This window comes from Streptomyces sp. NBC_00237 (assembly GCF_026342435.1).
In the GTDB taxonomy this organism is placed as follows: Bacteria; Actinomycetota; Actinomycetes; order Streptomycetales; family Streptomycetaceae; genus Streptomyces.
This window is the reverse complement of record NZ_JAPEMT010000001.1, coordinates 1805236-2032489: the sequence shown is the minus strand read 5'-3', so window position 1 is coordinate 2032489 and position 227254 is coordinate 1805236. Positions and strand designations below refer to the sequence as shown.

Genomic DNA, 227254 nt, shown 5'->3' with positions numbered 1-227254 from the left:
GTCGCCGAGTCGTTCGGCGACATCGACCCGATGGTCGACCTGCGCGCCGACGGCGTCGAGGAGTCCGGCAAGCCGTGGACCGGCTGGCACCGCCTGGAGAAGGCGCTGTGGGAGGACAAGAAGATCGGGGCCGAGGAGAAGACGCTCGCCGACACCCTGATGAAGGACCTGAAGACCTGGGTCAACAAGGTCGGCACCGCCGAGATCACCCCCTCCTCCATGGCCAACGGCGCCAAGGAGCTCCTCGACGAGGTCGCCACCGGCAAGGTCACCGGTGAGGAGGAGCGCTACAGCCACACCGACCTCGTCGACTTCAAGGCGAACGTCGAGGGCGCGGAGAAGGCGTACACGCTCCTCAAGCCGGTCACCTCGAAGAGCGACCCGAAGCTGACGGTGACCCTGGACAGGCAGTTCGCCGCGCTGAACAAGCTGCTCGACAAGCACCGCCCCGACACGTCCTCGTACGACTTCACCTCGTACGACAAGGTCTCCGACGCCGACCGCAAGGAGCTCTCGGACGGTGTGAACGCACTCGCGGAGCCGCTGTCGAAGCTCGCCGCAGCGGTCACGAAGTAGCACGCAGCAGTCCCGGAGCAGTATGCAGCAGTCCCGGAGCAGTACGCAGAAGGAGGGCAGCCCCATGCCTGACGAAGAAGCCAACTCCCCTTCCCCCTCCCGCCGTTCGGTGATCGGCTGGGGCGGGGCAGGGCTCGCGCTCGGTGCCGTCGCGGCGGGCGGAGCGGCCGTCGCGCTGGGCGGCGGCGAGGACGACGACCCGGCGCAGCCCGCCGCGTCCGGCGGTGCGGCCGTCCCCTTCCACGGCCCGCACCAGGCCGGGATCGCGACGGCGGTCCCCGACCGGCTGCACTTCGCCGCGTTCGACGTGACGACGAAGGACCGGGCGGAGCTGGTCCAGCTGCTGAAGGACTGGACGGCGGCCGCCGCCCGGCTGACCGCCGGGCACGCGGTCGGCGACGGTGCGTACGGCGGCCAGCCGGAGGCACCGCCGGACGACACGGGTGAGGCGCTCGGCCTCAAGCCGTCCCGCCTCACGCTCACGATCGGCTTCGGCCCCTCCCTCTTCGACGGCCGCTTCGGGCTGAAGGGCAAGCGCCCGGCGGCCCTCGTCGACCTGCCCAAGTTCCCCGGCGACAACCTCGATCCGGCGCGCAGCGGCGGCGACCTGTGCGTCCAGGCGTGCTCCGACGACCCGCAGGTCGCCGTGCACGCCATCCGCAACCTCGCCCGCATCGGCTTCGGGAAGGTCGCCGTGCGCTGGTCGCAGCTGGGCTTCGGCAAGACGTCCTCGACGACGCCGGACGCGCAGACCCCCCGCAACCTCTTCGGCTTCAAGGACGGCACCCGCAACATCAGCGGGACCGACACCGCCACGCTCGACAAGCACGTGTGGGCGTCGGAGAAGGACGGGGCCGCGTGGATGGCGGGCGGCTCCTACCTCGTCGCACGCCGCATCCGGATGAACATCGAGACCTGGGACCGCACCTCGCTGACCGAGCAGGAGGACATCTTCGGCCGGGACAAGGGCGAGGGTGCGGCGGTCGGCAAGTCCAAGGAGCACGACGAGCCGCTGCTGAAGGCGATGCTGCCGACCTCGCACGTGCGGCTCGCCCACCCGGACTCCAACTCCGGCGCCAGGATGCTGCGCCGGGGCTACTCGTTCACCGACGGCACGGACGGGCTGGGGCGGCTCGAAGCCGGGCTGTTCTTCCTGGCCTACCAGCGCGACGCCCGCGACGCGTTCATCCCCGTACAACGCAGTCTGGGGCGCTCCGACGCGCTCAACGAATACATCCAGCACGTGGGTTCGGCGCACTTCGCCGTCCCGCCGGGCGTCCGCGACGCGGACGACTGGTGGGGCCGGGCGCTGTTCTCGTAACCCTGAAAGGACGGGAACCGGCGTGTTCGCGAACTACCTGACCGGCCTGCGTGAGGGCCTCGAAGCCAGCCTGATCGTCTGCATCCTGGTCGCGTACCTGGTCAAGACCGACCGCAGGGACGCCCTGAAACCCGTGTGGATCGGCATCGGGGTGGCGGTGCTGCTCGCGCTGGGCTTCGGCGCGGCGCTCACCTACGGGTCGCGGGATCTGACCTTCGAGACGAAGGAGGCGCTCGGCGGTTCGCTGTCGATCGTCGCGGTGGGCCTGGTGTCGTGGATGGTGTTCTGGATGCGGCGCACCGCCCGGCACCTGAAGGCCGAGCTGACCGGCAAGCTGGACGCGGCCCTCCAGATGGGCACGTTCGCGCTGGTGGCGACCGCTTTTCTGGCGGTGGGCCGCGAGGGTCTGGAGACCGCGCTGTTCGTGTGGTCGTCGGTACGGGCACTGGGCGACGGCACCAACGGCCCGGTGATCGGCGTGACGCTGGGCCTGGCGACGGCGGTGGTGCTGGGCTGGCTGTTCTACAAGGGCGCGGTGCGCATCAACCTGGCGAAGTTCTTCACCTGGACCGGCGCGATGCTGCTGGTCGTCGCGGCGGGCGTGCTCGCGTACGGCGTGCACGACCTCCAGGAGGCCCGCTTCCTCGGCGGTCTGTCGGACAAGGCGTTCGACGTCAGCGAGCAGATCCCGCCGGACAGTTGGTACGGAACCCTCCTCAAGGGCGTCCTCAACTTCCAGCCCGACCCGACCGTCCTCCAGGTCACGGTGTGGGCGCTGTATCTGGTCCCGATGCTCGTGCTCTTCTTCGCCCCGGTAGGGTTCCGGTCGTCGGTGACGGCCGGGACGACAGGGACTGCTCATGGGAACGCGCACGCGCAGAGTTCGGCGGTCGGCGGCGGCTCTCGCGGCGGCGACGGTCCTGGCGCTGACGGCGAGCGGGTGCGTGACGGTGCACGGCGAGCTGGAGATCGTACCGACGGCGACGAAGGCTGAAGCCGCCCGCGCTCTGCGGGACTTCACGGACGCCTACAACAAGGCGGACAAGGCGTACGACCCGGCTCTCGCGGCGGGCCGGGTCACGGGCGCGCTCGGCGCGATCAACCAGGCCGGGCTGAAGGCCCGCCGCACGCAGAGCCCCGGCGGCAACCCCGGCCACCGCCCGCTGGAGCTCCACGACTCCCGCTTCCTGATCCCGAAGAAGGCGGGCTGGCCGCGCTGGTTCGCGGTGGACGCCGACAGCAACCGCGACACCGACGGCGGGGACGGCAGCGCCGACTCCCGCTGGCTGCTGGTGTTCGTGCGCGGCGGCGCGGACCAACTCTGGGAAGCGTCCCACCTGTTGACGCTGCGCCCCGACGAGCTCCCCGCGTTCGCTCTGGACGGGGAGGGCCACGCGCAGGCCGTCGCCCCGGGCGATCCGTCCCTCGCGGTGCCCCCGGAGGAACTGAGCGCCGACTACGCCGCGTACCTCCAGAACCGGGGGAAGCCCGCGGTCTTCGCACCCGGCCGGGACACGACGCTGTGGCTGGCCTCGCGGACGCGGGCCTCGAAGCGGGTCGGCCGGTCGATGCAGTACCTCGACCAGGAACTGAACACGGGCGCGTACGCCCCGGTGGGGCTGGCGACGAAGGACGGCGGGGCGTTCGTCTTCTTCGCGTCCCGTCACTTCGAGAAGCAGACGGCCGCGCGGGGCGTGCCGCTGCTCGACCTCAACGCGGACGTACGGGCGCTGATGACGGGCACCCCGAAGACCACCCTGATGAAGGAGCGGGTCTCCAGCCAGGCGGCCCTCGTGCCGAAGAAGGGCGCGGGGACGGTGCGGCTGGAGTCGCGGGTGCAGGGGCTGGTGGCGGCGACGGGGTCGTAACCCCCCGGGTCGTGGCCCCCGGGATCGCGGAACCCCCGCGTGCTGATCGCAGAACCCCCGCGTGCTGCCGGTCAGCGCCCGATCGGCCAGGCCACCGCGTGCGGGTCGGTGTCCGCGCCCGCTTCCCCGGCGGCGGCCGCGTACCGGGCGCAGGCGTCGGTGAGGGTCTCCAGGAGGGTCAGCGGGTCGGGCAGCCCGTACTCAAGTCCGCGCACCCAGTGCACGTCGAGCCCACCGGGCAGCCTCGCGGGCGGTACGAGGACGTAGCTGCCACGGCAGTGCCAGCGCAGCCCCGGGTGCTCGTCCATGGTCTCGGGGTGGCAGTCCAGCTCGCACGGCCACCACTCGTCCTCGTCCTCGGGGGTGCCCCGGGTCGCGGTGAAGAACAGCATGCGGGCGTCGGCGTCGCTGCCGCCCTCCCCGAACACGGCGACCGGGCCGACCTCGATACCGGCGTCGATCAGCCGCTCCAGCGCCTCGACGCCCGCGTCCAGCGGCACGTCGAGCACGTCGTGGACCATGCCGGTCGCGGTGATGAAGTTGGCCTGCGGGTCGGCGGTGGCCCAGCGCTCGACCTGGGCGCGGTCGGTGGTCGACTGGGTCTGCCAGGCGAAGGACACCGGGTGCCGGGCGGGCGTCGGACAGCCGACGCGCTCACAGGAACACCGGTACCCGTTCGGATACGCGGCCGGGGCGAGCGGCAGTCCCGCCCCCGCGGCACCGCGCAACAGGGCGAGGCGCCCGGTGGCGGCGTCCGGAGCCCCGGCCGACCTGCCCTGGGCGCGGCGGCGCAGCCACTGGGCGATGCGCGCACCCGGTTTCGCGCCCGGACCCGCTCCGGCTCCCGTTCCCGCACCGCTGTTGCGGCCGAACTCCGCGCCCATCTGGCTCCTCACCCTCACACCTCGGCCCTCTGGGGACCCCACCATGCTCGCACCATCCTGCGCCCCCGGTGGCCGGTGTCCGTATCCGGGGTCGCCGGGACGGGTGCTCCGTCGGGTTCCGGCGGGGCTTCGGCGGGTCTTCGGCGGGTCTTCGGCGGGGATTCAGGGTGCTTCACGGCAGTGCCTCAGCGGGGTGCGAGTCCGTTCAGGGCGTAGTCGACGAGGCGGTCGGCGTACGCGTGGGTGAGGGGTCCGGTGCGCAGGAGCCAGCGGCTCGACAGCGGGCCGGTGAACATCTCCACGGCCGTCTCCAGGTCCAGGTCGGCCCGCACGTCCCCGCGTTCGCGGGAGGCCGCCAGCCGGTCGACGTACAGCTGCAACGAGGGCCTCAACAACCTCTCCACGTACTGGGCGCACAACGCGGCGTCCACCACCCCCTCCGCGGTGAGGGCGCGGGTGGGGATGTCGTACGTGGGGTCGACGAGTTCGTCCACGGTCGCGCGCAGGACGAAGCGGAGGTCGGCCGCGAGGTCGCCGGAGTCGGGAAGGGCGGCCCCGACCTCGCCGACGGCCTCGGCGGCCTGGTCGGCGAGGTCCGCGTAGGCGTCGAGGAGGACGGCGGCCTTGGAGGGCCACCACCGGTAGATGGTCTGTTTGCCGACCCCGGCGCGGGCGGCGATGCCTTCGATGGTGGTCTTCTGGTACCCGGCCTCGCCGACGAGCCCGAGGGCCGCGTCGAAGATCGCCCGCCGTGACCGCTCACTGCGCCGCGAGGAATCGGGACTCTTGATGTCTGCCATCCCCCCAACCTACCGCCCCACGAGACGATACGAACCGTCTCTACACCACCGGGGTCGCTGAGGGGCGCGGGGAACTGCGCGACCAGCCACGCCCCACCCGCACATAAACAAGACAGCCGCGCGGCCAGCGCTTTAGGGAAGGGGCGGATGGGGGAGATCTCCGCCGAAGGCGGCCTGAACCGCAGCCAGCAGCAAACCCAAGCCAGCGCCACGCGGCGGCAGCCGCAATTCCAGCACGGCGGGAAGGGGCGGAGAGGGGAGATCTCCGCCGAAGGCGGCCTGAACCCCGGCCACCGCCCCACCCGCACACAGAACCCCACCCCACCGACGCCCCGGGAGCAATGCCCCCACCCCACCCCCCGTGAACCACCCTTTCGGTGCACAGCGGAAGGGACCCACCAGCCCCCACCATGGGCACCAGGACACCACCACTCCTCCGTAAGGAGCCCTCATTGACCCCACGCACCCGTGACGCAGCGCCCCGCCGCTACCTGATGTGCCCCCCGGAGCACTTCAGGGTCACGTACTCCATCAACCCCTGGATGGACCCCGCCAAGCCCGTCGAACTCCCCCTGGCCCTCGCCCAGTGGGAGGACCTCCGCGACCGCTACCTCTCCCTCGGCCACACCGTGGAGCTCCTCACCCCGCACCCCGGCCTCCCCGACATGGTCTTCGCCGCCAACGGCGCGACCGTGGTCGACGGCCGCGTCCTCGGTGCCCGCTTCGCCTACGCCGAACGCTCCCTCGAAGCCGAGGCCCACCGCGAGTGGTTCCAGGCCCACGGTTTCCCGGAGATCCACACCCCCGACCACGTCAACGAGGGCGAGGGCGACTTCGCCGTCACGTCGTCCTGGATCCTCGCGGGGCGCGGCTTCCGTTCCACCTCCGCCGCCCACGACGAGGCGCAGGAGTTCTTCGGCCGCCCGGTCGTCGGCCTGGACCTGGTCGACCCCCGCTACTACCACCTCGACACGGCACTCGCCGTCCTCGACGACCGCACCGACGAGGTCATGTACTACCCCGGTGCCTTCTCCCCCGGCAGCCGGGCCGTCCTGGCCCGGCTGTTCCCCGACGCGCTGATCGCGGAAGAACCCGACGCCGCGGCCCTCGGCCTCAACGCCGTGAGCGACGGCCGCCACGTCCTCCTCCCGCAAGCCGCGCAGGGCCTGTTCGAGCCGCTCCGCTCGCGCGGCTTCGAGCCCCTGGGCATGGACCTCGGCGAACTCCTCAAGGGCGGCGGCAGCGTGAAGTGCTGCACCCAGGAACTCAGGCCCTAACGCTGTCCGGAGCCCGACGGGGGCGGCCACGCGTCGCCCCAGTCGGCGTCCCGCGCCGCCCGGTACAGCTCCCCGTGCCGCTTCTTCGACACGTTCTCCCCGGCCAGCACGAGCGGCCCGCCCTCGCCCGCACTTTCGTCCCCCCGGCACAGCTCCAGCATCACGAGCCCCTTGCGGAGCTGCGGCTTCCGTACGATCCGCGCCTCGACCGGCACCGCGTCCACCACGTCCGGCCGCACCGCCACCACGTACGCGAACTTCTCGTCCTCGTACGCCAGCGAGCCCCCCTTCACCTTCCGGTGCAGCGAGGAGCGGCTGACGCGTGCCGAGAAGTGGCACCAGTTCGTGGAGTCGGCCCCGATCGGGCAGGCACCGCTGTCGGGGCACGGGGCGGCGATCCGCAGCCCGGCCCCGATCAGCCGCTCCCGCGCCGCGAGGATGCGCCGGTACCCGTCCGGGGTGCCGGGCTCGACGAGGACGACGGCCCCCCGCGCGGCCCGAGCCACCTGGTCGACCAGGACGTCCCGGTCCGCCTCCGTCAGCTCCTTCAGCACGTACGAGACCGTGACGAGATCACTGCTCTCGATCGTGAGCGCCGCTCCGATACGAGAGCGCTGCCACACCACGCCCTTCAGCGCGGCCACCCCGGACGCCTCCGCCAGCTCCCGCCCCAGCGCCAGCGCGGGCTCCGCCCAGTCCACGACGGTGCTCCGCTGCTCCCCCCACGCCTCGCTGACCGCCCAGCTGGCAGCCCCCGTCCCGCCCCCCACATCCACGTGCGTGCCCGGCGCCCATCCCGGCGCGGCCTCCCGCAGCGCGCCGAGCGCGGACCGTACGGCCTCGAAGGTGGCGGGCATCCGGTACGCGGCGTACGCGGCGACGTCGGAGCGGTCCCGCAGCACGGGGGCGTCGGTCGGGGTGGTCCCCCGGTAGTTGGAGATCAGCCGGTCGACGGCCTGGGTCGCCTGCTTGGGCGGCAGCCCGTCGAGCACCCCCGCGAGGGCGGCACGCAGAACATCCGGGAGGGAGAGGGTGTCGTTCACCGGAAAAGTGTAGGGGGCAAAAAGGGGCGTGGAGGGACGTGAGGGAACTGCTGCGCATCCAGGGGCAGTTGCATACGCTGACAACCGTTGACCGTTTCTGACGGGTGCCGGGGGGTACGGGATGGGGCAGCGAGTCATACGCACCGCACTGGTGGCCGGAGGGGCGGTGCTCGCCCTGCTCCTCGTCCTGGCCATGTGCGGCGGCGGCAAGAACGGCGAGAACGGCGAGAACAAGGACGGGGCGGGCAAGGGCGACGGCCCGGCCGGGGGCACGGCCTCCGCGTCCCCGGGTCCCGAGGCGACGCCGACGCTCCCCCGCCTCGCCACCCCCACCGCGTACGACGCGAAGCGGGGCTGGCGGATCACGGGCGGCTCCGCCGAGTACGCGGTCTCCCAGGAGCCCGCCCTGATCGCCCACGTGGAACGTTCCGGCACGGACCGCTTCGTCCTGCGCGCCCACGACGCCAGGACCGGGAAGAGGACCTGGTCGGGCAGGCCCTGGCGCCCCCTCTCCGACCCCGCCCACTTCCCCCGCCTCCTCGCCCTCCAGGACGGCGACCACCGCTTCTTCATCACGTGGTCGTACGGCAAGGTCAGCGGCCCCGACGCCCTCTCGACCGGCGACTCGGTCGTCTCCCTGGACATCTACGACGTGAAGGACGGCATGCAGCGCCACGTCGACCTCCCCTGGGCGGGCGTCCCCGTGGTCTCCGCCACCGGACCCGACATCCTCGTCACCGACGGCGCGGCCACCTCCGCCACCGTCGACCCGCTGACCGGCCGCGCCACGCCCGTCGCCCCGAAGGACCTCGGCTACCCCAAGGGCTGCGCGAACTGCCGCAGCAAGACGGAGGTCCGCGGCCTGACCCCGAAGGGCCTCCTGGTCAGCGGCCGTACGGAGTTCTGGGTGCGCGGCGCCTGGCACAGCGCGGCGTTCGCCCCGCGCGGCACGGCCCCCGCCTCGGGCGTCCCCACCTCCCTCACCCCCTCCGGCCACGTCCTCGCGAAGTGGCAGCCGAAGAAGCCGGACGGCTCGGACCTCTGGGCGGTCCACGACGCGGCGACGGGCAAGGTCCTCGCGACGGCCGCCTGCCGCAAACCGGCCATAGAACCCGGTGCGTACCCCCGGGCCGTCACCTCCCCCTCCGGGGACTACCTCGTCGCGGGCAACCTCGCCTTCGACCTGCGCACCCCCGTCCCCCAGGGCGCCACGACGGGCCACTGCTTCGAGGAACGCGAGGGCGTCAAACCCGTCACCCTCACCTCGGTGACGAACGAGGGCATCGCCTACGGCACGACCTCCACCACCTCCGCCTCCGGCACCCCCGTCGAGGTCCCCCTCGCCACGGCGGCCCCCGCCGCCCTCCCGGACACCGCGGTCCTCCCGGAGGCGGAGGTGGCCAACATCGGCCTGTTCCGCACCACGGACCGCCAGGACCGCCCCCAGTTGATCGGCTACCTCCACCGCTGAACCCGTACTGGTTGAACCCGTACGAGCGGCCTCCCCGCCCAAACCCTGGCGCTCAGCCCTCAACTCCTCCACTCTGAGCGGATGTTGCTGCCGAGCGCACACGAGCAGACCGAGCTGGTCGAGATCGTCCGGATCACCCCGGACGCGAACGATCCGCTGCCGAAGACGATGGCGGGCGAGGAGACGGCCCTCTGGGAGGCCGCCGAGGCCCAGGAAGCCTTCGCCCTGATCAAGGCCCTGCCGGGCAGCCAGCCGGGCCAGACGTTCCTCCCCGGGTGGGGGTTGCGCGCCCACGGCCCCAAGGGGCTGCTCTTCGAGATCGCGTTCTCGTACGACTGCCATGCGGCGAGGGTGTGGGGGCCGTCGGTCCCGCACAAACAGGAGGGGATCTACCCCTTCGACCCGTCGAGCGCCGAGGCCGTCGAACTCCTCCGGAGGCTGCGCTCGGACCCTTCCGGGGGGTGAGGCGCTTCAGCCTCGTCGGCATGTGAGGCACGGGGTCCGGGGGCGGGGCGGCACCCCGGGGTGCCGCCCCACCCCACCCCGTACCAAACGGGGTTACACCTCCGAGCCCCGCCGCCACGGCCTGCACAGGCCGAGGAAGAGCCCCACCGCCAACAGCGAGCACGCCAGCTGCACGACCGCCATCGGCACCGCCGTGGCCTCCCCCGCGATCCCCACCAGCGGCGAAGCCACCGCCCCGATCAGGAACGACGACGTACCGAGCAGCGCCGAGGCCGACCCCGCCGCGTGCGGCGTCCGCATCAGCGCCTGCGTGTTCGTACTCGGCATGATGAGCCCCATCGCCGACATCAGTACGAAGAGCCCGGCCGCGACCGGCCACAGCCCGACCTTCCCGAACACGCCCGACGTCATCAGCAGCAGCGCCACGGACGCGAGCGTCATGACCGCCAGCCCGATCCCGAGCACCTTGTCGAGCCGGACCCGCCCCACCAGGAGCTTCCCGTTGATCTGCCCCACGATGGTCAGCCCCACCGAGTTGACGCCGAACAGCAGGCTGAACGTCTGCGGCGAAGCCCCGTAGATCTCCTGCACCACAAAGGGAGAAGCGGAGATGTAGGCGAACAGCACCGCGAAAGCGAGCCCGCCCGTCAGCATGTACCCGGTGAAGACCCGGTCCGCCAGCAGCCCCTTCATGGTCCGCAGCGCCGCACCCACCCCACCGGTCTGCCTGCGCTCCTGCGGCAGCGTCTCGTGCAGCCACTTCCACACGACGAGCGTCAGCAGCACGCCGACCACGGTCAGCACGTAGAAGACGCCCCGCCAGTCAGTGATCCGCAGCACCTGCCCGCCGATCACGGGCGCGATCACCGGAGCGACTCCGGAGATCAGCATCAGCGTCGCGAAGAACTTCGCCATCTCGACGCCGTCGTACAGGTCCCGCACCACCGCCCGCGCGATGACGATGCCCGCCGCGCCGGCGAGCCCCTGGAGCAGCCGGAAGGCGATGAGCAGTTCCACGTTCGGCGCGATCGCGCACATGGCGGTGGCGAGGATGTAGATGATCATGCCGACGAGCAGCGGACGCCGCCGCCCCAGCTTGTCGCTGAGCGGTCCGACGACGAGCTGCCCGAGCGCCATGCCCGCGAGGCACGCGGTGAGGGTGAGTTGCACGGTCGCGGCGGGCGACTTCAGTGCGTCGGTGACCTCCGGCAGGGCCGGGAGGTACATGTCCATGGACAGCGGCGGCAGCGCGGTGAGCCCGCCGAGGACGAGGGTGACCAGCAGACTCGTCCGCCGCACACCGGCGGAAGCAGCCTCAGCGACGGGAGCGGCGGACGCGGAAACGGCGGGCACGGAAACACCGGCAGGCGCGGAAACACCGGCAGGACCAACAGCCCCCGCCGTCGCGGCAGTGGCCGACTCGACCGCCGCCGTGACCTCAGCGCCCGCCGAGGGTATGTGTTCCTGTCCCGTTGCTTCCGCCGCCTTGGAGCCGCTGTCCGGCATCGTCTCTCCCATTTCGTTGAATACCGACCTATGCTCTCAGCTCGTCCGGAGTGCTCGGAACAAGCTCTCGTCGCAGGTGGGAAGCCGCGACGAAAGAGGGGCGGAACGCATGGCCACGACGGACGCACCCCTACGCTGGGGAATCCTCGCCACCGGCGGCATCGCTTCGGCGTTCACCGCCGAACTGAAGAAGATGCCGGACGCGGAGGTGGCCGCGGTCGCCTCCCGCAGCACCGACCGCGCGAAACTCTTCGCCGACCGCTTCGACATCCCGCAGGCGTACGGCAGTTGGGCGGACATGGCCGCCGACGACTCCCTCGACGTCGTCTACGTGGCCGCTCCCCACTCCGCCCACCGCGCCGCGGCCGGACTGTGTCTCCAGGCGGGCCGGGCGGTCCTCTGCGAGAAGTCCTTCACTCTCAACGCCGCCGAAGCGGCCGAGCTGATCGCCCTCGCCCGCACCCACGACAGCTTCCTCATGGAAGCGATGTGGATGTACTGCAACCCGCTGATCCGGCGGCTGGCCGCCCTCGTCCACGACGGCGCGATCGGCGAGGTCCGCACGATCCACGCGGACTTCGGCCTCCAGGGCCCCTTCGCCGCCGCCCACCGTCTGCGCGACCCGGCCCAGGGCGGCGGCGCGCTCCTCGACCTGGGCGTCTACCCGGTGTCCTTCGCCCATCTCCTGCTGGGCGAGCCCGGCATCGTACAGGCCACCGCCCTGCTCTCCCAGGAGGGCGTCGACCTGAACACCGGCATGCTCCTGGGCTGGCCCGACCGGGGCGCGCTCGCCACCCTGACCTGCTCGGTGACGGCCGGAACCCCGGTCACCGCGTCCGTCACCGGCACGAAGGGCCGCATCGACGTCCCGTACGGCTTCTTCTATCCGGAGCGCTTCACCCTCCACCGCAACGGCCACGCCCCCCAAGAGGTCGTCGCCGCCCCGGACGCCCCGCACGACAGCCTGCGCCACGAGGCGGCGGAGGTGATGCGCTGCCTGCGCGCGGGCGAGAAGGAGTCACCGCTCGTCCCGCTCGACGGCAGTCTGGCGGTGATGCGGACGCTCGACGCCGTACGCGACCGGATCGGCGTCCGCTACCCGGACGAGCCCTGAGCGGGCCCTCCCCGAGCGAGCCCTATACGGGCTTGAGCCCCGGGTTCCCCGCCTCCGTCACCAGCGACGCCACCGTCGTCACCGGCGCCCCGGGCGTCGTCACCGCCGCCACCGTCCGGAAGTCGGCCCGCGCCTCCTGCTCCGTCAGGCTGACGAGGGCGTACCCGCGCCGCCCGTTGTAGTGCTTCATGTGCGGGTTCGCGCCGGTCATGCGCTCCCAGTCGGCGGGCCTGTCGGTGCCGTCCTTGCCGCTCGCTATGGACGTGGTGACGATCTCGGTGCCGAGGGTCCTCGACGCCGGGTCGCGGAAGTCCTTCTTGATGTCGAGCCCGTACGACACGTGCACGTCCCCGGTCAGGACCAGCAGATTCCGCACCCCCGCCGACTCCGCCCCGGCGAGCACCCGCTCCCGGGACGCCGGATACCCGTCCCACGAGTCCATGCTCAGCTTGAAATCTGGTGTGGCCCGGTTCCTCCTCTCGGCGAAGGTGACCTGCTGCGGAACCACGTTCCACACCGGCTTCGGCCCGCCCGGGTTCCGCCACCCGTCGATCAGCCACCGCTCCTGCGCGGCCCCGGTCATGGTCCGCTTCGGGTCCTCGGACTCCGGCCCGGGGCTCTGCCACCCGTCGCCGTACGCCTGGTCGGACCGGTACTGACGCGTGTCGAGGATGTCGAACTGCGCGAGCCGCCCGAACCGCAGCCGCCGGTAGAGCCGCATGTCGGGTCCGGTGGGCCGCTGCGGGGCGCGCAGCGGCTGGTTCTCCCAGTACGCGCGGTACGCGGCCGCCCGCCGCAGCAGGAACTCCTCCGGCGGAACGTCGTTCTCCGGCGTCCCGCCCGCGTAGTTGTTCTCCGTCTCGTGGTCGTCCCACGTCACCACGAACGGGTGCGCCGCGTGCGCGGCCCGCAGGTCCGCGTCGCTCTTGTAGAGGGCGTACCGCAGCCGGTAGTCCTCCAGCGTGACCGTCTCCCGGTTGAAGTGCGCGGGCAGCCGCCGGTCGGTGTACTTCCGCTCGCCGCCGACCGCGTTCACCGCGTACTCGTACAGGTAGTCCCCGAGGTGGAGGACGACGTCGACGTCCTCCCCCGCCAGATGCCGGTACGCCGTGAAGTACCCGTCGTGGTACGCCTGGCAGGACACGACCCCCATCCGCAGTGCCGCCACCCGCGCCCCACGGCCGGGCGCGGTCCTGGTGCGCCCCACCGGGCTGATCCACTTCCCCGCCCGGAACCGGTAGTAGAAGACCCGCCCCTCCCCCAGCCCGTCCACCTCGACGTGCACGCTGTGGTGGAACTCCGGGTGGGCGACGACGCTCCCCCGCCGCACCACCCTCCGGAACCGCTCGTCGCCCGCGACCTCCCACTCCACCCGCACCCGCTGCTTCGGCAGACCGCTGTCGCTCTCGTACGGTCTGGGAGCCAGCCGCGTCCACAACAGCACGGACCCGGCAGTGGGGTCTGCCCTGCTCGAACGGAGTTGAGAGCTTGGGGAAGGGTCGCCGGAGGCCACGCCCAGCGTGAAGGGGTCCTCGCCGATCCTGCGGGCGTCGAAGTCCCCGGCGGGGGCGGCCTGCGCCTGTCCCGGCAGGTTGGTGGCGAAGGCCAGGGTCGCGGCGGCACCGGCGACGGTCAGGAAGCGCCGCCGCCCGCTCATCAACTGACGGGCGGCGGAACGGAGTTCAGGCGCATGCGCACTCTCACGAATCGTCATGAGAGTCACTTCAACGCCCCAGCGCAGCCCCCTCTTGTCGCGTACACGTCCACCACATGACGGACAGATGAGTTCCTGTGGGGCGCGGGTGACTACCCTCCCTGCCCATGAGCACTCAGAAGATCGCGCTGGTGACAGGAGCAGGTTCGGGCATCGGCCGGGCGGTGGCGCGGGAACTGGCCGCTTCCGGCTGGGCGGTCGCCCTCGCGGGCCGCCGCGCGGACCCCCTCGCGGAAACGGCGGAACTGGCGCAGGCGGCGGGCGGCGACGCCCTCCCCGTCCCCACGGACGTCTCGGACCCCACCTCCGTCACGGCCCTCTTCGCCACGGTCCAGGACCACTACGGCCGCCTGGACCTGCTCTTCAACAACGCGGGAACCTTCGGCCCCGGCAACACCCCCACCGAGGAACTCTCCCTCTCCGACTGGCAGTCGGTCCTCAACGTGAACGTCACGGGCGCCTTCCTCTGCGCCCAGGCCGCCTACCGCCGGATGAAGTCCCAGTCCCCGCAGGGCGGCCGCATCATCAACAACGGCTCGATCTCCGCCCACGCCCCTCGCCCGCACTCGGTCGCGTACACGACCACCAAGCACGCGATGACGGGCCTGACCAAGTCCCTCGCCCTGGACGGCCGTCCGTACGGCATCGCGGTGAGCCAGATCGACATCGGCAACGCGGCCACCGACATGACCGCCCGCATGCAGACGGGCATCCTCCAGGCCAACGGCGAACTGGCCGTGGAACCGGTCATGGACGTCGCCGACGTGGCCCGCACGGTCCGCCACATGGCCGACCTCCCCCTCGCCGCAAACGTCCAGTTCGCGACGGTCATGGCCACGAACATGCCGTACGTGGGCCGGGGCTAGCCCCCCCCTCCCTCCCGCTCCACATGCGGGCGGGGCACGGCCGGTGCAGGGTGGAAGACCCGGGATTCCGCCCGGACCGCAGCGAGGAGACCGTGCCATGCCCGTACCCGTCGACCAGCTCAGCGACCCCACCGTGCGGGCGTTCGTCACCGCCGTGAACGCGGGCGACCGGGCCGCCTTCGACGCGCTGCTCGCCCCCGGCGCGACGATGTCCGACGACGGAACCAGCCGCGACGTCCGGGACTGGACCGAGCGGGAGATCTTCTCCTCGGGCGGGCACATGGACGTCACGTCGGAGTCGGACGACGGCCTCGCCCTCGTCGTCGACTACCGGAACGACACCTGGGGAACCATGCGGACGGCGTGGCGCTTCGCCACGGACACCGCAAAGATCACCCACTTCGAGACCGGCCAGGCGTAGAACCCCCGTTCCCGTGCGGAACGAGGAAGGGCCCGAGGCATCCGCCTCCTGCAACCGGCCTCTACTGAACGCCAGGACCTCAAGCCGTCAAGTGGGCGGCCCAAAGGGCTGAGTGCTGAGTGCCGAAGGCGTGGACCGCCGCTTCGGCGCGGATCGTCGGCACGTGGCGCAGGTGCCGTGTGGGGGGCGTGGTGCGGAGCGGTGCGTTGGTGCCGTAAGCGGCATCGGTGACGACCACTGGCGGGGGCGGGCCCCAGTCGGCGAGTTCGTACTGGCCGCCACCTGGCAGTTGGCCCGCCGACCCAGCGCGCCCCAGTACCGCGGCGCCACTGCGACCGGCATCCGGCCGACCTCAGGGATTGACAGGTCATCAATCGCCCGGAGCGGATCCGACGGCGCCTGCTTCAGGAACTGCTGCGGGTACTCGCTGCACTCTGGTCCCGGACCACGACCGCCATGGGGGCGCATCCAGCCGCGACCACGACTTCTCGGCAAAGGTGCAGGTCGTCATCGACGCGGACGCCCGGCCCGTGATCACAGCCGCCCGGTCGGCGCCTCGACCACCGAGAGCACATGACGGACTACGGCTGCTCTGGCTTGTCGTCGACTGCAGGAGTGTTCATAGTGATGCGTACTACGGCAGTGCTCTCCAGATGAGGATTCCCAACAGGCTCTCCCTGCATCTGCTCGATCGCCACCTTGTAGGTGAATTCGTCCTCACCTACATAGGCAGGAGACGGTGTATAGGTTATGTAATTTCCATTGATCACTACAGATCCATGACGCGGCTCGCTGTTAAGCGTCAGAACGTAGTCGCTTTTGCCCAGAGTGCCGAGGACGGGCTTGCTGGCGGAACCGCGGAGAGTGAAGGTGTCGTTGGCCAACACACTGACCCTCACTGGCCGCCCCCCGTCCACATTCCTCGCGTCGTCCACGAGTTGTATTCCTGGGGTGCCGTCCCCGGAATGCGACTGCGGAACTCCCCTCTCAGCGTGAGATACAGAATCGGCCGACTGGGAACTCAGGTTGAATTTTCCATCCTTGCATCCGGCCAACACAACGGACGCCAGAACGGCTGCACCACCGATGGCCACCACTCTCCAGGCGGATTTTTCTCTCTTCCAAAACATGGGCCGTCCTTCAGGATCCAATATTACCGATTTGAAGCCACTGGCTCGTGGAACTATCGATGATCACAGCGATCTCATCACAGGGGTGCCCAGAAAGAAGTCCAACATGGCCCACTCGAAAAGGCAGATGATGAGAATAGCCTCAGCAGGGATGGGCCCAGATTCCCACTCCCCCCCAGCATCACGAATGAACTCAACCGGCGTTCCGTGAACCGAGAGCTTAACTCCCATTCGATACGGCGAAAACACGAATACACTTTCTGCGGACTTGACGCAAACACATCTCTTCGACCGGAAGACCGAGGACCTCACCTCAACAGAGACAGGCTTCCCGTCCAGTTCTCCCGAAAGTCCATTCTTTGCGAAATTGCGTGACGCGAAACCAGGAACGCCTAGATCATGAATGGTCAAACGAGCAGATTCCGCAATGCTGATCCTCCACTCTTCCATGCCAGCTTGTAGATAGCCACGACCGGCGACCGTGGCACGTTTCCTTTCGAGCCGTGCTACACCGTGCGGGGTCTCCGCCGTTGCGTACTCTTTGAGCTCACCTGCCGGAGACGACCATTCTTGGCGCGAAACCGTGATTTTGAAACGCACGAGTGTTCCTTCCATGGACATAATGACCGACCGCAGGGTGCCCGGTATGAATGCCGGGCACCCTACAGCTTCACGAGTTGACCGGTAGTTGTGAACTACTGGTCAGATGGGTGGCAGTCAGCGACGTCGCGACCGGTACTTTGTCCACCTACTCTTCACGGAGCGGCCAAATCTTTTGAATCCGCCGCCGAAACGCTTAGCACCTCTCCCGACGTACTTGGCACCCTTCCATGCCTTTTTTGTGCCATGCACAGCCGGTCCGGCCCCATAGCGCAGGCGGAAAGCTCCCTGAAATGCCCCTCCTGCCACCGACGTACCGGCGTAGCGAAGGGCTTCTCGACGAGTGGTTCGGTGGCCGAAGGCCCGGTCAGCCGCAAGGTGCGAGGTGGTGCCGACCATGCCGCCGATAATGGCACCAGCAATCACGACGCACCCGATACCGGCTGTTGCGCCGCATACAGCCACAGCCGCTGCACCCGCAACGAATCCCGAGCCGATATTTATCGCCCGGTGAGTCCACTTCCGCCAGTTTATTTTCCACTGGCCATTCAGATCGTACTCATTTATGGGGTCGGCGGGGTAGCCGTAGGCGGAAGTGTTGCCACCATAAACCGGGTCCACGGAAAGGAATCTGCCCGTCGCGGGGTTGTATACACGAGCCCCCATGAGTGTGAGCCCGGTAAGGGTCTCGGTGGAACGCTGCTTGGCACCCAGCCAGTTGTATCGCGTGGCTGCTTGTCCTGGGCGAGGATTTCCGTACTCGTCGGCTGCCAGCGCAGTAGGCGGCTTGGCAGCATCGAGCGGTAGCTGGAGGGCGATGTCTCCATGGACGGTTGTCAGCTGAAGAACGACATCGCCCGTCCTGCTGGTGGTGGCAGCAAGATCCCCAGAAACGGAATCGACGTTCCGAGTCAACGCTCCGCTGGTGGTGTCCTCCGTGATCCAGCGGGGGTTGTCGCTGTCACTGTCGTAGTGGTTGACCTTGGAAGCTGTGTTGTTCCAGGTGCCGGCGGTGTTGGTGTCGACGGTCCAGGAGCGGAAGCGCAGGGCGGGGTCGAGTTCCCAGGTCTGGCGCTTGTCGCCGGTGGTCTGCTGGCGGACGAGGTCGTTGGTGTAGTAGCTGAGGGTACTGCCCGGGAGGGTGGTGGTGCGGCCGAAGTCGTCGTAGGTGTAGCCGTCTGCGATGAGGCGGTCGGCGCTGTCGTAGGTGTGGCTGACGGTGTTGGTGCCGCCGGCCGTGGGGCAGTCGGCGCCGGGGGCACCGGGGGTGGTGGTGAGGGCCTTGCGGTTGGCGCGCTTGTCCAGGTCGTAGTCGCGCCGGATGCAGCCTTGCTCCGTCAAGTCGCGGACGCCGGTGAGGCGGCCGGTCTTGTCGTAGTCGTACTGCTGGCGGCCCCAGCCCTGGTGGGTGGTGACCTGGCCGTGGACGGACTCGCTGACGGTGTCGCTGAAGAGGGCGGTGTTGTCGCTGTCGCGGGTGTAGCTGCGTGACAGGGGCGCGCCGGTGGTGTCTTCGGTGACGTTCAGGGTGTAGCCGCCGGGGAGTTTCTCGGTGGCGATCGAGCCGTCCTGGTCGTAGGTGGCGGAGAAGTCGCCGGCGACGGAGTCGCTGGTGCGGGTCACCAGACCGCGCGGTTCGGCGTTGTGGTCGTAGGTGTAGGTCACGGTGGACGGCGAACTGTCGGTGACCTTGACGGGTCGGTCGAGCAGATCGTACTCGGTGGTCGTCCTGCCGCCGTCAGCGTCGGTATAGGCAGTCTGCCGACCGAGCTTGTCGTACGTCTTGGTAACGGTGCCCGCAGTCGGGGACGTCACCTTGGTTGCCCTGCCAGTGACCTTGTCGTATTCGACAGCCGTTTCGGGGAGGGGCTGGCCGATGCCGTTGTAGCTGGCGGTCTTCTCCGGGCGGCCGGCAGCGTCGAACCAGGTGACGCTGGTGAGGTTCTTGCCTCCGGCTTCCTTGACGGTCTTGGCGACCTGGCCGAAGTAGCCGTACTCGCTGGTAGTGGCAGGAAGCTGCGAAGGCTGGCCGCTCGCTCCGGTGATGTTGCCGGCCGGTCCGGTCCAGCACACGCTGTCGGCCCACTCGGGGCGGCCTTTGCACCAGCCAGTGCCGCCGGCTTCCCAATATGCAGTAACCAGATTGACAGCCTGGTCGCCACTGGTCCCGGGGAGTACCTGCTTGGTGGTGCGGCCCTGGGCGTCGTACTGGGTCTCGGTGTCGAGATCGAGACCGCCTGCGTCCTGGACGGTGTGAGTCGCCAGGCCCTTTGCCCAGTCGTAGCGAGTCTTGGTGACGCGCAGTTCACCCATGACAGAGTCGAAGTCACGGACCCGAGCACCGGTGATCACCGAGGTGACCTTGTCCTTGACCTTGGCGGATCCGTCGGTGGGACGATCCTCGTCGTACTTGTTGACCTTCCACGACCGGGCGGGCACGGAGGAACCCTTGCCGACCAGCGTGGTAGTGCCGTCCTTGACGTCCTCGGTCAGGTCGATCCGCCGGAGCGGTCCGAACTCCTCGATCTCCCGGGAGCCGCCCTCGTCGTAGACCGAGGTGGTCGAGAGCAGGGCGGCGCGTTCGTGCCAGGGACGCTCGATGATGCCCAGGTCGGTGAGCTGCTGCTTCTCCTTGTCGGTCGTGCCCAGGGCGAGTTCGCGGTTGGCGGCGCTCAACTCCCGTACGGTGTTGCCGAACCGGTCGTACTCGGTGACCGAGAGGTTGTTGCCGGGGGTGAGGGTGTTGACCTCGCGGCCGGAGGCGTTGAGGTAGTGAACGGTGGCCCGCCGGTAGTCGCCCTTGCCGAGGTCGCCGCCCGCGTGGGACGTGGGCGCCTGGTCGGCGGGGAAGACGGCAGTTGCGTCACTGGGGCGGTCGAGCTGGCCCCAGTGCCCTGCGTCCTTGGTCTCGAACGGTGCCTTCGCGCCGGTCAGCGGGACGCCGTAGACCACGGTGTCCACCGCGGCCGGGCCGGTCTCGTCGGCAGTGCCCTGCTTGAGGGTGGGGCGGGAGACCTTGACCAGCATGCCCGCGCCGGGTGCTGCGCCGGAGCCGATGGTGTCGTAGCTGAAGGTGTACGGAAGCTCCCCAGCAGGGGCCATCCACACCACGCGGTCCTCGAAGTAGGCGTAACTCGTGGCCGTCTCCTGGCCCAGGCGCGGGTCCCAGGTCTGGCGCAGGTTGCCCAACTTGTCGTAACGGTAGGTCTGCACCGCAGTGGCGGTGGCGTTGCCCGCACCGGGCTGAGTGGCCCAGAGCTTGATCTGCTTGACCTGACCGGAGAAGTCACCGAACTCGGCCGCGGCCTTGTCACCAGTGGCGGTGGTGGCGCTCGCGTAGTCGAACTCCAGAATGCGGCAGCCCTTCAGCGCCGGATTCAGGTCGCACGCCGCCGCAGTGGCAGCCGACGTCGGGGCAATGATCTTCTTGGGGCGGGCCAGCTTCTTCCCGCCGACCGTGACCGTCTCGGAGATCACCTTCGTCGCGGAGTTCTCCGTCGCCTCCACCTCCGAGGTGGACACCTGCCAGGTAGTGGCACCGGCGTCGGGCTTGGCAAAGGTGGTGGTGCTTCCCTCGGTGTCGGAGAGCGTGAACGTGCCGGTGACACTGCCCTTGAGGGTGAGGGACTCCGAGCCGGTTTCCGGAATCCATCCGGTCTTGGCCGCGTTCGCGGTGAAGTGGATGGCGTCGCCCTCGTCAGTCACCACGTCGACCGCGGTGTCGGAGACCCGGCGAATGTGGCTGTAATCCGATTCGGACAGTTCGGCGAGCGTGCCGGACACCCACTGCTTGCCGAAGATCGAAGCCTGCCCCTCCTGGTACAGCCCCTTGGTGGGAGACCGGGAGGAGAAGGTACGGGTGGCGGTGAGGCCGAAGAACGAGGCGTCGGTGGCGCTCAGGGTGTAGTCGCCGGTGAGCAGGTTCAGCGAACCCGGGCCCACCTCGGTGGAGGCGGCCCCGTCGCCGTCCTTGTCGACGATCACGCTCAACGGCGCGGTGGTGCCAGTGGCGCCGCCAGGGCCGGTGAAGTCGGCCTTGATCTGGACGCTGCCGTTGACGGGGACCGTTGCGGTGGCGTTCCACACCAGCGGTGCGGTCTTGCCCGCGGTGACGTCCACCGGCCACGCGGCCAACGCGGTGCCGTTCGCGGTGACACTGCCCGCGGGTATCTGGGCCCAGTTGTCGGCGGCCGAGCGGCGCCAGGAGAAGGTTGCCTTGTTGAACTTGCCGGTCTCGGTCTCCACCGCCAGCGGCAGCTTGCCCGCGGTGCGCTCGCCCTCGCCGGGCTGCGCGAAGCCGCTGGACCCGGCGTGGAAGACGTACTCCTTGGCCTCGGACTTGTTGTCCGCCCGGTCCACGCTGCGGACCTGGAGGGTGTGGGTGCCGTTGCGTGGCGGGGTGACCTTGAAGGTGCGGTCGGCAGGAGTGCCGCCGGTCTCGACCTTGGTCCAGTTCACCCCGTCCAACGACCACTCGATCCACTGGTGGTCGGCGGCCGGGGGCTTGACCGTGAAATCACCGGCCTGGCCCTCGCCCTTGACCCACGCGTTGGCCGGGTAGTCGGTCGAAGTGACCGAGACGGGTGCGGACGGGTTGCTGGTGTCGACGGCGAAGCGCCGCCACTCCGACCAGTTGCTGTAGGACGTCCCGTCGTAGGTCTGGGTCTGGAACTTGTACTCCTTGCCGTTGGCCAGCAGACCGGCCGGAACAGTGACCGAGGCCGCCTGCCCAGAGGGCACGAACGCGGAGTCGATCAGGTTCCCGATCCGGGTTCCGCTGTCGGCCTCCTCGATCTTGAAGGCGGCGCGGACCTTGTCGCCGTCCTTGTCCGAGAGGACGTCACGGAGCACCGGGGTGAGGGTGTTGACCGCGTAGGTGCCGTTGGCGGAGAAGAACGGCGGACCCGCTCCCCGCTTGGAGCCCACGTTCGGTGCCGACGCGTACGTCACCACCAGCTTCGGGGTGTTCTCCGCCGCGGCAGCGGAGTTGACCTCCTGCCAGCCGCCGGGAGTCTTCTCGTCGGACGCCTTCAGCGCGAGGGTGCCTGCCGGTGCCTTGGTCTTCGCCCAGTCCTGCACCAGGGGGGTGAGATCGGCACTGGCCCACCCGCCCGCCGCCGGACGGGACGCGGCCTGCTTCTTCGTCAGCTCCGGGCGCTTGTCCCAGCCCGACACGTCGGCAGCACTGCCGCTGGTGGACCACACCTCCCAGCCCGCAGCCTTGGCCTTGGCGTCCTCGCCCGAGCCGAACATCTGCAGCTGGGCAGCGGAGACCTTCATGCCCGCAAGCGCGGAGGTGTCCACGGTGAGGAAGGACTGGGCTGTCTGTACCGCTCCGTCCGCACCGACCGTCCCCGGGTTGCCCAACCCCAGCTCAGAGCCGGCCGCCCGGTTGCCTTTCACGCCGCGCTGCGCAACGGCCTGTGCGGGCTTGGTCTGCGTGGAGAGCGCGGTCCCGATCGTGACGGGGAACTGGGTCCTGGGGTCCGCGAGGAACTTCACGTCCGGGCTGAACACCAGCGCCGTCGCGTTCCCCTTGCCCGTGACCTTCACCGACACCGGAACACGGCGTCCCGGCTCACCCGACGAGGAATCGCGGGACGCATCCCACATCTGCGGCGCGGACATGACAGCCCACTGCTTGCGCCTCTTGTCCAGCAGCACCAGGCTGCCGTCCGCCTGCTGCTGAACCGTCACACCGTCCAGCCCCAGCGGCAGCGTGTAGGAGAACCCGGAAGCAGCCGGGCGCTTCTTCAGCACCACCGACTGCTCGAACCCCGTACGCGTCGCCTCCACCGCAACATCTGCCCCCAGCAGAGCCTCGGCGTACACCGCACGCGCACCCGAAAGCTTCGGCGCGGGCAGTGCCCCCTGCCACTGCAGAGCGAGCTTCTGCTCACCGGACCCCAGCGACACCAGCGGCGAAACCGCCTTGGCCGACTTCCCGCCCACCGTCAGTCCCCGCGGATGCGCGGCTGATTCCGCGCCAGTCGCGGTACTGCGCAACGCCACGTCGATGTCGGTCCAGTTGCCGCTCCGCCGAAAGCGGACCGGGGCGGCCGACAGTTCGGTGGTCAGCGTGCCGTCCTTGTTCACCCACGTCGTCGACGTCTCCGTCAGCTCCGACAGGGCCTGCACACGATGACCGGCCAGCCGGGCTGCTACGCGAGCGGACGGGATGTCAGCCGCGGACGTCGCAGATTTCGCGAGACCCTTCTTCTGTACCGCTGGAGGTTGCACCCTCGCAGGGTTGGCGAAAGCCTGCCCCGTTTCCGCTGCCACAAGGGCGGTCTCGGCGGCAAGCACCGCCGCCACGGCCAGTGCGACGTGCGGGAGGGAACGATGGGGGCGGACCCGTCTCCCCCTCCAAAGTCCGAGAGGCACTTCTCTGTCAAGCGTCACTTCGACGATCCATCCGGTCGGTATACATTCCTCCCTGGATCGGATCATGTGAAGCTCTCACGAAAATAGTGAGGTTTTCACGAGTGTTGTTGATGAGACATGGTGCTCCCGTGAAGAGCGCAGTGGTATGTCGCACCCCCGGAGGAGTCCCGTGTTCAGCCTTCCTGTGAGGCGACGCCCCGCGCGCGGGCATTGGATGGTGTTGCAACCGCTTGCCCTGCTTGTCTGTGGAAGCATCGCGCTCTTGGTCCTGGACCTGTCAGCTCTCCCCGTGAGTCGGCGCGCATACGTCAGTGCACTGATCCTGCTGATTCTGATGCCGGCCGTCATGCTGGGCCAATACGCACCTCCCCCGTATCGGCTGCCTTACAAAGCGCGCTGCGCGCTGCTGTTCGCGCAGAACACGCTCACGTATGGACCGATCCTCGTCCTGCACCTGCCATGGCTCAGCCTGCTCGGCTTCCTCGCGGGGGCGGTCTTGCTGACCGTGCCTCGCCCTGCCTCGCTCATCATCGCCGCAGCGGTCTGCGCCAGTGGGCCGCTGCTGGTGAGGGGGCTCAAGTACGAGCACCGCAGCGGTCTCGCCGTACTGCTCACGACCCTCATCACCGGCGCGAGCATCTTCGGCATCTCACAGTTGGCCCTGCTTGCTGCCCGGCTACGCGCCACTCAGGCACATACCGCACAGTCCGCCGCGCAGGACGAACGGGCCCGGCTCGCCCGGGACTTGCACGACATCGTCGGTTCGAGGCTCGCGCAACTGGCTCACCGCGCAGAGGCAGCTACCTCTGCGGCAGCGCTTCCCGGAATCGCCCGACTCGCCCGAGGGGCCCTCGTTGAGCTCCGGCAAGTCTCCCGTGGTGAGACCACTTTGGACCTGCGGACGGAAATGGCCAGAACGGGACGAACACTCGCCGAGGTAGGAATCACCGTACGTAGCGAGGTCGCCCCTCTTTCCCTGCCGCCCGAAGTCGACCACTGCTTGGCAGTCGTCCTGCGTGAGGCAGTCGCGAACGTACTGCACCACAGCAATGCGAGGACCTGCCTCGTCGAACTGACCTGGCGGGAGGGCGCCGCTTGTCTCAGAGTCACCAATGACTACGCCGAGAAGCCCGAAGGAACCATCCCTGGGACAGGTCTGACGAATCTCAAGGAGCGCGCCACGGCACTCGGGGGCACCGTCACGACGGAACATCGGCCTCGGAATCACTTCCGACTGGAGGCGCACCTGCCGCTCGTTTGATCGGTCAGATCCAGCCATTGCGCTCAGCGATGCGCACCGCGTCCAGCAGTGTCCGCGCCCTGAGTTTCGCCTTCGCAGCAGACAACAGGTTACGAACCGTCCCTACCCCGAGGAACAGATCGGCCCCGATCTCCGCCGCACTTGCACCAGTTCGGGCACATCGCAGGACCTCCAGCTCACGCTTGGCCAGGGGGCAGACTCCGCTTTCCCGAGCTGCGGCCGCCAGGGCGGGATCGATGATCCGGCCTCCCGAAGCAACGACACGGACGGCTTCGAGGAACTCTTCGGCCGTGGCCGACTTCAGCAGAAAACCCGCGGCCCCGACTTCCTGTGCCCTACGCACCAAGCCGGGCCGATCGAGTGCGGTCAACAGCAGCGTTCTGCACGAGGGCACTTGGACGCGCAGGTCCCCGGCAACGGCCAGACCGTCACCACCGGGCATGTTTATGTCCAGCACGGCAACGTCAGGGGTTGCGGCGAGCGCAGCCCGTACTGCTTCGTCGCCCCGGCCCACTTGTGCCACGACGGTGATACCGAAGGCCCCTTCGAGCACCTTGACCAGACCGGAGCGGATCACAGCAAGATCCTCGGCGATCATCACTTTGAGCATGGACTCAGTATGTACATGCTTTGTACATGGTTCTCCCTGACTTCGACCTGCATATCGGAAACCCAGCGGGCGGGCCATGCGCGCTGGTCAGCTCCACAGCAGGCGGCCGGAGCAGCAAAGAGGCGATAGGCCCCCGCCCCCTTGCAGGGAGGGAGGGGGCAGACGAGCCGGCCTGTACGCCGGGTTCTGTCTCACGGTCGCCTCGCGGCGGCCGTGGAGACGGCCATCCATCTAGGACCGGCGTTGCCGCCGGCCTCGTGCGGTCTACCCGCGGACTCGGGCGAGCAGCCCTCGGACGTCCGCGCAGGACCGTCTTGCGACGGTCCCTCTTGACCTTGCTCCGGGTGGGGTTTACCTAGCCGCCTGAGTCACCTCAGGCGCTGGTGGTCTCTTACACCACCGTTTCACCCTTACCGGGGGCCTTGCGGCCCCAGGCGGTTTGTTTTCTGTGGCACTGTCCCGCGGGTCACCCCGGGTGGCCGTTAGCCACCACCCTGCCCTGTGGAGCCCGGACGTTCCTCGGGAGGCCCCCGAAGGGACCCCACGCGGCCGTCCGGCCGACTCGTCTGCCGTGCCGACCATGCTACCCGGAGGGGTGGGGGACGCCGGACCCCGCCCGGGCGGCGGCGTTCGCCTTGACCTTGACGCAGCGGCAAGGTTTCTACTGGGGGCATGAGCAAGGGGATGCGGATCGGAGAGATCGCCGCCCTCGTCGGGGTGACCCCGCGGGCGGTGCGGCACTACCACCACGTCGGGCTGCTGCCCGAGCCCGTACGGCGGGCGAACGGGTACCGCGAGTACGGGATGCGGGACGCCGTGGTGCTGGCCCGGATCAGGCGGCTGACGGAGCTGGGGCTCGGGCTGGACGAAGTACGGGATGTGGTGCGGGACGACGCTGGGCGTGAACTCGTCGAAGTACTCGGGGAGTTGGACGAGGATCTGGCGCGGCAGGAGGAGCAGCTCCGGCGGCGGCGCGAGCGGATCGGGGTGCTGCTGGCGCAGGCGGAGGCCGGGGAGCTGACGGCGGAGGGGCCGGTCTCGGAGGAGCTGGCGGAGCTGTTGCGGGAGCTGCCGGAGCCCTCGGGCGGGATGGCGGCGAGGGACCGGGAGATCCTGACGCTGCTGGAGACGACGGCGCCCGAGGAGGTGCGGGGACCGTTGCTCGCGGCCATGCGGGACGCGTTCGTCGAGACGCCCGGGGCGGCGGAGCGGGTGCGGGAGGTGTACGCGCTGCTGGACGCCCTGGTGGACGCGGATGCGGAGGATCCCCGGGTCGGGGAGGCCGCCGAGGCGCTGGCCGCGTGCATTCCGGGCGGGCTGTGGGACCCGGGGTCCGCGCCGGAGCCCGACGATCCCGTCCTCAGGGCGTTCTTCGCGGACTTCGCCCCGGCGCAGGCGCGGGCCGTGCTGCGGGCCATGGACATCGTCGGGGAACGGGAGGGGTCGTGAAGAAGGTGGTCAGGGGGCTGGCGTACGCCGCGGTTCCCGGGGAGCTGGCGTTGGCCGGGTGCCTGCTGGCGGGGGTGCGGGTGCCGGGCCGCCTGTTGCTGGTGGCCGAGGCGCTGGTGGTCTTGGTGGTGCTGGCCGAGGTCCTTCTCTTCGTACGTCTGCGGAGGCGGGGGCTGACGGGGCGGGAGGCGGTGGCGGAGCTGGTGCCGGAGCCGGTGCGGCGGATGCTGGGGCACGAGCTGCGGGTGCTGGCGTCGCTCGGGCGGTGGGTGGCGCGGCGGCGGCACGGGGTCGGGCCGGGTGATGTGGCGTTCGGGCATGCGAAGGCGCAGGCGGCGCTGCTCTACGGGTTCACGTTCGTGTGTGTGGTGGAGACGGTGGGGCTGCATGTGCTGCTGGCCGCGTTGCCGGTGGTGCAGAAGGTGTTCCTGGTGGTGGATGTGTACACCGTCGTGCTGGTCCTGGGGCTGCACGCGGCGGCCGTCACGCGGCCGCATGTCGTACGGGAGGACGGCGGGCTGCGGGTGCGGTCGGGGGCGCACGTCGACGTGACGATCCCGGCCGGGCGGATCGCGTCCGTACGGTACGACCTGCGGCTCAACCCGGGGCAGGCGGGGGACGACGCGCTGGAGCTGGCGGTGGCCTCGCAGACCTCGGTGACGGTGCGGCTGAACGAGCCGGTGGAGGCGGTGTCGCTGCTCGGGAAGCGGCGGCCGGTGACGGTCGTGCACTTCCACGCGGACGACGCGCGGGGGCTGGTGGCGGCGTGGCGGGAGCGGGGCGGCGCCGATCCCGCTCCGTCCGTCACGCGGGCCGGAACTGGACCTTCGCCGTCCCGGGGTCTGCCTGCGTCAGCCTGACCTGGATGCGTTCGCCGAGGGGGAGGGTGCCGCCGCCCTCGACACGGGCGATGACGGCGAGGCCGGCACTGTCCAACTGGACGGTGCCGACCGTCGGTTCGTGGTCCTTGACGTCGACGACGTGGGCGTCGAAGAGTTCCCCGACGCGGTCCTTGAGGAGGGCCGCCTCGACGATGTCGACGCACTCGCGCTCGACGGTGTTCTGGCGGCGGGTGCCCTCCGTCATCTCCTTGGGGAGTTCGGACAGGGCGGACATCACCCACTCCGGGGGCTCCTCCCCCGCCACCGCCGCGAGGCACAGCTCGCCCGCGTACCGGTCGACGAGACGGCGCAGGGGTGCGGTGCAGTGCGTGTACGGGGCGGCCACGGCGGCGTGCAGGGCGTGCTCCGGGATCTCGCCGCCGGTGAAGACGGTGTAGCCCGCGCCGCGCAGGAGGGTGGTGCACTCCTGGAGGAAGGCGGCGTGGGCGGGGTTCGCCGGGTCCAGGGAGCGGACGATGTCGGCGTACGACGTGTGGTGCGGCCAGTCGATGCGCAGGGCGCGCGCGGTACGGCGCAGGCGGGAGATCGCGCCGTCGGGGGCGGCGGGGAGGGTGCGCAGGATGCCGTTGCCGGACGCGGTCATGAGGTCGGCGGCGGCCATTCCGGTGAGCAGGGAGATCTGGGCGTTCCAGCCGTCGGCGGGGAGCGGGGTGCGGTAGGCGAGGTGGTAGGCGCCGTCGCGGAGCTCGATCTCCTGCTCGGGGACGTTGAGGGAGATGCCGCCCCGGGCCCGCTCCTGCTCCTCGCGGAGGAGCCCGATGGTGCGCAGGAGGGCGAGGGGTTCGTCGGCCGTGTTGGTGTCGATCCGGTGCTGGACGCCCTCGTAGTCGAGCTTGGCGCGGCTGCGGACGAGGGCGCGGCGGACGTCGGTGACGACGGTCGCGCCGTCCGCGTCGAGGTCGATGCGCCAGAGGAGGGCCGGGCAGGTCTGGCCGGGGAGGAGGCTCGCGGCGCCCTCGGAGAGGAGCCGGGGGTGGAGGGGGACCTTCTCGTCGGGGAAGTACAGGGTGGTGACGCGGCGGTGCGCCTCGGCGTCGAGGGCGCCGCCCGGGGTGACGAACGCGGCGACGTCCGCGATGGCGTAGTGGACGCGGTAGCCGCCCCCTTGCCGGCGGGCCAGATGCATGGCCTGGTCGAGGTCGGTGGAGGTGGGCGGGTCGATGGTGAAGAGGGGGAGGCCGGTGGCGTCGAACGGGGCGGGGGGAAGGGCGGGGTGCTGGGCGGCGTGCTCGGCCTCGGCAAGGACGTCGGGCGGGAAGGCGGCGGGGCCGGAGGGGTCGGCGGGGACGTCCATGCTCACCCGCAGGGAGCGGAGGGCCTCGCGGAGGGGGGCGGCTTCGGCGCTGGTGCTGGTGCCGGTGCCGATTCCGGTGACGTGGATGTGGCGGCGGGGCATGGGTCGAGCGTAGGACAGTTCCGCCCGTCCGGCGTCGGGAGGACGCGGGGGCAGAGCCATTCCCGCCCGTCTGGCGTTGGGGAGCAGGCGGGCGCAGATTCCAGCCCGTCCGGCGATTGAGGACGGGCGGGCGCAGCCATTCCAGCCCGTCCGGCGCCGGGAGGACGGACGGGCGCGCCCATTCCAGCCCGTTCGACGTCCGGAGGACGCGGGGGCAGAGCCATTCCCGCCCGTCTGGCGTGGGGGGGGCAGGCGGGCACGCCCATTCCAGCCCGTCCGGCGCCGGGAGGACGGACGGGCGCGCCCATTCCAGCCCGTCCGGCGCCGGGAGGACGCGCGGGCGTACCCATTCCAGCCCGTCCGGCGATTGAGGACGGGCGGGCGGAGCCCGGGCAGGGGGCGAGGGGCGTAGCCCCATCGGTGGGCGCGGCCGGGCGTGCGCCAGCAGGGTCGTCGTCGGCCGGGGTTCAGGCCGCCTTCGGCGGAGATCTCCCCTCCCCGCCCCTTCCCTCAAACGCTCGCCGCGCGGCTGTCCCGGGGACGTGCGGGTGCGTCGTGGCTGGGCGCGCCCACGCGGCGGAGCCGCACATCGACACAGCCCCGCGCCCCTAAAGGCTAGGCCGCGATCAGCAGGGCCTCTGCGCCCACCGGGCGGTAGCCGGCGGCCTGGAAGGCGCGGACGCTGCGGGCGTTGCCCGGGGCCTGCTGGGACCAGATGACGTCACCCAGCGGGATCAGGTGCCGCGCCGACTCAGCGAGGGCCCGGCCGAGCCCCCGGTGCCGGGACTCCTCGTCGACCTCGATCGCCGTCTCCCAGCGTCCGGCCAGCCCGCGCCCGATGACCAGGATGCCGCCGCCGTCGGACGACCAGACCCGTACGTCGTCGCGGTACCTGCGGGCCCGCGCCACCCTCGGGTGGTCCTGGTCCTCGATCTCCGTCAGCTCCAGCGGCGGCGGGCCCGGCAGCGCGGGGGCCAGGGTGAGGGAGCCGACCGTGTCCATGCGGCGGCCCGTCCGCACCATCAGCGCGGCCAGGAACGCCGGGTGCAGCGATGCCGAGAAGGGGTCGGGACAGGACTGCGCCAGGGTCTCCCGTATCCACTCCGGGTCCTGGTCCGAGAAGATCACCGAGTGCGCGGTGAACGCGAGCACGCCCGCGTCGCGGGGGCTCGGCTGCGGGACCACGACGGTCCGGCCGTCCGGCGCCGGGTACTGCCCCTGCGCCACGGAGGAAAGAATGTCGCGCAATGAGCTGGGCACAGGGGTCCTCTGGTGGAGAGCTGGTGGTGGAGTGCGGGTCCGCCCGGAGCCCTGCGGGGCATTCGGGCGAAATGCAACCTGTCCACTCTACGCGCATCGACCCGGTGCTCCGAAGGGGCCTGAGGTCCCGTGGCCCGGCTCCGTCCGCGTCAGTGGATCTGGCGGACCACCACGTCCAGCGCCCACGGCTTCCCCGCCTTCGCGGGCTCCGTCGCCTCGACGACGTGCCCGAGGTCGCGCAGGGCGACCACCAGTTCGGCGGGGTCGGCGGGTGCCGCTCCGGCCACCAGCAGGTCCCGTACGATCCGGCCCTTCGTCGCCTTGTTGAAGTGGCTGACCACCGAGCGCTTCTCCACGCCGTCGACCAGCTGCGCGTGCAGCACGCGCACGGTGGCCGTGCGTCCGGCCACCTCCCCCTGCGGCTTCCACGCCGCCACGTACGCCGAGGACCGCAGGTCCAGGACCAGGCCGTTCCCGGCGGCCTGCGGCAGGACCTCCGCCATCGCGGGCCGCCAGTACGCACCCAGCGCGCCGAGGCCCGGCAGCTTCACGCCCATCGAGCAGCGGTACGAGGGGATCCGGTCGCCGACCCCCACCGCACCCCACAGCCCCGAGAACACCAGCAGCCACTGCCGGGCGCGCTTGCGGGCGGCGGCGTCGAGAGAGGCGAGGTCGAGGGCGTCGTACAGGACGCCGGTGTAGACCTCCCCGGCGGGGCGGGTGCCCGAGGTGAACAGTTCGGCGTTCTTGGCGACCTCGCCGCGCAGTCCCTCGCTCAGGCCGAGCACCTCGCGGGCCTTGTCCTCGTCGCCCCGGCAGAGCTCGACGAGCTCCTCCAGTACGGCCTTCCTGGCGGCGGCCAGGCCGGGCAGCGACAGCCCCTCGGGCTTGAGCGGGGCACCGCGCCCCGGGGCGGCCTTGCCTTCGGAGGGCGGGAGGAGGACGAGCACGGATTCTCCTTCGAGTTCGAGGGGGGGTGGGATGTCCGGCGCGGACCGACCGGTCAACGGTAGTGGGTGGAGGGGGGGCGCCCGGACCTCCGGGGCCCGGACCTCCGGGGCCCGCCCCGTGAAGACCGTGCGTTGCGCACTCCGCAACAGTCGTTGCACATGACACCCTGCCCCCGGCAGGATGCCCCCATGGCCTCTTCCTCCGTGCTCGACCTCGCCCCCGTCGTCCCCGTCGTCGTCCTCCACGACGCCGCCGACGCCGTTCCGCTCGCCCGTGCCCTGGTCGCCGGTGGGCTGCCCGCCATCGAGGTCACCCTGCGCACCCCCGACGCCCTCGACGCGATACGGGCCATCGCCGACGGGGTGCCGGACGCCGTGGTCGGGGCGGGGACGGTACTGAACCCCGCCCAGGTCGCCGACTCCGTCGCGGCCGGGGCCCGGTTCCTGGTCAGCCCCGGGTGGACGGACGGCCTCCTGGAGGCCATGCGGACGTCCGGGGTGCCGTTCCTGCCCGGGGTCTCCACCACGTCCGAGGTCGTCGCGCTCCTGGAACGCGGCGTCACCGAGATGAAGTTCTTCCCGGCCGAGGCCGCCGGAGGCACCCCGTACCTGAAGTCGCTCTCCGCGCCCCTCCCCCGGGCCCGTTTCTGCCCGACCGGCGGCATCTCCCTCGCCTCCGCGCCTTCCTACCTCGCGCTCCCCAACGTCGGCTGCGTGGGCGGGACGTGGATGCTTCCGGCCGATGCGATCGCGGACAAGGACTGGGGCCGCGTGGAGGTGCTGGCCCGGGAGGCAGCCGCCCTGCGGTGAACCGCCTCCCGGCAGGCAGAAAGGGGCCCCGGCGCTTCAGCAGCGCCGGGGCCCCTTCACGTACGGGCGAACGTACGGGCGAACGTACGGGCGGACAACGACCTCAGCGCAGGTGCGACGTGTCGTTCAGCAGCCGGACGGACGCGTTGCCGTCCGCGTAGTAGGCCACCGTCGACAGCGAGGCCGCCGAGAGCTCCATCTTGAAGAGGGACTCCGGCGGGGCGCCCAGCGCGAGGCGGACGAGCGTCTTGACCGGGGTGACGTGCGTGACGACCAGGACCGTCTTGCCCGCGTACTCCTCCGCGAGGCGGTCACGGGCCGCCGCGACCCGCTCGGCCACCACGGCGAAGCTCTCGCCGCCGCCGGTCGGGGCGACGTCGGCGGAGGCCAGCCAGTCGTCGAGGTCCTCCGCGTACCGCTGCCTGACCTCGGCGAACGTCAGGCCCTCCCAGGCGCCGAAGTCCGTCTCGCGCAGGTCCTTATCGATGCGTACGGGCAGCCCGAGGCGGGTGGCGACCGCGTCGGCCGTCTCGCGGCAGCGGGTCAGCGGGGAGCTGACGACCGCCTGGATCGTGCCGCGCGCGGCGAGCGAGGCGGCGACCGCCTCGGCCTGCTTGCGGCCCACGGCCGAGAGCTCGGGGTCGCTGCCGCCGCTGCCCGAGAAGCGCTTCTCCGGGGTGAGCAGCGTCTCGCCGTGCCGCAGCAGGACGAGCGTGGCGGGCGCGCCCATATCGGCTGCGGGACCCCAGCCGACGGAGGGGGTCACGGCCGGAGCCTCGGCGACGTCGAGGTGGGCGTCGAAGGCGGCGTCGAGGTCTGCGTCAAGGGCGGCGTCGAGGGCGGCGTCGAGGGGAAAGAGTCCCTCGTCCGCCACGGGGGCGGCCTTGCGGGCCCCCGCCAGCGCCGCCCGCGCCTTCGCCGCACCGGCGGTCGCGTCGCCGACCACGCGAGGCTCCGGAGCCGGGCCCTTCAGGGCGGCGGTGGAGCCCGAGGGCTCCCACTGCTTGCCCTTCTTGCCCGCGTCCATGGCCTCGTTGGCGAGCCGGTCCGCGTGCTTGTTCTTCTCGCGCGGGATCCACTCGTAGCGGACCTGGGCGCGCGGCAGGATCGTCGCCGCCTCGGCCGCGAGGGGCTTCATGTCCGGGTGCTTGATCTTCCAGCGGCCCGACATCTGCTCGACGACGAGCTTGGAGTCCATGCGTACGTGGACCCTGGCGTCGGGGAAGAGCTCGCGGACGGCCTTCAGCCCGGCGATCAGGCCCTTGTACTCGGCGACGTTGTTCGTGGCGACGCCGATGTACTCGGCGGCCTCGGCCAGCGTCTCGCCGGTCTGCGGGTCGAGGACGACCGCACCGTATCCGGCGGGCCCCGGGTTGCCCCGGGAGCCTCCGTCGGCCTCGACGACGACAGTGCGCGCCATCGGCACTAGATCCCCGAGTCCGACGTACGGACCAGGATGCGGCGGCAGTTCTCGCAGCGCAGCACCGCGTCGGGGGCCGCGGCGCGGACCTCCATGACCTCGGTGATGTTCAGCTCCAGCTGGCAGCCCTCGCAGCGGCGCTGGTAGAGGCGGGCGGCGCCCACCCCGCCGGACTGCGTGCGCAGCTTCTCGTACAGCTTGACCAGGTCGGCGGGGATGGAGGCGACGACGACCTCGCGCTCCTTGGAGACCTTCGCGGCCTCCCCGTCGAACTCGGCGGTCGCGGCGTCGCGGCGCGCGGTGGCGTCGTCGACCTTGCCCTGGACCGCGCCCACGCGCTCGGTCAGCTCGGCGGCGCGCTCCTGCGCGGACTCGCGGCGCTCCATGACCTCCAGGACGACGTCCTCCAGGTCACCCTGGCGCTTGGCCAGCGAGACGATCTCCTTCTGGAGGTTCTCCAGGTCCTTGGGCGAGGTGATCGCACCGGAGTCCAGGCGCTGCTGGTTGCGGGCGGCGCGCTGGCGGACCTGGTCGACGTCCTGCTCGGCCTTGGTCTGCTCGCGGGCGGTGTCGCTCTCCTCGGTCTGCGCGGCGACCAGCAGGTCGCGGAGCTGGGTGAGGTCCTTGGTGAGCGACTCGATCTCGGCGTGCTCGGGCAGCGACGTGCGCTTGTGGGTGAGCTGCGACAGCCGTACGTCGAGGGCCTGGACGTCGAGAAGTCGGATCTGGTCGGCGGGCGCGGCGTTCAGTTGGGGGCTCCAGGAGAAGAGAAGTGGGATGTCCAGGGGTCGGTGACCGTCGCCGAGACGTGCACCCGCAGGTGCCACCCCTCGCGGTCGGAAATCGCTTCGAGCTGCGACGCGGCCTGCTCGCACCAGGGCCACTCGGTGGCCCAGTGCGCGGCGTCGAACAGCGCGGGAGTCGGGGCCGTCTCGCGGGCCTGCCCGCGGGCTTCCTCACGGGCTTCGGAGACGGGGTGGTGGCGCAGGTCCGCGGTCAGGAACGCGTCCACACCGGCCGCCCTGACCCGCGCGAAGAGGCTGTCGCCCGAGCCGCCGGAGACCGCGACCGTACGGACCGTCGCCTCCGGGTCGCCCGCGAAGCGGATGCCCTGCGCGGTGGCGGGCAGCGACTTCGCGGCGTGCGCGGCGAACTCGCGGACGGTCATCGGGTGATCCAGCTCGCACAGCCTGCCGAGGCCGCGACGCCCGTGCGGATCGCTCGGATCCGGTACGAGGGGGCCGGTGACCCGGAGGCCGAGGGCGGCCGCGAGCGCGTCCGAGACGCCGGGGTCGGCGGTGTCGGCGTTGGTGTGCGCGACGTGCAGGGCGATGTCGTTCCTGATCAGGGTGTGCACGACGCGGCCCTTGAAGTGACCGGCCGCGACCGTCGTCGTACCGCGCAGATAGAGCGGGTGGTGGGTGACGATCAGGTCCGCGCCGAGCCGGAGAGCCTCGTCGGCGATCTCCTGGACGGGGTCGACGGCGAACAGGACCCGGTTCACCTCGGTGTCGGGATCGCCACAGACCGTACCGACGGCGTCCCAGCTCTCGGCCCGCTCGGGGGGCCAGAGGGCGTCGAGCGCGGCGATGACTTCAGACAGACGGGGCACGCCACAAGGCTACCTGGCGTACGTGCCCCGTCCGCCGGTCGGCCGGAACTCCCGGTCCGCGAGCACACCGGTCCGCGCGATACCGGTCGAACGACCGGACGGCCACCCGTATGTGTGAAGAGAGGTGACTCGTGTTGTCCGGCGGGAAACGCGAAAACTAGCGTCGCCACCGAGACCACGCGGAGACCCCGCGGAGACCCCGCATACGGAGATCGCGGAGGTCACGGCGGAGACCACGGAGGTGACGGATCCCATGACAGCCTGTGCCATCGAGACCGCCTCGGAGGGCGGTGCGGTGCACCGCAGCGGGTTCACGATCGCCGCGGACGGTTCGTACGCCGCCCGGCTGGCCGGGGACGGCGAGGCGTGGTTCCCGGAGCGCTGGACGCTGGACGGCCCCGAGCCGTACGCGGTGCCGCTCCCGGCGGACCAGCCGGAGGAGCCCGGCACGGAGGTGCTGCCGCTGGCGGACGGGCGGGTGCTGATCCACCGGGAGGTGGCGGGGCGGCACGTCTTCTCGCTCCTGTACCCGACGGGACCTTCGACCGGTGAACTCCCGCTGGGTGCGGTGGAGTTCGGGGCGGGCCCGCTGCGACTGCTGCCGCCCGCACCCAACGGCAGTGCCGCGTACGCGCTGGCCGTCGGGCCGCAGTCGACGGCGGTCTGGCTGGTGGCGGGCGGGGCGTTCGGGCCCGAGCACGTGGCGGAGGTGCCGGGCCGGTGCACGGGCGGGGTCTGGCTGGACCGCACCGGGCGGATGCTCGCCCTGGACCGGGAGGCGGCGAACGGGGTGGTGAAGGCGGTCGCCGTGGACCTGGAGCGGGGCGGCGAGGTGACCCCCCTCCTCCAGATCGCCGAACACAGCCACGACCGGCTGCTCCTCGCCGACCCGGACAGCGGCCTGATCGTGATCCGGTCGGACGCGCCGGGCGAGGACCGGCTCGGCTGGGGCGTGCTCGGCAGCACCCGCCCGGTGCGCTTCCCCGACTGCCTGCGGCTGGACGGCTGCGTCCTGACACCCTTCGCCGCGCAGCCGGGTCAGGTGCTGATGCCGGAGGCGTGTGCGGTGGCGGTACGCATCGACCGCGCGCCGGGATCTGCCGGACCCGCGCCGGGGAGTTGGGTGGGGGTGTGGCGCCCGGCGGACCGCCGCCTGTTCCAGCTCGCGCCGCCGGGTGGGTGGTTGGCGGGGGCGGGGCTGTGGACCAGGGAGGGGGTGCTGAGGCTGCCGTTCGCGACGGGGGCGGTTCCTTGCGGGGTGGTCGGGGTGGAGGTTCCGCCGGAGGAGGAGGCGGGGGCGGGCGGGGTCCCGGAGGCCGGGGCCTGCGCGTCCGGGGCCGCGGCGCCGGAGGGCTCCGTACTGCCGGGCTCCCTACCGCCGGACTGCGTACCGTCGGACCCGTCCGGTGGGGCTCCGGCGGCGGCCTGGAGGCCGGTCCCCCTTCAGCAGGCTTCGCTGACGGGGCGGATGCACAGGATCGGGGTGCGGGCGAGACAGGAGGAGGAGGGGGCGGCATCTGCGCCGCCCCCGCCGCCGCCTCCCTCTTCTCCTCCCTCTTCCCCTTCTCCTCCCTCCGTGCTCGGGCCGATCACCCGGGTCGTACGTCCGATGAGCGGGCCCGGCGGGGGTCCGGTGGCCGAAGCGGTGCCGGATCCGCTGGGGGTGGGGGCGGGAGTACCGGCGTCCGTGCACGCGGCGGCGCCGGCGATGGTGCGGACGGCGGTGCCGGTACGGGTGCCGGTGGCGGTGGCGGCGACGCTGATCGCGGTGCCGAGCGGTCCGCTCTCGTGTTCGCCTGCGGCGGGCCACCCCAGCCCCACCCCTTCACCTCAACCCTGACGGGGCTGGCGTTAAGGATGGGGGCTACGCCCCTCGCCCCCTGCACGGGCTTCGCCCGCGCGTCCTCAATCTCCCCCAAGCTCTCGGCTTCGCTCGAGCAGGGGGGACCCCCTCGACGGGCTGAATTTTGCCCCCATAAGGGGCATTGAGGGGCGCGGGGAACTGCGCGACCAGCCGCGCGGCAAGCACTTGAGGGAAGGGGCGGAGAGGGGGGATCCCCCGCCGAAGGCGGCCGGAACCCCAGCCCCCGCCCCGCCCCCCTACCCCCGCTTCAGCCCCAACACCTCCCCCGCCCCAAACGTCTCCCCATCCGGCCGCCCCCCGAAATACCCCGACAGCACCTCATCCAGCTCCCCGTACGAAAACACCCCCTTCTCCGCGTCGAACTTCGCCGCCACCCTCGGCCTCTCCACCACCGCCACCATCCCCCCGTGCACCACCAGCAACTGCCCGTTCACCCGCCCCGCCGCAGGCGACGCCAAGTACCCCACCAGCGGCGCCACGTGCTCGGGGGCGAGCGCGTCCAGGCCACCAGGACCGGCCTCCTCGGCGAACCCCGCGAACACGTCCTCCGTCATCCTCGTCCGCGCCCGAGGACAGATCGCGTTCGCCGTCACCCCGTACTTCCGCAGCGCCAGCGCCGTCGACGTCGTCAGCCCGACCACGCCCCCCTTCGCCGCCGCGTAGTTCGGCTGGCCCGCCGACCCTGCGAGGAAAGCCTCCGACGAGGTGTTGACGATCCGCCCGTACACCGGCCCGCCCGCCCCCTTCGACCTCTCCCGCCAGTGCACGGCCGCGAAGTGCGTCGTGTTGAAGTGACCCTTCAGGTGGACCCGGATCACCGAGTCCCACTCCTCCTCGCTCATCGAGAAGATCATCCGGTCCCGCAGGATGCCCGCGTTGTTCACCAGGACGTCCAGCTTCCCGAACTCCCGCACCGTCAACTCCACCAGCCCACGGGCCTGTTCGAAGTCGGCGACGTCTCCGAGATGGGCCACGGCCGCGCCCCCGGCCGCCCTGATCTCCGCCACGACCTCCTCCGCGGGCCCGGCGGACGCGGCGCCCGAGCCGTCCCGGCCCGGCTGTCCGAAGTCGTTGACGACCACGCTCGCGCCGAGCCGGGCGAGTTCGACGGCCTCGGCCCGGCCGAGCCCCCGGCCCGCACCCGTGACGATCGCGGAAAGCCCTTCCAGGGGCAGTGACATCCGGCAACTCCCTTTCTCCGCAGGACAGTTCGGTTCAGAGTGCGATGGACGTACGGAGGGCCACGCCCGTCCGCATCTGTTCCAGGGCCTCGTTGATCTCCGCCAGCTGGACCCGGTGCGTGATCATGCTCTCCAGGTCGATGCGCCCCGCCCGCCACAGCGCGATGGCCCGCTCGTACGAACGCAGCACGTCCCCGCCCCCGTACATCGACGGCAGGATCCGCTTCTCGTCGAAGAACAGCTCGAACATGTTGACCTGGAAGTAGTCGTCCATCGCGCCCGCGCCGACCACGCAGAGCGTGCCGCCGCGCCGGGTCGCCTCGTACGCGGTCCTGGCGGTGGCGGACTTGCCCACGACCTCGAAGACGTAGTCGAAGCCCTCCCCTGCCGTGATCCGCTGTTTGGCGTCGGCCAGTTCGTCCGGCGACACCGCCTCCGTCGCGCCGAACCTCCGCGCGGCCTCCCGACGCGAGGCGACCGGGTCGACGGCGACGATCTGCGCCGCGCCCTGCACCCGCGCCCCCTGGATCGCGGAGATGCCCACTCCCCCGCAGCCGATGACGGCGACCGACGAACCGGCCTGCACCTGTGCCGTGTTGATGGCGGCGCCCAGTCCCGTCGTCACCCCGCAGCCGATCAGCGCGGCGATCTCGAAGGGGACGTCGTCGGGGATCGGGACCGCGCAACCGGCGCCGACCACGACCTCCTCGGTGAAGGTGCCGGTTCCGGCGAAGCCGAAGACGTCACCGCCGGGGCGCTTGAAGTTGGGGGTGCCCGCGTTCATGAAACCGGCGAGGCAGAGCTGCGTCTGGCCGCGCTTGCAGGCCGGACACGTCCCGCAGGCGGGGAGCCAGCAGACCAGGACGCGGTCGCCCGCCGTCAGCCCCTCGACGCCGTCGCCGACGTCCACGATCTCGCCCGCGCCCTCGTGGCCGGGGATGAAGGGGGCGGGCTGCGGCAGGACGCCGTTCATCGCGGAGACGTCGGAGTGGCAGAGCCCGGTGGCCCGCACCCGGATCTTCACCTTGCCCGGGCCGAAGCCCACCGCCTCGACGTCGTCGAGGACTTCAAGCTTGTCCTGTCCTATCTCGTGCAGTACGGCAGCGCGCATGCCACAACTCCCCTCGGAATACGGTCAGTTCATGAGTGCGTGACGACGGTGTCGGCCAGTACGGGCGCGTCGTCGCGTCCGGCCGCCGTCACCGTCACCTGGGTGCGGCCTTCATCGGTCCACATCCGGATGCGCAGGGTCTCGCCCGGGAAGACCACCCCGGCGAAGCGGGTGGCGTACGAGGTCACCCGGGCCACGTCCCCGCCGAGCACCGTGTCCACGACGGCCTTCAGGGTCATGCCGTACGTGCACAGGCCGTGCAGGATCGGCTTGTCGAAGCCCGCGAGCTTCGCGAACTCGGGGTCGGCGTGCAGCGGGTTCCAGTCGCCGGAGAGGCGGTAGAGGAGAGCCTGCTCCTCGCGGATCGGGCGCTCGACGGTGAACTCCGGCTCACGGGACGGGGCTTCGAGCCGGGCGGACGGGCCTCGGTCGCCGCCGAAGCCGCCCTCGCCGCGCACGAAGACGGCGGAGTCGTTCGTCCAGAGCGGGCCGTCCGCGTCGGCGGCCTCGGAGCGCAGGACGATCACCGCCGCCTTGCCCTTGTCGTACACGGCCTGGACGGTGGAGGTCAGCGTCGCTTCGCCCTCGACGGGGATCGGGCGATGGAGGGTGACGGTCTGTCCGCCGTGCAGTACGGCGGCGAGGTCCACCTCGATGCCGGGGGCCGCGAGCCCGCCCATCATGGCCATGCCCGCGCCCGCGACGGTGGCGAAGCTGGGCAGGACGTGGAGCTTGCTCTCCAGGGTGTAGCGCAGTTCGCCGGGGTCGGTGGCGGGGACACCCGCGCCGAGGCCGAGGTGGTAGAGCTGGACGTCCTTGTGACCCCAGACGGCCTTGCCGGTCCGGGGCTCGGCGGCGAGGGCCTTCGCAACGTCGATGGGCATGGGAGGCGGGGCTCCTTACGTTCGTGGTGCGCGCGTCGTGTCGGGTCGCACGCGTCGCGTCGGGTCGGGTCGTACGCGTCGCGTGTCGTACGTGTCGTGTCGTACGCGTCGTGTCGTACGCGTACCGCCAAGGCCCCGACGTGGCCGTCCGCACCGTCGGACACGCCGGGGCCGTACGGGGCCGACCCGGTGCGCGCCCCACTTCTAGAACGCGTTCTAGGCCGGTGGGCACCATGTATAACGCACCACACGGCACTTGGGAACCCACGAGGTGACGACTCGTCAGATCTACTCCGCCCTCCCCCGTTCCGCACCCATGACATTTGTCCCGCCCGACTCCGTACATCCGGCACTACGCCCCGCCCGCCCCTCCTCCGTAGCGTCGTCGGCATGAGGAAGACACCCGAACCGGGACCCGCCCCCGCCCCCGCCGTGCACTTCACCGGCGCCGTCAAGTCCTACGGCGGCGTCCGCGCGGTGGACGGACTGAGCCTCGCCCTGCACCCCGGCGAGACCACCGCCCTCCTCGGCCGCAACGGCGCGGGCAAGTCCACCGCCATCGGCCTCCTCCTCGGCCTGGACGAGCCCGACTCCGGCTCCGTCCGGCTCTTCGGCGAGGCCCCCGCCCTGGCCGTACAGGCGGGCCGGGTCGGGGCGATGCTCCAGGACGGGCGGCCCGTCCCCCGGGTGACCGTGCGCGAGCTGGTGTCCTTCGTGGCGAAGACGTACCCGAAGCCGATGCCCGTGGACGAGGCGCTCGACCTGGCCGGGATACGGGAGTTCGGGCCCCGGCGCGCGGACCGGCTGTCCGGCGGGCAGATCCAGCGGGTGCGGTTCGCCATCGCCCTGGTCGGCGACCCGGACCTCGTCGTACTGGACGAGCCGACGGCCGCGCTCGACGTCGAGGCCCGGCGGGCGCTGTGGCACTCGATGCGGCGCTTCGCGGCCCGTGGCAAGACCGTGCTGTTCTCCACCCACTACCTCACCGAGGCCGACGAGAACGCCTCCCGCATCATCGTCGTCGACCGGGGCCGCGTCGTCGCCGACGGCAGCGGCGACCGGCTGCGCCGCGAGGCGGGCGGAAACCTGGTCTCCTTCGACCTGGCGGGACGCCCCAGCGAGGGCCTGTCGGTGCTGCCCGGCGTGACCGGGGTCGAGATCAGAGGTGACCGCGCCCGGCTCCGCAGCGACGACTCCGACGCCACCGTCGTCGCCCTGGCCGGGATGCGGGCGATACGCGGCCTGGAAGTCGCCCCGGCCACCCTGGAGGACGCCTTCCTCCGCCTCACCGACCCCGACGGCCCTGCGGCCCGCGTCAAGGAGAACGTCTGATGGCTCTCGTACTCGACTACGTCGCCCTGGAGACCCGGCGCACGCTGCGCGACACGGGGTTCGTCATCTTCGGCATCGGCATGCCGGTGCTGATGTACCTGCTCTTCACCAACATCGGCGGCGGCGCGGACGACCTCTGGAAGATCGGCTCGATGATCGGGATGGCGGTGTACGGCGCGATGGGCGCGGCCATGTCCGCCGGTACCGGCGTCGCCGAGGACAAGGCCCTGGGCTGGCTACGGCAGCTGCGGATCACGCCCATGACTCCGGCGCAGGTCGTGGTGGGGCGGGCGCTGACCGCGTCCGTCGTCGTCCTGCCCGCGATCCTCGCCGTGCTCGCGGTGGGCGGTCTGGTCAACGGGGTCGCTCTGGCGGTGTGGCAGTGGGCGCTGCTCCTGGTGCTGCTGTGGCTGGGGGTGCTGCCGTTCACCCTGCTGGGGATCGGCAACGGCTACCGGCTGTCCGCGCAGAGCACCGGAGTCGTCAACGTCGGCTGCAACCTGGGGCTCTCGATCCTGGGCGGGCTGTGGTTCCCCGTTCAGTTCTTCCCCGGCTGGCTCCAGGGGATCTCCACGTACACCCCGACCCGGGCGCTCGCCCAGCTCGGTACGGCGGTCGGGCGGGGCGAGGCTCCCGGGGCGGTCGCGGTGGCGGTGCTCAGCGGGTGGCTGCTGGTCTTCGGCTCGTACGCTGTCGTGTCGTACCGGAAGGCCGCGCGCACCGCGTAGCGGAGTCCCGCACGATCCTGCGGAATCCTGAGGAGGGTGGGCCGATGTCGCCGATCGTCGACAAGGGCTGGAAGTCCGACTGGCCCGCCCGACGGGCCGAGTGGCGGGCCGTGAAGAAGGCGGGCGGGCGGGGCCCGGAGAGCATGGGCCCGCCCAACGGCTTCGCGCTGCTGCCGTGGCTGCTGATGGGGATGGGCGCGTTCTCGAACCTCATCAAGGGCGAGACCGACAACCCGTGGGTCGGCGGCCTCAGCATCCTCACCTTCAACTCCCTCTACATCTATGTGGTGTTGCGCGCCTTCGACCCGAAGTCGCGGGAGGCGCTGAGCACCAAACTCGCGCTGGCCGGGCTCGGGCTGATCGCCGGTTTCATGTCGGTCATGTACGGCGGGCCGTGGCTGCTCTTCTTCATGCTGACGGGGCTGGCGACCGGGGCGGTGATCCGGGGTCCGAAGGTGGGCCGGGCCATGCTCGTACTGGCGGTACTGGCGGGCGGGATCGCCGCGTGGAAGGACGGCTGGAACGCCATCAACATCGCGTACGGAACCCTCATCTCCGGGCTCGTCACCTCCGCCATACTCACCCTCGCCGACACCGTCAAGGAACTCCGCGCCACCCGGCAGGAGTTGGCGCGCACGGCCGTGGAGAAGGAGCGGCTGCGGTTCTCGCGCGACCTGCACGATCTGCTGGGGCACACCCTGTCCGTGATCGTGGTCAAGTCCGAGGCGGCCAGGCGGCTCGCGCCGCGCGATCTGGACGCCGCGCTCACCCAGGTCTCCGACATCGAGTCCGTCGGCCGTCAGGCACTCACCGAGATCAGGGAGGCCGTCAGCGGATACCGCGAGGGCAGCCTGTCGACGGAGCTGGACGGGGCGCGCTCGGCGTTGTCCGCCGCCGGAATCGAGCCGGTCGTACGCCAGTCGGGGCCGCCGCTGGAGCCGCAGACCGAGGCACTGCTGGGGTGGGTGGTCCGGGAGGCCGTCACCAATGTCGTACGGCACGGCGAGGGGGCGGCGCGCTGCACGATCTCCGTGGAGGGGACGGCGGAGCGGGTGCGGCTGGAGGTCGTGGACGACGGGCGCGCTCCGACGGTGCAGGCGCCGACGGGGAGCGGGACCGGGCTGAAGGGGCTCACGGAACGGCTCGCGACGGCGGGCGGCAGCCTCACGGCGGGGCCGGGCCCACGGGGCGGCTTCGCGGTACGGGCGGAACTCCCGGTGGGGGCGCGGGACGTGGCTGCCCCCTAGCCCTCTGGTCCTCTAGGAGTTGTCGTCCCGGGGGCGTGGTTTCGCCCGTACGTGCATCCGCTCGCCCTGGCGGCCGAAGAGGCTGAGCACCTCGACGGGGGCCTTGCCCGTGCTGCCGAACCAGTGCGGCAGCCGGGTGTCGAACTCGGCCGCCTCCCCGGGGTCGAGCAGCAGGTCCTTGTCGCCCAGGACGAGCCGCAGCCGCCCGGACAGCACGTACAGCCACTCGTAGCCCTCGTGGGTGCGGGCCTCCGGAGTGCTCCGGGTGGTGGGCAGGATCATCTTGTACGCCTGGATGGGGCCCGCCCCGTGGGTCAGCGGGAACACCGTCGAGCCGTACACCTGGCGTGGCTTGATCCTGACCCGGGGGTCGCCGACCTCGGGGGCGCCGACGAGGTCGTCCAGGGGGACCTGGTGGGCCTGCGAGATGGGCAGGAGGAGCTCCAGGCTGGGGCGGCGCTGGCCGGACTCCAGGCGGGAGAGCGTGCTCGTGGAGATCCCGGTGGCCTCGGAGAGCGCGGCGAGCGTCATGCCGCGGGCGGTGCGCAGGCGCTGGAGGCGGGGGCCGACGTCGGAGAGGGCCTGGGTGATGGCGGGGCTGTGCTCCATGCGGTCATTGGACCGCGGCTGCCCGGTCCCGGCAAGCTCCCTTGCCAATCCCGGGACGGCACCCCCGCTCCGCCTAGCCTCCTTGGGCGGCGGGGCCTTTGCCCAGCCCCCTCGGGCTCCGCTTTGCCTCGCCCCCTTGGGCGGCGGGGCCGCCCCCGGGGGCGGAACGGGCGGGCAAGGGGGCGGCCCCCTCCGCTCCGGGCCCACCCCGGAGCCGCCCGCCGTTACCTCCGCCATCAGGTGCGCCGCACCCCGGTGCGCCTGCGGCGGGCCGCCCCTCCCCACCCCTTCACCTAAACTCGCGAGGCTTGGGGGTCGGACGTGCGGGCGCGTCGTGGCTGGGCGCGCAGTTCCCCGCGCCCCTAAAGGGGCGTACCCCCGGCACGGGGAAATCGCCCTACCCTGGCCCCGTGACCGAGCCCTCGCAGACCCACCACCGACCCGCCAAGTCCATCCGCGTCCTCCTCGCCGAGGACCAGGGCATGATGCGCGGCGCCCTCGCCCTCCTCCTCGGGCTGGAGGTGGACATCGAAGTCGTCGCCCAGGTCGGCGCGGGCGACCAGATCGTCGGGGCCGCCCTGGGGGCCCGCCCCGACATCGCCCTCCTCGACATCGAGCTCCCCGGCATGAGCGGTCTCGACGCCGCCGCCCTGCTCCGCGAGGAGGTCCCGGACTGCCGCGTCCTGATCCTCACCACGTTCGGCCGCCCCGGCTATCTGCGCAGGGCGATGGAGGCGGGCGCGGCAGGGTTCCTCGTGAAGGACGGACCCGTCGAGGAGCTGGCGCAGGCCATCCGTCGTGTCCTCACCGGTGAGACCGTCATCGACCCGGCCCTCGCCGCGGCCGCCCTCAGCTCCGGCCCCAGCCCCCTCACCCCGCGCGAGTGCGACGTCCTCAACGCCGCCGTCGACGGCGCGACCGTTGCCGACATCGCCGCCAAGGTCCACCTCTCCGAGTCGACCGTACGGAACTACCTCTCCTCCGCCATCGGCAAGACCGGCACCCGCAACCGCATGGAAGCCGTCCGCGCCGCCAGGCAGCAGGGCTGGCTGTAGGGGGCCTCGGTCACCCGGACGTAGCCGTGCCCGCCGCCTCCTCCGTCACCGGCGCCACCGCCGTCGCCCCGGCCGCCTTCTTCGGCCCCCTCGGCAGCCACACCAGCATCAGCACCACCCCCGCCAACAGCACCGCCGTCCCCGTCCGGAACGCCAGCGCGTACCCCGCCGTCAACGCCTCCGGGCTGGTGCCGCCCCCGGTCCTGGAGGCCGCGACCGTGGACAGTACGGCCAGACCCAGCGCCCCGCCCATCGTCCGGGAGGTGTTGATCAGGCCGGAGACCAGGCCCGCGTCCCCCGGCGCGGCCCCGGAGGTGGCCAGCGCCGCCAGGGGCGTCGAGGCCAGGCCCGCGCCCAGCATCATCAGGATGCCGGGGCCCAGGATGGCCGTCGCGTACGTGCCGTCCGCGCCCATCGTCGACTGCCACCCGAATCCGGTGGCAGCGATGAGCGTGCCCAGCGCGGCCAGGTTCCGCGCCCCGACGCGCGGCATCAGGCGCGGTGCCAGCTTGGAGCCCGTGACGATGGCCAGGGAGCTGGGGACCAGGGCGAGGCCCGCCCCCAGCGGGGTGTACCCGAGCACGTTCTGGGCGTACAGGGTCATGAAGAACCACATGCAGAACATCGCGGACCCGTTGACGAACATCGCCGCGTTCGCCGCCGACACCGACCGCACCCGGAAGAGCTTGAGGGGCATGAGCGGGGACTTCGCCCGCGCCTCGACGAGGAGGAAGAGGGCGATCAGCAGGAGTCCGCCGGAGAGGGGGACCAGCGTCGCGGCGGCCGTCCAGCCCTCCGCCTCCGTCTGCACGATGCCGTACGCGAGAGTGGCGAGCCCCGCCGTGACCAGTACCGCGCCCGGCAGGTCGAGCTTGCGGCCCGCGCGGGCGTGGCTCTCGGTGAGCCAGCAGAAGGCCCCGATCAGGACCAGCGCGCCGATCGGCACGTTGATGAGGAGGACCCAGCGCCAGGAGAGGCTGTCGGTGAGCAGTCCGCCGACGAAGCCGCCCGCCGCACCGCCGCCCGCGCCCACCGCCGACCAGGTGCCGATCGCCCGTGTGCGGGCCGCGCCCTCCGGGACGGCCGAGGTCAGGATCGTGAGGGTCGCCGGGGCGAGGACGGCGGCCCCCAGGCCCTGCGCCGCCCGTGCGGCCAGCAGTTGCCAGCCCTCCTGGGCGAGCCCGCCCGCCAGCGAGGCGGCCGTGAACAGTCCCAGGCCCACCAGGAACGTCAGCTTCCGCCCGAAGATGTCGGCGGCCCGCCCGCCCAGCAGCATGAATCCGGCGAAGGCGATCGAGTAGGCGTTGACCACCCACTGGAGGCCCCCGGCCGTCATGCCGAGGTCGGCACGCATGGACGGCAGCGCCACGTTCACGACGGACACGTCGAGGACGACCAGGAACTGTCCGGCGCAGGCCGCCAGCACCACCGCCCAGGTGCGGACGGGACGCGGACGGCCCCCGGGTATTCGGGGCGCTGCGGTCGCTGCGGTCGCTACGGGCTCGGCGGATTCAGCGGGTTCGGCGGGGTCGGCGGGTGCGCCGGGGGAACGGTGGACCATGCCTGTCATGGTCGCAGGTAGTCCGTGCCCCGTACATCCGCGGAGCGGGGCACGGACCGGGACCGGGTACGGCTACGACCGGCCGGCACGGGCTCAGGACCGCCGCAGTACGGTCACCACGGCCGCCCCTCCCAGCCCGATGTTGTGCGCGAGCCCCACCCGCGCGCCCGCCACCTGCCGCGCCCCCGCCTGCCCGCGAAGCTGCCAGGTCAGCTCGGCCGCCTGCGCCAGGCCGGTGGCCCCCAGCGGGTGCCCCTTGGAGATCAGCCCGCCGGACGGGTTGACCACCCAGCGCCCCCCGTACGTCGTCGCGCCGGATTCCACGAGCTTGCCGGACGCCCCGTCGGGGCACATGCCCAGCGCCTCGTACGTCAACAGCTCATTGACCGAGAAGCAGTCGTGCAACTCGATCACGTCGACGTCCTCGATGCCGAGCCCGGCCCTCTCGTACGCCTGCCGGGCGGCGGCCCGCGACATGGGCCGGCCGACGACGTCGATGCACGACCCGGACGCGAAGGACTCCTCCGTGTCCGTCGCCATGGCCTGCCCGGCGATCTCGACCGCCTTGTCGTGCAGGCCGTGCTGGACGACGAACCGCTCCGACACCACGACCGCCGCGGCGGCCCCGTCGGAGGTTGGCGAGCACTGGAGCTTGGTCAGGGGCCGGTGGATGGTCTTCGCGGCGAGGATCTCGTCGACCGTGTACGGGTCCTGGAACTGGGCGTACGGGTTGTTCACCGAGTGCCGGTGGTTCTTCGCCCCGACGGCGGCGAGCTGTGCCTCGGTCGTCCCGTACCGCTCCATGTGCTCGCGGGCGGCGTTGCCGAAGATCTGGGCGGTGGGCGGGGTCATCTCGAAGCCGTGCCGGCCGGCCATGACGCCGTAGTGCCGGGCCACGGGGGACGCCTTGAAGTCCCCCGCGTCGCCACCTCCCCCGAGCGCGCCCCGCTTCATCTTCTCGAAGCCGAGCGCGAGCACGCAGTCCGCGAGCCCGCCCGCCACGAACTGCCGCGCCATCATCAGCGCGGTCGCCCCGGTGGCGCAGTTGTTGTTGACGTTGTAGACGGGCACACCGGTCAGCCCCAGTTCGTACACGGCCCGCTGCCCGGCCGTCGACGCCTGGAAGCAGTACCCGACCGGCACCTGCTGGACCTGCCCGTACTCCACTCCGGCGTCCGCGAGCGCCGCGCTCCCCGCCTCCTTGGCCATGTCCCAGTACTGCCAGTCCCGCGACTCCGGCTTCTCGAACCTGGTCATCCCGACGCCTACGACGTACGCCTTCATCCCCATCACTCCCCTTGTTGGTCGCGCGGCAGGCCGAGGATGCGCTCGGCGACGACGTTCAGCTGGACCTGGGTGGTGCCGCCCGCGATGGTCAGGCACCGCGACATCAGGAATCCGTGCACGGCCCGCTCGCCTGCCCCCTCCCGCAACGCCCCTTCGGGGCCGAGGAGTTCGAGGGCCAGCTCGGCGATCTTCTGCTGGTGCGGTGTCTGTACGAGCTTCCGCACGCTCGCCCCGGCCCCCGCCTCCAGCCCGTCCACCTGCTGGAGCGTGGTCCGCAGCCCGATGCAGGCGAGTGCGTGCGCCTCGGCGGCGAGGGCGCCGACCCGGGCCCCGGTCGCCCCGTCGAGACCGGCGACGCGCGCGATCAGCGCTTCGAGTCCCGTGCCGAAGGCGACCTGGTCGGCCATGTGGACGCGCTCGTTCCCGAGGGTGTTGCGGGCGACCCGCCAGCCCCCGGTCTCCTCCCCCACCAGCGCTTGCGCGGGCAGCACCGCACCGTCGAAGTACACCTCGTTGAACAGCGAGTCCCCGGTGATCTCCTTCAGCGGCCGGATGTCGATGCCAGGGGTGTTCTTCATGTCGACGACGAAGTACCCGAGCCCCTGGTGCTTGGTCGGGGCCTTGGGGTCGGTCCTGGCGAGCAGGATGCCGTAGTCGGCCCACTGCGCGGCGGACGTCCACACCTTCTGCCCGCTGATCCGCCAGCCGCCGCCCTCGACGCGCTCGGCGCGGGTGCGGAGGGCGGCGAGGTCGGACCCCGCCTCCGGCTCCGAGAAGAGCTGACACCACATCAACTCCCCGCGCAGGGTGGGCAGTACGTACGCCTCCTGCTGCTCCTCGGTCCCGTACGCGATGAGCGACGGCACGACCCAGGTGGCGATCCCGAGCCCGCTGAGCGTGACTCCCGCCTCTTTCAACTCCCGCTGCACGGCGAGCTGTTGTACGGGACCGGCGCCGAGTCCGTACGGCTCGGGGAGGTGCGGGGCGGCGTACCCGGTGGGCGCGAGGACCTTCCGCGCCGCCCCCGGGTCGAGCCCCCGCGCCGCCTCGATCGCCTCCCGCGCCTGCTCCCGGTACGCGTCCGCCTCCCGGGGCAGCTCCATGCGCAGCTCCCGCCGCGCCCCGTCGGCGGCCAGCCGCACGGCCCGCAGCCGATGCCCGTCCCCGCCCCCCAGCAACTGCCGTGCCACCAGCGCCCGCCGCAGATACAGATGGGCGTCGTGCTCCCAGGTGAACCCGATCCCGCCCAGGATCTGAATGCAGTCCTTGGCGCACGAGAACGCGGCATCGAGGGCGGTCGCCGCGGCCAGCGCGGCCGTGAGCCCCCGCACGTCCGGGACCTCGCCCGCCGCGTTCGCCGCGTCCCACACCAGCGCCCGCGCCTGTTCGACCCGTACCAGCATGTCCGCACACAGATGCTTGACCGCCTGGAACTGCCCGATCGGCCGCCCGAACTGCTCGCGCACCTTGGCGTAGGCGGTGGCGGTGTCGAGCGCCCAGCCCGCGATCCCGCAGGCGTCGGCCGCGAACAGTACGGCCGCCAGGTCGCCCACCAGGGCGGTGGAAAGGTCGAGTTGACGCTCCCCCGCCACGAAGGTGTTACGTGCGACGACTTCCCCGGTCGGCCGCGTCGGATCGGCTGATGCGTGCGTACGCGTCTGCACCTCGCCCGCGTCGACGGCCAGCCACACCGTCCCGTGGACGGCCTCGGCGGCGAGCAGCACGAGGTCGGTGCCGGGCCCGGCGCCGAGGACGGGCGGCGCGACGCCGTCGAGGACGTACCCCCCGTCGGCGGCGACGGCGGTGAGGCTCCCGGGCCCGGTCGCCACCGAGGCCACGGGATGCCCGGCGGCCAGCTCCGGCCGCCCGCCCCTCACCAGCAGCTCGGCGGCGAGGACGCTCGGCAGGAAGGGCCCGGGAAGGGCCGCCCGCCCGGTCTCCTCCAGTACGACGGCGAGGTCGAGCAGCGTCCCGCCCCCACCCTCCGGCAGGTGCACGTCGAGCAACCCCATACCGGCGGCCCCGTCCCAGTACCCCGGCCGCCCCGCTCCCCCCTCCTCCCCGTCGAGGACCTTCCGTACGTCCTGCGGCGACGCCACCCGCCCGACCCAGCCGCGCACCGCCTCGGCCAACTCGCGGTGCTCGCGCGTGATTCCGATGCCCATGGCCGTGCAGAGTAGAACACGTTCCATTCTGACGGAAGGTCAGAAGAGACCCGTCTTGCCCGCGCGTCCTCCCTCGCCGGACGGGCTGACGGTGCTGGGGCTGACCGAAGGGGCGGAGAGGGGCATGCCCCGCGTAGGACGCCCCTCCGGCCCGGCCCCTCGCCCCGTACGGCACCATGACCCCAGTCCGAGCAGCCAACCCGCCCGTCCCGCAGGAGAGCCATGACCGCCGCCGTACCCAAGCCCGACACCCTCGCCGCCTTCGAGGCCGCCAAGGGGTTCATGCCGGTCGGGGAAGGGCTCGCCCTGTACGCGGCGGCCGCCGGGGTGGCCCGGGAGCTCGCGCTGCCGCTTCTCGAAGTGGGGACGTACTGCGGCCGGTCGACGCTCCTCCTCGCCGACGCGGCCCGTGAGGCCGGTGTGACGGCCGTGACCGTCGACCACCACCGGGGCAGCGAGGAGCAGCAGCCGGGGTGGGAGTACCACGACACGACCGTCGTGGACCCGGAGGTGGGCGTCATGGACACGCTGCCGACCTTCCGCCGCACCCTCCACAGGGCCGGGCTCGAAGAGCACGTCGTCGCGATCGTCGGGCGTTCGCCGCAGGCCGCCCGGCTCTGGAACACCCCGCTCGCCCTCGTCTTCATCGACGGCGGGCACACCGACGAGCACGCCGGTGGGGACTACGAGGGGTGGGCCCCGCATGTGGCGATGGGCGGGCTGCTCGTCATCCACGACGTGTTCCCGGACCCGGCCGACGGCGGTCAGGCCCCGTACCGCGTGCATCAGCGGGCCCTCGCTTGCGGGGCGTTCACCGAGATCTCGGTGACCGACTCCCTGCGCGTCCTGCGGCGTACCGGCACGGGCATCTGAGCACCGCGCATAGCATCGCCCTGTGTCGTACGACGGTCGTTACCCCCACGCAGAACCGCCCGAGCCCGAATTCGGGCAGCCCCGACGCCGAGGGCGCGGCAACGCGCTCATCGTGGTCGCCGCCCTCGTGCCCACCGCTCTGGCGGGGTGGCTCGTCTGGCAGGCGATGAGCGGGCCGGAGGGGGACCAGCCGCCGAAGGTGCTCCCGCTGCCCAGCCGGACGACGACGGCAGCGGCGGCGCAGGGGGCCACCGGGGCGCCCGCGCCTTCGGCTCCGCCCTCCACCACACCCTCCGCCCCGGCGAAGAGCACGCAGAGCGCCGCACCCGACGCCCCCGACGACAGACCGGTCGGCGGACCCCTCTCCGGCCGTACCGTCGTCGTCGACCCCGGCCACAACCCGGGGAATTTCCGGCACACCCGCGAAATCAATCGCCAGGTGAACATCGGAACGAACAGCAAGGAATGCGACACCACGGGTACGGCGAGCAATGCCGGATACACCGAGGCGGAATTCACACTCGATGTTTCGCGCCGTCTGAAATCGCTTCTCGAAAAGCAGGGCGCAACCGTCAAATTCACCCAGAACGCCGACCGCCCGTTCGGTCCCTGCATCGACGAGCGCGCCCGGATCGGAAACGAGGCGAAGGCCGACGCCGTGCTGTCCATCCACGCGGACGGGTCGTCGGCCGGTCACCGGGGCTTCCACGTGATCCTGCCCGCACGGGTGAAATCGGGGGCCGCGGACACGTCCTCGATCGTCGGCCCCTCGCGCGTGCTGGGCGAGGCGATCGTGGGCAACTTCGTTCGGGAGACCGGGGACCGGCCCGCCAACTACCTCGGCGCACCGAACGGCCTGGTGGTCCGCCGGGACCTCGGCGGGCTCAACCTGTCGACCGTTCCGAAGGTGTTCATCGAGTGCGGGAACATGCGGGACAGCAAGGACATCGCCCTGCTGACCGACCCCTCCTGGCGGCAGAAGGCCGCCCAGGGCATGGCCGACGGCATCAGCGCCTTCCTCAAGGGGTAGAACTCGGGGCGCACGTCGCACCCCAGCACGTCGTACCGCAGCACGTCGTACCGAGGCCCGGTGCAGGTTACCGACCGGCAACGATGGGGGCGACCCAATCCGTCGGACGATACATTCATCCGTACGATGGGGAGCCGCCCCCGAGCTTCGCACCGAGTCCGCGCGTGAACCGCGTGACACCGGAGCAGCGACAACCGCCCCGTAAAGCCCCGAAGAAGACGACTGATAAAGGACTTCAAGTGAACATCCGCTCCCTCACACGAGGTGATGGCGTGGTGATCGGAGCAGCGGTGTTGCTGTTCATCGCCTCGTTCCTCAACCAGTTTTCCTCCGAAGCCCCCCGCTGCGTCGCGGGCTACTGCCCGCCGTCCGTGAGCGTCAACGCCTGGGAAATCCTCCCGACGCTGATGAGCATCTACCTGGCGGGCATCATCGCCGCGGCACTGATCGTCGTCGCACGCGGGCTGCCGGGGTCGCGCAAGGTCGCCGGGATCGAGCTCGGCCAGTTCGGCGTCGCGCTGGCGATCTTCGTGGCGTGGACGGCGTTCTGGACGATCGTCAACGGCGGCCGAGGCGGCGCGGGCATGATCATCGGCCTGATCGCCGCCCTGGTCCTGGCGGCGGGCGCGGTCGCGTCCCCGCTGGTCCCGGCGCTCAAGGCCCCGCTGATGGGCGCCCCGAAGCCCGCCGTCGCGGGCAACGCCGCGTACGGTGCGCAGCCGGGTGCCGGTTACGGCTACCCGGGCGCCCAGCAGCCGTCGTACGGCGGCCAGCCCGCCACCGGTGGTTACGGCTACCCGGGCGGCGCCCAGGAACCGCAGGCCGCCGCCGCGCAGGCGCAGCCCTCGCAGGGCGGGCAGGCTCCGGCCGCCGCCGACGCGTCGGGCTTCGCCCCGTTCTGGTTCGCCGTTCCGGTGGCCCGTCCGCTGTACCCGGAGGACGGCTCGCCGACTCCGATCGCCGAACTGGCTCCGGGCACCTGGTACTTGGCCGTGGACCAGCGCGGTCCCGGTCTGGTCGCCCAGACCCAGGACGGCCGTCGCGGCCTGCTCCAGGACACCACGGGCATCCAGCGCGGCTGATACGCCCCGCTCCCCGTACGACAGCGGCCCCCGCCTCACTCCGAGGCGGGGGCCGCTGCCTTGTCCGGTCACGGCCCGGGACCGTACAGTCGACGCATCTGACGGCACGTCAGTTGAGTCAGTAGCTTCAATTGCGTCAGTTGCGTCAGTTGCGTCAAGGGGAGGCTGCGGCATGCGACTTGGACTCGCGCTCGGCTACTGGGGGCGCGGCCCCGACCGGGGCCACCTCGCCCTCGTACAGGAGGCGGAGCAGCTCGGGTACGACTCCGTGTGGACGTCGGAGGCGTGGGGGTCTGACGCGTTCACCCCGCTGACCTGGTACGCGGCGCACACCACCCGGATCAGGCTGGGCACCGCGATCGTACAGATGGCGGCGCGCACCCCGACCGCGACGGCGATGCACGCGCTCACCCTCGACCACCTGTCGGGCGGGCGGATGATGCTCGGTCTCGGGCTGTCCGGGCCGCAGGTGGTGGAGGGCTGGTACGGGCGGCCGTTCCCGCGCAGTCCGCTGACCGCGACCCGGGAGTACGTGGACGTCGTGCGCCAAGTACTGCGCAGACAGGGCCCGGTGGAGCTGGACGGGCGCTACCACGCGCATCCGTACCGGGGGCCCGACGGGACGGGCATCGGGAAGGCGTTGAAGCCGATCGTCCATCCGCTCCGCGCCGACCTGCCGATCCTGCTCGGGGCCGAGGGGCCGAAGAACATCGAGCAGACGACCCGCATCGCGGACGGCTGGCTGCCGCTGTACTGGTCGCCGATGCGCCCCGAGGTCTATCGACTGCCGCCGCTCGGCAGGGGTTTCATGGTCGCCCCGATGGCCCGCGCGCACGTCTGTGACGACGTCGCGGACGGGCTGCTGCCGGTGAAGGCGATGCTCGGCTTCTACATCGGCGGCATGGGTCACGCCGCGAAGAACTTCCACGCCGACCTGATGGCGCGCATGGGATACGAGGAGGAGGCCCGCCGCGTCCAGGAACTGTTCCTCGCCGGGCGCAAGGAGGAGGCGGTGCTCGCCGTGCCGGACGCCTTCGCCGACGAGATCTCGCTGATCGGGCCGCGGGCCCGGATCGCTGAGCGGCTGGAGCTGTGGCGCAAGGGCCCGGTGACGGACCTGCTGGTCACCTCGCCGGACCCGCGCACCCTGCGCGTCCTGGCCGAGCTCAACTCATAGCCTCAGCAGGCGGGTTCACTCCCAGACGAGTTGACCGACCCACTGGTCGAGGAGGTCCCGGTCGCCCAGCACCTCCACGTTGCCCGCGTCCACGGCCTGGCGGCGGTAGACCACGAGGAGGACGTCGGTGAGCGGGCCGCGCACGGCGACGGCGGCCTTCTCGTGGCCGCGCCGCCAGGTGGCGGCCCCGCCGGTGAAGTCGACGAGCCACTCGGCGTTCAGGCCGGCCGGGGTGTCGGTGGCGTGCAGGTGGACGGTGCGGCCCGCGCCGAGGAGGTCGGCGTGGTCGTGCCGGTCGTCGTCCACGTCGCCGAGCCACAGCCACTCGTCGAGCGCGTCGGCGGCGACCTCCGGCTGCACGTCGTACGGGAAGGCCGTCGTCAGGCAGGCGTCGGCGCGGTGCACGACCGTCTCGTGCGTCATCCGGCGGGCCCAGAACGCGGTCGGCCTCTCCACCGGCGCCCACGCCCACACCCGCGCGTCGGGGCCCGCGTCGCGCAGGACCTTCGCGCACCTGTCCGCGCCCTCGGCGAGCCAGGCGTCGAGGGCGGCGGACTCGTCGGCGCCGGGTCCTTCGAGTTCCGGTCCTTCGGCGTTCGGTACGTCCTCGGGCGCGACGGGTCCGGTGGCCCGGCGGGTCACGATCTCGTACACCCAGCGGTGTGCCCAGCCGGTGTGGTGCACGAGGTCGCGCAGCGTCCAGTCGGGGCAGGACGGCACGGTGGCGTCCAGCTTCGCACCCGATATCGAGGTCCGCAGGAGTGCGGTCTCCTCGACGATCTGATCGCAGTAACGGTCAAAGCTCAGCAGCGTCATGCCCGTACGTTATGCGGGGACGATCTCGGTGCACACCCTCTTTGTTGACGGGAATCCGCCCGTTGAGCTGGGCATTCTGTCGAGCGGCGGACGGTCAGCGGAGCTGTGCGGGCGAGCCGCCCTTCGCCAGCTCACCGGCCGATGGCACCTTGTCCACGACGTCCGCGCCCGCGCTCTTGCCCGCGTCCTTCACCCCGCCGATGACCTTCTCGAAGAGGCCGATCTCGCCCGCGCCGACCGTGCCCGCCGCCAGCTTGGTGCCCAGCCCCTTCAGGGACTCGATGCCGTCGGAGAGCGGGGCGACCGCCTTGGAGAGGAGCGGGTCGCCCTTCGCGTTGTTCACCGCCGCCTTCAGCCTGTTGTACGTGAACGCGCCCGCGAGGCCCGCCTTGACCAGGGCGAACTTCCGGCCGTCCGCGCCCTTCTGGAACGTGCCCGCCTTGAAGGGCTTCACGATCCACTGGTACGCGGCTCCGGCGGCCAGCGAGGCGTTGGCGACGAACCGGGTCTTGGACAGCTTCTGCTTCTCGAACTCACCGGTGGGCGACGCGGTGGACGTCGCGTTCACCGCACTCGCCTTGTCCTTGTCGCTGTCGTTGCAGGCCGCGAGCGGCACGAGAAGTGCGCAGGTCAGCGGCACCGCGACGAGCGCACGGCGGGCAGGAGTGGCGGTGAGGGCGTTACGGGGCACAGCGGGCCTCCCGGGGCCATGACGGACCATGCCGGCCAGGACGGACGACAGCACGTTTCCCCGCAGCGTCACCCGGGCCCCGGGGGCCCACCACCAGGACAGGGCCATCCGGGTTTGACACCAGCCTTATCGGCAACATGTTCGGCATGCCGACACGCACGCGCACCGGAAATCCCGCCGCGACGCTGATCGCCGTCGTCGCGGACATCGCCGCCCTGATCCTGGGCCTGTGGATTCTGTTCTACCTACTGGACGCCAACCAGGGGAACGCGCTGGTCGGCTTCGTCAAGGACGCCGCGCGCTTCCTGGCGGGCTGGTCGTACGACCTGTTCACGTTCGACGAGGAATGGGCCCGCGTGGTCGCGGGCTACGGCCTCCCGGCCGTGGTCTACCTCTTCGTGGGCCACGCGATAGCCGGAGCGGTCCGCCGCCGCTGACGAACCGCTTCGCGCACCGTCAGCAGCAGGAGGGGTCCAGCCCCACGGGCAGCCTCTCCCCGCCGAACACCGCACAGGTGGCCTCGTCCCCGCCCAGCGCGGCCACCGCGAGCAGCAGTGACCCCGCCGTCCAGGAAGTGAGTTCCTGCGGCCAGATCGCCCCGTCCTCGAAGACGTACCCCGTCCAGTACAGCCCGCTGCCGTCGTCGGCGCGCAGGTGCTGGACGGCCTGGAGGATCTCCAGGGCCCGGTCCGACTCCCCCATCACCCAGAGCGCCAGGGCGAGTTCGCAGCTCTCGCCGCCCGTCACCCACGGGTTGGGCAGGACGCAGCGCACGCCGAGCCCCGGCACGACGAAGTCGTCCCACTGGGCCTCGATGCGCTCCTTCGCCTCGGGACCGGTGAGGGCTCCGGCGAGGATCGGGTAGTACCAGTCCATCGAGTAGCGGTTCTTGTCGAGGAACCGCTCGGGGTGGTGCTGGATGGCGTGCCGGAGCGCACCGAGGGCCAACTCCCAGTCGGGCTGCGCCTCTTCACGCTCCTCGGCGATGGCGAGTGCGCACCGCAGCGCCTGGTGGATGGACGAACTCCCGGTCAGCAGCGCGTCGTTGACGGGGCTTCCGTCCTCCTCCCGCTTCCAGCCGATCTCCCCGCCGGGCTGCTGGAGCGCGAGCACGAACTCGACCGCCGCGTACACGGCGGGCCACATCCGGTCGAGGAACGCCTCGTCGCCGGTGGCGAGGTAGTGGTGCCAGACGCCGACGGCGATGTACGCGCAGAAGTTGGTCTCGCGGGAACGGTCGGTGGGACGGGTGTGGTCGCCGTCGTCGTACGCCGCGTACCAGGAGCCGTCCGCGTTCTGGTGCCTGGCCAGCCACGCGTACGCCCGGGCCGCCGCCTCGTGCTCACCGGCGGCGTCGAGCGCCATGGCGGCCTCGGTGTGGTCCCACGGGTCGAGGTGGTGCCCCCTGAACCACGGTATGGCACCGTCGGGGCGCTGCACGGCGAGTATCCCGGCGACCGTCTCGGCGACCTGAGTGGCCGTCAGGACGCCGTCCAGGACGAGGTGTTCGGTGTATCCGGGGCTCGTCACTTGGTGTCCGTACCGGCTGCTGCGGCAGCGTTCGCGGGCAGGTGGGGCTTGGTGGCGTACGCGACGAAGCTCTTGCCGATGACCGGGTTGAGGGCCTGCTCGGCGACCTTCGTGAGCAGCGGCTTCTTCATGATGTCCCAGACGAGGAGCTTGTGGTACGCCTTGACCGGGAGCGCCTTGTCGTTGTCGACTCCGAAGGCGCACTTGAGCCACCAGTACGGCGAGTGCAGGGCGTGCGCGTGGTGCTGGCCGTACGGCTTGAGCCCCGCCTCGCGCATCTTGCCGAGCAGTTCGTCGGCCTTGTAGATGCGAATGTGCCCGCCCTCGACCTCGTGGTACGCGTCGCTCAGCGCCCAGCAGACCTTCTCGGGCCCGTAGCGCGGAACGGTGACGGCGATGCGCCCGCCCGGCTTGAGCACGCGCACCATCTCGGCGAGCACGCCCTTGTCGTCGGGGATGTGCTCCATGACCTCACTGATGATCACGACGTCGAACGAGGCGTCCGGGAAGGGCAGGTTCAACGCGTCGCCCTCCATGGCGGTGGCCGTCGCGCCCTCCGGTGCCTCCCCCGCCTCCTTCATCGCGGCGAACCACTTCGCGACCTCGCGGATCTCCTCGCCGTTCTGGTCGAGGGCCACCACCTGGGCGCCGCGCCGGTAGCACTCGAAGGCGTGCCGCCCGGCACCGCAGCCCAGGTCGAGGACGCGGTCGCCCGGGGCGAGCGGGAAGCGGGAGAAGTCCACGGTCAGCACGGGTGCTCAGCTTTCGTCCGGCGGCAGGGTGTATCGGTGTTGCGTGAGGTCAAGTGGCGTGCGGAGACTACGAGGTGGCTGCCGTGGCGTGCGCGGCGACCGCGGCGCGGTAGTGCTCGGCGGTGCCGATGGCGGCCTGGGTCCAGGTGAACTTCTCCAGGACGCGGGCCCGCCCGGCGTTCCCGAGCCGGGTCCGCAGCTCGGCGTCGCCCAGCAGCCGGGACAGCTGCCCGGCGAGGGCGTCGGGGTCCCCCGGCGGCACGGCGAGGCAGGTGTCCCCGTCCGGCCCCGCGACCTCGGGGATGGCGCCGCCCGTGGTCGCGACGAGCGGCGTCCCGGTGGCCATCGCCTCGGCCGCCGGGAGCGAGAACCCTTCGTACAGGGACGGCACGCAGGCCACCTGCGCCCCCCGCACGAGGTCCACCAGCTCGGCGTCGCTGATGCCCTTGACGAACTCGACGGCGTGCCCGAGCCCGTACCGCTCGATGGCCTGCGCGACGGGCCCGGCCTCGGCCCGCTTGCCGACCACGACGAGGTGGGCGTCGGGCCGCTCGGAGCGCAGCTTGGCGAGGGCCTCGACGAGGTACACGAGCCCCTTGAGGGGGACGTCGGCGCTGGAGGTCGTCACGATCCGCCCCGGAACCTCGGCCACGGACGCGTCCGGCGACCACAGCTGGGTGTCGGCCCCGATGTGTACGACGTGAACGCGGTCGCGCCGCACCCCGAGGTGCTCGACGATCTCGGCCTGCGAGGACCCGGAGACGGTCAGCACGGAGGGCAGCCGCCGGGCGACCCGCTTCTGCATGCGCGTGAACCCGTACCAGCGCCGTACGGAGGCCCGCTTCAGCCGCGTCGCGGCGGCGTCCAGGTCGAGCTGCCGGTCGACGGTGATCGGGTGGTGGATGGTCGTCACGAGCGGCGCGCCGAGGTCCCCCAGCAGCCCGTACCCGAGGGTCTGGTTGTCGTGTACGACGTCGAACTCGCCCTTCCTGCCCGCGAGATGACGCTTGGCGCGCAGCGAGAAGGTGAGCGGCTCGGGGAATCCCCCGGTCCGCATGGTCGCGAACTCGACGGCGTCGACCCAGTCGCGGAACTCGTCCCGCTTGGGCGTGCGGAAGGGGTCGGGGCTGCGGTAGAGGTCCAGGCTCGGCAGTTCGGTGAGCGGCACCCCGCCGTCGAGCACCGGATACGGCTGCGCGCCCAGCACTTCCACGCTGTGTCCGAGCCGGGCCAGCTCGCGCGAGAGGTGGCGGACGTACACGCCCTGCCCGCCGCAGAACGGGTTCCCCTTGTACGAGAGGAGCGCGATGCGCAGCGGCCGGTCGTCCCCGGCGCTCCCGGCGCTCGCAGCACTGGTGTCGGCCCCGGCACGGGGGCCCGCCTGTACGGCCTCAGCGGTCACTCTCGGCCCCCTTCTTGACGCACTTCCGCCGGAGCGTAGCCGCTGGCGCTAATCTAGAACAAGTTCCAGTGTTGATCGAACACGGAGCTTTGAATCTACCGGCACGACGCAGCGCCGTAAGGTCCGGATCAGGTGATTCGCGCCACGACTCACGAATCGCCGGGGGGCGGACGTGATACGACACGCGGTAACGGGACGCGGCACGACACGGGGACACGGGGTCACATGACAGCGGAAGCCAGAACGACGGCGGGTACGGGGGCGCGCTCCGCGGCCGCCGCCACGCGGGGCGGCAGCACGCGCGGCAGCACTCCTCGCGGCGGCGGCCCGGGTGCCCGGGGCGGCCTCGCCCCGACCGCCCCTCCCCTCACCGAACGCCAGGAGGCCCGCCGCCGCCGCATCCTGCACGCGAGCGCGCAGCTGGCGAGCCGGGGCGGGTTCGACGCGGTGCAGATGCGCGAGGTCGCGGAGGCGGCCGAGGTCGCCCTCGGCACCCTCTACCGCTACTTCCCCTCCAAGGTCCATCTCCTGGTCGCCACCATGCAGGACCAGCTGAGCCACCTCCACACCACCCTGCGCAAGCGCCCCCCGGAGACCTCCTCCCCCTCGGAACGCGTCGCCGAGACCCTCATGCGCGCCTTCCGCGCCCTCCAGCGCGAACCGAACCTGGCCGACGCGATGGTGCGGGCCCTGACCTTCGCCGACCGCTCCGTGAGCCCCGAGGTCGACACGGTCTCCCGCCAGACCACGGCGATCATCCTGGACGCGATGGGCCTGAACGCCCCGGACGACCGCCCGACCCCGGAACAGCTCTCCGCCGTCCGCGTCATCGAGCACACCTGGCACTCGGCCCTGATCACGTGGCTGTCGGGCCGCGCCTCGATCGCCCAGGTCAAGATCGACATCGAGACGGTGTGCCGCCTGATCGACCTGACGGCGGAGGAAGGGTAAGGGCACGCCCCGCACCGCCTTCACCGCCGACGGCACCGTGGCCGAGGTCGACACCATGGTGCTGGACGCGCTTTCGCCTCGTCGTCTCCGGACCTGGGGTCCGTGCTGACGCGCTCGGCCTCGCGCAGGGCGGCAGCACGCTCGGTATTGTCCGCGCGTGCACGTCAGGAGCCTGTCGGGGCGGGCCCGAGCCCGGAGTGACAACGCCCCGGCCCGCTCACCGTGCTGTGTACGTCACCGGGTCCGTGCCCGGGACCGCCTCCGCGTGGCCCAGTTTCACCAGGCGGCGCAGGTGTGCCTCGGCCTCGGAGACCGCGATGTTCCGCGATCCGTACGGGATCTGGTCCCAGGGGCGGTTCCACTCCATGCGTTCCGCGAGCTGCCACGGGGTGAGGGGGGTCGCGAGGAGTGTGCGCAGGTCGGCGAGGCGGTCCTCGTGGTGGGCGAGGAGTTCGGCGACGCGGGCGCGCGGGGTGGTGAAGGCGTGCTGGTGGGCGGGGAGGACTTCGGCGGCGTCCAGGCGGGCGATGCGTTCGAGGGAGGAGAGGTAGTCGCCGAGGGGGTCCCCCCTGCTCGAACGGAGTTGAGAGCTTGGGGGAGGGTCCGTGGGAGTGGCGTCGTCGGGGTCTTCGTAGAGGCCGATGTGAGGGGTGATGCCGGGCAGCAGGTGGTCGCCGGAGAAGAGGCGGCCGTGGCCGGGGAGGTTGGCCGGGTGGGCCTCCTCCAGGTGGAGGCAGACGTGGCCGGGGGTGTGGCCCGGGGTCCAGATCGCGCGGAGGGTGCGGCCGGGGAGGGGGAGGAGTTCGCCGGGGGTGATCTCGCGGTCGGGGAGGGCGGCGTGGAGGCCCGGGAGGGTGCGCATCCGGCCCGAGTCGCGGGCGGCGACGAGCGGGGCGAGGTGGCCGGGCGGGGCTCCGGCGGCGGCGAGCTTGGCGGTCAAGTAGGTGAGCCAGACGCCTGGTTCGGCGCTCCGGGTGCGGCGTACGACCTCCGCGTCGGCGGCGTGCATGGCGATCCACGCGCCGGACGCCTCGCGGACCTGGCCGGAGAGGCCGTGATGGTCGGGGTGGTGGTGGGTGATGAGGACGCCGTGGATGTCCTCGATACGTACGTCGAGTGAGGCGAGCCCGGAGACGAGGGTGTCCCAGGAGGCCGGGTCGTCCCAGCCGGTGTCGATGAGGACCGGGCCCCGGTCGGTGTCCAGAAGGTGGACGAGGGTGTGGCCCAGGGGGTTGTCGGGGATCGGGACCTTGATGCTCCACACGCCGCCGCCGTGGTCGAGGGTGGGCGGTGCGGCCGTGCCCATGTCCGTACCGGCCGACCTGCCCGACGCGTCCTGTGCCATGGCTCCCCCAACTGCTCTGTTCCGTGCGGGACTTGCCTCGCGGCTACTATAACTAGAACTCGTTGCAGTGAGGGCGGGGGTTCGACCCCGAGGTGAGTCAGGGGTGCTGTCGGGGTCGGGCCATGGTCCTCCCCGATGGGCGGGGTGACCGTGTACGGACAGGATTCGGTCCATGACGAACACGACGTACGCCGTCCCCGCCCCCACCCTCCCCACCGCCCCCGCCCGACTCGTCAGGACCGCCCTCGTCGCGGGACCCGTCGCCCTCGGCGCGTACGGGGTCATCCGGCTCCTCAGCGAGCGCGGTACGCCGAGCGCCGGGTGGACGGCAGGCCATCTCGCCATGCTGGCGGGGCTGTTGCTCTTCGTTCCGGTGCTGCTGCATCTGCGGAGGCTCGCGCCCGTGCGCAGAAGGGGCGCGGCCACCGCCGCCCTCGCCGTCGGCATGGTGGGGCTGGTGGCCACGGCCGCGCAGGCGGTCATCGACCTGGTGGCGGGCTTCCTGGCCGCCGACCGGTCCGTGATGGTCGAGATCTTCCAGCAGGTGAAGGCGGTGCCCGGGGTGGAGCCCGTCGTCTACGGGATCGTCCCGCCGCTCTTCTTCGTGGGGATGATCGCCCTGGCCGCGCTCACCGCCCTGCCGGTGCGCACCCGGGTGCTCATGGCGGGCGCGCTCGTCCTCGGCACGGCCCTGATGGCGGCCAACCTCAACTTCCTCGCACTGGGCGGGCTGTGCTTCCTCCTCGCCCTCGCCCCGCTCGCCCTGCCCGGGCGCGTCGCGGCCCTTCCCCGTACGAACTAGAACTGGTATCAGTTCGGGGAAGGAAGCTGATAGGGCGTCAGCAACTGACGCGCGCCGGGCCCAACTTGCGGGAGGCAGCCGCCATGACCGAACTCGTGGAACACCAACAGCTCTTCATCGCCGGGCAGTTGACCGACCCGCACGGCACGGACGTCATCGAGGTGGTCTCCCCGCACACCGAGCAGGTCGTCGGCCGGGTCCCGCACGCCGACCAGGTGGACGTGGACCGGGCGGTCGCCGCCGCCCGCACGGCCTTCGACTCCGGCGCCTGGCCCCGGATGAGCCTGGACGAGCGGATCGCCGTCGTCACCCGCATCAAGGACGCGATCGCCGTACGGCACGAGGAGATCGCCCGCGTCATCACCGCCCAGAACGGCACCCCGTACACCGCGAGCATCATGATGCAGGCGCTCGCCGCGATGATGGTGTGGGACTCGGCGATCAAGGTCGCGCAGGAGGTGCCGTTCGAGACCGGGCGGACCGGGGTGCTCGGCAACCTGCTGATACGGCGGGAGCCGGTCGGGGTCGTCGCGGCGGTCGTGCCGTGGAACGTCCCGCAGTTCACGGCGGCGGCCAAGCTCGCGCCCGCGCTGCTGGCCGGGTGCACAGTCGTTCTGAAGGTGTCGCCGGAGACGCCTCTCGACTCCTACCTCCTCGCCGACATCTGCACGGAAGCCGGGCTTCCGGAGGGCGTGCTGTCGATCATTCCGGCCGACCGGGAGGTGAGCGAGTACCTCGTCGGGCATCCGGATGTCGACAAGGTGTCCTTCACCGGGTCGGTCGCGGCGGGCAAGCGGGTCATGGAGGTCGCCTCGCGGAACCTCACGCGGGTGACGCTGGAGCTGGGCGGGAAGTCGGCTGCGGTGATCCTTCAGGACGCCGACCTGGAGTCGACGGTGGCGGGTCTCGTGCCCTTCTCGTGGATGCTCAACGGGCAGGCGTGCGTGGCCCAGACGCGGATCCTGGCCCCGGTCTCGCGCTACGGGGAGTTCGCGGAGGCGTTCGCGGCGGCGGCCGACGCGCTGAAGGTGGGGGACCCGATGGACCCGGCCACCGAGGTCGGCCCGCTCGTCGCGCGGCGGCAGCAGCAGCGGTCGCTGGACTACATCCGGATCGGGCAGGAGGAGGGCGCGAAGATCCTCGCGGGCGGCGGGCGGCCCGCGTCGCAGGAGCGCGGGTGGTACGTCGAGCCGACCCTCTTCGGCGGTGTCGACAACGCGATGCGCGTCGCCCGGGAGGAGATCTTCGGCCCGGTGATCTGTCTGCTGCCGTACGAGGACGAGGCGGACGCGGTACGGATCGCGAACGACTCCGAGTACGGGCTGAGCGGAAGCGTGTGGACGGCGGACGTCGAGCGGGGCATCGAGGTCGCGCGGTCGGTGCGGACGGGGACGTACTCCGTGAACACCTTCAGCATGGACATGATGGGCCCCTTCGGCGGCTACAAGAACTCCGGCCTGGGGCGGGAGTTCGGGCCCGAGGGGTACGGGGAGTACCTGGAGCACAAGATGATCCACCTCCCGGCCGGGTACGAGGGTCCGGGCTCCGGGGCGGGGGCCTGATGGGTGACCGCTGGCGGGTCGAGGTCGACCGGGGGGTGTGCATCGGGTCCGGAATGTGTGCGCACACCGCGCCGGGGTCGTTCCGCCTGGACACCGCCCGGCAGTCGCACCCGGTGGCGGCGGACGTCGACGCGGACGAGGGTGTGCTCGCGGCGGCGGAGGGGTGCCCGGTGGAGGCGATCGCGATCGCGCTGCGCGACTCGGGGGAGGCGGTGTTTCCGCCGGAGGAGTAGGAGGGCTGGGCCGGGGACCGGTGCGCTTTCCCCGGCCCCCAGGCCCTCAAGCGCCGTGGAGGGCCGAGTTCCTCATCGCCAGGAGGCGAGAGTACGGGCCACCACGCGCAGATCGGACTCTTGGGCGCGGATCGCTCCCGTAAGGAGGTGTACGGCAGCCGCATCGGGAGGCTTGATGGGTTCACCGGACGCCGCCAAGTACTGGTCCGCGCAGGCCCAGCCGATGACGGAGTTGTAGTCCGCGAAGGGGCGCAGGAGTACCGCGCTCTGGAGAAACGTCGCGGCGCGGGCGACGGCCGTCTCGTAATAGAGCTGACCGTGCGGCTGCTCGAAGGTGTGCCGCCTGGCCATACTGTCGAGTGAACCCCAGTCGGACACAGGGGTGTTGAGGGGCGATACGCGCGTCTGGACTTCGAGGATCCAGCCCGCGTCGACTCGGATCACAGGGTTCAACGCTGCCCCTCGGGGGCGTCCTTGAAGACGTCCATGTAGTAGGCCACGGTCTTGTCGACGTCCTTCAGGAACGCCGCTCGCTGTGCGTCGGAGACGATTATGTCGTGGGCGTGCGCCCGCATGGACTTGCCCAGCGAGGCGGCGTGCGCCTTGGCCTCGGCGAGTTCTTCCTCGGTGAATTCCACGGTGATCATCGGCATATCGCCAATGGTAGCGCCACCCATATCGTTGGTAGTAGCAACAGTCAAACGCCGGTTGACAGGGTGACGCGCTGCGCAGGAGGAACTGCCCGAATTCTGGCGGGTGCAGAGGGGGCTGGACCGTCGTACGGGATCTGCCCTGGTGAGGAGCTGGGTGAGGAACGAGGTGGCCCGGCGGCCCCGCGCCGGGCGGAGTACCGCTCGGTAGAATGCGTGCATGATCCCCCTTCACCTTCGTCGTGGCACCGCCGCGCTCGCCGTCAGCGTCGTTCTCGGTGCGGTCGCCGCACCGGCCGCCTTCGCTGCTCCGGCCCCGTCGCCCGTCGCGATTCCTTCCGGGCTGTACGGGAAGGGGGACCCGACGTACGACGGCGTCTTCCGGCAGTCCCTGGCGTTCACCGCGCAGCACAACGCCGGGGTCAGGCCCTCGGCCAAGGCAGTCGACTGGCTGGTCGGGCAGCAGTGCGAGGACGGGGCGTTTCCCGCGTTCCGCGCGGAGGTGACCCAGGACTGTGACGCGAAGGCGATGCGGGACACCAACGCGACGGCCACGGCCGTGCAGGCGCTCGGTGCGGTGGGCGGGCAGGACGCCGCCGTGAAGAAGGCCGTGACCTGGCTGAAGTCCGTACAGAACGCGGACGGCGGGTGGCCGTACGTCGCCGGGTCGCCGTCCGACGCCAATTCGACCTCGCTCGTGACCGGTGCGCTGAACGGTGCCGGGCTCAAGGACGACGCGCTGAAGGGGAAGGACGGGAAGACTCCGCTACAGGCGCTGCTCGGCTTCCAGGTGAGCTGTGACGGGAAGGACGAGAATCGCGGGTCCTTCGCCTTCCAGCCCGACAAGTCCGGCAAGCTCTACCCCAGCGCCGACGCCACCGCCGCCGTGGTGACCGCCGCCGCCGGGCGGGGCGGTCCCGTCATCGACGTGCCCAAGGAGAAGGACAAGCCGGTCCAGGCCGCTCCCGGGTGCAAGGAGGGGATGGGCGATCCGAAGGCCGCTGCCGCCGGTGGGTCGGACTACCTCGCGCGGACGCTCGACAAGAACGGCGGGCACCTGATGACCGCCCCGCTGCCCGGCGTCGAGGCCAAGCCCGACTTCGGCAACACCGCCGACGCCGTCGTGGCGCTCGCCGCCGACGGCCACCAGGAAGCCGCCAGGAAGTCCGCCGACTGGCTGGCGAAGAACTCCGCCGCCTGGGCGAAGGGCGCGGGCCCGGCCGCGTACGCGCAGCTGGCCTTCGCGGCCCACGCCACCGGTATGGACCCTCGGGACTTCGGCGGGGCCGACCTGGTCGAGCAGTTGAACGCGACCGGGCCCGCCCCCGAGGTGAAGAAGGACGCGGACGACGCCGAGAAGAAGAGCGACGACGAGGGCGGTTCCTCGGCGACCTGGTGGATCGTCGGTGTCGCCTTCGTCGCGAGCATGGGCGCGGGCATCCTGATCAGCGGACGCAACAAGAAGAACCAGCAGCTGTGAGGCGACACCCGGAGGCCGGTGCCCTCCTCGCGGCGGCCGTCGTCGCGTCCGGGGCCTTCGTGCCCGCGCTGGGGGCGTTCGCCCCCGCCGCGTACGCCGACGGCAGCACCGGCTACCGGTACTGGTCGTTCTGGGAGCGCGACGACGCGAACGCGAAGTGGGTGTACGCCACCCAGGGTGCCGCCACCACGCACCCGGCCGACGGTACCGTCCAGGGATTCCGCTTCGCCGTGAGCAAGGACTCGCAGGACGCCGCCAAGCCGCGCGGTGCGGCCGACTTCGCGGCCGCCTGCGCCTCGACCCCGGCCAAGGAGGGCAGCAAGCGGATCGCCCTGGTGCTCGACTTCGGTACGCCCGACGACGCACCGGAAGGGGAGACGCCGCCCGCCCCCCGGACCGTATGTGCGCAGGTCGGGGAGGATGCGACCACGGCTGAGGCATTGGCGGGGGTCGCGCGGCCGCTGCGGTACAACAACGCCGCGCTGCTGTGCGCGATCGGTGGATACCCGAAGGTGGGGTGCGCCGAGCAGGTGTCGGGCTCCGGGGCGGGGACGAAGACTCCCGCGCCCGCCGCGACGGATTCCGTTTCAACCGATGAGGAGCACGGGAGCGGTCCCTCCGCCGGGCTGATCGTCGGGGCCGTCGCCGTTCTGCTGCTCGGCGGGGCCGCCGTGTGGCAGGCACGCCGCCGCCGGGGATGAGCGCGGACAAGCCGCCGGGGATGAGTGCGGACAAGCCGTTGGGGACGGGCGCGGAGGAGCCGCCGGGGACGGGCAGGACCGTGCGCGGCACGACCCTGCGCGCCCCCGCCGCCAGCCGCAGCAACGCCCTGCACGCCGGAGCCTGGTGGCTGTGGGCCCTCGGACTCGCCGCCGCCGCCTCGCGGACCACCAACCCGCTGCTGCTCGGGCTGCTGGTGGCGGTGGCCGGGTACGTCGTCGCCGCGCGCCGCACGGACGCGCCGTGGGCGCGGTCGTACGGGGCGTTCGTGAAGCTGGGGCTCGCGGTGCTGGTGATCCGGCTGGTGTTCTCGGTGTTCCTGGGGTCCCCGATCCCGGGACAGCACGTGCTGATCACGCTGCCGGAGGTGCCTCTGCCCGAGTGGGCCAAGGGGGTGCGGCTCGGCGGGAAGGTGACCGCCGAGCAGCTGGTGTTCGCGCTGTACGACGGGCTGAAGCTGGCGACGCTGCTGATCTGCGTGGGCGCCGCCAACGCCCTCGCCAATCCCGCACGGCTGCTGAAGTCCCTGCCGGGCGCCCTGTACGAGGCGGGGGTGGCCGTCGTCGTCGCGATGACCTTCGCGCCGAACATGGTCTCCGACGTCGTACGGCTGCGCACCGCCCGGCGGCTGCGCGGGCGGCCCACGGGCGGGGTCAGGGCCGTCGTCCAGATCGGGCTGCCCGTGCTGGAGGGGGCGCTGGAGCGGTCCGTGGCGCTGGCCGCGTCGATGGACGCGCGGGGGTACGGGCGTACCGCTCACGTCCCCGCCGCCGTACGGCACGTGACGACCGCGCTCACCCTCGGCGGGCTGCTCGGCGTGTGCGCGGGGACGTACGGGCTGCTCGCGGCGGAAGGTGCCGGGTACGGCTTGCCGGTGCTCGTCGTCGGGCTCCTCGCCGCGATGGGCGGGCTGCGGCTCGGCGGGCGGCGCAGCGTCCGCACCCGGTACCGGCCCGACCGGTGGGGGATGCGGGCCTGGCTGGTCGCCGGGTCGGGGGTGGCAGTGGCGGGGCTGATGATCGGGGCCGGTGCGTACGATCCGCAGGCACTGCACCCGGGAGTGCTCCCGCTGGTGGCCCCCGAGCTCCCGGTGTGGCCCGCACTGTCGGTGCTGGTCGGGCTGCTGCCCGCGTTCGTGGCCCCCGTGCCCCCGCCCCCCGTGTCCGCGTCCCCCGCTCCCGCTCCCGCTCCCCCGCAAGGAAACGTGAAGTGATCCGGTTCGAGAACGTCTCCGTCCGGTACGACGGCTGCGACGCGCCCACCCTCAGCGGCATCGACCTGACCGTCCCCGAGGGCGAACTCGTCCTGCTCGTCGGGCCTTCCGGAGTCGGTAAGTCGACATTGCTCGGTGCGGTGTCGGGGCTCGTGCCGCACTTCACCGGCGGGACCCTGACCGGCCGGGTGACCGTCGACGGGCGCGACACCCGCACCCACAAGCCGCGCGAGCTGGCCGATGTCGTCGGGACGGTCGGGCAGGACCCGCTGTCGCACTTCGTCACCGACACCGTCGAGGACGAGCTGGCGTACGGCATGGAGTCGCTGGGCGTCGCCCCGGACGTCATGCGGCGGCGCGTCGAGGAGACCCTCGACCTGCTGGGCCTCGCCGACCTGCGCGACCGGGCGATCTCCACGCTGTCCGGCGGGCAGCAGCAGCGGGTGGCGATCGGGTCCGTGCTCACCACACACCCCAAGGTCCTCGTCCTCGACGAGCCGACGTCCGCGCTGGACCCGGCCGCCGCCGAAGAGGTCCTCGCCGTACTGCAACGGCTCGTGCACGACCTCGGCACGACCGTGCTGATGGCGGAGCACCGGCTGGAACGGGTCGTGCAGTACGCCGACCAGGTGCTGCTCCTGCCCGGGCCAGGTCGGGCCCCCGTACTCGGCGAGCCCGCCGACGTCATGGCCGCCTCGCCCGTGCACCCCCCGGTGGTGGGGCTCGGGCGGCTGGCCGGGTGGTCGCCGCTGCCCCTGTCCGTACGGGACGCCCGCCGTCGGGCCGCAGGGCTGCGGGCCGAGCTGGCGGACCGTGCCCCTGCCGCCGTCGCGGAGCCCCCCGCCGCACCGCCCGTCGCCGAGACCGTGAATCTGTCGCTGCGCCGGGGGCGCGTCGAGGCACTGCGGGACGTGTCGCTGTCGGTGCGGCCCGGCGAGACGATCGCCCTGATGGGGCGCAACGGAGCCGGAAAGTCGACACTGCTCAACGCCCTGGTGGGAATGCACGCACCGTCCGGCGGGCGGGTAACCGTCGGCGGGAAGGCCCCGGCGAAGACCGCCCCGCGCGAGATGGTGCGCCGGGTGGGTCTCGTACCGCAGGAGCCCCGGGACCTGCTGTACGCCGACACCGTGGCCGCCGAGTGCGCCGCCGCCGACCACGACGCGGGGGCCGAGCCCGGGACCTGCCGGGCCCTGGTGAGCGCGCTGCTGCCCGGAGTGCCGGACTCCACGCATCCGAGGGACCTGTCGGAAGGGCAGCGCCTCGCGCTGGCGCTGGCCCTCGTCCTGACGGGGAAGCCGCCGCTGCTGCTGCTCGACGAGCCGACGCGCGGTCTGGACTACGCGGCCAAGGGCCGGCTCGTGCAGATCCTGCGGGAGCTGACCGCCGACGGGCACGCCCTGGTGCTGGCCACGCACGACGTGGAGCTGGCGGCCGAGCTGGCGCACCGGGTGGTGATCCTGGCCGACGGCGAGGTCGTCGCGGACGGGCCGACCCCCGAGGTCGTCGTGTCCTCCCCCTCCTTCGCGCCGCAGGTGGCGAAGATCCTGGCGCCGCAGAAGTGGCTGACCGTGACGCAGGTGCGGGACGCGCTCTCCGGCGGGACCACGCCGTGAGCCGCCCCGTACGGCTGGGGCCGAAGTCCGTCGCGGCGCTCGTGCTGGTCAGTCTGGTCGGGGTGATCGCCTTCGGGTGGCCGCTGCTGGCCGACTCGGCGGCCGGGCTCGCGCACTCCAAGGACGCCCCGTGGCTGTTCGCGGCGCTGCTGCCGCTGCTGGTCGGGGTGGTGGTGGCGGCGATCTCCGACGCGGGGATGGACGCGAAGGCCGTCGCGATGCTGGGGGTGCTGGCCGCCGTGGGGGCGGCGCTGCGTCCGCTGGGCGCGGGGACGGCGGGCCTGGAACCGATGTTCTTCCTGATGGTGCTGAGCGGGAGGGTGCTCGGGCCGGGCTTCGGTTTCGTCCTGGGCTCGGTGACGATCTTCGCGTCGGCGCTGCTCACGGGCGGGGTCGGGCCGTGGATGCCGTTCCAGATGCTGGCGATGGGCTGGTTCACGATGGGGGCGGGGCTGCTGCCGGGGTGGCAGCGGCTGCGCGGGCGGGGCGAGGTGGTGATGCTCGCGCTGTACGGGGCGGGGGCCGCCTTCTTCTACGGGACGGTGATGAACCTCCAGGGGTGGACGTACATCGGTGGCCTGTCCACGGGGGTCTCCTTCGTGCCGGGCGACCCCGTGCACGAGAACCTCGTCCGCTTCCTCGCGTACTGCCTGGCCACCTCGGTCGGCTGGGACCTGGGGCGGGCGGTGCTGACCGTGGTCCTCACCCTGACCGTGGGCCCGACGCTCCTGAAGGCGTTGCGGCGGGCGACGCGGCGGGCGGCGTTCGAGGCGCCGGTCGCCTTCGAGGACGTACCGCGAGAGGCCCCGAAGGGGTAGTCGGGCGGCGACCCTGGGTGCGTTTCGGGGGCCTTGCGGTGTGAAGCGGCCCATAGGACCTTGGTCCTCAACTATCGGGGCTCGTAGTCCTCACGCGGCCCCCACAGACCCCTTCGCACCCCTGTTGACCTGCGTTTTCCTGGTTGTCGCACGGTGGGGCTGTACTGCCCCACGCACCCCCGCCACTAGTACCCGGGGTGTTTGCCAGGCCCGCCGACGGCTGCTTCATTGGTGGAGCCGCAGGACGCCGGACGGCTTTCGCCTCACCGCTGTTCGCCCTGGCTCCCCTCCCCCTCGGGCCTTCGGGTCCTGGTGTGCGGCCCCCTGTCCCCGATCGTTAGGTCACTTCGTGTCGTTCGCCTTCATCAGCCGCTTCTCCGCCCGCCAGAAGACCGCCGTCGTCGGCGCCACCGCCCTGCTGGGTGCTGCGGGCGCGGTCCTCGGATCGGCTTCCGGCGCGGTGGCTGCGCCGTCGTCCGCCAAGGACACGGCCCGGCAGATGATGCCCGCCGCGCAGTTCCAGTGCTTCAGCAACATCGTGGCCCACGAGTCCGGCTGGAACCACCACGCGACGAACTCCTCCTCCGGTGCGTACGGCCTGGTCCAGGCGCTGCCCGCGTCGAAGATGTCGTCGGCCGGTGCGGACTGGAAGGAAAACCCGAAGACCCAGATCAAGTGGGGTCTCGACTACATGAACGAGCGGTACGGCAGCCCGTGCGGCGCGTGGAACTTCTGGCAGCAGAACAACTGGTACTGAGCCCTGTCCCTCAGTCCAGTGTGTTGAACCACCGCGCGATCTGCGGCGCGGACTTCTTGAAGGCCCCGAAGTGGTCGACCTCCCCCTGGTCGAGCACCGGGGCCTTCTTGCCGTTGTCGGCCAGGTCGGCGGCGCACGCGCGGGCGTTGCCGATCGGTACGTCGGTGTCGCCGGCGGAGGTGTAGAGCCGGGTCGGGACGCGGGGCTTCCAGTCGCAGGTGCCGTCGTTGGCGGTGATGGCCCGCAGGAGTTTGCCGCTGGGGCGGCGCATCTTCTCGTAGAAGGCGGGGGTGAGGAGCTCCTTGACGCTGCCGGGGAGGGTCTTGGCGACGTCCTCCTCGGTGTGCTCGGAGTCGAAGAGCTGCTCGACGACCTGGGCGTACGGCTGGCGGAAGACCTCGGCGGGGTCCTGGTAGAAGTGGTGGATCTTGTTCTGTGCGGTCAGGAAGTACGACGTGTAGAAGAGGCCGCTCATGGGGTTGACCCGGCCGTCGTACAGGGCGGGGATCTCGGTGCCCGCCAGGTCGTAGGGCCCGGCGACGGGGGCGAGGGCCTTGAGACGGAAGGGGCCCCCTCGTGACAGCTCACGGCCGACGGCCATCGCGACCTGACCGCCCTGCGAGAAGCCGGTCGCGTACACGTCGCCGCTGAGCTGCCTGCCGAGACGCGGCGCGGCCTGGCGGGAGGCGCGCAGCATGTCGACGGTGGCGGTGACGGCGGATTTCGTGTCCATGTACGGGTGGGTGCCGGGGCCCTTGCCGAGGCCGAGGTAGTCGGGTGCGGCGACGGCCTTGCCCGTACTCGCGTACAGGAACGGGGAGAGGCGGCCGAAGTCCTCCGCGACGGACGGCGCGTAGTCGCGGTGGACCATGGTGCCGTGGGTGTCGGAGACGACGGAGAGCTTCTTCGCGGCGTTCTTGGGGACGACGAAGAGACCGCTGGCGGTGGTCGGCGCGCCCTGCGGGGTCACGGTGCGGTAGAGCAGGCGGTACGCGGTGAGGCCGTGCCGGACCAGTTGCGGGTCGACGGTGAGGCCGCCCTTGGCCAGGAACGCCCGGACGTCGGCCCGGGTGAGGTCGGCGACCGGGGTGACGGAGATCAGGGTGCCCCTGGCGGGGTGCTGGGTCTGGGACGCCTGCGGGGTCCGGGACGCCTGCGGGGTCCGGGACGCCTGCGGGGCCTGGGACGCCTGCGGGGCCTGGGACGTCTGCGGGGCCTGTGCGGTCGTGGTGACCGCGAGGGCCGGTGCGGCGGCGAGCCCGACGAGGGCGGCGGCGGTGAGGGCGGCGGCGACCGTGCGTGTCTGCTTCATGCCTCGACGGTAGGTTCGCCGCCACCCCTGCCGCCATGCGCTGCACCCCCGAACAGGGGGTGCACCTTCCTACACCCCCGAGTCGGGGGAACTCCCTTACTGCTAGCGGTAGATGACGATGCGTCATAGCCGCTGAATGATCGTCCCCGTCGCCAGCGCGCCACCCGCACACATCGTGATGAGCGCGAACTCCTTGTCCCTGCGCTCCAGTTCGTGGAGTGCGGTGGTGATCAGGCGGGCCCCGGTCGCACCGACCGGATGCCCCAGCGCGATCGCCCCGCCGTTGACGTTGACCTTCTCCAGGTCCTGCTCGAAGACCTGCCCCCAGCTCAACACCACGGAGGCGAAAGCCTCGTTGATCTCGACGAGGTCGATGTCCCGGAGCGACATGCCCGCCTTGCCGAGGACCGCGCGGGTCGCGTCGATGGGTCCGTCGAGGTGGTAGTGCGGGTCGGAGCCCACCAGCGCCTGGGCGACGATACGGGCGCGGGCCTTGAGCTTGAGGGCGCGGGCCATCCGCTTGGACGCCCACATGATCGCGCAGGCGCCGTCGGATATCTGCGAGGAGTTCCCGGCGGTGTGCACGGCCGTCGGCATGACGGGCTTCAGCCGGGCGAGGGCCTCCATGGAGGTGTCCCGGAGCCCTTCGTCCCGGTCGACGAGCCGCCACATGCCCTGCCCGGCGGCCTGCTCCTCCTCGTTCGTCGGTACCTGCACGGCGAAGGTCTCGCGCTTGAAGCGCTCCTCCGCCCAGGCGGCGTGGGCCCTCTCCTGGGACAACAGGCCCAGCGCGTCGACCCGTTCGCGCGTCAGCCCCCGGTTGCGGGCGATGCGCTCGGCGGCCTCGAACTGGTTGGGGAGGTCCACGTTCCACTCGTCGGGGAAGGGCTTGCCGGGGCCGTGCTTGGAGCCGCTGCCCAGCGGGACGCGGCTCATGGCCTCGACGCCGCAGCCGATGCCGATGTCGATGACTCCGGCGGCGATCATGTTCGCGACCATGTGGTTGGCCTGCTGCGAGGACCCGCACTGGCAGTCGACGGTGGTCGCGGCCGTCTCGTACGGCAGGCCCATGGCGAGCCAGGCGTTGCGCGTCGGGTTCATGGACTGCTCACCGGCGTGGGTGACGGTGCCGCCGACGACCTGCTCGACGCAGTCGGCGTGGATGCCGGTGCGGGCCAGGAGTTCGCGGTAGGTCTCGCCCAGCAGGTAGGCGGGGTGCAGGTTGGCGAGCGCTCCCCCGCGTTTGCCGATGGGGGTGCGTACGGCTTCGACGATGACGGGTTCCGCGGCCATGAGCTCGTCCTCTTCTCGGCAGAAGTAGTACGCGTTCTAGTTCTGCTGCCAGTCTCATGAACAACGGCCCGACTGCGCAAGGGTCTTGCCACTTGTAGAACTCGTTACTACCTTGCGGGCAACTTCTGATAGGCCGTCAGATCAGCACCTGCGACAGGGAGTTGCCGATGACTTGCCCCGCACTGCCCGAAGGGTTCGACTTCACCGACCCCGACGTCCTCCAGTCGGGCATCCCGCTCCCCGAGTTCGCGGCGATGCGGCAGACCTCGCCCGTGTGGTGGTGCGCGCAGCGGCCCGGCGTGGCCGGGTTCGGCGACGAGGGGTACTGGGCGGTGACGCGGCACGAGGACGTCAAGTACGTCTCGACGCACCCCGAGCTGTTCTCCTCGAACACCAACACCGCCGTGATCCGCTTCAACGAGCACATCCACCGGGACCAGATCGACGCCCAGAAGCTGATCATGCTGAACATGGACCCGCCGGAGCACACCCGCATCCGCCAGATCGTCCAGCGCGGCTTCACCCCGCGCGCCATCCGCTCCCTGGAGAACACCCTCAGGGACCGGGCCCTGAAGATCGTCGAAGCGGCGGTCGCGCAGGCGGAGAAGGGCGACGGCACCTTCGACTTCGTCACCGACGTCGCCGTGGAACTGCCCCTCCAGGCCATCGCCGAACTGATCGGCGTACCCCAGGAGGACCGCAGCAAGATCTTCGACTGGTCGAACAAGATGGTGGCGTACGACGACCCCGAGTACGCGATCACCGAGGAGATCGGCGCGGACTCCGCGATGGAACTGATCTCGTACGCGATGAACCTGGCGGCTGCACGCAAGGAGTGCCCGGCCAAGGACATCGTGTCGCAGCTGGTCGCCGCCGAGGACGAGGGGAACCTCGGCTCGGACGAGTTCGGCTTCTTCGTGATCCTGCTGGCCGTCGCCGGGAACGAGACCACCCGCAACGCCATCAGCCACGGCATGCATGCCTTCCTCACCCACCCCGGGCAGTGGGAGCTGTACAAGAGGGAGCGCCCGAAGACCGCCGCCGAGGAGATCGTGCGCTGGGCGACGCCCGTGGTGTCCTTCCAGCGGACGGCCACCCAGGACCTGGAACTGGGCGGGCAGCGGATCACGGCGGGCGAGAGGGTCGGCATCTTCTACTCCTCCGCCAACCACGACCCCGAGGTCTTCGAGAACCCCGGCACCTTCGACATCACCCGCGACCCCAACCCCCACCTCGGCTTCGGCGGGGGCGGCCCGCACTTCTGCCTCGGCAAGTCCCTCGCCGTGATGGAGATCGACCTGATCTTCAACGCCCTCGCGGACGCGCTGCCGGACCTGCGTCTGGCGGGCGACCCGAGGCGGCTGCGCTCGGCGTGGATCAACGGCATCAAGGAGCTTCGGGTCGCTGCGACCTCTTGAAATCCCCACCCCTCCACTGATTCAGTTGCATCCGACGATCAAGTCGACTGAATCCGTGGGGACATGAGCACCGAAGAACAGAATCAGCACATCGGCAGCGCTGAGCTGAAGGTCACCGACCGCACCCGCCACCGCCGCCTCCGCGACCAGGGCAGCACCCTGGTCGCGGACCTCGACGCGGTCCTGCGCGCCGGATTCGTCTGCCACCTCGCGGTGGTCGTCGACGGCGCGCCGCTGGCGGTGCCCACCGTGTACGGAGTCGACTTCGCGACCCGCACGCTCTACGTGCACGGCTCCGTAGCCAGCCGCAGCCTGGCCCGGACCCCGGACACGACCGTCTGCGTCACCGTCACGCACGTCGACGGCCTCGTCCTGTCCCGCTCGGTCTTCGAGCACGGCCTGAACTACCGCTCCGCGATGGTCCACGGCACCCCGCGCCTGATCACCCACCGCTCCGACCCCGAGGCCCTCCTCCACGGGCTCCGCGTGCTCTCCGAGCAGAGCGCCCCCGGCCAGTGGGACTACGCGCGCCGCCCCAACCAGAAGGAGCTCGCCGCCACCTCGCTCCTCGCCCTTCCCCTCGACGAAGCGTCGGTGAAGATCGCCGCCGGCCCGCCGGAGGACGGCGAAGGACCGGACGCGGAGCTCGGCCTGTGGGCCGGAGTGATCCCGATGCGGACCGCCTACGGGACTCCCGAGGCCGACCCCGTACTGCCGCCCGGCATCCCCCTCCCCGATCACATCGAGGCCATGGGTTCCGCCCATCGCGCACACTCCGCGCGGCTCACCTCGCACCACGCGCACCACGCGGACTGACGACGAAGGCTCAGCGCCGCACCCGGTGATAGCTGCTGCCGTCCTTCGTGCGGGCCAGGAAGCCGCCCTCCACCAGGTAGCGGCGCAGCGCCGAGCAGTCCTCGTGGACGGTGCGGAGGATGTCGTTGACCTCGCGCTCGGTGTAGTCGCGGCCCTCCGTGAACAGGGTCCTCGTCAGGTGGGCGAGGAGTTCCTCCCGCCGCCCCGGCTTGCGCGGCACGGAGGTGAGCCGCCCGTCCTTGAAGAACGCCTCTACGCCTTGACCCGCCACGCGCCTGCTCCCGCCGTACGTCTTGTCGCCCGATTCCCGCTGTCGCCGGATACCCCGACACGGACCTCCGTTCTAGCCCTTGGGCGCCCCCTCCTGCCAGGCAATAAACAGCGGCAGCTCCCCCGCCCCGTCCAGCACGACCACCCCGAAGGGCCGCTCGAACCGGACGACCTCCGTACGCCGAAGAGCCGGGGGCGCTCCGCCGGGCTCCATCAGCACCACGCTCACGGCCGCCGCCTCCACCCCCTCCTCAGCCACCTTGAGCACCGCCTCCTGCACCACCCGGGACACCGCGAGCGGCTCGGGCGACATCCCGGAGAAGTCGGCGTCCTCGCGGGTCGCCCGGTGCACTCCCCACGCGGGCAGGCTGTCGGTGACTTCGTCGGTCATACGGAGCTCCAGCCGGGGCAGCGCGATCCTCACCACCTCCGCGTCGAGCGGGACGCGCTGCGCCTGCCCCGCCCACCCGGCGGGCAGTACGTCCCGGGGCCCGGCCCCCTCCTCCCCCAGCACGAACCTCACCCGGGCCGGGGCCCCACCCCGCTCGCCCCGTGTGCGCAGCTCCACCACCCGAGTCCCGCCGACCGCCCAGGCATCGGCGAGGGGTATCTCCCGGTGCATGGTCGGCACCTCGTGCACCACCCCGGCGGCATCGACGAATTCCCCGTCGGCGGTGCTCCAGGACGGGAAAGGGGTCTCCCACCGCGCCTTCAGCGCCAGGGCGTTGACGACGGCCAGCAGGACGTCGTCCCCGATCCGCACGGGCAGCTTCTCGATCATCCCCTCGGTCGCCTCCCGCACCCACCCGTCCAGCTCCACCGGGTCGAGCGGCCCGACGGCGACCCCGGGCAGCGCCTCCCGGAACTCCCGGTACACCGGCACCCGACTCCGGACACAGGTCGCCACCCCGAGCGCGTCGGTCCCGCCCAGCACCCGCGACACCTCACCCACCGCCCCGGCCGCCGCACTCCCCGACACTCCCAGCAGCTCGCCCAACTCCCGTGCCGTCTCCCCCCTCGCCCCGGCGGCGACCACCCCGAGCGCCAGCCACAGCCCGGCGGGCGACCGTACGAAGTCCCCAGCGCCGAACCCGCCCCGGTCCCCGCCCGCCACCACCTCCAGCCACCGCGCCGCGAACCGCCCGACCTCCGTACGCACGTCCGTACCGCTCTTTGTCATCCGTCCTCCCCCTCCAGCACGGCGGCGGCAGCCCGCGCGAACCCGTCCACGTTGTCGGTCATGACGTTGTGCCCGCAATCAGGCACGGCGACGACCCGGACCCCGGCAGCCACCAGCTCCTCCCCGCCCCGGAACTCCGCGTCCCCCTCCGGCAGCACATAGGCGCGCGGTATCTTCAGGCCGAGCAGCAACTCCCGCATCACCGGCTCGCTCCCCCGCGTCAGCCCGACCGCACTGCGGTAGACGGCCCGCGCCCCGGCGGTCTTCATCGTCGACCACCAGGTCTCCCCCGCCGAGGCCCGCACCTCCTCGCCCCACCCCGTGGAGACGAACTCCTCCTCGCTCCCGTACCCCGCGATGCCACCACTTCCCGGCGCGCCCTTCGCCGGGGTGATCGCGTCCAGATTGGCGTGCACCAGCACCAGCTTCGACACCAGCTCCGGACACCGCTCGGCCAGCACCAGGGCCACCGCCCCGCCCATGCTGTGCCCGACCACCTCGGCCCCGGCGGCCCCCGCCTCCCTCAACAAAGCGGCGAGAGCCTCCGCGTGGTCGTCCAGGCCGTACGCGAAATCGTCCGGCCGGTCACTCACCCCGAACCCCAGCAGGTCCACCAGCAGCGACCGCCGCCCGGCCAGCGCCGGATGCGCCGCCGCCTCGACGAACATCCCCGAGACCCCGCCGAGCCCGTGCACGTACACCCGGCACGGCTCCTCGCCCGGCAGCTCCACCCATCGCATCCGGTCCCCGCCGGACGTCACCACCGCCTCCCGCACGACCCACCCCTCCCACCAGCCGAGATCACCTGTCCACGACGGTAGCCCCCACCACTGACAACGCCACGGGAACCCGATCCGCCTGCCCCACGTCCCAGCGCACACCGCACGACTCAGCGTCCCGCCCCCGGAGGCCACCATGCGCACGCCGAGCACCGCCAGAACCCGCCAACTGGCCGCGTTATCAGCCCTGTTGACACTCACCGCCTGCGGCACCGAAGTGCGCTCCGTCGAAGTGACCGCCGCGGATCCCGGCTCCCGCATGCGCACGGTCGCCGAGGCGTGGAAAGGCACGGAGGCTCTGGCCACCATGCGTCGGGGCTTCTTCCCCCTGGGCCGGTTCCGGACGGGGCTGCCCCAGGGCGGATTCCGCTCCTCGGCCGACAACACGGCCCACCTCAAGGGTGCGTACGTCGCCACGGGAAAGCTGCCCACCACCCGCCCCGAGGCCAGGGCCACCTGGCCCGACGGCACCACCCGCACGGCGGAGCCCCTGACCGCGCTCCAGGCGGTCGACCTCCTCGGCGAGGGCTCCAACGCCCCCGACGGCGGCCACACCCTCCACGTCACGGCCGCCCGCCTCGGCACGACGGAGGTCGCCACGGGCCGGGGCCAAGCCCGCGTGCCCGCCTGGCTGTTCACCGTCGAGGGCTACGACACTCCCTTCACCTACCCCGCCGTCGCCCAGCCGAGGTTCCCCGACTCCCCCGTCGCACCGCTGCCGCCGAGCCCCGAACGGGACGTCGCAATGACCGGAGGACCGGACTCCGTCACCCTCAAGGGCCGCACCCTCACCGTCGGGGTCTCCCACGGCAGCTGCACGGGCCCGAGCGTGGTCAAGGCCCTGGAGACGGACGAGACGGTCGTCCTCGCGGCCTCGGTCCTCCCGAGGAACCCCCCGCGCGGCCCCGACGAAATCTGCAACAAGGCCCTCCGCCTGAGCCACGCCACCGTGCAGCTGAAGCGCCCCGTGGGCGACCGCGTCCTGCTGGAGGCCCAGCAGGGCACCCCCGTCCAGCAGTCCCTCGACTGACCGCCTCCCCCTCGCCCGCACCGCCCGCTGTCATACCCGTACGGCAGGATGGACGGCATGAGCATCGTGAAGATCAACGCACTGACCGTGCCCGCCGAGCAGCGGGAGGTCCTGGAGAAGCGGTTCTCGTCGCGCGCCGGGACCGTGGAGAGCTCCGACGGGTTCGAGTGGTTCGAGCTGCTGCGGCCCGTCGAGGGCACCGACCAGTACCTCGTGTACACGCGCTGGCGCATGTAGAGAGGATGCATGTACTCTTCGACCCATGCAAGTCCGCAGACGCGAGGGGGAGTTGATGGCACGGGTAGGCGGGTACCGCCGCATCAGCGACGACGACCTGAACACAGGGGATGGAGTCCGTACGCAGGGCGAGGACGTTGACGACCTGGCAACCTCCAACGGATGGAACGTAGTTCCCTACGAAGACAACGATCTCAGCGCCTATAAACGCAATGTCAAACGCCCCGCCTTTGAGGAGATGGTCAAGGATCTTAAGAGTGGAGTCATTGATGGCATCGTGGCACTCGATCTTGACCGATTGGTTAGGCAGCCCAAAGACCTTGAACGCATCATCGATATCTATGAGACCTCAAAAAGGCGTCTAGTATTTGACACCTGCACTCAAAGTTACGACTTGACCACTTCCGAAGGCCGCTTTATGGCCAGGCTCTTCGTGAACATTGCAAACAAAGCTTCCTCCGATACGTCTAGGCGCATAAAGCGGCACCAGCTTGACAAAGCGAAACTTGGAGAAGAATCCGGCGGACCAGCCCCGTTCGGCTGGGACCCCGATAATAAGTCAAAACTGTGGGACAAAGAGGCCAAGCCTCTGCGGAAGGCAATCGAAGACTTCATAGCGGGAAAGCGAGTAGCTACCATCGCCCGCGAATGGGAAGCCGCAGGCATCGTAAGCAGGACTACCGGTAAGCCCTTCAATCAAACAAACTTCAGCCGACTCCTCCTTCGCCCAAGGAATTGCGGGCTCCGAGTACACCAAGGGGAAGTGTTCCTAAACGAAGATGGGTCCTTCGTAAAAGGGGTTTGGGAACCCGTCTGCACTATCGAGGAATGGGAGGCAATAGGGGCAGTATTCCAAAGTCGCAAAGTTCCGGGAGCCGATCGAAGCACCAAGTACCTTCTATCCGGAATCGCGCGCTGTGGAATTTGCGGGCACAAGATGAGGGGGCAACGCCGGAAGGATGGCAAGCACGCGTATACCTGCGTTGCCAACCAGCCAGGCGCTTGCGGGAAAGTCAGCGTTGTTGGAGAGCAGACAGACGAATTGGTACGTGATTTGGTTTGGGTCGATGGGGAAAGGGCCACCGGATCCCTAAAGCTGGAGCCGACTGCATGGGCTCGGGCCAAGGAGCTAGAAGATACCGAAACTGCAATTGCGGCGTTGCGGGCACAATGGAAGGCGAAGGAGGTGTCAAACTCTACTTTTATCTTCATGGTCGAAACACTGGAAAAAGACTTGGACACCCTTCGTCATGAGAGGGCAGTCTTTAACGCCAACACCGCCGAGCTTGAAGCCAAGTCAGTCAACCTTCGCGGATCATGGAAAGCTCTCACGCTAGAACAAAGGCGTCGCGCCATCCGACACTCACTCTCAGCAATTCTCGTACACCCGGCAGGCAAGGGAAAGAGATTCGATCCTAGTCGCCTTGAGCCTCTGCCTAAGTAGCAAAAAGGGATGAGCCCCGCCATCGGCGGGGCTCATCTAGTTGTCAATCACCAGGAATTCCAATATCCGCATTCAGGGAATAAATTTCCAGGACCCCCCTTACCCACTCTTCGTCACGTGCGGGAAGTCGCTCCAACCACTCCTTCAACCACTCTTCTTTACTCAAATTGACCTCCGGCTATTCACCACAGCCGCCGCCGCTTCGCCTCGCGGCTCAGGGCCTCGAAGCAGGCCCCCAGCGAGATGGCCTCAGCATCCACAAAGTCACCGGGGTAGTGATGCGCGTAATCCACGCGCTCACAAACAGCGTCATACAAAGTGTGCAAATCAATGTCAGGGATAGCGCTCAAATCAACTGACTCCACCAGCAGACCCCCTCAGGTCAGATATGAGCTTCTCAATGGCCCTGTCATCTGCGTCATCGCAGACATCCAGGAGGTTCGCCAGAGCCCTACGGATGAGGAGCAACTCATCAAGGCCCAACCGGACTTCAACGCCCATAGATCTCATCTGCGCCATTACTGGTTTTCCTCCAGCCAAGGGAGGTCGAGGGCATGGCTGCCCTCCTCGACCCTGTAGAGGAGTGACCATTCATCTCCAGAGCGCCAGTAGACCTCTCCACCCCTGACACCCCTGTAAATGGTCTCCTCACGGGCCCAGGAGACGAGTGGGGGCAGTTCCCAGCCCACTGCCGCTTGAGCCCCGTAGACAGACTCGTGATACCTCAGCTCAGGAGAGCGTCCGGGAACGATTGAGGCGAAAACCTCTGCCTGAAGCATCCTCCGGAACCCGTCACAGCGGGCTTCCATCTTGGTAGGCACTAGCTACCCCCTTCCTCGGCTTCTTCCCACACGATCTGGGCCTTCTGAATAGACGCGCTGATGACCCCCTCTCGCAGCTCCCCCACGCCATTAAGCATGTAACTCGTACGCTGCCCCTTGGCAGCGCTTAGAGAGTTGTACGGTCCCCAGAACTCAGATACTCGCTCTGTCTCGGAGTACAAGTAGGGCGGGTTCTTCCGCAGTTCCTCACTACGCCAGTCGTAGTCAGGGTTCCGCTCCCACTTCTTCCGCAGAATGAGAACCCTGTAGATCTCAGCATCATCATTGACCATCCGGCGTGCCATCAGTCTTCATCCCCCTTAACGATGGTGTAGGGAATCTGCATTACAGCGGCCCAGAAGTCAGAAGCCATATCCTTTGCCAGTTCTGGAGGGAGTCCCTCAGTCGTAGCCTGCCTCCAGACAAAGGCAGTGCACGCAGCAGCTAGGGAGTAGAGGGCCGCTTGCTTCTGGATCTGCTCGGCTTGGAGCCTGTCAGCAATGTCCCCGATCAGGGCATCAAATGCTTCGTCATCCATAGATAAACCCCGTGTACTCGGTAAGGTCGAAATCCCACTCAAGATCCTGCGCCCCGCACGTATCCCCGCCAAAGGGAATTACTTCAAGTTCACCGCAGCAGCACACGTCTTTGAGATTGACGTACATGCCGTGCTTCTTACTCAGCGCTGTCAGATCAGAGAGAAACACTCGGACCTTTTCCCGCCGTTCCTTGCGCTCAGTGGAGTTAACCACTCCACACCCCATACTTTCCCTTGCTCCGGATCCATCCCAGATCCGTACCCCCCTTGGTCGAATCGTCAATGTGACTGATCTCGACCCACGGCACATCATCTTGGTCCCGCCCAGGTTCCATAATCAGTCCGTACTTAAGACTCAGCGCTGACAGCTCCTCTAGGAAAAGCTCAATGTTCTGGTAGCCCCCCTCAGGGAACTCCTTCTCAGTCTCGGTCAATGCTTACTCTCCTCTGCCCAGCGCCTACCGCAAACGATATTGCTTACTTGAGGTTGCTTAATCCCAAACCTCGCTCCTATCTCTTTCTGCGACAAGCCGCCTCGTTCATACAGGTGGCGAATAGATTGCGCATCCTCTCTCGATATCTTTGCAGTGGGGTGACGCTGAGAGGGGTGGGTCCCCACAATGAACTTGTCATCTGAGTTCTGAGCAGGAGAGCCCCACGCCAGATTCGAGGCATGATTATTAAGAGAGTTGCCGTCCAAATGCCGAGCGTGGAAGTTTTGCCTGGGACTGGAACCGGAAAACACTTCCAAAACCAACCGGTGAATCTTGGTATTCCGGCCGAAAATATTTACGGCAAGGTAGTCTCGGTTCGGGCCAGTTTTACACGGGCGGAGAATCCTGGCGATGTTTGCCCGAGAGCCCGTTTTCGATCCGCGCAAGCACCAAGAACGCACTTGACCCCTGTTGCTTACCTCGTACATTCCATCCGTACCCGGCACAGGCAACCAAATTACGCTGCCAGATACAGGCTCCCCCACGAGCGACCCCCCACCTTGATATCAGTTGTAATACGCACACCAGGAAGCTCCATTTCCATGATCTTGCCCGCTTCACGAGCCATCTCCGGAGCCTCTTTCTCGGGGAAGCTGAAGACCGCTTCATCGTGGATTGGGAGCCGAACAAAGGACGTAAAGCCTGCCTTGTCTAGCTCCAGCAGGGCCCTAGCAGTAACATCCCTCGCAGAGGACTGGATCAGGTAGTTGATGGCCGCATATTCGCGCCCACGGTCTACGGGAATCCTTCGCCCTGTCGCACTCCAGATGTAGCCCTCTCTCCGAGCAAAATCCGCTTCTTGTTCTGCCCGCTTGGGAACACCTGGGAAGGTCGAGTTGAATCCTGCAATTACCCGCTTCGCGTCTTCAAGCGGGATACTCGCCTGTTGCGCAAGCGCCTTAGGCCCTCCTCCATAGCAGGTAAGGAAGTTGGCCATCTTGCCAACCTTCCTCGACACTCCCGCCGCATCGGCAGTCAGTTGATGCAGATCCTCAGCATTACGGAATGCTGCAATCATGCGTGAGTCTCGGGAGAGAGCCGCTGCTACTCTCAATTCTTGGGCGGAATAGTCAATACTTGCCGTCACATGCCCCTCTTCTGCGAGGAACATCCCTCTAACAAATCCTGAGCCAGCAGGGAATGTCTGTGCCGGAACACTTCCCGTAATTGTCATGCGGGCTGTTCTGGCAGCCAATGAATTCAGCGAAGCGTGCACCCTGTCAAGGGAGTCCCGCCCATTCAGAGCATTCTCGAACCAGGTCTTACGAAACTTCCCAGCTCGCTTCGCATCAATAACAGCCTGCGCTAGAGGGTGGTCAATAGACTGCAACACAGAATCATCGACGGAGACATTGCCCTTAGCCGTCTTCTTACCCAGCCTGTACCCGTACCCGAGTCGGGTGAAAGCCTCCACAAGCTGATCTGTGCTGCCGACCTTGCTTACGCCGTAAGAGAGGGCTGTATAAGCAGCCTCCTCCTGCTGTGCTGTCAGCTCAGCACAGCACCTTTCCGCGTACTCGACATCGAGGAGATAGCCAGTCCGCTCCAACTTGGCACAGACATGGGCTAGTCGGTGCTCCCAGCCAATGAGGCCAGATGCCTTAGACCTAGCAGGCACCAGCCGATAGAGAATCTGCCAGAGCCGATAGGCCCACACGGGATCCATACCTGCGTACAGCAAATATTTCGGGTCCTGGAGACTGACCACCTTCCATATCTCCGCCTTAGTGGTCTTGTACTCCTGAGCCAATTCCCTTGCAGAGCCTTTTACTTCGTCGGCTGCAACAGGGTCTATGTAGAATCTGACGAGGTCTTCCAAGCTGAGCCCAGGGCCACCCTCTCGGGTAGCCCTCGGATCGACGAGGTGGGCCAATAGCTTTGTATCCCATGTCTTGGGAGCCAGATCCTCCATAGGAATGCCTAGACACTCCTCCACGACGTGAAGGTCATAAGTAGCGTTCTGAGCTATCAGGCTCTCAGCGGCCCTGAGAGCCCTTACCACTGCGGCCCCGTACTCAGGGCCTAGCTCCACGGGGATGACGTAGGACTCGGCCCCCGTGCCGAACTGTGCCAGGCGAAGACGGAAGCCCCTGTCACCCCTGGCATTCCAATAATCAAGGCCCGTGGTCTCTGTGTCGAACCCCAACACCGGGAAGCGTCGTACGAAATCCTCGAAGGCTTTCAGGTCATCGGGGCACTCGACCACGTTGATACGAATTGGCTGCCCACGCAGCCGGTACAGGATCTCTCGCACAACCCTCCCATCAGGGTCTAGCGGACAAAGTCAATCCCCGAGGCAAAGAGTGCTAGGCCAATACCAAATCCAAAGCCCAGAACCATTCCGGCCCACAGCTCAGCTAGCGACTTCACTTGAATCCCTTCGGTGATGTGCGAGGGGTCGGGCCGACTACCCGACCCCTCGCCTGTTAATGACTAGCCCTTAAAGCTGCCGTCCTTCTGACGCCAGAGGGGGTCGCAATTGCTTCCCTTAGGCGCGTTGCAGAAGAGGGCTGCCCAAGGGCCGTTCTTCCCCTGTCCCTCTCGGAGAGTCCGACCGTGAGGACAGTTGTCCCCGTCGCCCGCAGGCTCCTTAGCCACAACTCGGCCGCCCTTGAACTCCTTGGGGCCCGAACCAGAGGCCGGAGGCCCGTAGACGCTCTGCGCCTTAGTTGCTGCCTGACTCAGCAACTCCGGAACTCCGTTGTCTACAAAAGCGCGGAGTACTGCCGCATTGTTCTTAGCTGCCTCATCCGGAGTCGTGCCAGAGGACCGAAGAACGAGCCAAGGGGCGTCAAAACCGGGACCGAACTTAATGGTGTTGCTAGCTTCAAAAGGGTTAGCAGTGTTCTCAGAAATGTTGGTCAAGTCGCCTTCTTTCGTCGGAGTACTGGGCTCGCCCCACGGGGACGCCCCACTAAAAGGAGTAGTCAAACTTGTTAGCTCCTCAGGTCTCGGTTCATCTGCCTAGCCAACATGTCAACGGCCCGATTTGCCGCCTTACGCTCGGTATCACTTCCACAGGGAATACCCATGACATACCGGCTCATGATTCGCGCTCGCTGTTCCTCAGGAAGCCGTTCAAGGGCCTTACTCGCATCCATACGAGCCGACATCAAATTGTCGGTCACCCGGCATCCCAAGAGATCGTCCTTACGCCCCAACAACTGCCCCATCTCCTCATCGGAGTAAATAAAGGAGCCCAGAGCTATACGGGCCTCAGAGGGTGTGTAGTAGTACCGCTCATCTTCAACATCCCGAGCATCTCTCTCACGGGATGCATACCGCACACCAGCGGTCTTGCAGAAACCCCAGAGAAGACCCCCATTATCAGCGTGAGGTTCGAGTGCCTGTCTGCCCTCATAGCAGGCAGTCAAGATCTCCTGCTTCACATCATCTTTCTCCACGATGGGCCAACTGGCAGCAATAGACTTCGCCACCTTGTCGGCAAGCTGAGCCATGGCAGCCCAGTCGAGAGCGGTCAAAGGCTCACTCCCCTTACGAACTTTCCGTCGGGGCCCCTGCTGGGGCCTCCGTACAAAGCCCCTTCCACAATGAATGAGCCATCTCGGGCAATGTCGACGGGAACAGGTGCAACGTGCTTGTCAGAGATGTAGAGGATGGAAAATCCAGGCTGCCAATTGGCGACCCCTCCAGGGCCTAGATATCCCGCCTTTGCAGGGGACATCAAATGCCCCACTTCCATTCCCCATCGGATGCCTCGCCTACCTCCTTGGTATCCGGTGCCTACGCGTTGAACTCCAAGGCGGTGGGTGTGGCCCATGACGATATTTACATCGGCCTTTAGCGCGTGCCTCAGAGCCGTTTTACCGGCCTCCTGAGACAGGCCCTTAATCTCATGACCGTGAACCAGGGCGGTATCCGGGCCCACCTTGAAGAAGGGTGGAGTGAGATCTACGCCAAAGCCATCAAAATCCAGCAACTTACGAAAATGGAAGGAATCTGCATACTCGGCCAGAGCGGGGGCCTGCGCTGACAGATACGTACGAGGACGAAGGTCGTGATTCCCCTCCAGGATTCCAAAGGGGCCGCTGTACACCTTCCGAATCGGCTCCAGGAACACCCTCTTCGTAGTCTCTGAGTCCCGCCTCACATGCTGCTCATATTCAAGGCGAGTGCCTTGGCTCCATCGAGACGGAGTCGGGTAGTCGCAGAGATCCCCGATTTGGTACAGCTCATCGGGGGCAAAATCCCCGATGAAGTCGATCAAGTTCTTAAGATGCTTTGCATTGTGGTAAGGAATCTGAACGTCACTGATGACACATATTCGCTTCAAGCATTCTCCATCACATAGGCAGCAGCACGACGTATCAACTCGGGATCATCTCGCAATTGACCTATAGCCACGTTGCAGGCTCTGCATAAAAGGCCCCTGATCCTGCCCGAGGAATGGCAGTGATCAACCGCCAGCCTCCTACTGACACGATCCCCTACTTCTTCGGCCGCGCGGCCGCATATAGCACAACCACCATTCTGCGCATCAAGCATTACTTTGTACTTCTCGGGCGTCAGACCGAAATTGCGTCGCAGGTCCTTCGCGCGGTCAAGCTCACGAACGTAATCAGGGTTCTCCTGGCGGCGACGCCTAGCATGGGCAAGGGCCGTTTCCGCATATCCCTTCTGACGACACTTAGAGTCGCAGTACTTCTTGTTGATATGAGAGCCCGCCAAACTTTTCCCACAAGCCGGGCAAGGTCTGTCGCTCACACAAGCTCCCCTACCGTCAACTCGTAAGCCTCTTTCCAGGTAAAACCGTTGTCCTGCTTGTCCTGCACGTGATCGAGAGTGCGCAATACGGCCTCGGAGAGACTCGGCAGCAGCTTGCCCAGCATTTGGCGTGCGGAGAGTCCTTCGTACTTACTCATATCTGCCAGCGACAGCCCCATACGTGCGCCCACTTGCCCTACGAGACAACCGGGACTTTCCAGCCCACCGCTTTCGTTCTTGTGGACGTAAAAGCACGTTCCATCCAGATCTTCCGTCCCATCCCCATAAACTTCGTAGTGACTGGGCACCTTGTATATGTAATCCGGGTTCTCCAGGACAACCTGCCGAAGAACCTGCATGGCCTCTGCCTCTTGAGCGCTCACGCTGCCTCCTTCTCAAGTCGCTCGATCTCGATCTCAATGGACTTCATGGCCTTACGAAGGTCTTCAATCGGATCAGGGCTCTTGAGACCCGCACGCCACAGGTACTTGATCGCAGCCCCCACAAACGTAGTAAACGGGCCGATGATCTCTTTGCACTCCACACCACTTGGGTGGCTGGTGTAGTGACTCGGCGAGTTCACAGGATCGGACTCAACAGGGCTAAGCTCTTCTGCGGCCACGTGGGTTGCATATTTGATCTTTCCGGCATCGGTATCCCATGTCACCTCGTATGGATACGGAACCGTTGGGGCCTCATTCACAGATCTCACCTTTCCCAACCGAAGGGCTCCGTCTTGGGAGATCCATACCTGATCACCCTCCTTGTACCTCAAATCCCGAGCCTTTCCGTCAGGGCCTGCGGCCCGTGCTCTATCAACAGGCGGTTGCTGTCGTATACGTCGGGCAGTCGGATCACTTTCCCATTCGGCATTTCGGAGGCCAACGCCTCCATGCAGTCCTGCCCCGCTTGGTCCCCTTCGGCTATCAGGTAGACCACCTCATAGCCAAGAAATGGGGGATGCCAGTAATCCCGCCAGGAGCCAGTTCCTGGAATCCCTACGGCCGGTACACCCGCCATGGCCCAGGACATGTCATCAAATTCGCCCTCAACAACCACCACAAATGAGCTGTCAGCAATCAGGGCGGAGGTGTTGTGAATCCGAGGAGGGTCCCCCGGGAGGGACAGGTACTTTCCGTGCCCCTCGTGGACTTCCTTACCGCCAGTCAGAAACAGGTACTGCCCATCAGGGCCTTTGACGCACCTGTCCGCGATACAGCGGAAGCGGACTGTTGCAACTCCCTGTTCGCCACCCGCAGGGCGGAGATAGGGGATCGACAGATAGCCTCGGTACCGGTCATGACCAGGAAGAGCCGAAGCGACGAATCCCAATCCGAATGACTCGGCTACGGGCCCTAGCCCCCGAGCCCTCACGTACTCCTCTGCCGGGCTTCCCGGCATCATCTGGTGGTACGCCATCGCAGCTTCCACTGATCCGCTTACGTGCAAATTCTTGGGCCTCAGTGAACCCACATGACTCCTCTCTCATGATTACGGCATAGGAGTCCTCAGACAGTCGGCAGACGAAGCAACTCCAACGCTGAGCAGAGGTGTTGACACTGGCGCTAGGAGACGAGTCCGGGTGAAGAGGGCAAGAGATCCTCTGATGCCCTGCCCTCTCCTGGACCTCGACCCCGTAGTAGTGCCTCAGGACTGTTGCTATGGGTGGCTTAGACATCCGGCCCATGGCCGGGGGTATACCGGGGCCCCAGGGCCTCCCACGCCGGATATGCCTCTAGGTAGTCCGCAGCTCGACGCAGAACCTCCGGCCTGTCCCTGGCTCCTCGCGCCAGGAGCTGCGAGTTACAGCGGGCACAGAGCAGCCCCCTGATCGCCTCCGTCCGGTGACAGTGATCCACCGCCAGATTGGTGCGCCTGGTCTCCTGACAGATTGCGCACCGACCCTCCTGGTGCTCCAGGAGGCGGCTGTACTCCTCTGCAGTCAGGCCATAGGTCCGCGAGATCCGCGCATCCCGCCCAGCTCGACGCCGGGCAACTGTCCGACAGGTGGAGCACACGCGCCCCCTGGGGCCGCTGAAGAAGCGAAGGGCCCTGTTCTTGCTGCACCGTATGCAGAGCCTGTATCCCGTGCGTACGGCCATCAGGCCGCCGCACGGAGCGTGGCTTCGAGCCGCAACTCACGCTTCAAATGGGCTTCTTGCTCGACTGCCATCGACAGAGTCAGGATCGGAAGGACCTCTACCAGGTCCCGAGTCTTGACGTGGATCACTGCCGTACTGATCCCTCCCTTTGCGGCCCCCATGAGGGCCTTGAACAGGGCTGACAGGCTGAAGTACTTCGGATTGAGAACGGTCACCACAAGGGCCACGCCCTCATCCGATACCTCCGAGACATCGAGGCCGGGGAACATCGTCTCCAGCGAAGAAGTAAATTCCCGAGTAGCCGTAAACCCGCCCTTGAAGCTTTCTTCCGACATTGCAATCCCCCCACAGGATTAGGCCGCGAGGCCAAGTGGCAGTTCCTCCAGCTCCTCCAGGCGGAGGCTGGAGCGATTCAGTCGATAGCTAGCAAATGTCTTACCAGAGGAGTCCTCAAATCCCTCGCGGTTCTTCACCGGGGAGATATTAAGTATCCGGCTGTTCATGCCATCAATCTCTTTGTGGACGGTCAGGATCAAGGAGGGAACCCGCCCGATCTTGCCCTTCACTCCACTCAGAGGAATGGGGCTCAGACCATCTGACCATTCGCCCGTAGTGTGGTGCATTCCCATGACGTGAGCCCCAGTCTGACGGGCCATGTCGGAAAGGTATTCACACAGGGATTCCAGGCCGAATGAGTAACTGTCTGCATCTCCGGCCCCTCCTGTGTCCACGTTGGTGACGTTATCTACACACACCAAATGAGGCATGCAACCAAATGTCTCTAGGAAACTCAGAAGGTCTCGTTCAAGCTCGTCCGGCGTAGGCCGGGAAGCAAAGTTGAAGCGCAGCCACCATCGTTCCGCAAGAGCTTTTCCGTACTCCTCAAAGTTTCCTGAGAGGAGAGCAGCCTTGACCACCTTGGAGTCTTCGCCGGTAATCATTGCCGTTGCACGACTGACCTGTGTAGCTGCTGTTGAATCCGCCGAGAAATAGAGTCCAGGAATATTGCCGTAGGTTGCCAGGTTGGCCGCAATAATGCTTTTGCCAGTTCCGGGACCTGCTACAACTAGCGAGAACTCGCCTCGCCTGAACTCAACTTCCAGTTTCGATAGAGATGTGAAGGGACTTGGGATCGGTTCACCTACCGACCCTCTGATGCGTACTGCTTGAGACAGGCTGAACAGATCGACTCCTTAAGATTCTCAATCTTTACATGTTTTGGCAACTTTCAGACCAAAAAAAATGGCTACCGCCGATACTCACATGCATGGGAAACATCACAGAAGCGACAGTGAAAACCCGGCTTGGCGGGAAAGTTGCCCGCCTTCACACCTTCGTCCAAGGCCCTGAAGGCTGTCCCTACCTCCCCTTCGGTGACTCCCGAGAGGTTCACCGTACGGGAAAGTCCCCCAGATTTGGCCAGGTACCAGTCTGCCGAATTCACTTCCGCTCCCAGAACCTTCCTAGCAAGGATTCCATAGGTCTGCAATTGGAACTTCGACTTCGTCGACCCTGTCTTGAGATCTCGAATACGCAAGGATCCGTCAGGCTCCTGAATCACTTGATCCACGTAGCCTTGAACCTTGATACCTGATATCTCGGCTGTCAAGTGCAATTCGATACCACGTTGCCCCCCTGGTGACTCCCAGAGTTGAGGCTCATTTTTCTCCGCCCACGCAACGTAGGCGGCAGTCTGCTGCATGCCCAGCGTGTAACGCTGGGCAATGTCGTCCGCCCCCGAGGGCCCGGCAGTCATCCACCTATCTGTATCAGGTTCCTGATCCAACGAGGCGTCCACAAGAGCCGTGTACTGCTCGTGAAAGACCTCTTGCACGTCCTCCACGTGCATAGCACGGCTGGCCCCCTCGTACACCTCACAGGCCGTATGGAAGCTTGTCCCCTGGTGCGACCACGCCGCAGGCCGTGAAACCACCCCCTCCACTCGTTGCAGGTAGTATTGCCAAGGACACTTATTGATGTACTGCTCTAGTTGGCTAGGGGACCTTGTCATAGTAGCCACCCGCTCATACTGCGCGCTCATTGCCTCATCTTCCCGCGTAGATTACGTGCACTGAAAAGAAGCTCGACCACGGCAACTCTGGGTGTGCTCGATCGTAGAAGTCCGTCTCAATGACTGAATCTCTCCAGCCGCCAGGCAGTTCCCTCTCCAATCTTCTGACTTCAAATATGTCCTCATCTTGAATGAGGTCACATTCGACGAGGTACCAGATCGGCCCCAAGTTGGTCATTCCTCTGTGGAGAGTCATCGTTTCAGATCGATACAACTCTTCCACTTTAGAGATTTCCAGCCCTGACAGAGCATGACTGTTTCTACCCTCAATCAAGATTTTCGCCCCCCAGAGCGATAGGGCCTCCCCAGGCCCGACATACTTGGATTCCCCTGCCTGCTCCCCAGCAGGCAGGGGAACTAATCGATATTCTCTACCAGTTGATATCACCGACTGACGCAGCCGGGAGGGTAGCCGCAGGATCCGCCTCCGAGACCGACGGCAAACTCCAGTTGATATCACTGGTACGCCAATTGATGTCTCCCTGGGTAGCGACCTCCGTAGCGGAGGCCGTACCCGCAACCCCACCAACTCCAGCAGCTACCAGCAGCAGGCCACCAACGACCCGCGCCAATGCCTTGATCATTCTGTATCCCTTCAAACGAGACTGCACGTAACAGCCCGTGGGATGCCAACTGCTCAGCAGATAGGTTGCGTTGGCCCACAGGGCACACAGGGCACAGGCTCCCCATGCAGCACATCAGGCCATGGATCCATGGCCTGATGTCGTCACACTCAGTAGGCTGTACCAGCTAGTTAAGCCATGCAAGGCGTCATGTCGCGCGCGTTTGACCGTGCGCAAAGAGGCGGGGAGGTAGAACATGTCAAATGGGGACACAAGCCCTGAATCTGGGCTTTCTGAGGCATCCAAGGAAGCTCTAGAACTCATCGCCACCTACCGGTATCCGGACAGGGATCACCCCGGGATCCCCAGCCTGGTGGAACATGGGGCAATCAATCCTGTGGCTCTTCAAACGCCAGGGACGGCCCCTTGGACCATCCAGGACCCGGGCGCACTCGTACGAACACGCTTGCGTAAGACCAGCGCAGAGCTTCGGCGTCAGGCCGAAGCTCTGGAGACGCTGCCGGAACTCTATGACGCCCTAGTTCGACTGGCTAAGGACGAGGCATCTTACTCACAGGGTTTGGAATATCTCGCAAACACGGGGGAAGCAAATACATCCCTTCAAGGAGCGATAGCCTCAGCCACCATCCGGGTTCTTACCGTTCATCCCAGCCGACTGCCCCGCGTTAAATCGGAGCTGGAGGCACGTCTACCTGACGACCTTGCAAACGCCGAGAACATAGCCGAGTGGAAAGAAGTCTACACCCGGAATCACCGCCAGAACGGCGATCTAATCGCCTGGGCGGAAGAGGTAGCAAAAAGGGGGCTTCAAGCACGTACGACGCACGAGGATCAGATAGAACGTCTCTACATCATTGATAACGCCGCCTGGATCCTGGACAGCTGTAAAGAGAACGGCACCGAAAGGCCCGCTCTAAAAATTCAGGTCCCCGCCCTTGTCGCCTGGCTCGAAACCTACTTTCGTGGACTCTGGGAAAGGTCGGAGCGTTGGATAGGGGAGGCTCAAGCCAAACGGGGAACCACCATTACGACAGAACACTCTCGCCGCATACTGCGCCTTTACTCGAAGGACCTGCGAAAAACAGAGGTAGCGAAGAGGCTTGACACATCAACTCGGTACATAGATCGCCAGTTGGCCCCAGTCTACGAGAAAACAGGTCTAGAGACCATCCATGGTCTTTGCCTTTGGTTCGCGGAGAGCGAGGAACGGCACATCAACCCTTGAAACTCAAAGGTCCGTCCGGATTAACGATCGCGGACGCTTCCTCCGGATCCCACCGCAAATAGCGTTGCACTTGCGGGCTCGGGCCTTCCTCATCCGCAGGCCAAGCGATAACCAGGCCCGTTGAGTCTTTGCGGGGCACGTAGGAGAATCCTTCATCAATTCTGAATGTGACGACTTCACCCAATAGCAAATGATTAATCAGGGTCCTACGTGCCGCAAAGTCTTCTTTAGTTGTCGGTCTACCGTTCCGGTAGGCAAGAAGACCCCGGAGACCTTTATAGACATGTTGTCTCAAAAAGTCACGCTTCTTGGGTGCCTCCGCAAATGGCCAAGGCAAAAGCTCCGCAATATCGACTGAGGCTAGCGGGATTGACATTTCCTTGTCCAGCTTGTTAGTCACCGCCTGGCGGCTCACCCCATACTTTTCTGCAATCTCTTTATGCGTGAGACCGGCTACACGCCATTTGATCAGTTGGTGTTTGTCTGGCAACTTTCCGTAACTCACTCGGCCCCTCCGCCACAGAATGCCCACGTTGGACAGCGGGATCGTACATGTTCAGGCAACTCGGGCACAACGGTGCGGGGGCAACTGGGGGCGACACCCATACCCGGCAAAGTGACCTGCATCACACTTCGACCCTCAGGTGTCCCAACGGGCCATGGAGGACCCATACATACATAGTGAGAACAGTTAGAAGAAACTAACTCTCTAGTAGCTAAAGGCATCCCCCTGAAGGGATGCCTGTTTTTAACTAGTAGAAAAATTACTACTTAAAACTATTGACTTCTCTCTGTTGACTCCCTGTAGACCCCCCTAGGGGGTGTCCGGGTAGAGAGGCCAGAGGGGGACAGTGGCCCAGGCGTCAGACCAGTACCCGCCTGGGCCACCTCGACCACCAGGAGGTGACTCTGTGCCTAGAGCTGCCTCGATCTGCTACCGCCCAGGCTGCGTGGGGCGGACTGTCCGCCAGGGCCTCTGTGGGATCCACGCCCCGGCAGAACGGCCCTGGGCAAGAACGAGTCCCAGGAACCGAGACAAGATCAGCCACCCAGTGTGGCAACGAAGGATCAGGCCCCAGGCCCTGAACCGTGATGGATACGCCTGTGCCGCCTGCGGCTCCAGAGAGGAGCTGGAGGTAGACCACATCATCCCCATCGCCAAGGGCGGCACCTGGGAGCTGGAGAACGCACAGACCCTGTGCAAGACCTGTCACAAGGAAAAGACCCTGAAGGACAGGCAACGGCCGTAGCCTTCCTCTGTGCCTACCTACTTCTTCGTCATGACTCTTTCCAATGGCCGCAGGCAAGCAACGACGAGTTTCGTTATGGCCTTCCCAAGAAGGTCCAATGCACAGGATCGTTACACAGAGGTCTACAAGGTGGCCTGCACAAAGATGCGAGACGGTGGGATTCTTGCTCCAGAGGAAGAAGCCCCAGTTCTCTTCTACTCCTGTGAACGCCTCTGAGCCGTGCAGTTCAGCAGGCCATTAGACATCCCTCCCTTGCGGGAAGCGAGCAAGCAGGCCCCTTGAGGGCCTGCCCAGCCTCATTAGCTCAGTCAGGTCAGAGCGCCGCTCTCATACGGCGGAAGTCCTTGGTTCGAATCCTTGATGAGGCACAGGGAGTTATTCACGGTCCTACTCCCTTACAAAACTCTTCCCGTGCGCACTTTCCGGTACAGCGTTGAGCAACCGGCTTAGTCATGGGGGTAGCTCCCCCAGTGCTCAGAGGCTGCCTAGGCCAAGGCAAGAATCTGAGCGGTGTCCGTCGTCTAGTGGCTCAGGACGCCTCTCGCAAGGAGGAAACGCCGGTTCGAATCTGGCTGGACACACAGGACTCAACACCCGACCTTAGGAATGCCTTTGAACAAGTACTCCCGCTTTGCCATTGCTGCCGCTGCCCTTGTGGGCACCCTGTCCTTTGCCGCTGCCCCCGCCAATGCGGCCAATGGGCCGACGAGTTCTGTCACTGGTGCCTCTGTCTGGTTCCTCGCCGACGGCGATGTAATCAAGATTCGAGACACCAAGGCCGACGGCCTTTCGGCCGTGGCTCAGGTCCATTTCTCAGGCGGTGTCTCGTACAAGGACAATCTTTGGAATAACGGGGGCAACGGATCAACGCGTGAGTACAGCTACGGCACGGCAGTGCCAGAAGGCGTGTTTGTCTATTACCGGGCCTGTGTAGGCAAGTCGGCTACTCACACGCTCGTTCGGTGCGACGATGAGTGGAAGGCCACGAACACCAACTAATCCTCCCTTCCCATCGGTATCTGACGATCAGGAAGGTGGTTCTTCTTGGCTTATTACGGGGAACGGAAACGCGCATACCAGAGAACATGGGTTGCAAAGCGGCGGGCAGATTGGATTGAGTCCAAGGGGCCCTGCGCCGAATGCGGGTCTAACGAATCCCTAGAGGTTGACCACATAGATCCGTCTACTAAGACTATGAACCCCCGAAGCATATGGGGGCGAAGGGCCGCAGCTCGTGAGCTGGAATTAGCAAAGTGCCAAGTGTTGTGCCGGAGCTGCCACCAGAAGAAGACGAGTGCGTTCAGGGACCCTGGACATGGCGGAGGAGCCAATGGCAAACGCGGCTGTAAATGTGAGCCCTGCCTGACTAAGCGCCGAGCCGCCAAACAGACCGCCATTCAGGCCCCCGCCCTTGGGGGCCTTTCTCATGCCTTCTCGCAGGAGTGATGCCCCCATGCAGCAGGACCAGGACGAGCACCAGGACCAGGCCGAGGAGTACGAGGCCCTCCCAGCCCCGCCCACCAGGGCGGCTCAGCAGAGGACTTGGCGACAGGAAGCCCTCTTCGAGCTGGAGGATTGGGACGAGCTGCACGAGGGCCAGGCCCTCCCTGAGGTCCGCCTGTGACCAGAGGGCCTCGACCCAAGGAGAACGCAGTACGCCGCAACGCGCACCCCTTCGCCCAGGCCCTTCCCGATGCGGCCCAGGAGGGCCGTGAGCTGCCGAAGGCCCTCGGGATCAAGACCGGCGGTGCGCGCCGCTTCTGGAAGACCTGGAGCACCGCCCCTCAGACCCAGGGATGGGCAGAGACTGACTGGGCGGAACTGGAACTGACAACCAAGTTGGTAGACGCCCTCTATCAGGGCGAGTTGAAGCTAGCCGGAGAGATCCGGCAGAGGGTTGCCAAGTGGGGCGCGACTGTTGAGGACAGAGCGCGACTTCGTATGACCCTGGAGAGCCCCGAGGAAGACCCTCAGGAGGCCCAGGAAGTTCCTCAGGCAGTCGACATGGACGAGGAGCTGTACAAGCTTTTGAACGGTAACTGAATACGGGGGTGTTGCCGCTTGCGCGTATGTAAACACTGCAACTCCCCCAACCTCTACGAATCACGTGGTAAGTCTCGCGGGCTTCTCTGTCACGAATGCTTCAACCGGGTTGACCGTGAACGACGAGCGGAACGAAGGAAGGACCCCGAGTATCGTCGGGCCGCCCTTGAGAAGGAACGGGCTAGAAGTCGTGCCAGGTATGCGGAAGATCCGGAGTATCGCGCACGAAAGTTGAAGGCCACTCAAAAGCGGCGTCTCTTCTATCAACGAGGCGATCTCACAGAGGTCCAATGGGAAGCACTCATATCCCTCTATGGCGGATTGTGCGCCTACTGCTGCCAACCAGCCGAAGTCATTGACCACATAGTCCCTATGAATCATGGGGGTACTCACAGCGTCGACAACGTGGTTCCGGCTTGTTCTCCCTGCAATCTCGCCAAGGGCGATACCCCGTTGATTATTTGGGGAGGGCAGGGATGAGTCAAACCGGAAATCTCCCTTCTCAAGTCCCCAAGCCTTCCGAGACCCTCGGGTACCAGATCATTCGTTGGTGCCAGAAGTACATTGTCCACCCTGATGGCGACAGGGCCGGTGAGCCCTGGCAGTTCACACCTGAGCAACTCCGCTTCGTCCTGTGGCTCTACGCCATCAAGCCCGACGGCAGTTGGAAGTACTCCGCTGCAACTCTCCGTAGGGCAAAAGGGTGGGGCAAGACGCCTTTGTTGGCAGCCCTGGCAATCGTTGAGTTCCTCGGGCCTTGTAGGTTTTCCCATTGGGACGCCTTCGGCCTTCCTGTAGCAAAGCCGGTGCCCCTTCCTGTTGTTCAGATCGGCGCTACGGCGCTCGATCAGTGCGAGCAGACAATCGACTTCATTCGGGGCATGCTCTCCGAGTCTCCTGCCGAGTCTGAGTACGGGCTAGAGATTGGCAAGAGCGTCATCCAGTTCAAGAGCGGTAAGCCCGGAAGCATTAAGCCAAAGGCAACCGCGGGGCGCACCAACGAAGGTAACCGTCCAACGTTCATTGTCATGGATGAGGTTCACCACTGGGTAGCCAGCAATGGCGGACCGGACTTCTATCAAGTTCTCAAGAGGAACTCTGAGAAGACCCGTCTTGCAGGATCCCGCTGGATCTCAACTACGAATGCTTACAGCCCTACCGAAGACAGCGTTGCCCAGAGGATCCATGAGTCCGAGATGGTTTCTCAAGGATTCTGGCTGTACGACTGTGTTGAAGGCCCGCTAGCTGTCGAGGACTTGAGGAATGCGGCCAAGGTTCGCGCGGCTCTCGTGAAGTCCTACGGGGATGCCTCGTGGGCAGATATTGACGGTCTGACTCAGACGATTCTCTACGACCGTACGACCCCAGACAGCACCTATTGCAGGTTCTACCTGAACCAAATTGCGGAGTCTTCAGACGGCTGGATGTCCAAGTCTGAATGGGATGCCTGCTTCTCAGAGGATGATCCGATCGAGGCCGGAGACCTTATAGCCTGCGGATTCGATGGAAGTATCCGAGGCGATGCGACAGCCTTGGTTGGAGCGAGATTGCGTGACGCCAAGCTCTTTGTACTTGGAGTCTGGGAGCGTCCTGAAAACGCTCACGATGACTGGGAAGTCGACGTGCTCTCAGTTGAAGCGGCTGTAGCCGACACCTTCAAGAAGTACCGAGTTGCATGGATGTACTGCGACCCCCCGTATTGGCAGGAAAACATTGGCCGTTGGGCCTTGGAACACGGCGATGACACCGTTTTCGAGTTCTGGACCAACAAGCCTCTTCGTATGACTCAGGCAACAGAGCGCTTTAGGACTGCGGCCATGGTTGGAGATCTCAGACACGATGGGGATTACCGCCTGACTCGTCACGTCCTCAACGCAGTTACCCGAGAAGTCCCCCAAGGGACGCTGATCCAGAAAGACAGCCCCAGAAGCCGAAGGAAGATAGACCTTACCGTCGCCGGAATTCTGGCTATCGAGGCTCGCGCCGATGCCATCGCAGATGGCCGAATGACTATACGCAGGAGCCGAGTTGTGGGCTTCTAAGGAGGCCCATTGATCGTGCCGCCAGGCGGAAGCACCGCCTTCATAGGCAAGCCGGAGACTCCTCAGCAGTGGCTTATGTACTTGCATGGGAAGCTGCCGGGCCCTGACCATCCTTCTCAAGTCTTCTCCTCGTACTACGAGGGGGAGCAACAGAAGTTGGCGTTCTCCCAGATGCGCTATAAGGCAGTATTCGCCAGTGTCTTTGAAAGGTGGCGGGACAACTTCTGTGGCGTTGTTGTGGATGCCACGAGTGAGCGCCTTCATGTCGACAGCTTCCGTATTCCCGGCGAGGACGACGGTAAAGAGGCTCGCTACTTCTGGCAGAAATCTTCCATGGATGCCTACTCAACATCTGTGCACCTGGAGACCCTCATCACAGGGTCTTCGTTCGTGGTCGTATGGCCGGACACTCAGGGCGAGCCCGCCATCACCCCTGTTCCAGCTACACGCATGGCTGTCAGCTACAAGGCTGGTTCTCTCTGGGAGCTGGAGGCAGCAGCCCGCTTCGAGCCGGACCCTTGGGGCCGCCAGCAAGTGACCCTCTGGACCGAGGAATACGTCTACGAAATTCCTTACGGGACGACAGATTGGGCCCAGGGTACTTCGCAGCCCAATCCTCTCAGGGCGGTTCCGGTTGTGCCCTTCGAGAGACGCCCCCGCCTTGGGCGGGAACCAACCTCCGTCCTGGTCAACTGTGTTCCTATTCAAGACGCGATCAACAAGATTTTGATGGACGCTCTTACCGCCTCAGAGGCTGCTGCCTACCCTCAGAGGTGGGTCACTGGAATTGAGATCCAGGAGGACGAGAACGGCAACCCGGTTGCTCCGTTCAATGTGGGCCTGGACAAGCTCTTGCAGGCTGAGGACCCTGACGCAAAATTCGGAGTCTTCCAGCCGGTTGATTTGCAGAACTACGTTGCTCTTGTGGATCTTCTGGTGCAGCACCTTGGAGTAACGTCGAGGGTACCGAGTCACTATTTCTTGGTGAACTCGTCCAGCACTCCATCGGGCGAGGCCATTATTTCGGCTGAGGCTGGGCTAGTAGCCCAAGTCAAGGAACTCATGCTCCACTTCGGGGAGTCCTGGGAACGAGTCATTCGCTTGTGCTTCGCAGTGAAGCGGGACAAGCGACAGCGCGCGTACGAAATGGAAACGCGCTGGAGAGACTGTGAGTACAGGACTGAGGCCCAGCACATTGACGGACTGCTGAAGCTCAAGCAGCTCGAAGTACCTCTAGAAGTCCTTTGGGCTGAAGCTGGTTTCACCGCAGCTCAGATCAGCGACTTCCGCGAAATGCGGAAGGTCGATGCCAAGGCTGCTGCGGAGATACAGGAGTTGGGGCCACAGCCCCAGCAGGACCTTGCTGCGCTGGAGGCCAAGAAGGCCGCCAGCAAGCCGCCTCAGGGAAACTCTGGGAACGTATCCCGGAAGCTTCACGAGGCCAAGTAGGGCCACCTATTCAGCGCATCTTGTTTACGGCCTTCTTGAGTGCCTCGTTTGCTGGATGCGTCAGGTCTTCAGGCATGTAGAGCCTCCTGCCATCTGCCAACTCCATGCCATCGAGTCGGTACAGCAGCCTTTCCCAGTTGATCCGCTTGCCTTGGAACCAGCCATCAGCAATCTCGTAGGCGGCATCAACTATTTCCTCTGTGATTTCAGCCGCGGTGGTCGGCGTGTAATCCGTCATGCGACGGAAACTAACACCACCAAATGCCCTTGTCAAAGGCTCGCTTAAATGGTAGCGAGCCATGCTTATTTAAGCTTTCCCACCGGTGCCGGGGGAAATCCCAAGTGCGCCCCCTGTGCCCCTGATCCGAAACGGACGGCACTCTATGACTGAACAGCAGATCGTTCCTCAGCCTCCCATTCCTCCTACCCCTCCCGCTCCTGAGCCTGTTCCTGACGCGGTAGCCCTTCAGGCAGAAGTCGAGAAGTGGAAGGCACTGAGCCGTACAAATGAGAAGCGCTGGAATGAATCCAGTGCTGAGCTTGACACGCTGAAGAAGGCTGGCATGTCCGATCAGGAAAAGGCTCTTGAGACTGCCAGGGCTGAGACGCGAACCGCGACTCTCTCTGAAGTAGCAACTTCCCTTGTTGAAGCGGAGATTCGCGCTCAGAGCGCGAGTGCGGGCGTTACGGCCCCTACCGAATATCTTGACCTGACGCGTTTCCTCGCCAAGGACGGCAAGGCAGATGCCGACAAGGTCAAGACCTTCATTGCCTCTCTCCCCAAGCCGGATGTACACCCTCCCTTCCCTCAGATCCAAGGAGGGACGGGACATTCCCAGCCTGGCGGAACGCCATTTACTTCCATGGACCCCAATGAGCTTGCGGACCTTATCGCAGGCGGGAGGTTCATCTAACCCCTTAAGGATGTTGCCTCTTGCCTACTACGCATCACTTTAATCTTGATCCGCGCCAGGTGACAATTGCGGCGCTTGGCCTTCTTGACCGTCAGCTCACTCTTGGCGGGATTCCCGCCCGGTACTCGGAACTGAACTACACAGGTGGACTTGGTGACGTTATCAACGTCAACCGCCCGAGCCGCAGTATTAAGGTTCAGGAAGCCGGGATTTCGAACATAATCAAGAACCCGATTACGGGCGACAAGAACACCTTTGCCGCTGCGTCGGATCGGCCCCTTCCTGCGACTCCTCGCCGGGCACCTAACGGGTTCATCAATGAGACCCGATTCCCCGTGCAGTTGACCACGCTCGCTCAGAACGCAACTGCCCTGAGCATGGAACAGGTGGCCTTCGATCTTCGCCAGTTCGGCAGTCAGGTCCTGGCCCCGCTGACTCGCGGTTTTGCTGAGTATTTCGATGACACGATTGCGGCCTTCATTAAGGCCAACATCACTCGTTCTGGTCTGACTGCGGCCCAGAAGACTGCCGTTGGCGGCGATGTGGCAGTCACTATCCCTCAGTACGACGGTAGTCGAGAGAATCTCATGGCTCGGGCCTTGGCCCTCCGTGTGGCATTCGTTGATGCTCGCCTCGCTCTGCGTCGGGCTGAAATCCCGATGACTGAACGGTATGTGATCGTCGGCCCTGAGGTAGAAGCCATTCTCCTCAAGGACCCCGAGTTTGTTCGGGTCGACTATTCCGGCGATACCAACGCGCTTCGCCGGGCAATCATCGGCAGTTACTACGGCTTTGACGTCGTAGTGCACAACTCCTTTGACCTTGAGATGTACTTCTTCCACAAGTCGGCACTTCTCATTGCCTCTGCCTGCCCTGCCATCCCTATGGGTGCGGTCACCGGTTCGGTTCAGAATGTCAACGGGATCGCAACTCGGATGCTCGTGGATTACGACTATGACCTCAAGGCCGATACCATGGGCCTTGACACCATGTACGGCATTTCCACTGTGAAGGAAGACCCGGACTTTAACATCCGAGGCACCGTCATTGGTGAGAAGTTCGTCCGTGGTCTCAAGGTGAGCATTACTGAGGCTCCTCCCAAGCCGTAAGAGGGGAGGGCCATGCTTGCCACTGTCAATGACGTCACTGCCCGACTCGGGCGGCCCCTCACTTCTGAGGAGGCATTGAGAGTTCCCGCCCTCCTGGCGGACGTAACCGGGCTGATTGAGGATCACTGCGGACGGGACCTCGTCCGCCAGGAGGGCCAGGCCCTAACTCTCCCCTCCTATGGGGGTTCCACTCTGCCCATCCCAGGGAGGTACAGCGCCGCACTTTCAGTGTCTGCCGTCCATCACGGCGGACAGCAGCTCGATGGCTGGGCACTCGTTGGCCGCCAGCTCGACCGCGAGGCATGGCCCGTGGGCCCCATCGTGCTCATCGCCTCATGGGGGTACCTCGATCCGCCTGCCTCTCTCCGCGCAGTGGCCTGTGCTGAGGTCATCAGGTGGCTCGCCCTCAGTCCCGGCATCGAGAGCGAGAGGGTGGGAGAAGTAGAGGTCAGATTCAGTGGTGGAGGCGTCGTTCTTTCCTCCTCCACCAAAAACACGCTCCGCCCGTACAGGCGGGCGGGGCTCGCCAGCATCCCGCTACAGCGGGAGGCGTCCATCATCAGTCGGTGGAGGGCCAATGCTCGGAAGTACTGACCTCGTACGTATCGAGGTCCACCGGGCCCCAGTGACTGACTCCGCCTACACCTCTCGTCCCGACTGGGACAGGGCAGTCAGAGTCTGGGCAGGGATGGGCTCCGCCCAGCCAGACCGAACCTCTGAATCCTCTTCCCCATCACGGAACTTGGTACAGGAGCGCCTCTCTGTCTGGCTCCCCCTTGAGGCCCCTGCGAGGGCCTCTGACAGGCTCCTGATCGGCAACCTCTGGTACCAGGTGGATGGGGAGCCCCAGAGGCTCACACAGACCTCACGAAGGCACACACGCCTCACGGCGTGGAGGACCGTGGGCGAGTCTCTGGGGAGCGGCTGACAGATGACCGAGGGCTCTGCTAGCGTCGAAGACGTGCCAGCCACCACAGGCACATGCAACATCTCTGCGTCTCTTCGGAGATGCAGCACCATTACGGAATCTCGTCTGCAAGTGATCTGGCACGTCCCGTGCTTGAAGCCTTCGCGTTCTTCGGAGCGCGACACCATTGCGGTATTCCGGCCTCTTCGGCTAGATGCGTAATAACTTAAAACCCCCGCGCTCCTTCGGGAGTGCGGCACCATTCCCCACCTCAGTGGGGGTAGTCCGGCAGCCTGGGTAACAGCAACATCGTCCCCGCCACAGCGGGGGTTGCTCAGCTGCGGGAGTAACAACTAAATTGTCCCCGCCTACGCGGGGATGGCCCCTCGGTTGCCTTCGTTGGAGACGCCGAAGGTCATTGCTCCCCGCGCATGCGGGGTATCTGCTCCCCGTGCACACGGGGATGACCCAACGGGCGGCGGAGTCGGCCACCGTGAAAGTCAATAGTCCCCGCGCATGCGGGGATGATCCCTTCTCGATCAATTCAATAACGTAGTCCCCGCTCATGCGGGGGTGGTCCTTGGGGATCTCTAGCACTAACCTGTTCCCCGCGCATGCGGGGATGGCCCTTATTCTGAGGGTGGCTGTATTTGCTCCCCGCGCACGCGGGGATGGCTTCACAGGCTTAGGCCCCGACTCCGGTCGGGGCCTTTGTCATTCCCCTAACTCCCTTTGCTCCCCTAACGGGTTGAGCCCTTTTCTGAGGGAGGTCTAATGCTTGGATCTTCTCGGGTCAAGCTCGTCTTTCAGCCTGGATGGGAAGACATCGCCTTTCGGTCTACTGAGACCAAAACCCTGATCGCTCTGCACACCGCCAAACTGGCAGCAGTAGCCATCAAGGAGACGCCCAAGCGTCGGGGGAACAACTCCTACACCGCTACTAAACACAACGTTGAACATTTCGTACAGAACAGCCTCAAGGGCTGGTACGGAAATGTAGTGGTTGACCGAAATCCAAGAGTCCGTCACGCGATGCTGACGGAACGAGGATTCACAGACAGAGCAGGCCGGCGGCACCCTGGCCGCAAGTGGCTCAAGGCTGCTCTTCTGAAGCAGCGGATTGAATAGGAGGTAGCCTCTGAGAATCGACCCCGTCGAAGTCCTAGTGACATACCTCAATTCCCAGAAGGACATCCCTTCCGGAGCCCCTAAGGGCGACATGAGCCGCCATGAAGTCGGCAGCACGACCATCTACCTTGAGCACTCAGGCGGATACCGCATCGTCCGCGATTTGGCGGACAGGGCAGACATTGAATATGACGTGTACGCCCTTGACCGCAAAGAGGCCGTGGACCTCGCCTATCTGGTGAGAGAGAAGCTTCTAGAGGATCTTCCTGACTCCACCTTCATGGGCTGTCTCGTCGTGGACGTGGAGGAGATCTCTTCTCCCACGTATTACCCGGATTCCGTCTCCAGAGAGCACATGTACGGCGGCGAGGTAGCCGTCTATATCGTTGCTATCTGATACTCCCCAAACACGCAGGCCCCTCACTCCGAGGGGCCTTTTTCATACCCATTCGAGGTTAGTGAGCGCAGACTAGAGATACAGAGACGATTGCCAGGCCCCGCACCCCGGGGCCTTTTTTCATGCCCTCTATCAGTTAGTGAGCGTTAACTAGCCCCCTGTTTCAGGAGGCCACTTGGCCAACGATGCTAAGCGAATACGCTTTGCCCCTAATGGATCGATTTATATCGCACCCGCCCCCGTTGAGGGTGCGTCCGGTGGAACCGTCGTACCCACTGATCTAGGAACCGTCAATACGCCCCCTGCTGGCTACAAGGCATGCGGCTACACAGATGAATCGGGGGTCACTATTACCCCCAGCGTGGAAACACAGCCAGTCAATGCCTGGCAGTCAGCAAGCCCAGTCCTGTACCAGGTGACTAAGGCTAGCTTCAGTATCAAGACGACTTTGCTTGAATTCAGCGAGCTGACTACGGAACTCTTCTTCGGAGCCCAGTGGGTTGAGGTAGTTGGGTCAGGCAATACGCCGACTGGTATTTTCCGCCTGGATCTGGCAAGTACGCCGGACCTCAAGGAGATTTCCATCGTTGTCGACTGGGAGATGTCGGCTATCCGATACCGGGCGGTTATCCCTCGGGCCATGATTTCCGACCGTGGAGCCATTCAGCTCCAGAGGTCCGAGGCCGGAAAGTTTGAACTCACCATGGAAGCCCTGGACTCCAAGGGCATTCTTGGTTATGTGCTGACCAACGACGACATCATTCCTGCCGCTCCTAAGCCGTAGTAAAGGCCCGAGCCGGGGCGGGCTAAATCCCCCGGCGCCCACACTTCCTTACACACTGGAGACTGCATGACCGAGCCTGCTAAGAAGACCTCTGCAAAGAAGGCCAAGGCCCAGAAGGCGGAGGCCCTGGACGAGTCCATTTCCTTTGAGTACAACGGTAATAGTTACACCTTCGGACACTTCCGAACTTGGCCTCTCAAGGCCCTTCAGTCTGACGACGAGGTCGAAGTGACCCGCCTGATCCTTGGTGAGGATCAGTGGGCAACTTTCGAAGCAACTGATCCTTCCATTGGTGACTTCTTTGACTTCGCAGAGGCCATGTCTGAGGCAAGGGGTGAGGCTGGCGACTCGGGAAACTAATGCTTGTCCTCCGGATCGTCAATGAGTATCCGGAGGAACTGGAAGCAGACTTCTTGGAGTTCTTCGGGGTCGATCTCCTCGACCTCTGGAGAGGATCCCTCTCCCTGCGCCGTGTAGGCGTACTCATCAAATCTCTGATGACCAAGCATGGACGCTCTACTCTCCTTCAGTCCATGGACGAAAGGGCGAGTTGGGCTGAGTCTGATTACCTTCTCGCTCGCATCAGCGATGCTATGGAGCTGAGTAACTTCATCGCCATCAAGGCGAACGCCGAAGGCGTCGATGACCTCGCATTCCCCTCCCCTATCCCCCGTCCTGGGGAACAGGAGCCTGAAGACACTGAACCTGAGACCTCCCATTTTGCATCTGCTGATGAGCTAGCGGATTTCTTCGGAGGCATGAACAGCCTCTAGGAGGTCCCCATGGCCGAAGGCAGGGCCCCAATCCGAGTTGGCACGGGGTATATCGAGATCATCCCCAAGGCCACCAAGTCCGCCATGTCGAATCTCCGAAAGGAGATCACTGGGGAACTGGCTAAAATCGGTGGTGCGGCTGCTAAGGAAGTCTCTAAGGCTGCTAAACAGGGTCTTGCCACCCTGCCCGCTGAAACGGAGAAAGCTGCCCGGAAGGCTGCGGAGAAGACCAAGAAGGTCAAGAGGGATTCTGCAAAGGACCTTCAGCGCATAGAAGCCCAGATTACCCGTGAGTTCGGTGAGGAAGCGGCTAAGCGCTTCCGGGCTTACAGGGACCTTGAGCTGAAGAAGTCGAAGGCCCTGAAGAAGACTTCTCAGGAGACCAGAACGGCCCTCCGGGAAACTGTCCGCGTTGAGGAGCAGGCGGCTAGGCAGCGTCAGGCCGCAGCCGAGCGGCTGGAGAAGAGCCGAAGGACTGCCCTCAAGCAGTCCGCAACTGACCATGCACGTCTAGAGCTTCAGAAGACCCGCCTGGAACAGGCTCAGGAACGTCTCAGGCTCCAGGCCCTCCGTGAGGTCAACCGCGAGAAGGCGCGTCTAGAGCGTGACAGGCAGCGCGCTATGAATGCGGCTCATGCTGAGGCTCTGAGGATGCTTCAGGACCAGCAGCGGGCCGAGGCCCGCGCTCTCCAGGAGCGTCGCCGGATGCTCAACGCAGCTCACGGCGAAGCTCTCCGCCTTATGCGGGATGAAGCCCGCGAACGTCGACGAGTGGTAAACCAGGCCCACTCCGATGCTCTCCGGATGATGCGGGAAGAGGTAGCCGCCCGCAGGGCAGCCACACAGGCCCAGATTGCCGACATTCGCCGATTGGTTGCGGCAGAGAGAGCCTGGATTCAGGAAGGCATTGCCGGACGGCAACGGCATATGGCGGCCCTAAGGGGCCAGTTGACTGCGATGCGCCGTGATATCGGCAGTACCACGAGTACAACCCAAGGCTTCTTCAAGCGTACTGAGGGTGCACTGAGGAAGACTGGCACATGGTTTGATCAGGTGGGAATGTCGATCAACGAGGCTGGAAACATCCTCACGACTAAGTTCCTTGCTCCTCTTGCTGCCGCTGGTGCGGCGCTGACAACCATCGGTGTGAAGTCCGGTGATCAGCGTCTTTTGGGGCAGCTTGGTCTAAGTGCTGCGGGTGTTGCTAAACCGGAGTCCGCAGAGCAGATGAACGCAATTCAGAAGTACGCCATCAACACCCCATTCAGTATCGATGTAATGCACGAGTACCAGATGAAGCTTATTCGGTCGGTTGCTGGTGCTGACAAGAACTGGTACTCCAAGGGTGACAAGAGAACCGCAGCCGCGAACAGTGCTGCCGAGAAGACAACTGACTTGATCATGGCCATCGGTGACTCGATGGCCCGTGCGGGTAATCTTAATCCAGAACAGTTCAGGCGTGCTATGTACGCGATGGACATGATTATGGATATGGACCGGGCGCCTACGCGTAACGTCAAACAGCTTGCGGCGGCTACGGGTATGCCAGCATCCGAATTGGCAAACCTTCTCGGATTTTCTGACGCCGGAAACATGTGGAAGGTCATTGGAACCCCAGCCGCTAAGGGCGGCGGTGTCAGTGGTACTCGGATCATGAACAGTATGTTGAACTACTGGAACCCCGAGAAATACGGCGAGAAGTTTGGCCCCATGCGGTCTGACGGGTCCGTAGGTTCTGCTGAGAAGATGACTTCTGAGACCATCTCAGGCCGGGTCCAGCAAATGAAGGAACGGGCTGTCTTCGAGCTGGGAAACCTCTTCGTCGAGGAAGACAAAGATGGGGCCTATAAGTACACCAAGCTTGGCGAGAAGCTCATGGGCAAGGACACCCATGTTGAGCGGGACGAACAAGGGCGGGTAGTCCGTACGTATCGTCAGGATGGGATACTCGATCAAGTCCAGGATATGGCCGAGAAGTACGGACCGGATGTCAAGAAGTTCCTTGGGCTGTTCTTGGAATCCATGGAAAATTTCATCTCCATGGTGGACTGGGTAGCCTCTACTCTCCGGGACTCTCCTCTAGCGGACGTTGCTCCTGCTGTCACCAAATTCTTGGTCCAGTGGGGTCCTCTAATCCTCGCTGCTGCTCTCGCTACAAAGGTCTTGGGCAAATTCATCGGCGTCGGTGGTCGACTTCTTACCCCTGTGGCTGCTGTGGGTCGAGGTGCTGTCCAAGGTGTACGCGGTGTGAGCCGCGCCAGGGATCAGCGGTCAGCAGCTCGTGACGCCCGGACGGAGGCCCGCTCTCAGGGCTCGTCTCGCAGAGAGGCCCGCATGGTGGGCCGTGAGGCATACCGTTCTCGTCGCGCCGAGCTGCGAGGTGGGGACTCCCGAGGACCTGTAGCCCGTACCCGTGACTCCGTTCTAGGCATCCGGGTCAGCGGTGATGACCAGGCCAGAGAGATTGCCAAGATAGAGAGGCAGATCGAGGAGGCCAGAGCGGAAGCCGCCCGCCTCAGGGACGAGTTGCGACAGGTCAATGATCAGTCGTTGCGGAGCATCCAGCAGGCTCTAGCGGGCAACGGCGGTGGCGGCTCCCTCCAAGGAGCCGCGAACCAGGCTCAGAACTCCATCCGAAACATCGTCACTCAGGGGGTTCAGCCCCTCAACGGGGCCGACCTGGACCAACTTCGCCAAGAGATCGACAAGGCGGAGGCAAGCGCCCGGAACCTGGGCCAGGAGCTGAGTCAGGCCCGCACCAAGGTAGACACCCTCAACGGCGGCGAACTGGGCGGAGTCACCGGAGAGGTGAACCGCCTCAAGGCCGCTGCTGAGGCAGCGGGCAAGGACATCACGAGTGCCAATACCCGCATAGGCAATCTCAACGGGAAGAATGTTGGAGGCGTCACCGACTCCGTACAGGCCCTTACGAGGGCCGCCAAGGAGTCTGCGGATCAGATCGGCATTGGCACCCAAAGTGCCTCTGTTTCAGGACGAGTTGAGAACCTCAAGAAGCGTCGACTGACTCAGATCATTGACGAGTTCGACAAGTTGACTGCTGCCGCTAGGGATTCCTACGCGATGGTGGGTCAGGGCACCGGTGCCGGATCTCTAGCAGGCCGTGTCGGTTTGTTGAATGGTCGCAGCCTCAAGAAGATTACCGACCAAGTTGATGACCTTGCCAAGGCCCTCAAGAGGGCAAGAGGTGAGGGTGATGGGCTCGATGGAGCCCTAGACAGGATCGCCAAGAAGTCTCCCGGCGGAGGCGGCTCCGGAGGGGCAAAGAAGAAGAAGGCCAGAGGCGGTGTCATGCGGCCTTCTGACGTCTCCTTCGCGGGTGTCCTTCCTGGCTACTCCCCTTGGGTAGACAACATCCCTGCCATCCTCTCTCCGGGTGAGGCAGTACTCAGACCGGAAGTCACTAGCCATCTCGGAGAAGGCACCATCAACGCATGGAATGAGTTGGCCATCCGTGGTCAGCTCTCGCGCCATGCGCGAGGTGGTGTAGTCGCAGGAAACGGCGGGGGCCGCCTGGGACTTGATCAGGCAAGTCGCATGATGGAAATCATCAACGAGATGCCTCGAATTGGGTCCGCGGTTGTAAAGACAATGAAGCTCGACGGTACTTCAGATGCCCTTGGGGGCAGTACTCAGGCGGGGATTCTAGGGACTGGCACGAAGGCTTCAGGAGTTGCCGGTAGTGCTGGTGCCCGGAACTTCAGGGGTGCCTATGACTGGATGTCCAAAGACCTCTGGACGTTCTTCAAGAGGGCTCCCACAGGTGTGGGTCAGATCCTCGGAGTTCTTGGCGGCTCCCTCGCAGGAGTCGCAGGAGAGTACTTCTGGCCCGACGTCTGGAAGGGTCAGGGAAACATCGTTCAACGTGGTGAACGATTCATGGGCCACGTTTTCAGCCTTGACACTCTGGGGAAGCTTGCAACTGACGTTCTAGGCGGGGCTCTTGAGTCCGGCCAGGCCATTTGGGATGTCGTCTCCGACCCCTTCGGAGCCATCGAGGATGTCATAGACACCGTTTACAAGACGGTTGCAGACAACCTGAATGGAGTTGTCTCCATGGTCGACGTCGTACGCGACGTCAAGGGCCAACCTCTTCCCTACGCACAGCGGGTCTACGGTGAGTTCCTGGATCAAGCAGAAGAGTCAATGCCCAACACCAAGGGTTTGTTCGACTTTGGAAACTCAAAGGTCTCGAATGCCAACAGGAACGGGCTAGACCTCTCAGGGATGTTCAGCTCTCCCGGACAGGGCGACAGCGTCAACCGCTGGAGTCCTCTGGTGCTTCGAGCACTCAATGAGCTTGGCCTGTCTGCGAGTTACCTCAAACTCGTTCTTCACAGGATCGGCGTGGAGTCCGGGGGAAACCCGAAGGCCATCAATCTTTGGGACTCTAACGCGAAGGCCGGACATCCGAGTCAAGGTTTGATGCAGACGATCCCAGGAACTTTCAATGCCTACGCAGGAAAGTACCGAGGGCTAGGGATTACCAATCCATACGCCTCTATCTATGCGGGCCTCAATTATGCTCGCAGCCGGTACGGGTCGAACTGGCCCAGCGCTCTTGCCGGGACCAAGGGATACGCCACAGGAACGCTCTCCGCGTCTCCTGGCCTCGCCCTCGTAGGCGAGGAGGGTCCCGAGCTCGTCGACTTCGGACGTGGTGGAGCTCGGGTCTACACCGCTGACGAGACAGCGGCTCTCCTGTCCGGCCTCAACGGTCAAGCGAAGTACGAGATCCACATCCACGAGGCTCGATCCGAGCCCACCCCGCATGCGGTCATGCGGGCCCTTCAGCAGGCGGAGGCCCTCTACTCACCACTCTAGGGAGGTCTATTGCCTATCCCCGTACGAGCTGGGTCCACACTGCCCCCAGTAGTGCGCCCGGTACCGCCCACCCCAGTCCTCTGGGACCGGACAGCAGTCAGCATCAGAGGAGCCGACGGGCAGGGCGAGGAGATCCCTTTGACGGGATGGACCTCGTCCGCCTGGCCCTCCATCATCATGCAGGCGGGGGCAACCGGCCTTGATATGCCACCCCACACCCTGTTCTCAGACGACTCCCCCGCTCTTGACGGATCCGTTTTCAGATCTTCCAGGACTTCATCACGGGAAATCATGATCCCGCTGTACCTCTACGGGGTTGACAGGCAGACACTCAATACCTTGAAGCGAAAGCTATTCAAGGCCCTGAATCCAAGACGCGGTTACTGCGTCCTGAAATTTACCGAGGGCGACGGGCATAGTCGCCATATAGCCGCCTACTACAAAGACGGTATGGATGGGGCCGAAGGAACTGACCTCGCCGGGTTCTCATGGTGTAAATACGCCTTGTTGTTCACCGCCATGGACCCGTGGTTTTATCCTGCTAGCTCTGAGTCCCACCGCTGGGATTTCGGAACTGGGGCTCCCTTCCTTAGTGCTTCTCGGAAGTTCTTCCCCCTCGAAATCAGTCGGGGAGTCATGGGAGGCCCTGGAAGCGAGTACCACGTTTCTAATCCAGGCGACATTGAAGCTTGGCCAGTCTGGGAACTCACTGGCCCCATCAAGAGTTTCTCTCTGACCTCCCCTTCGGGGGGAGTTCTCAGGGCCTCTCCGCCTGCCAGCGGAGTGGACCTAGTTCCCCTTGGTCGAGTACTGACTATCGACACCCGCCCTGGGCGGAAGACCGTGAGGGACGACCAAGGTAAGAACTACTTTTCGGTGCTGGATACCAGCCCTGTGTTCTGGCCCGTAGAAGAGGGCGATTCAGTATGTTCCATCTCTGTGGTGGCTGGCACTGGCAAAGCCAGTGTGAAGCTCTCATTCGAACCACGCTACGCGAGTTTCATCTAGGAGGCCCATGGGTTATCGAGTCGAAGTATTCGACAGGGCCAAGAGACGTGTAGGCGAGATAGACACATGGATCTCCCTTGATTTTACCGTCAGATTCTGTGCCGAGGGCATCTGGCAACTCCTCATCAAGGACGGAACCCCACAATCCGACTTGATCGAGAAGGGCGGTGGAGTAGTTATCTGGCAGGAGGGAGTTTCAGAACCCCTCCTGAGTGGCCAAGTGGACACTTACCAAAAGTACTGGACCAAGGTCCAGCACACAGGGCCTGGCTCTTTGTACATCGCAGGCAAGTGTCACAACCGCTATGCCTACAGCCGTCTCGCCTTTCCCGAGACTGGAAGAACCATTCCCCAGCAGTACTCAGGTAGGAGCACACGTGCAGTCGCAAAGGCTGCTGGCTCAGCCGTATGGGAAGAACTCAATTCCGCCGTGGGCGCCGGTGCTCTTTCTGACAGACGCGTTGTCGGCGTCAACGCCGGACCTGATCCACAGATCGGACCAACACTCTCTGACAATCTCCGCTATGACCAGATAGGGGCCAAGCTGGAGGAGTGGTGCAGGACAAAGAACATTGGTTACCGCTTCATTTACAACAGCACCGCTCAGGAAGTCGACTTGAAGGTCTTCGTTCCCAGGGACCTGAGCAAGGAAATCCGTTTCAGCCCTGAGCTAGGGAATCTGAGGGAGTACATCTACACCCTCTCTGCCCCTCTAGTAACCCGCATCATTGTCGCCTGTCAGGGCGACGGCAAAGAGCGTTACATCTGGCAGCTCATTGACTCAGAGTCTGAGGCGGAATGGGGAACCTCTTACGAACAACTCATAGACCGTAGAGACATTCCCTTGAAGACCGACACTGCGGGAAACCCCGTACTCATCACCACCATCGACTCCGATGGATTTGAGGACATCGGGCAGAACCCCGAGGGCCTCGACTGGACTCCTGATGTCGCGGCTAAGCGCAAGGCCCTCGTCGCCGCTGAGGCAGCCGCCCAGAAGGCGGACCAGGCTCACGACAAGACGAAGAGTCCCTATAACCAGGCTGTGAACAATCTGGAAAGCGTAAAGGAAGCCGTTACAAGGGCCAGGAAGCGACTTGCTGAGGCAGATACGGCCGCAGAGAAGGCAGCCGCCCAAAAGGCCCTTGACGAGGCAGAGGAGGCCCTAGGGAAGGCAACTACCGCCTACACAACGGCCAAGGCTGCTTTCGACTCCACCAAGGACGCTTTTACGGATGCCGCAGGTGCCGGGCTCCTCGCCAGAGCCGCCCTAAAGACGTCTCTCACTGCTGCCAAGCCGACTGCTGTAGCCCACTATCTCTCAGTCATCAGGGAGGCTGCACAAACAGCCCTCAAGGAAACCGAGAAGACCGGCAATTTCCAAGTTTACCCTATTGATACGGACTTCTGCCGTTTTGGCGAACACTACTTCGTCGGCGACAAAGTGACTGTGGTTGTCGACGGAGTCGAGTACGTGGACGTCATCCGAGAAGTCACCATCAATGTTGATGACGCTGGAAAGGTGAACGACGTCAGTCCGAAGATTGGGCAGCAGGGATCGGGAGAACCCCTGAATTTGTACAAAACCGTGAGCGACCTTCAGCGGAAACTCAGACGACTAGAAGCGAGGATGTGAGGCTCCGTGGCTGAGATCAGCTATCCATTCAATGTAGACAACGCCAACGGCGGTACTGCCGTGGTCTCACAGACTCAGTGGCAGTCCATGGCCCATATGTGGGGCGGGGACAGAGTAGATTTCCAGCTCACCTCTACTACGTACACCACCCTTCCCTTTGAGGGGAGGGTTCTTAACAGCCGACTCGTAGAGGTCCAGCCCGGTAAGGCATTTGTTGGCGGGTTCTACTACCAGCTCACCTCCCCTCAGTCTGTGGCAGTTCCGGAGAACCCTGGTGACAAGCCGAGAATGGACCTCGTAGTCATCCAGGCGGACATTTCAAAGGGATCGGTGAATTTGGCAGTCCGCACGGGAACCCCTGGGGCTACTCCCGTAGCCCCGCAGCCTCGACGGCAGGCCGGTGGCATCTGGGAAATGCCTCTCTACGAAGTCAGTGCAGGGGCACGTAACGGGCCGATAGCCCTAACTCCCTGTGCGCCTTTCGACGTCCCCGCTCCAGCGGCTTACCCCTGGAACATGGCGGCAGGACTTAAGTACATGCCTGTCGGCACCTTCGTGATGGATATGGATTCCAACACCTCTGACACGCAGTATGAGGGGTTCAAGAGTCGGGACGGATACACAGTCTCTCGCACTCTGGGAAAGAGCCTCTCTTACACCCCAAGCATTGTGGGAGGTCAGTCCCCTTCTGCGCCATACCGTGTTGGCCGCTTTCGCTGGATCGCACCCAACACTGTGTTTTTCTCCGCATCCATCCGGAACATCACAAACACGGATCTGCGGGTTTCCAAGGGCAATTGGGTCTACGGGATCACGCTGCCTGAGCCAGCCAACGGAAAGACAGGGCAAGTGGTTTCCGGAATTATCGACAACGGAAGTACAGCCGCAGGGCTGCCGAACGTTGTCGACCTCAAACTGAAGATCAGCAGGGGGAATACCGCCTCCACGGCATACATGTGGATGCCGGGTACCAAGGCAACGAATGGGCTTGACGCACTGACTGTCATTCCGCGCAAATCAGAAATTACCATCTCAGGCACTTACGAGGCTGCCCAATTCAAGGAGTGATCACATAGCCAGATATCTCTATGGCGGTACGGCCGCTGATGCGGCCGAGGACGCTGCTGGCGTCCGTGCTCCCGGTGCAGTCGGCTCCGTCTGGGATGGTCCCTCTGCTGGAGCCGCTCACCTCACTGACCTCCTGGCCCTCGATGAGGTACCCCTCGTCGAGCTGGTGGCTGACGAGGCGGGCATGGTCCCGGCATTTTGGGGACCTGAGGGGGGGCCTGAGACAGGACCCGAACGGGTGTACGTGGACTTCGGGGGCGGTCGGATTGCCCTGGTGCCCGACATCAGCACCCTCCTCCGTGACCACCAGGCCGCCCACGATCCTCACGGCACGACGGACGCCATCATGGGTGAGATCCAGGCTCGCGCTGGCAGCCCCGGGGGCCTCGCCACCCTCGACGAGATGGGACTCGTCCCTGTCTCCCAGCTCCCCGAGGGAGCCGGTAGTGGGGGCGGGGGCTCCAGGCCCTCCGCAGTGGACTGGCTGTCTGTCCGCGCCTACGGCGCTCGCGGCGACGGGTACACCGATGACACCCGCTCGATTCAGAGAGCAATCGATGACGCCGGAATCGGCGGAACTGTGTACCTCCCCAAGGGGATTTACGGGATCACGGCTCCCCTCGACCTCCCTCCGGGCGTAATCCTCATGGGCAGCCATTCAAACTTGATGGTTGGCCCTGGGATGCTGGATGAAGACTTTGAGTGTTACATCCAAGCTCTGCCCTCCTTCAAGGGCATCGCGATGATTACAATCATTGGTCAGGATGATGGGGTTCACCCGCCCATCAATGGCGAACAGCGCCTTCTCAACTTCATGCTTGATGGCTCCCGCCTTACAGCAGGTGCGGTGGACGGAATTTACAGCCGCGGGAACGTCCAAAACGTTGTGATGAGGGACCTGTGTATCCGCAAGGTCCCCAACAACGGCGTCATCACTGCAAGCAATCCTGCGGGTGAATGGCCGTACTCCTGGCGTCTCCACTCCGTGATGATCGACAACTGTAGGGCGAATGGGATTGTCTTCGAAAGACAGACAGACCTCAGTCTCATTGACTGTCAGGTGATCGGTGTCTCCGCCGTAGGTATCAAGTTGTCCAATTGCGCCAACACCATCCTGATGGGCTGCCGAGTGGAGTGGACTGGTAGCCACGGCTATCACTTCACAGGAGATTGGGGTAACTGGCCTGGCAGTGGCTCCATGGTGATGACCTCCTGTTCCACTGATAGGTGTGGTCATGATGGAGTCCGGATTGATGCTTCGGGCAACGCCGCCTTCCTGATCAATTCCCTAATGACCCGTAGAGATGGCCGTAACGGAGGACCAGGAGGCGGAAATTACAGCGGCCTTGCCCTCCTCGGCCGTGCTCCTGTGGTCGTTCAGGGCGTTACCTGCTACACGGGTACTGATGACCAGGGCACTGCAAATACCAGTCCTCAGTACGGAGTTCGGATCTCCAAGGCTCGTGACGTCAGTCTCGACGGGGCCTATCTCCATGCTCTCACAAAGGGGCTGTACGACGATGGCACATCCGAGCGCGTGACGCTCGGGACAAACATTACGACCGTAGCGGGCACCAACTACTCAGAGGCTCGTATACCTCTCCAGACGTATGCCAAGACGTCTCAGACTGACTATGCAGCCAAGGGGATCTACGTTCCGCCCTCCTGGGGCGAGTTCTGGAAGCCCAAGAGGGATGCCGCCGCAACAGGCGGTAAGGCACGCATAGTTGTTGTTGGTGGCTCTGCTTCACAGGGGTACTTTGCCAGTGACCTCCACTCCAAAGGCTGGGTGGGAGAAGCCCGTACAGCACTTCAGGCGAAGTATGGAAACGGCGGAAGTGGAGTCTTCACCGCTTCACGCTCAATGTCCTGGGTCGGTAAGCCGGACGCCGTTCCTGCAATCACAGAATGGCTTGCCAACAGCTCTGCTGCTACTCAGACCGGCACTTGGGCCACTGGAGCCAGCACCTACGGACCAGGCATTGGCTACGTCATCACAGACACCACAGGTTCGTCCATGACATTCAAGGTCACTGGCTCAACTGTCAAGATCTACACACTCACCGGGCCCAATGCGAAGGCCGGTTACAAATACACGATCGATGCTGCCGCACCTGTAACCGTTGCCAATGCTGGTGGTGCTGTAGCCGCAGTTCAGGTGACTACCGTGACGGGCCTTGTCCCAACTGATCACACTGTCACCCTCACATGGGATGGCACCTCTTCGGGCACAAAGCAATACCTGTCGATCATGGGTGTCAGCGGAGAGAACACCTCAGGAATTGTCGTTGATAACCTTGCCAAGGCAGGGGCACAAGCCAAGGACTACGGCGATGCAACGGATGCAGGTCTCAATGCCGTTTGGAACGGCGGAAAGATGTTCCCGGCAGACCTAGTCATCTTCACAGCAGGCCCTAACGATGCTGCTGCTGGAACGACTGGAGACGCATGGGCTAACTCTGTGGCCCGGTACATTCAGGCAGTCAAGAACGCTAACAACGGGGCGACTGACGTCATGCTGATGCTGCCCCACCTTGGGAAGCATGACACGGTCAATTACCTGTACCAGGACTACGCCGTGAGGGCCCGAGGTCTGGCCGAGTCCTACGGAGCTGCCTTCGTCAACATGTGGGCGATCGGCCGCAATTCATGGGACTACTGGAACTCCCTTGGATACTGGGGAACTCCGGCCGCAGCCGGTCAGACTGGTACCAACTCGGTCCACCCATCTGACTTGGGCTACGCCCACATGGCCAGTCGGATTACGCCCATCCTCATGTCCTAGCTCACCAAACGAGAAAGGCCCCCGACTCCTGTCGGGGGCCTTCTACTGCTGCCCATCGGAGGCGTATGGACCTCTCCCAGAGCACAACTCTCATTGCTTGTCTGGCCACTGTCTCCGCTGCCGTAATCGTGGTCATTGCCAGCCTGCGGACTAATACCGCAAAGGTCTGGCGAGAAGAGGCAGAAGCTCAGAAAGAGCGAGCCGACAGGCTTGCCGGAGATCTGACGGAGATCAAGAACCGTCTTGCACGTATCGAGTCTGAGAACGCCCGACTCATCGGGCTACTCACTGCCCTCGACCCTGCCCGACTTTCTCTCGTACGACTCACACAGGAGGACTAATTTGGCTACACCTATGACCGCAGATCAGTTCGTAAAGGCTCTCAAGGCTGAGGGGGTGAATGTAAAGGAGTATCCAGGTTGGCGGACTCACAACCGGAATCACAAGGGAGATTGGGGCCCTATGCATGGTGTGATGATCCATCACACTGCGGGATCTGACTCTCTGGGCTTCTGCTCCAGGGGATCGACGGATCTTCCTGGGCCTCTGTGTCATACGCACCTGAGCAAGACTGGCACAGCCACGATGGTGGGCCACGGCCGTGCAAATCACGCGGGCACCATTGCTCAGAACGCTTTTGATGCTGTCCTGAATGAGTCCAAGACTCACCCAAAGCCTGCTGCCTCAGAGCCGGTTGACGGAAACCGGCACCTCTACGGAATCGAGATCGAGAACAAGGGAGACGGAAAGGACCCGTACCCAACTGCCCAGTATCAGGCTGCTGTCCGTTGGGCGACTGCGATCTGTCGCCATCACGGTTGGTCTGCTGACTCCGTCATCGGGCACGGTGAGGGAACTCGGAGGAAGGTGGACCCCTCGTTCTCCATGTCCGCCTTCCGGCGGGACGTGGCGGCTCGCCTCGATGCGGACCAGGACCAGGAGGAGAAGCCCAAGCCTCCGACGAAGCCGACTCCTCCCCCGTTCCCCGGGGCCGGTTGGTTCCGGCCTGGGGCGAAGAACATCCACGTGACTGCCCTCGGCAAGCAGCTCGTTGCCCGTGGCTACGGGCGGTACTACTCCCAGGGCCCCGGGCCCTCTTGGACCAACTCGGACCGCACGGCGGTACGGGCTTACCAGACTGCCCAGGGCTGGAAGGGGGCCGACGCAGACGGTTACCCCGGGCCCTCCACCTGGTCCCGGCTCTTCTCCTAGGGGCTCTCCTGACTCCCCTAGACCTCTGACTCACCTATCTATGGAGTGATGCTCTATCAACATCGTTTCTCAGCACGCCGTTCGTATCTACGCGGTTGCTACCGCGCTCATGCCCCTGCTTCTGGTCCAGTGGCCGGACCTCCCTACCGTTGCCATCCTGGCCCTCGTCGCTGCTGTCCTCGGTCTTGGTGAGGCGGCACAGCGGATCGAGGACGGCAAGACCTCTCGGGCCCTTCAGGAGACCCCTCCTGCGGCTCCTGACCGAGACATCAACTGGGGTTAAGGCCCTGGTGATCTGAGCAAATAAAAAAGCCCCCTCCCTTTCGGGAGGGGGCCTTCTTTGCGTTCAGCCTTCGTTCATCCGCCGAATAATCTGGATCCCTGCGCACTGACAGGGGGAATGTCCATCACTGTCACAGGCATGGCAAGGGGCCTGGTGGTACTCCCTCGCCTCCTCTGCATGTTCGTTACGGCAGTTCAGGCAGTACATTATTTAGTCGACTCCTGCGCCAGTCGAGCCGCTACGGCTCGAAGGTCATATTCGTGAGCCTCACAGATAAGGACTACGTCCTTTCGGGTGGCATATTTTCCTCACTCATTGCTCTACCTCCGCTTTACCGTCCCACTCAGCCTCATCCAACAATGAGCCATTTCGGTACAGTGCCAGGGTCAGTCCTGCCGAGGAAGGTTGAGCCCATAGAAGCTCAACCCCGTACTTTGCTGAGAATGACTCCGCGTACATGGCTGCCTCAGAGGAGTCGGCAAACCTTGCCATTGGCACCCACGTGTTCGGCTGGCTTTCGTGGTGGTGCCTCTTGGCCACTACAGTCCACTTGGAGTAATCCACACTCATCGCACCTCCCTCGCTTCCTCTGCCTTGTCTTCCTGGTACATCTTGAGGTACTCCGCCTCATGACTCCTCAGAATCTTCTCAGGGTCTTCTTTATTCAGAGGGCGGTATCGGTCTGTCTTCAGATAGGCAAGGAGAGTTGCCCTCATACCCAAAGCCTGGTTCCTCAGGTCATTAGCGGATGACTCCTCCATCTTCTTGGCAAGCTCCCCGTATCGGACTGAGAGCCCAAGGATGGAAAGATACCATTCGGGCCATCTTTGCAGCTTCAGCGCTACCAGATAGGCTCTACAGTTTCCGTCGTACATCTACGCCTCGCCCAGGACCACGGTTTGATTGGATTCCACTGCAAGGGGAAATTCCAGCTCCTCCGTGGACACCAGGTAGTACCGCCCTGCCTTCTCAACACCCATCACAGTGCAGGTGATGGAGGGACGCTCTTTGGAATCCTCAACGATAATTACGGTGCCCTTTGTCAGCTCGTCCGGCCTCAGGCTCTCGTTCATGCTCTCCCGCTCCTCTGCTGTCTGCTCATCCTGCCCCAACTGTCGCCCCTCAGGGGGTCGTTCAGCACAGGGGTACACGATGGGCCCCCGCCTTGGTGGCGGGGGCCCTGGTGGTCGTCCTGGTGGTGCTGGAGGTGGTCAGGCGTTGGCCTTCTTGTATGCCTCTTGGATGGAAGCGGGGACGCGCCCACGAGCACTCACCTCGTGACCGTTCTCCTTGGCCCATGCCCGGATCGCTGCGGTTTCGCTGTTGCCGCCCGCAGCTGCCTTGCGGTTCGTGCCCTTGGGTGCCTTGCCCCCAGTACGGCGTCCGGCTTCCACGTACTTCATCAGAAAGTCCCTGAATTTCTTCTCGTTCTTGCCGCTCAGGTCAATCTCGTACGTACGACCGTCCAGACCGAATGCAACAGTCTCCTGCGCCTCCGAACCGTCAAGGTCGTCAACAAGGGTAACTTCAACCTTCTGAGCCATGATCTTGTTGCCTTTCAAGCAGTGGTGTAAGTGCGCCCATTAGAGCACACCAATTCAGCAGTCGGTTAGTTTCCCGGAAGATCCGTCCTCAGATCAGGTGAGAAAAGGCTGTCTGTGGGATCCCCCTCCCCTTGGGCCTTGTCTTCTTCTTGGCTGGTGCCCTCCCCGCTGCCCTTACGGCTGTAGCAGTCGGGGGCTTCTGCCGCCGGACAGGGCTCGTCGGCAAGGAGTTCTGCGGGACCACCCGCAGGGCCGGACGCCTGCCCCCCTCCGAGGGAGCCACTACCCGCAGCTCCCTGGTACGAGGTCCCGATTTTCCCTCCTCAGCTGGCAGGAGAGTCTCCCTCACCTGAGGCAGCAGCTTCAAGGCATCATCAAGCATTTGCTTCGTCACCCGCCCTCCCCCAAGTGCGGTCACCATCTGCGAACGGGTCATGGCTCCCCCATTCTTCGCGAGGATCTCCAAGATTCGTTCAGGCAACGGCCGTGCCCTGGAACGGGTGGAAGGCTGCTCTCCCATGACCTCAGTAGCCGACTGTGCTGCGTAGTCGACGATGGCCTCTGCCGCACTCAGTGCGGCAGCAGGAATGACAGTTCGTTGCTGAGTAACAGCCAGAACCGTTGCTACCCGCTTGATCTGTTCGACGGACCTTTCGATGAACACGCCTGTCTCTGGGGGAAGCTCATCGATCAGAGCGTCATACTTCCGATGCAACTCATCCAGTGCATCGACCGCTTCGCTACTCCACTCCATAGCCGGTTGCTCTTCCATCACCCAGCGGAAAGCATCTGCCAGGGCCTTACTTGCCTTGATCTCGTCAAGGGGTCTCTGTACATGCTCAGAGATACGCTGGGAACGCTTGCAGGAAAAGAGCAGGAACCTGTTGTAGAGCCCTGTAGCCGCCCTCTGGGGCTTTACAGCAAGCTGAAGGGTTCTGGGCTGTACGTGGGCATGGAAGCCCATTAGAGGGTTCGCTACGTACTCTTCAACCGGCTCCGCCCCCGGACCTCTGCCCTTGATGGTGTTGGAGATCGATTCCCCATCCCAAATATTAATCATCACCTCACCATAGGAAGAACACTTGTTGGTCCGGCCCATATCGTTGGACCATTCAAAGGTGAGGTACATCCTTCCGGGAAATGCGGACCGCTGATCTGATGCCAACACTGACACCAGACCGGGGCCTGAGTGGATAGCCGAAAGCTTGACCGCCCTGAGGATGCGCTCGAAGGGCTTTCCAAGAATTCGTAGACCTGTGTTATAGGCGTATCCCTTGGCCCCCTGATTCGAGGGGCCGACAAGTGCTGTCCAGACGACACAGGGCCTCCCGCTTGGCTGTGTCACATAAGGAGTGACCAGGCCCGAGAAGAGGGCCAGGAGGACCGCCAAGACCGCAACGGGGTCTCCCTCTGTGTGAGGCATGGCCTTACGTACGGCCTTGCCCATGGGCCCGTAGGCCATGTCCTCGAAAGTGGGAAGCTGCTTCGCTTTCTCTTCCTGCTCCTCGTCCATCAAGCCACCTTCCTAGCTCCCTTGGGAGGGCCCCACAGCTTTTCACCCTCTTCGTACCAACGGTCATAGTGGGAATCACAGAAGAGGAGTTTCCACGGCCCAAACGGAAACTTTCGGGTCGCCTCTGTCTCCTCTCCCTTCTTCTCGCAGGCATCACACATGTCTGTCACAACAACCTTTCGAGCCATTAGGTATGTCCTCCTGTCTGTGAGTGGCCATGGGAAAGGCCGGACCCCCGATTGGGTCCGGCCTCTGCCAAAGCAACTCAGTTAAGGTCAGTCCTCCGCAGGACAGTCCTCGTGCTCCTCATACGAACTCAGAGTGTATTGATCTTCTGAACGGTCCAGGTTCAGGAAGACATCGAAGTCTTCCCTACACCTATCGCACTTGTACGTGACCGTAGCGGAAATGTACTTCCCACCCATTAACTGACCCACGCTTTCTCATATCCGAGCAAGCGGGCAACCCTGTCCGCCTGAGCCTGGAGTATATCCCTGTATTCCTGCTTCTGTTCCTCCGTCCAGTTTTCCCAGTCAGGCCACACAGAGTTTGCGGACTCTTCCCAGTATCCAATGCGAGTTGCAACCGCGTGCATCATCTCCTCTTGGGCCTTCTTCTTCAGCTCAGTTCGTGTCGGCTTCTTCGGCACACTGCTCACGCTCCACATTCCACGTCATCAGTTCGTTTCCCTGTACGGTCCACGTAGGTTCGGCAGACCAGTCAATACCCCAGCCTCCCCCTTCTCCGATCCCCCACTTCTCAGGGTAGAGGCGGTGGAGCGGAATGAAGTTGTCAGCCTTCACTTCCTCCAGATTCGTAACCAGACCTTCCCACGCGTACACAGTGGAGGATCCAGTCATTCGCTCCCTCGGTTCTCCTCTGAGCTGAAGACGCATTCCGTGATTGATCACGACGTCTCCGACTTGGAGACTCGATGTGTCTACTTGGATCGATTGACGCTCTGTGTCAGACACTGGTCCCTCGCTTCTGAGTTATGTGGAATGCCGTACTTGCCTCACTCACGAACCCCTTCCAGACCCTCCAGGGGTCGGCGTAGATCTGGGCCATAGGTACGAGGGACCGATAGACCAGCCGCAGGGCGGCTCTCCGCTCAGGGCCTGTCGTCAGACAGGCAGCAGCTCCAGCGCGGACACATATGTCTGTCACGTCCTGGTGGTGCTGGAGGACTCGGCTCATGCTGCCTCCCTCTCGACTGGCCACAGGCCATAGCTGTACTGCTGGACACGTGTCCCCGTTCTCCACTGGACACCGAAAACCACGCCCTCAGGTGTCCAGGCGTGATGCTGCACCGCAGCTACCCACCCCGCCTCACCAGGGCGGCTCCAGTGGCCCACCAGGTCACCGACTTCATACGTCTCGGACAACGGTCCTCCTCCTGGTCCTCCGCTTCAGCGGCTGGATACGGACTCCATACGGTGAGAACGCGCCGAAGGGCGGGTGCACTGCCCCCGACTTGCGCGCGTGCTGGAGTGCACGCCCGTAGCTCCTCGGCCACGAGGGGAGAGGGTGAGGGCCAAAGTCCCCGTGTTGCCTCCGGCGGAGCGTTTCCCTCTTTGCCCGCACACCCTTGGTATCGGGCCACACCATCAGATGGTGTTGGATCTTCTGTACCGGATCACGGGGCCTCATTTACGGGCCCCCGCAAACTTCTCTGTTGTCCAGTCCCATGAACCGTTGGCCAACCCCAGGGCCACTCTGACGATGTAGTCCAAGTAGGCATCCTCCGGAGTCTCCGGAGGAAACGGGGGAAAGTCCCTAACTACGGTTCTGCGGAACCACCAAGCGGGTATCCGCGTAACCCGAACGTCCGATCTGTCCGGAGTCCATTCGACTTCTATCCGTGTCTTACTCAGCGACTGAAAGCCAACCGCTATATGCGTGTACTCAGTCATTCGCTCTCCCTCTCTGCTAGGTCACGAGAAAAGGGCACGGCCTAGAAGTGCCAGCCGTGCCCCAATCCCGCTACCCAGTAGCCTCTACTCCTGTACGAGGATGGCCACTGCTCTCCCTCCCGTGGCTAGATACGTGGCCCCCCCATTGCAGTTGAATCGCATCATTGTCGGATCATCTGGGATGGGAACTTTATCGATTGACTCAACCCGAAACGCATTTCCCTTCCCGAATACTGCCAGGCTCCCCACCTTTACGGACCCAGGGTCAACAATTCGCAGGCGGTAGCCTGTCCAGTCATCTCCCCAGACAACCGGGACGGACAGGTACGCGCCCCGCCTTACGGAAGCCATGGCTGGAGACAGACGCTCTCCGACTATCGCTGAATCTTCGGGGGAAATGCTGCGGTAGTCCGCTTCCCAGAGGTGCACAGGAACACGCTTCTCCTTGGGCATGACGTGCCTTGAGTGCGGATCGCACAACAAGATCCCCTGCAAGCGTTCGCCTGCCTCTCCCTCTCCATTGTCAGTGACGTAAACCGCCCGTTCTGGGCAGTGCCCAAGTACCGGACTTATGAACACCTCACAAAGGTGCCCCTTTGGAGTTATCCGCTCAAGGGCCATCTGTGCATCCCTAAGCGTGTCAGCCACATAAGCCCACTCGTGTCCCTCCAGCACGAAATCCCAGTAATAGACGTACCACTTTTCCCCCTCCCAAACGTCGTTCTCGTCCGCCTGAGTTCTTACGACGTAGCCCCGGTAGTCAGGTTCGTACTGCTTACCTAAGTACCAAGTTCCGTCGTTACTGCCAGGCACCCATTTGATGTCCACGCGCTTACCTCTCTCAGGCTCTAGGCCGTTCCTAGAAGCCCGATACCAGGGGCAGAGGTGATCAACGGGCACACGTGCCTGACCTTCCACTGTCTCTGATATCGGTCCGCTAGTTCCTAGCCCTGCCTTTGCCTATCGCGCTTCCTGCGCATTGCAAGCAGTCGTTCTTTGAGAGAACCGAGGGCAACCACCTTGAAAGTCTCATCACCGTACAGATTGGCGTTTGCGGACACCTCCTCAATCGCTTTGAGGGTGTGTTTACCGCATGCATAGACAGAGCCTGATCCGTCCGAGGAGTACGTAACTCTGACTACCGCCGAAAGCAGGCAGGGAAACTTGCCCCGTACCTTGATCCCACAAGGAGCCCATGTCACGGCGACACCTCACGAACGATGCGGAGAAACTTTGACTGCGAAACCCGCCACTCAGATGCCCCGCAGTCGGGATTCCAGAAGGCTATTATTCGCGTCAACTCCACGTCTCCGCATGGGTGAGGCTTTAGGAACGTCCTACCTACCGCCAAAATGGTTGCGTATCCCAAGCGGTTGAAGGAGTAGAACACTTCATCACCCGCTTTCAGATCCTGGGGCAATACCCCCTCCCGTTCCACCTCAAAGCGCTTGCCGTTGTCTGCTGTAAGTACACGCGTGGCCGGAGCCACGTAGCTAGCGAATCCCATTGCAGTCTCCCTCTTCCCTTACCGCTCCTCATGAGCAGATATGGCAAAGGCACGTAGCCCAACTCCCGCTACGTGCCCCACCAAAGCCGTTCACTCAAGCCGCTAATGCCACTGCCAATCGCTCCCACACAGGGGACCAAAGAGCCCTGAGAGGCTCTTGTAGGGCCCTGTACGGGGTTACGTAGTCCTCGGAGTGTTCGCGCTCCTGTAGGCCCGCAAGCGTCCTCACATCTACGTACTCACCGCGCACGGCCGTAACGATTCCGGCGGACAGGGAAAGGTCCGGGCGGACTACCGCCACACGATCCCCCACTTGGTACATCAGAGTTCCTCGTCCCCGAGAATGAGTTCCCGAACAATCTCCATTACCTCTGTGTGATCTTTGGCAGTCCCTGTATGCAGGTCCGGCCCCTTAGCAACAACGTCCCACTGAGTTCGGAGAGGGGTACCCCTGTGTCTGAGAACCAAGTATTCCCAGAATCCTTCATACCTTCGTCCTAAGGTCCCGCCCCCAACCTTTGCAACTCTGATCAGAAATTCTTCCCCTCTCTTCTCTGCTTCCCCTTGCCAGTAGGTTGCATCGAAATCTTCCTGCCGCATTCCCTAACCCCTTCCCTAGCTACCGCTGGACGCAGTAGGTAAAAGGACGCTCGGAGAAGCCCGAGCATCCGATACCTAATACGGCTCTACTTCGGAGGCTCTAGAACCCATCCCTCTGCGTTGACGCAGAGGTTCCCGTCAGAATCCTCATTGACGCCCGAGCCATCCTCATAAAGCGTCAAAGAACATTCCTCCACTTGAGTCCTCGTACCGTCGCCGTAGGACTTCCCCACAATGAACGCCAGTACCACGGCGACTACTGCCAGGAGGGTGCCTACAGAAATCCAGGTCTTACGCATGCTGAAGCTCCTTTGGATTGGTGCGCTCACAGGCAATGTCAGACTCTGTGTCTATGCGGTACCGCACTCCCACACGGAATGCAGGGGATTCGGTATGGATTACGCCTATGCGCACATAGGTGCCGAGAGAGTCACTACCGAATCCCAGTACCCTGCCCACGACTAACCGCCCGCTACGGGGGCGGTAGTAGATGAGCCCCTCTAGCCCCTGACTGTCCACACCTAAACCCCAGCGTCATAGTTGCGGGATGCATCATTTCCGTCGCTGTCTACCGCCTGAATGGATATCCCGTGAGGGTTCATCACTCCGCACCGAAAGTTGCCCCTTCCGGGCGTCTCTTCCTCCCCATCTGTTTCACAGATTCCCGCGCATTCCTTACGCGCCTTCTCTGCGGAACGCTCCGCTACCTCTAACTTTCTGTGCGGTCCGGAGACCATGTCTCCGCCCTCGTTCCACACGTAATAGGTGTAGGACACTCTCCACTCCCCCCTTTGCCGGTTACCGACTAACCGGACATGGCAAAGGCACGTAGCCTCACTCCTGCTACGCGCCTCACCAAAGCCAGTCATCCAGCTATCGACGCTCGCTCACAAGGCGAGCCACGCACTCCCCGTAGGGGTCCCGCATACCCGTAAACTCCCGTTGCTCGTAACACTCCGAGTAGGGGTCTAACCTCTCCCTCTCAGCCCTGTCTCCGCTATCCCAGCTAGCACCGATCCACAAGCCGACGAGTGCCATTACCAGGAGAACAAAGAGCTTCCATACAAGCTTGAATCCGTCATCATCCATTCGTCTGCCCACCATCCTGCTTGTACGGCCGGAACTTCATTCCGGCCGTCGGACCCCGCATAGCGCAATCAGCGCACCAGTCAGAAGTCATGTCGTACCTATTAACCAGCACAATGGTGGCGTCATTTGCGCAGGGATCGTCCTTAGGGGGAGGCCATCCCATGCACTTACCCTTTTCCCACACGGACTTAGCCCTTTCCCTCGTACAGGTAGACATCACCCTCCACGTACTGAATGGCGGTACCGTCCGGCGCACGCATTGCGTAGTGGTGGTCCGCCTTAGACCAGATGACTTCCCACCCAGCCTTTTCCAGCGCATCCCACACGGTTTCGTCACCTCCGGAACCAGGGAAGAAGGCACCCGTAACGCTCTGCTCGTTCTTCAGAATGGCCATCACGTCACTAGCGGACTTGGCCTCCTCCAACTCCTTAAGCAGGAGCTCAACCCACTTCCAAAACCCATCTAGCATTGCCGTTCCTTCCCCTGTACCCCTACGACTTTCGTAATGGGTAAGCCAACGCACGGCCCCTGAAGGCCGTGCGCTCGATACCCCTACGCTCAGACAGGAGTGACCCTGAAATTGGTGCCGCGCACATTCCCATAGCCTGTCTGGAAGACAGATGCCTTACAGCGCATCACTTCACCTGTCAGCCCCACATTGCTCCCCAAGGTACTTACTAAGGCGATTGCATGGGCCCACCCTGTAGCGGGGTGAGAACGCATTTCCCTGCCATTACAGACACTCACAACAAAGTGAGTGTGATACCGGTATTCCCTCTGAAACGAGTAGTCATTGAGCTTGATAGTTCCTCGTGCCCGTACTGCTGTGGTCATAGGGCGTACCTCCTCTGCATACGGCCCCGTGGGGCCCTTTCAGTGCCATTCCGACACTTCCCCCGGTACACGTGCTGTCAGGTACGTAGGGACTGATTCAGTAGACCGGTGAGTATCAGTCACCGTGCCTCTCATCTGTCCGGCCGTAGCCATGTTGAGCACGTGTGCCGTAGGAAACGTTGAAGTGCTTTCTGAGGTTCACGCCTACGCCTTAAGTCCTGCGTAGTGGGAGCCCCTTGTTAGGGGCGCATTCACCTCACACCTGCTGTACTGCCATTGGCAGTCATCGCAAGGGTTCTGTCTTGAGGGACATGGCTTTTGGGAGCGCCGGTAGACCAGCCTCTAAGGGCCTGCCATCCATCTACCGCACGCCTCAGGCATTGGCTCCTGAGATACCCCCTCAGATCAGCTCTTAGGGCGGCTCCCACCCGCTCCCGGATGAGTTGGCTGTGCCCCTACGTACAGGGCACAGATTCTCTTTGGCGTCCACTGTTGAGTTCTCAAGGAACGAACGGGCGCTTTGTACTGACCCCCCATCTATGGAGAGGGGCTTTCCTCCGGCCGCTTACTTCTGTGCTGTGCCCCCTCCGCGCTGTGTTGCTGTGCGGTTGGTGCGTCATCAGTAAGCAACCACGGCACATGTTTTGGCAACCTCCCCTTTCCGCTAGCCGAGAAGGAAGCGCGCACGCGAGGGGTTGAATAACACCAGGTCAAAGGGCATGGCGGTCATGTACTTGCACATCTCAAGTACAACATGTTCTGGCAACTTCGTTATCTCGTCGTTATATTCGAATCAGACAAGTCGGCATGTAAGTGCTAAATGGGCAATGCATGTATGCCTTATGCAGGTATGGCATTCGCCCTATATGCGCTGAGAGGCAAGCGGGATCAGTGCTCTCACCGGGTGCTCGATAGGTAGGAGTGCACCCCTCAAGGGGGTGAGTGATGAACAGTTGTCATCACAACTCCTCCACATGTGTGTGAATGTCTGTTCCTCATACAGAGGTGGGGGTAATGAATAGCGTTATGTCAGATAGGTACCGCAGGAGGCCCTCCCTTCCACTGTGTACGGGTATTGAAGTTTCACAAGGGGGCAAGCTCACAGGTGCCTTTTTGAGGCCCTGTGAGTCTTTACGGGCACCCTGGGGCAGCAAAAGAGCCCCCGAGGGCCTCTAATGGGCCTTCAAGGGCTCTGGCTAGGACTTACCTTTGATGCGTACAGAGAAGAACCGCTGACGCTTGCGGCAGCGTCGACACTGGGCCTGATACCCACGGTGGCCGCTGACTTGGGCATCGAAATCGTGCCAGGAAAGGAACTTCCCGCAGCCTAAACAGACACGTCCTCGATCATTGGAAACAGGCTTGCCAGCCATCAGAGTTCCATTTCAGTGATCCCAGTCACACAGGTGTCACGTAGGGCCCAATAGGGCACCTACATTATTAGTAAGGGGTTGGGTATATACCCAACCCAAGAGACTCTCTAGACCTGTAGGCAGCCCCCTAGAGGCTGCCCACTGGTATCTACTACGTCTCTCCTGTTGGCCCCTCCGAGGGGGCCTCAGACCTCAAGCCCTGGCCCTCCTTACCGATATCAATAAGAAATCTTCGGGTTTCCTGGGATGCCCCCAAGGCGTCAAGCAGCAAGGCAAGATTCTGGCTCTTCCGGTATGCCTGTACGAAGGCCCTGTATTGGGCCTCGTCGAATACCGTTTCATGGCGGAGAGGGATAGACAGAAGTTCGGGGCTGTGGCCCTGGCGGTGGCCAAGGAAGAGACCACACCCATCTCCCTCCTCATCCATGTGAGGGCAATCCTTCCTCAGGATTGCCTGAAAGGGCACTCTTGCCTTCCCCCAAGGGAACCAATATTCCCGCCCCGGATCCCCTGCGTATTTTCTTCCTGCAAGGGCCCAGTGCATCCCCTTGGAGGGATGCTCTCCTAGGGCACATCGAACAAACCCTTCTACCCATTTCCCGGGAACAGAGTTGGAGACCCTGAAGTACTGGGGAGGTACGACGACGAAGGAATCACATTGCTCTCTCATGCCTCTGACTCACTCTTTACCTTAGCTGCGTCCCTGCTCCGGCACGTTGGGCAGTAGAGCGAGAGGCTCTCTTGCCAACCGCAGTGGGAGTTAGGGCATTGCCGTCCCCGGAATGTGATGCCCTCCTCGTACAACTCACGTCGAACAAGGACCTGAACGTCACACTTGGGGCAGATCTCCTCAGGCGAAAACATCTCCCTGGGATAGAAAACCTGGTGCTTCTCGTACTCCTCGCATACAAAATGGTGCCCAGCGGCACAGTTGGTGCAACAAATGCCCTTCCTTGCTGGGGTAGTCCACCGGCCGCAGTCGCGGCACGGTACAACTTCTACTCCGTTGACACTGTGCCAAGGCCCTTGGGGATTTGCTGGCAGTCTTGGCATCAGGACTCCGATCGAGGCTCTTGCCGAGGGGTGTCGTAAGGCGGTTTTTTCGGTGGGTTGTCCATGCTCCTCATCCGTCTCCGGAGCTGCTCCGATCTCGATGAGTCTTGTTCCTCGGTGGCCCAGATAAGTTCCTCGTCCTTCATCGGGGCTGCCCTTTTCAGAGTGTCTCTCAGTTCCCTGTTGACCCAGATTCCGTATAGGCAGCGTTCTTGCATGGCGATGCTCCTCAAAACGGCCTGACCCCCTGTTTTTTGGCAATGGAAAACCCCGACCCCCGCCCCTCGGGGGGAGGGAGGAGGCCGGGGCAGTTCAGTTGGCTCTAATCGGTTTGAGCTTTTGCCTTCTTCGATCCCTTGCAGACGGGACACTGTCCCGTGGAGATCAATTTTCCCCCGCCGTAGGCCGGAGTCTCGGTGCGTAGAGTCCCGGTACCTCGACAATCAGGGCATGGATCAACGGTCTCGAAGTCCTGCGCGAGTTCGTAGTTCGACCTTGCTTCCAGGAATTCCAATTTTGCCGCACAGGCGGCGCACAAGGCCGCATAGTGGCCCAAGCTATTTGCTGGGCGAGGGCCTCCACATACGCACCTAGGTACCATTGCGGGCCTTTCCTCTTCCTTAGATGGCGCTTTGCGCCCCGCACGTGTTGCAGCAGATGTGAGGGGGGCCGCCCGGAACTGGGTGGCTGATGTACGTATCGGTAGACCCGCACCCAGGGCACTGGGGACCCATCTGGGGGCGGACCCTGGGATCAACTGTGGGTTCGACTATGGGTTCAACTGCGGATTCGATCATGACGGACATTGCATCTCCGATGCTAGTTGGGAAGAGTGACCGACGAAGGTGTTTAGGCGGATCCCGTTGTTACGCCCAGTACCCAGCCCGTAGACAGGCCAAGGAAGAGGATCACTGCCGCTCCCCAAAAGCTCTCGAAGATCAGTTCTCGGGTTCGACCTAGTAATCGCACGGAAACTCCCCTTCTGTAGGTGGATTTTGGAGCCCCCCCCCCTGAGGGGTCGGGGCGCTTTGGGCCTAGCGGCTACGTCGTAGGCGGCCCAGGAGCCGCCTCAGCCGCCCTTCGGGGGCTCCGCCTACGGAGTAGGCGTATACCGGTTCCCGTGCTCGGGGATCATCGCCAGTCAGGACGATGGTCCCCGGCTTCTTCTTTCTCCTCATCACAGGCATTCCTTCTTCGATACGACCTTGATCCTTTGGTCAGTTGTCTTTATGACCTGAGGAGCATCATCCTTGAGCCCCTGAACCTCTGACGTGTGCCTTAGGCGGTATGCCCCAGCTACGCACGGGGCTTCCAACCGCATTTTCTTGGGGCGGTTGGCTCCAGGGGCCTTGTCAAAGTTCTTCTCTTCTACAGCCTTCCACGTACCGGAAGGTGATCGTTTATCCATAGTGACTCGTACTCTGTGCACTAGAGGCGACTTGATGCACGTAGAAGTCACTTCACCGACCAACTTCTGTTGGTCCACGAACACGCCTGTTGTGTAGAACGTGCAGTCGTGCCCCTTGGGTGCTCCGTCGACCCTGGGAGGGGGCAAGTCCCCACCGCCGTTGTTGTTCTTGGCACCACAGCCACCCTCAACGCCGGTCACCAAGACTACAGCGGCCACAGCCGCCGCTAAGACTCCGATCTTTCTCACTGGACTACCCCCACTACTAGGTGTGTTGTCCGTTGGAGTCCCCGCCCCTCTGCTGGGAGTCAGGGGACTCGACCAACGGAGGGGCGGGGGTGCCCCGCCCTTACCGGGCACTGAAGCCGATCAACTTCAGTAGTAGGGCGGGGGATCTGCATCCTGTCCCCGCGCTTGGGGAGTGTGGGGTACCTGCCCTGGGGGGCGGAAACACACAGCGGGGGACAGGAAGTCTTGAAGCGCCTCTAGGCGCTATGGGCCGCCACAGGGCGGCATCCGGGCATGGGACGCTGCATGAGATAGCTCTGGGGGTGGCCTGACCGCCCCCTGATCGTCAGCCAGGGAACGGCTCGTGGAGAAGCACGGTTGACACGAAGGATCTTCACCCAACGAGGGCCCATCTGTACCCAGTCGCCCTCGCGAACGTCTGTCCGCTCCATGAGTGACACTTCCGCCCCTTCGGGGGGCAAGTAGGGCGTGTGGTCTGCATTCTCGGGATCGAGGTCAAGTACGGCGAAGCCAGGGAGGTTTGGGTTCACCCACTCCTCAATGCCGGTTTCGCTCTCGATTCGGATGAGGGTGGGTCCCCCCTCCGTGGCTCGCCACAGGAGTTCCGTGCCCTCTCGTGCAAGCACGTCGCCAATCTTCATCTCTCTCCTTCAGTCACCTGCGTGTCACTGCAACTACTAGGGCTCCCAGGATCATGAGAACGGGGATGGCCTTCGCCAGTAGCGTTTTCATGTCTGCCGTTCCGGGTGGCGATGGGGGCACCCCTTCACTCGGCACTCAGGCGGGGTGTTCTCCTGAGGGATGCTGATGACCCCCTCGGGTCTCCGTCTGCCTCCGTACGCAGTCCACCAGTCGCCGAAGGTGGGGGGCTTCTTCAGGCTGATCATTCATCCCCTCCGCACTGCGCAGTTGCATGCCGGTACACCGGCCCCTCAGTTTCATCGGTCCTCCGGGCTACGTCGTACTCGCCGAAGTACGCGTTGCACGCAACACACTTGGTGCCCTTGGGGGCGTAAGTGGCGTAGTCGCACTGAGGTTTGATGCTCGCTCGCAAGACCCTGCACCGCCAACGAATGTGGGGATTTCCTCTTGACAGCTCCACTTTGGGCCACCAAGGACTACGCTCGCTAGGTGTTCAGTGCTCAACCTGCGGTTTGTGCAGATCTGCATATGCCAAGGCTCCTGACCAGCAAGAAGACACGTTATGCCACTAGTGCTCAAGCATCTGATCGGGGCGTTCATGGAGATTGAACAAGCTGGCGAAGAGGCGCAGTTGACGCCACGAGAAAGGTTCGGAAGTGAGTTGGTCTCTGATCGAACGAATCTCGATCTCTCTCAAGCAGTAGTCGCCAAGGAAGTTCGGACGTCCCGGGCAACGATCAGTCGCCTTGAACAGGGCACAGGAACCATCCCTCAGGAACTCCCGTCGCGCCTGGACAAGTTCTTTGGTACTGACGGAAAATACAAGCGGTTACACGAAGAGACTCTCTCGCTCAGCTTTCCCGCGCTGTACCGACGTCGCATGGCCCTGGAGAAAAAGGCCATTGAGGTACGCGAGTGGTCTCCGACTGTCATTCCCGGCCTTGTTCAGACGGGACGGTACGCCCTGGCCGTCTTACGTGCTGGTGATCCTCGCGCCAGCGAACGGGAGATCAGTGCCAAGGTTGGAAGTCGCCTGGCTCGGCAGGACGTGCTTAGGAGCGTTGAGCCTCCCGAGCTGTCTGTGATCCTTTGCGAGAGCGTCATCAGGCGCGTCATTGGGTCGCCTGACGTAATGCGGGAGCAGCTCAGTGCGCTTTTGGACCATGGGGGACGCCCCACCACTCGTGTTCAGATCCTGCCGCTGGATGCCCCGCCGCACCTACTCATCGAGTACGCAACCAGCCTCATTACAGGCCCAAATCACGCGACAGTGGTTGCAGTTGAGACGTATCGTACGGCCGGAATCATTGAAGACCCGGGGTACGTGCACAAGGCTGTTGCCGCTTACGCTGGCATTGCTGGTGAGGCACTCTCCGCAGGGGACAGTGCCGATCTGATCAGAGAGCAGATGGAGAGACTGTGAACGCGAAGCCCGCCGCCCCGCTTTGGGTGAAGTCCAGCTATAGCGGCCCTGAGGGCGGCAACTGCCTGGAGTGGGCTCCCGAAGCTATCCGTGGGGGCCTGGTCCCCATCCGTGACAGCAAGGTCCCCGCAGGGCCAACCCTCAACGTCTCTGACGCTGGCTGGGGCGTCTTCGTCGACGCCCTGAAGACTGGCAGCCTCTGAGGCTGCTGAGGCCCTCTGAGGGCATAGGGCAGGCCCCCGACAGAAGTCGGGGGCCTTGTCGTTGTTCCACCACGGCCCAGCAGGGCCATGTCACACGCACGTCATACGTGCTGGGTCTTGTACCCCGAGAGGGCTGGGCGGGGCTTCTTGGGCATCAGGCTTCGTCCTCTTCGGAGCCGCTGGAGCAGATGCGCGCAAGTTCGGCCATCCACGTTCCATCCCGTTCCGGGAGCTCCGCACCCCACTTGATCAGCCACTCTTCCCTTGTCACGCCGCCTCCTTGCTGTAGCTACATCAGCGCTAGGTGCGCTGGCGTGACGAGGACGCCTTCAAGGCGTGGATGGAGGGCCCCATGAAGGAGGCGCACCAGCGCGGTGCGGGCAGCGCGGAAGGCGGCGAGCGTCCCAAGCCCGCCGCCTCCGGTTCCACGGTGTGGTCGTTCGAGGTGGTCCAGCAGACCGGTCCGAAGACCGCCTGACGGACCGTACGCATCAGATCTGGACCGAGCGCCAGATCCGGACCGAGCGCCAGATCTGGAGCAGGCGTTAGATCTGGAGCAGGCGCTCGGTCACCTCGCGGTACTTGCGCAGGGCGACCCGCAGTTCCTCGGTCTCCGTGCGGTGGTCCGCCGACTCCCAGGCTCCGCGCAGCGAACGGCGGTGCTCGGCGAGGGTCTCCGTGAGGTGCCTGGCGGTCTCCTCCAGTACGTGGTCGGCCTCCTCGACCGCGCGACGCGGCTCGTCCACGAAGTGGTTGACCGCCTGCTGGAGGCGCAGTCCCAGCTTGTCCCGCTCACCGTGCGGAAGGAGCTGGGCCCCTGCGCCGGGCTGGTGGGCGGGAGCCTGGCCCGGGGTGTGGCCGAGGGTCTGGTCCGGGGTGCGCCCCGGGGCCTGGTCCGGGGCCCGGGGAGGTAGGTGCCCCTCCGACGGCTGGGCGGCCCGGTGTCCCTCCTGCTGCGGCGGCCGGTGCAGCGGGCCGATGTCCGGGGAGCCGCCCGCGCCCGTCACCCCGAAGTCCCGTGCCGAGTGCTTCTGCCGCTCCGCCCGCACCGGGTCGTGCAGCGCGTCCGGTTCGGCGTCGACGCCGCGTGCGGAGGGGGCGGGCGTACCGTGCGCGGCCGTGTCCTCGCCTCGGGCCTGCGGTGCGCCCGCGGGCCGGTCGTTTCCGGATTCGTACGTCATGTCAGACTCCACTCCCCTTGGCCTTGGCGGACCGGCCCAGCAGTCCCGGCCGGTGCGAACCGTGCTCGTCCTTGCCGTGCGTGCCGCGCTGTGTGCCGCGCCCGTGCCCGTCGCGCCCCGCCGTCCGGCCGGCGCGGTCCGTGACCAGCGCCTCGAACAGCTCCCGGGCCTCGACCAGGGCCTCGCGCATCTCCTCCGTGCCGCCCTCGCCCCGGGAGGCGCGGCCCACCCGGCGGAAGCCGTCCAGGTGCTTGGCGTGGTGCACGGACAGGGCGTCCATCTGCTCCTTCTCACCCTCCGGGTAGCCGCGTTCGGCGGCGACCCGGGACACCAGGCCGTGGGCCTCGGCGACCGCCTTCGGCGGGGAGTCGACGAACTGCTCCTGGATTCCGGCCCACAGGGCCACGTAACTCTCGTGCCGTTCCCGGCTCAGCTCGCGCGGCCGGAAGTCGCCGTACCGCTTCACCCGCTCGCCGAGCTCCAGTTCGGCGGCCTTCGTGTCGCCCTCGTGACGGGCCACCACCCGGTCGTACTCGGGGCCGAACCGGCTCTTCAGGGAGGCACCTCGGCCCACCCGGCCCCGTCCGGGACCGAGGAGGACGACGGCCGCCGCGACGGCGATCACGACCACCACGATCAGCACAATGATCAGGACTGTGGACATGCTCTGCCTTTCCGGTACGTGAAGCGTCAGAAGCGTTGTGGGGGACGCGTCGCGCCGAGGCCCGTCGCGTCCGCCCTCTCGCCCACCGGGTAGCCCGTAATCCGGTGGCCAAACGGTCAACGACTCCGGTACAGAGGTGCGATGACCTGGATCATCACCACCGAACACCCCCGCACCCCGGACGCCACCGCCCTGCGCCGCGACTACTACGACGAGGTCGCCAGCCGGTACTGGGACCGCCCCGCGACGGAGCACGAGATCGACGAGGGTCTGACCGACGACGGCACGGAACTGCTGGTCCCGCCGACGGGCACCTTCGTCGTGGGCCGGTACGGGGGCACGCCCTCCGCGTGCGCCGGAATGGTGCTGCTCGAACCCGACGTGGGCGAGCTGACAAGGGTGTTCGTACGTCCCGAGGCACGCGGCACCGGCGCGGGCGGGCTCCTGCTCGCGGCCGTCGAGAAGACGGCGCGCGCCTACGGCGTCCGGCGCCTCCAGCTCGACACCCGCAACGACCTGGTGGAGGCGCGCGGCCTCTACGCCAAGCACGGCTACCGGGAGGTAGAGGCGCTCAACGCGAAGCAGTACGCGGAGCACTGGTTCGTCAAGGACCTCGCCCCCGAGGGCCTCGACCCCGAGAGCTGAGCCCGCGGGAGCTCACCCCCCGACGGGCCCCGCCTCCTTCCGCACCAGCGCCAGGCCCGTCGGCTGCTCGTCGTCCGAGCCGCACAGGTCGCCGCTGACTTCCTCGACCAGCGCGCTGAGTTCGTCGCGCCGCTCGGGCACCCACCAGTCGCCGAGCAGCTCCGCGAGGGACTCCTCGCGGGCCACCGCCAGCCTGTCGGCGGCCTCCGTGCCCGACTCGGTGAGGACGAGCGCCAGGCCCTCGCGCCGGGCGAGACCGCGCACCTCGACCTGCCGGGCACCCTCCCGCACGACGTCCGGGGGTACGGTGCCCCGCTCGGCGAGCATCGCGGGCTGGACCATTCCGTTCCTGCGCATCCGCAGCAGCAGCCAGCTCGCCACCGGCAGGTGGTCGTACCCGGCGCGCTCGGTGATCCGCTCGTACGCGGCCCGCCGCCCGTCCCGGGTGCCGAGCACGGAGAGCGCCCGCGCCACCTCGTCCCGCGAGGACCGCTCGACGGGGTTGGGGGCGAGGGTCTGCGAAGCCTCGGGCGCGGTGACGGACCCGCGCAGCCCGTCCTCCTTGAGGAACCAGGCCAGCACGAACGCGACGAGCCCGACCGGTGCCGCGTACAGGAACACGTCCGTGATGGCGGAGGAGTACGCGTCGAGCGCTTCGGGCCGCAGCGCGGCGGGCAGCTGGGAGATGGCGCGCGGGTCGGATTCGAGCCGGGCCGCGTCGAGCCCCGGCGGGAGCTGCTGCCCGGCGAGGGCGGAGGTCAGCTTGTCGTCGAGGCGGCTGGTGAAGAGCGTGCCGAAGAGGGCGACGCCGAAGGACGCGCCGATCGAGCGGAAGAAGGTGGCGCCGGAGGTGGCGACGCCCAGGTCCTCGTACGGCACGGCGTTCTGCACGATCAGGACGAGCACCTGCATGACGAGTCCGAGGCCCGCGCCGAAGACGAAGAAGCACAGGCTCATCTGCCAGGTGCTGCTGCCGGGCGAGAGCTGGTGCAGCAGCACCAGACCGACGGTCGTGACGGCCGTCCCCACCACCGGGAACACCTTCCACCGCCCGGTCCTGCTGACGATCTGCCCGGACCCGGTGGTCGAGATCAGCATGCCGAGCACCATCGGCAGCATGTACACGCCCGACATCGTCGGCGAGACGCCCCGCACGACCTGGAGGAACGTCGGCAGATAGGTCATCGCCCCGAACATCGCGAAGCCGACGACGAAGCTGATGATCGAGCTGAGGACGAAGGTCCGTACGGTGAACAGCCTCGGCGGAAGCACCGGTTCCGCCGCCCGGCGCTCCACCCTGACGAAGGCGGTCAGCAGCAGCACGCTCAGCACCGCGAGCCCGATGACCTGCACCGATCCCCATGCCCAGGTGGTGCCGCCGAGGGAGGCGATCAGGACGAGGCAGGTCGCGAGGGAGGCGATCAGGAAGGTGCCGAGGTAGTCGATGCGGTGCCGGGTGGAGCGGACCGGGATGTGCAGCGCGGTGGAGATCACGAGCAGCGCCACGATGCCGACGGGGAGGTTGACGTAGAAGACCCACCGCCAGCTCAGATGCTCCGTGAACACTCCGCCCAGCAGCGGCCCGAGCACGCTCGTCGTACCGAAGACCGCTCCGAAGAGCCCCTGGTACTTGCCCCGCTCGCGCGGCGCGACGATGTCTCCGACGATCGCCATGGCCAGCACCATCAGGCCGCCGCCGCCCAGGCCCTGGAGGGCGCGGAAGGCGATCAGCTGCGGCATGTTCTGCGCGACGCCGCACAGCGCCGAGCCGACGAGGAAGATCACGATGGCGGTCTGGAACAGCTTCTTGCGCCCGTACTGGTCGCCCAGCTTGCCCCACAGCGGCGTCGCGGCGGTCGCCGCCAGCATGTACGCCGTCACCACCCACGACAGGTGGTCCATCCCGCCGAGGTCGCTGACGATGGTCGGCAACGCGGTGGACACGATGGTCTGGTCGAGGGCGGCCAGCAGCATGCCGAGCAGCAGCGCGCCGATCGACACGAGCACGGCCCGCTGCGAAAGACCCGCACCGGGCAGGGAGGGTCCCCCGCCCCCGGGCACGGCGGGAGCTTCACCTGGCTGCTGCTTCTCCTGGGCCATACCTCCATCCTGATCGTTTCGTACGGATATGGCCTGCTGGGCGGGACCTGGCCGTTGGGTCCGGCTGTCGAGGTCTGCATAATCTCTGGCAGCTCAAGGGAGGGGACCCCATGGAAAACGGACACCTATGTCCTGAATGCGGTACGGAACGGGCAGCACCGGACGAAAACAGACCCGGCCCGGGCACCGCGCACTGCGACTGCGCCCGCCGCGCCTCCGAGGCCCACCAGGCGGAACGCTCGGCCCAGATAGCCGACGCGGAAGACTTCAACCCCCTCCGCATCCGCCCGTACGTCAACCTGACGGACCCGACCGAGCCCCCCTCGCAGCAGACCTCCGGCACGCCGCACACTCCAGGCTCGCCGCGCACCCCGGGCTCGCCCCACACCCCCGGTTCGCCGCACACTCCCGGTTCGCCGCACACCCCCGGCTCGCCGCACCACTCAGCGCCGCCGCACCATCCAGCCCCTCCGGCGTTTGAGGAGCGGGGGTCCGGGGGCAGCGCCCCCGGCAGTGACCGCAGCCAGCAACCCGACGGAGAGCCGCACGCGCAGCGGCCCCTCGCTCCGGCCGAACAGACCATGCCGCTCCGCCCGATACCGCCCACCGCCCCCGGCCCGGAAGCCGAGCCCCCCGCAAAGCCCCGCCGCAAGGGCCTCGCCCTCCTCACGGCCGCCGCGACCCTCGCGGTCCTCGCCGGGACCACCTTCGCCCTGGGCGCCTTCGACTCGCCCCCCGAGCCCGCCCGCGCCCTCCCCGGCCCCCGCGTCACCACCGCCCCCACCCAGGTGACCGAGGAGACGCCCAGCCCGGCCCCGTCCCGCTCGGCGACGGCGTCCGCCACCCGCACCCGCGACGCCCTCCCCACCCCCACCCGTGCCTCCCGCTCCGCGACCACCCCCAAGAAGCCCACGGCCAGCGCCACCAAGAAGCCGCAGCCCCCGCCCCCCGCCACCACGAAGGCCCCCGAGCCCACGGACCCCCCGAAGGACGAACTCCCTCCGGGCACCCTCGCCGAGGGATCGACGGGCCCCGACGTGACGGAACTCCAGGAACGCCTCCACCAGGTCGCGCTGTACAACGGCCCGAGGGACGGCCGCTACACGGCGCGCGTGACGGAATCCGTCGTGAGCTTCCAGTCGTACATGGGCATCGACGACGAGCCGAAGGGCGTGTACGGACCGGAGACCCGCGAGGCCCTCGAAGGCTGGACGAACGAGCCCTGAGTCTGCCGGAGGCGGAACGGGACCCCGGGGTGACAGAACCCTCCACGGTTTTGTACCGTAGGAGAACAAAGTGGTTCCGCCCATGCACCCTGACCGGTGGGCGGAACCACTTGTTCCGCTTTTCCGCACCCACGAAGTGCAGATCCGCGCCCCCACCCGAGCGCCCCTGGAGTCCCGCCATGCCGCACACCACCGTCCTGCCCTTCAAGGCCCTCCTCCTGGACATGGACGGCACCCTCGTCAACTCCGACGCCGTGGTCGAGCGCTGCTGGCGCGAGTGGGCCGTGGAGCACGGGCTGGATCCGGCCGAGGCACTCAAGGTCGTGCACGGCCGCCAGGGCTACGCCACCATGGCGGTCCTCCTCCCGGAGCGCCCCATGGAGCAGAACCACGCCGACAACAAGGTCATGCTGGCCAAGGAGACCGCCGACACCGACGGCGTCGTCCCGGTCGGCGGCGCCCCCGCGTTCATGGCCGCCATCGCGGAACTGCCGCACGCCCTGGTCACTTCCGCAGACGAGAAGCTCGCGCAGGCCCGCATGACGGCCGCCGCGCTGCCGATGCCGACGACCCGGGTCACCGCCGAACTGGTCGGTGCGAGCAAGCCGGACCCGGAGGGCTTCCTCAAGGGCGCGGCGGAACTGGGCTTCGACGCGGCCGACTGCATCGTGTTCGAGGACTCGGGCGCGGGCATCCAGGCGGGCAAGGCCGCCGGAATGCGCGTGCTGGGCGTCGGCCCGCGCGCGGCCGAGCACGCCCCGACGGCGGTCGTCGCCGACCTGACCCAGGTCCGCGTCGAGACCGCCCCGGACGGCTCGACCTCGCTGCACATCACCGTCTGAGAGACCGCTGCCGTACGTGAGAGGGGCGGGCCGCATTGATGCGGCCCGCCCCTCTCACGTACGTACGCGCACGAAGCCTCAGCCCGCTACGTACGCGCGCGCAGCCTCAGCCCGCTACGTACGCGCGCGCAACCTTCAGCCCGCGATCGCCTCGTACAGACTGAACCCCGCCAGCGCCAGCATCAGGCACGCCGCGACCTTGGTGATGAGCCGCAGCGGCACCCGCTTCATCAGCGCCTGACCACCCACGATGCCGAGCCCCGCGACGGCCCACAGCGCGAGCACCGCACCGATGCCGACCGAGACCGGGTTGTCGTAGCGGGCGGCCAGCGTCGCCGTCATGATCTGCGTGATGTCGCCGAACTCGGCGACCAGGATGAGCATGAAGCCCGCCCCGGAGACCTTCCAGAAGGACTGGTTCCCGGGAGGCTTGATCTCCTCGTCGTCGTCCCCCTTCTTCAGCAGCAGCACCAGCGCTCCTACCAGGAACAGCACGCCCACCACCGTCTGCACGATCCACTGCGGCAGGAGGGTGAGCACGCTGCCCGCCGCGATGGCGATGCAGACGTGGACGAGGAAGGCGGCGGCGACGCCCGCGAAGACGTAACTGGCCTTGTAACGGGTGCCGAGCATGAGCCCGGCGAGGGCCGTCTTGTCGGGGAGTTCGGCCAGGAACACGGTCCCGAAGGTGATGGCCATGATGGTGAAACTGATCATGGGAAGGGGCTTTCCTCAATCGGTCGGGCTGCCCGTACCGAGAGACCTGCCTGTTTGCGGGGTCGCTTCGGCACGGCAGCGTCGTCAACACACAACAAACACTGCGGCCGAAGGTCTCGCTGGCCGACACGGGTGATCCGTGGGCCTCCGGGCGCCGGCTGAGCGAACTCAGCAGTATGTCGACGGTCCGGCGAAGAGCTACTCCCCTTCATGCTCGTACAAGAGTACGGGACGAGCCCCGGCCCGTCACACCGGTCACCCGGCCCTTGGACAGCCACTCCCGTCAGCTCCGGTGCAGCCGCCCCCGCGCCACCAGCTCCAGCACCCCCGCGACCGCCACCGCCTGCACCGCGAGCAGCGCCACCAGCACGAACAGCTGCACCGCCCCCGCCATGACCGGCGACGCCCCGCCCAGCAGCATCCCCACGAACGCCCCCGGCAGCGTGACCAGACCCACCGTCCGCGTCTGGTCGAGGCCCGGCAGCAACGCGTCCGATGCGGCGGACCTGGCCACCTCCATCCGCGCCTCCCGCTCCAGCAGCCCGAGGGCGAGCCCCGCCTCGACCTCGCCGCGCCGGGCCGTCAGCTCGTCCAGCGCACGCCGCCCGCCCAGCACGGTCGTGGTCAGCGCGCCGCCGATGAGGATGCCGGTCACCGGGATCAGCGCGATGCCCTTCGGCGGGACGAGCCCGGTGAGCAGCAGGGCCAGCACCACGGGCGCGACTCCGGCGGCGATCGGCAGGGCCGCCCACCACCAGGTGCCGTTGGGGGTGATCCGCCGCCCCGCCGTGCGCGTGGCCACCCCGTACATCAGCAGCAGGAACGCGCACAGCAGCCAGCCGGAGCGGGCCACCCAGCCGATCGCGAGCGCGACCACGGCGAGCTGCGCGGCGGCCCGCACCCCGGCGAGGGCGGTGGCCCGGCCCTGGGCGCGGGTGCCGTCGCCGGACAGGCGGGCGCAGGCGACGACGGTGACCGCGACGGCGAGGAGGACGGCGAGCACCGCGCCCAGGGTGGCGTTGACGGGGAGCAGGGCCGGGGCATCCCGCGCGAGATTCACCCGGCCACCCTAAGGACCTGGAACACCAGGAGCAGCCGAAGTGCGGCGAGGTGTCCGGCCGGTGTCGGATCGTCAGATTCCGTGAACAGCGCCGAACTCCTTGATATGACGTGCCCATGCCGTCAGCCTGTTACCTGGCGCACGCCTCCCGGAAACCCGGCGTCGCCATGATGGCCGGGCCGCGCGGGAGTTGTCGGGACGCGTGGCTCAACGTCCCCCCACAGCCCGGGAGTTCCCATGTCACGCCACACCGCGGCCCCGTCCGCGAAGTTCTACGCGCGTCGCGCAGCCGTTGCCGCGAGCGCCGCCGCCCTCGCCGCGACCGGCCTGCTCACCACCGCCCCCGCCGCGCTCGCCTCCCCGCCCCCGCCGGTCGACGCGGCCACCGCCCGTACGTACCTGGCCGCGCTCACGGTCGCCGCCGAGGGCAGCTCGGACGGCTACAGCCGGGAGAAGTTCCCGCACTGGAGCACTCAGTCCGGGGCCTGCAACACCCGCGAGGTCGTCCTGAAGCGGGACGGCAAGAACGTCGAGCAGGACGCCAGTTGCGCCGCCGTGAAGGGCAGTTGGTACTCCGAGTACGACGGGGCGACCTGGACGGCGGCCTCCGACGTGGACATCGACCACATGGTGCCGCTCGCCGAGGCGTGGCGTTCTGGCGCGAAGGCGTGGACGACCGCCGACCGGCAGGCGTTCGCCAACGACCTCACCCGGCCTCAGCTCATCGCGGTCACCGACAACGTGAACCAGGCCAAGGGCGACAAGGACCCGGCCGAGTGGCTGCCGTCCCTGGCCGGGTACACGTGCACGTACGCGCAGATGTGGGTGCACGTGAAGCACCACTGGAAGCTGACCGTCGACCAGGCGGAGAAGTCGGCGCTGGAGGGCGTGCTCAAGAACTGCTGACCCCGAAGAACCCGGTCAACCGCACATTGACGTGCGGAACTTACCCGTTCCCCTCCGTCGTTCCGTACCGTACGGGGCCGTGGCCCCGCACGGGGGACGACGGAGGAGGACACACATGACCCGGCTGCGCCTGGGACCGGTGCTGAGGTACGTCGACTGGGAGCGCGGTGACTCCGCGACCGTCTGGGTGGAGACGGACCGCCCCTGCACCGCCGAGGTGGTCTGCGAGGGCGGCGGCGGAGGCAGCGCGGAGACCTTCCAGATAGCGGGGCACCACTACGCGCTGGTCCCGGTGACGGGCCTGCGCCCCGGCACGTCGACGCCGTACGAGGTGCTGCTCGGCGGCAGCCGGGTGTGGCCGCTGCCGGACTCCGGCTTCCCGCGGAGCACCATCAACACCCCGCAGCCCGGGGCGGACGCGGCCCGGATCACCTTCGGCTCGTGCCGGTGGGCGGCCCCGGCCGAGGGCGAGAAGGACCCGGCGGGCCCGGACGCGCTGGACACCCTCGCCGCCCGGCTCGCCGAGCATCCGGACGGCACGCACACCGAGCGCCCGGACTACCTCCTGCTGCTGGGCGACCAGGTGTACGCGGACGAGATATCCAAGGCCACCCGCCGCTGGCTGGCCGCCCGCCGCGACCTGCGCGAGCCGCCGGGCGTGGAGGTCGCGGACTACGAGGAGTACACCCACCTCTACGACGAGTCCTGGCTCGACCCGGAGGTCCGCTGGCTGCTGTCCACGGTCCCCACGTGCATGATCTTCGACGACCACGACGTGATCGACGACTGGAACACCAGCGCGTCCTGGGTCGCCGACATGCGGGCCACCCCGTGGTGGCGCGAGCGCATCCTCAGCGGGCTGATGTCGTACTGGGTGTACCAGCACCTGGGCAACCTCTCCCCCGCCGAACTGGCCGCCGACGAGCTGTACGCCCAGGTGTGCGGGACCCCGGACGGCACGGACGTGCTGCGCGCGTTCGCCGCCAGGGCGGACCAGGACCCGGCGTGCGTGCGGTGGAGCTACCGCCGCGACTTCGGGACCGTACGGCTGCTGATGGTGGACACCCGGGCGGCCCGCGTGCTGGAGGAGGGTGCGCGGGCGATGCTCGACGAGGCCGAGGCGCGGTGGCTCGCCGACCAGGCCCTCGACGACTCGCGTCCGTACGACCACCTCCTGATCGGCACCTCGCTGCCCTGGCTGCTGCCGCCGCTCATCCACGACGCGGAGGGGTGGAACGCGGCGCTGGCGTCGGGGGTCAGGGGCTCGCGGTGGGCGCGGTTCGCGGAGGATCTGCGCAGGCGCTCGGACCTGGAGCACTGGGCGGCCTTCCCCGCCTCCTTCGAGCGGCTCGCGCGGCTGATAGCGGAGGCGGGCAGCGGTCCGGCGGCACCGGCGACGGTGTGCGTGCTGTCGGGGGACGTGCACCACGCGTACGTCGCGGAGCCGACGCGGTGGCCCGACGACGCGCGCCCGGACACCGCGAAGGTGTTCCAGCTGACCTGCTCCCCGGTGCACAACGGCATCCCCTCCTCCATCAAGCTGGGATTCCGCTTCGGCTGGAGCGCGACGGGGCAGCGGCTCGGCCGACGGCTCGCCCGGCACGGGCGGACCGGGCGGCCGCTGCTGGGCTGGCGGCGCACGGGCGGCCCCTGGTTCGGCAACCAGCTGATGACGCTGACGCTGCGGGGCCGCTCGGCCCAGCTCCGGCTCGACCAGGCGCGCCGGGTCAGGACGGGCGGAAAGGGGGCCGGGCAGAGGCGCCGCGACCGGATCAGGAGCAAGGGGCAGAGCAAAGGCGGCGCCCTCCTGGTGACAGCGATGATCACAAATCTGACACAGGACTGACACATATACGCCAACTGCCGTAAGGAGTGCGCCACTTGGGGGCCAATTCCGGTCACAAGTAGAATGTTGAACTTGCAAGCACAGTGAGGCTTACCTAACCTCCTGGGCATCGCAGGTCTCTTCGGGCTGCGTCCCCGCCCGGCCTCCCTCCAGGCCGCCACCGAAGGAGTCCCCCCTCATGAGCGCAACCTCCGCGCCCTCCCCGTCCTCCGCGATCGGCGCCCGCCTCGCGGGTTACCGGCCGTACGCGCTCGCCGCGTTCCGCTTCGTCACCGGCCTGCTCTTCGCCTGCCACGGTGCCGCCACGCTCTTCGGCGTCCTCGGCGGCGCGGGCGGCAGCGGGGCGACCGCCGCCGTGGGCGCCTGGCCGAGCTGGTACGCGGCGGTGATCCAGCTGGTCGGCGGGTCACTGCTCGCGCTCGGCCTGTTCACCAGGACGGCCGCGCTGATCGGCTCGGGCTCGATGGCGTACGCGTACTTCGTCGTCCACCAGCCGGAGGCGCTGTGGCCGATGCAGAACGGCGGCGAGCTGTCGGTCCTCTTCTGCTGGACGCTCCTGCTGCTGGTCTTCACCGGACCCGGCGCACTGGCCGTGGACGGGCTGCTGGCCGCCCGGCGCGGCGGCGCGAGCACGGCTGCGGCGCGCGAGGAGCGGGTGACGGCCACCGCCTGAGGGGCCCGAGTGCCGCGCAGGGGCGTGGGGACCGATCCGCTCGACGGTCCCCACGCCCCTTGCGCGGTACCCCACATGACGTGGCGTCACCTCGGGCGTGCGGCAGTGCCGCTCACGCGTGACGCAACGTCACTTCACTCCGGTCGTGAAGTCCCCGAACGGCACCGTGAAGCAGCCGACGCGCTCGCCCGCGCCACCCTGCTCGCGGTGCAGGACCACGGAGTTCGCGACGCCCTGGGGCAGGCCCCAGGTGTGGTGCGCGCTCGTCTCCGCGCCGCCCGCCGCGTCGGTGGTGAAGTCGAGCCACACCTCGTTGTCCGGGTCGACCAGCTTCGGGTCCTTGACGTGCTGGTAGTGCAGCCCGGCGGCCTTGGGGTCGACGCCGCACGCCTTCTCGTGGACGTGCATGCCGAACGCGTGGCCCGGCTTGAGCCCCTTCACCCTCACGGTGACCGTGGTGCCCTCGCCGTCGGTCTTGTGCTCGATGCGTATCCAGCCCCCGGCGGGCACGAGCGCCGGGTCGTACGACACGGCTCGGGGCGGCACGAAGGCGGAGGCGGGGGCGAAGCGTCCGTCGACGGTCAGGCCCCGCCCCTCGCCGCCCCGGCCGGTACCGCCGTCCTCGGCGTACGCGGCCGAGGCCGAACCGACCGACCCCGCGAGGAGAAGGGCAGCGGCCCCGCCGACGACCCGTACGACACGCTTCCGCGCCTGATGAGGACCCTTCGCACCTGCCGTGCCCGCCATGCTGACTCCTTCGGTAGGCCCCCTCTTCTTCGCTGCGCCCGCCCCCGCCACCACCCTCCGCGCACCCCCTCGGCGCGTCGCACGGAGTGCGGCGATCGGGTGAACGAAGCAGCGCTCACATGTGCCCCCACGCCGGTCGACGTGATCTGCCCAACACCACCCGTATCAGGCGCAACCTCCGCCCCCACCAGGCGTAAGGTGGAACGCTGTTAAGCCGCCCCTGCCGCTCCCCATGCGACGTCGCGGCGTGGTGGTTACTGGCCGGGGAGTTCGCAGTGCTGGAGAGTCTGGGGTCGCTGACCTCGGGTCCGTGGATAGCTGGTCCATGGATATACCTGGTGATCGCCGTCTCGATCATCCTCGACGTCTTCGTCCCGATCATGCCGAGCGGCGTCCTGCTGATCACAGCGGCCACCGCGGCCGCGGCGGGCGCCACCAACGCCACCACCAACGTCCCCGACACCTTCGCGCAGGACGTCCCGGAGCTGCTCCTGCTCGCCGCGTGCGCGGCGACGGCGTCCCTGCTGGGCGACTTCGCCGCCTACCGGCTGGCCTGGCGCGGCGGTGAGCGCCTGGACCGGGCGATCTCCCGCTCGCGCCGCCTGAGCGCCGCGCAGGAACGTCTCGGCAACGCGCTCAGCCGGGGCGGCGGCATCCTCGTCGTCGTGGCCCGGTTCGCCCCCGCCGGGCGCTCGGTGGTGTCCCTGGGCGCGGGCGCGGCGCACCGCAGGGCGAAGGAGTTCGTCCCGTGGTCGGCGCTGGCGGGCGTGACCTGGGCGCTCTACAGCGTGACGCTGGGGTACTTCGGCGGCCAGTGGCTGGGCGGGAGCTGGCTGAGCACGGGCATCTCCGTCCTGGCCCTCGCCCTCGCGGGCACTCTCGCCGCCTACGTGGTCCGCCGTCCCCGCACCTCCAGCCCGGCCAGCAACGCCGCCGTGGCGGCGGCGACCTCCTCGACGGCCTGATCGAACACTTCCTTGTTGTGCGCGGCGGGCGCACGGAACCCGGAGATCTTCCGCACGTACTGGAGTGCGGCGGCGGTGATCTCCTCGTGCGTGGCCTCTTCGGGGATGACGGGCGGACGCAACGTCTTGATGCTTCGGCACATGCGAACCACGGTAGCCACCCCCACTGACAACGGCCCCGCACCCGCCCCCTGACCGGCCAGGTCCCGGGCAGGTCCCGGGCGGAGGGAAGAACCCGGGAAGGGCGAAGATCCCGGGGGAAAAGGACGAGGCCCGGGCCCCCGGATTCTCGCCGGGCGGCCTGGGCCTCTTCATGTCCTGGAACTGGTGGGCGCGGACGGTTTCGAACCGCCGACATCCGCCTTGTAAGGGCGGCGCTCTACCCCTGAGCTACGCGCCCGGGCATGAGGCAACAGCGTACATGGCCCGGGGGGCTGCTCCGCAAACCAGAGAGGGTCCGGATCCGGTCCACGCACTGGTCACGGCCCCGGGCGGGGGGGGTTACCCCCACCCCGGATCCGGTGGGCGGCCGGATCGTGCGGGGCGGATCCGCTTTCCTATCGTGGAGGCACACCGACCGTACGCAGCAGGGGGACCGCATCATGGCAGCCAAGACCCGCACACTTCTCGCCCTCGGCGGGGCCGTTCTCGTCGCGCTCGCCGCCACCGGGTGCGGGGGCGGCGCGGACGCCTCGGAAGCGCCCGTGGAGAAGAAGTCGTTCGCGTTCAGCGGGAAGACGCTCACCATCTCCGCGGACGACTCCGAACTCACCCTGGTGCCCGCCGACGTCAAGGAGATCGAGGTCGAGCGGCAGGTCGACGGCTGGGCGGTGTTCGGCAGCGGCCCCGACCCCGTGTGGGGGCTGAACGGCGACACCCTCAACCTGAAGATCAACTGCTCCGGCATCAGCGTCGAGTGCGAGGCCCGCCACTCCGTGAAGGTCCCGCGCGGCACCGCCGTGAACGTGGAGAACGACAACGGCCATGTGCGGGCGTCCGGTTTCACCACCGACCTGAAGGTGAAGTCCGACAACGGCGCGGTCGTCCTCAAGAACATGAGCGGAAAGCTGGATCTGGAGAGCGACAACGGGAAGATCGAGGGCGAGGGCATCTCGGGCAAAACCGTGAACGTCAAGTCCGACAACGGCGAGATCAAGATCGCCTTCACCGGGGTCCCCGACCGGTTCGACGGCGACAGCTCCAACGGCGCGATCCGGCTCACCCTGCCCGAGTCCACCTACCAGGTGGACGCCAAGAGCAACAACGGCAAGGTCCGGGTGGACGTCCCGAAGGCCGACAGCAGCAGCCACGTCGTGAAGGCGCGCAGCGACAACGGCGAAATCACGCTCCAAAGCGCGAACTAACCGGCCCGTGTGTTCGTCATTACCTGGTGGGACAATGAACCAGGCAGGCGGACACGGCACGGGAGAGGGATGTGACGGCGACAGACGCGCAGCCGACCACGCAGCGAGTACGCCGTCGGGCACGGCCCCGTCCGGATGACGCTTCCGCATCCGGGAGGGCCCCGGGCCCCGGTCGAGGGGCCCCGGTGGTGCGGGACGCGGTGGTGCGGGACGCGGTGGCGCTGATGCTGCTGCCCGCCCTACTCCTGCCGCTCGCCGCCGCCTCCTTCGCCGGGGGCGGCACCCGCCGCTGGTTCGGCGGGCGCAGCGAGAGCGCGCGGGCCGACGCGCTGGCCGCCAAGGACGCCGCCGCGGCGGCCTTCTACGAACTGGACACCGCCCAGCGCGACCTGCGGATCTCCATCGAGACCATCACCGCCGTGGACAGTTCGCCGGGGGCCCGGCGCACCGCCGAGCAGTTCGCCTCGCTCGGGCACCGCATCGACGAGGTCAGCCACACCTACATCACCGCCGTCGACGCCCACGACCTGGAGCGCGACGACCTCGACGCGGGCGACGCCGCCGAGGCGCGGGCCGAGCTGGGCCGGGCCAAGGACGATCTCGTACGGGTCAAGGGCGAGCTCGACCGCTTCTCGCAGAGCCTGACCCCGCTGCTCGACAAGGCCGAGACCCAGCTGGCCCGGCTCGCCCCCGCGGTGGAGCGGGCCCGGCAGGCACTGCTCGGCGCGAGCAACGCGCTGGACGAGGTACGGGCGGCGGGCCTGCGCGCCGACGACCTCGCGGCGCGGCTCGCCGCGCTGGCTCCCGAGCTGACCCGGCTCAACCAGGGGGCCGGGCAGCACGGCGTACCGGAGACCCTCGCACGCGCCGAGAAGGTGCAGCGGGACGCCGAGGCGGTACGGGTCGAGGCGGCCGGGCTTCCGCAGCGTGCGGCGGAGATCGACCGCAGGCTGGTGTCCCTGCGGACCCGCGCGCAGGCGCTGACGACGCGGGCGGGCAAGGTCGACCCGGTGCTGAGCGAGCTGCGGCGCAGATTCGCGGCGGCGTGCTGGCAGGACCTCCAGCAGGTTCCGGCACAGGCGGGGGAGAGCGTACGGCTCGCGGAGCAGCGGTTGAAGGAGGCCGGGAAGGCGCGCGAGGAGCAGCGCTGGCCGGACGCCACCTCGCTCCTCAGCACGGTGCGGGCGCTCCTGAACGACACGGACGAGGCGGTGTCGGCGGCCGGGGACCGGCTGCGGCGCCTCAACGCGGTGTCGAAGGACCCCCAGGTGGAGATCCAGCGGACCCGCTTCGCGATCCGGGACGCGCAGCGGCTCGCCATGGCGGGGCGCAACACTCCCGACCCGCGTCATGCCCGGCCCCTGGACGACGCGGTCGGCCGTCTCGACCGGGCGATCGCGGCCCTGGAGGGGCGTCACCCGGACTACTGGCACTTCCTGACGGAGACGGAGGCGGTGCGTTCCACCGTCGGCAGGGTCGTCTCCACCATCCGCGAGGAACGGGGCGCGGGGGCTGTCTGACCGGCATCCCCGCCCCACTACCCTGTCCCCATGCCCCGCTACGAATACCGCTGCCGCCCCTGCTCCACCACCTTCGAACTCACCCGCCCCATGGCCGAGTCGGCCGCCTCAGCCCCCTGCCCCCAGGGCCACACCGACACGGTCAAGCTCCTCTCCGCCGTCGCCGTCGGCGGCACCGCCGCCCCCTCCGCCACCTCGGGCGGCGGAGGGGGCGGCGGCTGCTGCGGAGGCGGCTGCTGCGGCTAGCCCCGCCCCCACAGGCCCGGCTTCACCGTTTGCGGGAGAGCGTCACCCCGTCCGCGATCCCGAGCATCACGCTCTCCATCCGCCCGTCCTCCGCCACCCGTTCGTTGAACTCCCGGATCGCCACCGCGTTCCCGGTCGCCAACGGGTCCACCACCCCGCCGTGGAACAGCACGTTGTCGACCACGATCAGCCCTCCCGCCCGCATCCGAGGCACCAACTCCTCCCAGTACGCGACGTATTGAGGCTTGTCCGCGTCCAGGTACGCCATGTCGATGTGCGGCTCGTCCGGCATCGCCCGCAGCGTGTCGAGTGCCGCCCCGAGCCTCAGCTCGACCCGGTCGGCCACCCCCGCCTTCTCCCACGCCTCACGCCCGTACGCCGTCCACTCCTCGGAGACGTCGCACGTGATCAGGCGTCCGCCCTCCGGTAGCGCCTGCGCCATCGCCAGCGCCGAGAAGCCGGTGAACGTACCGACCTCCACCACGTGCCGCGCCCCCGTCAGCCGCACCAGGAACGCCAGCAGGGGGGCCTGTTCCCGGGCCGACTGCATCATCGCCGAGTCCGGGAAGCGCTCCCACGTCGTGTCGACCAGCTCGCTCTGCACCGCGTCCAGCGGCGGATTGTGCGCCAGGACATAGGCGTACAACTCGTCCGTGATCTTCGTCGTGTTGCCCTTGGTCATCGGCCTCTCCTCACACATCGGCGTACGGGATCGCATTTCAGTCTGCCTTCAGGGCAGCCGATCTACCGTGGACGCCATGGTCGCAAGCAGCGCAGCACCCCCCGCCCCCTCCTGGATCACCGGTCTCATGGAGGCCATGGGCGCCCCCGGAGCGGGCCTCGCCATCGCCCTGGAGAACCTCTTCCCGCCCCTCCCCAGCGAGGTGATCCTCCCGCTGGCCGGGTTCGCGGCGGGGGCCGGGCGGATGAGCCTGTGGGCGGTCCTGCTGTGGACCACGGTCGGGTCGGTCGTCGGAGCGCTCGCGCTGTACGGGGTCGGGGCGCTGCTGGGCCGCGACCGTACCGTCGCGCTGGCGGCCAGGGTGCCGCTGCTGAAGGTGTCGGACATCGAGAAGACCGAGGCGTGGTTCGCCCGGCATGGGACGAAGGCGGTGCTGTTCGGACGGATGATCCCCGTCTTCCGCAGCCTCATCTCCGTCCCGGCCGGTGTGGAGCGCATGCCGCTGCCCGTCTTCCTCGGGCTCACCACCCTCGGCAGCGCGATCTGGAACACCCTGTTCGTGATGACCGGATACCTGCTCGGCGACAACTGGGAGCAGGTCGCGGGCTACGTCTCCGTGTACTCCAAGGTGGTCCTGGGCGTGGCCGCCGCCGCGGTCCTCGCCTTCGTGGTGGTACGGGTCAGGAAGCGGCGGAAGCAGGCCCAGGAGCCGCAGCGGGGGCACCGCCGGACGCCGACGCGGCGATGAAGCGCCGCAGGATCTCCTCGCCCGCCGCCACCCCCGTCTCCTCAAGTGCCGTGACCCGCGCGGCAGTCCAGCCCTCGTCGGCCAGCTCCCCGTGGCCGGGGCGCCAGCCCCGGTCCGCCGCGAGGAGCAGGTCGGCGTCGAGGAGGGAGTCCCCGGCGGCGAGGGTGAGGCGGGCACCCGTGCGGCGGGCCACCTCGCGGACCGCGGCGCTCTTGGTGAGCGGGGCGGGGACGACGTAGAGCTTGCGGCCCTGGAGGGAGACCGTCCAGCCGCGCTCGCCCGCCCACCCGGCGAGTTCCTTCACCCAGCCGTCCGGGAGCAGGGCGCGTTCCACCACGAGGTACGCGAAGAGGTCCTCGGCAACCCTGTCCTTGAGCAGCCAGACAGGGTCCGCCGTACGGGCCAGACGGTCGCGGACCTCGGCGAGCGGAGCGCACGCGTCGGCGATCCCGGCGGCCACCTGCCGTTGCCAGTCGGGGTCGGAGACGCCGTCCACGAGGAGGTGTCCGCCGTTGGCGCAGATCGCGAACCTCGGTACGGGGACCGGCAGTCGGATGCGGTGGTACTGCTCGCGGGTCCGGGTCGTGGTCGGCACGAAGAGCGCGGCGGCGGCCAGCTCGGGCAGCAGTCCGGCCGCCCGCTCGGTGACGTACGAGAGCGGCTTGCCCTGGTACACCTCGACGCACAGCAGGCGCGGCGCCTGGGCGTCCGGCATCCGCAGGCCGAGCGCGGCGGCGGAGTAGATGAGGGTGCGGTCGAGGTCGCTGGCGACCAACACCGGTGCGGTAACGCCCACTTGGGTGATCACTTGACCTCCACCGCCTTGCCGTCCGCACCCGTCGCGCCCCGCGTGTAGCGGGGGTGGATCAGGCCCATGCAGGTGTACGGGAGGTCCTCGACCTCCTCCACGGGCACGCCGCGCTGCTCCGCGAGCAGGCGTATGTGCTTCAGGTCCGCGTCGGCCCCGCGCTTGGCCAGGATCTTCCAGGGGACGCGGCGCAGCAGCACCCGCGTCGTCTCGCCGACGCCCGGCTTGACGAGGTTGACGTCGTGGATGCCGTACTCCTCGCTGATCCGCGTCACGGCGGCCCAGCCCTCCCAGGTGGGGGTGCGGTCCTTGCCCTGGAGGGCCTTGGCCTCCGCGACCACGTCCTGGGCGACGTCGCCGAACCGGGCGGCGATCGCGTCGAGGAAGTCGTTCGAGACGTCGGAGTCCGCGAGTTCGCGGTAGAACTTGCCGCCGTGGAAGTCGCCGGGCCCGACCAGGTCGGCGCGCAGCACGGTGCGTGAAATGAGCCCGGACACCGTGGAGTTGAGGCACGCGGAGGGAATGAGGAAGTCCTCGCGGGTGCCGTACGTGCGCACGCAGGAGCCGGGGTCGGCGAGTACCGCGATCTCCGGGTCGAAGCCGCTGAGAGTGTCGCGCGCGCCCTCCTCGGCGTGGAACTCCTCTATCGCCGAGGCGAGTTCGCGTGTGATGGCCCCCTTGCCGGTCCAGCCGTCGACGAAGACGACGTCCGCCGGGTCGTGGTGCGCGGCCAGCCAGCGCAGGGCGTTGGCGTCGATGCCCCGCCCCCGCACGATGGACACGGCGTAGTGCGGCAGGTCCAGACCGTGCCGGTACTGCGCCCAGCGTCGCATCAGTACGCCGACGGGCGTGCCCGCACGGGCCAGCGAGACCAGTACCGGGCGCGGAGGGGGGTCCCCCCGGCGCTTTCGGCGCTGGGGGAGTTCGGCGAGGACGGTCTCGGTGACGACGCCGACCGCCCGCGCGATGCGGGCCGCCGACTCGTCGAGGGCCGCGCGGAAGAGTTCCTGGTACTCGGCGGTGGGCTGGTACTCGACCGGCAGCGACTCCGCGTAGTGCGCGCCGCCCGCCTGGATCGCCTCCTCGCGCTCCTCGGTGGGGGCCTCCAGAGTGACGTCGGAGAGGTCCTGGAGGAGCCAGCCGACCTCGTCGGGCGCGTAGGAGGAGAAGGCGGGGCCACGGAGCGGTTCGGGCAGCACGGAGTTCTCCTGGGCGCGGGGGTGCGGGACGCACGACGGAACGTACGACGGTACGACGGCCAGCGCGACGCGCCCGGCGTGCGGGGCGAGCCGGGACAACAGCCCGTCAGGGGCGTGGAGTTGAGCGGTGTCGGCGACCGAGTCGACCACGACGAGCACGGTGTCGAAGGCGGCGCCCGCCACGTTGTAGGCGTAGCGCTCGCCGGGGCCGTCGGCCGGGTCGTCGTGGGCGGGGAAGGCGAGGCGGGTGCGTATCGCGTATCCGGGGTCGTCGACCGCGAGGACCGGGGAGCGGGTGGTGGTGGAGTACCGGACGTCGAGGCCGGACTCCTCCAGGGCGAGCCCGATCCGCAGCGGCGCGTACATCAGCTCCTCGAAGCCGAGGACGAGCACGCGGCCGGGCTCGGCGCCGAGCGCTTCGACGACCCGCGCACCCATGGCGGGCACCGAGGCTTCGAGTTCGGCCCGGTGCCCTGCCGTGAAGCCGTGCCGCCCTCCGTCGGGCACGGCCAGGGGCCAGCGGAGATCCACGCGGAGGGCGGAGGCGGCGGACGAGGCGGAAGCGGCAGACGTACGCTGCTGCTCCGGCATCCGCGTGCCTCGCGACTCCTCCTGCTCGACCAGCAGCCGCCCCTTCTCCAGCACCCCGTCCGGCAGGCGCACCGTGCCCGAGGCCCGTGCGATCAGGTCGACCCGGGCCCCGATCTCCGCCGCGAACGACTCCAGGCGTGCCCGGTCCTCGGGGGTGCGCATGTCGACCAGGGCGACGACCACGTACCGCTCGCGGGGGTGGCGGGCGTGCAGGTCGCGGATGGTGTTGAGGACCGTGTTGCCGGTGGAGAACTCGTCGTCGACCAGGACCAGCGGTCCGTCACCGGCGAGCAGCCCCGGGTCCGACGGCAGGAGCAGGTGCGAGGTGGCGTGGGAGTGCGCCTCCTCGAAACCGCCCGCCGTGGCCACCCCCGCGACCGGCCGCCGGGTCGAGTGGAGGTACGGGGCGAGGGCCAGGCCGTCGGCGACGCAGTGCCCGAGACCGGTGGCGGTCTCCGCATAGCCGAGGACGACGGCGCGGGACGCCTCCCGGTCGCCGAGGAGGGCGCGCACCTCCCGGCCCAGCGCGAACCCGGCCCCGTACACGAGGGAGGGTTTCTGCGGGACGTGCTTGCCGAGGACGTTGGAGACGAGGAGGTGGGCGCGCTTGGGGTTGCGCCGCAGGGCGAGGCCGAGCAGGTCGTGCAGCGACTCGGGCCCGGGGGCGCCCCCCTGGACCAGCTCCACATCCAGTCGCTCCGCGACCCAACTACCCGTCCATACCACGCTGTTGCTCTCTCTTCCGATCGTCACGCTGGTCTTCGCACTCGTCGTCACACTCGTCGTCATGCTGGTCGGCACGCTTGTCGTCACGCTTCAGACCTGATGCCCCGCGAGCCCCGCGAGTCCCGCCGCCAGCAGCTCCACGAAGCCGACGTCCTCCCCCGCCACCCCGAACACCTCGGCCCGCAGCAGCGTCCGCTCCGCCCAGGCGCGGTGCGGCTTCACCTCGTTCATCTTGTTCGTGTAGGCGGAACGCATGACTCCGCCGCCGTCCCGCTCCGGTCGCAGGATGTCCCGGGCGTCGCCGTACTCCTCGTGGCTGACCACGGAGAGCGCGTGCACGGGCAGGACGTGCGAGGGGTGGATGCAGGTCTTGCCCTGGAGACCGTTGGCCCGGTCGAGGCCGATCTCGCGGAGCAGTCCGTCGAGGTCGTGCGCGATGAGCGCGGTGCGCAGATCCTCCGCCCGCCCCTCCAGGAAGGGGCTGCGGCGCAGCTGCGGCTTGAACATGCGCTCCTGGACCTTGAAGTACTCCCAGACAGGTCCGGTGATGGTGAACCCGGTGCCGTCGGAGCGGCCGAGGGCGTTCACCACGTCGCCGATGACGGAGGCCACGATCTGGACGTCGTACGCCGTCATGTCGGGCGCGCGCCGCAGCCCGTACGCGGAGCAGAAGTCGGTTACGCCGAGCCGCAGCGCGAGCACCCGGTCGCGGTACTTGTCGACGGTGCGGGCGATCCCGACGAGGGTTTCGGTGCGGGTCTCCAGGTGGAGGAGCTCCGGCGACTCCAGTACGGGCATCGCGAAGAGCCTGCGCCCGCTCGCCGCCTCGGCGGCCGTGAGCGCCTCCAGGAACGGAACGCCGCGTTCCTCGGTGAACTTCGGGAGTACGAATCCGGACAGCAGTCGCACCGCGTCGCCGAGCCGCTCCGCCAGGTCCGGAATCTGCGCCGGTTCGCGCACCCGGACGAACAGGAGGGGGGTCTCGACGCCGCGCCCGGCAAGTTCCGCGAGCTGGCGGACGAGGTTCTCCTCGGCGGCCTCGACGTCGTCGTCGGCTATCGAATCCTCCAGGCAGAGCACCATGGAGACCACGCCGCGCCCGGCCTGCTTGACGATGTCGTCGGCGAGCCGGGGGCGGGTGGCGGGGCTGTAGAGGGTCGCTCCGAGGGCGGCGGCGAGCACCGGCGCCGGGGAGTCCGCGTCGAAGACGGCGGGCTCCCGGTGGAACAGGCCCTTCCGTACCGCCGCAGGGATATGCCCGAAATGATGCATCTGAGTACCCCCGAGCTGGCATGGTGAACGTCGGACATGTGGCCGGTAATAGTACGTAGGAGCAGGGGTCCGGAGTTCCCCTCTCACGTGAATTCCAGGTAACCCGCAGGTCCCGGCACCTCCCCCGACCGTACGGGAACGGGCCCCCACGTTGTCCGCGCGGCCTTCGGGGAGGCAGGATGACCGGCATGACGCACGCCATGATGAAGGGCGCGAACGTACCCCTCGACGCCACGGCCGTAAGGGCCGTGCTCCGGTGGACCCCGGGGCCCGGCATCCCCGACGTGGACGCCTCGGCCCTGCTCGTGGGGTCCGACGGGCGTGTGCGCAACGACGAGGACTTCGTCTTCTACAACCAGGTCCGCCACCCCTCGGGCCTGGTGCGCAAGCTCTCCATGAAGCGCATCCCCGAGGGCCTCACCGACACGATCGTCGCGGACCTCTCGCACCTCGACGCCTCCGTCGACCGGGTGGTGATCGCCGCCTCCCTCGACCTGGACTCCTTCGAGGGCGCCACCTTCGCGCACGTCCGTGACCTGCGCATCCTGCTGTACGACGCGACCGCCGCCAGTGACGAACCGCTCGCCCACTTCGACGTGAAGCCGGAGACCGGCGAGGAGACGGCCGTCATCTGCGGCGAGGTCTACCGGCGCGGCGAAGGATGGAAGTTCCGCGCGGTGGGGCAGGGGTACCCGACCGGGCTGATCGGCCTGGCCACCCAGTTCGGCATCTCGGTCGACGAGAGCGAGTCGCCGGAGGCCCCGGCGGCCACCGCGTCCGGTCCCGCCTCCCCCGCGAGCGCGCCCCCGGCACCGGCCCCGGCCCAGGAACCCGCCACGCAGGCCGTACCGCCGACCGCCTCACCCGCCCAGCCGTTCCCCCAGCCTCCCGCGCAGCCCGCCTACGGCTATCCGCACGCCGTACCGCCCCCGCCGCAGGCCCAGCCCACCTACGGCTACCCGCAGCCCGCGTCCGGCCAACCGGCCTACGGCTACCCCCAGCCCGCGGCAGCCGCGGCCCACGCCCCGGACCCGAACTTCCGGCTGCCGCCGCAGGGGCCGCAGTTCATTAGGGGCTAGCACAGCATCAGGGGTTAGCACGGCATGAGGGGCTAGCACAGCAGCAGGGGTCAGCACGGCATCCGGGGCCGCGACACGACGGCACTTCCGGACGCGGCAGACGGCGGCGGGGCCGCCCGGTATTCCACCGGGCGGCCCCGCCGCCGTACGTACGGTCTCGGCCCTGCCTACCGCTCAGGGACCCAGCCGCTCAAAGACTCAGCGACTCAGCGACTCAGCGACTCAGCCGAGGATCCAGCCCGCCGCCTCCATGAGGAAGACCGCCGCGTCCTCGTCCGAGTCCGCCTGGTTGTTCGCGTCCACGTCCCGCGCGGGCGGCGTGGTCGTCGGCACCGCGGCGGCCGACCGGGACGCCTGCGCCCAGGCGTCCTGCGCCTGCTTGAGGGCCTCGGGGGTCTTCGCCACCGCGACCTGTGCCACCCGGTTGGCCGCGTCGGCCACCTTCGCCGCCGCCTGCGCGGCTGCGACGGCCGTGGTGGCCGCCTCGACCTCCTTGTACGCCGCCTCGGCCTCGGCGAGCGCGGCGTCGGCGGCGGCCTTGTTCTCCGGCATGACGAAGTAGTTGGCCGTGCGGGCCCGGTAGATCCCGCCCAGTGCGCGCTTCTTGTGGCAGGCCAGCGCCGACGCCTCGTCGTCCCGCTCGTCGGCCGGGTTGCACAGCCACGGCGCCGCGTCACCAAAGGCGACCCGCTCCGCCGCGCTCGACGGCAGCGCCGCTCCGGCCAGTACCAGCCCGGCCGCCGCGGCCAGCACCGCCGCCCGCGCTCCGCCGCGTACTCCCGTTCCCGTTCCCGTTCCCGTTCGCTTCAGCACCTCGCACCACTTCCCTCTTGTGAATCGCCCCGCAGCGCTGAACGCTCCGGGCGCCGGTTCCGCCCCACGACACGATCAGTCTCGGCACATGCCGCACCGCAGCGCACGCCCGGCGCGTCCACCCGGTTGTCCTCGACCCGAATGCCGCCCGGGTGCCGCCCGGGTGTCCTCAGCGCTGCGTCGTGCGCTCCTCGCACAGCGCCCGCTCCGCCGCCCCCGGGTCGTCCGGGATCCGCAGCGTCGTCCGCCCCCACGCCCCCGTCAGGTTCGCCCAGAGGCGCCCGGCCGTCAGCGGCTCGCGCACGGCGGCCAGCAGGTCCACCGGCCCCGGGCAGGCCAGCGCCCGCCGCCCCGCCGCCACCGACTCCCGTACCGAGTCCTGGTAGGTCTCCGCGTACGAGCCGGGCACCGCGTAGTCGGCCATCAGCCACTCCCCCGACAGGGACTTCTCGTGCCCCGGCCGTCCCCGCTCGCCCATCTCCAGGTGCGAGGCGAGCGGCGAGGTCAGCCCGAGGGTGTCCACCGCGTGCCCGTCCAGCGGCACGAGCGCGCCGAGACTGCCCGCGTTCTGGCCGGAGACCACGAGTCCCGTAGCGTGCTTCGGAAGCAGTTCGGTACGCCCGTACAGCCAGGCCGCGTCCCCCCGGAACAGCAGCGCGCGGGCCGGGCCGATGCCCTTCTCCCGCAGGTCCAGGGCCTCCTTGAGCGTCGGCGACGCCTTGGCGAGCGCCGCCGTGAAGGGGGCCCCGTCCAGCGGGCGGTCGGTCTCGGTGGCCGCCGACCACCACAGGCGTTCGTCGGTGACGCCGCCGGGCCCGTACCCGGCGCCGTACGAGGGGCGCATGACGACGGCGCTCAGTACGGCCCACACCCCGACCAGCGCCAGCGTCGCCAGCATCGCGGCGCGCGCCCTGGTCGCCCTGGCGGGCAGCGGCACCACCGTCACCGGCAGCACCAGCAGGAACAGCGCGGGCAGCAGCAGCCGCGCGTGCATGAAGTCGCCGCCGACCACGACCACGTATCCGGCGCTGAGCACCCCCGCCCCGAACGCGGTCCGCCGCAGCGACTGCCGCGCCCGTGCCTGGGGACTCTTCCCCGCCCCTGCCACCACCGTTTCCCGGCCCCCGCCGCCCCGGCCCTCGTGGTGCACCACGCCGACCGCGAAGGCGACCACGAGCAGCACCGCGACGAGGCCGAGCCAGTAGCTCCGCTCCAGGTCGACGACGTACCCGATGCCCCGCAGCACCTCGCTCGCGAGGCCCTCCTTGGCGACGGCACTGTTGGGCACGAGCATCCCGTAGTACGCCATGCGGAAGATCTCGTACGTCAGCGGGAGGGCCAGCGCGCACAGCCCGGGACGCCACGCCCGCCGCCACTCGCACCCGGCCAGCGACCGCAGCACCAGCAGCAGACAGCCGGACACCAGGGCCAGTTCCGGCCGCACCAGCGGCCCGAGCCCCAGCAGCGCGGCCAGCAGGCACAGCCGTGCCTGCGGAGCCCGCTCGGGAAGCCGTACGACCAGACCCGCCAGCACCCACCAACACAGCCCCAGCCATGCCATGACCAGCGGGATCTCCAGACCGGAGGTGGTGAAGTCCCAGAACGGCGGCAGCACCGCCACCACCAGGCACCCGGCGGGCAGCACCCGCACCGCCGCGCCCTGCGCACCCCCCTCGCCCGTCCCGAGCCCCACCAGCCGGGCCGTGCCCAGGCAGCCGAGCAGCAGCCCGAGCGGGGCGAGCAGCAGCCCGGCCAGCAGTGCCGCGTGCTCCGGTGCGAGACCCGTCACCCAGGACCCGGCCGCCAGCAGCCAGGCCCAGGCGGGCGAGGTGACGGACTCGACGCGCTCGCCCGCGTTGAACACGGGGCCGTTCCCGGCCAGGATCTGACGGACCGTCCGCACGACGATGAGCCCGTCGTCGGACATCCAGCGCCGCTGCCAGCCCATGAGCAGCAGCAGGACGGGAGCCGTCAGCAGGGCGGCGGCGCGCAGCACGCGGGCGCCCCGCGGGTCCGGCCCGGCCGGGACGGCCGTGCGGGCGGCGTCCGGCGTCCGGGCCGGGGCCGGAATCCGCGCGGTCCGTGACGCGGTGGCGTCCGGGCCCAGAACGAGGGTGGCGACGGGTTTGGACACTTAGCCGTCCCTGTCCACCAACCGTGCGACGGCCTGGACGATCCGCTCGCTGGCGTGTCCGTCACCGTACGGGGACGGGGTGACCGCGAGCCGCGCGTGCAGGCCGCCGTCGGCGAGCATCGCATCCGCCGCCCTACCCAACTGGCTTCCGGGCTGGACGAGTTGGGCGAAGCCCGCCTGGATCGCCTCGGGCCGCTCGGTGGAGTTGCGCACGACCAGGAGCGGCTTCTTGAGCACCGTGCACTCCTCCTGCACACCCCCGGAGTCGGAGACCAGCAGGCGCGCCCCCCTGGCCAGCGACAGGAACTGCGTGTGGTCGACCGGTTCCACGGTGTGCAGCCGGTCGAGTGCGTCGCCGAGCCCGGCGCGCAGGGCCGCGTTGCGGGTGCGCGGGTGCAGCGGCATCAGCACCGGCAGCGGGAACTTGGCCAGTTCGGTGAGGATCGAGCGCAGCCGGGCGGCGTCGTCGGTGTTCTCGGGGCGGTGGATGGTGGCCAGCGCGTACGAGTCGGCCTGCACCCCCACGTGTTCCAGGAACCGGAGCGAGTCCTCGACGGGCGGCAGCGACAACTGCACCGCCTCGACGATGGTGTTGCCGGTGAGCTCGATCCGGGAGGGGTCGACGCCCTCGCCCAGCAGGTTGTTCATCGCGGTCGCGGTGGGCGCGCAGTGCAGGTCGGTGACGGTGCCCGCGACCCGGCGGTTGATCTCCTCGGGCATGTTCCGGTCGTACGACCGCAGGCCCGCCTCGACGTGCACCACGGGGATGCCGCAGTAGTGGGCGGCCTGGGCGGCGGCGGAGACGGTGTTGGTGTCGCCCTGGACGACGACCGCGCTGGGCCGCTCCTCGGCGAACAGGTTGCCCAGGTCGGTGATCATCCGGGAGATCTGGATGATCTGCGAGCTGCCGCCGACCCCGCGCAGGGTGGCGTGCGGGGCGGGCATCTTGAACCCGGTGAAGAAGGTGTCGGTGAGCGAGGGGTCGTAGTGCTGGCCGGTGAAGACGACCCGTCCGCGACGCCCGAGCAGGCGGCTGACCTGCGAGAGCTTGATGATCTCGGGTCGGGTGCCGAGGACCACGGTGACCGGGGGTCCATCGGGTCTGATCAGCGTCGGGGTCCAGGGCACGGCCGCTGGCTGCGCGTTCAAGGGCACCTCGTGGGGGGAGAAGGGATGGGGGAGGTACGGCAGAGGAGCGGTTCAGGGGGTGCGGGGGGCGTCACGCACGGGGGCGGGGGGCCGGTGGCCGGTGGCGGGGGCCCGGTGGCCGTTCTTCGGGTCGAGCGCCGGGGTGCCCTTGCGCGGGCAGAACTCCCGTACGGCGGCGGCCGGTTCGCGCGGAACGCGCAGGCGGGTGCGGGATGCCGAGCCCACCAGGTTGCGCCAGAAGCGTCCGGCGGTCAGGGGTGCGCCGGTGGACTCGCGGAGTTCGGCGAGCGCGCCGCAGCCGAGCGCCCGCCGGGCGGCGGCGACGCGGTCCGGGGTGGCGCCGACCTCGTCGTGGTGGCGGGTCAGCTCGCCGGGTCCCGGCAGGGCGGCGGCGGGGGCGGCGTACCGGGCGAACAGCCAGGCGTTGCCGAGGTACTTCTCCTGTCCCGGCCACCAGCCGAGCACCGGCACGAGGTGCGCGGCGAGCGGGTCGGCGCTCCCCCACAGGTCGGCGACGACGGTGTCCAGCGGGGCCGCGCCGGACACCGCGCCGAGGAATCCGGCGGCGACGACGGGCCGGTCCACGCCCGGGGCGAGGGGCAGTGCGCGGTAACTGCCGCGCGCCGGGCCCCCGTCGAAGTACCAGAGGGAGGGCTGTGCGGAGCGCACCGCCGTGGTGAGGGCGGGGAACGCGGCACTCCAGGTGCGCTCGCCGGGGTGCCGGTCACCGGTCGTCTGCACCATGTGGGCGCGCTCGTCGAAGAACCTGCCGTCCCCGCCGTCGTACGGCGCCCGCAGGGGCGAGACGCAGACCGCCGCCCACACGACGAGGGCTCCGACGACGGTCACCAGGACACGCCGCACGGGCACCGCCATGACCGGCAGCAGTACGGCGAACAGGGCGGGAAGCGCGCCGCGGGCGTGCAGTTGGTCGCCGCCCACCCGCCACACGTACAGCGCGAGAAGGCATCCGGCGAGCAGCGGCGCCCCGGCGAGGAGGCTGCCCCGGCCCTGCCGCAGGGCGGTCGCCTCCAGCGGCGTGCGGCGCGGCGCGACCAGCTTGTCGGCGAACGCGTAGAGGAGGGCGAGACCGCCGAGGAGGGTCAGCGGCAGCAGCATCCAGTACGAGTCGACGAAGTCTTCGAGGTAGAGGCGGCCGCGCTCGCTGTGGACGCCGGTGGCCTCGTGGGCGATGGCGGGCAGCGGCAGCAGCACGCCGTAGTACCCGGCCCGGAAGATCTCGTACGCGACCGGGAGGGCCAGCGCGGCGGCCAGCATCCCGGTGACGGCACACCGGGCCGGGCGCAGCATCCACAGCAGCGCACCGAGGAACACCAGGGAGACGATGGCGAGTTCGGGCCGCACCAGCGGACCGAGCCCGACGACGAAGGCGCAGAGGTACGGGAGCGAGCCCGTCCGGCTCTCGTACAGCTCGCCGGGGCGGCCCCGGGGGCGGCAGGCGACCATCAGCCGCCAGGCCCCCGCGGTCCACAGGAACACGGCCCCGGTGTCGAGCCCCGCGGCGCTGAACTCCCAGACGGGCGGCAGCGCGAGCAGCACCAGCACCCCGGCGGGCAGCATCGGCAGGCGGCGGCCGAGGAGGTGGCCGTGCAGGACGCGGGCGCCGTCGACGGCGAGGGCGAGCCCGGCGGCGGCCAGCAACAGGCCCAGGACGACGGTCAGCCGGGAGAGCGCGGAGTCGGGGGTGAAGGCCCCGAAGGCGATGACCATGCCCTGCCAGAGCGGGCTGAGGAAGGCTTCCGCGCGGTCGCCCGCGTTGAGGACGAGGCCGTTCCCGGCGAAGAACTGCCGGGCGGTGCGCAGGTGGACGCGGGTGTCGTCGGCGACCCAGCGGCGCTGGACCCCGAGGAGGACCAGGGCGCAGGCCCCGCCGATTGTCAGTGCCGTGTTCCACCATGGGACGAGACGGGAGGAGACGGGGGTGGTGGTGTCGCCGAGGGGCGACGCGTCCGAGGGAGAGCCGTGGGTGGCGGAGGCGGGAACCGCGTCTGCTCGGGCGACCATGCGCACTCCTCGGGGCTGGGCGGGGGAACGGGTGGCGCTCCGGGCGGGGAGCCGGCGGCCGGGCCGCCGACTCCCCGGCCCCGGAGGGCCGGACCTGCGGGCGCGCATCGCTGCGCACGGAGGGATACGGGGCCCGGCGCTCGCGCGCAGGGGCCGCCCGGGGCACCCTCGGGTGCCGGGGCCTCGCCCCGGGGACCGGAACGGTGCCGGGGCGGGTCCGGTGGCGGGCGCACGTCACCGTGTGCCCGCCGCCGGAGGGGTGGGGCGGGGCCGACCGCGTGGTGTGCGTCCGGAGTGGACCGGTACGCCGCCCGTGGCGGTCGGCCCGCCGGCCGGTACCGCCCCCTGGGGCGGGGGTCGGCGGGGAGTCCCGCCCGGTACCGGCGTGCCCTGGCTACGGCATGCCGTGACCCGGCTTGTGGCCACCGCCGCCATCCGGCTTGGGCTTCTTGTCCGGGGTCTTCTTGGTGACCGTGGTGGTCGTGGTGGACGTGTTGTCCTTCGGGTTCGGGTCCGTCACCGTGGGCGGCGGGGTGACCTTCGCCGTGTTGACCACGTTGCCCGCCTTGGACGCGGTGCCCATGATGGTGATCGTCGCCTTGCCGCCGACCGGGATGTCGACCTTGGCATTGATGTTGTTGCCCGAACCGCTGCTGCCCGCACCGCACTTGGCGCCCATGGTGGCCGCGCACTTGTACGTGGTCCCGACGATCGACGACGGGACGGCGTCGACGACGGTGGCGCCCATGGCGTTGGCCGGGCCCTTGTTGGTGACGGTCAGCGTGTACGTGACCTTGCCTCCCGAGACGACCTTCGCCGTGCCGGTCTTCTTGAGGCCGAGGTCCGCCGGGGCGTTGATAACCACGTTGCGGATCTCGTAGTTGCGCGTCGCGCCACCGGTGGAGGCGCCGAAGCCGAGCTTCAGCGTCGCCGGGAGGGCGGTCTGGCCCTTCCCCTTGGTGATGTCGTAGTCCTTGATGACGACCTTGCCGTTCAGCGTCACGCTGAGCTTGCCCTTGCCGTCGTACGAGAGCTTGACCTTCTTGCCCGCGCCTCGGTCGCCCTCGATGCCCACGCCCGGCTTGGTGCCGGTCAGGTACTCGAAGCCGGTGTTCTTGTCGCCGGAGCCGCGCACCGAGACCGTGTCCGGCGAGTAGCCGAGCGCGTTGTCGAAGCCGCCGAAGGGCTCGGAGCCGTGGCCGTTGCCCGCCGCGTCGCCCGCGTAGTTGCCGTACTCGTCGAAGCCGACGCCGATGTAGCCGCCGGTGACGCCCTCGCGCGGGGCCGGGCGGGGGTCGCCCGGCTTGCAGAACGCGCAGGAGTAGCCGAGGCCGGGGCCGGTGGCGCCAGGACCGGAGTCCTTCGCACCGTCGATCAGGAAGGCGCTGAAGCCGTCGCCGTAGTGGTCGAAGCCGGTGTGGCCGTCGGTGAACTTCGTGCCGCCGTAGGCCGCGTAGTCGAACTCGACGGTGAAGCCCTGGGTGGAGGGGAACGCCTTCTGGAGGAGGGCGACGCCCTTCTTGTCCGTCTCGGCCGGGGTGAGCTTCAGCCAGCCGCCGTCGAGCTTCGCGGAGCCGTCCAGCTTCCAGTCCGGGGCGGTGGCGCCGGAGAAGGTCTCCTTGACCGGGAACGGGGAGGCCATGGCGGCCTTGCTCCCGAGCGCCCTGTCCGGTCCCTGCGCCGCGAGCTCGCGGACCGAGTCGACCAGTTCCTGGGCCGTGCGGTTGCGGTTGGCGTTGTCCGCCGGAGCGGGCACCGGAGCCGGGACCGCGCCCTTCTGCGCCTCTGCGGCGAATTCGTCGGCGACCTCCCGGGCGATGTCCGCGGCCATCTTGTTGGCCAGGGCGCCGATGGGGTCGGCGTCGCGCTTGGCGGACGCCGCCGTCCCGGTGGCCACGGACGAGGTGTCCGCGAACGCCGGGGAGGACATGAAGGCCGTGAGGGCCAGGGAGCCGGTGACGACCGCTGCGGGCAGCCGGCGGGTCACCCGCTTCGTGCTGCGGACTGCTGAACTGGCTGACACTTGCTGTCTCCAAGAGGTGGTTTTCCGACAGTGCGTCCGCCGCCCCCTGCGTACCCAGGAGTGAGAGCACGAACACACTTGGTGATCTTTCCGTGCTCTGCATATCAACATTCGGGGATGAATATGCTGATTTCTATAGCATTTCGCCCCCTAATGGACATATCGGTTACTTGCATCGGCCTAACGGAGCCGCGCACGCGAGAGGGCGACACCTGACATTTCGTCAGATGCCGCCCTCGACCCCGGCCGCCGTCAGACCGCGATGCGCGGCCCCGCCCCGTCCTGTCCCTGCCTGCGACGGGCGTAGACGACCGCGGCGAGCGCGACCGCGGCGCCGCCCAGGATCCACGGGTCGACGAGCGGGATCTCGGCCCGCGAGACCACGGTGAAGTCGTCGATGTCGATGTACTTGGTGGACATCGCGTTGGTGCGCGGGTCCCAGAAGTCCACCCCGCTCGAGAAGATCCGCACCGCCCCCGGCTGGGCGTCGGCAGGCACCTCGTACGTCACCTTGATCTCGGCGCGGGAGCCGGGGGGCCACGGCTTCCCGTCGCCGACCGCTTCGTCGGCGAACTTGCAGGCCGCCTTCGGGTTCTTCGGGTCGCCGCTGTCCAGGTCGATCCACCCGGCGGGGCAGGTGTAGCTCGTGTACCAGGAGGGGAAGGAGCTGTCGTTGTAGAGGTAGACGGTGAGCGTTTCCGGCGTCACGTCCGTCGTGTCGTTGATGACCGTGAGGACGCCGTCCACCCGCTGCCCCGGCATCACCTGCTGGCCGCTCGGAGACAGCGAGACGCTGGCTCCGCGCCCGTCCATCCGGGCACCCTGCGGCCCCGCCGGAGGCCGCTCCGGTTCCGCCGCGGCGATCCCGGTTCCGACCGGGCCGACCAGGGTACTCAGCAGCAGGGCAACAGCAGCAACACGCCTACGCATCATGTTCTCTCCAACGGAAGGGCTGGCCGACGATCGGTTTGCCGGGGCGCTCCGACCGTAGGTCGACGCCACCCCCCAGTCGGGCGCAGACACCCGTGCGCCCGCCGCTTGCACCCGGCAAGATCAATAGCCCCGATGAGCTGATGACCCGCCAGTAGCACTGCGGGACGGCTCCGGGGCCGCCACGACACGGCGTGAGGCCCGCACCGGGACGGTGCGGGCCTCACGCTCACCCGTGGAGCTGTTCAGTTGTGATGACGCTCAGTCAGCTGCCTTACGGCAGTGACCGGTTGTGCTCAGTGGTTGCGTCGGCGCGAGGCCGCCAGGGTCAGTCCGCCGCCGAGCAGCAGCAGACCGGAGACGCCGCCGATCGCCAGCAGCGAGTCGGTGTCACCGCCCGTCTCGGCGAGCTGTCCGAGGCTGCCGCCCTGCGGCTGGTGGCCGTTGCGCTTGCACGGGTGCGTGGCACCCGGCTTGTGACTGCACGGCTTGACCGGCTTGACCGGCTTGCACGGGTTCTTCGAGCCCGGCTTCTTGCTGCACGGCTCCGGCTCCGGGTCAGGACCCGGCGGAACGGGCGGGTCGACGACGACCGGCGGGACGATCTCCACCGTGGCCGAGCACACCTTCTCCGGCGGCTCGTTCGGGTTGCCCGGGCCAGCAGTTGTACTCCGTGTTGACCGTGTTCGTCATCATGGCGCCCTTGTTCTTCGGGAGCCCCTTCAGCGCGTCCTTGCGGACGGTGACGCTGAAGGTCACGACGGCCTTCTCACCGACCTTCAGCGGACCGGTCCACTTCAGCTTGCCGTCCGCGAAGGACACCGCACCCGGACCCTCGACGACCTTGATGTCGTCGTTGTAGTCCGCGTACTTCAGCACACCCGGAATCGCGTCCACCACGTAGTCGAAATCGGGGTCACCCGCGACCTCGGCCTTGCCCGAGTTCTTCAGGCTCCAGGTGTACGTCACCGTCTCACCCGGCTTCACCTTCGCCGGAGACGCCGTCTTCACCGTGTTCAGGTAGGCGATACCAGTGTTCGTGTCGCAGCGCGGGTCGCCGTTCTCACAGTGACCGGCGTTCTCCCCGTCCTCCTCGGCACGGCGTACCGCACCGCGGACCGACGACAGGTCGTAGACGCTGGTCAGGGTGTTGTTCAGTTCCATGTTGCCGAGGTTCTGACGCTTCACGGTGACCGAGTACACGATCGTCACGGTCTCGCCGACCCTCAGGTCGCCCTCCCACTTGAGCGAAGCGTTCGCGCCCCCTGTGAAGGTCAGCCGCCCGGCGGGGCCGGACTGCACCTTGGCGTCGTTGTTGTAGTTGGCGTCGTCCAGGACGTCCCGGAGGTCGTCGGTGGCCCTGAGCCTCGCGCCGCCGACCAGGTCGACCTTGCCGGTGTTGCTGAGGACGATCGTGTAGAAGTACTTCTGCCCCACCCGGGGCTGGGCCGGACGGCCGGTCTTCGTCATCGTCACGTCCGCGATCGGCACCGTGGTCCGGCACTGCGGGTCCGCGGCGGGATTCGCGCAGTTGGAGTCCGGCACGGTAACGCCGTTGTCCAGCTGCTTGTCACCGGAGGCCGCGCGCGGGGTCTGCACCCGGTAGGCGATCTCCAGCTTCTCGTTGCGGCCCAGCGGACCCGTCCACGTCAGCTTCTTCGTCGCCGGGTCGTAGACCGGGGACGGGCTGACCGCCCGGCCGTTGATCGTGGCGGTCGGCGCGCCGCGCAGCGTGGCCGCGTCGAGCACCTGGGTCAGGTCGTCGGTGACGTTGACGGGGTTGCGGGCCGCACCCGGGTTCTCCACCACGATCGTGTACTCGACCGTGTTGCGGGCGCCCGCGACCTTCTGGCCGACCGTCTTCTTGACCTTGAGCGGCGTCTCGATCGTGGTGACCTGGGTCGTGCACTCCGGGGCCGTACCGGCCTCGCAGTTGGAGCCCTCCACCTTGACGACGTTGTTGAGCTTCTTGTCGCCCGCGAGCGGGTTCTTGACCTTGACGTTGTACGTGAGCACCAGCTTGGCGCCCGCGTCCATCGGACCCTTCCAGGTCAGCTTCTTGGCCGCGGCGTCGAAGACGGGGGCCGCTGCGGCCGCGCCGTTGACGGTGGCGCTCGGCGTGCCGTCGATGTCGGCGGCGTCCAGGACGGCCGTCATGTCGTCGACGACCTCGACCTCGTCACGCTTGTTGCCGGGGTTCTCGACCTCGACGGTGTACGTGACGACGTCACCCGCCTCGGCGGTGGTCTTGCTGACCGCCTTCTTCACCTTCAGCGGCACTTCGGTGATCTTGGTGTTGGTCTTGCAGTCGTTCGCCGTGCCGTTCGCACAGTTCGAGTCGGGCGCCGTGATCACGTTGTCGAGCTGGTTGTCGGTGCCCGCCAGCTTCTTGGTGCGCACCCGGTAGGTGATCTCCACCTTCTTGCCCACGGCGAGGTCGCCGCTCCAGGTGAGCTTCTTGGTGGCGTCGTCGTAGGTGGGCGGGTCGACGGGCTGCCCGTCCACGGTGGCCGACTGCACGCCGGTGATCTCCGCGGCGTCCATGACCTTGGTCATGTCGTCGGTGATCTTCGCGGGCTTCAGGTCCGCGGTGCCGGTGTTGGTGCCCGTGACCGTGTAGGTCACCACGTCGCCGTACTGCGCGGTGGCCTTGTCGACCGTCTTCTTGACCTCAAGCTGCTGCGGAACGCCCACCAGGCGGGCGAACAGGCACGCCCCCGTGGTGGACCGCTCCAGCGTCTGCCAGGTCTGGATCAGCGGGTTGCTCGGCGAACAGGTCACCTTGCCGGAGCCGTCCCGGGTGCCCTCGCGGAAGCCGCGCAGGTCCAGTTCGTACTTCTTGCCGTTGGCCGAGGTGAACGGCTCGATGGTGCCGCCGCAGTCGATCGTCACCGGGTCCGGGACGTCACCGGGACGGTTGTCCGTCTCGATGACCTTCCAGGTGCAGACCACGTCCTTCTTCTGGAGGAAGAGGTGCAGCTTGCCGGTGACCTGGGGGTTCGAGGAGCTGCCCTGGATCACGTTGTTGTAGCGCGAGACCTCGGCCATCTGGAAGTCGGTCTCGACGTCCTCGACCTGCTTGACCGAAGGCTTGAAGCCGATGGCGCTCTGGTCGCCGACGTTGTTGGCCGGACAGGCGCCGCCGCCCCAGAACCCGGAGCGTCCGGACCAGGTGGCGATCACCTCGTCGGTGCTGGGCCCCTGGTTGATGTAACCGCCGCAGGGGAACGTGCCCCTGTTGAAGTCGGACAGCGACGCCGTGGGGGCCTCACCGAAGTCGACCGTGTCGGCGAACGCGGCGCGCTCGCCGCCCGGCGCGGGACGGCCCGCGGCGAACGCGGGGGCGTTGACGCCCGACATCAGCGTGGCGACACCTACGGTGACCACACCTGCCTTGGTGAACTGACGTCTCAGCCTGGACGGTTTCTGGGAACCGCCCTGTCGAACGGAGCCGACTGACATCAATCCTCCTTCTCTGTCTGATAGTTGATCGGGGAGCACGCGGAACACCCGGTTCTTCTCGGCCCTGGAGCCCTTGCTGTCATGCGCCGGAGCCGGCGTGCGGGCCCTCCTGTGCGGGAGAGGGAAGTTGCGGTCGAGCACCGGACTTCGCGGGTACGGTTCCGGGCTGGCCCGGCACCCCCGCGAGTCCGGACACCGGCCGGGCCGCCTGTTCCAGCGCGACCAGGGCGGCGAGCAGGAGGCCCGGCAGCAGCGCGGTGCCGTACCAGGCGAAGACCATGTGCTTGTCCAGGTCGTTGCTGCCGTCGCTGAACATCACGGCCCAGAACTGGGCGAGGGTGGCCAGGGTCACGCTGGCGAGCACCACGCCGGTGCCGCGCAGCCCCGGGTTGATGCGGCGGCGGGTCGCGATCCACAGACCGAGCCCCAGCGAGCCGCCCCACAGGAGCGGGAAGACGATCCAGCGCACCGGCTTGGCCAGGTGGTAGGCGCCGGAGATCAGGCAGACCCGGCAGTCCTTGGCGTACGGCGCGTTGCCGGTGCCCTCCGGGTAGTTGCCGAGGTAACTGGCCCGGCCGTTGATCATGCCGACCATGCCCCGGTCCGCCATGCCGATCAGCCGCTCCGGGTGGCGGGCGTAGAACCCCATCAGCTGGGGCGTGTCCACCTGGTCGTAGAAGATCCGGTAGTCCTGGCTCCAGGTGAGGCCCGAGCCGTTGAGCCGGGTGCCGGTGTGCTCCACGAAGCGGGGCGGCAGGCCCAGTTCGACCAGGTCCTGCTCGGGAGTGGGGCTGTGCGGCAGCATCTCCACGAAGACCTGGTGGTAGTTGTACATCTCCTGGAACCAGGTCGGCTTGGCCGAGGCGTACGCCCCGGTGCTCGCGGCCAGCACCAGCGCCAGCGCGATGGCGGGCAGCCGTCGCACCGCGCCGCGCACCGCACGGCTGAGCCCGCCGTCGCCCGAGGGCTCGGGGAGCTTCTTCCGCCAGGGCAGCTTGACCCCGCGCAGCAGCATCACCGGCAGCACCGCGATCACCACGGTCGCCATCTGGGTCTTGGCCAGCACGGTGAACAGGGCGCAGAAGGTGAGACCCAGGAGATCGCCCCAGCGCGCCTGCGGCCCGCGCACCACCCGGAACATCATCGCCAGCGTGAAGACCAGTCCCACGACGGCGGCGGACTCGTTCAGCGGCGAGATGAAGTACAGCGCCACCACCGAGTCGAGGGTGGCCGCCGCGAGCAGGACGGTGACCAGGCCGCGCAGCCAGGTGCGCAGTGGCAGCGCCACGTAGAGCAGGGCGGTGGCGGCCCCGAACAGCAGGGCGCAGAGCACTCCGAGGACCCTGAGGTCCAGGGCGCCCGCGTAACCGAACAGCGGGGTGAGGGTCTTCGCGGCGAGCAGGAGGTAGCGGGCGGTGGAGGCGTACACCTCGCCGCCGGAGCCGCAGACCTCGCCGTACCACTTGTGCTCGTCGTAGCGGGTGGAGACGTACTCGAAGGCGGCCCTGGTGTCCGGGTCGTGGACGATGACGTCGAGCTGGCAGGTGAGCCGGTGCCCGTCGTAGTTGTCCGCCATGCCGACGGTGCCGCCGAGGAACAGCCGGGCGAGCATCGCCGCCGCCGCGAGGACGCCGACCAGGATCGCGGTGCGTCTGATCCGGGAGGTGGTGACGGTGGTCGGCCGGTAGACGGCGGCGTGGCGCTCTTCGGCGGCCTGCGGGCCGGTCACGGTGCCCGGGGATGCCTGCGAACCTTCGGGAATCACAGAGGTCATGACGATCCGCCTGTCGTGGTGCGGTCCTTCGCTGCGTTCTTCGCCGCGCTCTTCGCGGCCTTCTTCGCGGCCTTCTTCGCGGCGTTGTCGGCGGCCCGAGCGGCGTCCTCGGTGGCGTACAGAGAACCGGTTCTGAGCTCGGTGCGGTCGGCCTGGCCGACCCAGCAGTGCACCATCTGGTCGGAGTGGGCGACGACCGGGTCGGGCAGGACGGCGTACCGGGCGGGCAGCGCGCGGCGCATGTAGGCCCGGACGGTCTTCGCGCAGCGCTGGGCGGCGGTGGTGCCCGCCGCGGCCAGTGGCGCGTAGCCGACGGACTCCGCCTGGTGCGGCTTGTCGCAGCCGACGTTGCGCAGTTCCTTGCCGACGGTGGTGCGGCAGAGCCGGAAGGGCGTGCCCGCTTCGGACTTCAGGATGTCCTTGAAGGGGCGCTGGAGCATGTAGTTCATGAACGGTTTGCCCTGTTCGTACTCCATCACCGCGTCGCACCGCACCGTGCGCACGCCCTCGCTCCACTCCTTGCGGGTGGGGCCGAAGGCGGTGACGTGCATGCCGTGGAACGGCTGGTCGGCGCGGGCCCCGAGGTGCGCGGCCAGCTCCTCGCGGTTGCACAGTGGGCCCATCGAGGTCGCCATCAGGAACGGGCTGGGCCGTTCCTTGTACTGGGCGAGCGGCCCGGTCAGCTTCTTGACCGAGAGGGTCTCGGTGTTGTGCGGGGTGTTGCAGGCGACCGAGGGGGCGCTCTCCGAGACCACTTCGAGCCCGGCGTCGAAGGCCGAGGTCAGCCGGTGGCAGGTGCCGTTGCGCCAGTCGGTGGCGAGCGGCCCCTGCCCGACGGTGAAACCGGGCGCGCAGCTGCTGGTGGACAGCAGCGCGGCAGCCGCCAGCGCGGCGCGCAGGGCCAGGAGCCCTGCGCGCCGGTGGCGCCGTGGTGACGGCGGCAGGGTCATCGGGACCCCGTTCCGCCGACGTTCCCGTACGACTCCGCGTTGCGGAGGGTCTTGGGCCACTCGTGACGGCCGCCCAGCAGGCGGAACAGGGCCCGCCAGGCGATCACGTAGATCAGGAAGTTGTACGCGATGAGGCCGAAGCCCCAGCCGAGCGCGCGCGGCATGCTGATCGCGCTCTCGGAGTAGCGGCGGTAGAGGTAGCCCCAGATGACGAACTCGCCGAGGCCGACGGCCGCGTAGAAGGCGAACATCAGCGCGCCGCCGAACAGCAGGTACTCGGAGACGAAGCTGTTGTAGAGGCTGTTGTTCTGGATGAAGACCAGGACCGGGATCGGGAAGACGATCGAGCCGATGATCTGCATCCACGGCTGGAAGAGGTAGTAGGTGACCTCGACCAGACCGCCGTTGGAGAAGTTGCGGCTGGCCCAGACGTTGCGCAGGTACGGCAGGCACTGCATGGAGCCCTGCGCCCACCGGGTGCGCTGGGCGAGCAGCAGCGAGAGCTCGTACAGGCCCTCCTGCTCGACCCACGAGTCGACGGTGTACGCGTTGCGCCAGCCCGCCAGCATCAGGCGCAGGCCCAGTTCGTAGTCCTCCAGGAGCGCCTGCCCCCAGGGTTCGCCCTGCTCACCCGCGATGGAGGTGAGGGCGGACATGCGGACCAGCTGGCCGTTGCCGCCGACGTTGATGGTGCCGGTGCGGCCGCGGAGCATCTGCATGGCGGAGATGGGGCCGCGGAACTCGATGTCCTGGAGGCGCACCAGGGTGCGGGCGTACCAGTTGGCGAACCGGCTGCCCTCCTTGAGGGGCTGGTGCACGTCCCGGTTGATCATCCGGACCTCGACCTGGACGGCCGCGATGCCCTCGTCGCCGAAGAGCTTCTCGCCCGCGCAGACCTGAAGGAGGTTCGTGGAGGGCATGCCGTCGGCGTCGACGACGATCATGACGTGGCGGTCCTGCAGGTCGGCCGGAATGCCCGCCGCGATCTGCTTGTACGCGTGGTTGAGCGCGTCGCCCTTGCCGGTACGAGCCAGCGGCAGGACGCGGCTGAGCAGCTTGACGCGCTCGTTGCCGTGGGCCCGCTCGGTGGCGATGGCGGCGGTGGCGTCCTCGGAGGCGTCGTCGACGACCCAGACGTTGGCGGTGGGGAAGGTGCCGGTCAGGTAGTCGAGGGTGTCGCCGAGCACCGCCTGCTCATTGAGCGCGGGGATGACGAAGTGCCAGGTGAAGTCGGACGGGTCGGCCGGCTCGTGGCGCAGGTAGCGCACATAGCGCTCGACCAGCATGGTGACGTAGATGAGGAAGATGACGGCCAGCAGCAGCGAGACCGCGATGGAGATGGGAAGCAGTGTCATGTCACTGCCCCCTGGCTGCGCGACGGCGCATCATCGCCCAGCGGACGAGGAGGATTCCGACGGCGATGGTGACCGCCGCGATCGCGACCTTGACGCCGAAGGAGAGCACTCCGGTCACCGCCAGGCCGCCCGGCTTCTTGGGGATTTGGTACATGTCGTTTCCTTGGACCTCTTCGAGTGCCGAGTGCCGCGTTTACCGGTGTGAGACGGATTCCCAGCGACCTTTTCGCCCGGACTGATCGGCGAAGAGAATGCGCATGTACAGGAAGTACGCGACGACGATGCCGACGAGCACGACGAGCGAGCCCACGACGGTGTGGCCCCAGCCGAACCCGGCGAGGGTTCCCCAGTTGCCGACGAATTGGGCGATGACGAGCAGTCGCACACAGTTCGTAATAAATACGATTGCAATAGCGACACCGGTTGCCAGGAGAACTCTTCCGACGTTTCCGCGGCCACGGAGGCAGAGCGCGGAGGAAAGCAGCACGGGGAAGACGAGAATGCTGGTGCTGCAACCGTAGGAAATGCGCAGACCCATGACCGACTCGCCGAGCTTGAAGTAGAAGTCCGGGCGGTTCGGGTCGATGTGCACGAAGGCACCGAGGAGTTCCTGGACCAGGAAGCCGCCGATGTGGGCCTCGTAGCGTCGGTAGTACGCCTCGCCGAGGACAGCTGCGAAGGCACAGACCACCATGGCTACGGCCAGGGCCGAGCGGACCCGCTGGGCGCCGGGGGGCTCGGGCTTCGTCTGATGCGCGCTGCGCGGTCTCGGGGGTGCTGGTGGGGCTGCGGCTGACACGCCGTGTTCCGTCCTTCCATCGCCGCTCCCGGCCCGGCGCGCGAGGCGCGCAAGGACCCGGAATACGACCGGAGAACGGGATACCGAAGACCCCGCCGGAATTCCCCGGCCACTGACTTTCCGTGCCCGAGATTAATTGACCAGCTAAAAGCAGGTCAGATTTCTTCAGCCCGGCACGCCAGTGGTTTTCTTAGCCACTCGAACAGTGCAGCGGAAATGCAGTAATGGAGGTTTAAATATGCTCAACGCCGCCCACACGTGGACGGCGTTGACGGTGCGGCGTGCCGCGCGGGGGCTCGGTGCTTCGACTGCGACGGGTCTTCGGCCGGTCCGCGCCCTTTTCTCATGCCTTCGTCTTGTAGCCCCTGCCCCACTGGAGACCCCAGCCGTAGAGGCGGTCCAGCTCGGCCTGGAAGCCGTAGACGAACTTCACCTCGCGGCGCACGGTCAGGCCCTCCTTGCCGCTCTCGATGGTGAAGACGGCGCACGAGCGGGCCTGCGGGGCCCGTTCGTCGAGGGCGATCTCGATGCGCGGGCCGTTGCTGGGGTAGAGCGTGACGACGGCGTGGGTGCGGTCGAAGGCGGGGGTCTGGTCGTAGATGTAGACGAAGACCAGGAGCCGCTTGATCTCGTCGCGGTGGTCGAGGTTGATGAAGATCGTCTCGCCGGAGGGCGCACCGAACCGGTCGTCGCCGCTGAGCTTGACGTACGGCGGGCCGTTCATGTCGCCGAAGAAGCCCCCGAGGGGCTGTACGACGCCCTTGCTGCCGTCCTTCAGCTCGTAGAGGCAGCCGAGGTCCAGGTCGACGTTGACGACGCCCTGGGTGTGCGCCTGGACCGTCTCGGGCTGGAAGAACTTGAAGGAGCGGCTGAAGAAGTTCCCGGCGTGCTTCTGCCGTCCGCCGATGTCGGAGGTGCGCATGCGCCAGGAGAGGTTGACGCGCAGGCTGCCCGTGTCCGCGCCCTGTTTGCCGAGCGACACCGTCGGGTGCCGTTTCGTCAGCTCGATGGAGTTCGTCGCGGCGCTGCCGGAGTCGAACTGTGCCGAGCTGCCCCGCCAGCCGCCCAGGCTGTCGCGTATGCCGTCCCAGAAGGCCATCGGCCCCCACCCCCATCTCTCGTCGTTCCCCGCTGCTGTTCCCCGCCCGTACCGCGAACGCCCGACGGGGCGGCCACCGGGCGATGCCGCCTGGTGGCCGCCCCGTGGGGAGCGTTCCGCAATCTTCTCCGGGTCACACCCGCGAGGGGGTCAGACCCCGGAGGAGACTTCGTCCTGCTTCTTAAAATTTGCTCCGCCCGCCTCTTCCTCGGCCGCGAGCCGCTTGTTGCGGCGGACCGAGGACCAGAAGGACCAGGCGATCAGGATGACGCCGACGGAGCCCGTGATGACCTCGTGGATCTCGTACTGGATGGTGACGAGGAGGATCACGGAGAGGGCGCCGATGGCGTAGTGCGCGCCGTGCTCCAGGTAGACGTAGTCGTCCAGCGTTCCCTGGCGGACCAGGTAGACCGTCAGCGAACGCACGTACATCGCGCCGATGCCGAGGCCGAGCGCCATGAGGACGATGTCGTTGGTGACCGCGAAGGCTCCGATGACGCCGTCGAAGGAGAACGACGCGTCCAGGACCTCCAGGTAGAGGAACATGAAGAACGCGGCCTTGCCCGCGAGGGCGACGCCGGTGACCTTCTTGCCCGAGCGCTTGGCCTCTTCCTCGGCCTCGTGCTCGCGCTCCTCCTCCTCTTCGAGCTTGTTCTCGAAGAAGCCGGAGAGACCGCCGACGATCAGATACGTGATCAGACCGGCGATGCCCGCGATCAGTACCGTCTCGGCCTTGTTGACGTGCGTGCCGCCGTGCTGGTGGGCGTTGACGGCGAAGGTCATCGAGCTGATCAGCAGCACGATCAGCGCGATGCAGACCGACAGCATGTCGACCTTGCCGAGCTTGGCGAGCGGACGCTCCAGCCAAGCGAGCCACTTGATGTCCCGGTCCTCGAAGATGAAGTCGAGGAAGATCATCAACAGGAACATGCCACCGAAGGCCGCGATCGACGGGTGCGCGTCGGTCACGTACTGCTGGTAGAGGTTCTTGTTGTTCAGCGCCAGGTCGACCGCCTCGATCGGCCCGATCTTGGCGCTGATGGCCACGATCACGACGGGGAAGACCAGACGCATGCCGAACACGGCGATGAGAATGCCGACGGTGAGGAAGATCTTCTGCCAGAAGGCATTCATCTTCTTCAGGATGCCGGCGTTGACCACCGCGTTGTCGAAGGACAGCGAGATCTCCAGGATGGACAGGATCGCCACGATCCCGAAGCCGGTCCACCCCCCGTAGAGAACCGCCGCGGCCAAGCCGAGCGCGGTCACCGCGAACGACCAGCCGAAGGTTTTCAGGACCACTGCCTACCCCATCGTTGAGTACGACTCTCCCCCGCAGAGAGCGGGGCTTTACGAAACGTTGACCCCGAAGTCTAGAGCGATGCCCCGGAGTCCGGACGCGTACCCCTGTCCAACGGCACGGAACTTCCACTCGCCGCCGTACCGGTAGACCTCACCGAAGATCATCGCGGTCTCGCTGGAGGCGTCCTCGCTGAGGTCGTAGCGTGCCAGCTCCTGTCCGTCGGCCTGGTTCACCACGCGGATGAAGGCGTTGCTGACCTGGCCGAAAGTCTGTCCTCTGTTGTCCGCGTCATGGATCGAGACCGGGAAGACGATCTTGTCGACGGTGGCCGGGACCTGGGACAGGTCGATGATCAGCGACTCGTCGTCGCCCTCGCCCTCACCGGTCAGGTTGTCACCGGTGTGCTCGACGGAGCCGTCGGGGCTGGTGAGGTTGTTGTAGAAGACGAAGTACTCGTCGCCGAGCACCCGGCCGTCCTTGCACAGCAGCGCGCTGGCATCCAGGTCGAAGTCGGCCCCGGTGGTGGAACGCGCGTCCCAGCCGAGTCCGACCAGCACCTTGGTGAGGTTCGGAGCGGCCTTGGAGAGGGAGACATTGCCTCCCTTGGCGAGCGTGACGCCCATGATCTTTCTTCCTCCCCGCGGTAAGGAACTTACGGCTCTGCGCGTCCGGCGCCGCACTGGAGAGTGCGGCGCCGGACGGCGGAAGTGCTGCTGCCTGCTCGGCTCAGACGTTGACGCCGAAGTCCTGCGCGATGCCGCGCAGGCCCGAGGCGTAGCCCTGGCCGATGGCGCGGAACTTCCACTCGGCACCGTTGCGGTAGAGCTCGCCGAAGACCATGGCGGTCTCCGTCGAGGCGTCCTCGCTGAGGTCGTAGCGCGCCAGCTCGGTGTTGTCGGCGGCGTTCACGACGCGGATGTACGCGTTGCGGACCTGGCCGAAGCTCTGCTGGCGGGACTCCGCCTCGTAGATCGAGACCGGGAAGACGATCTTCGCGACGTCGGCCGGGACACCGGCCAGGTTCACGTTGATGACCTCGTCGTCGCCCTCGCCCTCACCGGTGAGGTTGTCACCGGTGTGCTCGACGGAGCCGTCGGGGCTCTTCAGGTTGTTGAAGAAGACGAAGTTCGAGTCGTTGGCGACCTTGCCCGCGTCGTTCGTCAGGATGGCGCTGGCGTCGAGGTCGAAGTCTCCGCCGGTGGTGGTACGCGCGTCCCAGCCCAGACCGACGATGACCGCCGTCAGGTTCGGGGCGGCCTTGGTCAGCGAGACGTTTCCGCCCTTGCTGAGGCTGACTCCCACGAGTCCTCCAAAAGTGTGTCGAGGGGCTCAGGAGAGGCCCTGCCCCCGTAGTGCATGGCATACGGATCAACGTGTTGATCCTAGTGACCGGTTCCCGTCACGGCAGGACTTACGTCCCGAATTCTTCGAGCGCCCGGGATTGCCGGGACCCGGAAATCCCCCGGCCCCCAAGGCTCCCGTGCGGATCAGAGTGTGTCGAGGGCCTTGACGTACTCGTTCAGATCACGGGCGTCGGGAAGGCCGTTGACGACGGTCCAGCGGACCGTGCCCTCCTTGTCGATGACGAACGTGCCGCGCACCGCGCAGCCCTTCTCCTCGTCGAAGACGCCGTACGCCCGCGAGACGTTGCCGTGCGGCCAGAAGTCGGACAGCAGCGGGTACTCCAGGCCCTCCTGCTCGGCGAAGACGCGCAGGCTGTGGATGGAGTCGGTGGAGACCGCCAGGAGCTGTACGTCGTCGTTCTGGAACGTCGGGAGCGCGTCGCGCAGGGCGCAGAGCTCACCGGTGCACACGCCCGTGAAGGCGAAGGGGTAGAAGAGCAGCACGACGTTCTTCTCGCCCTTGAAGTCGGACAGGCGCACGGTGCGGCCGTGGTTGTCCTTGAGCTCGAAGTCCGGAGCTGCGGTGCCCGCCTCGATCGCCATGAGGATGCGCTTCCCTTCGTTGGGCCGGCCCGGTGAACGTGCCGGTGCGGTGACTGTGCCGCCAGCCTACGCAAAGGGCCCCCGCCGACCTGCGTCGACGGGGGCCCTTCGGTACCGCATGAGGTGTTTCCGGCCGTTACCGCTTGCCGGACTTCGCCGCCTTCGGCGAGACGAGACGGCTGCCCGTCCAGTCCTTGCCCGCGTTGATGCTCTTGGTCTGCGAGAGACCGGCGGTCGTTGCGGCTTCGTTGATGTCGCTCGGTTCGACATAGCCGTCACGGCCGGTCTTCGGAGTCATCAGCCAGACGGTGCCACCGTCGTCGACGAGCTGCGTGGCGTCCACCAACGCGTCCGTCAGGTCGCCGTCCTCGTCCCTGAACCACAGGACGACGGCGTCAGCCACGTCGTCGTAGTCCTCGTCGACGAGTTCGCCGCCGATGATCTCCTCGATGGCTTCGCGGAGCTCCTGATCGACATCGTCGTCGAAGCCGATCTCCTGGACCACCTGCTCGGGCTGGAAACCCAGCCTCGCGGCAAGGTTGGTCCGCTCCTCCGCGTGGTCCGCGGTCGCGCTCACGGATTGCCTCCTGATCTTTTTTCGGGAAGTGCTTTTTCAGCGATGTTTTCGATGCCGCGCGCGTGCGCGGCATTGGCCGTAGTCCACACGGACGGGACCGATCGCGCAAGTACCCGGCCGTTCAGACCGCCGAAACGGTGACGGATGGGGCGGCTCCGCCGCAACTCCTGGCGGCCCCACAAGGCCGTGCAGTGATTCATCCCACACCATTAGGAACGCTTTGTCCCATCCTGCGGCTTCGGTGCACCCATCGGGGGCGAACGTGCTTACGGAACGCCTGAACGCGTTGGGCGTAAGGTTGCGATTTGACCGATGCCGCATTCGGGCGTCGGCCGGGCGGTCGGTCCGTACCTGTGGACACCCCCTGTTACCGCCCAGTAGAGATGACGTTTGCGTCCCCTGGGTACACGATGGACGCGGCGCGAGAGCCCCGTCGACAGCACCGTCGGCACAGACGTGAAGCACAGATTTCCAGCACAGACTTCGCAAGTTCTGCGCACCAGGTTTTTCCCTACCAGTGAAGGAACAGCGTGGCTTCCGGAACCGATCGCAACCCGATCATCATTGGTGGCCTGCCGAGCCAGGTCCCGGATTTCGATCCCGAAGAGACCCAGGAATGGCTCGACTCGCTCGATGCGGCCGTCGACGAGCGGGGCCGTGAGCGTGCCCGCTACCTGATGCTCCGGCTGATCGAGCGCGCCCGCGAGAAGCGCGTGGCCGTGCCCGAGATGCGCAGCACGGACTACGTCAACACGATCGCGACCAAGGACGAGCCGTTCTTCCCCGGCGACGAGGAGATCGAGCGCAAGGTCCTCAACGCGACCCGCTGGAACGCGGCCGTGATGGTCTCCCGGGCCCAGCGCCCGGGCATCGGCGTCGGCGGCCACATCGCCACCTTCGCGTCCTCCGCCTCGCTGTACGACGTGGGCTTCAACCACTTCTTCCGGGGCAAGGACGAGGGCGACGGCGGCGACCAGATCTTCTTCCAGGGGCACGCCTCCCCCGGCATCTACGCCCGCGCGTTCCTGCTGGACCGGCTGACCGAGACGCAGCTCGACGCGTTCCGCCAGGAGAAGTCGAAGTTCCCCAACGGGCTTTCCTCGTACCCGCACCCGCGCCTGATGCCGGACTTCTGGGAGTTCCCGACCGTCTCGATGGGTCTGGGTCCCCTCGGCGCGATCTACCAGGCGCGGATGAACCGCTACATGGAGGCGCGCGGCATCGCCGACACCTCCACATCGCACGTCTGGGCCTACCTCGGCGACGGCGAGATGGACGAGCCCGAGTCGCTGGGCCAGCTCTCCATCGCCGCCCGCGAGGGCCTGGACAACCTGACCTTCGTCGTGAACTGCAACCTCCAGCGCCTCGACGGACCCGTCCGAGGCAACGGCAAGGTCATCCAGGAGCTGGAGTCGCAGTTCCGGGGCGCGGGCTGGAACGTCATCAAGCTGGTCTGGGACCGTTCCTGGGACCCGCTGCTCGCGCAGGACCGCACCGGCATCCTGGTCAACAAGCTCAACACGACCCCGGACGGCCAGTTCCAGACGTACGCCACCGAGACGGGCGCGTACATCCGCGAGCACTTCTTCGGCGACGACCAGCGGCTGCGCGACATGGTCAAGGACATGTCCGACGAGCAGATCCTGCACCTGGGACGCGGCGGCCACGACCACAAGAAGGTGTACGCGGCGTACGCGGCGGCCAAGGCGCACAAGGGCCAGCCGACCGTGATCCTCGCGCAGACGGTCAAGGGCTGGACGCTCGGACCGAACTTCGAGGGCCGCAACGCCACGCACCAGATGAAGAAGCTGACCGCCGAGGACCTCAAGCGCTTCCGCGACCGGCTGCACATCCCGATCGCGGACAAGGACCTGGAGGACGGCGCGCCGCCGTACTACCACCCGGGCCGGGACTCCGAAGAGATCCAGTACATGCACGACCGCCGCCAGAGCCTCGGCGGCTACGTGCCCTCGCGCGTGGTGCGGGCGAAGCCCCTCGTGCTGCCCGAGGAGAAGACGTACGCGGCTGCGAAGAAGGGCTCCGGCCAGCAGTCGATCGCCACGACGATGGCGTTCGTGCGGGTGCTGAAGGACCTCATGCGGGACAAGGAGATCGGCAAGCGGTTCGTGCTGATCGCGCCCGACGAGTACCGCACCTTCGGCATGGACGCGTTCTTCCCGAGCGCGAAGATCTACAACCCGCTCGGCCAGCAGTACGAGGCGGTGGACCGCGATCTGCTGCTCGCGTACAAGGAGTCGCCGACCGGTCAGATGCTGCACGACGGCATCTCCGAGGCGGGCTGCACGGCCTCGCTGATCGCCGCGGGTTCGGCGTACGCGACGCACGGCGAGCCGCTGATCCCGGTGTACGTCTTCTACTCGATGTTCGGTTTCCAGCGCACCGGTGACCAGTTCTGGCAGATGGCCGACCAGCTGTCGCGCGGCTTCGTCCTGGGTGCGACCGCCGGTCGTACGACGCTGACCGGTGAGGGCCTCCAGCACGCGGACGGCCACTCGCAGCTGCTCGCGTCGACGAACCCGGGCTGCGTGTCGTACGACCCGGCCTTCGGGTACGAGATCGCGCACATCGTGCAGGACGGTCTGCGGAGGATGTACGGCGGGACCCCCGAGGAGAACGAGGACGTCTTCTACTACCTGACGGTCTACAACGAGCCGATCCAGCACCCGGCCGAGCCGGAGAACGTGGACGCGGACGGCATCCTCAAGGGCATCTACCGCTACAAGACCGGTGAGCACGGCTCCATTCCGGCGCAGATCATGGCGTCCGGCGTCGCGGTGCCGTGGGCGGTCGAGGCGCAGGAGATCCTCGCCGACGAGTGGAACGTCAAGGCCGACGTCTGGTCCGCGACGTCCTGGAACGAGCTGCGGCGCGAGGCCGTGGAGTGCGAGGAGCACAACCTCCTGCACCCCGAGGAAGAGATCCGCGTGCCGTACGTGACGCGGAAGCTCGACAGCGCCGAGGGCCCGTTCGTGGCGGTCTCCGACTGGATGCGTTCGGTTCCGGACCAGATCTCGCGCTGGGTGCCGGGTGCGTACACCTCGCTCGGGGCGGACGGCTTCGGCTTCGCGGACACCCGCGGTGCGGCCCGTCGCTTCTTCCACATCGACGCGCAGTCGATCGTGCTGGCGACGCTCTCCGAACTGGCCAAGGCGGGCAAGATCGACCGCAGCGCGCTGAAGCAGGCGGTGGACCGCTACCGGCTGCTCGACGTGACGGCGGCCGACCCGGGTGCCGCGGGCGGCGACGCCTAGCACCCCGGCTCGTCGAAGGCGGTGGGAACCCGAGGGTTCCCACCGCCTTCACGCGTCTGACGAGCCCCCGAGGTCGTTACGATTCCGGGCATGAAGCAACAGACCGCCCAGGTCCGGTGGGAGCGGCGCACCCAGACTCCCCTGCTGGCCCTGGCCCTCGCGTTCGCCGTCGCGTACGCCGTCCCGATCGTGGCCCCCAACGCCCCGCGCGGGGTGCACCGGGCGTGCGTCTGGGCGGAGTGGGCGGTGTGGGGCGCGTTCGCGCTGGACTACCTGGTGCGGCTGGTGCTGGCTCCGGCGAAGTGGCTGTTCGTCCGGAGTCATCCGCTGGACCTGCTCGCGGTGCTGCTTCCGCTGGCCAGGCCGCTGCGGCTGCTCAGGCTGGTGTCGACGCTGCTGCTGGTGGGGCGGCGGGCGCGGATGGCACAGCAGATCAACCTGACCGCGTACGTGGGCGGGTCGGTGGTGGGCCTTCTGATGTTCGGCTCGCTGGCCGTCCTGGAGGTGGAGCGGGACGCGCCCGGCGGGAACATCAAGACGCTGGGTGACGCCGTGTGGTGGTCGTTCACCACGATGACCACGGTGGGATACGGGGACCACTCCCCCACCACGGGACTCGGGCGGGTCCTGGCGGTGGGCCTGATGCTGTCCGGGATCGCGCTGCTCGGTGTGGTGACGGCGAACATCGCCGCCTGGTTCATCGCCCGCTTCGAGCGGGACGACGCGGAGGAGCGCCGCCAGACGGCGCTCCTCGAAGCGCTGACGATGGAGATCAAGGAGCTGCGGGCGGAAGTCGGGCGGCTGAGCGCCCCGGAGACCGCCCCCGGGGCCGCCCCCGCGTCCGTGCCTCAGGCTGTCGCCCCGGCTGTCCGCGAGGTCCCCGCCCAGCCCGGCGTCAGCTCTCCCAGATCTTGAACGCCCGTACGCGGTACGGGGACTGGGGCACCCAGCTGCCCTTCCCCGGGTACGTGTCGAACTCGCCCGTCTCGGCACACTGGGCCGACTGGTAGGTGGTGACGGGACGGCCGGTGCGGTTGGCGAGGGCCTGCGCGTCGGTGCCCGGCGGCATGGGGACGCAGCTCTCGATGTCGGTGCCGGACAGCTCGTAGGCGTACCGCTTGCCCTGGAAGTCGGGCTTCTGCCAGAGGCAGAGCTCACCGGCGGCGCAGGTGCCGAGCCGGGCCGTGCCGGGCCGGACCGTGGCGTCCGCGGTCTGCGGCAGGAGGGCCGTCGCGGTGAGGGCGGCGGCCAGTGCGGTGGTGCGGAGCAGTTTCATGGGTCCCCCAATGTTGACCGGTGTCGTCCGGTGTCGTCCGTGCGGATCACGTGACAGCACTGTGACCTGCGGAAATTGGGGCACGGAAGAGGGGTCGGGGCGGATCACCCGGATAGGCGACAGCCCCGCCGGAACCGGTCCGGCGGGGCTGGAGGGGCGCGGAATTGACGCTTCCGGCCAGCTGGGGAACGTCACGCCGAGGCGTCAGATGTGGACGCCGCCGCCTGCCGCGTCCGCGTTCGCACCGCGTTTGGTGAGGAAGGCCACGAGCGCCGCGACGACGGCGACGCCGCCCGCGATGGTGAAGGCGAAGCCCATGCCTGACACGAACGTGTCATGGATGACGGACGAGACGACCTTGAATCCCTCCGGCGTCATGCCGGGAGCCTTCGCCGCCTCGGCGGGCACCATGCCGAACTCGGCGGCCTGCTCCAGGCCCGGCGGAGGCGGTCCCGGCAGACCTGCTTCCTTCCAGTTGCCCGCGAACTCGGCGTTGACGCGCGAGGACATCACCGCGCCGAGCACGGCCGTGCCCAGGGCGCCGCCGACCTGCATGCCCGCCTGCTGGAGGCCACCGGCGACGCCGGACAGCTCCAGCGGGGCGTTGCCGACGATGACCTCGGTGGCGCCGACCATGACGGGGGCCAGGCCCAGGCCCAGCAGGCCGAACCACAGGGACATGGTCAAGGTGCCCGTACCGATGTCCAGTTGGGACATGCCGAACATCGCGGTGGCGGTGCAGACCATGCCGCCGACCAGCGGCACGCGCGGCCCGAACTTGGTGATGAGCAGGCCCGCGACCGGCGAGGCGACGATCATCATGCCGGTCAGCGGCAGCAGGTGCAGTCCGCTGTCGACCGGGCTCAGACCGTGCACGCCCTGGAGGTAGAAGGTCACGAAGAAGAGGCCGCCCATGAAGGCGAACGCCATCAGCACCATGAGCACCACACCCGCCGACAGCGGTACGGAGCGGAACATGGCCAGCGGGATCAGCGGTTCCTTCGCCTTGGTCTCCCAGATCGCGAAGATCACGAACAGGGCGACCGAACCGCCCACGCACAGCCAGGTGTTGGTGCCGCCCCAGCCCCAGGACTCACCGGCCTTGATGAGGCCGTAGACGAGTGCGCCCATCGCGCCCGAGAGCAGCAGGATGCCGGGGACGTCGAAGGAGCGCGGCGCGTTCGCGGCGCGGTGGTCGCGCAGGACGACCAGGCCGAAGGCCAGGGCGATGATGCCGACGGGCACGTTGATGAAGAAGACGGACTGCCAGGAGACGTGCTCGACGAGCAGACCGCCGACGATCGGGCCGCCCGCGGTGGAGGCGCCGATGACCATGCCCCAGATGCCGATCGCCATGTTCAGCTTCTCGGCGGGGAAGGTGGCGCGCAGCAGGCCGAGCGCGGCCGGCATGAGCAGCGCACCGAACAGGCCCTGGAGCACACGGAAGGCGATGACCAGGCCGATCTCCTTCGAGAAACCGATCGCGGCGGAGGAGGCGGCGAAGCCCGCGATGCCTATCAGGAAGGTCTGGCGGTGGCCGAAGCGGTCACCGAGCTTGCCCGCGGTGATCAGGGCGACCGCGAGGGCGAGCAGATAGCCGTTGGTGATCCACTGGACGTCGGCGAGCGAGGCGCCGAGGTCCTTCTGGATGGCGGGGTTGGCGATGGCGACGATGGTGCCGTCGAGGGCGACCATCATCACGCCGATCGCCACCGCGAAGAGCGTCAGCCACGGGTGGCCGCGAAGTCCCTTGGTCTGTTGCGGTACGGGGTCGGGGCCCGGCGGCACCTTGTCGAGCGTGGTCTGTGCAGTCATGCTTCCAGATTAGTGACAGCCACTGACAGTTGACGAATCAATTCACAAGCCGGTAACTGTCACGTAGCTCACAGGTAAGCTGAGCAGGCGAAATCTTCCGAATCGGGACGCAGGGACGCATGACGGAGCAGCTCGAATCGGCGCCATCGACCGGACTGCGTGAGCGCAAGAAGCGCCGCACCCGGGACGCGTTGCTGCGCGTCGCGCTGGAGCTGTTCACCGCGCAGGGGTACGAGCACACGACCGTCGACGAGATCGCGGACGCCGTCGAGGTCTCGCAGCGCACCTTCTTCCGCTACTTCGCCTCCAAGGAAGAGGTCGCCTTCACCGTGGTCTCGATGGTGGAGGCCCGCTTTTTGGACGCGATCCGCGAGCGGCCCGCCGACGAGAACCCGCTCACCGCCCTCCGCAACGCCGTGACCCGGGCGTGGGAGTCGGTCGGCGAGGCGATCGAGGCCGTCGTCCCGATCGAGCTGCACATGCGTACGTACCAGATGATCGAGTCGACCCCGGCTCTCCTCGCGGTCCATCTGCGGCGCTCCACGGAGCTGGAGGACGCGATCGCACGCGTCATCGCCGAGCGGGAGGGCGTCGACGTGGACGAGGACCTCAGACCCCGGATCACGGTGGCCGCGTTCAGCGGGGTGATGCGGCTGACGGGGCGGATGTGGGGGCAGCGGGAGGACGCCAGTCTGGACGCGATCCGGGAGATGACGGCGCGCTGCCTGGACCATCTGGGGCCCGCGCTGGGCGGGGACTGGCGCCCCGGCCCCGGCAGGGGGGCTCCCGCCGTACGCACCCTGACGTGAGGGCCCGCGCACACCGTGGCGTGAGGGCCCGCGCACACCGTGGCGTGAGCGCCCGTACGCACCCTGATGCGAGCGCCCGTACGCACGCGTCACCAGCTCCCGCGAGCCCCCGCGCACACCCGGCGTGAGCGCCCGCGCACGCCCCGATGCGAGCGCCTGATACACACCCTGACCTGAGCACCTTTATCGAAACGTGATCCGCATCACGGAATGGACACGGACCCCGGCGATTCTCCTAGGGTGTCCCGCAGTGACTTCCTTCGACTCCTCCCCCACCCTGACCGCGTGGCGGGCTCTGCTCGCGCTCGCCGTCGTGTTCGTGATGCTCGCGATCACCGGCTGGACCGCCATTCACCACCAGCGCGACGACGGCAACGTGTCGCTCAAGGAGGCATTCACCACCTGGCAGCACAGCCGCTTCGACGGCCGCGAGCTGCCCGACGCGACGGGACGGCCCCAGGAGGTCGCCCGGTTCTTCGCGGGGCTGACGCCCGAGCGGCAGAACGCCCTGGCCAAGAAGTACCCGCTGGTCGTCGGCAACCTCAACGGCGCCCCGCTCCCGCTGCGGCTGTCCGCCAACCGGACCGCGCTCGCCACCGCCCGGGACACCGAGGCCAGACGCATGCACGACGAACGGGTCTCCCGTGCCGGGAAGGCCGACGCCGACCGGCGCATGCACCGGTTCGCGGCACTGCTGCGCGACAAGCGGCAGGTCCTGGCGTTCGACCCGGACGGCGGCGGGCGGGTCGCGGAGGTCTTCGGCGACCTGGAGCGGGCCGAGCGGATCTCGGTGGTCGTGCCCGGCGTCGACACCAACGTGGTGAACTTCGAACGGACCTTCCTGCGCTACTCCTCGCCCGTCGGCATGGCCACCTCCCTGTACGACGAGGAGCGCAAGGCCGATCCGGGCACGAAGGTCGCGGTGATCGCCTGGGCCGACTACACGGCCCCGGCCGGGCTCGGCATGGACGCCATGGTCGGCGGCCCCGCCCAGGCGGGCGCACGGCGGCTGGTCGCGCTGACCGGGGTGCTGCCGGGCAGTGCGCCGGTGGCGCTGTTCTGCCACAGCTACGGGTCGGTGGTGTGCGGGCTCGCCGCCCGGAAGCTGCCGGAGCGGGTCACCGACATAGCGGTCTCCGGCAGCCCCGGCATGCGCGCCGACACCGCCGACGACCTGGGGGCGAAGGCCCGGGTGTGGGCGATGCGCGACGCGGACGACTGGATCGGGAACGTCCCCCATCTGGAGGTCGGCGGGCTCGGGCACGGCAGTGACCCGGTGTCGCCGGAGTTCGGCGCGCGGGTGCTGTCGGCGGAGAAGGCCGTCGGGCACACGGGGTACTTCGTTCCGGGGACGGACAGCATCGGCAACTTCGCGCGGATCGGCGTCGGGGCGTACTCCGAGCTGAGCTGCGCGGACGGCGGCGCGACCTGCCGGGACGGGATCGCGAGCGGGTCCCCCCAGGGGTCCGCCGCGCCCGGTGAGGAGGTCTGAGGTGCCCGACGCGCGTAGAGGGCCGGAAATCAGGCGGGCCGCCGAGGGGCGACGAGTGGGCGGACGCCGCATACGATGAGCCGCATGGGTGATGTGCTGGCCGGAATTCATGCCACCTGGGAGTTCGACAGCGACTCCGTGCTCATCCGCTTCGAACGGGGGATACGTACGCCGAAGCTGCTCTCCGCGCTCGGTGAGCGGCGCATCCCGCACGAGGCGTTGGCGGACGTGACGCTGACCCCGGGCAAGCGCGGCACGGTGGTGCTGCACGCGGTGCCCAGACGGGGCGCCGATCCGCTGATGGACGCCGCCGCGGGGCAGCTCAAGGAGGGCTGCGACCCGTACCGGCTGGTGCTGCCCGCGGAGCGGGAAGTGCTCGCGGAGTACTACGCGGACGAGCTGCGGGAGCGGGTGCGGGCGGCGGGGGCCGACGCGGGCTCGGCCCCGGGCGAACCCGCCGACCGGTTCCTGGTGGCGCCGCCCGAGGGGCCGCTCCAGTTCAAGGCGTACGACGGCAAGGCCGGGTTCGACGGGACGCAGGTGACGTTCCGGTGGTTCTGGACGGGGGCCTCGTCGGCGAAGTGGAAGGTGGGCGACCAGAGCTTTCCCGTCGCTTCGCTGGGCGGCGTCGAGTGGCGCTCCCCCGACTTCTTCGACGGGCATCTGCGGCTGCTGCGGCGCGACGGGACGGCCGACGGCGGGACCGACGGGGTCGCGGGACCGGCGGACCAGGACCCGGCGGCGGTGGTGTTCGGGCTCGGGTACGGGCCGGTGCACGAGTCGCTGCCGTTCGCGGCGGCGGTGCTGGCTGCCGTACGGAGCACGGTGGTGGCGACCGCGCTGGACCGGGTGCCGGTGGACGCGGTGGGTGCGGGGCGCAGGGACCCGGCGGACATCGCGGAACGCATCAGGCACCTGGGTGAGCTGCATCAGGCGGGGCTGGTGACGGACGAGGAGTTCCGGGCGAAGAAGGCGGAGCTGCTGGCGGAGCTGTAGGAACGGGGGCGGGCGGGGGCGGATCCGGTACCACGGTATGAGGCCGCGTTCCGGACCACGGTATGACGTGGGAGAACGGGTGCGCTGCCTAGGCTGAGGGAGCCATGAACGAACCGACTCCGCCGCCTCCGCCGCGTCCCTCCGCCCCGCCGAGACCCTCCTCCGCTCCGAGCACCGCCACGGCCACGGCCGGGGCTGGGGCTGGGGCCGCCGCTGCTCACCACGGCCTGTTCAGCGCCGCCGGGCGGCGCCTGCGGGAGATGCTGTACGCCCTCTCCCACCCCTCGCACCCTGCCGTGCCCCTGCTGGCGGACGCGCCGAAGCGCTGGCAGCGGCTGCTGCCGTACGCGGTGGCGCTGATCCTGATGGTCGTGATGCTGCCCGTCACGATCCAGGTGCTGACCCACGACTACCAGCTGTCCGGCGGCGTCGCGGGCGCGATCGGTGCGGGGCAGTCGCTGCCGCTGCTGATGATCGCCCACCGGCCGCTCCAGGCGTGGTGGATCGTCTTCCCCGCCGGGGTGGCCGGGGCCCTGTTCCTGGTGGGACCGCTGGAGCCGGGGCACGGGATCTGGCCGTGGCCGGCGCCCACGATCGTCGGGATGCTGTTCCTGCTGTTCGGTCTGGGCCTGCGGGAACGACGTCCGGCGCTGGTGGGGGTCTGGGTCGTGACCGCCGTCACGGGCCTCACTCTGGGCCAGCTGGAGCCGCAACTCAGCGATGGCACCCAGCTGTTGGCGATCGTGCTCAGTGCCGCCGCGCTGATCATCGGCGGGGCGCTGCGGGAGCGCGGCGAGGCGCAGCGCAGGCTGGTGGAGCAGGAGACCATCAGCGAGGCGGAGCGCGCCCACCGCACGCTCCTGGAGGAACGCACCCGGATCGCCCGGGAGTTGCACGACGTGGTGGCCCACCACATGTCGATGATCACGGTGCAGGCCGACTCCGCGCCGTACCGGATCAGCGGTCTGCCGTCCGAGGCGGCGGAGGAGTTCGCCTCGATCGCGTCCAGCGCGCGGGAGTCGCTGACGGAGATGCGGCGGCTGCTCGTGGTGCTGCGCAGCGAGGGCACGGAGGGCGAGCGGTCGCCGCAGCCGGGTCTGGACAAGATCCAGCAGCTGGTGGAGGCGACGGTACGGGCGGGCGTCCCGGCGGAGTTGTCGATGGCCAGGGAGCTGGGGCCGGGGCCGGGGAGCCTGGCGGTGCCGCAGGCCGTGGACCTGTCCGCGTACCGCATCGTGCAGGAGGCCCTGGCGAACGTGGTGCGGCACGCGCCGGGGGCCGTGACGCGGGTGTCGGTGCGCGCGGAGGGGAAGGACCTGCTGGTGCTGGTCGTCAACGGGCCCGCCCCCGAGCCGACTTCGCGGGTCGAGGCGAAGGGGGCGGGCGGACACGGGCTGGTCGGGATGCGCGAGCGCGTACGGTTGACCGGCGGCACCCTGGACACGGGACCGCTGCCGGACGGCGGCTTCCGGGTCGCGGCGAGGCTGCCGCTGGCGGGGGCGGATGCGACCCCGGCTCCAGGCTCCCCGTCACCGGACGCGGACTCCACGACTCCGGCTCCAGGCTCCCCGTCACCGGACGCGGACTCCACGACTCCGGACGCCGACACGGCGTCCCCGAACGAGAAGGACTCCCCCGGCACATGACCATTCGCGTGATCATCGTCGACGACCAGGCCATGGTGCGCGCCGGATTCGCCGCGCTGCTCTCGGCACAGGCCGACATCGACGTGGTGGGCGAGGCCCCCGACGGACGGCAGGGGGTGGAGGTCAGCCGAGCCACCCACCCGGACGTCGTGCTGATGGACGTGCGGATGCCGGAGATGGACGGGCTGGCCGCGGCCCGGGAGATCCTGAACCCGCCGATCGGGGTGGAGAGGCGGCCCAAGGTGCTGATGCTGACCACCTTCGACGTGGACGACTACGTGTACGAGGCGCTGCGCGCCGGGGCCTCGGGCTTCCTCCTGAAGGACGCCCCGCCCGCCGACCTGATCGCGGCGGTACGGGTGGTGGCGGCCGGTGAGGCACTGCTCGCCCCGTCCGTGACGCGCCGCCTGATCGCCGACTTCGCCGCTCAGCGCCCCGCCCCCCGCCGCGACCCGGCGCTGCGGCTGGGCGGGCTCACCCCGCGCGAGACGGAGGTCCTGGAACTGATCGCGCGGGGTCTCTCCAACCAGGAGATCGCCGACCGGCTGATCCTGGCGGAGCAGACGGTGAAGACCCACATCGGCCGGGTGCTGGCCAAGCTGGACCTGCGGGACCGGGCCCAGGCGGTGATCTTCGCGTACGAGTCGGGGCTGGTGGCTCCCGGGGACACGGGGTGAGGTTCAGGGGCTGACCGGCAGGGGGCGGGGGCCCGGCGCGGGCTCAGCACGGAGAGGGGCGTTCCGGCGAGGGCGCGGACGACGCCGAGTCCGCCCCGGGCCGCCGCCCGGGCGAGCGGGAGGCAGTGGCGCGGGGCACGCTTCGGGCGGGGCTTCGGGGTGGCCCGCGGGTGGGGCCGGGGTGTGAGCTGGGTCATGTTCCGCGGATTCGCAGCCGGGGCGGGCGGGGCGCGTCGTCCGGGTGAGCCCAGTGCCTCCACGGGTCGGGGGAGGGATCCGTACCCTCGGGGGTGGGGCCAGCACCCCCTTCACGGCTGCGGAGAACCTCCAGTACTGCGGTATCACACGGGAGTTGGCTCCCTGGTGTGACGCCGCGCGCCCGGCCTTCTCCTTACCTTCCTCTGCGTCGGGACAGCACGCCGCGGAAGGGCCGCGCAGTGCGGGGAGGGGCGGGGACATGCAGCGGTCGCACCGGTTCAGGAGGACTCTGACGGCGGTCGCGCTCGTCGCGGCGATGGTCGGGGGCACCGCGGGATGGGTCTCCGCCGACTCCCAGACCCCCGTCACCGGCCCGCCGCCGGGCTCCGCCGCATGGCGGAGCGCGGGACTGATCGACCCTGCGCGGAGCACGGCCAGTGAAGTGGCCGCGTTCTTCCGGGGGTTGAGCGAGGAGCGGCGGGACGAGCTGGTGCGCCGGTATCCGCTGGTGGTGGGGAATCTGGACGGCGCTCCGGTCGCACTGCGGTACGCGGCGAACCGGGTGGCGCTCGCCCAGGACGGCCGGTTCGGACGACTGCTGTCCGCCGACCGGCAGATCCTCGCCTTCGATCCTCGGGGGCGGGGCCAAGTGGCCGAGGTCTACGGGGACTTGGGGCGGGCGCGGCACGTGGCCGTGATCGTGCCGGGTTCCGACATGGACGCCGGGACGTACGACCGGGAGAAGGACCCGTACGGGACGCCCGCCGGGATGGCCGGGAGCCTGCGTGCCGCGACCGGCTCCGGTACGGCGGTCGTGGCGTGGGTCGGGTACACCACCCCGGTCGGGGTCGGCGTCGACGCGGCGACCGGGAGCCTCGCGGAAGCGGGCGCGGAGCGGCTGGCGCGGTTCGCGGAGGGGCTCGACGCGGTGGGGGCGCCGGACCCGGCGGTGTTCTGTCACAGCTACGGGTCGGTGGTGTGCGGGCTGGCCGCGCCCCGGCTGGATGCCGCCGACATCGTGGCGTTCGCGTCGCCCGGGATGCGGGTCGGGTCGGCTGCGGAGCTGGGCGCGCGGGGGCGGGTGTGGGCGGCGAAGGACCCCACGGACTGGATCGACAAGGTCCCGCATGTGGAGGTGTTCGGGGTGGGGCACGGGGCGGATCCGGCGGCTGCTCCGTTCGGGGCGCGGCGGGTTCCGGCGGAGGGGGCGCGGGGGCATACCGGGTATTTCGCTCCCGGGACGGATTCGTTGCGTGCTTTTGCGGCGATCGCGGAGGGGAGGGCGGGGTGAGGGCCCGGGTGCGGGTTCGGTGGGTGGGTGCTGTTACTGCCGGGGGCTCTGCCCCCGGGCCCCCGGTTTGTGCCCCTGGCCCGCCCCTTCACCTAAAGCGCTTGCCGCGCGGCTGTCTCGTTGATGTGCAGGTGCGTCGTGGCTGATCGCGCAGTTCCCCGCGCCCCTAACGACAAAAGACTTAAGGAACCCTCATGAGCCTCTCCGCTCTTGCCGCAAAGATCGACTCTCGGACTCCCGACCATCGCGACCGGGCCGTTGACGGGTTGCGGGCGCTCGCGTTGCTCGCCGTGCCGACCGGGCACTGGTTGCTCGGGGGGTTCACCGTCGACGCCGACGCGGGGTCGTTGCACAACGCCAGTCCGCTGTCCACCTTCTCCGGTCTCTCGCCGCTGAGTTGGGTGCTCCAGATGCTGGGGATCTTCTTCCTGGTCGGCGGGTACGCCTCCGTGCTGTCGTACGACAAGCGCACGGGGTCGAGCGCCGAATGGCTCAGGGGGCGGCTCGTCCGGCTCGGGCGGCCCGTGCTCGGGGTGACGGCCGTGTGGGCGCTCATGGTGCCGTTGCTGTACGGGCTCGGAGTGCCCGAGGCCACCCTGCGCACCGGGGCGAAACTCGTCGTGCAGCCGCTGTGGTTCGTGGCCGTGTACGCGGCGATCACCGCGCTGACGCCCGTCTGCATCCGGGTCGCTCGGCGCACGGGGGCCTGGTCGGCGGCCCCGCTGATCGGGTCCGTCGCCGTCGTCGACTTCCTCAGGTACGGGCCGTACGCCGACTCCGTGCCCTCGTGGATCAGCCTGCTGAACCTGCTGCCCGGGTGGCTGTTCGCGTATCAACTCGGCGTCGCCTGGGGCGGGAAGAGGCTCGGCAAGAGGACCGCGTACGTGCTCCTCGTCGGCGGGACCGTCCTCTTCGCCGCGCTGCTGCTGGCCTTCCACTACCCGGCGTCCATGGTCGGCGTGCCCGGTCAGGACCGCACCAACTCGCACCCGCCGTCCCTGCTCGTCCTCGCGCTGGCCGCCGCCCAGAGCGGTGCGGCGATCCTGCTGAGGGACCGGGTCGCGAAGCTGCTGAGGCGGCCCGCGCTGTGGGCGCCGGTCGTCGTCATCAACCTCTCCGCCATGACGATCCTGTGCTGGCACCAGACGGCGATGCTGGCCGCCGCCGTTCCCGCCTCGTACGTCGGGGTCGTGCCGGGGCTCACGGAGGCACCCGTCACGCTGGGGTGGATCGTGGCGCGGCTGGCGTGGCTTCCGCTGTTCGCGGTGCTGCTCGTCGCGATCGGCAAGTACACCCGGGTCTTCGAGAATCCCGGGCGGACCGCGCTGGGCGCGACGAAGGCCCGCCGGGCCGTCACGGGACTGCTCGCGGCGGGCTTCACGGTCTTCGCGCTGGGGCTTGCGTGAGGGGGGACGGGGGGCGGAGGGCGCGGGTGGCTCCCCGTGGGGGCTACTCGCGCCCTGCGGTACCGGGGGGGCTCTACTCGCGCCCGGCCGACGTGAACCTCATGTCCGCGTACCGGCCGCCCGCCACCTGCCCGGCGATCGGCTCCAGGAGAGCCAACTCATCCGCGCCGAGAAGGAGTTGAGCGGCAGCCGCGTTCTCCTCCACCCGGGTCCGCTTGGTGGTGCCCGGGATCGGTACGACCGAGAGGCCGCGCACCTTCGCCTGCTGCTGCACCCAGGCCAGCGCGACCTGCCCGAGCGTGACGCCCCGGGCGCGGGCGATCTCGCGCACCGGGTCGAGGAGTGCGCCGTTGTGCTCCGCGTTCGCGCCGTTGAAGCGGGGCTGCTGGCGGCGGAAGTCGTCCTCGCCGAGCTCCTTCTCGGCGCTGGCGAACGAGCCGGTGAGGAAGCCCCGGCCGAGCGGCGAGTACGCGACGAGGGTCGCGCCGAGTTCGGCGACGGCCGGGACGACGCCCGCCTCGATGTCGCGGCTGAACAGCGACCACTCCGACTGCACGGCCGCGATCGGGTGCACGGCGTGCGCGGCGCGCAGTTCGGGCCCCGTGACCTCGCTCAGGCCGAGCTGCTTGACCTTGCCCGCCGCGACGAGTTCGGCCATGACGCCGACGGTCTCCTCGATGGGGATGTTCAGGTCGCGCCGGTGCATGTAGTAGAGGTCGATGACGTCGACGCCGAGACGGCGCAGGCTGTCGTCGATGCACCGACGGATGTAGGCGGGGTCGTTGCTGATGTGACGCTTGGTGGGGTCCTGCGGGTCGATGGCCAGCGCGAACTTCGTGGCGATGGTGATCTCGTCCCGGTGCGCGGCGACGAACGGCGCGAGGAACTTCTCGTTCTCTCCGTTCCCGTAGGCGTCCGCCGTGTCGTAGAGGGTGATGCCCAGTTCGAGGGCCCGCTCCAGCGTGGCCCGCGACTCGCCCGCGTCCGAGGGACCGTACGCGAAGCTCATGCCCATGCAGCCGAGGCCCTGGACGCCGACCTCGGGGCCGGTGGGCCCGCCGAGGCGGGTGGTGGGGACGGGAGGGGTGGTGCGGGGGGTGTTGTGGGGGGTGTTGCTCATGCCTGCCAGAACCTCTCCGACGTCTTGCGCGCATCCGCGTAGACGTCGATCTTGTAGTCGAGTACGGCGAGCGTGTCCTGCAGTTCCGCGATGCGGGCGCGCACGTCGCGACGGGTGGCCTCCAGCAGTTCCTGCCGCTCCTCGAAGGTGTGCTCGCCCTCGCGCACCAGCTCCGCGTAGCGGACCATGTCCGCGACCGGCATCCCGGTCAGGCGGAGCTTGCCGACGAAGGCGAGCCAGTCGAGGTCCCGGTTGCGGAAACGGCGCTGCCCGGTGTGCGAGCGGTCCACGTGCGGCATCAGGCCGATCCGCTCGTACCAGCGCAGGGTGTGCGCGGTGAGCCCCGTGACCTGGGCGACCTCACTGATCGTGTAGTGGTCACGCCCCTCGGGGAGGGGGTGGCCGCCGCGCAGGTCGCAGGGGACCTGCGGCCCGGCTTGCGCGGCTCGTACGGGAATGCTGTCGATCACCGTCATGGCCTCCACGCTAGGACCTTGGAGTGCACTCGAAGCAAGCGGATACCGCAAGAGATTCCTGCGGTACGGGGCTAGCCTGCCCCGCATGAACGACATGACCCCACCCACCCGGACCGCGCGTGCGCGCCCTTCAGGGGCGCGGGGAACTGCGCGCCCAGCCCCCACGCACCCGCACGTCTCCGGGACAGCCGCGCGGCGAGCGCTTGAGGTGAAGGGGCGGGGAGGGGTAGCCCGCCGCAGGCACACCGGGGTGCGGCGCACCTGATGGCGGAGGTAACAACGGGCGGCTCCGGGGTGGGCCCGGAGCGGAGGGGGGCCGCCCCCTTGCCCGCCCGTTCCGCCCCCGGGGGGCGGCCCCGCCGCCCAAGGAGGCGAGGCGGAAGCGGAGGGCGGAGCCCAAGGGGGCCAGGCGGAAGCGGAGGGGGCGGAGCTGCTGCCCGGGGAGGCGGAGAAGGAGGTGGGCCCGTGCCGGGGGGCGAGGAGGGGTGGGGGTGGTGCTCAAAGGGGGTTGGTGGGGGGTGTCGGAGGTGGGGGCGAGGGTGGGGGGCGGGGGGTGGCACCGGTGGTGTCCTTGGTGCCGGTCTCCCCGGCGAGGGGGGCAGCAGCGGGTGCCGCCCTCGCGTCCGGTGCCCCGGCGTAGCCGGTTAGGCTCGATTCCATGCAGAGCGTGTCGATGATCGAGTCCTGGCCGGTGCCCACCGCCGCCACCGCCGTCGTCCGGGCGGACGGTACCGTCCTGGGAGCCCACGGGAAGACCGCCCACCGCTTCCCCCTCGCCTCCGTGTCCAAGCCGCTCGGCGCGTACGCGGCCCTCGTGGCGTACGAGGAAGGGGCGATCGAGCTCGACGAGCCCGCCGGGCCCCCCGGCTCGACCGTCCGGCACCTCCTCGCCCACACCAGCGGTCTCGCCTACGACGAGCCCCGCGTCACCTCCGAGCCCGGTGCCCGCCGCCTCTACTCCAACGCCGGTTTCGACGCGCTCGGCGACCACATCGCGAAGGCGACCGAGATCCCGTTCGGCGAGTACCTCCGGCAGGCGGTGCTGGAGCCGCTCGGGATGAACGCGACCACCATGGACGGCTCCCCCGCCCGCGACGGCGTCTCCACCGTCGACGACCTCGCCCGGTTCGCCGCCGAGCTCCAGGCTCCCCGCCTCCTCGACCCCCGTACGGTCGCCGACGCCACCCTCACCGTGCACTACCCCGGCACCAAGGGCGTCCTCCCCGGCTTCGGGCACCAGAACCCCAACGACTGGGGGCTGGGATTCGAGATCCGGGACTCCAAGTCGCCGCACTGGACGGGGAGTTCGGCGTCCCCCCGCACTTTCGGCCACTTCGGCCAGTCGGGTACGTTCCTGATGGTCGACCCGGACGCCGGTCTCGCGATCGTCTCCCTCGCCGACCGGGCCTTCGGCCCGTGGGCGGCGGAGGTCTGGCCGCCGTACATCGACGCGGTACTGGCGGAGGCCCGTACCGCCTGAGTCCCGACAGGGGGCGGCGCCGCGTGTACCGCTGGCTCTTCTGGTTGTGCGCGGTGCTGGCAATCGTCCCGCTGACCGCGATTCCGTGGTCGGACCGGCCGTTCGTCCTGGCGCTCCAGTCGTCCGTCTTCGTCGGTCTGGCCCGTCTCTGCTCCCAGAGGCGCAGGGCGCGGGAGACCTGAGAGGGCGCCCCGGCGGCCCTGCCCTTACCCGCCGGGGTTCTCGCGGACCTTCTCCGCCCGTTCCAGGAAGCTCCTCTTCGCCGCGCGGAGGGCCTGGAACTCCTTCGGCTTCGCCGCGATCCACTTCTGCTGGAGTTCGCTGTCGACCCGGAACCAGGTGCGCACGAGCCCCGTCCGCTCCTGGCACGTCACGTCCTGCACCGCGACCGCCTTCTCCTCCCGCGAGGGCGGCTTCGCCATGTCCCAGCGGGCGTCGCCGATCGCCTTGGCGTGCGTCGGGTAGGAGTGGCCCCCGCCGCGCATGCAGGCGCTCCAGTCCCGTACGGCCCGCAGCACGCGCGGGTCCTTCGCGGACTCGGCCAGCGCCTTGGAGCTGAACCTCATCGCCAGGGCGTCGTCGTAGCGGATGCCGCGCCACAGCGTGTCGTTGGCGCGGCGCTGGCAGCCGGACGCCTCGTCCGTGGCCGCCTTCTTCTCCTGGGGGGTGAGGGCGAGTTCACGGCGGTGCTTCTCCTCGTAGACCTCGGTCGGGCTCAGCAGCGCCGGTACGTGGTGGTACCCGAAGGACTTCGCGACGTCCGGCTCGATCACCCCGTACCGGCGGCGGTTGCGCCAGTCGCCGAAGTCGGGGCGGTCGATGAGCCGCCACTCGAAGCCCCGCTCCCTCATGCACTGCCGGGTGAGCAGGTCCGCCGCCTCCTCGCCGTCGTAGATCTCGTCCACCGACAGGAGGTACGCGTCCGTCGGCAGGCGCAGGCCGAGGACCTCCGCCGAGGGGGCCGGAACCTCCGGCGCGCGCTCTCCGCGCGGATCGGGCTGCCGCGCCGCGCACCCCGCCGTCAGCACCAAAGGAGCGACGAGCGCGGCCGAAAGCCACGCGCCCACTCTCCTCTTTCTCCCCTTCCCCTTCTTTCCCTTCTTTCTCTTCCGCACGTCTTCTTTCACGATTCTCCCCGGCCCCCGAAACGAAAAGCCGGGAGCCGATTTCCGGCCCCCGACCCATTCCCTACAGGAACTTCACACAACTCGCCTTGTTGTCGAAATTGTTGTTGCTGAAGTCGGTGTCGACGGAATTAGGCTTGGCCGTGTAGCTCGCGCCCGTACAGACGCCGCCGTTGTCCCACATGCCGACGTAGGAGTTCGTGTAGTTCTTCATGGAACTGGCACCGTTGTTCATGACCTGCGTGGTTCCGGACCAGTACTTGTTGTTCAGCTCCACGTCCGAGCCGCCGAACGAGGCCCAGTTTCCGGCGTAGTTGTCGTGCTGGTACAGGTAGAAGGCCGCATGAGCCTGGGAGGAGAATCCGATCACGAGGGCGGAGGCGCCTATCAGCGTGCCAAGGCGAAGAGCGATCTTGCGCTTCATGCTGATTCCTCTCGGTGTTCGTTTCTGTCGGCGTTCGTTTCTGCCGGAATTCCTTGTCGTCGGTCGGTTCCAGCAGGGAGCTAAGCACCGTCCGAATCCATGTGTCAACGAACGGTCGCTTTACGGCCACCGAAAGTGATCCCCTCACTCGTGTCCGGTTTCCGCTGCACCGTCGGGTGCATTTCCGTGATTCGCGCCGACCGCCTTCCAGCACGCGAACCACACCGTTTCCCCACCCCGTCCCCCGCTCCCGGCTCCGCCCCCAGCCGTCCGCCAGTGCCTCCACCAGCAGCAGCCCGCAGCCCGCCGCCGCCTCCCCCGCCCCCTCGGCACCTCCGCCCGGCAGCACCGGACGGTCGTCGGCCACCTCCCTCCGCACGCCGCCCGCCCCGCAGAGGAGGAGGAACGAGCGACGGCGGCCAGGCAGGTGCCGGACAACCTTCGCGACCGGCCCGGCGGAAGCCCCCAAGCTCCGCAACCGGGACGGCAGTTGTGTGATGCGTGCCACCAGCCCGCGTTCGGCCAACTGTGTCCGGCCCCGCACCGCGCCGATGGTGCGGGGCCGCCCGCCTGACGCCCATGTCGGCCGCCAGCCGTGGCCGGAGCTGCGGAACCGTATACCCTCCCACCCGACGACAGCGGCTCGGTTCGACGGGTGGGAAAGTTGATGCACGAGGGAAGCACGGGCGGGCAGTTCCACCCGTTGGCGGACAACGACCCCCGTACGATCGCGAGTTATCGCATCGCGGCCCGGCTCGGGGCGGGCGGCATGGGGCAGGTGTACCTGACGTACACGCCCGGCGGGCACCCCCTCGCGGTGAAGGTCATCCGGCCGGAACTCGGCGACGACCCCGGGTTCCGGCAGCGGTTCAGGTCCGAGGTGCAGGCGGCGCAGCGGGTGCAGGGGCTGTACACCGCGCCCGTCATCGACTTCGACACCGAGGGCGAGCGGCCGTGGCTGGCGACGGCGTACGTCGCCGGGCCTTCCCTCGCGGTGGCGGTCACCGAGCACGGCAGGTTCCCCGTCCCGACCGTGCTGCGGCTGATCGCCGGGATGGCGGAGGCGCTGAAGGTGATCCACGCGGCCGGGATCGTGCACCGCGACCTGAAGCCCGCGAACGTGCTGCTCGCCTCGGACGGGCCGCGCGTCATCGACTTCGGCATCGCGCGGGCCGCCGACGCGACCGCCCTCACCGGGACCGGCATCACCATCGGCACGCCCGCCTTCATGTCGCCCGAGCAGGCGGCGGGCAAGGAGGTCGGCCCGGCCTCGGACGTGTTCGCCCTCGGTCAGGTCGGCGTGTACGCGGCGCTCGGCAACTCGGCCTACGGGGAGGGCAATTCGCATGCGGTCCTGTACCGGATCGTGCACGAGGAACCCGATCTGACGGGCCTGCCACAGGAGTTGGGCTTCCTCGCCCGCTGCCTCGCTAAGGACCCCGCCGACCGCCCCGGCCCGGCCGAGATCATCGACCTGTGCCGGGCAGCGTCCCCGACTCCGCTGAGCCAGCAGGGCAGTTGGCTGCCGGAGCCGATGGAGGCGGACATCCACCGCCGCACCGAGGCATGGGCGGCGATGCGGACGCGGGTGCCCGCCCCCGGGGACGCCACGCACGACGGCACGCACGACGCCACCCCCAGCCCCGCCCCCAGCCCCGCCCCCGGCCTCCCGCACGCCCCCACCGTCACCGCCGCCCCCAGCGCCTCCACTCCCCCCGCCCAGCCTCCGTACCCCTCCCAGCCCACACATCCCGGGACGCCCGCTCCATACCCCACCACCCCCCAGCACAGCCTGCACGCGGCCCCGTACCCCATGCAGCCCCAGCCGTCCTGGACGCCGCCCCCGCCCAAGAAGAAGATGAGCGGCGGCGTCCTCGCGCTCATCGTCATCGCCGCCGTGCTCCTCCCCGTCGGCGGCTGCATGGCGTTCATCGCCAACGTGGCCGACGACGTGCAGCGGAGCAGCACCGGAGGCAGTGGGTCCGGCGGGTCCAGGGGCAGTGGCACGCCCCGCCCCGACCCCAAGCCGGTCACGTACAAGCGCGTGAACCTCACCAACGACTACTACGTCCGCTTCGCCGACTCCCCGCCCAGGCCCATCCACTCGGGCGACGCCGCCTACGAGGACGACGCCGACTTCTACTACTGGAGCGACGAGCACTACCTGGGCAGCAACGGCAAGAAGGTCTCCGTGCTGAACAACTCCCAGAAGGGTTCGCTGAAGACCTGCCGCGAGGAGACCCGCTTCACCGAGCGCCTCACCCTCAGCCAGGTCTCCCCGGGCTCCCAGCTCTGCGTGCACACCGAGTCCGGCCACATCGCGCTGGTCACCTTCAGGGGCCGCTCGTCCCCCTCCGACCCCAGCGACTACGTCACCCTCGACCTCACCCTCTGGCGCAACGCGGAACAGCCCTCCGGCTCCGGCTACTGAGGTCCGCCGAACCCCCACACCAGCACCTCGGCGCGGCTCGCCGCCACCAGTTCGAGCCCCGGCTCTCCACCGATCCGCGCCGAGTCCCCCGCCGCCAACCGCTCGCCCCCGAGCGCCACTTCACCGCGTACGACATGGACGTACGCGGTGTCCGGCACGCCCGCCCGCCCGCCCTCGCCCAGCCGCCGCACCACCAGCACCGCGCCCGCCGCCGTCACCTCGTACGGGGCGGCGGAGCCGGAGCGCACCAGCCGGTACGCCGGGTCGCCGCCCGGCGCCAGCGGGGCCAGCCACATCTGGACGAAGACCAGCGGATCGGGGCCCGCGTTGCGCTCGACGTGCCGCACCCCGTCCGCCGCGCTGAGGTGCTGCACGTCCCCGGCCCGCACGACGGTGGCGCGGCCGGTGGAGTCGAGGTGGGTGAGCTCGCCCTCGACCACCCAGGTGATGATCTCGGTGTGACTGTGCGGGTGTTCGTCGAAGCCCGCGCCGGGGGCGAGGCGTTCCTCGTTGCAGGCGAGGACGGGGCCGAAGCGCAGGTTGTCGGGGTCGTAGAAGTGCCCGAAGGAGAAGGCGTGCAGGGACTCGATCCCGGCTGCCGGGTCGCCGCCCTGGTAGCGGTCCGCGGAGCGTCGTACGGAAATCACAGGAGCCAGCCTAGGGCCGTGGCGAAGCCCCCGCGCCCTATCACGGAAGCCCGTCCGGGGCCGGTAGACCACGCCCACCGCCGGATAAGGCAGTCTTGTCCCCGTGCCCCGATCCGATCCCGAAGCGCAGCAGGCCAGCGCCGCAGCCGAAGCAGAAGCCGAAGCGGCCGCGGCGAACGACGTCTACGACGCCCACCCGCACTCCGCGACGCTCAAGCGGCTGGAGCAGTCCTCGGGCTCCCTCGCCGCGAGCGCCATCGCGCGCATGGACGAGACGCTGCCCTGGTACCGGGCGATGCCTCCCGAGAACCGGTCGTGGATCGGTCTGGTCGCGCAGGCCGGCATCGCCGCCTTCACGGAGTGGTTCCGGCACCCCGAGACCCCGCAGGCGATCTCGACCGACGTGTTCGGGACGGCTCCGCGCGAGCTGACCCGGGCGATCACGCTGCGCCAGACCGTGGAGATGGTCCGTACGACCATCGAGGTCATGGAGTCGGCGATCGAGGAGGTCGCCGCCCCGGGTGACGAGTCCGTGCTGCGCGAGGCGCTCCTGGTGTACGCCCGGGAGATCGCCTTCGCGACCGCCCAGGTGTACGCGCAGGCCGCCGAGGCGCGCGGCGCGTGGGACGCCAGGCTGGAGTCCCTCGTCGTGAACGCCGTGCTGTCCGGCGAGGCCGACGAGGGGGCCGTGTCCCGGGCCGCCGCGCTGGGGTGGAACTCCCCGGAGCACGTGTGCGTGGTGCTGGGGACCGCCCCCGACGGGGACTCCGAGCTGACCGTGGAGGCCATCCGGCGGGCCGCCCGGCACGCCAAGCTCCAGGTGCTGACCGGGGTGCTCGGGTCGCGGCTCGTCGTCATCGCGGGCGGCAGCGACAATCCGTTGCAGGTCGCGAAGGCTCTGATCGGGCCGTACGCGGCCGGGCCCGTGGTCGCGGGTCCCGTCGTGCCGGACCTCCTGGCGGCCACCCGTTCCGCGCAGGCGGCGGCCGCCGGACTGAAGGCGTGCACGGCGTGGCAGGACGCTCCCCGGCCCGTTCTGGCGGACGATCTCCTGCCGGAACGCGCGATCGCCTCCGACCGTGGCGCGCGAGAGCAGTTGGTGGAGGAGATCTACAGACCGCTCGAAGAGGCCGGGTCGGCTCTGCTGGAGACGCTGAGCGTGTACTTGGAGCAGGCAAGCAGTCTCGAAGGGGCCGCACGGATGCTGTTCGTGCACCCCAACACCGTGCGCTACCGGCTCCGACGTGTGACAGACGTCACCGGCTGGTCCCCGTCCGACGTCCGCTCGGCCTTTACGCTCCGTATCGCCCTGATCCTGGGGCGTCTGGCCGACGGAGACTCGCCGTCCTAGACTTTTGTTGGATATAGACAATTCCCCTGTCGGTTCTTCGTCCCAGTCCCCACGGGCAGAAGACGCCGCCCACAAGAGAGAGTGTGAGGGTGCTCGTACTCGTCGCTCCCGGCCAAGGCGCTCAGACGCCCGGCTTCCTGACTCCCTGGCTCGACCTCCCCGGTGCGGCCGACCGCATCGCGGCCTGGTCCGACGCCATCGGGCTCGACCTCGTCCACTACGGCACGAAGGCCGACGCCGACGCCATCCGTGACACCGCCGTGGCCCAGCCGCTGCTGGTCGCCGCCGGTCTGCTCTCGGCGTCCGCGCTCGGCGACATCTCCTCGGTCGGCGCGGTCGCCGGACACAGCGTCGGTGAGATCACCGCCGCCGTGTTCGCCGGTGTGCTCGCCGACGAGGCCGCGCTGCGTTTCGTACGGACGCGCGGGCTCGGCATGGCGCAGGCCGCAGCCGTCACCGAGACCGGGATGGCGGCCCTGCTGGGCGGCGACCCCGAGGTGACCGTCCCGCACCTGAAGAAGCTCGGGCTGACCCCGGCGAACGTGAACGGCGCGGGCCAGATCGTCGCCGCGGGCACCGTCGAACAGCTCGCGGCGCTGGACGCCGACAAGCCGGAGGGCGTACGCCGGGTCGTCGCCCTGAAGGTGGCGGGCGCCTTCCACACCGAGCACATGGCTCCGGCCGTCGCGGAGCTGGGCAAGGCCGCCCAGGACCTCGACGTGTCCGACCCCTCCCTGACGTACGTCTCGAACGCCGACGGCCAGCAGGTCGCCAGCGGCTCCGAGGTCGTCTCGCGCCTGGTGAGCCAGGTCTCCAACCCGGTCCGCTGGGACCTGTGCATGGAGACCTTCCAGACGCTGGGCGCGACCGCGATGATCGAGGTCTGCCCCGGCGGCACGCTGGTCGGGCTGGCCAAGCGCGCCCTGCCGGGTGTGAAGCCTCTCGCGCTCAAGACCCCCGACGACCTCGACGCTGCCCGCGCGCTCCTCGCCGAGCACGCGAGCGCGTAAGGAGCTGGCACATGGCGAAGATCAAGCCCAGCAAGGGCGCTCCGTACGCGCGCATCCTCGGTGTCGGCGGCTACCGTCCGACCCGAGTGGTGCCCAACGAGGTCATCCTGGAGCGCATCGACTCGTCCGACGAGTGGATCCGTTCGCGGTCCGGCATCGCCACCCGTCACTGGGCCTCCGACAAGGAGACCGTGGCGATGATGTCGGTCGAGGCGTCCGGCAAGGCCATCGCCGACGCCGGGATCAGCCCCGAGCAGATCGGCGGCGTCATCGTCTCGACGGTCTCGCACTTCAAGCAGACCCCGGCCGTCGCGACCGAGATCGCCGACCGGATCGGGGCGGGGAAGCCCGCCGCGTTCGACATCTCGGCCGGTTGCGCGGGCTTCGGCTACGGCCTGACCCTCGCCAAGGGCATGGTGGTGGAGGGTTCGGCGGAGTACGTACTCGTCATCGGCGTGGAGCGGCTCAGCGACCTCACCGACCTGGAGGACCGTGCGACGGCCTTCCTGTTCGGCGACGGCGCGGGCGCGGTCGTGGTGGGCCCCTCCGACGAGCCGCACATCGGCCCGACCGTGTGGGGTTCCGAGGGCGACAAGTCCGAGACGATCAAGCAGACGGTCGCCTGGGACGAGTTCCGGTCGGGCGAGAGTTCGCAGCTGCCCGTGGACAGCCGGGGCGAGGTCAAGTTCCCGGCCATCACGCAGGAGGGCCAGGCGGTGTTCCGCTGGGCCGTCTTCGAGATGGCCAAGGTCGCCCAGCAGGCGCTGGACGCGGCCGGGATCTCCCCGGACGACCTGGACGTCTTCATCCCGCACCAGGCCAACATGCGGATCATCGACTCGATGGTGAAGACTCTCAAGCTGCCGGAGCACGTCACGGTCGCCCGTGACATCGAGACCACCGGCAACACCTCGGCGGCCTCGATCCCGCTCGCGATGGAGCGGCTTCTGGCCACCGGGCAGGCCAAGAGCGGGGACACCGCCCTGGTCATCGGCTTCGGGGCGGGTCTCGTGTACGCCGCGACTGTCGTTACCCTCCCCTAGGGCGATTTCGGGTTTCCACCCGATACCGCCCGCACCCTCCGTACCACCTGAATCACACTTAACCGAAGGAGCGCCGTCATGGCCGCCACGCAGGAAGAAATCGTCAAGGGTCTCGCCGAGATCGTCAACGAGATCGCCGGTATCCCCGTCGAGGACGTCCAGCTGGACAAGTCCTTCACCGACGACCTGGACGTCGACTCGCTGTCCATGGTCGAGGTCGTCGTCGCCGCCGAAGAGCGCTTCGACGTGAAGATCCCCGACGAGGACGTCAAGAACCTCAAGACGGTCGGCGACGCCGCGAAGTACATCCTGGAGCACCAGGAAGCCTGATCAAGCCGGTAGCCAGGACCGGGTCGCCCATTTCACCGGGGCTGCCCGCCTGGAGCGCTGCACTCGCCACCCGGCGGTGGCGCCGTAAAGATTCCCCCTCTACACGTGGAGAAAGAATTCCTGTGAGCCCGACCAATCGCACCGTGGTCGTCACCGGTATCGGCGCAACAACACCGCTGGGTGGCGACGCCGCATCGACCTGGGAAGGTCTGCTGGCCGGACGCTCGGGCGTCAGCCCCCTGGAGGGCGAGCGCTTCGCCGAGCTTCCCGTACGCATCGCCGCGCAGGCGGCGGTGGACCCGTCCGAGGTCCTGCCCCGCCCGCTGGCCCGCAAGCTGGACCGCTCCGCGCAGTTCGCGATCATCGCGGCGCGCGAGGCGTGGGCCGACGCGGGCTTCACCGCCAAGGCCGGTGAGGACGAGCAGATCGCCCCCGAGCGCCTGGGCACCGTGATCTCGTCGGGCATCGGCGGCATCACCACCCTGCTCGACCAGTACGACGTGCTGAAGGAGAAGGGCGTACGCCGCGTCTCCCCGCACACCGTTCCCATGCTCATGCCGAACGGCCCCTCGGCCAACGTCGGCCTAGAGCTGGGCGCCCGGGCGGGCGTGCACTCCGTGGTCAGCGCGTGCGCGTCGGGTGCCGAGGCGGTCGGCTACGCGATCGAGATGATCCGCTCCGGCCGCGCCGACGTCGTCATCGCCGGTGGTACGGAAGCCACGATCCACCCGCTTCCGATCGCCGCCTTCGCCAACATGATGGCGATGTCGAAGAACAACGACGAGCCCGAGAAGGCATCGCGCCCCTACGACACCGCCCGCGACGGCTTCGTCCTCGGCGAGGGCGCGGGCATCGTGATCCTGGAGTCGGCGGAGCACGCCGCCCAGCGCGGCGCGAAGGTCTACTGCGAGGCCGTCGGCCAGGGCCTGTCCTCGGACGCCCACCACATCGCACAGCCCGAGCCGACGGGCCGGGGCATCGCCGCCGCCCTCCAGCAGCTGCTCGACGCGACGGGCCTCGCCCCGTCCGAGATCGTGCACCTCAACGCGCACGCGACGTCCACCCCGCAGGGCGACGTCGCCGAGATCAAGGCACTGCGCAAGGTGCTGGGCGACGACCTGGACCACGTAGCGGTCTCCGCCACGAAGTCCATGACCGGTCACCTCCTGGGCGGCGCGGGCGGCATCGAGACGGTCGCGACCGTCCTCGCCCTGTACCACCGCACGGCCCCGCCGACCATCAACGTCGACGAGCTCGACCCGGAGGCGGCGGAGGCGGACATCGTCCGCGACAAGCCGCGCGCGCTTCCGGCCGAGGGCACGATCGCCGCGCTCAACAACTCGTTCGGCTTCGGCGGCCACAACGTGGTGCTGGCGTTCCGTACGGTCTGACCGGTTCTCGTACGTACGTGAGTGAGGCCCGCCCCCGGGAACGCCCGGGAGGCGGGCCTCAGCCGTACCGTCAGCGGATCGCGAACAGCGGCGAGTCGGGCACGTCGCTGCTGCTGCGGTAGGTGCCGGCCGCGTCGTCCTCGTTGGCGACGACCACGGTGTTGCCCGGCCCCTGGTACAGCGTCATCGCGGACGGGTCCGGGACGTTCGACCCGAGGACCGCGAGGGGCGGTGCGGTCCTGCGCCCGTTGCGCAGGTCGTAGGAGACCAGATGGGTCGTGTACGAGGTGTTCATCAGGACCGTCAGCCGGCCGTCGGCGCCGGTGAGCAGGCCCTTCGCCGTATCGGGGAGCCGCTTGAGCCACTGGCGTTCGCCGTTGCCCAGGGAGAACGCGCCGACCCAGCGCACGCTGGTGTCCCCCGGGGTGATCACCCCGGTGATCAGCCGGTCGCCGACCACCCGGGCCTGTTCGGGCATCCCGATGATGGCGTTGGCGTTGGCGTTGCCGTTGCCGGTGGCCTGGCGGGACACCGGCAGGGTGGCGCGGGCGCGCCCCTGGTCGTCGTACGCGAGGAAGGCGTCGACTCCGCGCTCGTCCATCTCCTTGATGCGCAGCACCAGCGGTGCGACGGAGGTGAAGTAGGCGGTCAGCGCACGGGACTCCACGGGCAGGGCGCTGCGCCAAAGCTGCTTGCCGGTGGCGGCGTCGAGGGTGAGGAGCCGGGAGGTCACCGCCTCGGTGCCGTGGCCCTTGCGGCACTCCTCCACCGCGTGGATCCGGTCCGCCGAGGCGTCCAGCGTGACGGTCCGGCACCCCTTCGCCAGCTTCCGCGTCCAGGCCCGCTTGCCGGTGGCGGCGTCGAAGGCACGCAGCCGCTCCGTCTCGGCGGCGACGGCGGTACGTCCCGCCAGGGCGAAGGTGCCGTACGTGGCGGAGGAGTCGTACGTGTCGTACTGGAGCTTCTGCTGCCAGCGGGTCCTGCCGGTGACGAGGTCGAGTGCGGTGAGTTCGGCGCACGGCGCGTCGAAGCGGGCGTAGCCGACGAGGGCGACGTCCCCGGCGGTACGGGTGTCGGTGCCGCAGATCGTGCGCCGGACCGGTGCGGGGACGCTCCACGTCCGGCGGCCGTCGGCGAGGGAGTGCGAGGTGATGGTGTCCGGGGTGGCCCGGACCAGGTTGCCGCCCGCCGGGAAGGTCCACACGGAGCGGGAGCCGTACCCGCTGCCGCCGTTCTTTGGCCCGGTGTTCTCGTACGGGAGGGACCAGGCGAGGGTGTGCGCCTTGCCGGGCAGCGAGGACGCCCAGGCCCCTGCGGGCAGGAGGCCGGCGCCGATGCCCACCAGGGCCAGCGGGACGGCCCACCAGGCCCTCGTGCGGTGCGGGGAGGGGCCGGTGGGTTTGCCGTCCTTGTCCTTGGGCGGCTGGCCCACCACGTGGCCGATGAAGACCAGCACGGTGATCAGCAGCGCGATGGCCCCCAAGACCGTGAAGGTGTGGGCCCAGCCGTCGACGGCCGAGGACCCGGGAAGACAGTTGTCGTCCCGGCAGACGCCCTCGATGCGCTCCAGCCGGGAGTCCTCGCGGTGAAACATGATCGCGGCGCCTATCAGGCCCCCCGAGAGAACGACGGTGGCCCCTGTGACCACCCAACTCGCTCGCACTTCTTACCCCCCACAGGTAAACGACCGTTCAACTGGTCGACTGTGGGCGGAATCTATACCGATCGTGAACGGGACGGTCTCCGGGGTCCGGCAGTACGGTCAGACGACCTGGTGGAGCCAGCGGACGGGGGCTCCCTCGCCCGCGTAGCGGAAGGGTTCCAGCTCGTCGTCCCAGGGCTTGCCGAGGAGTCTGGTGATCTCGGCCTCCAACTCGCTCTCGCCGCGCACCGAGCGGGCCAGGGCGGCGCGCAGCCGGTCCTCCGGGATGAGGATGTCGCCGTGCATGCCGGTGACGGCGTGGAAGATGCCGAGCGCCGGGGTGGAGCTGTAGCGCTCGCCCTCGGCGGTGGGGCAGGGCTCCGCGGTCACCTCGAAGCGGAGCATGTCCCAGCCGCGCAGGGCGGAGGCCAGCTTGGAGGCCGTGCCCGCCTTGCCCTGCCAGGAGAATTCGGATCTCCAGGTGCCGGGCGCCGCCGGCTGCCTGATCCAGTCGAGTCCGACACGCACACCGAGTACGGAACCCACCGCCCATTCGACGTGGGGGCACATCGCGCGCGGTGCGGAGTGGACGTAGAGAACTCCACGTGTCGTCACCGGGACCTCCTGCTGTGTGCGTCGAGGTTCGCCAACACCTGCGGCCTCGTACTCCCTGCGCCCTGCGGTCGAGGTGACGCGCCTGGCCGGCTCCCGAGGTTGTCAACAGTAAACAGCATCGGGAGGGAATCTCCTGAAAAGGGACAGTATGTGACGTCATGTAATTTACCGGTGCCGATGGGGTGGGGCATCGCGGGTGGGGCATCGCGGGTGGGACTGAGGGGTGGGGCAGGTGGCTCGCGTGCGGTGTCCTGCCGTCGGCCGGTGGGGAAAAGCTACCGTGCGGCGCACGCCGGGGTGTGACGTACTGTCGGTCCGGGGGCGGGGAGAATACCGGGTTTGTCGCTGGATTCCGGGACTTTCCGCTTCGGAGCGCCGAAGGGGCGAGGTGCCGACGCAGTGGGCGGCCAGGACGCGGAGGGAAGTCGGACATGCGGGAGAACGGTCGCAACGGACCTGCCGGACCTGCGCGGCGGCTGCGTGCCGGAGTCGGGGCGGGGGCGCTGGGGCTGGTTCTCGCACTGGCCGTCGGGTGCTCGGGGGGTTCGGAGGGCTCGGGCGGGGCGTCCGGCGGGGCCTCTTCGCGGGCCGGGACGAAGCCGACCCCGAAACCCACTCCCACGTGGGACCGGTCGCCGTCCTCGCTCGTTGCCGTCGGCGATTCGATAACACGGGGGTTCGACGCGTGTTCGGTCCTGGCGGACTGTCCCGAGGCGTCCTGGGCGACCGGTACGCAGACCTCCGTGAACAGCCTGGCGGTGCGGCTGCTGGGGGCGAAGGGGGCTGCGGAGCGGAGCTGGAACCTGGCGGTAACGGGGTCCCGGATCTCTGACCTGCCACGTCAGATGGAACGGGCGGCGGAGCACCGGCCGGAGCTGGTGACCGTGATGACGGGTGCCAATGACGCGTGCCGCAGCTCGGTGGAGCAGATGACGTCGGTCGGGGACTTCCGGGCTTCGTTCGAGCGTGCGCTGCGGGAGCTGCGGAAGGCCCTGCCGAAGACGCAGGTGTACGTGGCGAGCGTGCCCGATCTGAAGCGGCTGTGGTCGCAGGGGCGGGGGAATCCGCTCGGCACGCAGGTGTGGAAGCTGGGGATCTGTCCGTCGATGCTGGGCGATGCGGAGGTGATGGACGCGGCGGCGGTGGCCAGGCGGGATGCGGTGAGGGGGCGGGTGGTGGCGTACAACTCCGTGCTGGGGGAGGTGTGCGGGCGGGATGCGAAGTGCCGGTATGACGGGGGTGCGGTGTTCAACTACGCCTTTGGCGGGGCGCAGTTGAGCCCGTGGGACTGGTTCCATCCGAGTGTGGACGGGCAGGGGCGGTTGGCGGAGATGGCGTACCGGGGGGTCACCGAGGTTCGGTGATCGGTGCGGGGCGGTGGGGGGCTTGGGGTTCGCATGTGCGGGTGGGTGGGGGCTGGGCGCGCAGTTCCCCGCACCCCTGGAGGCATGCTCCGCGGCCTCCCCCAGCCCCCGTCCCGTCAGACCTGGAGTGCGGCGCTCACTCGGCGGTCCGCGAGGGAGCGGCCGACTTCCACCTCGTACGCGCCCTCGATCAGCGTCCACGCGCTCGCCGACTCGTCCCAGATCTCGAAGGTGCGGCGGGGGAGGTCGAGGGTGACCTCGACGGTCTCCCCCGCGGCGGCCGTCACGCTCGCGAAGGCGGCGAGCCAGCGGGCCGGGCGCTCGACCGGGTCCGCGACCGGGGCGACGTACGCCTGGACGACCTCGCGTCCGGCGCGCGTGCCCGTGTTGCGGACGCGGACCGTGGCGGTGGTGCCCAGGACGGTGACCGACTCGTAGGACCAGGTGGTGTAGCCGAGGCCGTGACCGAAGGGGTAGGCGGGGGTGACGCCCTCCTTCTCCCAGGCCCGGTAGCCGATGAAGACGCCTTCGGAGTAGGCGAGTTCGCCGGAGGACGGGGCGACCTGCGTGACGGGGACGTCGGAGAAGGACACCGGCCAGGTGGTGGGGAGGCGGCCGCCCGGCTCCTGGGCGCCGAGGAGCACGTCGGCGAGTGCCGCGCCGCCCTCCTGGCCGGGGAACCAGGTGAGGAGGATCGCCGCGACCTCGTCGCGCCACGGCATCTCGACCGGGGAGCCGGAGTTGACGACGACGACCGTACGGGGGTTGACGGCTGCGACCGCGCGGACCAAGTCGTTCTGGCGGCCCGGGAGTTCGAGGTCGGTGCGGTCGAAGCCCTCGGACTCCACGCGGTCCGTGGTGGCGACCACGACGACCGCCGTGCCGGCCCCCCGGGCGGCCTCGACGGCCTCCGCGATCAGTTCGTCCGCGTCGCGCTGCGGCGAGAGGTGGGTGAGGGAGAACATCACGGCGGTGAGGGGCGAGCCGGTGTTCTTCTGGACGACGTGGGTGAGGGAGACCGTCACCGGCTGTCCCTCGGTGAGGTGTGTGCGGCCGCGCTCCTCCGGTGCGCCGAAGAACGCCTCGAAGGGGTCCGCGCCCTCGCGCGGGCCGTGGAAGCCGTCGTAGCAGGTCTCGCCGCCGAGGACGAGGGTGAAGCGGCCCAGGCCCCGGGTGCCGAAGACGTGCTCGCCGCTCTCGCGGGGGGTGAAGGTGCCGGTGACCTCGATGGAGTGGAGGTTGTCGTGGGTGACCCCGGCCGGGAGGTCGTCGCCGATCCACTGGACCTGGCCGTTGGGGAGGGAGCCCTCGCCGATGACGTCGCCGGACGCGTCGCGGCAGACGGCGCGCAGCTCGAAGCCCTTGTCGGCGACGGCGAGCTCGTCGCTCGGGTCCGCGCCGACGGAGAAGGTGAGGGCCCCGGCGGGGAGGGCCCCGGTCAGGCCGTCGAGCGGGGAGACGACGCGCTCCGGGAAGACGGTCGCGGAACCGCCGCCGAGTACGCGGGCGTCGCGGGCGGCCGCGCCGGAGAGCGCCACCGTGCCGCTGGGGGCCAGGGGCAGGACGTCGGCCTCGTTGCGGACGAGGACGACGGCGCGGTGGGCGACCTCGCGGGCGACGGCCTGGCCGTCGATCTCGGCGGGGAGGTCCGACGAGGAGACCACGGCGGGGGCGCCGTCGAGGATGCCGACGCGGGCGGCGAGGCGCAGGACGTTGCGGACGGACTCGTCGACGACGGATTCCTCGACCTCGCCCGCGCGGACCGCACCGGCGAGCGCCTCGCCGTAGACGGTCTGCGGGCCGGGCATGGCCACGTCCAGGCCGCCTTCGATGTCGCCCTTGGTGGAGCGGGCGGCCATCCAGTCGGAGACGATCGCGCCGTCGAAGCCCCACTCGCCGCGCAGCACCTCGTTCTGGAGGTACTGGTGTTCGGACATGGTGGTGCCGTTGACGGAGTTGTAGGCGCACATGATGCCCCACGGGTGGGCGTTCTCGACGATCGCCTCGAAGGGGGCGAGGTAGAGCTCGCGCAGGGGGCGCGGGGCGATGAGGTTGTTGACGGTGAAGCGGTCGGTCTCGGCGTCGTTGCCGACGAAGTGCTTGACCGTGGTGCCGACGCCGCCGTCCTGGACGCCGTTGACGTAGCCGGAGCCGATGGCCCCGGTGAGGTACGGGTCCTCGGAGTAGCACTCGAAGTGGCGGCCGCCGAGCGGCGAGCGGTGGAGGTTGACCGTCGGGGCGAGGAGGACGTGGACGTTCTTGCGGCGGGCCTCCTGCGCGAGCAGACGACCGGCGCGGCGGGCCAGCTCCGGGTCCCAGGTGGCGGCCAGCGCGGTCGGCGAGGGGAGAGCGATCGAGGGGTCGTCGGCGGTCCAGCGGACGCCCCGGACGCCGATCGGGCCGTCGGAGAAGACGAGGGAACTCAGGCCGATCTCGGGGAGGGCCGGGATGGACCACATGTCCTGGCCCGCCAGGAGGCGGGCCTTGGCGTCGAGGTCGAGCTTGCCGAGTGCGGCGCTGACGACGTCCTCGCGGAGCCGCTCGTCGGCGCCGCTGGGGGTGTTCCGGGTGGTGGGCTCGCCTGCCACGGCCGTACCTCCTCATTGAGATCTGCTGTTGTCCCCATAGATACTCCGATTACCTGTAGACCGGTAGGGTTCGTTATCTTTTCGTGATTCAGGTTCGCCGAGTGGGGCGATTCGGACATGGCGTACCGTCCTGACCAGCAAGATCACAGGGAACGCGCAGGGGAAGGACGTACGGGGATGCCCAGGGCCAGGAGCGAGGAGAGGCGGGCGGAGATCCTCCGCGCCACCTTCGAGGTGATCGCCGAGCGGGGATACCGGGGAGCGTCGCTCGCCTCCGTGGCCGAGCGGGTGGGGCTCACCCAGCAGGGGCTGCTGCACTACTTCCCGACGAAGGAGGCGCTGCTGGTGGCCGTGCTGGAGGAGCGCGACCAGTGGGACACGGGCGGGGTGGGGCTCAGCGCGGAGGCGTGGCGGCTGGATCTGATGGCGTCGCTGGTGGACTACAACGCGATGCGGCCGGGGATCGTGCAGACCTTCTCGGCGCTGCTCGGGGAGTCCGTCACGGACGGGCATCCGGCGAAGGAGTTCTTCACCGCGCGGTACGCGCTCGTGCGCGCGGGCATGGCGGGGGCGCTGCGCGCGGAGTACGGGGAGCGGCTGGCGGGCGGGCTCACGCCGGAGCAGGCTGCTCCGCTTCTGGTGGCGGTGCTGGACGGGTTGCAGTACCAGTGGCTGCTGGACCCCGAGTCGGTGGACATGCCCGGGGCGTTCCGGGACTTCCTGACCCTGCTGCGGCCCACGGGCTGACGGCCGGGACGCCGGAGGACCGGTACCTCGCGCCACCGGCACCGCGCACCACGGGCCCCTCGCGCCACCGGCACCGGCGTACGCCGAGGAGGCCGTCCGGCGGCGCGGCGCCGACCCGTCTTCCCCAAGGTCCCCTTCCGTCACGGTCGTCGCCCTCCGATACTGGGGCCTCGCCGGTTCGGGGCTCTACGGAAGGACGAGGGATGCGACGCAGCACACGTACGGGCGGGGGCGTTCTCACGCTGGCTCTCCTCTCGGCCCTCGCCTGCACGGCGGCGGCCCTGCCCACCAGTACGCAGACCGCCGGTGCGCAGGCGGCTCCGGCCGCCGCTCCCACGGTCGAGGAGGCCCGGCTGGAGCGGGCGGCCCCGCAGGAGATCCTGCGCCGCAGCGGGTTCGACACGGTCGCGCCCCGCTTCGTGAAGGCGCTGGCCGGGGCGTCGACGTACCGCGAGGCGCAGGAGGTCGTGGACCGGCACGGCGCGCAGGTGTGGCGGCGGGCCGTGGACCGGGCGCAGGGGCGGGGCCCGGCGGGCGGCGACCTGAGCCGGGGCGACGACCGGCCGCTGTACTGGGCGCGGTTGGCCATGACGCGTGAACTGCGCGCCTGGGCACCGGGGTTCGGGCTGTCCGACCGTGACAGGGACCGGCTCGTGGAGCGGCTGGAACGGACCTCGCGCGGGCAGGACAGCATTCGCTTCGCCGGGAAGGGGCTGCGGCGCGTGCTGGTGACGGGCTTCGACCCGTTCACGCTGGACCGCGACATCCGGATCGGCAATCCGTCGGGGGCCACCGCCCTCGCCCTGGACGGCACCGTGATCCGTACCGCCGACGGACGGCTCGCCCGCGTCGAGACGGCCGTCTTCCCGGTGCGCTGGGACGACTTCGCGGACGGCGAGGTGGAGCGGGCGCTGCGTCCGCACCTGCGCGGCGTCGACCTGTTCACCACGATCAGCCAGGGCCGCCCCGGCCGCTTCGACGTGGAACGGTTCAACGGGGCCTGGCGGGGCGGCTTCGGCGACAACCTGAACATCGGGCGGACCGGCCCCGTCCCCGTCTCCGATCCCGCCTCGCAGCCCCAGTGGACGCGCACGTCCCTCCCGTACGCGCGGATCGTCGCGGCGCGCACGGGCCCCTTCCCGGTGTACGACAACACGTCGGTGACGGAGGTCCCGGCGGGCGGGGCCGGGCCCGTGGTGCGGCCGGACGGGCCGACGCCCGGTTCGGCGGCGCGGGCCGGGGGCGGCGGCGACTACCTTTCCAACGAGATCGCCTACCGGGCGACCCTGCTGCGCGACCGGCTCGGTCTGACGGTCCCGGGCGGCCATCTGCACACGCCGGTGCTGGAGTTCGACCGGGCGAACACCACGGAGATCACGGATCCGGTGTTCGTGAAGAACCGGTCGGACATCGTGGCGCAGGTGCGGGAGGTACTGCGGGTGGCGGCGGCGAAGTAGCCGCGAATGGGGGCTCGGGGCTTCAGCGGGCCAGCCCCAACGTCACCCCGAGCCCCACCAGCACCGAGCCGATCCCCCGGTTGAGCGCCTTCTGACGGCGGAGCATGGCCGCGCGCAGGCGGCCGTCCGAGAAGAAGAGCGCCACCAGGGCGAACCAGCCGAAGTGCGCGACGGACATGAAGAGTCCGTAGCCCGCCTGCTGCCAGAGCGCCGTTTCGGGCCCGACGACCTGCGTGAAGGTCGACACGACGAAGAGGGTCGTCTTGGGGTTGAGCACGTTCGTCAGGAACCCGGCCCGCATCGCCCCGAGCGGCGACAGTTCGCGCTTGCCCTCCAGGTCGACGGAGAGTTCGGCGCGGGCGAAGAAGGTGCGCAGGCCGATGTAGACGAGGTAGGCCGCGCCGAGGAGCTTGATGGCGGTGAAGAGGGCGGTGGAGGAGGCGATCAGCAGGCCGACGCCCAGCATGGTGTACGTGACGTGGACGAGGACACCTGCCGCGACTCCGGCGGCGCCGAGGAGGCCGGTGGTCCGCCCGTACAGGTAGCTGTTGCGGACGACCATCGCGAAGTCAGCACCCGGGCTGATGACGGCGAGGACGGTGATCAGCGCGACGGCGAGGACTTCTGTCATGTACGTGATGCTGCCGTCGGCTCCGTCCTTGATCAACCCCTTTCCGGATACTGGAACGGGTACGGGAACGGCTACTGGAACACTGGGCTTCCATGCGCATAGCCACCGCCCAGTTCTCCGCCCGCCCCGGTGACATCACCGCCAACGTCGCCACCATGGCGGCTTTCGTGCGGGAGGCCGCCGCGTCGGACGCACGCCTCACCGTCTTCGCCGAACTGACCGTCACGGGTTACGAGTTGGAGCTGCTGACCGCGTCGCCCGGCCTGTGGATGAGCGGCCCGGATGACCCCCGCCTGACCCCCGTCCGGGCCGCCTGCCGCGAGACGGGCACGGCAGCCGTCGTCAACTGCGCCTCCGCCGGACGCCTGATGACCTTCGTGTACGGGCCAGAAGGCTCGCCCCTCACCACGTACGCGAAGCGCCACCTCTTCGAGGGCGAACGGAAGCTCTTCGAGGCGGGCTCGGCCCCCGGCCGCTTCACCCTGGACGGCACCCGCATTGCCCTGGCCACCTGCTACGACAACCACTTTCCCGCGCTCGCCGCCGAGGCGGTGGCGGACGGGTGCGGGCTGTGGCTGGCGAGTTCCCTGTACGGGGTCGGGGGCGGCGAGGAGGAACGGTCGACCCTCTACCCCGCCCTCGCGCGGGACTTCGGCCTGCCGGTCGTGCTGGCCAACCACGCCGGACCGGCGGGGCCGTGGACGGGATGCGGGCGCAGTGCGGTGTGGGGCGCGGGCGGCGGACTGCTGGCGGAGGCCCCGGCGGAGAGGCCGGGGCTGGCGCTCGCGGACGTACCTCTGGTACTCAGCCCACTCAGCCCGCTGCCGTAGCCGCAGAATCGGCGTCGTCGCTCTCCTCGTCGTCGATCGAGGGCTCGTCGAGGAGGTCGCGGGCCATCAGGGTGGCTCCCGCGACGGCCCCCGGCATCAGGAAGACGGCCACGAACGGCACCAGGTACGCGAGCGTGAGCGGCACGCCGAAGCCGAGGATCATCGAGCGGCGGCTCCTCAGCAGGGCCAGCCGCTCCTTGAGTTCGATGCCCCTGCGCTGGAGGGCGACGGCGGTCAGCTCCTCGGTGAGGAAGAAGCCGGACACGCAGAAGCCGAGGACCGGGACGACGGTCTGCCCGATCACCGGGATGAAGCCGCACGCGAAGAGCAGGATCCCGTAGAACAGCACCCGCACCAGCACGCGGAGGCTGTCGCGCGCCGAGATCCACAGCTCGCGGCCGAGCGAGAGCCCGGACTCGGGCGCGGTCCCGTCGGGCGACCGGGACTTGTCGACGCGCTCGGACAGGGCCTCGTAGAAAGGCTGCCCGACCAGCAGGGTCACGGCGGTGAAGGTGACGACGGCGAGGAAGAGGGCGAGCGCGAAGAGCAGGACGCGGAGCAGCCCCCGGAAGATCTTCAGCCAGGTCTCGCCCCAGCCGTCGGCGAAGGGGGTCGCCCAGGCGACGAAGTCGTCGGACCAGGCGACGAGGCCGACGAGGGCGGCGACGTACAGGACGAGCGTGACGAGACCGGGCAGCAGCCCGAGCCCGTAGCTCCGCCCGTGCTGCGACATCCACCGCTGGCCCTTGGCCAAGTACCTGAAACCCACCCCGAGATCTCTCATGCAAACAGAGTAGAGGGGGGTTGGTGCCCTGGTGGGAGGGGTCACGGGCACACGCTCACGAGCGGGGAGGGTGCGTGCCCGCGGCACTCGACTACAGGACCCGCAAGGCGTGATGCGTGTCCCGCTCGCTGCGGGAGAGCGCGTGCAGGACGGCCTGGTCGCCGTGGCGGTCGCGGGCGGCGGCGACGAGGACGTCCACGGCGACGGCGAGTGTCGCGTCGGGGGTCTCGGACGGGGCGTCCACGCTCAGGGCGAGGTCTTCGAGGTGGACGGCGAGTTCGACGCAGCGCGTCCGGAGGTAGCCGTCGAGGAGCATTTCCTCGCCGGGGCGGTGGAGTACGGCCACGCGCCGGTCGGCGGGCTCGCTGTGGAGGCGGGGCTCCAGCCGTTCCCAGGCCGCACGGGCCTGTTCGGCGACGACGGCGGGGCCTGCGGCAGCGGTCTCCTCGCTACGGGCGCGCACTCCCGTGTTGAGTGCGGAGTCGTACTCGGTCGTGCCGACGAGGCGGCCGTAGTAGCGCACGGCGGAGACGGGTTCGGCGTCGGCGACCGGGCCGTCGAGGAACCACTCGACCTGGAGGACGCTGTTCGCGAGGTGCCCGGCGAGGGCTCCGACGGACATGCCGGGGAGCACGGACCCGGCCTCCCAGCGCTGGGCCACTTCCCCGGTCCCGAGCAGCCGCACGGCCTCTTCGGCGGCTTGCGCGTATGCCTTGCGTACGTGATCAGTCATGCGGGGGATCTTGGCAGGGGGGTGGGGCGGGCGACAGGGAGTGTCCATTCCTTGGACCGTACGTCCGCGATGCGGGATTCGGCAGGGGGACTCAGGCTCCGAAGCCGGTCCCGCGCACACCTCACGCTCACCGCCACCACCCTCCGCATCGTGGTCACCGACGCACGCGGGGAACGGCTTCCCGTGGCCCGGGTCGCCGCCCCCGACGAGAAGTTCGGGCGGCGGGCCGGCCCTCGTGTCCAGGCTCGCCGCGCGCTGGGACGTCGTGACGCCGACCGTCGGCAAGGAGGTCTGGTGCGAGCTGGACCTGAAGCCGGACGCCTTCTGGCCCCACCGGCTGGGCCCGCCGAGCGGGAGCGGGTCGTACCCCTGTGTGATTATTTCGTGGGCCGCCCTGGGGGGAAACCGGAGCGGGGACGAGAGGCAGCGAGAGCTGTACGGGGAGTCAGTGTGAGTACGGGTACGGCGGACGACGGGTCTTCGGTCTCCGAGGAGGAGTGGGAGCGGTTTCTTCGGGACTCCGTGAACGGGGTGCCGGACGCCCCGAAGGAGCCCTCCGCGCGGGCCCGGCAGGTGACGCGGCGGTTGCGGGAGGAGCCGGGGCAGGCCGTGCCCTGGCGGGCGCACGCGCCGAGCGGGCCCAGGCGGCGGTTGAAGGCGTGGCATGTCGTGGCGGTGGTGGCCGCGTTGGGGCTGCTGTGGGTGGCGTTGACGCCCGGCAGCCTGGCCGGGTGGTTCGGCGGGGACGGGGGGCGGGGCGTGGTCGCGGGTGAGCCGAGCGCCGGGTTCGAGACCGGTTCCCGTCAGCAGCGCGGCACCGTGGAGGAGCCCTTCCGGGGGTCGCCCGCCGCGCTCTGGGCGGATGGGGCGGCCGGGATCTCCGTGCCCGCCGCCAAGGCGGTCGGGTGGATGAGTGCCGCGCAGGTGGAGCAGGCGATCGAACAGACGCGGAAGTTCTTGTTCGAGGGGAATCTGGACGCGGGTGTGTTGCGGGGGAAGCGGCCCGACAAGGCCATCGCGCTCGTCAATCCGAAGCAGGAGGACATGCCCCGCTTCTTCGAGCGGGCCTTCACCAGGCCGGACGAGAAGCACGATCCGTTGTTGCTGTTCAGCAGGTTCGACAGCGAGAAGACGCGGCTGGTCGGGGACGTGGTGAAGGTGCGGGGGCAGCTGAGCGTGCGGGAGGGCGAGCGGGGTGCGCTGGTGGTGGCCAGCGACGTCACGTACGTGTATCCGGTCGTCAAGGCGGCTGCCGGGAGCGACGACGTCGTGCGGACCGTCGTGCGGCGTGAGGTCGTGGCGAGTTGGGACGACCCGGCGAAGGTGCGGACCGTGCCGGGGACCTTCTCGCTGATCTCGTACAAGGTGAACATGACCAACGGGGGGTGCGACGGTAAGCACACCGGGTACTTCGCGCCCGAGTTCGGACCGCGGGCGCCGGGTGAGGGGCCGGGCCTCGACCCGTACGACCGGAGCAAGGCCGTGACCGGAGACGGCCCCGACGGGGCGTGCGGGAACGCGACCCGGTCGTAGGGCTCATTACCCATACCCCCTTGTGTCACCCGCGTTCAGCCGGTAGACCGCTGCGTACCGATCGACGACCGATCTTCCGCAGTCCCACCCGGAGGTACGCACGTCCATGACCGTACGCATACCGAGACCCGTGCTCGTCGCCACCGCCGCCCTCGCCGGGGCCGCGCTCATCGTCCCCGCCACCGGAGCGCAGGCAGCCCCCGGACCCAAGGGGGACAAGAAGCACGAACGCCCCGACGCGGAAAGGGAGTTGAGGGGGCCTGCCGCGCGGACCGGGGAAGGTGCCGCCGAGCGGGCCCTCGGGGACGCGGGGGTGCGGCACGGGAGCCGGACCGACGGCTTCCCCCGGCACACCCGGCTCAAGGAGCCCGCGCCCAACCCGGCCGACAAGTCGATCAAGTTGGGGCTGACGCCGTACCACGCGATAGCGCCGAAGCTGAATCAGCTGCAGAAGCAGAGCGACCGTGTGAGCGTGGAGCTGGCCGGGAAGTCGGCGGGTGGGCACGACCTGTACCTGGTGACCGTCACCGCGCCGGAGAGCCGGCGGGAGGCCGGGCGGCAGGAGCAGATGCGGGAACTGATCGAGAACTCCCCGGCGAAGGCCGCCAAGGACCGTGAGATAAAGGCGGATTACAAGACGCCGCTGTTCGTCAACAACAACATTCACGGGAATGAGTGGGAGGGGACGGATGCGTCCCTGAAGCTCATAGGCGAGCTGGCGTCCGCGAAGGACGCCAAGACGCGGAAGATGCTCGATGAGAATCGGCTGTACTTCAACGTCACGGCGAATCCGGACGGTCGCATAGCCGGGACGCGGGCGAACTCCAACGGCTTCGACATCAACCGCGACTTCATCACCGCCACCCAGCCCGAGGCCCGCGCCATCAGGCAGATCGCCATCGACAAGCAGCCCGCCGTCATGCTCGACATGCACGGGTACGTCAACGGGACGCTGATCGAGCCGACGACCCCGCCGCACGGGGAGAATTACGAGTACGACCTCTTCCTGAAGAATTCCTACGCGAACGCGCTGGGAATGGAAGCCGCTGTGAACGGGCTCGGGTACACGCCTGCCAAGGACGGCGTCGACCCGGCCGTCATTCCCTTCCGGGACCAGAAGGAAGGGTGGGACGACTGGCCGCCCGTCTTCACCCCGCAGTACATGCCCTTCCAGGGTGCGGTCGCCACGCACACCATCGAAATCCCGTTGCAGGTCAACAACGAGGAGTACGACAGCCAGCCCGTGGCGGAGCTGCGGCGGCGGTCGGCGATCAATACGGACATCGCGGGTGCGGCCATCAAGGCGGCCATCGACTACACCGCCACGCGCCGGACGTCCGTCATCGCCGACCAGATCGAGACCTTCCGGCGGGGCGCGACCGGGGCCAAGCAGGTGCCCGTCTCCGAGGAGACCGTGCCCGGCGTTCCGGGGATCGGCCCGGAGGACGTGTACACGACCGAGTTCCCGAGCGCGTACGTCATTCCGGCGGGCGGCGACGGGCAGCGGTCGGGCGTGGCGGCGGCGCGGCTCGTCGACCACCTCGTGGCCAACGACGTGAAGGTCGAGCGGGCGCTGCGCAGCTTCCGTGCGGGCGGGAAGAGCTACCCCGCCGGGTCGTACGTCGTCGACATGAAGCAGCCCAAGCGCGGGGTCGCGAACGTGATCCTGGCGGACGGGCGGGACATCAGTGCCGACGTCTCCGTGATGTACGACATCTCCGGGTGGAGCCTCGGGCTGCTGTGGGGTGCGAGCGTGGACCGCGTCGCGAAGGGGGCCGTCGAGGTTCCGAGCCGCAGCGTGCACGCCGCTTCCGCGACCGGGTACGTCGCTCCGCGGGGGGACTTGCAGCTGCGGCTGGACGACCCCAAGGAGGTCGCCGCCCTCAACTCCCTGCTGGCCGACGGTGTGAAGGTGCGGCGGGCCGCCGACGGGACCGCCGTGGTTCCCGGGTCGGCGCGGTGGAAGGCCGTCCGGCTCGCGGACCGGTTCGGGGTCGCGTTCCACGCGACGCGCGCCAAGGGCGTCTCGGCGATCGGACGGACCCGGGTGGCGGCTGCCGTCTCGCCCGGTGAGCTGTTCGCACTGCGGGAGATGGGCTTCGACGTCACGCCCGTGTCGACCGACGTGCTGAACGCGGGATTCGACTGGAAGAAGGCCGACACGCTGTACGTGTCGGCGGATCTGGAGTACGGGAAGCTGAAGGCGGCGGCGAAGGCCGGGCTGGACGCCTTCCTGAAGGAGCACGGAGTGGTGGGACTCGGCGACGCGGGCGCGCAGTTGAACGCCGACGCCCAGCTGATCGCCGCCACGGCCGTGCAGGGCAACGGCGACGCCAACGGTGTCGTACGGGTCGACAACGCGGCGGGCAGCGCGGTGACGGGTGGGGCTCCCTCGCACACCTTCGTCTTCTCGCCGATGTGGTTCACCGGGCTCGGGAAGGGCGTTCGCGCCGATCAGTCGTACGGGAAGGCGGGCGGCAACCCGCTCGTCTCCGGGCACTGGCGTGCGGGCGAGGACGGCAAGGGCGGACCGAAGGACGCGGCGGGCCGGGCGGCCGTGGTCAGCGGGACGTCGGCAACGGGGGCGCAGGTCGTGCTGTTCGGCACGCAGCCGCTGTTCCGGGCGCACCCGAAGGGGGAGTTCGCGCAGGTGGCGCGGGCACTGTACGTGACGGCTGGGTGAAGGTGGCTGCGGCCTGGGTGGGTGGGGGCTGGGGTAACTGCCGGGGACTCCGCCCCCGGGCCCCGGCCCGCCTTCGGCGGGGTGTGGCCCCTGCCCCGCCCCTTCACCTCAAGCGCTCGCCGCGCGGCTGTCCCGCAACCGTGCGGGTGTGTCGTGGCTGGGCGCGCGGTTCCCCGCGCCCCTGAAGGGGCACGGAAAGAGGGGCCGCACCTTCCGAGGTGCGGCCCCTCTTTCGTTTACGACGAGAACATCAGGCGACGGAGAGTTCGACCTTGATGTTGCCTCGGGTGGCGTTGGAGTACGGGCAGACCTGGTGGGCCTTCTCGACCAGGGACTTGGCGGTGGCCTCGTCCACGTTCGGGATGGTGGCCGAGATCGCGACCTCCAGGCCGAAGCCGCCCGCCTCGGTCGAGCCGATGCCGACCTTCGCGGTGACGGTCGAGCCGGTGATGTCGACCTTCTCCTTGCGGGCGACAACGCCGAGCGCACCCTGGAAGCAGGCGCTGTAACCGGCGGCGAAGAGCTGCTCCGGGTTGGTGCCCGCGCCGCTGCCGCCCATCTCCTTCGGCGGGTTGACGACCACGTCGAGCTTGCCGTCGTCGGTGGCGACCCGGCCGTCACGGCCGTTCTCGGCGGTGGCGACAGCGGTGTACTTGACGTCGATCTTCTGGATGGACATACGAGTAGATCCTCCTGCTTGGTTCGCCAACGACTCGCGCCCACGCGCCGTGACGGTGTGGGGAGAGCTTACTTGTTGAGGCTGACGATCATCTTGCCGGTGTTCTGGCCGCGCAGCATGCCGAGGAACGCGTCCACGTTGTGCTCGATGCCCTCGACGACCGTCTCGTCGTACTTGAGCTCGCCGGACCGGATCCAGGCGGAGACCTCGCGGACGAATTCCGGCTGGAGCGCGGCGTGGTCGCCGACCAGGATGCCCGTCAGGCGCAGGCGCTTGCCGATGATGGCCATCATGTTGCGCGGGCCGGGGACCGGCTCGGTCTCGTTGTAGCCGGAGATCGCGCCGCAGAGGGTGGCGCGGCCGTGCACGGTGAGGGAGGAGATGGCCGCTTCGAGGTGCTCGCCGCCGACGTTGTCGAAGTAGACGTCGATGCCCTCGGGGGCGGCCTCGCGGAGCTGCTCGGCGACGGGGGCCGCGTCCTTGTAGTTGAAGGCCGCGTCGAAGCCGTACTCCTCGGTGAGGAGCTTGATCTTGTCGGTGGAGCCCGCGGAGCCGATCACGCGCTTGGCGCCGCGCAGCTTGGCCATCTGGCCGACCTGGCTGCCGACCGCACCGGCCGCGCCGGACACGAAGACGGTGTCGCCCTCCTTGAAGGAGGCCACCTCGAAGAGGCCCGCGTACGCGGTGAGGCCCGGCATGCCGAGGACGCCGAGGTACGTGGAGAGGGGGGCGAGCTCGGCGGAGACCTTGGTGGCGTAGTCCGCCTTCAGGTCCGCGTACTCGCGCCAGCCCAGGTCGTGCAGGACGTGGTCGCCGACGGCGAAGCGGTCGTCGCCCGAGGCGATGACCTCGCCGACCGCGCCGCCGGTCATCGGCTCGCCGAGCTGGAAGGGCGGGATGTACGACTTCACGTCGTTCATGCGGCCGCGCATGTAAGGGTCGACGGAGAGGTACAGGTTCCGGACCAGGACGCGGCCGGGGGCCGGGGCGGTGACGGGGGACTCGACCAGGGCGAAGTCCTCCGGCACCGGCCAGCCGTTCGGGCGGCGTACGAGGTGCCAGGCGTGGCCGGTGGCGGGGAGAGTGTTCGTCATGGGGATGCGGCCTCCGGGTCGACGCGTGGGTGACGCGTGAGTAACGCGTGATCAACGCGGGAAAACAACTTTAGGTTCTGGATGAACCTTGCTCCTCAATGTTTGAGATTGTCAAGTAAGTGGGGGTGTGGCGTGGCGGTGAGCCGTGGTGGTGCGCTCGGGCCGAGGGAGTTTCAGCTCGTGCTGTTGCGGAGGATGGCCGATCATCAGCCGGGGCTGGTGGAGGACGCGCGGATCGCGATGGGGGTGAGCCTCACCGACATGCGCGAGGTCAATCGGCGCTGGCAGGCGATGGTGCGGTCACCGAGGGCGCGGGGGGCGGTGGAGCGCTACCGGTCGGTGCTCGGGCCGCCGGAGGCGGTCGTCCGGCGGAAGGCCGGCGATCTTGAGTGCGAGGCGACGCAGTGGCGGGTGCCGCTCTGGCCCGACCTCCGGCTTGAGGTGATCACCGGGCCGGGCGGGGTGGCGTGGAACGAGTGGCTGGTACGGGCGCCGGGCGCGGCCGGGCCCGTCCTCACGTCCGCGGCGGACCTGGTGCCGTGGTCGGCGACCGTGGACGAGGTGGCGGGGGCCTTCGGGAAATTCGGTCCGGTACGGATGCTGGACGGGGCGGCGCCGACGCGGGCGCGGCTCGCGGTGACCCTGCCGGGCGGGGAGGCTCGGGTGGCGGAGTTCACCTGGGGTCTCTTCCAGGAACTGCGGGAAGCACCTCGTTGAGCGCGCGGGGCCGCGGAGGCGGGGGCGGGGTGGAGCCCCTGCGCACCTGACGCGGGGACACTTTCTGGCGCTGCGTCAGTTCCCGTAGCCCGTGCGGCTCACCCCAGCGCGCGCGCCCACGCCAGGACCCGCACGATGCGAGTATGACCGTCAGCCTTGAGCAGTTGCGCCGTTGCCATGTCGCCGTCGATCTGGGGGCCGCCAGGACCCGGGTGTTCGTGAAGGGCCTCGGCCTCGTGGTCGACGAGCCGAGCTGCGCCGCCGTCAACACCCGGACCGGCGCGCTCATCGCCGTCGGCGCGTTCGCGGAGCAGATGACCGGCCGCACCCCCGACTACATCCGGGTCGCCC

The 227254-nt window shown here is 68.1% G+C and carries 208 protein-coding genes, 3 tRNA genes, 1 other RNA gene and 6 pseudogenes (2 of these 218 running past the window's edge); 106 read left to right on the top strand and 112 right to left on the bottom strand.

From position 1 onward, the window contains the following. The 4 genes from efeO to OG897_RS08995 form a co-directional block, all read left to right on the top strand. Nucleotides 1–576: the 3' portion of an iron uptake system protein EfeO gene (efeO, locus tag OG897_RS09010; RefSeq protein WP_266654571.1), read on the top strand. 573 nt of this gene lie to the left of the window's left edge; 576 of the gene's 1149 nt are visible here — the last part of the coding sequence; its start codon lies beyond the left edge, outside the window; its stop codon occupies nt 574–576. Between the two features lie 64 nt (nt 577–640). Continuing rightward, nucleotides 641–1897, top strand: coding sequence for an iron uptake transporter deferrochelatase/peroxidase subunit (gene efeB / locus OG897_RS09005; protein ID WP_266654569.1), 1257 nt, complete (start codon nt 641–643; stop codon nt 1895–1897). 22 nt (nt 1898–1919) lie between these two features. Continuing rightward, nucleotides 1920–2891 (top strand): iron uptake transporter permease EfeU, encoded by a 972-nt coding sequence (gene efeU, locus OG897_RS09000; RefSeq protein ID WP_266654567.1) that lies wholly within the window; start codon nt 1920–1922, stop codon nt 2889–2891. Next, entirely contained in the window at nt 2842–3765 is a 924-nt protein-coding gene (locus OG897_RS08995; protein WP_266656690.1) for a hypothetical protein, read from the top strand. The genes efeU and OG897_RS08995 overlap by 50 nt, the downstream gene beginning before the upstream one ends. Before the next feature lie 71 nt (nt 3766–3836). Here OG897_RS08995 and OG897_RS08990 read toward each other — a convergent pair whose 3' ends face one another. Both OG897_RS08990 and OG897_RS08985 read right to left on the bottom strand, forming a co-directional pair. Beyond that, a complete protein-coding gene (locus OG897_RS08990) occupies nt 3837–4649 on the bottom strand; it encodes a bifunctional DNA primase/polymerase (protein ID WP_266656688.1) in 813 nt (270 codons plus the stop codon). 185 nt (nt 4650–4834) lie between these two features. Further along, nucleotides 4835–5449 (bottom strand): TetR/AcrR family transcriptional regulator, encoded by a 615-nt coding sequence (locus tag OG897_RS08985; protein ID WP_266654565.1) that lies wholly within the window; start codon nt 5447–5449, stop codon nt 4835–4837. 410 nt (nt 5450–5859) lie between these two features. Here OG897_RS08985 and ddaH point away from each other — a divergent pair, with 410 nt between their 5' ends. After that, on the top strand, nt 5860–6726 hold the full coding sequence (gene ddaH / locus OG897_RS08980) for a dimethylargininase (protein WP_353963748.1): 867 nt from the start codon (nt 5860–5862) through the stop codon (nt 6724–6726). Here the strand turns inward: ddaH and OG897_RS08975 are convergent. Continuing rightward, complete coding sequence (locus tag OG897_RS08975) at nt 6723–7769, bottom strand: small ribosomal subunit Rsm22 family protein (RefSeq protein ID WP_266654563.1); 1047 nt, start codon at nt 7767–7769, stop codon at nt 6723–6725. The genes ddaH and OG897_RS08975 overlap by 4 nt on opposite strands. Before the next feature lie 121 nt (nt 7770–7890). Here OG897_RS08975 and OG897_RS08970 point away from each other — a divergent pair, with 121 nt between their 5' ends. Continuing rightward, nucleotides 7891–9240, top strand: a complete 1350-nt coding sequence (locus tag OG897_RS08970) for a hypothetical protein (RefSeq protein ID WP_266654561.1) — start codon at nt 7891–7893, stop codon at nt 9238–9240. 81 nt (nt 9241–9321) lie between these two features. Next, nucleotides 9322–9705, top strand: a complete 384-nt coding sequence (locus OG897_RS08965) for a hypothetical protein (RefSeq protein WP_266654559.1) — start codon at nt 9322–9324, stop codon at nt 9703–9705. Between the two features lie 93 nt (nt 9706–9798). Here OG897_RS08965 and OG897_RS08960 read toward each other — a convergent pair whose 3' ends face one another. Next, nucleotides 9799–11211: a Bcr/CflA family multidrug efflux MFS transporter gene (locus tag OG897_RS08960; protein ID WP_266656686.1), complete on the bottom strand. Its 1413-nt coding sequence runs from the start codon at nt 11209–11211 to the stop codon at nt 9799–9801. 109 nt (nt 11212–11320) lie between these two features. Here OG897_RS08960 and OG897_RS08955 point away from each other — a divergent pair, with 109 nt between their 5' ends. Beyond that, the gene (locus tag OG897_RS08955; protein ID WP_266654557.1) at nt 11321–12325 is read left to right on the top strand and encodes a Gfo/Idh/MocA family protein; all 1005 of its coding nucleotides are present in this window, start codon (nt 11321–11323) and stop codon (nt 12323–12325) included. Nucleotides 12326–12347: 22 nt separating this feature from the next. On the opposite strand, the gene OG897_RS08950 is transcribed toward OG897_RS08955, so the two are convergent. Continuing rightward, nucleotides 12348–14039, bottom strand: a complete 1692-nt coding sequence (locus tag OG897_RS08950) for an alkaline phosphatase (protein WP_266654555.1) — start codon at nt 14037–14039, stop codon at nt 12348–12350. Nucleotides 14040–14146: 107 nt separating this feature from the next. On the opposite strand from OG897_RS08950, the gene OG897_RS08945 reads away from it, so the two are divergent. Both OG897_RS08945 and OG897_RS08940 read left to right on the top strand, forming a co-directional pair. Then, nucleotides 14147–14905, top strand: a complete 759-nt coding sequence (locus OG897_RS08945) for an SDR family oxidoreductase (RefSeq protein ID WP_266654553.1) — start codon at nt 14147–14149, stop codon at nt 14903–14905. Nucleotides 14906–15002: 97 nt separating this feature from the next. Next, on the top strand, nt 15003–15326 hold the full coding sequence (locus tag OG897_RS08940; RefSeq protein ID WP_266654551.1) for a nuclear transport factor 2 family protein: 324 nt from the start codon (nt 15003–15005) through the stop codon (nt 15324–15326). Nucleotides 15327–15405: 79 nt separating this feature from the next. Here the strand turns inward: OG897_RS08940 and OG897_RS08935 are convergent, their stop codons facing one another. Continuing rightward, nucleotides 15406–15564, bottom strand: a complete 159-nt coding sequence (locus OG897_RS08935; RefSeq protein WP_266654549.1) for a hypothetical protein — start codon at nt 15562–15564, stop codon at nt 15406–15408. A gap of 193 nt (nt 15565–15757) precedes the next feature. On the opposite strand from OG897_RS08935, the pseudogene OG897_RS40995 reads away from it, so the two are divergent. Next, nucleotides 15758–15874 (top strand): annotated as a pseudogene (locus OG897_RS40995) (IS5/IS1182 family transposase); the annotation flags it as partial. Nucleotides 15875–15907: 33 nt separating this feature from the next. Here OG897_RS40995 and OG897_RS08930 read toward each other — a convergent pair. The 3 genes from OG897_RS08930 to OG897_RS08920 form a co-directional block, all read right to left on the bottom strand. Then, on the bottom strand, nt 15908–16456 hold the full coding sequence (locus OG897_RS08930) for an Ig-like domain-containing protein (protein ID WP_266654546.1): 549 nt from the start codon (nt 16454–16456) through the stop codon (nt 15908–15910). Nucleotides 16457–16519: 63 nt separating this feature from the next. Continuing rightward, nucleotides 16520–17056, bottom strand: coding sequence for a hypothetical protein (locus OG897_RS08925; RefSeq protein ID WP_266654544.1), 537 nt, complete (start codon nt 17054–17056; stop codon nt 16520–16522). A gap of 117 nt (nt 17057–17173) precedes the next feature. Continuing rightward, nucleotides 17174–23194, bottom strand: coding sequence for a DNRLRE domain-containing protein (locus OG897_RS08920; protein ID WP_266654542.1), 6021 nt, complete (start codon nt 23192–23194; stop codon nt 17174–17176). Between the two features lie 508 nt (nt 23195–23702). Here OG897_RS08920 and OG897_RS08915 point away from each other — a divergent pair. Next, nucleotides 23703–24701, top strand: coding sequence for a sensor histidine kinase (locus OG897_RS08915; protein ID WP_266654540.1), 999 nt, complete (start codon nt 23703–23705; stop codon nt 24699–24701). Nucleotides 24702–24705: 4 nt separating this feature from the next. On the opposite strand, the gene OG897_RS08910 is transcribed toward OG897_RS08915, so the two are convergent. Continuing rightward, nucleotides 24706–25311 (bottom strand): response regulator transcription factor, encoded by a 606-nt coding sequence (locus tag OG897_RS08910; RefSeq protein WP_266654538.1) that lies wholly within the window; start codon nt 25309–25311, stop codon nt 24706–24708. Between the two features lie 159 nt (nt 25312–25470). After that, an RNA gene (gene rnpB, locus OG897_RS08905) (RNase P RNA component class A) lies at nt 25471–25876 on the bottom strand. Between the two features lie 119 nt (nt 25877–25995). Here rnpB and OG897_RS08900 point away from each other — a divergent pair. Together OG897_RS08900 and OG897_RS08895 are read left to right on the top strand one after the other, a co-directional pair. Next, nucleotides 25996–26760 (top strand): MerR family transcriptional regulator, encoded by a 765-nt coding sequence (locus OG897_RS08900; protein ID WP_266656685.1) that lies wholly within the window; start codon nt 25996–25998, stop codon nt 26758–26760. Beyond that, nucleotides 26757–27620 carry a hypothetical protein gene (locus OG897_RS08895; protein WP_266654536.1) on the top strand — a complete coding sequence of 288 codons (864 nt, stop codon included), beginning with the start codon at nt 26757–26759 and terminating at the stop codon, nt 27618–27620. The genes OG897_RS08900 and OG897_RS08895 overlap by 4 nt, the downstream gene beginning before the upstream one ends. Here the strand turns inward: OG897_RS08895 and OG897_RS08890 are convergent. The 3 genes from OG897_RS08890 to yaaA form a co-directional block, all read right to left on the bottom strand. Next, nucleotides 27565–29058 carry an RNB domain-containing ribonuclease gene (locus OG897_RS08890; protein ID WP_266654534.1) on the bottom strand — a complete coding sequence of 498 codons (1494 nt, stop codon included), beginning with the start codon at nt 29056–29058 and terminating at the stop codon, nt 27565–27567. The genes OG897_RS08895 and OG897_RS08890 overlap by 56 nt on opposite strands. A 615-nt stretch (nt 29059–29673) precedes the next feature. Then, on the bottom strand, nt 29674–30318 hold the full coding sequence (locus OG897_RS08885) for a GNAT family N-acetyltransferase (RefSeq protein ID WP_266654532.1): 645 nt from the start codon (nt 30316–30318) through the stop codon (nt 29674–29676). Nucleotides 30319–30467: 149 nt separating this feature from the next. After that, nucleotides 30468–31268: a peroxide stress protein YaaA gene (yaaA, locus tag OG897_RS08880; protein ID WP_266654530.1), complete on the bottom strand. Its 801-nt coding sequence runs from the start codon at nt 31266–31268 to the stop codon at nt 30468–30470. Between the two features lie 189 nt (nt 31269–31457). Here yaaA and eda point away from each other — a divergent pair, with 189 nt between their 5' ends. Further along, complete coding sequence (eda, locus tag OG897_RS08875) at nt 31458–32078, top strand: bifunctional 4-hydroxy-2-oxoglutarate aldolase/2-dehydro-3-deoxy-phosphogluconate aldolase (protein WP_266654528.1); 621 nt, start codon at nt 31458–31460, stop codon at nt 32076–32078. Nucleotides 32079–32181: 103 nt separating this feature from the next. Here eda and OG897_RS08870 read toward each other — a convergent pair whose 3' ends face one another. Genes OG897_RS08870 through OG897_RS08860 form a run of 3 tightly spaced genes read right to left on the bottom strand, consistent with a single transcriptional unit; the run spans nt 32182 to nt 35110 of the window. Then, nucleotides 32182–33498 (bottom strand): bifunctional RNase H/acid phosphatase, encoded by a 1317-nt coding sequence (locus tag OG897_RS08870; protein WP_266654526.1) that lies wholly within the window; start codon nt 33496–33498, stop codon nt 32182–32184. 5 nt (nt 33499–33503) lie between these two features. Continuing rightward, entirely contained in the window at nt 33504–34247 is a 744-nt protein-coding gene (locus OG897_RS08865) for a zinc ribbon domain-containing protein (RefSeq protein WP_266656683.1), read from the bottom strand. Beyond that, nucleotides 34244–35110 carry a Nif3-like dinuclear metal center hexameric protein gene (locus OG897_RS08860; protein ID WP_266654523.1) on the bottom strand — a complete coding sequence of 289 codons (867 nt, stop codon included), beginning with the start codon at nt 35108–35110 and terminating at the stop codon, nt 34244–34246. The genes OG897_RS08865 and OG897_RS08860 overlap by 4 nt, the downstream gene beginning before the upstream one ends. Nucleotides 35111–35363: 253 nt before the next feature. On the opposite strand from OG897_RS08860, the pseudogene OG897_RS08855 reads away from it, so the two are divergent. Then, nucleotides 35364–36581 (top strand): annotated as a pseudogene (locus OG897_RS08855) (hypothetical protein); the annotation flags it as partial. 629 nt (nt 36582–37210) lie between these two features. Here OG897_RS08855 and OG897_RS08850 read toward each other — a convergent pair. From OG897_RS08850 to OG897_RS08840, 3 genes are read right to left on the bottom strand one after another with little or no spacing between them, the layout of a single operon-like run. Beyond that, nucleotides 37211–38155, bottom strand: coding sequence for a 3-oxoacyl-ACP reductase (locus OG897_RS08850; protein WP_266654521.1), 945 nt, complete (start codon nt 38153–38155; stop codon nt 37211–37213). Between the two features lie 34 nt (nt 38156–38189). Continuing rightward, nucleotides 38190–39266: a Zn-dependent alcohol dehydrogenase gene (locus OG897_RS08845; RefSeq protein WP_266654519.1), complete on the bottom strand. Its 1077-nt coding sequence runs from the start codon at nt 39264–39266 to the stop codon at nt 38190–38192. A 29-nt stretch (nt 39267–39295) separates the two neighbouring features. Then, complete coding sequence (locus tag OG897_RS08840; RefSeq protein ID WP_266654517.1) at nt 39296–40150, bottom strand: MaoC/PaaZ C-terminal domain-containing protein; 855 nt, start codon at nt 40148–40150, stop codon at nt 39296–39298. Between the two features lie 390 nt (nt 40151–40540). Between OG897_RS08840 and OG897_RS08835 the strand changes: the two genes are divergently transcribed. Genes OG897_RS08835 through OG897_RS08825 form a run of 3 tightly spaced genes read left to right on the top strand, consistent with a single transcriptional unit; the run spans nt 40541 to nt 43457 of the window. Continuing rightward, nucleotides 40541–41482: an ABC transporter ATP-binding protein gene (locus OG897_RS08835; protein ID WP_266654515.1), complete on the top strand. Its 942-nt coding sequence runs from the start codon at nt 40541–40543 to the stop codon at nt 41480–41482. After that, nucleotides 41482–42210 carry an ABC transporter permease gene (locus OG897_RS08830; RefSeq protein WP_266654514.1) on the top strand — a complete coding sequence of 243 codons (729 nt, stop codon included), beginning with the start codon at nt 41482–41484 and terminating at the stop codon, nt 42208–42210. The genes OG897_RS08835 and OG897_RS08830 overlap by 1 nt, the downstream gene beginning before the upstream one ends. A 44-nt stretch (nt 42211–42254) precedes the next feature. Further along, entirely contained in the window at nt 42255–43457 is a 1203-nt protein-coding gene (locus OG897_RS08825) for a sensor histidine kinase (protein WP_266654513.1), read from the top strand. A 12-nt stretch (nt 43458–43469) separates the two neighbouring features. Here OG897_RS08825 and OG897_RS08820 read toward each other — a convergent pair whose 3' ends face one another. Continuing rightward, a complete protein-coding gene (locus OG897_RS08820; RefSeq protein WP_266654512.1) occupies nt 43470–44066 on the bottom strand; it encodes a helix-turn-helix domain-containing protein in 597 nt (198 codons plus the stop codon). A 410-nt stretch (nt 44067–44476) separates the two neighbouring features. On the opposite strand from OG897_RS08820, the gene OG897_RS08815 reads away from it, so the two are divergent. Next, complete coding sequence (locus OG897_RS08815; protein WP_266654510.1) at nt 44477–45121, top strand: response regulator transcription factor; 645 nt, start codon at nt 44477–44479, stop codon at nt 45119–45121. A gap of 10 nt (nt 45122–45131) precedes the next feature. On the opposite strand, the gene OG897_RS08810 is transcribed toward OG897_RS08815, so the two are convergent. The 3 genes from OG897_RS08810 to OG897_RS08800 form a co-directional block, all read right to left on the bottom strand. Beyond that, entirely contained in the window at nt 45132–46682 is a 1551-nt protein-coding gene (locus OG897_RS08810; RefSeq protein ID WP_266654509.1) for an MFS transporter, read from the bottom strand. A gap of 93 nt (nt 46683–46775) precedes the next feature. Then, nucleotides 46776–47972 carry a lipid-transfer protein gene (locus tag OG897_RS08805; RefSeq protein ID WP_266654507.1) on the bottom strand — a complete coding sequence of 399 codons (1197 nt, stop codon included), beginning with the start codon at nt 47970–47972 and terminating at the stop codon, nt 46776–46778. Continuing rightward, nucleotides 47972–50134 (bottom strand): acyl-CoA dehydrogenase, encoded by a 2163-nt coding sequence (locus OG897_RS08800; RefSeq protein ID WP_266654505.1) that lies wholly within the window; start codon nt 50132–50134, stop codon nt 47972–47974. Before OG897_RS08800 ends, OG897_RS08805 begins: the two co-directional genes overlap by 1 nt. A 222-nt stretch (nt 50135–50356) precedes the next feature. On the opposite strand from OG897_RS08800, the gene OG897_RS08795 reads away from it, so the two are divergent. The 4 genes from OG897_RS08795 to OG897_RS08780 all read left to right on the top strand — a co-directional run bounded on the left by OG897_RS08795 (nt 50357) and on the right by OG897_RS08780 (nt 54296). Beyond that, nucleotides 50357–51007: a class I SAM-dependent methyltransferase gene (locus OG897_RS08795; RefSeq protein ID WP_266654503.1), complete on the top strand. Its 651-nt coding sequence runs from the start codon at nt 50357–50359 to the stop codon at nt 51005–51007. A 22-nt stretch (nt 51008–51029) separates the two neighbouring features. Next, entirely contained in the window at nt 51030–52037 is a 1008-nt protein-coding gene (locus OG897_RS08790; protein ID WP_266654501.1) for an N-acetylmuramoyl-L-alanine amidase, read from the top strand. Nucleotides 52038–52276: 239 nt separating this feature from the next. After that, entirely contained in the window at nt 52277–53119 is an 843-nt protein-coding gene (locus OG897_RS08785; RefSeq protein WP_266654499.1) for a DUF5336 domain-containing protein, read from the top strand. A gap of 172 nt (nt 53120–53291) precedes the next feature. Further along, a complete protein-coding gene (locus OG897_RS08780; RefSeq protein ID WP_266654497.1) occupies nt 53292–54296 on the top strand; it encodes an LLM class F420-dependent oxidoreductase in 1005 nt (334 codons plus the stop codon). 15 nt (nt 54297–54311) lie between these two features. On the opposite strand, the gene OG897_RS08775 is transcribed toward OG897_RS08780, so the two are convergent. Together OG897_RS08775 and OG897_RS08770 are read right to left on the bottom strand one after the other, a co-directional pair. Then, the gene (locus OG897_RS08775; protein WP_266654495.1) at nt 54312–55112 is read right to left on the bottom strand and encodes a maleylpyruvate isomerase family mycothiol-dependent enzyme; all 801 of its coding nucleotides are present in this window, start codon (nt 55110–55112) and stop codon (nt 54312–54314) included. Between the two features lie 94 nt (nt 55113–55206). Then, nucleotides 55207–55803 carry a hypothetical protein gene (locus tag OG897_RS08770; RefSeq protein WP_266654493.1) on the bottom strand — a complete coding sequence of 199 codons (597 nt, stop codon included), beginning with the start codon at nt 55801–55803 and terminating at the stop codon, nt 55207–55209. Between the two features lie 146 nt (nt 55804–55949). Between OG897_RS08770 and OG897_RS08765 the strand changes: the two genes are divergently transcribed. Beyond that, nucleotides 55950–56240 carry a hypothetical protein gene (locus OG897_RS08765; protein ID WP_266654491.1) on the top strand — a complete coding sequence of 97 codons (291 nt, stop codon included), beginning with the start codon at nt 55950–55952 and terminating at the stop codon, nt 56238–56240. 19 nt (nt 56241–56259) lie between these two features. Here OG897_RS08765 and OG897_RS08760 read toward each other — a convergent pair whose 3' ends face one another. The 3 genes from OG897_RS08760 to OG897_RS08750 all read right to left on the bottom strand — a co-directional run bounded on the left by OG897_RS08760 (nt 56260) and on the right by OG897_RS08750 (nt 59487). After that, nucleotides 56260–57333, bottom strand: a complete 1074-nt coding sequence (locus OG897_RS08760; RefSeq protein ID WP_266654489.1) for a prenyltransferase — start codon at nt 57331–57333, stop codon at nt 56260–56262. After that, the gene (locus tag OG897_RS08755; RefSeq protein WP_266654487.1) at nt 57330–58085 is read right to left on the bottom strand and encodes a class I SAM-dependent methyltransferase; all 756 of its coding nucleotides are present in this window, start codon (nt 58083–58085) and stop codon (nt 57330–57332) included. The genes OG897_RS08760 and OG897_RS08755 overlap by 4 nt, the downstream gene beginning before the upstream one ends. A 67-nt stretch (nt 58086–58152) precedes the next feature. Further along, nucleotides 58153–59487: a glycosyltransferase family 4 protein gene (locus tag OG897_RS08750; protein WP_266654485.1), complete on the bottom strand. Its 1335-nt coding sequence runs from the start codon at nt 59485–59487 to the stop codon at nt 58153–58155. Nucleotides 59488–59712: 225 nt separating this feature from the next. Here OG897_RS08750 and OG897_RS08745 point away from each other — a divergent pair, with 225 nt between their 5' ends. Further along, on the top strand, nt 59713–60438 hold the full coding sequence (locus OG897_RS08745; protein ID WP_266654483.1) for a TetR family transcriptional regulator: 726 nt from the start codon (nt 59713–59715) through the stop codon (nt 60436–60438). A gap of 217 nt (nt 60439–60655) precedes the next feature. Here OG897_RS08745 and OG897_RS08740 read toward each other — a convergent pair whose 3' ends face one another. Next, the gene (locus OG897_RS08740; protein WP_266656682.1) at nt 60656–61744 is read right to left on the bottom strand and encodes an MBL fold metallo-hydrolase; all 1089 of its coding nucleotides are present in this window, start codon (nt 61742–61744) and stop codon (nt 60656–60658) included. Nucleotides 61745–61955: 211 nt separating this feature from the next. Here OG897_RS08740 and OG897_RS08735 point away from each other — a divergent pair, with 211 nt between their 5' ends. From OG897_RS08735 to OG897_RS08725, 3 genes are all read left to right on the top strand, one after another. Continuing rightward, nucleotides 61956–62585, top strand: coding sequence for a hypothetical protein (locus tag OG897_RS08735; RefSeq protein ID WP_266654481.1), 630 nt, complete (start codon nt 61956–61958; stop codon nt 62583–62585). An 83-nt stretch (nt 62586–62668) separates the two neighbouring features. Continuing rightward, nucleotides 62669–64147 carry an aldehyde dehydrogenase gene (locus OG897_RS08730; RefSeq protein ID WP_266654479.1) on the top strand — a complete coding sequence of 493 codons (1479 nt, stop codon included), beginning with the start codon at nt 62669–62671 and terminating at the stop codon, nt 64145–64147. Then, nucleotides 64147–64380 (top strand): ferredoxin, encoded by a 234-nt coding sequence (locus tag OG897_RS08725; RefSeq protein ID WP_266654477.1) that lies wholly within the window; start codon nt 64147–64149, stop codon nt 64378–64380. The genes OG897_RS08730 and OG897_RS08725 overlap by 1 nt, the downstream gene beginning before the upstream one ends. A 72-nt stretch (nt 64381–64452) precedes the next feature. On the opposite strand, the gene OG897_RS08720 is transcribed toward OG897_RS08725, so the two are convergent. Further along, on the bottom strand, nt 64453–64731 hold the full coding sequence (locus tag OG897_RS08720; RefSeq protein ID WP_266654475.1) for a hypothetical protein: 279 nt from the start codon (nt 64729–64731) through the stop codon (nt 64453–64455). A 98-nt stretch (nt 64732–64829) separates the two neighbouring features. Next, on the bottom strand, nt 64830–65033 hold the full coding sequence (locus OG897_RS08715; RefSeq protein ID WP_266654473.1) for a hypothetical protein: 204 nt from the start codon (nt 65031–65033) through the stop codon (nt 64830–64832). 217 nt (nt 65034–65250) lie between these two features. Here OG897_RS08715 and OG897_RS08710 point away from each other — a divergent pair, with 217 nt between their 5' ends. The 6 genes from OG897_RS08710 to OG897_RS08685 all read left to right on the top strand — a co-directional run bounded on the left by OG897_RS08710 (nt 65251) and on the right by OG897_RS08685 (nt 71634). Further along, nucleotides 65251–66510, top strand: coding sequence for a prenyltransferase/squalene oxidase repeat-containing protein (locus tag OG897_RS08710; protein ID WP_266654471.1), 1260 nt, complete (start codon nt 65251–65253; stop codon nt 66508–66510). A gap of 59 nt (nt 66511–66569) precedes the next feature. Next, entirely contained in the window at nt 66570–67211 is a 642-nt protein-coding gene (locus OG897_RS40990; RefSeq protein ID WP_266656680.1) for an SCO2322 family protein, read from the top strand. Nucleotides 67212–67231: 20 nt separating this feature from the next. Then, nucleotides 67232–68443, top strand: coding sequence for an energy-coupling factor transporter transmembrane component T (locus tag OG897_RS08700; protein ID WP_323188007.1), 1212 nt, complete (start codon nt 67232–67234; stop codon nt 68441–68443). Beyond that, nucleotides 68440–70059 (top strand): ABC transporter ATP-binding protein, encoded by a 1620-nt coding sequence (locus OG897_RS08695; RefSeq protein ID WP_266654469.1) that lies wholly within the window; start codon nt 68440–68442, stop codon nt 70057–70059. The genes OG897_RS08700 and OG897_RS08695 overlap by 4 nt, the downstream gene beginning before the upstream one ends. Then, nucleotides 70005–70877 carry an ECF transporter S component gene (locus OG897_RS08690; protein WP_266654467.1) on the top strand — a complete coding sequence of 291 codons (873 nt, stop codon included), beginning with the start codon at nt 70005–70007 and terminating at the stop codon, nt 70875–70877. The genes OG897_RS08695 and OG897_RS08690 overlap by 55 nt, the downstream gene beginning before the upstream one ends. 349 nt (nt 70878–71226) lie before the next feature. Next, nucleotides 71227–71634 (top strand): transglycosylase SLT domain-containing protein, encoded by a 408-nt coding sequence (locus OG897_RS08685; protein WP_266654465.1) that lies wholly within the window; start codon nt 71227–71229, stop codon nt 71632–71634. Nucleotides 71635–71644: 10 nt separating this feature from the next. On the opposite strand, the gene OG897_RS08680 is transcribed toward OG897_RS08685, so the two are convergent. Continuing rightward, complete coding sequence (locus OG897_RS08680; RefSeq protein WP_266654463.1) at nt 71645–72946, bottom strand: S9 family peptidase; 1302 nt, start codon at nt 72944–72946, stop codon at nt 71645–71647. A gap of 123 nt (nt 72947–73069) precedes the next feature. Then, nucleotides 73070–74239, bottom strand: a complete 1170-nt coding sequence (locus OG897_RS08675; RefSeq protein ID WP_266654462.1) for a steroid 3-ketoacyl-CoA thiolase — start codon at nt 74237–74239, stop codon at nt 73070–73072. A 167-nt stretch (nt 74240–74406) separates the two neighbouring features. On the opposite strand from OG897_RS08675, the gene OG897_RS08670 reads away from it, so the two are divergent. Then, nucleotides 74407–75657 carry a cytochrome P450 gene (locus OG897_RS08670; protein ID WP_266654461.1) on the top strand — a complete coding sequence of 417 codons (1251 nt, stop codon included), beginning with the start codon at nt 74407–74409 and terminating at the stop codon, nt 75655–75657. 63 nt (nt 75658–75720) lie between these two features. After that, on the top strand, nt 75721–76473 hold the full coding sequence (locus OG897_RS08665; protein ID WP_266654460.1) for a pyridoxamine 5'-phosphate oxidase family protein: 753 nt from the start codon (nt 75721–75723) through the stop codon (nt 76471–76473). A 10-nt stretch (nt 76474–76483) separates the two neighbouring features. Here OG897_RS08665 and OG897_RS08660 read toward each other — a convergent pair whose 3' ends face one another. From OG897_RS08660 to OG897_RS08650, 3 genes are all read right to left on the bottom strand, one after another. Continuing rightward, on the bottom strand, nt 76484–76744 hold the full coding sequence (locus tag OG897_RS08660; RefSeq protein WP_266654458.1) for a DUF2087 domain-containing protein: 261 nt from the start codon (nt 76742–76744) through the stop codon (nt 76484–76486). Between the two features lie 72 nt (nt 76745–76816). After that, nucleotides 76817–77923 (bottom strand): serpin family protein, encoded by a 1107-nt coding sequence (locus OG897_RS08655; protein ID WP_266654456.1) that lies wholly within the window; start codon nt 77921–77923, stop codon nt 76817–76819. Beyond that, complete coding sequence (locus tag OG897_RS08650) at nt 77920–78699, bottom strand: alpha/beta fold hydrolase (RefSeq protein WP_266654454.1); 780 nt, start codon at nt 78697–78699, stop codon at nt 77920–77922. Before OG897_RS08650 ends, OG897_RS08655 begins: the two co-directional genes overlap by 4 nt. 139 nt (nt 78700–78838) lie before the next feature. Here OG897_RS08650 and OG897_RS08645 point away from each other — a divergent pair, with 139 nt between their 5' ends. The 3 genes and pseudogenes from OG897_RS08645 (at nt 78839) to OG897_RS08635 (ending at nt 81413) form a co-directional block, all read left to right on the top strand. Then, nucleotides 78839–79732, top strand: a complete 894-nt coding sequence (locus OG897_RS08645) for a hypothetical protein (RefSeq protein ID WP_266654452.1) — start codon at nt 78839–78841, stop codon at nt 79730–79732. A gap of 57 nt (nt 79733–79789) precedes the next feature. Beyond that, a pseudogene (locus OG897_RS08640) lies at nt 79790–79963 on the top strand (antibiotic biosynthesis monooxygenase); the annotation flags it as partial. A gap of 61 nt (nt 79964–80024) precedes the next feature. Continuing rightward, the gene (locus OG897_RS08635; RefSeq protein ID WP_266654450.1) at nt 80025–81413 is read left to right on the top strand and encodes a recombinase family protein; all 1389 of its coding nucleotides are present in this window, start codon (nt 80025–80027) and stop codon (nt 81411–81413) included. Nucleotides 81414–81931: 518 nt separating this feature from the next. On the opposite strand, the gene OG897_RS08630 is transcribed toward OG897_RS08635, so the two are convergent. From OG897_RS08630 to OG897_RS08565, 17 genes are all read right to left on the bottom strand, one after another. Further along, on the bottom strand, nt 81932–82234 hold the full coding sequence (locus OG897_RS08630; RefSeq protein ID WP_266654448.1) for a hypothetical protein: 303 nt from the start codon (nt 82232–82234) through the stop codon (nt 81932–81934). Further along, the gene (locus OG897_RS08625; RefSeq protein WP_266654446.1) at nt 82234–82539 is read right to left on the bottom strand and encodes a hypothetical protein; all 306 of its coding nucleotides are present in this window, start codon (nt 82537–82539) and stop codon (nt 82234–82236) included. Before OG897_RS08625 ends, OG897_RS08630 begins: the two co-directional genes overlap by 1 nt. After that, complete coding sequence (locus tag OG897_RS08620) at nt 82539–82772, bottom strand: hypothetical protein (protein WP_266654444.1); 234 nt, start codon at nt 82770–82772, stop codon at nt 82539–82541. Before OG897_RS08620 ends, OG897_RS08625 begins: the two co-directional genes overlap by 1 nt. After that, nucleotides 82765–82986, bottom strand: coding sequence for a hypothetical protein (locus OG897_RS08615; RefSeq protein ID WP_266654442.1), 222 nt, complete (start codon nt 82984–82986; stop codon nt 82765–82767). The genes OG897_RS08620 and OG897_RS08615 overlap by 8 nt, the downstream gene beginning before the upstream one ends. Nucleotides 82987–83202: 216 nt before the next feature. Next, nucleotides 83203–83751, bottom strand: a complete 549-nt coding sequence (locus tag OG897_RS40985; protein ID WP_353963747.1) for an HNH endonuclease — start codon at nt 83749–83751, stop codon at nt 83203–83205. Further along, nucleotides 83724–85520 (bottom strand): DNA polymerase, encoded by a 1797-nt coding sequence (locus OG897_RS08610; protein ID WP_266654440.1) that lies wholly within the window; start codon nt 85518–85520, stop codon nt 83724–83726. The genes OG897_RS40985 and OG897_RS08610 overlap by 28 nt, the downstream gene beginning before the upstream one ends. 682 nt (nt 85521–86202) lie before the next feature. Beyond that, nucleotides 86203–86748, bottom strand: a complete 546-nt coding sequence (locus OG897_RS08605; RefSeq protein WP_266654438.1) for a hypothetical protein — start codon at nt 86746–86748, stop codon at nt 86203–86205. Beyond that, on the bottom strand, nt 86745–87560 hold the full coding sequence (locus OG897_RS08600) for a metallophosphoesterase (RefSeq protein WP_266654436.1): 816 nt from the start codon (nt 87558–87560) through the stop codon (nt 86745–86747). Before OG897_RS08600 ends, OG897_RS08605 begins: the two co-directional genes overlap by 4 nt. Continuing rightward, nucleotides 87557–87991 carry an endonuclease VII domain-containing protein gene (locus OG897_RS40980; protein ID WP_353963746.1) on the bottom strand — a complete coding sequence of 145 codons (435 nt, stop codon included), beginning with the start codon at nt 87989–87991 and terminating at the stop codon, nt 87557–87559. The genes OG897_RS08600 and OG897_RS40980 overlap by 4 nt, the downstream gene beginning before the upstream one ends. Then, a complete protein-coding gene (locus OG897_RS08595; RefSeq protein WP_266654434.1) occupies nt 87988–88374 on the bottom strand; it encodes a hypothetical protein in 387 nt (128 codons plus the stop codon). The genes OG897_RS40980 and OG897_RS08595 overlap by 4 nt, the downstream gene beginning before the upstream one ends. Further along, nucleotides 88371–88694 carry a DUF3310 domain-containing protein gene (locus OG897_RS08590; RefSeq protein ID WP_266654432.1) on the bottom strand — a complete coding sequence of 108 codons (324 nt, stop codon included), beginning with the start codon at nt 88692–88694 and terminating at the stop codon, nt 88371–88373. Before OG897_RS08590 ends, OG897_RS08595 begins: the two co-directional genes overlap by 4 nt. 68 nt (nt 88695–88762) lie before the next feature. Beyond that, nucleotides 88763–89392, bottom strand: a complete 630-nt coding sequence (locus OG897_RS08585) for a topoisomerase (protein ID WP_353963752.1) — start codon at nt 89390–89392, stop codon at nt 88763–88765. After that, complete coding sequence (locus OG897_RS40975) at nt 89289–89669, bottom strand: CHC2 zinc finger domain-containing protein (protein ID WP_353963745.1); 381 nt, start codon at nt 89667–89669, stop codon at nt 89289–89291. Before OG897_RS40975 ends, OG897_RS08585 begins: the two co-directional genes overlap by 104 nt. Continuing rightward, nucleotides 89662–90093: an endonuclease VII domain-containing protein gene (locus OG897_RS08580; protein WP_266654428.1), complete on the bottom strand. Its 432-nt coding sequence runs from the start codon at nt 90091–90093 to the stop codon at nt 89662–89664. The genes OG897_RS40975 and OG897_RS08580 overlap by 8 nt, the downstream gene beginning before the upstream one ends. Then, nucleotides 90093–90428, bottom strand: coding sequence for a hypothetical protein (locus OG897_RS08575; protein ID WP_266654426.1), 336 nt, complete (start codon nt 90426–90428; stop codon nt 90093–90095). Before OG897_RS08575 ends, OG897_RS08580 begins: the two co-directional genes overlap by 1 nt. Nucleotides 90429–90446: 18 nt before the next feature. Further along, on the bottom strand, nt 90447–91226 hold the full coding sequence (locus OG897_RS08570) for an AAA family ATPase (protein WP_266656678.1): 780 nt from the start codon (nt 91224–91226) through the stop codon (nt 90447–90449). 113 nt (nt 91227–91339) lie between these two features. Beyond that, complete coding sequence (locus tag OG897_RS08565; protein ID WP_266656676.1) at nt 91340–92104, bottom strand: PD-(D/E)XK nuclease family protein; 765 nt, start codon at nt 92102–92104, stop codon at nt 91340–91342. Between the two features lie 879 nt (nt 92105–92983). Here OG897_RS08565 and OG897_RS08560 point away from each other — a divergent pair. Then, nucleotides 92984–93973: a hypothetical protein gene (locus OG897_RS08560; protein WP_266654424.1), complete on the top strand. Its 990-nt coding sequence runs from the start codon at nt 92984–92986 to the stop codon at nt 93971–93973. On the opposite strand, the gene OG897_RS08555 is transcribed toward OG897_RS08560, so the two are convergent. Then, on the bottom strand, nt 93963–94478 hold the full coding sequence (locus OG897_RS08555) for a hypothetical protein (RefSeq protein WP_266654422.1): 516 nt from the start codon (nt 94476–94478) through the stop codon (nt 93963–93965). The genes OG897_RS08560 and OG897_RS08555 overlap by 11 nt on opposite strands. A 346-nt stretch (nt 94479–94824) precedes the next feature. Between OG897_RS08555 and OG897_RS40970 the strand changes: the two genes are divergently transcribed. The 9 genes from OG897_RS40970 (at nt 94825) to OG897_RS08520 (ending at nt 100757) form a co-directional block, all read left to right on the top strand. Further along, nucleotides 94825–95223: an HNH endonuclease signature motif containing protein gene (locus tag OG897_RS40970; protein ID WP_353963744.1), complete on the top strand. Its 399-nt coding sequence runs from the start codon at nt 94825–94827 to the stop codon at nt 95221–95223. 293 nt (nt 95224–95516) lie between these two features. Next, nucleotides 95517–95591, top strand: a tRNA-Met gene (locus OG897_RS08550). Nucleotides 95592–95733: 142 nt separating this feature from the next. Next, a tRNA-Cys gene (locus OG897_RS08545) sits at nt 95734–95804 on the top strand. Between the two features lie 31 nt (nt 95805–95835). After that, the gene (locus tag OG897_RS08540; protein ID WP_266654420.1) at nt 95836–96222 is read left to right on the top strand and encodes a hypothetical protein; all 387 of its coding nucleotides are present in this window, start codon (nt 95836–95838) and stop codon (nt 96220–96222) included. 454 nt (nt 96223–96676) lie between these two features. Further along, a complete protein-coding gene (locus tag OG897_RS08535) occupies nt 96677–96847 on the top strand; it encodes a hypothetical protein (protein ID WP_266654418.1) in 171 nt (56 codons plus the stop codon). Then, nucleotides 96844–97266, top strand: coding sequence for a hypothetical protein (locus OG897_RS08530; RefSeq protein ID WP_266654416.1), 423 nt, complete (start codon nt 96844–96846; stop codon nt 97264–97266). Before OG897_RS08535 ends, OG897_RS08530 begins: the two co-directional genes overlap by 4 nt. Before the next feature lie 18 nt (nt 97267–97284). Then, the gene (locus OG897_RS40965) at nt 97285–97746 is read left to right on the top strand and encodes an HNH endonuclease (RefSeq protein WP_353963743.1); all 462 of its coding nucleotides are present in this window, start codon (nt 97285–97287) and stop codon (nt 97744–97746) included. Next, nucleotides 97743–99308 (top strand): terminase large subunit, encoded by a 1566-nt coding sequence (locus OG897_RS08525; protein WP_266654414.1) that lies wholly within the window; start codon nt 97743–97745, stop codon nt 99306–99308. The genes OG897_RS40965 and OG897_RS08525 overlap by 4 nt, the downstream gene beginning before the upstream one ends. 15 nt (nt 99309–99323) lie before the next feature. Further along, nucleotides 99324–100757 (top strand): phage portal protein, encoded by a 1434-nt coding sequence (locus OG897_RS08520; protein ID WP_266656675.1) that lies wholly within the window; start codon nt 99324–99326, stop codon nt 100755–100757. A 10-nt stretch (nt 100758–100767) separates the two neighbouring features. On the opposite strand, the gene OG897_RS08515 is transcribed toward OG897_RS08520, so the two are convergent. Beyond that, nucleotides 100768–100995: a hypothetical protein gene (locus tag OG897_RS08515; protein WP_266654413.1), complete on the bottom strand. Its 228-nt coding sequence runs from the start codon at nt 100993–100995 to the stop codon at nt 100768–100770. 145 nt (nt 100996–101140) lie between these two features. On the opposite strand from OG897_RS08515, the gene OG897_RS08510 reads away from it, so the two are divergent. The 15 genes and pseudogenes from OG897_RS08510 to OG897_RS40790 all read left to right on the top strand — a co-directional run bounded on the left by OG897_RS08510 (nt 101141) and on the right by OG897_RS40790 (nt 119320). Further along, entirely contained in the window at nt 101141–101671 is a 531-nt protein-coding gene (locus OG897_RS08510; RefSeq protein ID WP_266654412.1) for a hypothetical protein, read from the top strand. Nucleotides 101672–101691: 20 nt separating this feature from the next. Next, nucleotides 101692–102780 (top strand): phage capsid protein, encoded by a 1089-nt coding sequence (locus tag OG897_RS08505; protein ID WP_266654411.1) that lies wholly within the window; start codon nt 101692–101694, stop codon nt 102778–102780. A gap of 12 nt (nt 102781–102792) precedes the next feature. After that, nucleotides 102793–103374 (top strand): phage gp6-like head-tail connector protein, encoded by a 582-nt coding sequence (locus OG897_RS08500; RefSeq protein ID WP_266654409.1) that lies wholly within the window; start codon nt 102793–102795, stop codon nt 103372–103374. A 1087-nt stretch (nt 103375–104461) separates the two neighbouring features. Beyond that, on the top strand, nt 104462–104815 hold the full coding sequence (locus OG897_RS08495; protein ID WP_266654407.1) for a hypothetical protein: 354 nt from the start codon (nt 104462–104464) through the stop codon (nt 104813–104815). 37 nt (nt 104816–104852) lie between these two features. Next, the gene (locus OG897_RS08490) at nt 104853–105212 is read left to right on the top strand and encodes a hypothetical protein (RefSeq protein ID WP_266654405.1); all 360 of its coding nucleotides are present in this window, start codon (nt 104853–104855) and stop codon (nt 105210–105212) included. 175 nt (nt 105213–105387) lie between these two features. Continuing rightward, nucleotides 105388–105996 carry a hypothetical protein gene (locus OG897_RS08485; RefSeq protein ID WP_266654403.1) on the top strand — a complete coding sequence of 203 codons (609 nt, stop codon included), beginning with the start codon at nt 105388–105390 and terminating at the stop codon, nt 105994–105996. A gap of 66 nt (nt 105997–106062) precedes the next feature. After that, on the top strand, nt 106063–106356 hold the full coding sequence (locus tag OG897_RS08480) for a hypothetical protein (protein WP_266654401.1): 294 nt from the start codon (nt 106063–106065) through the stop codon (nt 106354–106356). Further along, nucleotides 106356–106769 (top strand): hypothetical protein, encoded by a 414-nt coding sequence (locus tag OG897_RS08475; protein WP_266654400.1) that lies wholly within the window; start codon nt 106356–106358, stop codon nt 106767–106769. Before OG897_RS08480 ends, OG897_RS08475 begins: the two co-directional genes overlap by 1 nt. 9 nt (nt 106770–106778) lie before the next feature. After that, the gene (locus tag OG897_RS08470) at nt 106779–111611 is read left to right on the top strand and encodes a transglycosylase SLT domain-containing protein (RefSeq protein WP_266654398.1); all 4833 of its coding nucleotides are present in this window, start codon (nt 106779–106781) and stop codon (nt 111609–111611) included. Between the two features lie 177 nt (nt 111612–111788). Continuing rightward, the gene (locus OG897_RS08465; protein WP_323188055.1) at nt 111789–112619 is read left to right on the top strand and encodes a phage tail domain-containing protein; all 831 of its coding nucleotides are present in this window, start codon (nt 111789–111791) and stop codon (nt 112617–112619) included. 7 nt (nt 112620–112626) lie between these two features. Then, nucleotides 112627–114255, top strand: a complete 1629-nt coding sequence (locus OG897_RS08460; protein WP_266654396.1) for a hypothetical protein — start codon at nt 112627–112629, stop codon at nt 114253–114255. 6 nt (nt 114256–114261) lie between these two features. Continuing rightward, nucleotides 114262–115323 (top strand): hypothetical protein, encoded by a 1062-nt coding sequence (locus tag OG897_RS08455; RefSeq protein WP_266654394.1) that lies wholly within the window; start codon nt 114262–114264, stop codon nt 115321–115323. 238 nt (nt 115324–115561) lie between these two features. Then, nucleotides 115562–118108, top strand: coding sequence for a glycosyl hydrolase family 28-related protein (locus OG897_RS08450; protein ID WP_323188004.1), 2547 nt, complete (start codon nt 115562–115564; stop codon nt 118106–118108). A 354-nt stretch (nt 118109–118462) separates the two neighbouring features. Continuing rightward, nucleotides 118463–118972: pseudogene (locus OG897_RS40795) on the top strand (N-acetylmuramoyl-L-alanine amidase); the annotation flags it as partial. Nucleotides 118973–118975: 3 nt separating this feature from the next. After that, entirely contained in the window at nt 118976–119320 is a 345-nt protein-coding gene (locus OG897_RS40790; protein WP_323188054.1) for a peptidoglycan-binding protein, read from the top strand. 849 nt (nt 119321–120169) lie between these two features. Here the strand turns inward: OG897_RS40790 and OG897_RS08440 are convergent. The 10 genes from OG897_RS08440 to OG897_RS08395 all read right to left on the bottom strand — a co-directional run bounded on the left by OG897_RS08440 (nt 120170) and on the right by OG897_RS08395 (nt 128239). Then, entirely contained in the window at nt 120170–120478 is a 309-nt protein-coding gene (locus tag OG897_RS08440; protein ID WP_266654390.1) for a hypothetical protein, read from the bottom strand. Further along, nucleotides 120479–120676 carry a hypothetical protein gene (locus OG897_RS08435; protein ID WP_266654388.1) on the bottom strand — a complete coding sequence of 66 codons (198 nt, stop codon included), beginning with the start codon at nt 120674–120676 and terminating at the stop codon, nt 120479–120481. 138 nt (nt 120677–120814) lie between these two features. Continuing rightward, the gene (locus OG897_RS08430) at nt 120815–121147 is read right to left on the bottom strand and encodes an Lsr2 family protein (RefSeq protein WP_266654386.1); all 333 of its coding nucleotides are present in this window, start codon (nt 121145–121147) and stop codon (nt 120815–120817) included. Nucleotides 121148–121235: 88 nt separating this feature from the next. Then, nucleotides 121236–122660: a hypothetical protein gene (locus OG897_RS08425; protein WP_266654384.1), complete on the bottom strand. Its 1425-nt coding sequence runs from the start codon at nt 122658–122660 to the stop codon at nt 121236–121238. A gap of 623 nt (nt 122661–123283) precedes the next feature. Further along, on the bottom strand, nt 123284–123520 hold the full coding sequence (locus tag OG897_RS08420; protein ID WP_266654382.1) for a hypothetical protein: 237 nt from the start codon (nt 123518–123520) through the stop codon (nt 123284–123286). 1137 nt (nt 123521–124657) lie between these two features. After that, the gene (locus OG897_RS08415) at nt 124658–125401 is read right to left on the bottom strand and encodes a hypothetical protein (RefSeq protein WP_266654380.1); all 744 of its coding nucleotides are present in this window, start codon (nt 125399–125401) and stop codon (nt 124658–124660) included. A 370-nt stretch (nt 125402–125771) separates the two neighbouring features. Then, nucleotides 125772–126080: a hypothetical protein gene (locus OG897_RS08410; protein WP_266654378.1), complete on the bottom strand. Its 309-nt coding sequence runs from the start codon at nt 126078–126080 to the stop codon at nt 125772–125774. A gap of 321 nt (nt 126081–126401) precedes the next feature. Next, nucleotides 126402–126680: a hypothetical protein gene (locus tag OG897_RS08405; protein ID WP_266654376.1), complete on the bottom strand. Its 279-nt coding sequence runs from the start codon at nt 126678–126680 to the stop codon at nt 126402–126404. Nucleotides 126681–126766: 86 nt separating this feature from the next. After that, nucleotides 126767–126979, bottom strand: coding sequence for a hypothetical protein (locus tag OG897_RS08400; RefSeq protein ID WP_266654374.1), 213 nt, complete (start codon nt 126977–126979; stop codon nt 126767–126769). A gap of 978 nt (nt 126980–127957) precedes the next feature. Continuing rightward, nucleotides 127958–128239, bottom strand: coding sequence for a hypothetical protein (locus tag OG897_RS08395; RefSeq protein ID WP_266654372.1), 282 nt, complete (start codon nt 128237–128239; stop codon nt 127958–127960). Between the two features lie 5652 nt (nt 128240–133891). Here OG897_RS08395 and OG897_RS08390 point away from each other — a divergent pair. From OG897_RS08390 to OG897_RS08380, 3 genes and pseudogenes are all read left to right on the top strand, one after another. Then, on the top strand, nt 133892–134752 hold the full coding sequence (locus OG897_RS08390; RefSeq protein WP_266654370.1) for a helix-turn-helix transcriptional regulator: 861 nt from the start codon (nt 133892–133894) through the stop codon (nt 134750–134752). Then, a complete protein-coding gene (locus tag OG897_RS08385) occupies nt 134749–134955 on the top strand; it encodes a DUF397 domain-containing protein (RefSeq protein ID WP_266654368.1) in 207 nt (68 codons plus the stop codon). Before OG897_RS08390 ends, OG897_RS08385 begins: the two co-directional genes overlap by 4 nt. Nucleotides 134956–135262: 307 nt before the next feature. Further along, nucleotides 135263–135433 (top strand): annotated as a pseudogene (locus OG897_RS08380) (antibiotic biosynthesis monooxygenase); the annotation flags it as partial. A 67-nt stretch (nt 135434–135500) separates the two neighbouring features. Here OG897_RS08380 and OG897_RS08375 read toward each other — a convergent pair. Both OG897_RS08375 and OG897_RS08370 read right to left on the bottom strand, forming a co-directional pair. Next, a complete protein-coding gene (locus OG897_RS08375) occupies nt 135501–136136 on the bottom strand; it encodes a hypothetical protein (RefSeq protein WP_266654366.1) in 636 nt (211 codons plus the stop codon). A gap of 1 nt (nt 136137) precedes the next feature. Next, complete coding sequence (locus OG897_RS08370; RefSeq protein WP_266654364.1) at nt 136138–136800, bottom strand: hypothetical protein; 663 nt, start codon at nt 136798–136800, stop codon at nt 136138–136140. A gap of 141 nt (nt 136801–136941) precedes the next feature. On the opposite strand from OG897_RS08370, the gene OG897_RS08365 reads away from it, so the two are divergent. Continuing rightward, complete coding sequence (locus OG897_RS08365) at nt 136942–137445, top strand: GNAT family N-acetyltransferase (protein ID WP_266654362.1); 504 nt, start codon at nt 136942–136944, stop codon at nt 137443–137445. Nucleotides 137446–137457: 12 nt separating this feature from the next. On the opposite strand, the gene OG897_RS08360 is transcribed toward OG897_RS08365, so the two are convergent. Next, nucleotides 137458–139545 carry an MDR family MFS transporter gene (locus OG897_RS08360; protein WP_266654360.1) on the bottom strand — a complete coding sequence of 696 codons (2088 nt, stop codon included), beginning with the start codon at nt 139543–139545 and terminating at the stop codon, nt 137458–137460. 581 nt (nt 139546–140126) lie between these two features. On the opposite strand from OG897_RS08360, the gene OG897_RS08355 reads away from it, so the two are divergent. After that, nucleotides 140127–140771, top strand: a complete 645-nt coding sequence (locus OG897_RS08355; protein ID WP_266654358.1) for a peptidoglycan-binding protein — start codon at nt 140127–140129, stop codon at nt 140769–140771. Nucleotides 140772–140950: 179 nt separating this feature from the next. Continuing rightward, on the top strand, nt 140951–141613 hold the full coding sequence (locus tag OG897_RS08350) for an HAD-IA family hydrolase (protein WP_266654356.1): 663 nt from the start codon (nt 140951–140953) through the stop codon (nt 141611–141613). Between the two features lie 135 nt (nt 141614–141748). Here OG897_RS08350 and OG897_RS08345 read toward each other — a convergent pair whose 3' ends face one another. Continuing rightward, nucleotides 141749–142330 carry a TMEM165/GDT1 family protein gene (locus tag OG897_RS08345; RefSeq protein WP_266654354.1) on the bottom strand — a complete coding sequence of 194 codons (582 nt, stop codon included), beginning with the start codon at nt 142328–142330 and terminating at the stop codon, nt 141749–141751. Between the two features lie 283 nt (nt 142331–142613). Then, nucleotides 142614–143390, bottom strand: coding sequence for an ABC transporter permease (locus OG897_RS08340; protein ID WP_266654352.1), 777 nt, complete (start codon nt 143388–143390; stop codon nt 142614–142616). Between the two features lie 237 nt (nt 143391–143627). On the opposite strand from OG897_RS08340, the gene OG897_RS08335 reads away from it, so the two are divergent. From OG897_RS08335 to OG897_RS08325, 3 genes are all read left to right on the top strand, one after another. Next, nucleotides 143628–144296 carry an HNH endonuclease family protein gene (locus OG897_RS08335; RefSeq protein ID WP_266654350.1) on the top strand — a complete coding sequence of 223 codons (669 nt, stop codon included), beginning with the start codon at nt 143628–143630 and terminating at the stop codon, nt 144294–144296. A 115-nt stretch (nt 144297–144411) separates the two neighbouring features. Beyond that, entirely contained in the window at nt 144412–146142 is a 1731-nt protein-coding gene (locus OG897_RS08330; RefSeq protein WP_266654348.1) for an alkaline phosphatase D family protein, read from the top strand. A gap of 178 nt (nt 146143–146320) precedes the next feature. After that, a complete protein-coding gene (locus OG897_RS08325; protein ID WP_266654346.1) occupies nt 146321–146815 on the top strand; it encodes a DoxX family protein in 495 nt (164 codons plus the stop codon). A 129-nt stretch (nt 146816–146944) separates the two neighbouring features. On the opposite strand, the gene OG897_RS08320 is transcribed toward OG897_RS08325, so the two are convergent. Next, nucleotides 146945–147562, bottom strand: coding sequence for a superoxide dismutase family protein (locus tag OG897_RS08320; protein WP_266654344.1), 618 nt, complete (start codon nt 147560–147562; stop codon nt 146945–146947). A 275-nt stretch (nt 147563–147837) separates the two neighbouring features. Here OG897_RS08320 and OG897_RS08315 point away from each other — a divergent pair, with 275 nt between their 5' ends. Continuing rightward, nucleotides 147838–148527, top strand: coding sequence for a DedA family protein (locus tag OG897_RS08315; protein ID WP_266654342.1), 690 nt, complete (start codon nt 147838–147840; stop codon nt 148525–148527). Here the strand turns inward: OG897_RS08315 and OG897_RS08310 are convergent. Beyond that, nucleotides 148449–148670: a DUF2277 family protein gene (locus OG897_RS08310; protein WP_266654340.1), complete on the bottom strand. Its 222-nt coding sequence runs from the start codon at nt 148668–148670 to the stop codon at nt 148449–148451. The two genes, OG897_RS08315 and OG897_RS08310, sit on opposite strands and share 79 nt — an antisense overlap. Nucleotides 148671–148852: 182 nt before the next feature. Next, a tRNA-Val gene (locus tag OG897_RS08305) sits at nt 148853–148927 on the bottom strand. Nucleotides 148928–149129: 202 nt separating this feature from the next. On the opposite strand from OG897_RS08305, the gene OG897_RS08300 reads away from it, so the two are divergent. From OG897_RS08300 to OG897_RS08290, 3 genes are all read left to right on the top strand, one after another. Continuing rightward, entirely contained in the window at nt 149130–149891 is a 762-nt protein-coding gene (locus OG897_RS08300; RefSeq protein WP_266654338.1) for a DUF4097 family beta strand repeat-containing protein, read from the top strand. A gap of 224 nt (nt 149892–150115) precedes the next feature. After that, nucleotides 150116–151411 carry a hypothetical protein gene (locus OG897_RS08295; RefSeq protein ID WP_266656671.1) on the top strand — a complete coding sequence of 432 codons (1296 nt, stop codon included), beginning with the start codon at nt 150116–150118 and terminating at the stop codon, nt 151409–151411. Between the two features lie 30 nt (nt 151412–151441). Continuing rightward, a complete protein-coding gene (locus OG897_RS08290; RefSeq protein ID WP_266654336.1) occupies nt 151442–151657 on the top strand; it encodes a zinc ribbon domain-containing protein in 216 nt (71 codons plus the stop codon). Between the two features lie 22 nt (nt 151658–151679). On the opposite strand, the gene OG897_RS08285 is transcribed toward OG897_RS08290, so the two are convergent. Continuing rightward, on the bottom strand, nt 151680–152339 hold the full coding sequence (locus OG897_RS08285; RefSeq protein ID WP_266654334.1) for an O-methyltransferase: 660 nt from the start codon (nt 152337–152339) through the stop codon (nt 151680–151682). Nucleotides 152340–152415: 76 nt separating this feature from the next. Between OG897_RS08285 and OG897_RS08280 the strand changes: the two genes are divergently transcribed. Then, nucleotides 152416–153087 (top strand): DedA family protein, encoded by a 672-nt coding sequence (locus tag OG897_RS08280; RefSeq protein ID WP_266654332.1) that lies wholly within the window; start codon nt 152416–152418, stop codon nt 153085–153087. Here OG897_RS08280 and OG897_RS08275 read toward each other — a convergent pair. The 3 genes from OG897_RS08275 to OG897_RS08265 all read right to left on the bottom strand — a co-directional run bounded on the left by OG897_RS08275 (nt 153020) and on the right by OG897_RS08265 (nt 157683). Continuing rightward, the gene (locus OG897_RS08275) at nt 153020–153895 is read right to left on the bottom strand and encodes an HAD family hydrolase (protein WP_266654330.1); all 876 of its coding nucleotides are present in this window, start codon (nt 153893–153895) and stop codon (nt 153020–153022) included. The two genes, OG897_RS08280 and OG897_RS08275, sit on opposite strands and share 68 nt — an antisense overlap. Beyond that, nucleotides 153892–156411: a phosphoribosyltransferase gene (locus OG897_RS08270; RefSeq protein WP_266654328.1), complete on the bottom strand. Its 2520-nt coding sequence runs from the start codon at nt 156409–156411 to the stop codon at nt 153892–153894. The genes OG897_RS08275 and OG897_RS08270 overlap by 4 nt, the downstream gene beginning before the upstream one ends. Before the next feature lie 90 nt (nt 156412–156501). Beyond that, entirely contained in the window at nt 156502–157683 is a 1182-nt protein-coding gene (locus OG897_RS08265; RefSeq protein ID WP_266654326.1) for an HpcH/HpaI aldolase/citrate lyase family protein, read from the bottom strand. A 188-nt stretch (nt 157684–157871) separates the two neighbouring features. On the opposite strand from OG897_RS08265, the gene OG897_RS08260 reads away from it, so the two are divergent. Beyond that, nucleotides 157872–158762: a TerD family protein gene (locus OG897_RS08260; RefSeq protein WP_266654324.1), complete on the top strand. Its 891-nt coding sequence runs from the start codon at nt 157872–157874 to the stop codon at nt 158760–158762. Between the two features lie 222 nt (nt 158763–158984). On the opposite strand, the gene OG897_RS08255 is transcribed toward OG897_RS08260, so the two are convergent. The 19 genes from OG897_RS08255 to OG897_RS08165 form a co-directional block, all read right to left on the bottom strand. Next, nucleotides 158985–159575, bottom strand: coding sequence for a hypothetical protein (locus OG897_RS08255; protein ID WP_266654322.1), 591 nt, complete (start codon nt 159573–159575; stop codon nt 158985–158987). A 169-nt stretch (nt 159576–159744) separates the two neighbouring features. After that, nucleotides 159745–161709 (bottom strand): hypothetical protein, encoded by a 1965-nt coding sequence (locus tag OG897_RS08250; protein WP_266654320.1) that lies wholly within the window; start codon nt 161707–161709, stop codon nt 159745–159747. Continuing rightward, nucleotides 161710–162858, bottom strand: coding sequence for a non-hydrolyzing UDP-N-acetylglucosamine 2-epimerase (gene wecB / locus OG897_RS08245; RefSeq protein WP_266654318.1), 1149 nt, complete (start codon nt 162856–162858; stop codon nt 161710–161712). 51 nt (nt 162859–162909) lie between these two features. Further along, a complete protein-coding gene (locus tag OG897_RS08240; protein WP_266654316.1) occupies nt 162910–164883 on the bottom strand; it encodes a hypothetical protein in 1974 nt (657 codons plus the stop codon). 394 nt (nt 164884–165277) lie between these two features. Further along, nucleotides 165278–166906, bottom strand: a complete 1629-nt coding sequence (locus tag OG897_RS08235; protein WP_266654314.1) for a hypothetical protein — start codon at nt 166904–166906, stop codon at nt 165278–165280. 252 nt (nt 166907–167158) lie between these two features. Next, nucleotides 167159–167839 (bottom strand): hypothetical protein, encoded by a 681-nt coding sequence (locus tag OG897_RS08230; RefSeq protein WP_266654312.1) that lies wholly within the window; start codon nt 167837–167839, stop codon nt 167159–167161. 293 nt (nt 167840–168132) lie between these two features. Further along, entirely contained in the window at nt 168133–168447 is a 315-nt protein-coding gene (locus tag OG897_RS08225; RefSeq protein ID WP_266654310.1) for an LPXTG cell wall anchor domain-containing protein, read from the bottom strand. After that, entirely contained in the window at nt 168395–171223 is a 2829-nt protein-coding gene (locus tag OG897_RS08220; protein ID WP_266654308.1) for an isopeptide-forming domain-containing fimbrial protein, read from the bottom strand. Before OG897_RS08220 ends, OG897_RS08225 begins: the two co-directional genes overlap by 53 nt. Before the next feature lie 154 nt (nt 171224–171377). After that, entirely contained in the window at nt 171378–173072 is a 1695-nt protein-coding gene (locus OG897_RS08215; protein WP_266654306.1) for a hypothetical protein, read from the bottom strand. Continuing rightward, a complete protein-coding gene (locus OG897_RS08210) occupies nt 173069–174022 on the bottom strand; it encodes a septum formation family protein (protein ID WP_266654304.1) in 954 nt (317 codons plus the stop codon). The genes OG897_RS08215 and OG897_RS08210 overlap by 4 nt, the downstream gene beginning before the upstream one ends. Beyond that, entirely contained in the window at nt 174019–175377 is a 1359-nt protein-coding gene (locus OG897_RS08205) for a glycosyltransferase family 2 protein (RefSeq protein WP_266654302.1), read from the bottom strand. The genes OG897_RS08210 and OG897_RS08205 overlap by 4 nt, the downstream gene beginning before the upstream one ends. A gap of 1 nt (nt 175378) precedes the next feature. Next, nucleotides 175379–175531, bottom strand: a complete 153-nt coding sequence (locus OG897_RS08200; RefSeq protein ID WP_266654300.1) for a hypothetical protein — start codon at nt 175529–175531, stop codon at nt 175379–175381. Between the two features lie 39 nt (nt 175532–175570). Beyond that, nucleotides 175571–176176: an exosortase/archaeosortase family protein gene (locus OG897_RS08195; RefSeq protein ID WP_266654298.1), complete on the bottom strand. Its 606-nt coding sequence runs from the start codon at nt 176174–176176 to the stop codon at nt 175571–175573. Nucleotides 176177–176519: 343 nt separating this feature from the next. Continuing rightward, complete coding sequence (locus tag OG897_RS08190; protein WP_266654296.1) at nt 176520–177275, bottom strand: Tellurium resistance; 756 nt, start codon at nt 177273–177275, stop codon at nt 176520–176522. Nucleotides 177276–177425: 150 nt separating this feature from the next. Then, nucleotides 177426–178577, bottom strand: a complete 1152-nt coding sequence (locus OG897_RS08185) for a DUF475 domain-containing protein (protein ID WP_266654294.1) — start codon at nt 178575–178577, stop codon at nt 177426–177428. Nucleotides 178578–178625: 48 nt separating this feature from the next. Beyond that, complete coding sequence (locus OG897_RS08180; protein WP_266654292.1) at nt 178626–179201, bottom strand: TerD family protein; 576 nt, start codon at nt 179199–179201, stop codon at nt 178626–178628. Between the two features lie 103 nt (nt 179202–179304). Further along, nucleotides 179305–179880: a TerD family protein gene (locus OG897_RS08175; protein ID WP_266654290.1), complete on the bottom strand. Its 576-nt coding sequence runs from the start codon at nt 179878–179880 to the stop codon at nt 179305–179307. 185 nt (nt 179881–180065) lie between these two features. Next, nucleotides 180066–180524, bottom strand: a complete 459-nt coding sequence (locus OG897_RS08170) for a peroxiredoxin (protein WP_266654288.1) — start codon at nt 180522–180524, stop codon at nt 180066–180068. A 136-nt stretch (nt 180525–180660) separates the two neighbouring features. After that, nucleotides 180661–181101 carry a DUF3052 domain-containing protein gene (locus OG897_RS08165; protein ID WP_266654286.1) on the bottom strand — a complete coding sequence of 147 codons (441 nt, stop codon included), beginning with the start codon at nt 181099–181101 and terminating at the stop codon, nt 180661–180663. A gap of 530 nt (nt 181102–181631) precedes the next feature. Here OG897_RS08165 and aceE point away from each other — a divergent pair. Next, the gene (aceE, locus tag OG897_RS08160) at nt 181632–184373 is read left to right on the top strand and encodes a pyruvate dehydrogenase (acetyl-transferring), homodimeric type (protein WP_266654284.1); all 2742 of its coding nucleotides are present in this window, start codon (nt 181632–181634) and stop codon (nt 184371–184373) included. Nucleotides 184374–184463: 90 nt separating this feature from the next. Continuing rightward, entirely contained in the window at nt 184464–185288 is an 825-nt protein-coding gene (locus tag OG897_RS08155) for a potassium channel family protein (protein ID WP_266654282.1), read from the top strand. On the opposite strand, the gene OG897_RS08150 is transcribed toward OG897_RS08155, so the two are convergent. Together OG897_RS08150 and OG897_RS08145 are read right to left on the bottom strand one after the other, a co-directional pair. Further along, nucleotides 185269–185649 carry a peptidase inhibitor family I36 protein gene (locus OG897_RS08150; protein WP_266654280.1) on the bottom strand — a complete coding sequence of 127 codons (381 nt, stop codon included), beginning with the start codon at nt 185647–185649 and terminating at the stop codon, nt 185269–185271. The genes OG897_RS08155 and OG897_RS08150 overlap by 20 nt on opposite strands. 204 nt (nt 185650–185853) lie before the next feature. Further along, the gene (locus tag OG897_RS08145; RefSeq protein ID WP_266654278.1) at nt 185854–187464 is read right to left on the bottom strand and encodes an MFS transporter; all 1611 of its coding nucleotides are present in this window, start codon (nt 187462–187464) and stop codon (nt 185854–185856) included. A 119-nt stretch (nt 187465–187583) separates the two neighbouring features. On the opposite strand from OG897_RS08145, the gene OG897_RS08140 reads away from it, so the two are divergent. The 7 genes from OG897_RS08140 (at nt 187584) to OG897_RS08110 (ending at nt 195979) form a co-directional block, all read left to right on the top strand. Then, complete coding sequence (locus OG897_RS08140) at nt 187584–188273, top strand: TetR family transcriptional regulator (RefSeq protein ID WP_266654276.1); 690 nt, start codon at nt 187584–187586, stop codon at nt 188271–188273. 250 nt (nt 188274–188523) lie between these two features. Then, complete coding sequence (locus tag OG897_RS08135; protein ID WP_266654274.1) at nt 188524–189765, top strand: alpha/beta hydrolase; 1242 nt, start codon at nt 188524–188526, stop codon at nt 189763–189765. Between the two features lie 84 nt (nt 189766–189849). After that, complete coding sequence (locus OG897_RS08130; RefSeq protein ID WP_266654272.1) at nt 189850–190761, top strand: DUF4429 domain-containing protein; 912 nt, start codon at nt 189850–189852, stop codon at nt 190759–190761. A gap of 260 nt (nt 190762–191021) precedes the next feature. After that, on the top strand, nt 191022–192407 hold the full coding sequence (locus OG897_RS08125) for a sensor histidine kinase (RefSeq protein ID WP_266656669.1): 1386 nt from the start codon (nt 191022–191024) through the stop codon (nt 192405–192407). Next, nucleotides 192404–193084 carry a response regulator transcription factor gene (locus OG897_RS08120; protein WP_266654270.1) on the top strand — a complete coding sequence of 227 codons (681 nt, stop codon included), beginning with the start codon at nt 192404–192406 and terminating at the stop codon, nt 193082–193084. Before OG897_RS08125 ends, OG897_RS08120 begins: the two co-directional genes overlap by 4 nt. A gap of 457 nt (nt 193085–193541) precedes the next feature. Next, nucleotides 193542–194573: an alpha/beta hydrolase gene (locus OG897_RS08115; protein WP_266654268.1), complete on the top strand. Its 1032-nt coding sequence runs from the start codon at nt 193542–193544 to the stop codon at nt 194571–194573. Between the two features lie 194 nt (nt 194574–194767). Then, entirely contained in the window at nt 194768–195979 is a 1212-nt protein-coding gene (locus tag OG897_RS08110) for an acyltransferase (RefSeq protein ID WP_266654266.1), read from the top strand. Between the two features lie 73 nt (nt 195980–196052). On the opposite strand, the gene OG897_RS08105 is transcribed toward OG897_RS08110, so the two are convergent. Beyond that, nucleotides 196053–197099, bottom strand: a complete 1047-nt coding sequence (locus tag OG897_RS08105) for an aldo/keto reductase (RefSeq protein WP_266654264.1) — start codon at nt 197097–197099, stop codon at nt 196053–196055. After that, complete coding sequence (locus tag OG897_RS08100) at nt 197096–197575, bottom strand: MerR family transcriptional regulator (protein ID WP_266654262.1); 480 nt, start codon at nt 197573–197575, stop codon at nt 197096–197098. The genes OG897_RS08105 and OG897_RS08100 overlap by 4 nt, the downstream gene beginning before the upstream one ends. A 658-nt stretch (nt 197576–198233) precedes the next feature. Here OG897_RS08100 and OG897_RS08095 point away from each other — a divergent pair. Together OG897_RS08095 and OG897_RS08090 are read left to right on the top strand one after the other, a co-directional pair. Then, a complete protein-coding gene (locus OG897_RS08095; protein ID WP_266654260.1) occupies nt 198234–199055 on the top strand; it encodes a serine hydrolase in 822 nt (273 codons plus the stop codon). Nucleotides 199056–199078: 23 nt separating this feature from the next. Then, entirely contained in the window at nt 199079–199237 is a 159-nt protein-coding gene (locus tag OG897_RS08090; protein ID WP_266654258.1) for a hypothetical protein, read from the top strand. A 24-nt stretch (nt 199238–199261) separates the two neighbouring features. On the opposite strand, the gene OG897_RS08085 is transcribed toward OG897_RS08090, so the two are convergent. Further along, nucleotides 199262–200122 carry a hypothetical protein gene (locus tag OG897_RS08085; protein ID WP_266654256.1) on the bottom strand — a complete coding sequence of 287 codons (861 nt, stop codon included), beginning with the start codon at nt 200120–200122 and terminating at the stop codon, nt 199262–199264. A 121-nt stretch (nt 200123–200243) separates the two neighbouring features. After that, nucleotides 200244–200603 carry a hypothetical protein gene (locus tag OG897_RS08080; protein WP_266654254.1) on the bottom strand — a complete coding sequence of 120 codons (360 nt, stop codon included), beginning with the start codon at nt 200601–200603 and terminating at the stop codon, nt 200244–200246. A gap of 667 nt (nt 200604–201270) precedes the next feature. Here OG897_RS08080 and OG897_RS08075 point away from each other — a divergent pair. Then, nucleotides 201271–203034 carry a serine/threonine protein kinase gene (locus OG897_RS08075; RefSeq protein WP_266654252.1) on the top strand — a complete coding sequence of 588 codons (1764 nt, stop codon included), beginning with the start codon at nt 201271–201273 and terminating at the stop codon, nt 203032–203034. On the opposite strand, the gene OG897_RS08070 is transcribed toward OG897_RS08075, so the two are convergent. Then, nucleotides 203028–203681: a pirin family protein gene (locus OG897_RS08070; protein WP_266654250.1), complete on the bottom strand. Its 654-nt coding sequence runs from the start codon at nt 203679–203681 to the stop codon at nt 203028–203030. The two genes, OG897_RS08075 and OG897_RS08070, sit on opposite strands and share 7 nt — an antisense overlap. A gap of 220 nt (nt 203682–203901) precedes the next feature. Between OG897_RS08070 and fasR the strand changes: the two genes are divergently transcribed. The 5 genes from fasR to fabF all read left to right on the top strand — a co-directional run bounded on the left by fasR (nt 203902) and on the right by fabF (nt 208806). Next, nucleotides 203902–205032: a fatty acid biosynthesis transcriptional regulator FasR gene (gene fasR / locus OG897_RS08065; protein ID WP_266656667.1), complete on the top strand. Its 1131-nt coding sequence runs from the start codon at nt 203902–203904 to the stop codon at nt 205030–205032. Nucleotides 205033–205121: 89 nt separating this feature from the next. Next, complete coding sequence (locus tag OG897_RS08060; RefSeq protein ID WP_266654248.1) at nt 205122–206042, top strand: ACP S-malonyltransferase; 921 nt, start codon at nt 205122–205124, stop codon at nt 206040–206042. An 11-nt stretch (nt 206043–206053) separates the two neighbouring features. After that, entirely contained in the window at nt 206054–207085 is a 1032-nt protein-coding gene (locus tag OG897_RS08055) for a ketoacyl-ACP synthase III (protein WP_266654246.1), read from the top strand. Between the two features lie 78 nt (nt 207086–207163). Continuing rightward, entirely contained in the window at nt 207164–207415 is a 252-nt protein-coding gene (locus OG897_RS08050) for an acyl carrier protein (RefSeq protein WP_266654243.1), read from the top strand. A 122-nt stretch (nt 207416–207537) separates the two neighbouring features. Continuing rightward, nucleotides 207538–208806, top strand: a complete 1269-nt coding sequence (gene fabF / locus OG897_RS08045) for a beta-ketoacyl-ACP synthase II (RefSeq protein ID WP_266654241.1) — start codon at nt 207538–207540, stop codon at nt 208804–208806. A gap of 70 nt (nt 208807–208876) precedes the next feature. Here the strand turns inward: fabF and OG897_RS08040 are convergent, their stop codons facing one another. Beyond that, the gene (locus OG897_RS08040) at nt 208877–210400 is read right to left on the bottom strand and encodes a PQQ-binding-like beta-propeller repeat protein (RefSeq protein WP_266654239.1); all 1524 of its coding nucleotides are present in this window, start codon (nt 210398–210400) and stop codon (nt 208877–208879) included. 168 nt (nt 210401–210568) lie between these two features. Then, complete coding sequence (locus OG897_RS08035) at nt 210569–211063, bottom strand: DUF3145 domain-containing protein (protein ID WP_266654237.1); 495 nt, start codon at nt 211061–211063, stop codon at nt 210569–210571. Between the two features lie 431 nt (nt 211064–211494). On the opposite strand from OG897_RS08035, the gene OG897_RS08030 reads away from it, so the two are divergent. Beyond that, a complete protein-coding gene (locus OG897_RS08030; RefSeq protein WP_266654235.1) occupies nt 211495–212427 on the top strand; it encodes an SGNH/GDSL hydrolase family protein in 933 nt (310 codons plus the stop codon). Between the two features lie 116 nt (nt 212428–212543). Here OG897_RS08030 and OG897_RS08025 read toward each other — a convergent pair whose 3' ends face one another. Continuing rightward, nucleotides 212544–215015, bottom strand: a complete 2472-nt coding sequence (locus tag OG897_RS08025; RefSeq protein WP_266654233.1) for a beta-glucosidase — start codon at nt 215013–215015, stop codon at nt 212544–212546. A gap of 177 nt (nt 215016–215192) precedes the next feature. On the opposite strand from OG897_RS08025, the gene OG897_RS08020 reads away from it, so the two are divergent. Next, entirely contained in the window at nt 215193–215762 is a 570-nt protein-coding gene (locus OG897_RS08020; RefSeq protein ID WP_266654231.1) for a TetR/AcrR family transcriptional regulator, read from the top strand. A 203-nt stretch (nt 215763–215965) separates the two neighbouring features. After that, nucleotides 215966–217219, top strand: coding sequence for a pyroglutamyl peptidase (locus OG897_RS08015; RefSeq protein WP_266654229.1), 1254 nt, complete (start codon nt 215966–215968; stop codon nt 217217–217219). Nucleotides 217220–217241: 22 nt separating this feature from the next. Here the strand turns inward: OG897_RS08015 and OG897_RS08010 are convergent, their stop codons facing one another. Continuing rightward, complete coding sequence (locus OG897_RS08010) at nt 217242–217850, bottom strand: LysE family transporter (RefSeq protein WP_266654227.1); 609 nt, start codon at nt 217848–217850, stop codon at nt 217242–217244. 92 nt (nt 217851–217942) lie between these two features. Between OG897_RS08010 and OG897_RS08005 the strand changes: the two genes are divergently transcribed. Further along, nucleotides 217943–218680: a carbon-nitrogen hydrolase family protein gene (locus OG897_RS08005; protein ID WP_266654225.1), complete on the top strand. Its 738-nt coding sequence runs from the start codon at nt 217943–217945 to the stop codon at nt 218678–218680. Here OG897_RS08005 and OG897_RS08000 read toward each other — a convergent pair. After that, the gene (locus OG897_RS08000) at nt 218664–219464 is read right to left on the bottom strand and encodes an EI24 domain-containing protein (RefSeq protein ID WP_266654223.1); all 801 of its coding nucleotides are present in this window, start codon (nt 219462–219464) and stop codon (nt 218664–218666) included. The genes OG897_RS08005 and OG897_RS08000 overlap by 17 nt on opposite strands. A 91-nt stretch (nt 219465–219555) precedes the next feature. Beyond that, nucleotides 219556–220197 (bottom strand): maleylpyruvate isomerase N-terminal domain-containing protein, encoded by a 642-nt coding sequence (locus OG897_RS07995; protein WP_266654221.1) that lies wholly within the window; start codon nt 220195–220197, stop codon nt 219556–219558. 235 nt (nt 220198–220432) lie between these two features. On the opposite strand from OG897_RS07995, the gene OG897_RS07990 reads away from it, so the two are divergent. The 3 genes from OG897_RS07990 to OG897_RS07980 all read left to right on the top strand — a co-directional run bounded on the left by OG897_RS07990 (nt 220433) and on the right by OG897_RS07980 (nt 224413). Then, on the top strand, nt 220433–220651 hold the full coding sequence (locus OG897_RS07990) for a hypothetical protein (protein ID WP_266654219.1): 219 nt from the start codon (nt 220433–220435) through the stop codon (nt 220649–220651). Continuing rightward, complete coding sequence (locus OG897_RS07985) at nt 220648–221730, top strand: hypothetical protein (protein ID WP_266654217.1); 1083 nt, start codon at nt 220648–220650, stop codon at nt 221728–221730. Before OG897_RS07990 ends, OG897_RS07985 begins: the two co-directional genes overlap by 4 nt. 106 nt (nt 221731–221836) lie before the next feature. Then, nucleotides 221837–224413 (top strand): M14 family zinc carboxypeptidase, encoded by a 2577-nt coding sequence (locus OG897_RS07980; protein WP_266654215.1) that lies wholly within the window; start codon nt 221837–221839, stop codon nt 224411–224413. A 250-nt stretch (nt 224414–224663) separates the two neighbouring features. Here OG897_RS07980 and OG897_RS07975 read toward each other — a convergent pair whose 3' ends face one another. Both OG897_RS07975 and OG897_RS07970 read right to left on the bottom strand, forming a co-directional pair. After that, a complete protein-coding gene (locus tag OG897_RS07975; RefSeq protein ID WP_266654213.1) occupies nt 224664–225092 on the bottom strand; it encodes an organic hydroperoxide resistance protein in 429 nt (142 codons plus the stop codon). A gap of 68 nt (nt 225093–225160) precedes the next feature. Then, nucleotides 225161–226186 (bottom strand): NADP-dependent oxidoreductase, encoded by a 1026-nt coding sequence (locus OG897_RS07970; protein ID WP_266654211.1) that lies wholly within the window; start codon nt 226184–226186, stop codon nt 225161–225163. A 195-nt stretch (nt 226187–226381) separates the two neighbouring features. Between OG897_RS07970 and OG897_RS07965 the strand changes: the two genes are divergently transcribed. Then, the gene (locus OG897_RS07965; protein WP_266656665.1) at nt 226382–226903 is read left to right on the top strand and encodes a hypothetical protein; all 522 of its coding nucleotides are present in this window, start codon (nt 226382–226384) and stop codon (nt 226901–226903) included. 143 nt (nt 226904–227046) lie between these two features. Next, nucleotides 227047–227254: pseudogene (locus tag OG897_RS07960) on the top strand (rod shape-determining protein) (its annotated part continues 824 nt past the right edge of the window); the annotation flags it as partial.

What these genes read in the sequence shown, in the direction of transcription:
- OG897_RS08890 (WP_266654534.1), bottom strand. Translation starts at nt 29,058, where the DNA reads ATGCCCCGCCGCCACATCCACGTCACCGGAATCGGCACCGGCACCAGC.
- OG897_RS08710 (WP_266654471.1), top strand. Translation starts at nt 65,251, where the DNA reads ATGATCCCCCTTCACCTTCGTCGTGGCACCGCCGCGCTCGCCGTCAGC.
- OG897_RS08950 (WP_266654555.1), bottom strand. Translation starts at nt 14,039, where the DNA reads ATGACGATTCGTGAGAGTGCGCATGCGCCTGAACTCCGTTCCGCCGCC.
- OG897_RS08560 (WP_266654424.1), top strand. Translation starts at nt 92,984, where the DNA reads ATGTCAAATGGGGACACAAGCCCTGAATCTGGGCTTTCTGAGGCATCC.
- OG897_RS08080 (WP_266654254.1), bottom strand. Translation starts at nt 200,603, where the DNA reads ATGAAGCGCAAGATCGCTCTTCGCCTTGGCACGCTGATAGGCGCCTCC.
- OG897_RS08730 (WP_266654479.1), top strand. Translation starts at nt 62,669, where the DNA reads ATGACCGAACTCGTGGAACACCAACAGCTCTTCATCGCCGGGCAGTTG.
- OG897_RS07980 (WP_266654215.1), top strand. Translation starts at nt 221,837, where the DNA reads ATGACCGTACGCATACCGAGACCCGTGCTCGTCGCCACCGCCGCCCTC.
- OG897_RS08500 (WP_266654409.1), top strand. Translation starts at nt 102,793, where the DNA reads ATGCTTGCCACTGTCAATGACGTCACTGCCCGACTCGGGCGGCCCCTC.
- OG897_RS08465 (WP_323188055.1), top strand. Translation starts at nt 111,789, where the DNA reads ATGCAGGCGGGGGCAACCGGCCTTGATATGCCACCCCACACCCTGTTC.
- OG897_RS08030 (WP_266654235.1), top strand. Translation starts at nt 211,495, where the DNA reads ATGCGGGAGAACGGTCGCAACGGACCTGCCGGACCTGCGCGGCGGCTG.
- OG897_RS08010 (WP_266654227.1), bottom strand. Translation starts at nt 217,850, where the DNA reads ATGACAGAAGTCCTCGCCGTCGCGCTGATCACCGTCCTCGCCGTCATC.
- OG897_RS08460 (WP_266654396.1), top strand. Translation starts at nt 112,627, where the DNA reads ATGGGTTATCGAGTCGAAGTATTCGACAGGGCCAAGAGACGTGTAGGC.
- OG897_RS08055 (WP_266654246.1), top strand. Translation starts at nt 206,054, where the DNA reads ATGGCGAAGATCAAGCCCAGCAAGGGCGCTCCGTACGCGCGCATCCTC.
- OG897_RS08900 (WP_266656685.1), top strand. Translation starts at nt 25,996, where the DNA reads ATGCGGATCGGAGAGATCGCCGCCCTCGTCGGGGTGACCCCGCGGGCG.
- OG897_RS08645 (WP_266654452.1), top strand. Translation starts at nt 78,839, where the DNA reads ATGCGCACGCCGAGCACCGCCAGAACCCGCCAACTGGCCGCGTTATCA.
- OG897_RS08155 (WP_266654282.1), top strand. Translation starts at nt 184,464, where the DNA reads ATGAAGCAACAGACCGCCCAGGTCCGGTGGGAGCGGCGCACCCAGACT.
- OG897_RS08945 (WP_266654553.1), top strand. Translation starts at nt 14,147, where the DNA reads ATGAGCACTCAGAAGATCGCGCTGGTGACAGGAGCAGGTTCGGGCATC.
- OG897_RS08655 (WP_266654456.1), bottom strand. Translation starts at nt 77,923, where the DNA reads ATGACAAAGAGCGGTACGGACGTGCGTACGGAGGTCGGGCGGTTCGCG.
- OG897_RS08390 (WP_266654370.1), top strand. Translation starts at nt 133,892, where the DNA reads ATGCCACTAGTGCTCAAGCATCTGATCGGGGCGTTCATGGAGATTGAA.
- OG897_RS08400 (WP_266654374.1), bottom strand. Translation starts at nt 126,979, where the DNA reads ATGCGTAAGACCTGGATTTCTGTAGGCACCCTCCTGGCAGTAGTCGCC.
- OG897_RS08870 (WP_266654526.1), bottom strand. Translation starts at nt 33,498, where the DNA reads ATGGCGCGCACTGTCGTCGTCGAGGCCGACGGAGGCTCCCGGGGCAAC.
- OG897_RS08410 (WP_266654378.1), bottom strand. Translation starts at nt 126,080, where the DNA reads ATGGGATTCGCTAGCTACGTGGCTCCGGCCACGCGTGTACTTACAGCA.
- OG897_RS08230 (WP_266654312.1), bottom strand. Translation starts at nt 167,839, where the DNA reads ATGATGCGTAGGCGTGTTGCTGCTGTTGCCCTGCTGCTGAGTACCCTG.
- OG897_RS08365 (WP_266654362.1), top strand. Translation starts at nt 136,942, where the DNA reads ATGACCTGGATCATCACCACCGAACACCCCCGCACCCCGGACGCCACC.
- OG897_RS08795 (WP_266654503.1), top strand. Translation starts at nt 50,357, where the DNA reads ATGACCGCCGCCGTACCCAAGCCCGACACCCTCGCCGCCTTCGAGGCC.
- OG897_RS08005 (WP_266654225.1), top strand. Translation starts at nt 217,943, where the DNA reads ATGCGCATAGCCACCGCCCAGTTCTCCGCCCGCCCCGGTGACATCACC.
- OG897_RS08075 (WP_266654252.1), top strand. Translation starts at nt 201,271, where the DNA reads ATGCACGAGGGAAGCACGGGCGGGCAGTTCCACCCGTTGGCGGACAAC.
- OG897_RS08215 (WP_266654306.1), bottom strand. Translation starts at nt 173,072, where the DNA reads ATGACCTCTGTGATTCCCGAAGGTTCGCAGGCATCCCCGGGCACCGTG.
- OG897_RS07975 (WP_266654213.1), bottom strand. Translation starts at nt 225,092, where the DNA reads ATGTCCATCCAGAAGATCGACGTCAAGTACACCGCTGTCGCCACCGCC.
- OG897_RS08670 (WP_266654461.1), top strand. Translation starts at nt 74,407, where the DNA reads ATGACTTGCCCCGCACTGCCCGAAGGGTTCGACTTCACCGACCCCGAC.
- OG897_RS08775 (WP_266654495.1), bottom strand. Translation starts at nt 55,112, where the DNA reads ATGACGCTGCTGAGCTTTGACCGTTACTGCGATCAGATCGTCGAGGAG.
- OG897_RS08110 (WP_266654266.1), top strand. Translation starts at nt 194,768, where the DNA reads ATGAGCCTCTCCGCTCTTGCCGCAAAGATCGACTCTCGGACTCCCGAC.
- OG897_RS08330 (WP_266654348.1), top strand. Translation starts at nt 144,412, where the DNA reads ATGACCCGGCTGCGCCTGGGACCGGTGCTGAGGTACGTCGACTGGGAG.
- OG897_RS08805 (WP_266654507.1), bottom strand. Translation starts at nt 47,972, where the DNA reads ATGGGGATGAAGGCGTACGTCGTAGGCGTCGGGATGACCAGGTTCGAG.
- OG897_RS08800 (WP_266654505.1), bottom strand. Translation starts at nt 50,134, where the DNA reads ATGGGCATCGGAATCACGCGCGAGCACCGCGAGTTGGCCGAGGCGGTG.
- OG897_RS08780 (WP_266654497.1), top strand. Translation starts at nt 53,292, where the DNA reads ATGCGACTTGGACTCGCGCTCGGCTACTGGGGGCGCGGCCCCGACCGG.
- OG897_RS08140 (WP_266654276.1), top strand. Translation starts at nt 187,584, where the DNA reads ATGACGGAGCAGCTCGAATCGGCGCCATCGACCGGACTGCGTGAGCGC.
- OG897_RS08120 (WP_266654270.1), top strand. Translation starts at nt 192,404, where the DNA reads ATGACCATTCGCGTGATCATCGTCGACGACCAGGCCATGGTGCGCGCC.
- OG897_RS08955 (WP_266654557.1), top strand. Translation starts at nt 11,321, where the DNA reads ATGGCCACGACGGACGCACCCCTACGCTGGGGAATCCTCGCCACCGGC.
- OG897_RS08240 (WP_266654316.1), bottom strand. Translation starts at nt 164,883, where the DNA reads ATGGTCGCCCGAGCAGACGCGGTTCCCGCCTCCGCCACCCACGGCTCT.
- OG897_RS08115 (WP_266654268.1), top strand. Translation starts at nt 193,542, where the DNA reads ATGCAGCGGTCGCACCGGTTCAGGAGGACTCTGACGGCGGTCGCGCTC.
- OG897_RS08210 (WP_266654304.1), bottom strand. Translation starts at nt 174,022, where the DNA reads ATGACCCTGCCGCCGTCACCACGGCGCCACCGGCGCGCAGGGCTCCTG.
- OG897_RS08810 (WP_266654509.1), bottom strand. Translation starts at nt 46,682, where the DNA reads ATGGTCCACCGTTCCCCCGGCGCACCCGCCGACCCCGCCGAACCCGCT.
- OG897_RS08715 (WP_266654473.1), bottom strand. Translation starts at nt 65,033, where the DNA reads ATGCCGATGATCACCGTGGAATTCACCGAGGAAGAACTCGCCGAGGCC.
- OG897_RS08835 (WP_266654515.1), top strand. Translation starts at nt 40,541, where the DNA reads ATGAGGAAGACACCCGAACCGGGACCCGCCCCCGCCCCCGCCGTGCAC.
- OG897_RS08910 (WP_266654538.1), bottom strand. Translation starts at nt 25,311, where the DNA reads ATGCTCAAAGTGATGATCGCCGAGGATCTTGCTGTGATCCGCTCCGGT.
- OG897_RS08440 (WP_266654390.1), bottom strand. Translation starts at nt 120,478, where the DNA reads ATGTACGACGGAAACTGTAGAGCCTATCTGGTAGCGCTGAAGCTGCAA.
- OG897_RS08960 (WP_266656686.1), bottom strand. Translation starts at nt 11,211, where the DNA reads ATGCCGGACAGCGGCTCCAAGGCGGCGGAAGCAACGGGACAGGAACAC.
- OG897_RS08205 (WP_266654302.1), bottom strand. Translation starts at nt 175,377, where the DNA reads ATGACACTGCTTCCCATCTCCATCGCGGTCTCGCTGCTGCTGGCCGTC.
- OG897_RS08350 (WP_266654356.1), top strand. Translation starts at nt 140,951, where the DNA reads ATGCCGCACACCACCGTCCTGCCCTTCAAGGCCCTCCTCCTGGACATG.
- OG897_RS08940 (WP_266654551.1), top strand. Translation starts at nt 15,003, where the DNA reads ATGCCCGTACCCGTCGACCAGCTCAGCGACCCCACCGTGCGGGCGTTC.
- OG897_RS08040 (WP_266654239.1), bottom strand. Translation starts at nt 210,400, where the DNA reads ATGTTTCACCGCGAGGACTCCCGGCTGGAGCGCATCGAGGGCGTCTGC.
- eda (WP_266654528.1), top strand. Translation starts at nt 31,458, where the DNA reads ATGGCCTCTTCCTCCGTGCTCGACCTCGCCCCCGTCGTCCCCGTCGTC.
- OG897_RS08290 (WP_266654336.1), top strand. Translation starts at nt 151,442, where the DNA reads ATGCCCCGCTACGAATACCGCTGCCGCCCCTGCTCCACCACCTTCGAA.
- OG897_RS08970 (WP_266654561.1), top strand. Translation starts at nt 7,891, where the DNA reads ATGGGGCAGCGAGTCATACGCACCGCACTGGTGGCCGGAGGGGCGGTG.
- OG897_RS07995 (WP_266654221.1), bottom strand. Translation starts at nt 220,197, where the DNA reads ATGACTGATCACGTACGCAAGGCATACGCGCAAGCCGCCGAAGAGGCC.
- OG897_RS08625 (WP_266654446.1), bottom strand. Translation starts at nt 82,539, where the DNA reads ATGGCACGCCGGATGGTCAATGATGATGCTGAGATCTACAGGGTTCTC.
- OG897_RS08525 (WP_266654414.1), top strand. Translation starts at nt 97,743, where the DNA reads ATGAGTCAAACCGGAAATCTCCCTTCTCAAGTCCCCAAGCCTTCCGAG.
- OG897_RS08825 (WP_266654513.1), top strand. Translation starts at nt 42,255, where the DNA reads ATGTCGCCGATCGTCGACAAGGGCTGGAAGTCCGACTGGCCCGCCCGA.
- OG897_RS08510 (WP_266654412.1), top strand. Translation starts at nt 101,141, where the DNA reads ATGACTGAACAGCAGATCGTTCCTCAGCCTCCCATTCCTCCTACCCCT.
- OG897_RS08395 (WP_266654372.1), bottom strand. Translation starts at nt 128,239, where the DNA reads ATGCTAGATGGGTTTTGGAAGTGGGTTGAGCTCCTGCTTAAGGAGTTG.
- OG897_RS08565 (WP_266656676.1), bottom strand. Translation starts at nt 92,104, where the DNA reads ATGACAAGGTCCCCTAGCCAACTAGAGCAGTACATCAATAAGTGTCCT.
- OG897_RS08495 (WP_266654407.1), top strand. Translation starts at nt 104,462, where the DNA reads ATGCTTGGATCTTCTCGGGTCAAGCTCGTCTTTCAGCCTGGATGGGAA.
- OG897_RS08430 (WP_266654386.1), bottom strand. Translation starts at nt 121,147, where the DNA reads ATGGCTCAGAAGGTTGAAGTTACCCTTGTTGACGACCTTGACGGTTCG.
- OG897_RS08125 (WP_266656669.1), top strand. Translation starts at nt 191,022, where the DNA reads ATGCTGTACGCCCTCTCCCACCCCTCGCACCCTGCCGTGCCCCTGCTG.
- OG897_RS08765 (WP_266654491.1), top strand. Translation starts at nt 55,950, where the DNA reads ATGCCGACACGCACGCGCACCGGAAATCCCGCCGCGACGCTGATCGCC.
- OG897_RS08575 (WP_266654426.1), bottom strand. Translation starts at nt 90,428, where the DNA reads ATGTCGGAAGAAAGCTTCAAGGGCGGGTTTACGGCTACTCGGGAATTT.
- OG897_RS08620 (WP_266654444.1), bottom strand. Translation starts at nt 82,772, where the DNA reads ATGGATGACGAAGCATTTGATGCCCTGATCGGGGACATTGCTGACAGG.
- ddaH (WP_353963748.1), top strand. Translation starts at nt 5,860, where the DNA reads ATGGGCACCAGGACACCACCACTCCTCCGTAAGGAGCCCTCATTGACC.
- OG897_RS08470 (WP_266654398.1), top strand. Translation starts at nt 106,779, where the DNA reads ATGGCCGAAGGCAGGGCCCCAATCCGAGTTGGCACGGGGTATATCGAG.
- OG897_RS08435 (WP_266654388.1), bottom strand. Translation starts at nt 120,676, where the DNA reads ATGAACGAGAGCCTGAGGCCGGACGAGCTGACAAAGGGCACCGTAATT.
- OG897_RS08840 (WP_266654517.1), bottom strand. Translation starts at nt 40,150, where the DNA reads ATGCCCATCGACGTTGCGAAGGCCCTCGCCGCCGAGCCCCGGACCGGC.
- OG897_RS08830 (WP_266654514.1), top strand. Translation starts at nt 41,482, where the DNA reads ATGGCTCTCGTACTCGACTACGTCGCCCTGGAGACCCGGCGCACGCTG.
- OG897_RS08735 (WP_266654481.1), top strand. Translation starts at nt 61,956, where the DNA reads ATGACGAACACGACGTACGCCGTCCCCGCCCCCACCCTCCCCACCGCC.
- OG897_RS08285 (WP_266654334.1), bottom strand. Translation starts at nt 152,339, where the DNA reads ATGACCAAGGGCAACACGACGAAGATCACGGACGAGTTGTACGCCTAT.
- OG897_RS08585 (WP_353963752.1), bottom strand. Translation starts at nt 89,392, where the DNA reads ATGCCGGGAAGCCCGGCAGAGGAGTACGTGAGGGCTCGGGGGCTAGGG.
- OG897_RS08725 (WP_266654477.1), top strand. Translation starts at nt 64,147, where the DNA reads ATGGGTGACCGCTGGCGGGTCGAGGTCGACCGGGGGGTGTGCATCGGG.
- OG897_RS08745 (WP_266654483.1), top strand. Translation starts at nt 59,713, where the DNA reads ATGACAGCGGAAGCCAGAACGACGGCGGGTACGGGGGCGCGCTCCGCG.
- OG897_RS08150 (WP_266654280.1), bottom strand. Translation starts at nt 185,649, where the DNA reads ATGAAACTGCTCCGCACCACCGCACTGGCCGCCGCCCTCACCGCGACG.
- OG897_RS08700 (WP_323188007.1), top strand. Translation starts at nt 67,232, where the DNA reads ATGAGTGCGGACAAGCCGTTGGGGACGGGCGCGGAGGAGCCGCCGGGG.
- OG897_RS08850 (WP_266654521.1), bottom strand. Translation starts at nt 38,155, where the DNA reads ATGTCACTGCCCCTGGAAGGGCTTTCCGCGATCGTCACGGGTGCGGGC.
- OG897_RS08260 (WP_266654324.1), top strand. Translation starts at nt 157,872, where the DNA reads ATGACGCACGCCATGATGAAGGGCGCGAACGTACCCCTCGACGCCACG.
- OG897_RS08845 (WP_266654519.1), bottom strand. Translation starts at nt 39,266, where the DNA reads ATGCGCGCTGCCGTACTGCACGAGATAGGACAGGACAAGCTTGAAGTC.
- OG897_RS08325 (WP_266654346.1), top strand. Translation starts at nt 146,321, where the DNA reads ATGAGCGCAACCTCCGCGCCCTCCCCGTCCTCCGCGATCGGCGCCCGC.
- OG897_RS08015 (WP_266654229.1), top strand. Translation starts at nt 215,966, where the DNA reads ATGCGACGCAGCACACGTACGGGCGGGGGCGTTCTCACGCTGGCTCTC.
- OG897_RS08265 (WP_266654326.1), bottom strand. Translation starts at nt 157,683, where the DNA reads ATGCATCATTTCGGGCATATCCCTGCGGCGGTACGGAAGGGCCTGTTC.
- OG897_RS08105 (WP_266654264.1), bottom strand. Translation starts at nt 197,099, where the DNA reads ATGAGCAACACCCCCCACAACACCCCCCGCACCACCCCTCCCGTCCCC.
- OG897_RS08480 (WP_266654401.1), top strand. Translation starts at nt 106,063, where the DNA reads ATGACCGAGCCTGCTAAGAAGACCTCTGCAAAGAAGGCCAAGGCCCAG.
- OG897_RS08145 (WP_266654278.1), bottom strand. Translation starts at nt 187,464, where the DNA reads ATGACTGCACAGACCACGCTCGACAAGGTGCCGCCGGGCCCCGACCCC.
- OG897_RS08635 (WP_266654450.1), top strand. Translation starts at nt 80,025, where the DNA reads ATGGCACGGGTAGGCGGGTACCGCCGCATCAGCGACGACGACCTGAAC.
- OG897_RS08050 (WP_266654243.1), top strand. Translation starts at nt 207,164, where the DNA reads ATGGCCGCCACGCAGGAAGAAATCGTCAAGGGTCTCGCCGAGATCGTC.
- OG897_RS08370 (WP_266654364.1), bottom strand. Translation starts at nt 136,800, where the DNA reads ATGTCCACAGTCCTGATCATTGTGCTGATCGTGGTGGTCGTGATCGCC.
- OG897_RS08420 (WP_266654382.1), bottom strand. Translation starts at nt 123,520, where the DNA reads ATGACTGGATCCTCCACTGTGTACGCGTGGGAAGGTCTGGTTACGAAT.
- OG897_RS08320 (WP_266654344.1), bottom strand. Translation starts at nt 147,562, where the DNA reads ATGGCGGGCACGGCAGGTGCGAAGGGTCCTCATCAGGCGCGGAAGCGT.
- OG897_RS08965 (WP_266654559.1), top strand. Translation starts at nt 9,322, where the DNA reads ATGTTGCTGCCGAGCGCACACGAGCAGACCGAGCTGGTCGAGATCGTC.
- OG897_RS08720 (WP_266654475.1), bottom strand. Translation starts at nt 64,731, where the DNA reads ATGGCCAGGCGGCACACCTTCGAGCAGCCGCACGGTCAGCTCTATTAC.
- OG897_RS08280 (WP_266654332.1), top strand. Translation starts at nt 152,416, where the DNA reads ATGGTCGCAAGCAGCGCAGCACCCCCCGCCCCCTCCTGGATCACCGGT.
- OG897_RS08820 (WP_266654512.1), bottom strand. Translation starts at nt 44,066, where the DNA reads ATGGAGCACAGCCCCGCCATCACCCAGGCCCTCTCCGACGTCGGCCCC.
- OG897_RS08020 (WP_266654231.1), top strand. Translation starts at nt 215,193, where the DNA reads ATGCCCAGGGCCAGGAGCGAGGAGAGGCGGGCGGAGATCCTCCGCGCC.
- OG897_RS08580 (WP_266654428.1), bottom strand. Translation starts at nt 90,093, where the DNA reads ATGGCCGTACGCACGGGATACAGGCTCTGCATACGGTGCAGCAAGAAC.
- OG897_RS08300 (WP_266654338.1), top strand. Translation starts at nt 149,130, where the DNA reads ATGGCAGCCAAGACCCGCACACTTCTCGCCCTCGGCGGGGCCGTTCTC.
- OG897_RS08200 (WP_266654300.1), bottom strand. Translation starts at nt 175,531, where the DNA reads ATGTACCAAATCCCCAAGAAGCCGGGCGGCCTGGCGGTGACCGGAGTG.
- efeB (WP_266654569.1), top strand. Translation starts at nt 641, where the DNA reads ATGCCTGACGAAGAAGCCAACTCCCCTTCCCCCTCCCGCCGTTCGGTG.
- OG897_RS08665 (WP_266654460.1), top strand. Translation starts at nt 75,721, where the DNA reads ATGAGCACCGAAGAACAGAATCAGCACATCGGCAGCGCTGAGCTGAAG.
- OG897_RS08680 (WP_266654463.1), bottom strand. Translation starts at nt 72,946, where the DNA reads ATGAAGCAGACACGCACGGTCGCCGCCGCCCTCACCGCCGCCGCCCTC.
- OG897_RS08100 (WP_266654262.1), bottom strand. Translation starts at nt 197,575, where the DNA reads ATGACGGTGATCGACAGCATTCCCGTACGAGCCGCGCAAGCCGGGCCG.
- OG897_RS08335 (WP_266654350.1), top strand. Translation starts at nt 143,628, where the DNA reads ATGTCACGCCACACCGCGGCCCCGTCCGCGAAGTTCTACGCGCGTCGC.
- OG897_RS08360 (WP_266654360.1), bottom strand. Translation starts at nt 139,545, where the DNA reads ATGGCCCAGGAGAAGCAGCAGCCAGGTGAAGCTCCCGCCGTGCCCGGG.
- OG897_RS08345 (WP_266654354.1), bottom strand. Translation starts at nt 142,330, where the DNA reads ATGATCAGTTTCACCATCATGGCCATCACCTTCGGGACCGTGTTCCTG.
- OG897_RS08405 (WP_266654376.1), bottom strand. Translation starts at nt 126,680, where the DNA reads ATGCGGCAGGAAGATTTCGATGCAACCTACTGGCAAGGGGAAGCAGAG.
- OG897_RS08375 (WP_266654366.1), bottom strand. Translation starts at nt 136,136, where the DNA reads ATGACGTACGAATCCGGAAACGACCGGCCCGCGGGCGCACCGCAGGCC.
- OG897_RS07970 (WP_266654211.1), bottom strand. Translation starts at nt 226,186, where the DNA reads ATGACGAACACTCTCCCCGCCACCGGCCACGCCTGGCACCTCGTACGC.
- OG897_RS08930 (WP_266654546.1), bottom strand. Translation starts at nt 16,456, where the DNA reads ATGTTTTGGAAGAGAGAAAAATCCGCCTGGAGAGTGGTGGCCATCGGT.
- OG897_RS08675 (WP_266654462.1), bottom strand. Translation starts at nt 74,239, where the DNA reads ATGGCCGCGGAACCCGTCATCGTCGAAGCCGTACGCACCCCCATCGGC.
- OG897_RS08985 (WP_266654565.1), bottom strand. Translation starts at nt 5,449, where the DNA reads ATGGCAGACATCAAGAGTCCCGATTCCTCGCGGCGCAGTGAGCGGTCA.
- OG897_RS08000 (WP_266654223.1), bottom strand. Translation starts at nt 219,464, where the DNA reads ATGAGAGATCTCGGGGTGGGTTTCAGGTACTTGGCCAAGGGCCAGCGG.
- OG897_RS08425 (WP_266654384.1), bottom strand. Translation starts at nt 122,660, where the DNA reads ATGGACGAGGAGCAGGAAGAGAAAGCGAAGCAGCTTCCCACTTTCGAG.
- OG897_RS08355 (WP_266654358.1), top strand. Translation starts at nt 140,127, where the DNA reads ATGCCGCTCCGCCCGATACCGCCCACCGCCCCCGGCCCGGAAGCCGAG.
- OG897_RS08535 (WP_266654418.1), top strand. Translation starts at nt 96,677, where the DNA reads ATGCAGCAGGACCAGGACGAGCACCAGGACCAGGCCGAGGAGTACGAG.
- OG897_RS08295 (WP_266656671.1), top strand. Translation starts at nt 150,116, where the DNA reads ATGCTGCTGCCCGCCCTACTCCTGCCGCTCGCCGCCGCCTCCTTCGCC.
- OG897_RS08095 (WP_266654260.1), top strand. Translation starts at nt 198,234, where the DNA reads ATGCAGAGCGTGTCGATGATCGAGTCCTGGCCGGTGCCCACCGCCGCC.
- OG897_RS08515 (WP_266654413.1), bottom strand. Translation starts at nt 100,995, where the DNA reads ATGACGGATTACACGCCGACCACCGCGGCTGAAATCACAGAGGAAATA.
- OG897_RS08180 (WP_266654292.1), bottom strand. Translation starts at nt 179,201, where the DNA reads ATGGGCGTCACGCTCGCCAAGGGAGGCAATGTCTCCCTCTCCAAGGCC.
- OG897_RS08475 (WP_266654400.1), top strand. Translation starts at nt 106,356, where the DNA reads ATGCTTGTCCTCCGGATCGTCAATGAGTATCCGGAGGAACTGGAAGCA.
- OG897_RS08170 (WP_266654288.1), bottom strand. Translation starts at nt 180,524, where the DNA reads ATGGCGATCGAGGCGGGCACCGCAGCTCCGGACTTCGAGCTCAAGGAC.
- OG897_RS08990 (WP_266656688.1), bottom strand. Translation starts at nt 4,649, where the DNA reads ATGGGCGCGGAGTTCGGCCGCAACAGCGGTGCGGGAACGGGAGCCGGA.
- OG897_RS08740 (WP_266656682.1), bottom strand. Translation starts at nt 61,744, where the DNA reads ATGGGCACGGCCGCACCGCCCACCCTCGACCACGGCGGCGGCGTGTGG.
- OG897_RS07965 (WP_266656665.1), top strand. Translation starts at nt 226,382, where the DNA reads ATGGCCGATCATCAGCCGGGGCTGGTGGAGGACGCGCGGATCGCGATG.
- OG897_RS08190 (WP_266654296.1), bottom strand. Translation starts at nt 177,275, where the DNA reads ATGGCCTTCTGGGACGGCATACGCGACAGCCTGGGCGGCTGGCGGGGC.
- OG897_RS40975 (WP_353963745.1), bottom strand. Translation starts at nt 89,669, where the DNA reads ATGTCTAAGCCACCCATAGCAACAGTCCTGAGGCACTACTACGGGGTC.
- OG897_RS08130 (WP_266654272.1), top strand. Translation starts at nt 189,850, where the DNA reads ATGGGTGATGTGCTGGCCGGAATTCATGCCACCTGGGAGTTCGACAGC.
- OG897_RS08310 (WP_266654340.1), bottom strand. Translation starts at nt 148,670, where the DNA reads ATGTGCCGAAGCATCAAGACGTTGCGTCCGCCCGTCATCCCCGAAGAG.